This is a genomic window from Bathymodiolus japonicus methanotrophic gill symbiont, from assembly GCF_019721995.1.
Classification (GTDB): Bacteria; Pseudomonadota; Gammaproteobacteria; order Methylococcales; family Methylomonadaceae; genus Methyloprofundus.
On sequence record NZ_BLYC01000003.1, the window covers coordinates 56200 to 279053 of the forward strand.

The window sequence follows — 222854 nt, forward strand, 5'->3', positions numbered from 1 at the left end:
CTGAATTTGGTTCACACCATTTAATTGATACTCAACCGGATCTTCAACGGTAATAATCTTTTTTTCCGGCGTATTCAGCTGCGTTAACGCAGTATATAACGTAGTCGACTTACCACTACCGGTAGGGCCGGTGATTAGGACAATCCCATGCGGCTTACCCAACACTTCAATAAATTGCCGCTCATTCGACTCTTCAAAACCCAGAGAAGCAAAATCAAACACCACGCTTTCCTTATCCAACAAGCGTATCACCACACTTTCCCCGTACATAGTCGGGGTTGTGGAAACACGCAGGTCGATTTCCTTGCCCTGCATCTGAATTTTAATTCGCCCATCCTGTGGCAAACGGCGCTCAGCAATATTTAACTTGGCCATCAGCTTTATTCGAGAAATTACGGCTGCAGTTGCGTTTGCCGGTGGCCCCTCAATTTGTTGTAACACGCCATCAATGCGCAAACGAATAATCAAAGCATCTTCAAAAGGTTCAAAATGTATATCCGATGCCTTGCTTTCCAGAGCACGCTGAAAGATAAGATTTACCATACGAATAACCGGCGCTTCACTGGCTAAATCTTTTAAGTGCTCGATATCATCCAGGGATTCATTGGCATCCAGATTATCGGTAATTTGCCCCATCTGCGATTTGCCTTCATCATACTGAGCCTCGATCGCCCTATCGATATCCGCTAAAATACCTATCTTTAACTCGATATCAACATCACAGACCAACTGCAATAACTTTAGCGCCACTGCATTTTCAGGATCCATAACCGCAACAACGATTTTGTCCTTGTCTGCTGCAATGCCTACTAAATGAAACTCTTTTAAAAAGCGCAGTGAAATTTGCTCAGGTAACATCGGCGTATCTGGATATTCTTCAGGCGTTACTATCGCTAATCCTGTCACAATAGCCAGCGCATTAGCCACATCTTTTTCCGAAGACAAGCCCAGCCTCACCAGCAATAAAGGTAGGCCTGTCTCTTGCATCTGTTCTCTGATTTTTGTGACTTTATTTAAATCACTTTCGCGTAGAGATTGCTGAGCAATTAATGTGTCAATAAATTTCTGATGACTCATACAGGATTTTTTAGGGGTGCAAATACAATAGCTTGTGTAGTTGGCGTTGAGTTTTGTTTAACTTTATCTCGATCGTGCGACAAGTATAACAAAAAATAGCTCATATACCGTAAAATAGCGATATAAAGGAATTAATCTCGAGCGAACCTTTGAACATACTAGTGCAGCATCGTATTGGTTTGATGGACAGGAAGGTTTACAGGCTGCCGGGTTTTTCAGAATATTTTATGATCGGTATTCATCCGGATTAATATGGTACTTCTTTAACTTGTTGTAAACCGCACGAGTTGATAATTCCATGTGTGTGGCAATTTCCTTGATATCTCCCCGGTGCTGTTGTAGTGATGCTTTTAAAAATGCCTGCTCAACTTCTGCTATCGCTTGTTCTTTACGTTGTTTCCAATCGACAGTTATAGGTGAAGACCCGCCATTATCCAGCTTGAGTTCTGTTATTTCTGTTCCTATGGTAAATAACAAACTACGCTCCAGCGTATTTTCCAGCTCCCGCACATTACCTGGCCATTGATAAGCGACTATTTTCTGCATAACAGCATTACCATTACTGACGGAGTTAACAGTCTTGTTATGCTTCTTACTCATGCGTCATCAGTGCAATTGAGGCCGTGAAACTAACCTCGCCACAAGAGAGCTCATAAAGCACTGTAAAGACATTCCTGTTATTATTGCGTTTTGAACTGCCCGAATGGTATACGAGCTGATACGAGATATTCTTGCCTGGAAAAATAATGGATTCACAAAACGATCTCGTTTTTGAGCCTGTTGCTGCCTTATCTCCAGAGCCTCGCTATATTTTTTATCCGATGGATGAATCAATTCTGGCTGTTGTGTTTTTGAAATCTCTTCAAACACGCGCATTAAATTATAGCTCATTGCAGTCAGGCGCATTTGATTTTCAAGTGAGCGGGTATTGGAAGACCAAGCTTTAGTTTCCTTGAAATTACTTTTAGTGTTATTGAATGTCTTTTCAATCGTCCATCGCTTGAAATACAGCATGGCAATGGTTCCAGGGTTAATAGTCATTGGCAAGGTTGTCACAAACCGGTGAAGTTTTCCGGTTTGTGGATCACGGTAATCCACCACGTTAAATTTGATGCCCTTGTTTTCGTACACACTGTATGCTTCAACCCCTGTATTCATCTCATGGCGGGAGTCAAAAGGGATAGACTCAACCAGAGTCGCAATTGAATTTTCTTTTAGCATTGAAATCATGTAACTAAAGTTTCCCAATAATTATTTATGGTAAAATTGAAACTATGCTACAACTATATGAAAAAAATAGTCTTTTCATTCGTTTCAAATGCTATTGCCTAAGGGGAATTAAGTAGGGGTTTGCTATAACTCGATGTTCAAGTTTTCAGCTATAACTGGGCTAAGAAAAGTAAATTTTTCCGGCTTTGTTTTATAAGTGATTGATTTACAATGATGTTGATGCTTTCTTTGTCAGTAAAATTATCAATAAAATCAATCAGTTAAAAAACTTGAACATCGAGTATAAACATGGCAAAACCACCTAAAATAAACCTCGATACACCAGCATTGTGTATTTCAGCTACTCAATAATTGGGAAACTTCAGTCATGTAATTAGCATGTCGTTTCTGCCGATCCCACCAGACAAAGTCGGTGACGGCTTTATCGTAGACATAGAGATGTTTCTGAGAGCTGTTATTTCCCTTGTTTTGCTTTTCAATATGATCTCGTAACACAGGTATTTCTTGATGTCTCTGAGTTCCGTTTGTCACCAGACAAAGAAATCTGAGCAACCCACTTCTGAGATTCAACGCGTAAATCCCCCCGGCCGCATAAACTTTCCCCTTGCTGTTTTTTTCAGTATGGCAAGCATGATCAATAAAATGTCCATCCGCTGCTTCTATGGTGTATTCGTCAAGTTCCGGGAATGCTTTAACTCGATGTTCAAGTTTTTGATATTGAGAAGGTAAAATCAGGTATTCTGAGGTTGTTGTAATTTTATCGGTGTAAGCCCATGTTAATGAATGCCCCAGCCACCTTTATCCAAAGCTATATTGACGATTTAAATGATGAGCTCAATCAGCTAAAACCCGGAGCCGCTTTGACACGGATTCAAGCCGCTTGGTTGAGCACTTGTTTAACGGGCATACTGCTAATGGACTCTGTTTGCTGGGCTAAGTTTGAGCGAGCATGCCTTGGAGATTGCAAAGTAGCCGCATTATCCTGGGTGTTTCGTAAAGCAAGTATACCCTGGGACTGGTTGCTACGGGTGAGTGTGGTCTTAATTTTAAAACGTTATGGCATTACTGAAGGTGTGTTGGCCTTTGATGAACCAGACCGAGCACGATCTATAGTTTCTCAGATAAATAATTTCCAAATTTGGAGCGCTTAACCCATCTTCGTCACTTTCATCTTTCTAAGCCATTGATTCATCGGTTTAAGCGATTTTTTGTCGAAAAATTCTCTTTAAAATCAATGGTGTTTTTTTTGAAAGTTTTGTAGTGCCATTTATATTATTTTTGTCGATAAATTCATTAACTTTTGTCAAAAAAATCATCATTATTTGAGTGTAATTTACATGCGACAAAAATACTCTAAAAAATCCAACGTTTTATACAAAAACACAAAATCTGTAGTGCCAACTGGCTACTTTTTAAAATTTTAACCAATTGATTTATAACAACTACATCATCAATAGTGACGAAGATGGGTTAAACTTAGGCGGTAACAACGAAATCTTCCCGCAATTTTTGCATAACACAAATCACTTTACTGGCATCATGCATATAAGTGTTAAAAGTTTGCACAACTGAATCATGAAGATCTTCAAAAGTTTTAAAATACTTCATATGAGTCGAATCGCGTTTCGTATTTTTCCATAATTTCTCAATCGGATTAAAATCCGGCGAGAACGCAGGGAGACGTTCTACTGTCAAACGATCTACATTAGCTAACTTAAATTCCTTAATAACACCGCTTCCATGATACGGGGCACCATCTTCAATTAGAATAATCTTGCCTTTATAATAAGCCAGCAATTGTGTTAAAAACTCAACATAGCTTTCACCATTAAAACGCCCAGATGTTTCAGCGTGTTGTAATATCATTGGCTTATAACTCTCGATTAAGACGTTGTCGGCAATAGAATATATCGCTTCCATAAAAAGCTTCTGTGTTGGATATTTCTCATTTTTTAAGCTTTTAAGAATAGCTAAAAATTCTTGAGGCAGCCCAGCTTCTTTTAAAAGTCTAAGTGACTTTGGTTTTATCTCATAAGCCAATGATTCTCGGTATTGAAAACTCCCTCCTTCGAGTTCGATCGTACCAAACATTTTCAACCCTTTTCGAATCCCTGATGTTTTCACTGTGGGTTGCTCTCCTATTGGAGCCCAGGTTCGTGCCAATGAACCCCACATAGCAAATGACACCTCATCACCGAATAAAACGACACTCTTTTCTTCTACCGCCTTTTCCATAATGGCAGGCAATGTTTCTTCCAGCCACGTTTTTCTTTCAAGCTCGTACTTTTCTTCTTCTTGGCGATCAGTCACAAAACGAGCTTTTTGATAACTGAAGCCCAGTTTTTTCATTAGGCTTGATAAATAGTTCAAGTTATAACGAACTTCAAATTTTAACCAAATAAGCTCGGCAATCATCGCAGTATTCCATATTCCACAATGAAATCCATTGTCTTCTGGGCCTTTCTTTATCAACTCAACCAATTTATTTTTCTGGTCTTTAGTTAACTTTGACTTCCGACCACGTCCTTGATAGTGTTGCCCTATTAACCAACCGACACCTTTATGCATGAATGTTTTCAGCCAATTTATAATGGTTTTTTCACAGACTCACATTAGGCGTGCTATTTCTTTGATTCCCATGCATTCACTGAACCAGAGTAGAGCTTGAGTTAATCGATATAAACAAATATTACTTAGCTTGAGAGCTGTCGCCATATTTTTTTTAGTCGGTCTACAATTGACTTTGAAAAAGTGAGGGATACCATTTTTGACTGTTTCCGTTAGTGTTGGGACGAAAATTATAAGCCAGTTTCCCCTCTGTCGTTTTTGTTTGTTCGGAAATTAATTTTCTGAAAGTCTATAAGTCTACAAAACGTATTTATAAGGTTTACAAGCAGAAACACAAAGGCTCCGGCGGGTATGTTAATGGACAAACGATAGTATTATTGCTGCTAGTTACCTCATCCATTACAGTGCCTGTCGGTTTTTTCTTTTATATGCCGGATCCAGCCTTAAAGCAGTGGGATAAAGAAGATAAACGGTTGAAAAAGAGCGGTATAGCAAAAAAATATCGGCCTATTAAGCCTGCAGGCGCGCCATGCTACCTCACGAAATTCCGGGACTCCTGTCGCCGTAATTCGTTCACCTACGCAGCGGATAGGGAGATGCCCAGCCGCCCTGCGTCCGCAACGACTACGCACAAAAGCCGCTTCGTCATTACTACCTCACTGGCTGGACGGCTATTCGGAATGCAATTCTTGCTCCTCTCGCGTGCTGCTAGCACACGTCGAATCAGCGAATTGCCCTGTCGCCTATCAGGGACTAAAAATCACCACTTCGCTAAGCTACGTTTCCATGATTTCCAGCGAGAGCCAACACCATCATTAAAGTATTGTTCTGCTGGGTGAAGGTAAGAGTTTGATGGCAATGGGGTCGGTGTTTTTCAAGATAGTTTCCGCCTAAATTATTTAAGCCGCTTCATCAGTCCTGTCAGGATTTAATGAAACTGGCCCTGTAGCATCCCAGTTTCTGGTTGAGCCAGACCATCTGGAAGGTTTTTCTTTTTTCTTCTGGAGATATAATTTATCTCGCATTTCAAGAATATTTTTGTCTTTTCCTTCGCTGAAAATCAGGGAAACGGAGCCTAAGCGAAGTGATGATTTTTAGTCCGCGATAGCCGTAGGGCCGTTGTTTTGTCGGAGTCTGAGCGTTAGCGAAGGTGGAGACAAAATAAAAGGCCATCCGACACGGCGTCAAGTCATTTGGAGCCTATGTTCCGACCCCTTGTTGGGTCGGGACGAGGTGACGAGGACGAATCGGGGCCGCCGGAGGCATAAGTGGTCGCGTTAAGTTTTTGCTGCTTGCTTGGGCTGGGATGCCCAAAACAAGCTTTCGCAAAAATAGCGACTCCCCGACATGTCGTTCCGCAGGTGTGACGAATTCTATTTTGCTGTGCCGGTGCTCGTTGTTATACCATTCGACAAAGTTACCTACCCATTCCCGGGCTTCATCAAGACTATCAAAGCCACTGCCAGGCCAGTCAGGACAATACTTTACCGTTCTAAAAAAAGCTTCAGAATAAGGGTTGTCATTACTCACTCGTGGGCGGCTGTATGAGCTGGTTAAGTTTAAATCATACATTTTGCTGCGCAAGGTGAGTGATTTCATTGGTGCGCCATTATCAGAATGGAGCACCAATGGGTTATACATCATTTTTTCCTTTAATAGGCTACGCTCAAGTAGTGTAGCGGCATCTTCGCCACTTTCTTGTTCATACACTTCAGCCCCGACTATTTTTCGGCTATAAATGTCCTCTATCATATATAAATAGTAGAACTGACCCACGAATGGGTGTTGGCATGTAGCTGATATCCCACGTCCATACCTGGTTCGCTTTTTCTGCGATATAACTCGTTGGCTTGGAGGTGTTTTTGCGCTCTTTAGCCCGCCCTCTATGTGTGACTTGTTCTGCTTTATGCAACACTCGATAAAATGATGATTCGGAGGCAATGTAGATGCCTTTGTCTGCCAGGATAGGGACGATTTGACTCGGTGGTAAATTGGCATACTCGTCCTCATTACAGGTCATTAAAATAGCAAGTTGCTCATATTCGCTTAATTTATTATTAGGAGATGGGCGTATGGCATCCGACCTTCTATCGGCCTCTACTCCTCCGTTAACTTGCCAGTTTTGTAAGGTACGAATGCTGATACCAACAATATCACAGGCTTTTCCCTTTCTGGCACCTTGTCCAATGGCCTCATTGATCCATGTGACATAATTTACGCGCTCTGAGTGAGGAATTAAGCGTCCTCGTTTTCCTCCCAGAGCGCATCCAGCTTTTTTCTAAGCACCAATAAGGCCGCTGTTTCTGCAAGTGCTTTCTCTTTGCGATTAAGCTCTTTCTTTAATTTTTTGTTTTCACTACGTAATTGTTTTAATACGTTTCTATCTGTTTTTTCTTGCGTCACGTTTTGCTCTGATCCTTTAATAAAATGGGTCTTCCAGGACTCAAGCTCAGCTTTATAAAGCCCATGTGTACGACAATATTCATTACACTCTTGCTCGCTCAGGGTACTTGTTTCTATAATGGCTGATAATTTTCTCTCGGCTGTCCACTGTATAGGAGAATGGCTTGTGTTTTTAGTGTTTTTGCACTTCTTATCAACATAAGTTTGCTTCCACGTATACAGCGTTCCGTAAGGAATATTTTCGGCCTTAGCTAATTCAGGTACGCTCATATTTAAGAGGTGAAGCATTTTGTTAATGATGGCATCTTTTCTTTCTTTTGGGTATTGAGTTGTCATGGTTTTATTTTTCCGCCCCTTGTTTGAGTTATTATTTTTCAAATAAGGCGAAAACTATCCTGACACGGGGGGGATGAGGTGATTAAAAGAATGGATCGTTTTATGTTTTGGTCTTTAGGCTTGACGGTATCTGCAGCTTTATTTGTGGTTTATTTTTTGAAATAACCTTCCTCCTGCTTTACAATTGCTTTCTTATCGCGTGGACAATAGCGTTATTTTTTTCATTATATTCATTTAATGCATCGATAGCTGATTCGTTAATGCGCTCAATAATTTGTCGGGCATTTTTAATGGCATGTCTTTTAGCAAACAACTCCAGCAAAGCCCGTGTTGGAAATCGCTTTTTATCCATAAATTTTAAGACGGGTGTATCGGCTAAGTTATAGCTTCGAGTATGAACTATATCGTATACAGGGGACCATTTTAGTGTTTTATATGCTCCTGGGTCACTGTAGATGATAGAGAAAATTTTTAGGTGTGTGTCATCACCATCGCCTAGAATTAAACTTAGAGCAATGCGTTCAAAGAGCTGTTGCTTATCCAATTTGATAAAGGTCTGCAACTTTCATCAGGTTCTCATAACTTCCCCGATATTTTTGATCACTGGTTTTGCCCATTAATACAGTCATATCTTCGACAAATAAAGAGCCATTTTCTGTTCTATCAAAACGGCGTAGTGCGAGTAGCTCCTTATTATCTGAAAGCCAAAAATCTGCTGTCGCTATGCCTGCATTTTTAGCGATGCTTAAACTTAAATATTCATTGAGGACGATGTCTTTAAAGTCTGAAGTTTCCCAATAATTATTTATGGTAAAATTGAAAATATGCTACAACTATATGAAAAAAAATAGTCTTTTCATTCGTTTCAAATGCTATTGCCTAAGGGGAATTAAGTAGGGGTTTGCTATAAACATGGCAAAACCACCTAAAATAAACCTCGATACACCAGCATTGTGTATTTCAGCTACTCAATAATTGGGAAACTTCAGTTTAAAGTCACTACTGCCTTTTTTGATAATCAGCTCAGAGCCTTTAAAAATACTTTTTTCCGGGGTTAGTATTTTTGGCTGTATGCCTGAGATCCCGCAACTTTATAGTAAATAGGTGTCTATCACTCGATGTTCAAGTTTTCAGCTATAACTGGGCTAAGAAAAGTAAATTTTTCCGGCTTTGTTTTATAAGTGATTGATTTACAATGATGTTGATGCTTTCTTTGTCAGTAAAATTATCAATAAAATCAATCAGTTAAAAAACTTGAACATCGAGTATCAGTGATGCGAAATAGTCTTTGCTTTTATTGCTAATTATTTCTTCAAGAGTAAGGCTAGGGCAATTGTCTGGTGACCATTCAAGGCTGGGTCATCTACTTTGGGTTAAGCGAATACTACCGACCAATTCCGCTACTGGATCAATGGATACGACGACACATCAGAATGTGCTATTTAAAACAATGGCGCAGGATCCGTATTCGTAATCCGATGCGATTAGGTGTCTCTAAATCAGTGGCAATCAGTTTAGGTATGAGTTCAAAGGGATATTACCGCCTAGCGAAAACCAAGGCGGTACAACTTGCTTTAAATAACAACTGGCTAAAATCGCAAGGGTTGGTCTCGGCTAAAGGGCAATGGGTGAAGTTCCATTAATCATAATGGCGATGAGTGTTGTGGAGAGGGCTAGAGAGAAACTAGCCCTTACCCCGTTTAGAGTTTGTATTGCTCAATTCCATTTTTAATTTTTTTAGTAATTGCTTTAATTCCACGTTCAGTTACCTTTCTATGGCTACCTTTTAATTCTATTTCATAACGAGCGAGAAGGCTTTTTGTTTTGACATTAACCAAATTAACCATGATGTATGAAAATAGAAAACCAGGCGCGCCATGCTACCTCACGAAATTCCGGGACTCCTGTCGCCGTAATTCGTTCACCTACGCAGCGAATAGGAGATGCTCCAGCCGCCCTGCGTCCGCCACAGACTGAGCACAAAGCAGCTCAGTCATGGCTACCACAAATGGCTCTACGGCTATTCGGGATAAAATTTTAGCCTCCCTCGCGCGCTATCGCGCACTTCGGATTGGCAAATTTCCCTGCGCCTTCTGGAGACTATCAGCCCGTCCGGGGCTGACAGCGATGGTGTGTGTTTCCATCTCCCTAAGTTGATATTAGCCTGAAATTCAAGCAAACTTGTCTGCTAGTTTACTCCGGTTGTAACTATTCAACTTTCTGTTACTTGCATGTATATTCTCTTCTAACGCCTATTAAACACCTGCGGTGACTTAGGCTGCGACTTATCCTGCAGACAATGATATGCTGCACTTTCAAAGCGGATTCTTAGTGATTGCGTACTCTTGTTTTCTTTAAGGAATTTTTCAGCTTCTACTGCCGTTAAGTCTTGCATCATAAATTTTGCAATACACATACACGGCTTTTTAAAGCGCTTTCTGTCATTGTCTTTATTAATTGAATTTTTGACTTCTCTTTCCACACACTCCTCTGCGAAATCATGTTCAAATACATGTTTTTGTATATCTGTTACCACCGCTTCATGACTATGGTCCCATGGGTTATGTGCTTTTTTTGCCTGTTGTTTAGGTTTATCATCAGAGCAGCCTGTCAATATAGATGCGAGACAGATGCTGAACAGAAGAGTTGCGAGGCGAAGTTTATTTTTATTATTCATTTGAATCAAAAAGTCCAGTGTAGATAATTATTGTTTAGTAAATAATAGGCTAAATATAACGGGTACTGAGGCATTAATGCTTTTTAATTTAGCTATTTCACGTAAGGCATTGACACCTTTTAGTAGGTTAAAATCTTTTAAATTTACAATAACCGGTTGGCTGGAAAAAACCAGGCGCTGATTTTTGTCCAGTTCAACAACTTGCACTTGCACCGGTATAGTCTGGGTAATGCCTTGTAGGTTTATTTCTGCTTTAAGGTTCAAGGTTTTTATTTGCCCGGGCTTCATAGGGTATATATCAGAGGTTTTTATATCCAGGCTGACTGTTGCTGTCGGGAATTTTGCGATGTTAAAAAACATTTCGCGCAAACGCTCATCTCTTATGTTGATGCCTGTATCAACGCTGCTTAGATCTACCGTCATAGTCACTTTTGTGCCAGCTATTTTGCCTTTTAACCTGGTAAATGTCTGTACTTCTGTCTTACTGGCATTTTTAGTGGTGATAAAATTCAGTGTGGATGCCTTATTATTTAATACCCACTGCCCTGTATGGGTGGTGGTTACAAAGTTTAGCTTGGCAATAGCTACATTTGATAAAAGTAACAAGCTAAGTAATAGTATTTTTTTCATCTGATTGCTCACATTTTTTAGTTAAGATTTACATTTTTTTGGCTGTAAAAATGCCATATTCCACCAATTTATTCTGAAATAAGTGCTGCTGCGCCAGCCCCACTTTAAAATTAGCCGTCTGTGTTTCACTACGCAATCCCAACCACTGACTGATTTTTTGCACTGGTTCCAGGCGTTTTGCGACTTTATACATATAGCCTGCCGATGGTTCTGTTTGTTTAGTAATATCATCATATTTAATATCGGCAAAACCCTGCTCACTAAGTAGCTGTGCAAATTCTTTACGTAAACACAAATTCGGTACTGCCCAACCATCCAGACAATCCAGCATGGCGGGCCAGTCAGCATCCGCAATTTCACGTTGCATTAAAAAGCCATCACAGACCACCAGACGCCCGCCTTTTTTTAATACCCGAAAGGCCTCGCGTAAAAAGTCTGCTTTTTTCAATGCATGACAAACACTTTCCAGCCCCCAGACGATATCAAAGGTTTCATCGGCATAAGGGGTGGCACAAAAATCTGCTACTTCAAAATCTATGTTATCCGCTACGCCGTGTCTCTTGGCATGTTGAGCTGCATAATAGGCCTGCTTTACACTAATGGTGATGGCTTTTAAATGGTTCGCATGATTTTTGGCCATCCAGATGGAGCTACCCCCGATACCACAGCCCGCATCCAGCACGTAATCGCTAGACTTTATACTTGCTACCTCATATAGCTTCTGATTTTTATTTAATAATGACTCACTGTGTGAGTGTGTATTTTCATCCCAGTAACCATAGTGTAATGCTAGATCATTGCGGCTACTCCAGGCAAACAGGTAATCCCAATAGCAGGCATCATAATGCTTAATTGCGGCTGCTTGTATTGCTTCTGCTGAAACATCTTCGCTACTTTGTGAACGGTAATCCTGGTTAGGCTCTATAGTGTGCATTTTTTCTTTTTTCTCATTGAAAGGTTGATATCCAATTAGTTTATAGCGCTGAGAAAAGCGGGCTAAAGCCACGCCCTACTTTTGACAACTAGGTATTATTACTTTTCTGTTCTTACTCTCGCTAACTGCTTAAACTGGATCATACTGTTATTTATTCGGGAAAATAATTTTAGTGCGGGAGCAGCACCCGCCATGGCGACTGCATCAACCAGACAATACCAGGCCGCAACGCCGCTAGGAGGATTTCCCTGAGTAAGTCCGGATGCAGGATCAACAACTGCCCAAGCCCAGGTTCCTGCAGTTGTGCCGACGAGTTCTAGCCAGGTGGTGATAAAAAAAGCGCCCAGATAAACCATCGGAGATTTGCCTTTGAATAGGTAGATCAGATATACACAGAACAGCACTGCGCCAATTTGATCACTGCGCTCTGCAAAAGTAAGTCCCCAGACTGTCCATAGCCCGCAACTAATAACAGTAAATAGTGCAATTGCACGCGCATGCCGCATAAAGAACCCTGATCGCCCTAACACTACAGCAGTCAAATACACCATGCCATGCCCCGCAGGTACATATGGCGGCACACTACCAAAGCGATAGATATAGCCTTCCATATAAGGTGAAGCGAAAAGCTCGCCTGCAGTGGCAAATAACAGCGCAACCACGACTTGCATACGCAGTAGTTTTGACTCACCAGACAACAGAACAATTAAGAACAGGTAGCCAAAAAAAGCCAGCGCCCATTGCATTTCACGACTGCCACTGCCATCAATAGTTAAGCAAATGCCGGTTACCACAAAGGTAAACGCCGCTATAGCATAATCGCGCTTATGGTCTGCGTAGGCCCCACCGGCTTCGGGAAAATATCGCAACATCTTATACTAACTCCTGATCAAAGTAATCAATCTGCTTCTCTCTTTCCTGGTAAATAAGACATATCGCTAGGGCGTGGCTTTAGCCCGCAATATAGTGTTATTTAAGAAAACTGAATGACGAATTTTTAGTATTTTATCACAGCAAGCAGTGCTGTACTTTATACAAACCAATATGCAACAAATAGATAGCGGAATAGTTTACCGATGCAAATTAAAACAGTGGATACAACTAAGGGGAGTTTTAGCCATCCACCTGCAAAGCATAAGGCATCCCCCACGATAGGTAGCCATGAAAACAGTAAGCTCCAATATCCCCAATGCTGCACCCAGCGCAGAGCTTTTTGCTTTTTCTGATCTGAAAGATGCTCGGCCGGGAATTTCTTCGCCGCTAAACTGCCTAGCCACCATGTCGTTAACGCCCCTAATGTATTACCCAGCGTAGCAACCAATACCAACATCAGCACCGGTTGTATTTGTTCAGCAACCATATAAGCTAAAACAGCCTCAGAGCCACCGGGGGCTATCGTTGATGATATAAACGCACTGACAAAAAGTCCCCAAAGCTCTAGCACATCCTGACCCTATTTATCGTTGTCATAAAAAAGCCCCGGATGACGAATCATCAGGGGCTTTTAATAGTTAATTAAGTTCCTTTACTTTTTTTTCACTAAACCAACTAACCAGTTAATCACCTTAAGAACAATATCCACTGCATCTTTGACCAGCTCTATAATATAAGTAACTATCTCACCAGCACTCATATCCTTGAACTTACGTGCCAGCAATGGAGCGAGAATCAAACCTATGGCCAAACCAATCACGGTCAACCCAGAAAAGAAAGAGTCATTGCCGGTGACTTTCTTTTTCATTTCGGTAATTTCCGCAACAACCGTTTCAGTGATTGATTCGGGCTGACTGTCAGAATAGTCATCCTGAATAACGTACGCTGTTACTCCCGGAATACTAGGTAGGTCGCCATCACCTTTACCAATTTTCAGTTGGCCTTTCATGCCTTTTTCCATGTGCTGTGCGATATCACAATGCACCAGATAAGTCTTATCACCCGGTGGGAAAATCAAAGTTCCTGATATTTTTCCAGGACCTGTGACTTCCAGGTGAAACATGCCTTTGGGATAAAGGTATCTAGGCAAACCATGCATCATCCACTGGTGCCGCACATCGTCATCATTTACAAAATTAACGGTAAGTTTAGTACAAGGCTCGAATTGATATTCCTGCACGTCAAAGGCAAGCATCCGCCCAGGAAATTTCTTGGCATATTTATGCCCGGCATGGACTGTGATTTCCTTAGTTGCCGCAATACGACTACAACCACCAGGCAAAATATCTTTATTTTGCCCCATGACCATTCCACCCGTCATGTCCATTAAATGGCCATCACCGTGATCCATCATTTTGTTGTGGTTTTCAAACTCTTTTTTAGCAAAAACAGGAACGGATACTGCTAACGCTAATGCTATGATTGATAATTGCTTAATCATTATTAGCTACCTCCTTTGTTTGCAGGAATCATGGCCATTATCTTGGCTCTATTGATAATCAGTAGATAAGCCAGAAGACCTAAAAGCAGACCAAACATAAGGTTTCTAAATGAATTATCTGCCGCCACATCTATATCTGCAGACCCGGGAGTCACATCTGGCGCAGCAGGGACACTGGCTGGAGGTGCGGTATATCCAGAAGCATCTACTTCGCCCAGACTATTCCAGCCATCAATATTTTGCCAGACAGGCAGTTTTCTATCCTGAAATTTCTTAGTAAACAGAGGAACAATACTCTCACCAATAGTTTTTGGTAAGCCGACTTCATTCAAATATTTTTTATAAACCAGTGCACTAACATTACCGCCCGGGTTCATACCATTAGTGGTAATACCTTTTTCCCGGTGATCATGAAAAATCCACGCCCCTTGCCCATAACTGTGCAAACCATCATCAGTGGTATTAATTTTTAAATCATTTCGCTGTGCAGGCGCTATATCATAAACATCACGCATAATCTGGGCAATTGGATTATGCTCTATACCATCATAATGAGTGATCGTCGCTTTGTGTCCATGCGTATGCAGTGCTAATAGCTCACCAGCACTATTAAATACTCTTAATTTAATATTTTGATCTGGCTCTGCAACAATAATCGACTCCCTTAATGTATAAGGAAATGAACGTCCATTCAGTGTAAAGTAATCTTCCGTCGAATTATTCATCTCATATTCACGATTCATTTTCCTGGCGATCAATCGTGGGTCGTTATAGTCCTGAATAATACTATGTAATTCCTTATCTATCGCATGATAATGTAAATCATATTCACTATCGTAATCTTCCAGAATCGCTTTTGATGGGTGTCTGACCTGACCACCACCTACATTGAAGGTTTGCACCCAGTTATTAGGCCGATTCTCTTCAACAACAAACATACCGACTAAACCCATCGCCAAATGCACATGCGTCTGTACGTGACAATGGTAAACAAATGTACCCGGAGTACGCGGACGAATTTCATAGGTTTTGCTTTGCCCTGGCAAAACAAACTTATCACTCGTCTGTGGTACGCCATCATTACCTTCGCCCGAACTATCTACCCACGGATGATCTACACCATGTAAATGAATAGTGTGCGGAAAATAATGGGTATTTTCTAACTGTATCCAGATGATGTCACCTTGCTCCACACGTATGACCGGAGAAGGCGCTCTTAATAATGGATTAGCATCGGTACCGACAAAACTACTGGTTGCCATGCCGCGCGACTTAGGTGCGAATACCCACATTCCAGGCTGTATACCCGGAGCAATATCAAAAGTTGGTACAACACCTGCAAAGTCAGGCGAATGTCCGTTTAATTCTGCAACTTCAAGCTTAATGATGATTAAATCCGGATCACCATCGCCATCCATATCGTTCTTTTTAATTATGCCGTCCATTGCATAATGGGTATTCATCAATGTTTCCATAGAAACATTATTCGTGCCTTTTACTTCTACTGCAATATTGTACGGATTATCAGGGCTACATCGCAGTGACTCCTGCATTTTGACGCCTTCAATCGTTTGTGCCTTGCGCCATTCCGGGTTATTTTGATTACAAACCGTTTCTACCTCGCCACGATCCACTTCAATTGTTTTAGGCAAGCCCACTACAGCTGATGCCACAAACGGCATCAGCATGAGAGCAGCACCCAATAGTATTCCTAAAGGATTTTTCTGCATTATTAACACTCTTAAATTGAATTTAGGGCACCTCTATCAATTCTGTCTGTGCAGGTATACGTTTAAAATATTTGAGAACAAGGCGAAGTTCGTAGTTAATAGCAAGCTATTAACTAGATTTTCAACGCTTTATCGAATATTTTAAATGGTTAGATGCCAGTCATGAATTAATAAGAGATGCCCTTTAATTTATACGTCTTTATCTTTACTTAGAATTTCATCTACTTTCGCTTTAAAACCAGCGTGAGATAAGTAAAGAACATATAGACCCGCTAACGCAAACAAGAAATACATAAACAGACTAGCGTTACTAGTCGCCATTCCTTTACCTGCAACAAAACTCATATGCGCATCTAGATTATCTGCGTCAGTCGCACCTTTTAGAGTGATATGAATTAAATATTTACCCGGCTCAGGCACACCGTTAGCTAGCTTCAACACAACAGTTCCTGATTTATGTTTTTTTGCTGCCTGAAAAAATACGCGCTTACCTTCTGGCTCTTTTGTAACTTCAAATTCTACCGCTCTATTGCGGTATCTAACATCTTGATAATCAAAAACTAACTGGGTTAAGGTGTCTGTATTAGGAAGATTCCCACAAAATTCTTCAGCAGGAAATGCAACAGGTTGATACGCCGTGTAGTGGATCCAATGCTCCGGCTCTAACTCAAATTTACACTGATCAGTGTCAGTACCTGCCGCCCCACCATGTGCCCATAGTGTTGCAGAAAATAACATGCCTAACAGAGCTATAAAACTTTTTCTCATCATACTGTTTGTCATAATTGCTTCCCCTATAAATTATTTTATTATAATTCTAAAATGTTTTTCACGTCACTGACTCAACGATGCTACAAAAACAACCACAAACTTTATCATATTGAATTCGACAAAGAAAGAACATCTCCAGATTTAAGTCAATAACGAAATGTTATTATATCATAATATTCTAATACTGCTATTGCTATCGTGCTCCTATTTCCGTAGAATTTTCGTGTTTTCCTTATTTCCCCAATAATTTACGCACATCAAGGCTTTAAATATGTCTAACCTCACCAACTCTCCTGAATGGCTAACTTTAAAAAAACATCAGAAGCGAATTGACCAGCTTGATATAAGAGATTTATTTGATGCTAACCCTAACCGGTTCACTAACTATAGTATTAAATTTGAGGACTTGTTATTTGATTATTCAAAAAACAGAATCACAGATGAAACCATCGTATTACTGCTAAACCTGGCAAAATCACGCGACTTAAAAGATCATATTGAAGATATGTTTACCGGTAAACGTATTAACAAGACAGAAAACCGGGCAGTCTTACATACCGCTCTACGCAACCGTAGCAACAGCCCCGTTTATGTTGACGGTATCGATGTTATGCCAGAGGTAAACCAAGCCTTAGAAAAAATGCGCAACTTTTGTGATCGCGTGCATTCTGGCGAACTTAAAGGCTACACTGGCAAAGCAATCACAGATATTGTTAATATCGGTATCGGCGGCTCTGACTTAGGCCCAAAAATGGTTACCAGGGCACTCACCCCATACGCAATCAAAGGCATTGGGGTTCATTACGTATCTAATATTGACCGTACTGATTTAAATGAAACACTGGCGCAATTATCAGCCGAAACCACTTTGTTTTTAGTCGCATCGAAAACCTTTAGCACCCAGGAGACTATGGTTAACGCTAAAGCCGCCCGCTCATGGTTACTAGAGCATGCGCATGATAACTCAGCAGTAGCAAAGCACTTTGTCGCACTGTCTACGCACAAAAAAAATGTCACTGAATTCGGTATAGACCCTGATAATATGTTTAAGTTTTGGGACTGGGTCGGTGGTCGCTACTCGCTCTGGTCTTCTATTGGACTGTCTATCGCCCTATATCTAGGCATGGATAATTTCGAGCAGTTACTCGAAGGCGCGCACGAAGCCGATAAGCATTTTCGTAACGAACATTTTGCCACCAATATTCCGGTAATTATGGGATTGTTAGGCATCTGGTATAACAATTTCTATCATTCTGATTCGCATGCCTTATTACCTTATGACCACCATCTGGAGTTCTTTTCCGCCTATTTCCAGCAAGGCGATATGGAGAGTAATGGTAAGAGTGTTGATATGAACGGCAACCGTGCGGACTATAGCACTGGGCCTATTATCTGGGGACAACCTGGCACTAATGGACAACATGCGTTCTACCAGCTTATTCATCAAGGCACCAAGGTTATTCCATGTGACTTTATCGCACCAGCAAAAAGCCATCATAATGACACCGATTGCCACGATATTTTGATTTCTAATTTCCTTGCACAGACCGAAGCACTGATGAAAGGTAAAACTGAAGAAGAGGTCAAGGCAGACCTGGGCGATCATGCAAGCAAGCTGCTCGTGGCGGCTAAAGTATTTTCTGGAAATAGACCCACAAATTCATTCCTGTTTGAACAGCTAGACCCTTATTCTCTTGGACGCTTACTTGCCTTTTATGAACACAAGATTTTTGTGCAGGGGAAAATATGGAATATTAATAGCTACGACCAAATGGGCGTGGAATTAGGTAAAGTATTAGCTCAGGCTATCACACCTGAGCTTAAAGGTGATCAGCCGGTAACAAACCATGACAGCTCAACTAATGGACTGATCAATTATTACAAGAAAATACGTTAGCCTTGCATTTTTATCTGCGTCTCGGACTCGGGCTTGCGTTTGCCTGCCTGAGTGCCTGTGATCAAAAAACACAGCAGCCCCCCCCCCTCTTTCCGAAAAATTAACACCCTCGCTGAATCAGCTTGAGCAGGTTAAAGAATCGGGAGTACTTACCGTATTAACCCGTTACGACCCAACCACCTACTACGAAAGTGCCAATGGCTTTTCCGGCCTGGAATATGATTTAGTACAACTATTTGCCGAACACTTACAGGTTAAAACAGCTTATATTCTTCCAGATACTTTCGCCGCTATTTTACAAAAAACTCGTAGTGGCGAGGCGGACTTTTCTGCAGCCGGTATTAGCATTACCGAAGAGCGCAAACAGCATTTCTTATTCCCTCCCGCTTATCAGCAAATTTCCGAACAACTGATTTGCCGCTCTGGCACCCACCGCCCTAAAGATGCCAAAGATCTGGTGAATGGTATCCTCGAAGCTGTTAAAGGCACTAGCCATATGCAAACACTAGAGAAACTCAAGCAAAGCATCCCGGAATTACAATGGCAGTCTAATGCTACTCTGGATACCGATGGTCTGCTCTACCTGCTAAATGAACGATTAATCGACTACACCATTGCCGATTCCAATCAAATGACTTTAATCCGCCGCTTTTACCCCAAGCTAAATGTCGCTTTTTACATCAGTCCCATCCGCTATCTTGCCTGGGCATTTAAAAAATCTGATGATTTAAGCCTGTATAATGAAGCAGTCATCTTTTTTAATAAAATTAAAAAAAACCATCGCCTAGAGCAATTAATTGAGCGGCACTACGGACATACCCGCAATATTAAATATGTAGGCAACTGTACTTTTCGCCTACATTTTCAAAGTCACCTGCCGCAATATCAGGCATTATTTCAAAGCGCTGCCGACCAACACGAATTTGACTGGCGCTTATTGGCAGCGATCGGCTACCAGGAATCACACTGGAATAAACATGCCGTTTCACCAACGGGTGTAAAAGGCTCAATGATGCTCACCCAGGCAACTGCCAGCCAGGTCGGTGTTGCTGACCGTACCGACCCCAGGGAAAGTATTTTTGGCGGAGCACTCTACTTACTGAAGTTTCCCAATAATTATTTATGGTAAAATTGAAACTATGCTACAACTATATGAAAAAATAGTCTTTTCATTCGTTTCAAATGCTATTGCCTAAGGGGAATTAAGTAGGGGTTTGCTATAAACATTGCAAAACCACCTAAAATAAACCTCGATACACCAGCATTGTGTATTTCAGCTACTCAATAATTGGAAAACTTCAGTCTACTTAAAGCAACGTCTGAAGAAAATTCCAGTTCGTATTCCAGAACCAGACCGCACCTGGTTTGCGCTGGCTTCATACAATATCGGCTTTGGGCATTTAGAAGATGCACGAATTATTACCCAGAAGCTCGGCAAAAAACCGGACAAATGGATTGACGTTAAACAATCCCTGCCTCTATTAAGTAAACAGGAGTGGTTTTCCAAAACTAAACATGGCTATGCCCGAGGAAAAGAACCAGTAATCTATGTTGATAATATCCGCAGTTATCTGGATCTGTTAATTTGGTATACCCTCCATAAAGAAGTGAAAGAGGGCCTGGCTATGCCCACTATTTTATCACCGGATAATTGATTTAAGTTTTTGCCGGACAAGCGCTTTTTGGTCTTAGGAATTCATGCTATTCTCTAGCACTCTTTGACTAAAACTGGACTTATTCACATGCTACGTAAAATCTTAACCCTTCTTGCACTTAGTACTACTTTAATCGGCTGTGCACATACGTCTGGTGGGATTCCTGCATCAAATATCCCTTTATAACTAGGTAGTTACCGTATCTGAGGTAAAGCTGTAGGCGGTGATTGTCAATACAGAATACTAGGTATTATTCCAGTAACAGGCGGCAACCAAACGAATTCAGCGCTAGAAGATGCACTTACCGATGTTTCCGCCACCACGGCTCTAATTCAAATAACCTCAGACACATATTTATGGAGCAATACCTGCACACAGGCTCATGCCACGGCAGTTGCAGCAAATTAAACAGTATAGATAGCATCCTGCGCTAAATAGCGGTAGAATGCGATTTATCAGAAAACAGTGCTTGAACTCGCGCCAAATCTCTTTGTTATCAGCTGTTATTCTGTTATCGCCATATATTTATTATTTATTAAGGAGTTTCAAAATGGCAACGGGTAAAGTAAAGTGGTTTAACAACACCAAAGGCTTTGGTTTTATAGAACAGTCTGACGGTGGCGATGATGTTTTTGTACATCACTCAGTAATCCAGGGTGACGGATTTAAAACTCTAGAGCCTAATCAAACAGTTACATATGATGTAGAGTCTGGGGAAAAAGGTTTATCTGCGGTTAATGTCAGTGCGCAGTAATAAATCAGCAATTAAGAAAAAGGCTCCATTACGGAGCCTTTTTTTTGCCTGCCATATAAGTCTGACATTTTTCCTCCAGCATGGGCATATTCATAAACTCACTAACCGTTGCTGCCATAAGCTCGATACCCTGTTCACTTAAAGCATCAAAATCAACAGGTTGAATATCTCGTGCACCTGCCCACTTAAATAATGCAGTGCAGGCATCAGGACTATCAAACAAACCATGTAAATAGCTACCTAAAATTTGCTGATCTGCTGACATACAGCCTTCCATCCCACCCTTATCCAGCTTAATCAATGGGTTTAACAATGCCAGCCCTGTCGAAATTCCGGCATGTATTTCATAGCCCTTAACGGGCACATCTGACATTAACAGCGTGCCAGTAACATTGCTTAACTGCTTGTCATTGGTCAAGGTTGTTTGCATCTCCAGTAGATCTAGCCCTGGGCTGGAGCCGGGCTGCCCCTCAATGCCATACGGGTCATGAATCATAGTACCCAGCATTTGATAACCACCACAGATCCCCATAAGCTTCCCTGCATAGCGCAGATGGCGAAAGATAGTTGCCTCCCAACCTGTTTCTTTGAGCCATGCGAGGTCATCGCGTACTGATTTACTACCTGGTAGAATAATCAAATCTGCATTGCCCGCTAAATCAGGACTACTGCAAAATTGAATATTCACTGCCTCATTCAAGCGTAACACATCAAAATCAGTATGATTACTCATACGCGGCAATCGTGGCACAACGATATTAAATGCTCGCTTCTGAGTTGTCGCTTGCCCGACTACCACGCTATCTTCAGACTGCAAATACAAATTATGCAAATAAGGTAACACGCCAAATACTGGCTTGCCAGTGCGTTGCTCCAGCCAGTCTATGCCAGGTTGTAAAATATCGATATCACCACGAAAACGATTGATAACAAAACCAAGGATACGCGGCTGTTCGGATAAACTTAATAATTCCAAAGTGCCGACTAAATGCGCAAATACTCCACCTCTATCAATATCTGCCACTAAAATAACCGGACAATCTACCGCTTCAGCAAAGCCCATATTGGCCACGTCACCCTGTCTTAAATTGATTTCAGCCGGGCTTCCTGACCCTTCTACAATAATGCGCTGATACTTGCCTTGTAAACGCTGGAATGAATCCAGCACTATAGGCATCGCCTGTGTCTTGTAAGCATGATAAGCTTTAGCGCCGAGATTCTTATACACTTTCCCCTGCATAATGACCTGCGCGGTTTTATCCGAATTAGGCTTGAGCAAAACCGGGTTCATATCAGTATGCGGGGCGAGACCACATGCCCGCGCCTGTACCGCCTGGGCCCTGCCTATTTCTCCACCATCAGCTGTGACCGCACTATTGAGCGCCATATTCTGGGGCTTAAAAGGTGCAACGCGGGCCCCCTGTTGTAGATAATAACGACACAGTCCTGTTACCAATGCGCTTTTTCCGGCATCAGACGTAGTCCCCTGTACCATTAATGTTATTGCTTGCATTTATTGTCCTTTAATGGCATTGTTGCAGCCCTTTTATTGATTAAGACTTGTGGCTAATGACTGTTGCACTTGCCCTGTTAATTGCTTTAATACTCGATGCGATTTTTGGCGAACCCAAAAAAGTCCATCCTCTGGTGTTATTTGGTGCATGGGCTAGCAGGATTGAAGAGTGGCTTATTTTACCTAGAGATAGGGTGAGTATAAATCAAAAGTTCCATGGACTACTCGCATTAATGCTTAGCGTGCTACCGATTTTCGGAGTAATATTGATCCTCGTGCAATGGCCGTTATTCAATGAACTGTTAAGCTCGGTGCTGCTTTACTTATGCATTGCCCCAAACAGTTTAAGACAGCATACCTTAGATATTTATCAACCCTTGCAAAAAGGCAATCTACCCCAGGCTCGACAGGCCATTGCCATGATCGTGAGCCGTGAAACGCAACAAATGGATGCTCAGGCAATCCGTAAAGCAACCATTGAAAGCACGCTGGAAAATGGTGTCGATGCGATTTTTGCGCCTATATTCTGGTTTGTTATCGCAGGCCCAGCAGGGGCTATATTTTATCGCTTAAGTAACACCTTAGATGCCATGTGGGGGTATAAAAATACGCGTTACTATCACTTTGGTTACGCTCCTGCCCGCCTAGATGATATTCTAAACTGGATACCCGCGCGCTTAACTGCCCTAAGCTATCTATTACTCGGCGATAGCCAAAAAGCCTGGTTCTGTTATCGACAGCAAAGTCCGCTTTGTGAAAGCCCTAATGCCGGTGTTGTCATGAGTGCCGGTGCGGGGTGCTTAAATGTAAAACTCGGAGGCTCCGCGATTTACCATGGTCAGCTAAAAAACAAGCCATTATTGGGAACTGGGCGCTCAGCTACAAATCAGGATATCCTGCGTGCCAATCACTTAATTCTATTGACCACTCTGCTCTGGCTGGCACTTATTAGCCTGGGAGAGTTTCTTGCTTAAACATGGCGGGCGCTTATTGGAAGCAGCACAACAATACCAAATCCCCTTAAGCAAATGGTTAGACCTTTCCACAGGGATCAACCCCAACGGCTACCTTGTTCCGGTTATTCCAGATTCCATCTGGCAACGCCTACCAGAAGAGCAAGACGGTCTGATTGCTGCGGCTCAGGAATACTACCAATGCCAGTCACTACTAGCAGTCGCAGGTTCACAGGCAGCCATTCAAAGCTTGCCGTTATTGCGCCCCACCTGCACAACCGGCATCGTTACACCCACGTATGCTGAACACGCTTATGCCTGGGAAAAAGCAGGGCATAACATATTAACACTGGCTGCTAATGAAATTGATCAGCAGATTAATCAATTAGATACCTTGATTCTAGTGAACCCAAACAACCCCACTGCCGACACATATACATATAGGCAATGCCTGACATGGCTAGAGGTTTTACAACAAAGACAGGGCTGGCTGATTATTGATGAGGCATTTATCGATTGCACTCCCGAATTAAGCCTCTGCAAGCTAGCGCCTTTAAAAGGCTTGATTATCTTGCGCTCTTTAGGGAAATTTTTCGGTTTAGCCGGACTAAGAGCCGGCTTTGTTTTAGCCGAACCGGACATATTAAATAAGCTACAAGAATTACTCGGTCCCTGGACACTGAGTAACCCAGGCCGCTTTGTATGTACTTATGCCTTGCATGATACCGCATGGCAAGAACAGTCCCGCCGGCTATTACAACAACAAGGCCTACGCTTAAGCGCGCTACTAACTAAGTATCAATTAAAGCCCACTGGCTCCACTCAGCTATTCCAGTGGGTACGCACTGATCATGCCGCACTTATACACCAGCAACTGGCTAAACAAGCGGTCTTTACCCGGCTTTTTAATCAGCCACCCAGCCTGCGCTTTGGTTTACCTACCGATGAAGCGGATTGGCAGCAATTAGCATCGGCTTTACAAATTCTTGCCAACCTAGATATTCACAACCATTAAACTAAGGAATTATTAATTTAACTGAAGTTTCCCAATTATTGAGTAGCTGAAATACACAATGCTGGTGTATCGAGGTTTATTTTAGGTGGTTTTGCCATGTTTATCATCAGTGTTCCCATTGAAAGAAGAAGTACCTAAACAAAGCAGCCTATAACCTACCTGAAGGTAGCACCACTCGAATATTTCCATCTTTTTGATTTTAATCACTTATAACAGCAAATAGACACTCTGTAGGCACCGTAAAGAAACAACAAATAATTTCAAATAAAGCTTGCAATTGCCGAAGAATTTTTCTAAAAATTTCCGTTTTAATCACCTCATAAACGGATATCACCCATGCTTAAAGACCTACCACTCTCTGAACATATTCACCAACACTGCAATGAAAGTATGGAACGTGCCCTGTTAGCAGAGCGTCATCCTTTGTGGGCTCGTTCATGCCCAGAGTTGAAGGATATCGACTTTATTCGCCTTGGGTTATTACGCTGTATCAGTGTAGTCGATAGTGGTCGCCATTTCCTCCAAACCAATGAACAGATTTATGGCCAGCTGCTTCCCCACTCAACGTATTTTAAATCACTGAAGTCGCATAGACGAACAAGTATGCTTGAGGCATTTGAACAGCAGAGCTATCATCTTCACGCTGAAACACTGCTATCGCAAGGCATTGATTATCTTAAAGCATTCCCGGAACTTGACGAATACACCATAGAAGCAGCGGATGGACATTTTATTGATCATGCCTGCCATACTGAAAAAAACAGCAAGGGGAAAGTTTATGCGGCCGGGGGGATTTACGCGTTGAATCTCAGAAGTGGGTTGCTCAGATTTCTTTGTCTGGTGACAAACGGAACTCAGAGGCATCAAGAAATACCTGTGTTACGAGATCATATTGAAAAGCAAAACAAGGGAAATAACAGCTCTCAGAAACATCTCTATGTCTACGATAAAGCCGTCACCGACTTTGTCTGGTGGGATCGGCAGAAACGACATGCTAATTACATGATTTCAATGCTAAAAGAAAATTCAATTGCGACTCTGGTTGAGTCTATCCCTTTTGACTCCCGCCATGAGATCAATACAGGGGTTGAAGCATACAGTGTGTACGAAAACAAGGGCATCAAATTTAACGTGGTGGATTACCGTGATCCAGAAACCGGAAAACTTCACCGGTTTGTGACAACCTTGCCAATGACTATTAACCCTGGAACCATTGCCATGCTGTATTTCAAGCGATGGACGATTGAAAAGACATTCAATAACACTAAAAGTAATTTCAAGGAAACTAAAGCTTGGTCTTCCAATACCCGCTCACTTGAAAATCAAATGCGCCTGACTGCAATGAGCTATAATTTAATGCGCGTGTTTGAAGAGATTTCAAAAACACAACAGCCAGAATTGATTCATCCATCGGATAAAAAATATAGCGAGGCTCTGGAGATTAGGCAGCAACAGGCTCAAAAACGAGATCGTTTTGTGAATCCATTATTTTTCCAGGCAAGAATATCTCGTATCAGCTCGTATACCATTCGGGCAGTTCAAAACGCAATAATAACAGGAATGTCTTTACAGTGCTTTATGAGCTCTCTTGTGGCGAGGTTAGTTTCACGGCCTCAATTGATAGGGGAACACTGATGATGTTTATAGCAAACCCCTACTTAATTCCCCTTAGGCAATAGCATTTGAAACGAATGAAAAGACTGTTTTTTTCATATAGTTGTAGCATAGTTTCAATTTTACCATAAATAATTATTGGGAAACTTCAGTTTAGTGGGTGCATTTGATTTTCATATGGCTGAACGCAAGGATGCCAAGAAAAAACCCTGGTTTTGCCTTCCTAAACCAGAGCCATCACGTAATGAAATTACGTTACACAGTTTGTCAAATGGACTACTGCTCACCCCGAATATATACAGGAATTACCTGTGGAAACGCAATTCCGTTTTTTTATTACAAACTACCCCTGTAAAAAATAGGCTATGGAATTCAATATGAACAAAAAAATAGCAGTACTGATCATGATTATCTGCATTAGCAGCCTTAGCGGCTGCGGTTCAAGAGCGACGGGCGGTGCATTGCTGGGAGCCGCTGGTGGAACGATAGTTGGTGCAATTGCGGGTGATGCAGGTATGGGCGCAGCGATAGGTGCAGGTGTAGGCGCTGGTACCGGCTATATCTCAGAGCAACAGGAAAGATCAGAGGCAGCTGCCTACCAACAAGGTTATAATCGGGGACTACAGCAACTGCCTCCACCGCGTTATTATCCCGTTAGGTGAAAATTAAATAGTAACCTGAGGTTAGGAAAGAGAGTTTAATAATATACAAAATTTGTAGGGTATGTTGAGGCGTGCAGTATCACACGAAAAGATGCGCTTCGTACCTCAGCGCATCCTATACATGTCAATATTGGCTTAATGGTAGTGGCGAGGTCCGTGAGAACTTGCGTAACAAGGTGTCTCACCTTACGTTTGTAGCCTAATTAAGTACTATGGAACCAATCACCGAGGATAATTAAATTCATAGAATAACTAGTTTAATCATCAGTGCTCCCCTATCAATTGAGGCCGTGAAACTAACCTCGCCACAAGAGAGCTCATAAAGCACTGTAAAGACATTCCTGTTATTATTGCGTTTTGAACTGCCCGAATGGTATACGAGCTGATACGAGATATTCTTGCCTAGAAAAATAATGGATTCACAAAACGATCTCGTTTTTGAGCCTGTTGCTGCCTTATCTCCAGAGCCTCGCTATATTTTTTATCCGATGGATGAATCAATTCTGGCTGTTGTGTTTTTGAAATCTCTTCAAACACGCGCATTAAATTATAGCTCATTGCAGTCAGGCGCATTTGATTTTCAAGTGAGCGGGTATTGGAAGACCAAGCTTTAGTTTCCTTGAAATTACTTTTACTCGATGTTCAAGTTTTTCCATCCCATTGCCATCAAACTCTTACCTTCACCCAGCAGAACAATACTTTAATGATGCTGTTGGCCCTAACCCATCTTCGTCACTATTGATGATGTAGTTGTTATAAATCAATTGGTTGAAATTTTAAAAAGTAGCCAGTTGGCACTACAGATTTTGTGTTTTTGTATAAAACGTTGGATTTTTTAGAGTATTTTTGTCGCATGTAAATTACACTCAAATAATGATGATTTTTTTGACAAAAGTCAATGAATTTATCGACAAAAATAATATAAATGGCACTACAAAACTTTCAAAAAAAACACCATTGATTTTAAAGAGAATTTTTCGACAAAAAATCGCTTAAACCGATGAATCAATGGCTTAGAAAGATGAAAGTGACGAAGATGGGCTAAGCGCCCTAAATATCTGCCAATCATATGTTTTCCTGATGGCATCAGTTGAAACACATCCTTTATTAATTCACCTAACTCTTTCAGCTTATCACCAGGATCTGGAAACTCTAGCAATGACGTGATGAACTCAAGCAGTACATCCATTTGAGACTTGCGCTGTAAGCTTCCTACGGTATACGCAGGTAGTTTGCTTTCAATGCGGGCTATTTGCTCTGGGTGAAGGAGAAGGCAATGGTCAAACAAAAGACTCAGAATCAGGCCACGGCTTGATCCCTCTTCATCTAATTGTTTGGCCTCACGCCCCCATCCTTCATAAAGCTTCCAGTCCTCAAAGAAAACCTCAATCAGCCATCTCAACGTATAGGCTTGAATAATATCTTGTGTGCGCCAAGTCAGGTCTGTCGCCACTAAATAGCGATAGTCGTTTTCACCGTCATATTTTAAGGCAATGACAAAGCGTTTTTTACTGTGTGAACTCACCTTTAATCGTGCACTGCTGACAGTCACTTTAATCTCTTTGCCGCCACGTACACGTATTATCTGATCAATGCCTTTGTTAATCGAATTAAAGTAGCTCTCGACTGACCTTATTCTACCTCTATATTCAATATTTTGGTTTTTACTTAATTGGCTAATCACCTGCGAGCCTCCAGATTCTTTAGCGGCTTCGTCCATAAAGGCTTTTTCACCATAAAGCGCATCAGCCAGTACGCCTTTAATTTTAATCAGGCTATGCGCAACTTTAAACTCTTTTAATAAGCCTAATGCAATCTCTGTTTTGGTCGGGTAGGCACTGTCACGTTCAGGCTTAATAGGCCGATCTTTTTTTGCTATACCGCTCTTTTTCAACCGTTTATCTTCTTTATCCCACTGCTTTAAGGCTGGATCCGGCATATAAAAGAAAAAACCGACAGGCACTGTAATGGATGAGGTAACTAGCAGCAATAATACTATCGTTTGTCCATTAACATACCCGCCGGAGCCTTTGTGTTTCTGCTTGTAAACCTTATAAATACGTTTTGTAGACTTAGATCGTGCTCGGTCTGATTCATCAAAGGCCAACACACCTTCAGTAATGCCATAACGTTTTAAAATTAAGACCACACTCACCCGTAGCAACCAGTCCCAGGGTATACTTGCTTTACGAAACAACCAGGATAATGCGGCTACTTTGCAATCTCCAAGGCTTGCTCGCTCAAACTTAGCCCAGCAAACAGAGTTCATTAGCAGTATGCACGTTAAACAAGTGCCCAACCAAGCGGCTTGAATCCGTGTCAAAGCGGCTCCGGGTTTTAGCTGATTGAGCGCATCATTTAAATCGTCAATATAGCTTTGGATAAAGGTGGCTGGGGCATTCATTAGCATGGGCTTACACCGATAAAATTACAACAACCTCAGAATACCTGATTTTACCTTCTCAATATCAAAAACTTGAACATCGAGTATAAACATGGCAAAACCACCTAAAATAAACCTCGATACACCAGCATTGTGTATTTCAGCTACTCAATAATTGGGAAACTTCAGTTCACTCAGCTGGGGGGGAGAATATGAAGACTCCTTTGAGGCACAGGATGCTCTGTTTTCTGCTATTCCGGTAGGTTTTCTAATGATGATACTGGTGAGTATCTTCTTATTTGGAAAATTGAAGCAACCGCTAATTATCTGGTTGACCGTGCCTTTGGCGATTATTGGGATTACCGCCGGATTACTGGGGTTTAATGGCTCATTTGATTTTATGTGCCTGCTCGGAGCCTTGAGTCTGATTGGCTTGTTAATTAAAAATGCGATTGTATTGATTGAAGAGATTGATCAGCAAATTGCCTCAGGTAAAGCGCCATTGACGGGTATTCTTGATTCCGCAACCAGTCGATTGCGACCGGTCGCGATGGCTGCAGCAACAACGATTCTGGGCTTGATTCCTTTGTTGCAGGATGTGTTTTTTGTCAATATGTCAATATGTCAATTACCATTATGTCTGGATTAGCCTTCGCAACAGTATTAACCTTAATCTTTGTGCCTGTGCTGTATTCGATTTTATTTAACATTCCTTATTCTGAAGAAGCTTAAAAGCATCGTAGGCTGATGATATGGACTCCTCTCCCTCCTATGGTGTTATCACATATTGTTTACAATAGCTTTAACTCTTAACATAATGCCAGTGACCATAGACCCTGGTTAATAAGTGTATCTGTACCTCGCAACACTCACCCACCTTGCTGGTCTTTTTGTCGTCTTCTGCGCTGTAGAAGTTTCGTAGCTAGCTATGCGCCACGCCTACGCCTTGAGGACGAACAAAAATCCTGCGCAATATGGGTAGCTTACTTATTGCGCGTTACCTTACATATTTCTTCTACAGAACTCATCCAATGCAAGGTATACTTAGTGCCATTGTAAGTTGACACTGTGATATTTATGCCTGTTGATATTTTAGCTGTCCTAATCCTCACGACTGTTATTCAGTCATTATTTGGTGTGGGCATCCTGCTGTTTGGCACGCCCTTGCTGCTTTTACTGGGCTATGATTTTAGCTATACGCTGTCGGTGTTATTGCCTATTTCCATTGCGATTAACATGTTGCAGGTAGTGAAGCATTACCACTATATCAATTTAGGTCTGTACAAAAATATCCTGATATACAGCATCCCGTTTATCGTTTTCTTTCTGTTTATTATTACCAATATCAAGGTCAATATTGGCCTGTTAATCGGGCTATTTTTACTCTTTGTCGCGCTGAAAAATTTCTTTCCGCGTATTGAGCAATCATTACGTGCCATAATCCAGTATGAAAAATACTATTTGATGATTATGGGTATTGTTCACGGCATTACCAATTTAGGCGGATCGCTGCTGACCGCCCTGGTACATGAGCAAGGCCATTCTAAAAATGTCACGCGTGTGACCATTGCCATATGCTATGCGACTTTTGCTGTATTTCAATTACTTACGCTGACTGTTATCGGCTATGACAGCGGTATGGCTTATACTGATAATATGCTATTGTTGCAAATTTCGGTGGTTGTGTTTTTGTTTACTGAAGAGTTTCTCTACACGCAAATCGATAATCAAAAATATGTACAATTATTTGCATTTTTCCTGGCTATTTCAGGCGTCTTATTAATATTTAAGTCATTGAATTATTAATCTAAATAACAATAAACCAATAAAGGAATAACCATGAATATCTATTTAAAACGCATTGCCAATTACTTCCTGATTGGTGTTCTTGCGTTTATCCCGATTGTCGTCGTCCTGCAAATTGTCTTATTTATGAAAGACTTTATCTCTGGCGCTTTTCAGTTTGTTTATGGCTACTGGGATAACTATTTTATTACGCTCATTATTTTTGCAATTAGCTTTTACTTCTTTGTTTATATCGGCTACCGCTTAAGCATGGTTGGCCGCTCGTGGATTATTGGTTCAATTGAAGAGGTTGTTAGCCGCATTCCGTTATTAAATTCAATTTATCGGGTCATTAAAAAAGTTGTCAATTTATTTTCTGGGCATGCGCAAAAAGAGTCGCGTGAAGTTGTCTTTACCGAATATCCAAAAGATGATGTATGGGTGCCGGCTTATGTCACTAATAAAGTCGATGATATGTATATTTTGTTTATTCCGACTTCGCCTAATCCAACTTCGGGGTTCACTGTTATTGTGCATGAATCCAAAATCATTAAATCAAAAATGAATATTGAAGAAGCGACCAGCTTTATCATTAGTGTTGGTGTTGACTTCAGCCAGATTGATGACCTACAGGTCTTTAAGCCTAAATAGAGGTTTTTTACATAGTTGTGAGCAGCATCGAAACAATTGACTTTAGCAATCTGGCCTTATCTTTAGTACCCGCATTACTGGTGCTGTTGATTTTTGCATACTGGTCATTAAATGTCTGGCACTCGGTTTATGCACTAACCCGTATGCTTGCTCAGCTAGCCTTAGTAGGTTATGCCTTGGCTTTTATCTTTGCCTCACAGGATAGTGGCATCATTCTGCTGATTTTGTCCATTATGTGTACGGCTTCAAGCTGGATTGCGTTAAGCACAGTCACCGAGCAGCGCTTAAGCCTGTATAAATACGCCTTGCTGGCGATTACTTTAGGAGGAGGGCTAACGCTAGCGTTAATTACCCAGGGTACGCTACATTTAACCCCCTGGTATGCGCCGCACTATATGGTGCCTATTGCCGGAATGGTGTTCGCTAATAGCATGAACAGTGTGAGTCTTGCAGCCGAGCGATTACATGCCGAGTTACTGAATAAGCATAATTATACTGAGGCGCGTAATACTGCATTTCAGGCTGCGATGATTCCGGTTATTAACTCTTTATTCGCCGTGGGTTTAGTGTCCTTACCGGGGATGATGACCGGGCAGATACTCTCGGGCATCTCGCCGTTTATTGCTGCCCGATATCAAATTATGGTAATGGCAATGATTTTTGGATCGTCTGGCTTGTCATCTGCACTGTACCTAATTCTTGTTAAACCCTCTTATGCCAGACTGAAGCTATGAGCTTTAAACCTGCCGCTACTTTTTCCCATAGCTCAACCATTCAGTTACAACTAATAAAGCATCAGCGCATGCTACGCATTATCCTGGCTGCAAGCCCTAAACAACTACGGGCGCATATTAAGGATTGCGTGATTAATAATAATAGTTTAATGATTTATGTCAGCTCTCCCGCCTGGGCATCTCAGCTGCGTTTTTGTACCACAAAAATTCAGCAGGCAGTTACCGCGCAGAGTAATGAAAGGATTAACAAGATTCGCATCAGAGCACTAAGGCCTGAGCCTTTTAAGATGCAGAAAGAAGTACAAAAAACAATCCCGTCAACTGAAAATATAGAGCTGCTTCGAGATAATGCCAACCATCTGGCAGAGGGTAAATTAAAAGAGGCTTTATTAGGATTAAGTAAAGCGTTAAAAAAACAGCGTCGCTAAGATATACAATATAATAAAGGCCGTGCCTGCTATACGTTTTTTGTCTGATATTTTTTCGGAATTAAGAACATGGGGGATGAGTCTATTTTAAAATATGGAGTAGCTTGTTTGTGGTCAGCTATATCCTTTCTCAATAATTAATTTGGCTGCATCTTGTTTAAATTCAAGACTATATACAGGTCTTTTTGGTTTAGTTTGCTTACCCATATTCACTGCTAATGATATTATAAATCTGTCTTTAGAAGTGCCCTGTTTTATTCAACCATTTCAATCACAAAGTGTCAGCTAAGCTAATCAGTACATGTAAGCACTAGCAGCAGCTGTTATGAGCGCGTACGCTATAACTCGATGTTCAAGTTTTTCCATCCCATTGCCATCAAACTCTTACCTTCACCCAGCAGAACAATACTTTAATGATGCTGTTGGCCCTAAGCGCCCTAAATCTCTGCCAATCATATGTTTTCCTGATGGCATCAGTTGAAACACATCCTTTATTAATTCACCTAACTCTTTCAGCTTATCACCAGGATCTGGAAACTCTAGCAATGACGTGATGAACTTAAGCAGTACATCCATTTGAGACTTGCGCTGTAAGCTTCCTACGGTATACGCAGGTAGTTTGCTTTCAATGCGGGCTATTTGCTCTGGGTGAAGGAGAAGGCAATGGTCAAACAAAAGACTCAGAATCAGGCCACGGCTTGATCCCTCTTCATCTAATTGTTTGGCCTCACGCCCCCATCCTTCATAAAGCTTCCAGTCCTCAAAGAAAACCTCAATCAGCCATCTCAACGTATAGGCTTGAATAATATCTTGTGTGCGCCAAGTCAGGTCTGTCGCCACTAAATAGCGATAGTCGTTTTCACCGTCATATTTTAAGGCAATGACAAAGCGTTTTTTACTGTGAGAACTCACCTTCAATCGTGCACTGCTGACAGTCACTTTAATCTCTTTGCCGCCACGTACACGTATTATCTGATCAATGCCTTTGTTAATCGAATTAAAGTAGCTCTCGACTGACCTTATTCTACCTCTATATTCAATATTTTGGTTTTTACGTAATTGGCTAATCACCTACGAGCCTCCAGATTCTTTAACGGCTTCGTCCATAAAGGCTTTTTCACCATACAGCGCATCAGCCAGTACGCCTTTAATTTTAATCAGGCTATGCGCAACTTTAAACTCTTTTAATAAGCCTAATGCAATCTCTGTTTTGGTCGGGTAGGCACTGTCACGTTCAGGCTTAATAGGCCGATCTTTTTTTGCTATACCGCTCTTTTTCAACCCTTTATCTTCTTTATCCCACTGCTTTAAGGCTGGATCCGGCATATAAAAGAAAAAACCGACAGGCACTGTTTGGGGAGTCGCTATTTTTGCGAAAGCTTGTTTTGGGCATCCCAGCCCAAGCAAGCAGCAAAAACTTAACGCGACCACTTATGCCTCCGGCGGCCCCGATTCGTCCTCGTCACCTCGTCCCGACCCAACAAGGGGTCGGAACATAGGCTCCAAATGACTTGACGCCGTGTCGGATGGCCTTTTATTTTGTCTCCACCTTCGCTAACGCTCAGACTCCGACAAAATAACGGCCCTACGGCTATCGCGGACTAAAAATCATCACTTCGCTTAGGCTCCGTTTCCCTGATTTTCAGCGAATGGATGAGGTAACTAGCAGCAATAATACTATCGTTTGTCCATTAACATACCCGCCGGAGCCTTTGTGTTTCTGCTTGTAAACCTTATAAATACGTTTTGTAGACTTAGATCGTGCTCGGTCTGATTCATCAAAGGCCAACACACCTTCAGTAATGCCATAACGTTTTAAAATTAAGACCACACTCACCCGTAGCAACCAGTCCCAGGGTATACTTGCTTTACGAAACACCCAGGATAATGCGGCTACTTTGCAATCTCCAAGGCTTGCTCGCTCAAACTTAGCCCAGCAAACAGAGTTCATTAGCAGTATGCCCGTTAAACAAGTGCCCAACCAAGCGGCTTGAATCCGTGTCAAAGCGGCTCCGGGTTTTAGCTGATTGAGCGCATCATTTAAATCGTCAATATAGCTTTGGATAAAGGTGGCTGGGGCATTCATTAACATGGGCTTACACCGATAAAATTACAACAACCTCAGAATACCTGATTTTACCTTCTCAATATCAAAAACTTGAACATCGAGTATAAGCAATAACGACAAGTAGCGGACTAAATTCCGCCATGCCATTTATTCCACAATTCGAGGTAAGAATATGACGACCGATAATTTACAGCCTATGGCAACATCAGAACAAGAAATTATTGACATTGTAGCCAGGCAACATGAGTATTTTAAAACAGGAGCAACTAAGAGTTATCAGAGTCGTTTAGATAATCTGCATAAACTTAAATCCGCGCTGATCAAGTATGAAGCTGAAATGCATGCGGCCTTAAAGCAGGATCTGGGTAAGCCAGAATTTGAATCCTATCTTTCTGAAACAGGTTTCTGTCTGCACGATTTATCGACTACAATCAGTCAATTAAAAAGCTGGATGAAACCTAAGTGGCGAATGACTTCACTATTGACTCAGCCGGGTTCAAGTCGAATTTATTATTCACCTCTAGGTGTTAATCTCATTATTGCTCCGTATAACTACCCGGTCATGCTGACCTTTGCCCCCCTGATTGCTGCAATAGCAGCAGGCAATACGGCAGTTATCAAAACATCAGAAATAACACCTGCCTGTAGTGCGGTGATCTGCAAAATCATCAGCGAAATTTTTGCGTCAGACTATATTGCCTATATCGAAGGTGAAGTAACTGAGACCACGATTTTACTTCAGCAGAAATTTGAACATATTTTCTTTACCGGCAGCCCTCGCGTAGGGTCTATTGTAATGAGTGCTGCGGCTAAAAATTTAACGCCGGTGACTCTGGAATTAGGCGGTAAAAGCCCCTGTCAGGCGCGCCATGCTACCTCACGAAATTCCGGGACTCCTGTCGCCGTAATTCGTTCACCTACGCAGCGAATAGGAGATGCTCCAGCCGCCCTGCGTCCGCCACAGACTGAGCACAAAGCAGCTCAGTCATGGCTACCACAAATGGCTCTACGGCTATTCGGGATAAAATTTTAGCCTCCCTCGCGCGCTATCGCGCACTTCGGATTGGCAAATTTCCCTGCGCCTTCTGGAGACTATCAGCCCGTCCGGGGCTGACAGCGATTGTGCATGAAGATGCCAAGCTGGATATAGCGGTTAACCGTATAGTCAGCAGTAAATTTCTAAATGCAGCCCAAACCTGTGTTGCGCCCGATTATGTTTTAGTGCACAAATCAGTAAAAGAAGAATTCCTAAGCAAGCTTAAAGATCGCATAATCAGCGTGTATGGTGAAGATGCAAGTACTAGCCCCGATTTTGCACGGATAGTCAGCGACAATCATTTCCAGCGTATTTGCGGCTTGATTGATCAGCAAAAAGTACTTGTGGGTGGACAAAGCGATGCGGAGTCAAGATTCATTGCTCCTACTGTGATGCGCGATGTGACTCTAGCAGATAAAGTGATGTCTGATGAAATTTTTGGCCCGGTATTGCCAGTCCTGGATTATGTAACATTGGATGAAGTCTATACCATTGTCGATCAATTACCGCATCACCCACTGGCCTGCTATTTGTTTAGTGAAAGTACTGCTCTTCAGCAAGAAATTATCAATAATATCCAATCCGGTGGGGCCTGTATCAATAATTGTATTTTTCATGCAGCTAACCACCACCTTCCCTTTGGTGGTGTTGGTGAAAGTGGTATCGGTGCATACCATGGCTTTGATGGGTTTGAGTGCTCTTCACATAAAAAAGGCGTACTTAAAACCGCTAGCTGGATGGATAATCCTCTCACCTATGCCCCTTATGGAAACAAAATCAATTTACTGCGCAAATTTTTAAAGTAGTTTTTAATTCCCAGGCTTTGCGTTATTTTCATTAAATGACGATATTATTGTTGATCATCCAATAACCGCCAGGAAGCAAATGTAGCTAATTATTCACACCATAATAGAGAGTATATTAACCATGCTGATTAAAAAATATTTCCTGACTTTTTCCTTTAGTTTCATAGCGATAATTGCGCTGCTTTATGGGATTTCACCGCAATGGTTCGCACAGACATTTCTGGATGTAGCCTGGATATTGCACATATTCTTCGAGCGGTAATGGGACTATATCTTGCCCTGGGGGCGTTCTGGTTATTTGCCGCTTTTAGTGATAAGTATAGAAATTTTGCCGTGCTGTCTGTTCTACTTTTTGCAGGCGGGCTTGTATAGGGACGAATTATTAGCCTCTTTTTCGACGGGCAACCTTCGGGCCTTTTATCGCTTTATGTGCTGATGGAATTTGCCTTTGTTCCTATTGCCTATTGGGTTTTCAGGATTCCGGAATAATCATAGTTCTACCTTAAGTATCATCAATTACAATCCGGGCTAATGCATCTCCAATATTACTTACTTCACCAATGGTATAAAACTGCTGGTGAAAACCAGCGTCCAGACTTGCATAGTGTTCAGCGGGGATTCCAGCCAGTAAACCACCTGATGTCTGGGGATCAAACAGTAAATAAAACCGCGCTTGCTCAGTGATTGAATCCGGCCATTGCTGCAATCCAAGTGCCTGATAGTTTTGCGAATAAAGACTACTTTTGATATTTAACTGAGCCAGCGCTTCAGAACCGGGCAGGACTGGAATAGTATTTAAATTTAAACTAGCAGCGCAGTCCGATGCCAGACACAGTTCATGCAAATGCCCTAACAGACCAAAGCCCGTAACATCGGTACACGCTTTAACGCCAACATTACTCAGGACTTTTGCAGCCTGCTCATTAGTTTGTAACATCGTGCTAATCGCCTGATTAAAGATGCGTCCAGCACATTTATCCTGCATTGCAGCAGCCAGTATAACCCCTGTTCCCAATGGTTTGGATAGCACCAGCTTATCACCCGGAGCCAGACCTTGTTTATGAAATATCGGCTGGTCTGGCGCTACCCCGTTAACGACTAGCCCTACTGAAAGCTCAGCTGCCTCTGAGGTGTGGCCACCTAGAAAACGGCATTGTAAAGTTTCAAGTTGCAGCGTAATACCCTGCATCAGTGCTTTTAATTGTCTTGTTTGTACTCGCTGGCTAGCATAGGGCAAGGTGATAAGCACTTGTGCTGAATCTGGTTTAAGATTCATTGCATACAGGTCACTTAAGGCATGATTCACTGCAATTTGACCAAATAACCAGACATCCTCAATCGGTGTTTTTAGTGCATCCACACTCTGGTAAATAAGCCCTGCATCAGAGCTGATTTTTACTGCATCTTCCGGTTGGTAATACTTTTCGCCCAGTACCTCATTCAGCACTTGCTTTAATATATTAGCGCCCACTTTAGCCCCACAGCCCGTGCAGCGCTTTAACGGTTCATGCTGTTCAGCTTTCTCTACATCTGCTATTAATGCTGGATTGACCGCAGTTGTTGCTGTCATCGACAACTCAGACAATTGATGGAACTGCTGCATAAACTTCCGATCTATCGAATCTTTCCAGCGCCACACCCAGTCACCCGCAAAACTGATAAAAGACTTCGAGCCCGTTGCTTTATTTTCGCCCAGAGCCAATAAGCTTAAAAAACCATCCTGAGGCTTATACTCGAGCAGTGCCTGATTAAGCAGAACCGCGCGCAGATTATGCAATAAAATATCCGCCTGTCTAACCGCATATACACCTGCTTTAGGTCGGTGGGTTAGCAAGCATATTAGCAATATCACCTGCAGCAAAAACATGCTCGTATTGTCATCAGTGTTCCCCTATCAATTGAGGCCGTGAAACTAACCTCGCCACAAGAGAGCTCATAAAGCACTGTAAAGACACTCCTGTTATTATTGCGTTTTGAACTGCTCGAATGGTATACGAGCTGATACGAGATATTCTTGCCTGGAAAAATAATGGATTCACAAAACGATCTCGTTTTTGGGCCTGTTGCTGCCTTATCTCCAGAGCCTCGCTATATTTTTTATCCGATGGATGAATCAATTCTGGCTGTTGTGTTTTTGAAATCTCTTCAAACACGCGCATTAAATTATAGCTCATTGCAGTCAGGCGCATTTGATTTTCAAGTGAGCGGGTATTGGAAGACCAAGCTTTAGTTTCCTTGAAATTACTTTTAGTGATATTGAATGTCTTTTCAATCGTCCATCGTTTGAAATATAGCATGGCACTGGCTCCAGGGTTAATAGTCATTGGCAAGGTTGTCACAAACCGGTGAAGTTTTCCGGTTTCTGGATCACGGTAATCCACCACGTTAAATTTGATGCCCTTGTTTTCGTACACACTGTATGCTCCAACTCCTGTATTGATCTCATGCTGGGAGTCAAAAGGGATAGACTCAACCAGAGTCGCAATTGAATTTTCTTTTAGCATTGAAATCATGTAATTAGCATGTCGTTTCTGCCGATCCCACCAGACAAAGTCGGTGACGGCTTTATCGTAGACATAGAGATGTTTCTGAGAGCTGTTATTTCCCTTGTTTTGCTTTTCAATATGATCTCGTAACACAGGTATTTCTTGATGTCTCTGAGTTCCGTTTGTCACCAGACAAAGAAATCTGAGCAACCCACTTCTGAGATTCAACGCGTAAATCCCCCCAGCCGCATAAACTTTCCCCTTGCTGTTTTTTTCAGTATGGCAGGCATGATCAATAAAATGTCCATCCGCTGCTTCTATGGTGTATTCGTCAAGTTCCGGGAATGCTTTAAGATAATCAATGCCTTGCGATAGCAGTGTTTCAGCGTGAAGATGATAGCTCTGCTGTTCAAATGCCTCAAGCATACTTGTTCGTCTATGCGACTTCAGTGATTTAAAATACGTTGAGTGGGGAAGCCGCTGGCCATAAATCTGTTCATTGGTTTGGAGGAAATGGCGACCACTATCGACTACACTGATACAGCGTAATAACCCAAGGCGAATAAAGTCGATATCCTTCAACTCTGGGCATGAACGAGACCACAAAGGATGACGCTCTGCTAACAGGGCACGTTCCATACTTTCATTGCAGTGTTGGTGAATATGTTCAGAGAGTGGTAGGTCTTTAAGCATGGGTGATATCCGTTTATGAGGTGATTAAAACGGAAATTTTCCATCAGTGTTCCCATTGAAAGAAGAAGTACCTAAACAAAGCAGCCTATAACTCGATGTTCAAGTTTTTCCATCCCATTGCCATCAAACTCTTACCTTCACCCAGCAGAACAATACTTTAATGATGCTGTTGGCCCTAAGCGCCCTAAATCTCTGCCAATCATATGTTTTCCTGATGGCATCAGTTGAAACACATCCTTTATTAATTCACCTAACTCTTTCAGCTTATCACCAGGATCTGGAAACTCTAGCAATGACGTGATGAACTCAAGCAGTACATCCATTTGAGACTTGCGCTGTAAGCTTCCTACGGTATACGCAGGTAGTTTGCTTTCAATGCGGGCTATTTGCTCTGGGTGAAGGAGAAGGCAATGGTCAAACAAAAGACTCAGAATCAGGCCACGGCTTGATCCCTCTTCATCTAATTGTTTGACCTCACGCCCCCATCCTTCATAAAGCTTCAAGTCCTCAAAGAAAACCTCAATCAGCCATCTCAACGTATAGGCTTGAATAATATCTTGTGTGCGCCAAGTCAGGTCTGTCGCCACTAAATAGCGATAGTCGTTTTCACCGTCATATTTTAAGGCAATGACAAAGCCTTTTTTACTGTGAGAGCTCACCTTCAATCGTGCACTGCTGACAGTCACTTTAATCTCTTTGCCGCCACGTACACGTATTATCTGATCAATGCCTTTGTTAATCGAATTAAAGTAGCTCTCGACTGACCTTATTCTACCTCTATATTCAATATTTTGGTTTTTACGTAATTGGCTAATCACCTGCGAGCCTCCAGATTCTTTAGCGGCTTCGTCCATAAAGGCTTTTTCACCATACAGCGCATCAGCCAGTACGCCTTTAATTTTAATCAGGCTATGCGCAACTTTAAACTCTTTTAATAAGCCTAATGCAATCTCTTTTTTGGTCGGGTAGGCTCGGGGAGTCGCTATTTTTGCGAAAGCTTGTTTTGGGCATCCCAGCCCAAGCAAGCAGCAAAAACTTAACGCGACCACTTATGCCTCCGGCGGCCCCGATTCGTCCTCGTCACCTCGTCCCGACCCAACAAGGGGTCGGAACATAGGCTCCAAATGACTTGACGCCGTGTCGAATGGCCTTTTATTTTGTCTCCACCTTCGCTAACGCTCAGACTCCGACAAAACAACGGCCCTACGGCTATCGCGGACTAAAAATCATCACTTCGCTTAGGCTACGTTTCCCTGATTTTCAGCGACTGTCACGTTCAGGCTTAATAGGCCGATCTTTTTTTGCTATACCGCTCTTTTTCAACCGTTTATCTTCTTTATCCCACTGCTTTAAGGCTGGATCCGGCATATAAAAGAAAAAACCGACAGGCACTGTAATGGATGAGGTAACTAGCAGCAATAATACTATCGTTTGTCCATTAACATACCCGCCGGAGCCTTTGTGTTTCTGCTTGTAAACCTTATAAATACGTTTTGTAGACTTAGATCGTGCTCGGTCTGATTCATCAAAGGCCAACACACCTTCAGTAATGCCATAACGTTTTAAAATTAAGACCACACTCACCCGTAGCAACCAGTCCCAGGGTATACTTGCTTTACGAAACACCCAGGATAATGCGGCTACTTTGCAATCTCCAAGGCTTGCTCGCTCAAACTTAGCCCAGCAAACAGAGTTCATTAGCAGTATGCACGTTAAACAAGCGCCCAACCAAGCGGCTTGAATACGTGTCAAAGCCGCTCCGGGTTTTAGCTGATTGAGCGCATCATTTAAATCGTCAATATAGCTTTGGATAAAGGTGGCTGGGGCATTCATTAACATGGGATTACACCGATAAAATTACAACAACCTCAGAATACCTGATTTTACCTTCTCAATATCAAAAACTTGAACATCGAGTTATAGTTATTCATAGACCTATCGGAATATGCCCCCAGAACAGGCGCGCCATGCTACCTCACGAAATTCTGGGACTCCTGTCACCAACATTCATTCGCCTACGCAGCGAACGGGAGATGCCCTGGTCGCCCTGCGTCCGTCTCAACTACGCACAAAACCCTGCTCCGTTAAGACTACCTCAAATGGCTGGACGGCTATTCGGAATGCAATTCTTGCCTCCCTCGCGCGCTACTAGCGCACTTCGGATCAGCGAATTGCCCTGTCGCCTACCAGGGACTAAAAATCATCACTCCGCTTAGGCTCCGTTTCCCTGATTTTAAGCGAACGCTTAACAAGCGTAAGGATAACTACCTCCGATTCAAACTTGAAGAATATCTTAGAAAAGGTGCCTCAATTAAATAGTACGATAAAGCTGCGATAAAAATAGAACTGAACAAAAACACAGGTAAATAGATATACCACACTAGACTATAAGCCTTAAAAAAGCCCAGTATAGGAAGGTGGTATAAATATAAACTATAACTAACCAGCGAAATAAATGAAATGACTTGATAAGGTACTCTACTTATTTCAACATGCAAACAAGCAAATACAATAAAGGCCAGAATAAGGATAGCAACATAACCTAATAATATCCTATATTGGCTAGTCTGCTCATTATAATTATTAATACCCGAAATCAGATCACTCTCAACATAGCCAATAAGAAAAAGCACTGCCATTAAAAAAAGCAACAGAGATAGATGTATTTTTATTGTTATGTTTCTGAACTGATACAAAACCACACCGATCAGAAAATTGTATAGGTGTATATATAACTGGTCATTACCAACCCAAACCAGGCTACTTAGGCTATATTTATTATCCAGATACTCATTAAAAAAATAAAGGCGCAAGACTATGCTTAATAATATAAATACCATTAATAAAGCAACCTGCACCTGTATAGTGTTTTTTATAAACAACATGATTAATAAAGGCGCAAATAGATACCACTGGAATTCTACCGCCAGGGTCCAGTATACAACATTAATACTTCTGTTATAGCCATCAAATAAATTATGCACATTAAAAAAATGCACTAAAAAATAAAATGCGGAAGAATCCAGATATATAGCTGAAATAATCAAAGAAACCAGATAAGCGGGATAAATTCTTAAGAAGCGCTTTTCCAGAAAAACACCGCAAACCTTTGTAAAGCTGCAATGCTTATTTTTTAAAATTGATACCAGTGAGGCTGTTAGTAAAAAACCACTGATAATAAAGAACAGAGGTATGCCATAGTAACCAAAAGCAAAGCCTATTTTCTTAGCCAATAACGGAATATCTTGCGCAGCATCCGTGAAATGCCCGACTAGCACCATACTCACAGCCAGTGCGCGAAATATTTCAAATGCCGTCTGTTTGTTTTTTGGTTTAGCGATCATGCTCATTCTTATCCAATCTGTGTGTGTGTGTGGAGCTGTAGCCAAGAAGTAAGCGCCCCTTCGTCAAAGCTTTTATGTAGCTGGATTAATATTAAACCACGAATGACACGAAAGACACGAAAGGTAAAGCTTTTGATTTCTCTTCTTCATCTATCGTTCCCATGCTCCAGCATGGGCATGCAGCCTGTGACGCTCCGAGTCACGGAACGCAGAGCGTTCCTGTATGAATTCCCACGGAGACCGTGGGAACTATAAGAAATTAATCATACAAACTATAAGAATCAAGAAAATTATCATCAGTGTTCCCCTATCAATTGAGGCCGTGAAACTAACCTCGCCACAAGAAAGCTCATAAAGCACTGTAAAGACATTCCTGTTATTATTGTGTTTTGAACTGCCCGAATGGTATACGAGCTGATACGAGATATTCTTGCCTGGAAAAATAATGGATTCACAAAACGATCTCGTTTTTGAGCCTGTTGCTGCCTAATCTCCAGAGCCTCGCTATATTTTTTATCCGATGAATGAATCAATTCTGGCTGTTGTGTTTTTGAAATCTCTTCAAACACGCGCATTAAATTATAGCTCATTGCAGTCAGGCGCATTTGATTTTCAAGTGAGCGGGTATTGGAAGACCAAGCTTTAGTTTCCTTGAAATTACTTTTACTCGATGTTCAAGTTTTTGATATTGAGAAGGTAAAATCAGGTATTCTGAGGTTGTTGTAATTTTATCGGTGTAAGCCCATGTTAATGAATGCCCCAGCCACCTTTATCCAAAGCTATATTGACGATTTAAATGATGCGCTCAATCAGCTAAAACCCGGAGCCGCTTTGACACGGATTCAAGCCGCTTGGTTGGGCACTTGTTTAACGGGCATACTGCTAATGAACTCTGTTTGCTGGGCTAAGTTTGAGCGAGCAAGCCTTGGAGATTGCAAAGTAGCCGCATTATCCTGGGTGTTTCGTAAAGCAAGTATACCCTGGGACTGGTTGCTACGGGTGAGTGTGGTCTTAATTTTAAAACGTTATGGCATTACTGAAGGTGTGTTGGCCTTTGATGAATCAGACCGAGCACGATCTAAGTCTACAAAACGTATTTATAAGGTTTACAAGCAGAAACACAAAGGCTCCGGCGGGTATGTTAATGGACAAACGATAGTATTATTGCTGCTAGTTACCTCATCCATTACAGTGCCTGTCGGTTTTTTCTTTTATATGCCGGATCCAGCCTTAAAGCAGTGGGATAAAGAAGATAAACGGTTGAAAAAGAGCGGTATAGCAAAAAAAGACCGGCCTATTAAGCCTGAACGTGACAGTGCCTACCCGACCAAAACAGAGATTGCATTAGGCTTATTAAAAGAGTTTAAAGTTGCGCATGGCCTGATTAAAATTAAAGGCGTACTGGCTGATGCGCTGTATGGTGAAAAAGCCTTTATGGACGAAGCCGCTAAAGAATCTGGAGGCTCGCAGGTGATTAGCCAATTACGTAAAAACCAAAATATTGAATATAGAGGTAGAATAAGGTCAGTCGAGAGCTACTTTAATTCGATTAACAAAGGCATTGATCAGATAATACAGGCGCGCCATGCTACCTCACGAAATTCCGGGACTCCTGTCGCCATAATTCGCTCACCTACGCAGCGGATGGGAGATGCCCTGAACGCCCTGCGTCCGCAACGACTACGCACAAAAGCCGCTTCGTCATTACTACCTCACTGGCTGGACGGCTATTCGGAATGCAATTCTTGCTCCTCTCGCGTGCTGCTAGCACACGTCGAATCAGCGAATTGCCCTGTCGCCTATCAGGGACTAAAAATCACCACTTCGCTAAGCTACGTTTCCATGATTTTCAGCGCGTGTACGTGGCGGCAAAGAGATTAAAGTGACTGTCAGCAGTGCACGATTGAAGGTGAGTTCTCACAGTAAAAAACGCTTTGTCATTGCCTTAAAATATGACGGTGAAAACTACTATCGCTATTTAGTGGCGACAGACCTGACTTGGCGCACACAAGATATTATTCAAGCCTATACGTTGAGATGGCTGATTGAGGTTTTCTTTGAGGACTGGAAGCTTTATGAAGGATGGGGGCGTGAGGCCAAACAATTAGATGAAGAGGGATCAAGCCGTGGCCTGATTTTGAGTCTTTTGTTTGACCATTGCCTTCTCCTTCACCCAGAGCAAATAGCCCGCATTGAAAGCAAACTACCTGCGTATACCCTAGGAAGCTTACAGCGCAAGTCTCAAATGGATGTACTGCTTGAGTTCATCACGTCATTGCTAGAGTTTCCAGATCCTGGTGATAAGCTGAAAGAGTTAGGTGAATTAATAAAGGATGTGTTTCAACTGATGCCATCAGGAAAACATATGATTGGCAGAGATTTAGGGCGCTTAGGGCCAACAGCATCATTAAAGTATTGTTCTGCTGGGTGAAGGTAAGAGTTTGATGGCAATGGGATGGAAAAACTTGAACATCGAGTTTTAGTGTTATTGAATGTCTTTTCAATCGTCCATCGCTTGAAATACAGCATGGCAATGGTTCCAGGGTTAATAGTCATTGGCAAGGTTGTCACAAACCGGTGAAGTTTTCCGGTTTCTGGATCACGGTAATCCACCACGTTAAATTTGATGCCCTTGTTTTCGTACACACTGTATGCTTCAACCCCTGTATTGATCTCATGGCGGGAGTCAAAAGGGATAGACTCAACCAGAGTCGCAATTGAATTTTCTTTTAGCATTGAAATCATGTAATTAGCATGTCGTTTCTGCCGATCCCACCAGACAAAGTCGGTGACGGCTTTATCGTAGACATAGAGATGTTTCTGAGAGCTGTTATTTCCCTTGTTTTGCTTTTCAATATGATCTCGTAACACAGGTATTTCTTGATGTCTCTGAGTTCCGTTTGTCACCAGACAAAGAAATCTGAGCAACCCACCTCTGAGATTCAACGCGTAAATCCCCCGCTGAAAATCATGGAAACGGAGCTTGGCGAAGTGGTGATTTTTAGTCCCTGATAGGCGACAGGGCAATTCGCTGATTCGACGTGTGCTAGCAGCACGCGAGAGGAGCAAGAATTGCATTCCGAATAGCCGTCCAGCCAGTGAGGTAGTAATGACGAAGCGGCTTTTGTGCGTAGTCGTTGCGGACGCAGGGCGTTCAGGGCATCTCCCATCCGCTGCGTAGGTGAACGAATTATGGCGACAGGAGTCCCTGAATTTCGTGAGGTAGCATGGCGCGCCTGCCCCCGGCCGCATAAACTTTCCCCTTGCTGTTTTTTTCAGTATGGCAGGCATGATCAATAAAATGTCCATCCGCTGCTTCTATGGTGTATTCGTCAAGTTCCGGGAATGCTTTAAGATAATCAATGCCTTGCGACAGCAGTGTTTCAGCGTGAAGATGATAGCTCTGCTGTTCAAATGCCTCAAGCATACTTGTTCGTCTATGCGACTTCAGTGATTTAAAATACGTTGAGTGGGGAAGCAGCTGGCCATAAATCTGTTCATTGGTTTGGAGGAAATGGCGACCACTATCGACTACACTGATACAGCGTAATAACCCAAGGCGAATAAAGTCGATATCCTTCAACTCTGGGCATGAACGAGCCCACAAAGGATGACGCTCTGCTAACAGGGCACGTTCCATACTTTCATTGCAGTGTTGGTGAATATGTTCAGAGAGTGGTAGGTCTTTAAGCATGGGTGATATCCGTTTATGAGGTGATTAAAACGGAAATTTTTAGAAAATTTTTTTCGGCAATTGCAAGCTTTATTTGAAATTATTTGTTGTTTCTTTACGGTGCCTACAGAGTGTCTATTTGCTGTTATAAGTGATTAAAATCAAAAAGATGGAAATATTCGAGTGGTGCTACCTTCAGGTAGGTTATAGGCTGCTTTGTTTAGGTACTTCTTCTTTCAATGGGAACACTGATGTCGGGGAGTCGCTATTTTTGCGAAAGCTTGTTTTGGGCATCCCAGCCCAAGCAAGCAGCAAAAACTTAACGCGACCACTTATGCCTCCGGCGGCCCCGATTCGTCCTCGTCACCTCGTCCCGACCCAACAAGGGGTCGGAACATAGGCTCCAAATGACTTGACGCCGTGTCGGATGGCCTTTCATTTTGTCTCCACCTTCGCTAACGCTCAGACTCCGACAAAATAACGGCCCTACGGCTATCGCGGACTAAAAATCATCACTTCGCTTAGGCTCCGTTTCCCTGATTTTCAGCGACTGTGGTAGCTCTGCTGTGAGTGCGATGGTAAGCAGGGCTTACAAAACATGCATTCCCAAACAGAGTTTAGGAACGAGGTTGGCGAAGTTAATGCATATCATTAAACACCTGCAAAGCCCGGGCAACAATATCATCCATATCATAATAGCGATTTTCAGCTAAACGCCCGACTAAAGTAATATTTTCAAATTGCTCGGCAAAGGCTAGATAGCGATCCAGTTTCAGCTTGTTTTCATCGGTAAAAATAGGGTAATAAGGGATATTCTTTTTCGGGTTATCGCGCTCAAAGGCCTGAGGAAACTCTTTAACAATGGTCGTGCCAGGTACAATCTGCTGATTAATATGCTTAAACTCGGTGATGCGGGTAAAATCATAATCATTAGGATAATTAATCGTAGTTTTATCCTGAAACTGATCTACGGGCAGATGTTCAAACTTAAACGCCAGCGAGCGATAAGGAAGCTCACCAAAATGACTGTTAAATAACTCATCAATAAGCCCGGTGTAAATCAACTGACCAGTAAATTCGCTCTGCATAAACTGCATCTTGGTGGTATCAAAGTCAAGCTTGAACACATCCTTAAAATCAGTATTTAACATGACGCTGATATTCGGATGGTTGAGCATATTTTGAAACACCCGGGCATAGCCTTGCGCAGGAATCGCCTGATACTTATCCTGAAAATAGCGGTTATCACGGGAAATATGCACCGGCACGCGTCCAGTGACTTCGGGCGAAATATCCTCGGGATTTTTGCCCCATTGCTTCGCCGTGTAATTGACGAAGATCTTTTCATAAATAAAATCAGCAAGAAACTTTAATTCTTTATCATCAACATTACGCAGCTCCAGAATAGGCACTTTTACCCCATAGCCAAAGTGGTCTATCAGCTTTAGCTCCAGGGAATCGGCAAGTGAGGCAGGTAATAAGCTGTGCAGGCTATTCAGGTTAAACGGCACAGGCACCTTCTGTCCATCGATAAAGGCTAAAACTTCATGCTGATAAGGTTGCCATTGAGTAAACTGGCTAAGATAATCAAACACGTCTTTATTGTCGGTATGAAATAAATGCGGGCCGTATTGATGGATTAAAACCCCGTGATCGTCAAAGCGATCATAACAGTTGCCGCCGATATGCTGACGCTTGTCAATAACTAGAATACGTTGCTGCCGCTGAGTAGCCAGGCGTTCCGCAAGAACAGCGCCAGCAAAGCCAGCGCCAATAATAATGGTGTCGAACATAGACAGGAAGGCGTAAGTAAAAAAACAGATATTATATATCTAAGTATAGATATTATCCGATAAAAAGTTACAAGCCGTAGGCTGGGATGAAGCTTGCGCAACACCTATTCTAGTTTATTGGTTATGATGTTTCATAAGAAACTGATTTGAAAAATTATAGTTCTCTATCCACAATAGGTGCTGCGCTTGCGTAATCCCAGCTTTACTTTGCTGGGTTTCGTACCTCAACCCAGCCTACGCAAAAATTTCACCAGCCAACATTATATGTCACCACGGTGATCTTATTTGCGCCATGATTGCATTTTTTGTACTTTTGACATCAGTGTTCCCATTGAAAGAAGAAGTACCTAAACAAAGCAGCCTATAACCTACCTGAAGGTAGCACCACTCGAATATTTCCATCTTTTTGATTTTAATCACTTATAACAGCAAAAGACACTCTGTAGGCACCGTAAAACACAAATATTTCAATAAAGCTTGCAATTGCCGAAAAAATTCTGCTAAAATTTCCGTTTTAATCAGCTCATAACGGATATCACCATGCTTAAAGAACCTACCACTCCTGAACTATTCACCAACACTGGGCACTAAAAGGTATGGAACGTGCCCTGGTTACTCGTGTTCAAGTTTTTCCGTCCCCATTTGCCATCAAACTCTTACCTTCACCCAGAACAATACGTTAATGATGCTGTTGGAGCCTAAGCGCCCTAACATTCTGCCAGTCATATTCTTTCCTGATGATCAGTTGAAACCACACGTCCTTTATTAATTCACCTAACTCTTTTTCGCTTATCACCAGGATTCTGGAAACTCCTAGCAATGACGTGGATGAACCTCAAAGCAGTAATCATTTGAGACTTGCGCTGTAAAGCTTCCTACACGGATACTCAGGTAGTTTGCTTTCAATGCGGGCTATTTTGGGGCCCATCGGGTGAAGGAGAAGGCAATGATCAAACAAAGACTCAGAACCCAGGCCACGGCTTTGATCCCTCTCATCTAATTGTTTTGGCCTCAACGCCGCCCATCCTTCATAAAGCTTCCAGTCCTCAAAGAAAACCTCAATCAAGGCCATCTCAACGTATAGGCTTGCATCATTATCTTGTGTGCGCCAAGTCAGGTCCTGTCCCCACTAAATCGCGTAGTCGTTTTCACGTCATACATTTTAAGGCAATGACAAAGGCGTTTTTTACTGTGATAACTCCCTTCAATCGTCACTGCTGACAGTCACTTTAGTCTCTTTGCCGCCACGGTCCACGTCATTATCTGATGCAATGCCTTTTGTTAATCGCATTAATGTAAGCTCTCGACTGACCTTCATTTCTACCTCTATATTCAATATTTGGTTTTTACGTAATTGCTAATACACCTGCGAGCTCCAATTCTTTAGGCGGCTCGTCCATAAAGGATTTTTCACCATAAGCGCATCACCAGTACGCCTTTAATTTAATCAGGCTATGCGCAACTTTTAAACTCTTTTAATAAGCCTAATCAATCTCTGTTTTGGTCGGTAGGCACTGTCACGTCAGGCTTACTATCCGACTTTTTTTGCTATACCGCTATTTCAACCGTTATCTTCTTTATCCCCTGCTTAAGGCTGGACTCCGCATATAACGAAAAACCGACAGGCCACTGTAATGGATGAGGTACTAGCAGTAATAATACGATCGTTGTACATTAACATACCCCCGGAGCCTTTTGTGTTATCTGCTTGTAAACCTTATACATACGTTTGTCACTTAGGATCGTGCCTCGGTCTGATTCATCAAAGCCACACACACCATTCAGTAATGCCATACGTTTTAAAAATTAAGACCACACTCCCCGTAGCAACCAGTCACAGGTTATACTTTTGCTTTACGAGAACCCCCAGGATACTGCGGCTATTTGCAATCTCCAAGGCTTGCTCGCTCAAACTTAGCCCAGCAACAGAGTTCATTAGCAGTATGCCCGTTAAACAAGTGCCCAACCAAGCGGCTTTTAAATCCGTGTCAAAGCGGCTCCGGGTTTTAGCTGATTGAGCGCTCATTTAAATCGTCAATATAGCTTTGGGATAAAGGTGGCTGTGGCATTCATTAACACATGGGCTTAACCCACCGATAAAAATTACAACAACCTCAGAATGACCTTGATTGTTACCTTCTCATATCAAAAACTTGACATCGAGTAAAGAAAATTCATTGCGCTCTGTTGAGTCCTATCCCTTTTGACTCCCCAGCAGAATCAATACAGGAGTTGAATCATACAGTGTGTACGAAACAGGGCATCAAATTTAACGTGGTGGGTTACCGGTGTCAAAACCAGGAAAACTGCACGGTTTGTGACCACCTTGCCATGACTATTAGCCCTGGAACCCATTGCCATGGCTGTCTTTCCAGCGATGGACGATTGAAAAGACTTCAATAACATAAAAGTAATTTCAAGGAAACTAAATGCTTGGTCTTCCGATACCGCCTCACTTGAAAATCAATGCGCCTGACTGCAATGAGCTATAATTTAATGGCGCGTGTTTTGAAATAGATTTCAAAAAACACAACAGCCAGAATTGATTCTCCATCGGATAAAAATATATAGCGAGGCTCTGGAGATAGGCAGCAACAGGTCTCAAAAACGAGATCGTTTTGTGAACCCATTATTTTTCCAGGCAAGAATATCTCGTATCAGCTCGTATACCATTCGGGCAGTTCAAAACGCAATAATAACAGGAATGTCTTTACAGTGCTTTATGAGCTCTCTTGTGGCGAGGTTAGTTTCACGGCCTCAATTGATAGGGGAACACTGATGACTTTTGAACTGTTTTTTAAACAGGACTAACAAGCGGTTCTGGTTTTCTTTACTTATTAATTGTACAAGCAGCCCGAGAAATAATAGGAAAATAAGCTCTTGATAGCCTATGACACTGGTATTGCCATTACTGCCTAGGTAGTCCTGAAAGAATTTAATGTGTAAGCCGTCACCTGACGCTAAAAGATAAAGCGTTCCGGCGATACTATACAGTGCATACATTAAATTCCAGTGCATGGATATTGCGACGATACAGATTGCCAGGTATTGGTTGGCTACAGCCGATGAGAAAATGACTAATACAATGGTATATAAATATAAACTGAAGCTTCCCAATTATTGAGTAGCTGAAATACACAATGCTGGTGTATCGAGGTTTATTTTAGGTGGTTTTGCCATGTTTATACTCGATGTTCAAGTTTTTGATATTGAGAAGGTAAAATCAGGTATTCTGAGGTTGTTGTAATTTTATCGGTGTAAGCCCATGTTAATGAATGCCCCAGCCACCTTTATCCAAAGCTATATTGACGATTTAAATGATGCGCTCAATCAGCTAAAACCCGGAGCCGCTTTGACACGGATTCAAGCCGCTTGGTTGGGCACTTGTTTAACGGGCATACTGCTAATGAACTCTGTTTGCTGGGCTAAGTTTGAGCGAGCATGCCTTGGAGATTGCAAAGTAGCCGCATTATCCTAGGTGTTTCGTAAAGCAAGTATACCCTGGGACTGGTTGCTACGGGTGAGTGTGGTCTTAATTTTAAAACGTTATGGCATTACTGAAGGTGTGTTGGCCTTTGATGAATCAGACCGAGCACGATCTAAGTCTACAAAACGTATTTGTAACTACTCAGCGTACGCTTAAAATCAGGGAAACGGAGCCTAAGCGGAGTGATGATTTTTAGTCTCTGGTAGGCGACAGGGCAATTCGCTGATCCGAAGTGCGCTAGTAGCGCACGAGGGAGGCAAGAATTGCATTCCGAATAGCCGTCCAGCCATTTGAGGTAGACTTAACTGAGCAGGGTTTTGTGCGTAGTTGAGTAGTTGAGACGGACGCAGGGCGACCAGGGCATCTCCCATTCGCTGCGTAGGCGAATGAATGTTGGTGACAGGAGTCCCAGAATGTTGTGAGGTAGCATGGAGCGCCTGAATAATTAAAAAAGTTCTTGACAGGGTTTTAGTCTGGTTTTTGTGATTTTTAGTAAACTGCCCAACAGTCGATTAATCCACGCTTTATTGCTTCTATCGCTATAGTCATCACAAAATGTCCCCTTAAACATCTACGACCTCGAAGAACTTTTTTACTCGCCTTACAATCGCTTAAAACAAGGAAAATTCGGGATTTAAAACCCATGAGATAATAAGCCTGTCCTTAAAGCAATACAGGTTACCCTTTGAAAATAGACTTCATCGATGTTGATTCCGCAATCAGTCATGCCAAACAGTTACTTGAAACTGAGCGTGATATATCGCCTGCGCTAAAATCAGCACTGGAAGTGATTCTATTATTAGTCACGGTATTACTCAATCGAGTGACACTGAACAGCAAAAATAGCAGTAAACCACCTGCAAGTGATCCCAACCGTAAAAAAGGGAATCGAAAAAAATCAGATAAGCCTTCTGGCGGACAAAAATCGCATGTCGGCACGACACTTCAAAAAATAGATGACCCGGATGAAATCGAGATCATTACCATTGATCGCCGTACCTTGCCAAAAGGGCGATACACGGCAGATGGCTTTGAAACACGCCAGGTATTCGATATTGATATCTCAAGGGTAGTGACAGAATACCAGGCGCAACGGTTGATAAATGAAAAAGGGCAGTGTTTTATCGCTCCTTTTCCAGATGAGGTTACTAAGGCTGCGCAATATGGTAATGGGATAAAAGCCCATGTGGTTTATCTTTCGCAATATCAGTTATTGCCCTACAACCGAATACAGGAGTATTTCGCTGATCAATTAGGTATGCCGATTAGTGAAGGCTCTATCTATAATTTCAATGAACTGGCCTATGAGAAGTTGGCTGGGTTTGAAACTATCAGTAAAGAACACTTAGTCGAATCAGCGTGCATTCATGCGGATGAAACAGGCATTAATATTAATGGTAAGCGCCATTGGCTACATGGGGCCTCCAATGTTCAGTGGACACACTTCTTTCCCCATGCCAAACGTGGCACAGAGGCAATGAATGACATTGGTATTTTACCCCATTTTCATGGGATTTTATGTCATGATCATTGGAAGCCCTACTATAAATATGATTGTACTCATTCGCTTTGTAATGCACATCCGCTGAAAATCAGGGAAACGGAGCCTAAGCGAAGTGATGATTTTTAGTCCGCGATAGCCGTAGGGCCGTTATTTTGTCGGAGTCTGAGCGTTAGCGAAGGTGGAGACAAAATAAAAGGCCCTACGGCTATCGCGGACTAAAAATCTTCACTTCGCTAAAGCTCCGTTTCCAGGATTTTCAGCGATGGAAGGTACAATACAGAGAATTACTTGGCAAAGCGGAGATCGAATGCCCACCACCCGATAAGCCTAAAGAAGTAAAACGGGAGCGAATAAAACGCAGTAAAGCTAGAAACTTACTGGAAAGGCTGATTAATTATGAAGAGGATGTCTTGCGCTTCATGACAAATACCTGGGTGCCATTTACCAATAATGCCGCAGAAAATTCGATTCGGATGACCAAGGTTCAACAGAAAATATCCGGCTGCTTTCGTAGCACCAAGGGTGCAGAGATATTTTGTCGTGTCAGAGGGTATTTATCAACGTGCCGTAAACAAGGTCTAAGTGCAACTCAGGCAATGACTTGGTCTTTGAGGGAAAGTTACCTGAATTTGCTTTATAATTTCATTGAACTACTCAGCTTCGCTGAGTAGTTACGAATTAATATCCAGGGTTATTTAGCGGATTACCCTGAAACGTATGACCGATATCAATTTAGTTCACCTTTATTAGGGGTGATTAAGGATCATAAAATTGACCCTGCATGTCAATACATTATTGCAATAGCGACGGTTAAACATAGACGCACTATCATCGAGTCTTTCTTAATGCAAGGTGCTGAATTTTACACATTTATCCGTCCGACTACTTTTATTTCCAGGACAGCAAATATAGGGAAGGGCTCGGTTATTGCGCCAAATGTAAATATTGGACCTAATGTCAAACTCGGTGAGTTTAATCTTATAAATTCCCGCGCAAGTATTGCGCACGATACTACAATCGGTGCTTATAATGTTATCGCACCTAATGTATGTTTTTCGGGTTTTAGCAAAGTGGGTAATGAAAATATGTTTGGAATTAATAGCGTCACAATTCCGCATATCAGTATAGGCTCAAATAATGAAATCGCTGCAGGAATGGTAATAGACAAAAACGTTAGTGATAAAACGACTGTTTTTTACAGGTTTAAAGAAAAGCTACTTGTTGTTAAAAATCAATAGGACTATAGCTAGTTGAAATGGTTTAATAAAACAGGACACTTCTAAAGACAGATTTATAATATCATTAGAGGTGAATATGAGTAAGCAAACTAAACCAAAAAGACCTGTATATAGTCTTGAATTCAAACAAGATGCAGCCAAATTAGTTATTAAGAAAGGATATACCCAGCAACAAGCCGCAGACAGCTTGGGCGTCTCCTTAAGTACGATTAGGCGCTGGGTTAGAGCAGAACGAGGCCCAGCAGTTGAAGCAAAATCAACGCCTAACTTATATGGTCAAACCGAATTAGTCAGGTTACGTAAGGAAGTTGAGCAATTGCGTTTGGAGCGCGAAATATTAAAACAGGCGCGCCATGCTACCTCACGAAATTCCGGGACTCCTGTCGCCGTAATTCGTTCACCTACGCAGCGAATAGGAGATGCTCCAGCCGCCCTGCGTCCGCCACAGACTGAGCACAAAGCAGCTCAGTCATGGCTACCTCAAATGGCTCTACGGCTATTCGGGATAAAATTTTAGCCTCCCTCGCGCGCTATCGCGCACTTCGGATTGGCAAATTTCCCTGCGCCTTCTGGAGACTATCAGCCCGTCCGGGGCTGACAGCGAAGGCAGCGGTCTTCTTTGCGAAAGAAGTCGAATAAAGTATGTTTTTATTCGAGAGCAACAGAAGACCTACCCTGTTACGGCGTTATGTCGCGTTATGAGAGTGAGTACCAGTGCTTTTTATGCGTGGAATCGACAACCTGAAATGACAGATAAAGCCAGGCGCGCCATGCTACCTCACGAAATTACGGGACTCCTGTCGCCGTAATTCGTTCACCTACGCAGCGAATAGGAGATGCTCCAGCCGCCCTGCGTCCGCCACAGACTGAGCACAAAGCAGCTCAGTCATGGCTACCACAAATGGCTCTACGGCTATTCGGGATAAAATTTCAGCCTACCTCGCGCGCTATCGCGCACTTCGGATTGGCAAATTTCCCTGCGCCTTCTGGAGACTATCAGCCCGTCCGGGGCTGACAGCGCAGGAAAAGAGAGGCATTTGATATTAAAGTACGCGATATTTTTGAAGGAAACAGAAAAATCTATGGGTCACGTCGTATCTCTAAAGAATTGAAAAAATCAGGTATTAATATAATGATCCCCAAAAACTAGACCAGCATTTAAGATAGAATCTTGCCCTCAAAACTGAGGATTAAGAAATGACCATAAATCGGAAGAAGCATAGTACGCAAACCAAAGTAAAAGTGGTATTAGACGTACTAAAAGGGGAAAAGACAAGAGCTGAAATTACCGCGAAATATGGTATTCATGCAACACAAATCAACAATTGGAAAAAAGCTGTATTAGAGGTTATTCCTGAAGCATTCTCGACTAAAAGGAAACAACAGGATAATGACCAGCAGGCTTTAGTTGACGATCTGTACAAGCAGATAGGGCAACTGGAAGTAGAGAATGATTTTCTAAAAAAAATCTATGACTCTTCCACTTGCGACTCGAAAAATGTGGATAGAGCCAGGTCATTCAGAGTTAAGTATCAGAAAGCAGTGTTGCTTGTTGAGCATCAACAGGTCAAGTTTATATTACCGACCCGTTGGCATAGATGACTATACCCTGATGCTGATGCATGAATTGGATAAACAATATACCGAAACACCCTTTTACGGTGTCTTGAAAATGACGGAGCATTTGAGATCTCAAGGGCACCAGGTCAATCCGAAGCGAGTGAGACGGTTACTAAGGCAGATGGGGCTGGAAGCGGTATATCCAAAGCCAAGACTAAGTCATGGCAACTCAGAGCATAAGATCTATCCTTATTTACTGAGGAACCTGCAGATCGAGCGATGCAATCAGGTCTGGAGTACGGATATTACCTACATCCGCATGAAGCATGGTTTTGTCTATCTGATGGCCATTATTGACTGGCATAGCCGATATGTACTTAATTGGGCGTTAAGTACGACAATGGACGCAGACTTTTGCATAGCAGCCCTTAATGAAACACTAAGTTCATCACAGTGTGAAATCTTTAATACGGGCCAGGGAAGTCAATTCACAACGAATCGATTTACAGGGCCCTTATTGGAGAAAGGAATCCGTGTTAGCATGGATGGCAGAGGCCGCGCATTGGATAATATTTTTGTTGAACGATTGTGGCGATCAGTCAAGTATGAAAAGGTCTATCTGAATGACTTTCAGACCAGGCGCGCCATGCTACCTCACGAAATTCCGGGACTCCTGTCGCCATAATTCGTTCACCTACGCAGCGGATAGGAGATGCCCTGAACGCCCTGCGTCCGCAACGACTACGCACAAAAGCCGCTTCGTCATTACTACCTCACTGGCTGGACGGCTATTCGGAATGCAATTCTTGCTCCTCTCGCGTGCTGCTAGCACACGTCGAATCAGCGAATTGCCCTGTCGCCTATCAGGGACTAAAAATCACCACTTCGCTAAGCTCCGTTTCCATGATTTTCAGCGAGTGAATGAAGCATATTTAGGGCTGAAAGACTATTTTGAATTTTACAATCACAGGCGAATTCATCAGTCCTTGGACTATCGAACGCCAGCGGAGGTTTATTATAAAAAAAACGGTCTATACGTGAGAGTCCCTGCAGGCGGACTCCATGTGGACAAAGCGTGAATTTCCTACGGAACGTGTGGATAAGCTGATGGAAAACGATAAAGCCGTTTCCCACGAACTTACCCACACTAATTCACCCTTTGACCACATTTCACCGCAGTCGGCAAAGAGTAGTATCAAAACGCCTGCGGCGCAATAATAACAAATTATTAATATAAAAAGGGAAGGGCTATCTTAACTATTTAATAAATTGGTCTGGACAATGGGGAGTATTATATAATGCGGGACGCTATAAAGTCAGACAAGCAATGGCACTGCTAGGCCTGGAAGTACGCTACCCTAAGTAGTTAAAGTGATAACTGACTCGGGGAGTCGCTATTTTTGCGAAAGCTTGTTTTGGGCATCCCAGCCCAAGCAAGCAGCAAAAACTTAACGCGACCACTTATGCCTCCGGCGGCCCCGATTCGTCCTCGTCACCTCGTCCCGACCCAACAAGGGGTCGGAACATAGGCTCCAAATGACTTGACGCCGTGTCGGATGGCCTTTTATTTTGTCTCCACCTTCGCTAACGCTCAGACTCCGACAAAACAACGGCCCTACGGCTATCGCGGACTAAAAATCTTCACTTCGCTAAAGCTCCGTTTCCCTGATTTTCAGCGAGTGACCATAATCATTCCATTTCACCGAATACGCTGAATCGTGAGTTTGAGGTGGCAGAGCCCAATAAGGTCTGGGCAACCGATATAACGTATGTGTGGACACTTGAAGGCTGGCTCTATGTAGCTGTTGTTATTGATTTATTTTCTCGACAGGTTGTGGGCTGGGCAGTTGGTGATCATATGCGAACATCATTATGTGTCAGAGCACTGCAAATGGCTTTTTGGGGAAGAAAACCCGCGCCCGGTGTATTGCACCACTCGGATAGAGGGAGCCAATATGCAAGCTATGAGTATCGTCAACACCTGAATATCATGCAAATGCAGCAGAGTATGAGTCGAAAAGGTAACTGTTGGGACAATGCACCAACAGAACGCTTTTCCGCAGCCTTAAGCATGAGGAGTTAAATGACCAAAACTTTAGAACCAAAGAAGCAGCAATCAATAGCATTATTGATGTGTAGCTTTTTATAACGGTAAACGTGCTCACTCAAAATTAGGTTATCAATCACCATTACAATTTGAGAGTGAGTTTTATACTCGATGTTCAAGTTTTTTAACTGATTGATTTTATTGATAATTTTACTGACAAAGAAAGCATCAACATCATTGTAAATCAATCACCTATAAAACAAAGCCGGAAAAATTTACTTTTCTTAGCCCAGTTATAGCTGAAAACTTGAACATCGAGTTATAGGAAAGTATCTTAAACTGAAGTTTCCCAATAATTATTTATGGTAAAATTGAAACTATGCTACAACTATATGAAAAAATAGTCTTTTCATTCGTTTCAAATGCTATTGCCTAAGGGGAATTAAGTAGGGGTTTGCTATAAACATTGCAAAACCACCTAAAATAAACCTCGATACACCAGCATTGTGTATTTCAGCTACTCAATAATTGGGAAACTTCAGTCTTAAATAGTGTCCGGTTTTTGTTGACCATTACACTTCAACCTGGCGACAGAGTTTGGGTGAAAGTACCTAGATCAGGTTTTGTGGGTGTAGGCAATGTCGTTAGCGAGGTAAAGCCGGCAAAGGAATTTTTTATAACAACCGATAAAGGTGATTCTCCCGCGTTGGGTGTCCTTAGCGAAGGAACGTATCACTGAGAGTTCGCTGATGATGAAGAAAAATGCGAGTATTTTGTATCGATAGATTGGCTTGATACGAAAGATTTGGACGGCGCGGTTCAAGAGTTTGGTATGTTTGGTAACCAAAATATTGTTTGCAAGCCAACCGCTTCAAAATGGCGGTCAACTGTTGAGCTTGGCGATATTCTCTGCAAATGTTGCCCGCAACTGAGGGGAAAGGTGGGTAGCAGAGTCCTATGGCACTTCATTAAAACGAAACCTCCACACCCATCACCACCCGGCTATTATTATCAAATTGCCCAAACACACCCTGTTGGTTACCATAAAAAATATCAGCTCCGATCCAGGTTTTAAGATTGTCTTGCCATTCATAACTGATTTTAGGGCGGATAATGCCATCGCCATTATGGATATTGCCAATCACTACAGGCGCGCCATGCTACCTCACGAAATCCCGGGACTCCTGTCGCCATAATTCGTTCACCTACGCAGCGGATGGGAGATGCCCTGAACGCCCTGCGTCCGCAACGACTACGCACAAAAGCCGCTTCGTCATTACTACCTCACTGGCTGGACGGCTATTCGGAATGCAATTCTTGCTCCTCTCGCGTGCTGCTAGCACACGTCGAATCAGCGAATTGCCCTGTCGCCTATCAGGGACTAAAAATCACCACTTCGCTAAGCTCCGTTTCCATGATTTTCAGCGGTAGAAGAAAAGAGTGTCGTTTTATTCGGTGATGAGGTGTCATTTGCTATGTGGGGTTCATTGGCACGAACCTGGGCTCCAATAGGAGAGCAACCCACAGTGAAAACATCAGGGATTCGAAAAGGGTTGAAAATGTTTGGTACGATCGAACTCGAAGGAGGGAGTTTTCAATACCGAGAATCATTGGCTTATGAGATAAAACCAAAGTCACTTAGACTTTTAAAAGAGGCTGGGCTGCCTCAAGAATTTTTAGCTATTCTTAAAAGCTTAAAAAATGAGAAATATCCAACACAGAAGCTTTTTATGGAAGCGATATATTCTATTGCCGACAACGTCTTAATCGAGAGTTATAAGCCAATGATATTACAACACGCTGAAACATCTGGGCGTTTTAATGGTGAAAGCTATGTTGAGTTTTTAACACAATTGCTGGCTTATTATAAAGGCAAGATTATTCTAATTGAAGATGGTGCCCCGTATCATGGAAGCGGTGTTATTAAGGAATTTAAGTTAGCTAATGTAGATCGTTTGACAGTAGAACGTCTCCCTGCGTTCTCGCCGGATTTTAATCCGATTGAGAAATTATGGAAAAATACGAAACGCGATTCGACTCATATGAAGTATTTTAAAACTTTTGAAGATCTTCATGATTCAGTTGTGCAAACTTTTAACACTTATATGCATGATGCCAGTAAAGTGATTTGTGTTATGCAAAAATTGCGGGAAGATTTCGTTGTTACCGCCTAAGTTTAAGCGCTCCAAATTTGGAAATTATTTATCTGAGAAACTATAGTTGTAGCATAGTTTCAATTTTACCATAAATAATTATTGGGAAACTTCAGCTAGGTTATAATATTCATTTTTATAATCGCGTAAAATCATGTCTTCTCCTAAAATTGCTCTAGTCGCCATTACCAAGCATGGCGCAAATCAAGTTGCACAACTTGCTGCAAAACTTCCCGATGCAGATATTCTAGTCGCCGATAAATTCCGTGAATTATTGCAGAATATTGATAATTCCAGTCACTTCTATAATGGACCTTTTCGCGAGCAAATTTCCGGCCTGTTTAGCAAATATGATCAAATTGTTTTTTTTGTGTCTCTGGGAGCAGTGGTACGCTTGGTCGCACCGTTTTTAAAATCAAAAGATGAAGACCCGGGCATTATTGTTGTTGATGATGCAGCTCAGTTTGTCATTCCGGTGTTATCGGGCCATGTTGGCGGCGCCAATGCCTGCGCTGAAATGCTGGCTGATTTACTGGCAGCCACTCCGGTATTAACCACCGCTTCAGATGTAGGCAAGACTATCCCTGTGGATATTTTAGGTCGTGAACTGGGCTGGCAAGTTGAAGCGCCAAAAATCAATATCACCCGTGTTTCTGCTCATGTTGTGAATGAAGAGCCGGTTGCATTTGTACAGGATGCTGGCAGCAAAAACTGGTGGACGCGTAGCAGCCCCTTACCGAAAAATATTCATTTATTCGACAGCTTTAATGATGTCGATTTAAATCAATTCAAAGCAGTATTATGGGTTACTAATCAGGAAATTACTGATGGCCTGTTGCAACAACTCAATGAAAGCCTTGTGGTCTACAGGGTTCCTGAATGAAGCTAATACAGCAGTCGTTTGATAGATAATGGTAAATCCAAAACATGACTCCAGCTCTACCCGTCAAATGCAATACAGTACTGTACTAGCTTTAGGTTTAGGCTGTGATAGGGGTACGTCATTAACTACCGTGGAAACAGCCATAACTAAAGCCCTGGATTCTGCCAATTTAAGACTTGAGAAAGTGGTGCAACTGGCCAGCATTGATAAAAAACAGGATGAAGTAGCGCTGTTAGATTTAGCTAAGAAACTTGTATTACCACTGCATTTTTACACAGCGGAACAGTTAGCAGCCGTCCCTGTTCCTAGCCCATCCGCAGTGGTAATGAAATATGTAGGCACGCCGTCGGTATCTGAAGCAGCAGCCATTTTAGCCGCAGATACCGACATGAGCGATTTACTAGTCGAAAAATACAAATACCGTGGCGCAGATGGAAAAAATGCCACAGTATCCATCGTAAGAATGAGAACAATGGCATGATCCTGTCAACCGCAGTTGATCGCTATAAATCACTGATTAGAATATAAAATGATTATTAATGCTTATCACCTATCAGGTGAAGATACCCCACTTCACAGTTTTGTGAATATATCAGCGCTCAACTGGAATTTCTAAGATGAACGGAAAAATTTATTTAGTCGGATTTGGCCCAGGCGCTGAAGAGCATATGTCATTCAAGGCCAAATCTGCCATCGCAGAATCCGATGTAGTCATTGGTTACACCACCTATATCAAGTTAGTCAAAGACTTGCTCGATGGCAAAGAGGTCATCAGAAAAGGCATGACCGAAGAAATCGACCGCTGTATCGAAGCCTATGAACAGGCAAAACTGGGTAAAACGATTGCCCTGATTTCTTCGGGAGACATCGGCGTATATGGCATGGCCGGGCCTACCTACGAAGTATTATTACAAGCCGGCTGGACACCCACTGATGATATTCAGGTAGAAATAGTCCCGGGAAGTACCGCACTTTCCGCCTGTGCATCGTTAGTGGGAGCACCATTAACGCATGACTTCTGCTCGATTTCCCTATCTGATCTATTAACGCCATGGCCAGTGATCGCCAGACGAATAGAAGCCGCAGGACACGCTGACTTCGTTATTGCTTTATATAATCCAAAAAGTGGCCGACGTACGCAGCAGATCGTTGAAGCGCAGAAAATATTATTACGTTATCGTCGCCCTGACACTCCGGTTGCCATTGTTAAATCTGCCTATCGACGTCGACAGGATATACAGCTGGTACGCCTGGATGAAATGTCTGATTGTGAAATAGGCATGCTAACCACCGTACTGATTGGTAACTCATCGACCTTTATCAAGCACGGCTTGATGATTACCCCGCGCGGATATGCCAATAAATACAGTAGTTTGACTGGCGCCGCAAAAGAAGGAGAAAAAGCAGGGATTTCCCTGACTATGGGGCTAGAAGGTTGGTATGCCTGTTTACGTCAGTATGTAGCAGATAATCCTGGGTTAACGCTGGAGAAAATAGCTGATTATTTTGGCGTAGTCGTAGGTGAAGTACTAAGTGCCATCGCCGCAGGTGAAAGCGCAGGTGAACATAAAGCCGCACGCATTCAAGCTGGCAAATTAAATGAAGTGGTTAGCGCCTGTGAAAGCTGGGGGCATTTACGTGGTATAGTGCGCGCAGAAGCGGGTGCAGTAACTGAGTTATTTCTCCGGGCAAAGGATTTTCAATTACGCGGTGACTGGTTAAATATTGAAACCGATGCATTCCATTGCCATATCAACTGGAGCAAAGTCAATGCTGCCTATCTGGCATGTCGTACAGATAAGTCCTATGGGGTGAACTTTATTGATAATAAAGGCCATCTAGTTTTCAGATTGTTACTAATGAAAGAGAATGGCGAATTTAGTGCCACAAAAATTAATGCCTATATGCAGACCTGGCAAGCGCTAATAGAGGAGCCAAACAATGACTGATAAAATTAAACCTAAAATGATGAATTATACTCGCCACCTGCTGGTCTGTGTAGGCGAGCGCTGCTCTGAAAACAGTGCAGGGCAAGCGCTGTACGATCAATTAAAAGATAAATTCAAGCAATCCGGTTTGAATGAAGGTGCATTGCGAGTCAAACGTAGCCGAGCCACCTGTTTTGGAACCTGCAAATCTGGGCCTCTTATTTGCGTACAACCGGATGGAGTCTGGTATTATGATGTTACCAGCGAAAAATTAGATCGCATTATCAAAGAACATCTGCTGGGTGGTGCGCCTGTTACCGACTACATTTATCACCAAGGGCCAGGCGCGACGATATAAAGCAACGAAGAACGAGGTTTATATGGCTAAACAAGAATATACCGGGGCTATCGCAGCCTGGAAAGATGATAGAGGCTTCGGTTTTATCCGTACCGAAAGTGACAATAAAGAAGACGATGTATTTATTCATATTTCATCACTCAATAATATGAGCCGACGTCCACGAGTCGGTGATATTATTCATTACGACTTAATCGAAGAAAACGGCAAAACCAAAGCCAGCAATGCAATTATCGAAGGTGTAGAGCCATTCCGCGATGCATCCGGTGGTTGCAATACCTTTTTAACAGTGCTGATTACGGCAATTATTGCCAGTGCCATTACCTACGGGGTGCTAACCAAAGTATTACAACCAGAAAATGACTGTAGCAATGGTTTAAGCATAGAACTTACGCAATGAACTACCTACAGGTTTTATCATCAGTGTTCCCCTATCAATTGAGGTCGTGAAACTAACCTCGCCACAAGAGAGCTCATAAAGCACTGTAAAGACATTCCTGTTATTATTGCGTTTTGAACTGCCCGAATGGTATACGAGCTGATACGAGATATTCTTGCCTGGAAAAATAATGGATTCACAAAACGATCTCGTTTTTGAGCCTGTTGCTTCCTTATCTCCAGAGCCTCGCTATATTTTTTATCCGATGGATGAATCAATTCTGGCAGTTGTGTTTTTGAAATCTCTTCAAACACGTGCATTAAATTATAGCTCATTGCAGTCAGGCGCATTTGATTTTCAAGTGAGCGGGTATTGGAAGACCAAGCTTTAGTTTCCTTGAAATTACTTTTAGTGTTATTGAATGTCTTTTCAATCGTCCATCGCTTGAAATACAGCATGGCAATGGTTCCAGGGTTAATAGTCATTGGCAAGGTTGTCACAAACCGGTGAAGTTTTCCGGTTTCTGGATCACGGTAATCCACCACGTTAAATTTGATGCCCTTGTTTTCGTACACACTGTATGCTTCAACCCCTGTATTGATCTCATGGCGGGAGTCAAAAGGGATAGACTCAACCAGAGTCGCAATTGAATTTTCTTTTAGCATTGAAATCATGTAATTAGCATGTCGTTTCTGCCGATCCCACCAGACAAAGTCGGTGACGGCTTTATCGTAGACATAGAGATGTTTCTGAGAGCTGTTATTTCCCTTGTTTTGCTTTTCAATATGATCTCGTAACACAGGTATTTCTTGATGCCTCTGAGTTCCGTTTGTCACCAGACAAAGAAATCTGAGCAACCCACTTCTGAGATTCAACGCGTAAATCCCCCCGGCCGCATAAACTTTCCCCTTGCTGTTTTTTTCAGTATGGCAGGCATGATCAATAAAATGTCCATCCGCTGCTTCTATGGTGTATTCGTCAAGTTCTGGGAATGCTTTAAGATAATCAATGCCTTGCGATAGCAGTGTTTCAGCGTGAAGATGATAGCTCTGCTGTTCAAATGCCTCAAGCATACTTGTTCGTCTATGCGACTTCAGTGATTTAAAATACGTTGAGTGGGGAAGCAGCTGGCCATAAATCTGTTCATTGGTTTGGAAGAAATGGCGACCACTATCGACTACACTGATACAGCGTAATAACCCAAGGCGAATAAAGTCGATATCCTTCAACTCTGGGCATGAACGAGACCACAAAGGATGACGCTCTGCTAACAGGGCACGTTCCATACTTTCATTGCAGTGTTGGTGAATATGTTCAGAGAGTGGTAGGTCTTTAAGCATGGGTGATATCCGTTTATGAGGTGATTAAAACGGAAATTTTTAGAAAATTTCTTCGGCAATTGCAAGCTTTATTTGAAATTATTTGTTGTTTTTTTACGGTGCCTACAGAGTGTCTATTTGCTGTTATAAGTGATTAAAATCAAAAAGATGGAAATATTCGAGTGGTGCTACATTCAGGTAGGTTATAGGCTGCTTTGTTTAGGTACTTCTTCTTTCAATGGGAACACTGATGGGTTTTATAGCAAAATCAATTAGGATTGAGGATTAAATAAAACCCGAATCCTGTAGGATGAGCTGAGGTACGAAGCGCATCACACAATGGTGCGCTTCGTACCTCAGCACACCCTACATAATATAGTTTCGGATATTAATAAATCCTGGTTCCTTAACAAGGGTGGGCATGGCTCACCCTTTCCCCTCACCTCGATACAACATGAATCTCTACTTTTCCCACGTTATTATTCCTATCACTCGATGTTCAAGTTTTTGATATTGAGAAGGTAAAATCAGGTATTCTGAGGTTGTTGTAATTTTATCGGTGTAATCCCATGTTAATGAATGCCCCAGCCACCTTTATCCAAAGCTATATTGACGATTTAAATGATGCGCTCAATCAGCTAAAACCCGGAGCCGCTTTGACACGGATTCAAGCCGCTTGGTTGGGCACTTGTTTAACGGGCATACTGCTAATGAACTCTGTTTGCTGGGCTAAGTTTGAGCGAGCAAGCCTTGGAGATTGCAAAGTAGCCGCATTATCCTGGGTGTTTCGTAAAGCAAGTATACCCTGGGACTGGTTGCTACGGGTGAGTGTGGTCTTAATTTTAAAACGTTATGGCATTACTGAAGGTGTGTTGGCCTTTGATGAATCAGACCGAGCACGATCTAAGTCTACAAAACGTATTTATAAGGTTCACAAGCAGAAACACAAAGGCTCCGGCGGGTATGTTAATGGACAAACGATAGTATTATTGCTGCTAGTTACCTCATCCATTACAGTGCCTGTCGGTTTTTTCTTTTATATGCCGGATCCAGCCTTAAAGCAGTGGGATAAAGAAGATAAACGGTTGAAAAAGAGCGGTATAGCAAAAAAAGATCGGCCTATTAAGCCTGAACGTGACAGTGCCTACCCGACCAAAACAGAGATTGCATTAGGCTTATTAAAAGAGTTTAAAGTTGCGCATAGCCTGATTAAAATTGTAACTACTCAGCGTACGCTTAAAATCAGGGAAACGGAGCCTAAGCGGAGTGATGATTTTTAGTCTCTGGTAGGCGACAGGGCAATTCGCTGATCCGAAGTGCGCTAGTAGCGCGCGAGGGAGGCAAGAATTGCATTCCGAATAGCCGTCCAGCCATTTGAGGTAGACTTAACTGAGCAGGGTTTTGTGCGTAGTTGAGTAGTTGAGACGGACGCAGGGCGACCAGGGCATCTCCCATTCGCTGCGTAGGCGAATGAATGTTGGTGACAGGAGTCCCAGAATGTTGTGAGGTAGCATGGCGCGCCTGAATAATTAAAAAAGTTCTTGACAGGGTTTTAGTCTGGTTTTTGTGATTTTTAGTAAACTGCCCAACAGTCGATTAATCCACGCTTTATTGCTTCTATCGCTATAGTCATCACAAAATGTCCCCTTAAACATCTACGACCTCGAAGAACTTTTTTATTCGCCTTACAATCGCTTAAAACAAGGAAAATTCGGGATTTAAAACCCATGAGATAATAAGCCTGTCCTTAAAGCAATACAGGTTACCCTTTGAAAATAGACTTCATCGATGTTGATTCCGCAATCAGTCATGCCAAACAGTTACTTGAAACTGAGCGTGATATATCGCCTGCGCTAAAATCAGCACTGGAAGTGATTCTATTATTAGTCACGGTATTACTCAATCGAGTGACACTGAACAGCAAAAATAGCAGTAAACCACCTGCAAGTGATCCCAAACGTAAAAAAGGGAATCGAAAAAAATCAGATAAGCCTTCTGGCGGACAAAAATCGCATGTCGGCACGACACTTCAAAAAATAGATGACCCGGATGAAATCGAGATCATTACCATTGATCGCCGTACCTTGCCAAAAGGGCGATACACGGCAGATGGCTTTGAAACACGCCAGGTATTCGATATTGATATCTCAAGGGTAGTGACAGAATACCAGGCGCAACGGTTGATAAATGGAAAAGGTCAGTGTTTTATCGCTCCTTTTCCAGATGAGGTTACTAAGGCTGCGCAATATGGTAATGGGATAAAAGCCCATGTGGTTTATCTTTCGCAATATCAGTTATTGCCCTACAACCGAATACAGGAGTATTTCGCTGATCAATTAGGTATGCCGATTAGTGAAGGTTCTATCTATAATTTCAATGAACTGGCCTATGAGAAGTTGGCTGGGTTTGAAACTATCAGTAAAGAACACTTAGTCGAATCAGCGTGCATTCATGCGGATGAAACAGGCATTAATATTAATGGTAAGCGCCATTGGCTACATGGGGCCTCCAATGTTCAGTGGACACACTTCTTTCCCCATGCCAAACGTGGCACAGAGGCAATGAATGACATTGGTATTTTACCCCATTTTCATGGGATTTTATGTCATGATCATTGGAAGCCCTACTATAAATATGATTGTACTCATTCGCTTTGTAATGCACATCATTTGAGGGAATTAACGCGCGCCTAGGAGCAGGATAAACAGGAGTGGGCGCTTGAAATGAAACGACTACTTGAAAAAATGAATGATGCCGTCAATGAAGCAGGTGGCATGCTACTACATAAAGAAGCAGAAAAATGGAAGGTACAATACAGAGAATTACTTGGCAAAGCGGAGATCGAATGCCCACCACCCGATAAGCCTAAAGAAGTAAAACGGGAGCGAATAAAACGCAGTAAAGCTAGAAACTTACTGGAAAGGCTGATTAATTATGAAGAGGATGTCTTGCGCTTCATGACAAATACCTGGGTGCCATTTACCAATAATGCCGCAGAAAATTCGATTCGGATGACCAAGGTTCAACAGAAAATATCCGGCTGCTTTCGTAGTACCAAGGGTGCAGAGATATTTTGTCGTGTCAGAGGGTATTTATCAACGTGCCGTAAACAAGGTCTAAGTGCAACTCAGGCAATGACCTTGGTCTTTGAGGGAAAGTTACCTGAATTTGCTTTATAATTTCATTGAACTACTCAGCTTCGCTGAGTAGTTACTTAAAATTAAAGGCGTACTGGCTGATGCGCTGTATGGTGAAAAGCCTTTATGGACGAAGCCGCTAAAGAATCTGGAGGCTCGCAGGTGATTAGCCAATTAAGTAAAAACCAAAATATTGAATATAGAGGTAGAATAAGGTCAGTCGAGAGCTACTTTAATTCGATTAACAAAGGCATTGATCAGATAATACGTGTACGTGGCGGAAAAGAGATTAAAGTGACTGTCAGCAGTGCACGATTAAAGGTGAGTTCTCACAGTAAAAAACGCTTTGTCATTGCCTTAAAATATGACGGTGAAAACGACTATCGCTATTTAGTGGCGACAGACCTGACTTGGCGCACACAAGATATTATTCAAGCCTATACGTTGAGATGGCTGATTGAGGTTTTCTTTGAGGACTGGAAGCTTTATGAAGGATGGGGGCGTGAGGCCAAACAATTAGATGAAGAGGGATCAAGCCGTGGCCTGATTCTGAGTCTTTTGTTTGACCATTGCCTTCTCCTTCACCCAGAGCAAATAGCCCGCATTGAAAGCAAACTACCTGCGTATACCGTAGGAAGCTTACAGCGCAAGTCTCAAATGGATGTACTGCTTGAGTTCATCACGTCATTGCTAGAGTTTCCAGATCCTGGTGATAAGCTGAAAGAGTTAGGTGAATTAATAAAGGATGTGTTTCAACTGATGCCATCAGGAAAACATATGATTGGCAGAGATTTAGGGCGCTTAGCCCATCTTCGTCACTATTGATGATGTAGTTGTTATAAATCAATTGGTTGAAATTTTAAAAAGTAGCCAGTTGGCACTACAGATTTTGTGTTTTTGTATAAAACGTTGGATTTTTTAGAGTATTTTTGTCGCATGTAAATTACACTCAAATAATGATGATTTTTTTGACAAAAGTCAATGAATTTATCGACAAAAATAATATAAATGGCACTACAAAACTTTCAAAAAAAACACCATTGATTTTAAAGAGAATTTTTCGACAAAAAATCGCTTAAACCGATGAATCAATGGCTTAGAAAGATGAAAGTGACGAAGATGGGTTAGGGCCAACAGCATCATTAAAGTATTGTTCTGCTGGGTGAAGGTAAGAGTTTGATGGCAATGGGATGGAAAAACTTGAACATCGAGTATCAGCTCGTATACCATTCGAGCAGTTCAAAACGCAATAATAACAGGAATGTCTTTACAGTGCTTTATGAGCTCTCTTGTGGCGAGGTTAGTTTCACGGCCTCAATTGATAGGGGAACACTGATGATTTGGGTAGCTTGTGGCCGAATACTATCGGCAGTGGTGATCAAACGCTGCTCTGGGCTCTACAACACACAGGTGCGATCAGCCTGCTGATTTTATTGTTTTTTATGCGTATCGGCACCACGATACTTAGCTACAGCTCTGGCGCTCCCGGAGGTATTTTTGCGCCGATGCTGGCATTAGGTACGCTGCTTGAAATCTGGTACGGGCATTATGTCAATGTCTATTTCCCCGGGCTCGATTTACAACCGGGGTTGTTTGCAATTGCAGGCATGGGTGCGCTATTTTCTGCAACCGTCAGAGCGCCGCTCACCGGCATTGCCTTAAGCATAGAGTTAACCAATAACTACTCGCTCATTTTGCCGTTAATACTAACCGTCGCTACCGCCACCGTGACTGCGGAATTATTAGGCGGCAAGCCGATTTACAGTATTTTATTGCAGCGTACGCTTAAACCTAAAAACCGCAGTTGACCGCCCAAACACCATAAATGACTGAATGTCAAATACAATGAATGTAAATACTTATCACCTGCTGAGTGAATATACCTCGCTTCACGGTTTTGTGAATAAATCTGAGAACAAAATACTGCGTTACAGCTCTTGCCAAGGGCTACAGCCATTGCCTGCGAGCTGTGCCTTGTCTTTCGCACTCAGATTCTCCACAAAATCCGCGCTCAACTGCGGTTTCTAGGTTATAAAATCAGCAGGATAGCAATATGTCTCAAGAACGCGCAGAGTGTGGAAACTTACCTAAGTTATTGCAGCAATTAGGTGCGGATCTGGATCAGTATCTGCGCTTTGAGCATCACGATGCCATGAGCAATGAATACAGCTGGAAAGCAGCTCTAGGTGGATCTTTACCACAGCAAGGAATAGCTTGCGAGCAATTGCTTGAAATCATGGGTAAGCACTTGATTCCCAATGGCTCTCAAGTCCCAAAACCGGGCTGCACTTCTTTTATTACGACTGGTGCCACCTCAATAGGCGTACTAGCCAGTTTGAGTGGAACAGTTGCAGCACCACAACGTGTAGGCCTGACCGCATTTAACTACCTTGAAGATCTATCCCTGCAATGGATGGCAGAGATGTTTGAGCTGCCATCTGCAATGAAAGGTATCTATAGTAGTGGAGGCTCAGTAGCTAATTTAGTCGCTCTGGGAGCTGCCAGGCAGTGGGCATTTGAACAGCTGGGCATTAATGTAGCTGAAGATGGTATACCAAGAGCTTGCCGGGTTTATGTCAGTAGCGCATGTCATCGCACCATACATCGCGCAGCAGCAGTATTGGGCATGGGACGATCTGCTCTAGTGACCATTGCTACTGATAAAAACGGACGCTTATCCCCACAGGCATTACGTCAGCAACTACAAGCCGATATTAACAAGGGATTTGTATCCGTTGCAGTGGTCGCCAGTGCAGGAACAACAGATACTGGTGCAATTGACCCCTTGTGCGAAATTGGCGAGATTGCGGCAGATTATCAAACCTGGTTTCATATCGATGGTGCCTATGGCTTACCCGGCATCCTCGATCCTCGTATTCGGCATTTATACGACGGTTTATCACTCGCTGATTCGGTGATTGTTGACCCACACAAATGGCTAGGCGCTCCTGTGGGCATAGGTGCAACTTATGTGCGTGACCGGAGCATTTTATATCGCGCCTTTAGCCAGGGAGCTGCGGATTATCTTGAAGGTGCTTGCCATGACGATAATATTCAAAACTCCATGCACAGTATGGGCGTACCCTACCATGATTTTGGCGTAGAGCTATCTGCACCGTCGCGCGGTGCAGTAGTCTGGGCGCTTATTCGCGAAATCGGTAAAGTAGGGATGCAGGAACGTATTTGTCGTCACAATGATATGGCGCAGCTTGTGGCAGATCTGGCTCACAAACACCCTGATCTGGAAGTGGTACAAGAGCCTACATTATCAATTTGTTGCTTTCGTTATATCAGCCCTCACATGCCAGACCTTAACGCCCTGAATAAGCAGATCCACCGCCAGTTAGTCCAAGAAGGGAACTGCATTCCCAGTACCACTATAATAAATGGCATATTAGTGATTCGTCCCTGTTTTGTCGGGGCTAGAACCACAGAAAAACATGCAAGAGAATTGGTAGATGCTGTTGTAAAAGCAGGCAATAAGCTGCTAGCAAATACAAGTAGCTGTTAATGCTATGCTACGCGTGGCTATGCGAAGTATAGTAAATAACATATTCCTTTTACACAATCAGGACTCCAAAAACTTTATTATGCAATGTATTTACGACGCCAGCGACCTGATTGAAGCGCATATTGTCAAAGGTATGCTTGAACAGCAAAATATTGACTTCTATATCGGTGGCTATTATTTACAAGGTGGTATCGGTGAATTACCGGCTTCCGGCAATGTATCTTTATGGGTTGCCGATGAAAAAATTGTGCAGGCTTATGAAATCATAAAGGCATATGATAGCAATTCTTTTATCAATAGCTGATTTAACCTAGAAGCCGGATATATACTTCGCGCGGTCACGGATGCGGAATTTATAGTGCACTGATTTTTGTCGAGAGCAAGGCGCTAAAATAGGCGCATAGCTGGCTACGCAACTTATGTGGACTCCCCCGTGTCACTCGATGTTCAAGTTTTTGATATTGAGAAGGTAAAATCAGGTATTCTGAGGTTGTTGTAATTTTATCGGTGTAAGCCCATGTTAATGAATGCCCCAGCCACCTTTATCCAAAGCTATATTGACGATTTAAATGATGCGCTCAATCAGCTAAAACCCGGAGCCGCTTTGACACGGATTCAAGCCGTTTGGTTGGGCACTTGTTTAACGGGCATACTGCTAATGAACTCTGTTTGCTGGGCTAAGTTTGAGCGAGCAAGCCTTGGAGATTGCAAAGTAGCCGCATTATCCTGGGTGTTTCGTAAAGCAAGTATACCCTGGGACTGGTTGCTACGGGTGAGTGTGGTCTTAATTTTAAAACGTTATGGCATTACTGAAGGTGTGTTGGCCTTTGATGAATCAGACCGAGCACGATCTAAGCCTACAAAACGTATTTATAAGGTTTACAAGCAGAAACACAAAGGCTCCCGCGGGTATGTTAATGGACAAACGATAGTATTATTGCTGCTAGTTACCTCATCCATTACAGTGCCTGTCGGTTTTTTCTTTTATATGCCGGATCCAGCCTTAAAGCAGTGGGATAAAGAAGATAAACGGTTGAAAAAGAGCGGTATAGCAAAAAAAGATCGGCCTATTAAGCCTGAACGTGACAGTGCCTACCCGACCAAAACAGAGATTGCATTAGGCTTATTAAAAGAGTTTAAAGTTGCGCATAGCCTTATTAAAATTAAAGGCGTACTGGCTGATGCGCTGTATGGTGAAAAAGCCTTTATGGACGAAGCCGCTAAAGAATCTGGAGGCTCGCAGGTGATTAGCCAATTACGTAAAAACCAAAATATTGAATATAGAGCATCAGTGTTCCCATTGAAAGAAGAAGTACCTAAACAAAGCAGCCTATAACCTACCTGAAGGTAGCACCACTCGAATATTTTCATCTTTTTGATTTTAATCACATCATAAACGGATATCACCCATGCTTAAAGACCTACCACTCTCTGAACATATTCACCAACACTGCAATGAAAGTATGGAACGTGCCCTGTTAGCAGAGCGTCATCCTTTGTGGGCTCGTTCATGCCCAGAGTTGAAGGATATCGACTTTATTCGCCTTGGGTTATTACGCTGTATCAGTGTAGTCGATAGTGGTCGTCATTTCCTCCAAACCAATGAACAGATTTATGGCCAGCTGCTTCCCCACTCAACGTATTTTAAATCACTGAAGTCGCATAGACGAACAAGTATGCTTGAGGCATTTGAACAGCAGAGCTATCATCTTCACGCTGAAACACTGCTATCGCAAGGCATTGATTATCTTAAAGAATTCCCGGAACTTGACGAATACACCATAGAAGCAGCGGATGGACATTTTATTGATCATGCCTGCCATACTGAAAAAAAACAGCAAGGGGAAAGTTTATGCGGCCGGGGGGATTTACGCGTTGAATCTCAGAAGTGGTTTGCTCAGATTTCTTTGTCTGGTGACAAGCGGAACTCAGAGACATCAAGAAATACCTGTGTTACGAGATCATATTGAAAAGCAAAACAAGGGAAATAACAGCTCTCAGAAACATCTCTATGTCTACGATAAAGCCGTCACCGACTTTATCTGGTGGGATCGGCAGAAACGACATGCTAATTACATGATTTCAATGCTAAAAGAAAATTCAATTGCGACTCTGGTTGAGTCTATCCCTTTTGACTCCCAGCATGAGATCAATACAGGAGTTGAAGCATACAGTGTGTACGAAAACAAGGGCATCAAATTTAACGTGGTGGATTTCCGTGGTCCAGAAACCGGAAAACTTCACCGGTTTGTGACAACCTTGCCAATGACTATTAACCCTGGAACCATTGCCATGCTGTATTTCAAGCGATGGACGATTGAAAAGACATTCAATAACACTAAAAGTAATTTCAAGGAAACTAAAGCTTGGTCTTCCAATACCCGCTCACTTGAAAATCAAATGCGCCTGACTGCAATGAGCTATAATTTAATGCGCGTGTTTGAAGAGATTTCAAAAACACAACCGCCAGAATTGATTCATCCATCGGATAAAAAATATAGCGAGGCTCTGGAGATTAGGCAGCAACAGGCGCAAAAAAGAGATCGTTTTGTGAATCCATTATTTTTCCAGGCAAGAATATCTCGTATCAGCTCGTATACCATTCGAGCAGTTCAAAACGCAATAATAACAGGAATGTCTTTACAGTGCTTTATGAGCTCTCTTGTGGCGAGGTTAGTTTCACGGCCTCAATTGATAGGGGAACACTGATGATATAGAGGTAGAATAAGGTCAGTCGAGAGCTACTTTAATTCGATTAACAAAGGCATTGATCAGATAATACGTGTACGTGGCGGCAAAGAGATTAAAGTGACTGTCAGCAGTGCACAATTAAAGGTGAGTTCTCACAGTAAAAAACGCTTTGTCATTGCCTTAAAATATGACGGTGAAAACTACTATCGCTATTTAGTGGCGACAGACCTGACTTGGCGCACACAAGATATTATTCAAGCCTATACGTTGAGATGGCTGATTAAGGTTTTCTTTGAGGACTGGAAGCTTTATGAAGGATGGGGGCGTGAAGCCAAACAATTACAGGCGCGCCATGCTACCTCACGAAATTCCGGGACTCCTGTCGCCGTAATTCGTTCACCTACGCAGCGAATAGGAGATGCTCCAGCCGCCCTGCGTCCGCCACAGACTGAGCACAAAGCAGCTCAGTCATGGCTACCTCAAATGGCTCTACGGCTATTCGGGATAAAATTTTAGCCTCCCTCGCGCGCTATCGCGCACTTCGGATTGGCAAATTTCCCTGCGCCTTCTGGAGACTATCAGCCCGTCCGGGGCTGACAGCGGATGAAGAGGGATCAAGCCTTGGCCTGGTTCTGAGTCTTTTGTTTGACCATTGCCTTCTCCTTCACCCAGAGCAAATAGCCCGCATTGAAAGCAAACTACCTGCGTATACCGTAGGTAGCTTACAGCGCAAGTCTCAAATGGATGTACTGCTTGAGTTCATCACGTCATTGCTAGAGTTTCCAGATCCTGGTGATAAGCTGAAAGAGTTAGGTGAATTAATAAAGGATGTGTTTCAACTGATGCCATCAGGAAGACATATGATTGGCAGAGATTTAGGGCGCTTAGGGCCAACAGCATCATTAAAGTATTGTTCTGCTGGGTGAAGGTAAGAGTTTGATGGCAATGGGATGGAAAAACTTGAACATCGAGTGTCAACAATAAATTTCTTTAATTAATTAATTAAAGAAATAAATACGAACTTATGTACGAGCTCTAATAGAGTAGCTAACCCTGGCTCTATGATATTTACGCGGACATGTTTTCGAATCTGTTTCACGAGCTCGAATCTCTCTGTTGCTTACTGATTTAACATGCTGATTTTTATCTTCGATTATGCATTTTTATTGTTAGAACTCTTTTTTAAGCAGGAAGAAGCTCTGCTTTATATTCTGTTCCTTTGTTTTGCTTTTCAATATGATCTCGTAACACAGGTATTTCTTGATGCCTCTGAGTTCCGTTTGTCACCAGACAAAGAAATCTGAGCAACCCACTTCTGAGATTCAACGCGTAAATCCCCCCGGCCGCATAAACTTTCCCCTTGCTGTTTTTTTCAGTATGGCAGGTATGATCAATAAAATGTCCATCCGCTGCTTCTATGGTGTATTCGTCAAGTTCCGGGAATGCTTTAAGATAATCAATGTCTTGCGATAGCAGTGTTTCAGAGTGAAGATGATAGCTCTGCTGTTCAATGCCTCAAGCATACTTGTTCGTCTATGCGACTTCAGTGATTTAAAATACGTTGAGTGGGGAAGCCGCTGGCCATAAATCTGTTCATTGGTTTGGAGGAAATGGCGACCACTATCGACTACACTGATACAGCGTAATAACCCAAAGCGAATAAAGTCGATATCCTTCAACTCTGGGCATGAACGAGCCCACAAAGGATGACGCTCTGCTAACAGGGCACGTTCCATACTTTCATTGCAGTGTTGGTGAATATGTTCAGAGAGTGGTAGGTCTTTAAGCATGGGTGATATCCGTTTATGAGGTGATTAAAACGGAAATTCTTAGAAGAATTTTTTCGGCAAATGCAAGCTTTATTTGAAATTATTTGTTGTTTTTTACGGTGCCTACAGAGTGTCTATTTGCTGTTATAAGTGATTAAAATCAAAAAGATGGAAATATTCGAGTGGTGCTACCTTCAGGTAGGTTATAGGCTGCTTTGTTTAGGTACTGAAGTTTCCCAATTATTGAGTAGCTGAAATACACCAGCATTGTGTATTTCAGCTACTCAATAATTGGGAAACTTCAGTATTTAAACTCGGCTACTCGAATTACCCAGTCACCAGAGTGTTAACCAGCACATCCTGATAATAGCGTATCCGGTCTATATATTTGACTGGCTCGGTGCCTCGGGTATAGCCGTACTCCAGTTTTTTGTAATATTTTTTTTGACTTAATAAGGGAAAAACTTCTTTTAGGTCATGCCAGGTACTGGGACTTTTACCTAAGTCCCTGGCCAGTTTTCGGGCATCGAGTAAATGGCCAAAGCCAATATTGTATGCCGCTAGAGCAAACCAGATACGATCTTCTGCAACCACATCCTCAGGGACTCTTTTGCGCATCTGATTTAGATATTTTGCCCCACCTTTTATACTTTGCCGGGGGTTATTGCGATTTTTTACACCCATAGCCTTAGCGGTACTCTGGGTCAGCATCATCAGCCCTCTAACACCTGTATGGCTACGTGCTCCTGCATTCCAGTGAGACTCCTGATACGCCTGTGCCGCCAGTAAAGTCCAGGGAATCTGGTATTGTTCTGCTACTTCTCTAAAGGCAGTTTCATATTTGGGGAGTCGCGACTTAATCCGCTTTAAATAGATATGATTATTATAAAAATCAAATATATCTACATAGCCATAATAGCGTTCATTGATGATACTCAAAGTTGAATTGCTTTCTATTTGCAGAAACCAGTCAGTGACATATTGTTTAAACGCAGCAGAATCCGGAGGCAGCACCCACGCCAGGCTCTGCTGCTCCGAGAATGGAAAAGCTTCTTCCAAGTCAGGGTAATAACGGTGGTTCAAAGAAAAAATATTGGAATCCACTATAGTACAATCTACTTCCTTTTTAACCAGTTTTTCCAACACTTGCTCGGTAGATAGCTTGCTAGTAGCTTGCCATTTTAATTCAGGATATTCTTTTTGCTGCTCTTGCAAGGCTTCCTGATAGCTGCTTTGCGCAATAATCAAAATAGACTTGCCAAGTAAATCATCTATGTTTTTAGGTAACTTTGATTTGCGATGGCAAACCACTTGCTGTTGCACTGTTTTATAATCAGGACCAAAAAGATACTGCTGTTCACGCGCACTGGTGCGAGTCAAACCTGCCGCAACGACATGCCCTTCACCATTGTTAATAGCACTCAACATTTCTTCAATATTATCTGCTACCTTATATTCCACATCGATATTCAGTGAGTCAGCTAGCGCTTTAGTCAAATCATATTCAAATCCCATAGGGGTATCATTCTCGCGAAGGTAATAGGTCGTTGATGTGTTCAGCGTCAAGGCGATTAATTTACCCTGTCGGCGTATATCCTTCATCACCGGGTCAGTTTCGCTACAACTGCCCAGCAGAAGCCCGTAGAATATAAAAAACAGCAGGAGCCTATAGAGTCTGAAGGTCATTTTTCTATGTTTATGTTGCTGAATAAATCTCTAATACCGAAACATTTTGCGCATACTTGAATGATAATAGCAAAGATTGTTTATAATGTTTGTTCAAACTTAATTTATGCACAGCTAAAATGAAAAAAACGCTTCCAGTTGGCCCTATCATGATTGATATTTCGGGCACGATGCTCAGCCCATATGATATAGAAAAGATTACTCATCCGAATACAGGGGGTGTCATTTTATTTACCCGAAACTATGCCGAACCCAGACAAGTAGCCGAACTATGTAAACAGATCAAAGCGGCCAGAAACGGCCCGATTCTCATTGCTGTTGATCAGGAAGGTGGCCGGGTACAGCGCTTTCAAAATGGCTTTACTCGCCTGCCCCCTGTTGCTGCTTTTACCGAAAATCCTGAATTATCCGAAGAAGCAGGCTGGTTGATGGCAGCTGAATTGCTGGTTCTAGGTGTAGACTTTAGCTTTGCACCGGTACTGGATATAGATTGCGGCGTTAGCCAGATTATTGCTAACCGCTCTTTTTCACCAGATCCCGAACTGACTTGCCAGCTCGCCAGTAGTTTTACAAAAGGAATGCGAAGTGCGGGCATGGCTGCAACGGGAAAGCATTTTCCTGGACATGGCGCAGTTGCTCTGGATTCTCACCTGACTTTACCGATTGATAAGCGGGACTTAGACACTATAAACAGTAAAGATATCCTGCCTTTTAAGCAGTTAATTAACGAAGGACTGGAAGGCATTATGCCTGCCCATGTGGTTTACCCCGCTATTGATGAGCTGCCTGCCGGATTTTCTGCAATCTGGATAAACGAGATTTTACGCAAGCAACTTAGCTTTAATGGTGCTGTGTTTAGCGATGACCTGAGCATGGAAGGCGCTGCCTGCGTCGGTGATTTCGATGAGCGCGCCAAACTTGCACGTCAAGCTGGTTGCGATATGATTCTGGTCTGCAATAACGAATCCGCAGCCGAACAGGTACTGGAATCCACGCCGATTGAACATAATGCTATACGTGATCAGCGCCTACTAGCGATGTTAGGAAAGAGTAGCCTTACTGCCCAAGAGCTTAAGCAAAGCAGCCGATGGAAAACAGCGAGTCAACAGTTAACCCAACTATCGAGTGCTTATGCTTAATGAAATAATGCAAGTACAAAAAACTGCCCGCTTATTACATCCGTTTAATGAAGTAGAAAGCGCCATAGACGCGATGGCAGAAAAAATCAACTCGTGCCTGGCTGATACGAATCCAGTCATACTGTGTGTTATGAATGGCGGTATCATAATAACAGGAAAGCTAATCACCCGGCTAACCTTCCCTTTAACTCTCGATGCTATTAATGTTAGCCGTTATGGCCGGCAAACTACTGGTAGTGATTTAAACTGGTTACACAAGCCGGTAAGTTCTCTGCAAGATCGAACCGTGCTTATTGTTGATGATATTCTTGATGAAGGTATTACTCTCAATGCTATTTATCAGTATTGTCAGGAACAAGGTGCAAACCAGATTTTTGGTGCGGTATTGGTCGAAAAACAGCTAAATAAAATCAAACCCATACAAGCTGACTTTATAGGCTTATCCGTAGCTAACCACTATTTATACGGCTATGGAATGGACTATAAGGGCTATTTGCGTAATGCAGCGGGGATCTATGCCTGTACTGAGCTGTAACAACAAACCTCTGTAGGGCGTGGCTTTAGCCCGCCTTTGGGTGTTTGCACTGGCGGGCTAAAGCCGCGCCCTACAATAATAGCTAAAACAACTGTCTACTGATGCGCACATTTATTGCCTAACCTATATTTATAAAATGAAAACAACTGCAATTATCGGTGGCTCAGGCCTGACGAAAATGGGATCGTTAAAAATTATCGAGCAAACCCATCAGCAGACACCATACGGTTTGCCTTCGTCTGCCTGCACCATAGGCGAGCTTTGTGGGCAAACAATCATTTTCCTGGCACGTCATGGCGACCCGCACACTATTGCGCCACATAAAGTTAACTATCGAGCGAATCTCTGGGCATTAAAACAAGCTGGCGCCGAGCAGATTATTGCTGTTGCGGCAGTTGGGGGGATTACGCCAGAAATGCAACCTGCGCGTATCGCTATTCCGGAGCAAATCATTGATTATAGTTATGACCGGGAGCATACCTATTTTGCTGCTGAACTGGAGCCAGTCAATCATATTGACTTTAGCTACCCTTACGACGAAAATCTACGCCAGCAACTAATTAACAGCGCAACGGCATTGCAACTCAATATTCAGCCCAATGGAGTGTATGGCTGTACGCAGGGGCCCAGACTGGAAACAGCAGCTGAAATCACGCGCTTGCAACGAGATGGCTGTGATTTAGTAGGTATGACCGGTATGCCGGAGGCCGCACTTGCCAGAGAACTGGAAATTCCTTATGCTTGTATTGCTGTGGTTGCCAATTGGGCAGCAGGTAAATCCTCAGGTGAAATTAGCATGCCAGAGATCATTAAAAACCTTGAGCAAGGCATGACGGATACCGAACAACTTTTACAACAGTTTTTCATACACGCATCTATACAGGGCTCTACAGATGACTAATAGCATGACTGCTTTTGCGAATAGCGAAATGGACTTTGAAAACCTGACGATAAACTGTGAGTTACGCTCGGTCAATCACCGCTATTGTGATATTAATATAAAAGTACCGGAGCGCTTCCGCTTTGCCGAAGCAAATATCCGCCACAACATGAGCGACAAACTAAAGCGCGGTAAGATCGAATGTAGCCTGAGCTATAAAAAACACAGCCTGGCACAGCAACAGCTTACGCTAGATATGGATGCAGTCTCGGCATTACTTTCCACCACCCAGAGTATTGAGCAACAAATGGAAAATCCTCAGGCTTTTTCAGCACTTGAAGTGCTGGCCTTTCCCGGCATACAAATTGAGAAGCAAAGCGATAAGACGGCTCTATTGCAGGTATTAATGCAGCTATTAGCAACCGCTATTGAGAATTTATTACAGGCACGCCAACGTGAAGGCGCTCAACTTAGCCAGCTAATTTCCAGTCGCTGTGTAAAAATGCAACAACTGGTTAGTCAGGCACAAAATCGCATACCCCTGGTTTTAGAGCATTTACGCACTAAATTCAGACACCATATTGCTGAATTAGTGGGCGAACCAAATAACGACCGGATAGAACAGGAAATGGTGCTACTTACCCAAAAACTGGATGTGGACGAAGAACTGGACAGACTCAATACACATATCGTTGAAGTGTTGCGCGTTTTAGAACAAAATGAGCCCATAGGTCGCCGCCTTGATTTCTTAATGCAGGAAATGAATAGAGAAGCCAATACCCTGGGTTCAAAATCAGCAGACAAAGAAATGACCGCGATTTCTATCGAGTTTAAAGTGCTGATCGAACAAATGCGCGAGCAAGTACAGAATATTGAATAAAGGTAGCAACATGAACAAAGGCAAGCTCTATATCATCTCAGCGCCATCGGGTGCAGGTAAAACCAGTTTAATCAAGAAACTTGTCCCCAACCTGGAAAATGTTGTAGTCTCAGTTTCCCATACTACACGCGCCCAGCGATCAGGTGAAACTGAAGGTATTGATTATTTTTTTACCTCAGTGAGCAACTTTAAAGAAATGATTAGTCAAGCTGATTTTCTTGAATACGCCCAGGTTTTTGATAATTATTACGGCACAGCACAAAGCTCAGTCGAGCGTAGCCTAAACAGCGGTAAAGATGTAATTTTAGAGATAGACTGGCAGGGTGCCGCACAAATCAGGCGCTTACTTGAAGGCACCATCAGTATCTTTATTCTACCACCATCCACTGAAGTATTACGCCAGCGCCTGCAAGAGAGAGGCCAGGACAGTCCCGAAATTATTGACCGCCGCATGCAGGCAGCAAAAACCGAAATAAGCCATTATGCGGAATACGATTATCTTATTGTTAACGATGACTTTAATACCGCATTGACAGAACTCAAGTCAATTATTCTTGCTAGACGTCTAGGCATAGCGCTACAGCAAAATCAGTTAAAAGCATTATTAGTCGGTTTATTAGCTTACTGAAGTTTCTTGGTTTTTAAAGCATAAGAATATCAGCTAATGCTTATTTTTCTGAAATATTAGATATTACTAATATTAATGGCATTCCGTTGACTAAAAGCCTTGAATTCCTTTTAAAAACAACAGGTTAATCGTGAATGAGGCCTAGTTTTACTGTATAACGAAAGTTTATAACACTCGATGTTCAAGTTTTTGATATTGAGAAGGTAAAATCAGGTATTCTGAGGTTGTTGTAATTTTATCGGTGTAAGCCCATGTTAATGAATGCCTCAGCCACCTTTATCCAAAGCTATATTGACGATTTAAATGATGCGCTCAATCAGCTAAAACCCGGAGCCGCTTTGACACGGATTCAAGCCGCTTGGTTGGGCACTTGTTTAACGTGCATACTGCTAATGAACTCTGTTTGCTGGGCTAAGTTTGAGCGAGCAAGCCTTGGAGATTGCAAAGTAGCCGCATTATCCTGGGTGTTTCGTAAAGCAAGTATACCCTGGGACTGGTTGCTACGGGTGAGTGTGGTCTTAATTTTAAAACGTTATGGCATTACTGAAGCTGAAGTTTCCCAATTATTGAGTAGCTGAAATACACAATGCTGGTGTATCGAGGTTTATTTTAGGTGGTTTTGCCATGTTTATACTCGATGTTCAAGTTTTTCCATCCCATTGCCATCAAACTCTTACCTTCACCCAGCAGAACAATACTTTAATGATGCTGTTGGCCCTAACCCATCTTCGTCACTTTCATCTTTCTAAGCCATTGATTCATCGGTTTAAGCGATTTTTTGTCGAAAAATTCTCTTTAAAATCAATGGTGTTTTTTTTGAAAGTTTTGTAGTGCCATTTATATTATTTTTGTCGATAAATTCATTGACTTTTGTCAAAAAAATCATCATTATTTGAGTGTAATTTACATGCGACAAAAATACTCTAAAAAATCCAACGTTTTATACAAAAACACAAAATCTGTAGTGCCAACTGGCTACTTTTTAAAATTTCAACCAATTGATTTATAACAACTACATCATCAATAGTGACGAAGATGGGCTAAGCGCACTAATTTTTTGTGCTTTGGCAATCATGGTTTTCTTTTATCCCGCAACTATCAATAATTTTGGTGAGACTTATAAACAGAGTTATGTTACTCAGCATCAAATAATGGCTGAGCAAGCATTAATCGCTCTTCAACAGGGAAACAATAAGCCCATTCAAAATTTACTGCGTGAAGATTTGGGCGCAATCAAAAAAGGCGACCGTTTATACCCGATGAAACGGCAACTAATACTGGCCTTGGTACAACAATCATATAAGCAAAATACAGATAAATCCTGGGTAGACTGGGGAAAGGAGTGGTATCAACTGGATGGCCGTGATGTCACGGCAATGGCCTATTATTATGCAGCTTTATTACAAAGTGACAAAGATTACGCAGAGGGTTTGCTGGGGTTAGAGATGGCTACTCAACGCTTTCCACAACATTCATTGTTAAACCAGTTTTATCAGGCAGAAATTTCTCGCTCTGCCAACTCTAAAGATTAAGCGCAATATGCTATTAATTAAAAAAGTACTACTGCGTCTATTTCTCTGGTCATGGGTTCTCAGTTTACCTATAACTCTGCTAGGCGGATATTTAAGTTATCAAACCTGGCAACATTATCAAACATTCTCTGTACGCTATGATCCTAATCCCGCTAACACCACACTTTCTGGCGATGCACTTACTGCCATAGGAAACTTAAGACGGAAAACTCTTTCCGCCATAGAACGCTATATCAACGATCGCTGAAAATCATGGAAACGTAGCTTAGCGAAGTGGTGATTTTTAGTCCCTGATAGGCGACAGGGCAATTCGCTGATTCGACGTGTGCTAGCAGCACGCGAGAGGAGCAAGAATTGCATTCCGAATAGCCGTCCAGCCAGTGAGGTAGTAATGACGAAGCGGCTTTTGTGCGTAGTCGTTGCGGACGCAGGGCGTTCAGGGCATCTCCCATCCGCTGCGTAGGTGAACGAATTATGGCGACAGGAGTCCCGGAATTTCGTGAGGTAGCATGGCACGCCTGAATAGGATCATGTTTCTAGGCTTTCAGCTCAGGCTGAATAAAGTATACGGAAAGCCAGAAGACAACTTGATTATCTTAAATGAAATTCAACGCTTGTCTAAACTTAGAAAAAACAGGGCATCAGCAGGTAGATATGTTTTTACCCGACCTGTTGAATAAGGTTTTTAAAAAACCGTTGTAGAGCGGACTTCAGTCCGCTAAACCAAACTCTGGGCAGAAGCCCTATCTACATTATTTTATATTCAAAATATTCTGAGCATTTCAGGCGCGCCATGCTACCTCACGAAATTCCGGGACTCCTCAGGCGCGCCATGCTACCTCACGAAATTCCGGGACTCCTGTCGCCATAATTCGTTCACCTACGCAGCGGATGGGAGATGCCCTGAACGCCCTGCGTCCGCAACGACTACGCACAAAAGCCGCTTCGTCATTACTACCTCACTGGCTGGACGGCTATTCGGAATGCAATTCTTGCTCCTCTCGCGTGCTGCTAGCACACGTCGAATCAGCGAATTGCCCTGTCGCCTATCAGGGACTAAAAATCACCACTTCGCTAAGCTCCGTTTCCATGATTTTCAGCGGTCGCCGTAATTCGTTCACCTACGCAGCGAATAGGAGATGCCCCAGCCGCCCTGCGTCCGCCACAGACTGAGCACAAAGCAGCTCAGTCATGGCTACCACAAATGGCTCTACGGCTATTCGGGATAAAATTTTAGCCTCCCTCGCGCGCTATCGCGCACTTCGGATTGGCAAATTTCCCTGCGCCTTCTGGAGACTATCAGCCCGTCCGGGGCTGACAGCGGCTGGGTTTCGTACCTCAACACCTGCCTACGCCTTACGTGGTGGCCAGGCGAAAGAAAAGTCTTCCCGGTCCAGAGTTAAATTTGGATTATAGGCCGGATCTATTAGCAAGCCCTCACCCCAGCGTTGTTTCATATATGCTACTTCTTTATTAAAACGCGCCTGTTTCTTGGGGGTATCCTCATAGCCCCGGCTTGCCGACTCATAATGATACATTTCAGCATACGGTGTCCATACATTATGAAAACCCTTTTCTTGAATACGTAAGCATAGGTCTACATCATTAAATGCCACTGATAGGTTCTGTTCATCAAAGCCGCCTACTGCATCAAATACTTCTTTTCTGACCAGTAAACAAGCTGCAGTGACTGCAGATAAATTCTGCGCTAATAACAACCGACCACAGTAGCCTGGATTATCTCGCGGAGAATGTTTATGCGAATGCCCGGCTACGCCCCCTAAACCGACAATAACACCAGCATGCTGGATAGTATCATCGGGGTAATATAATTTAGCGCCTACTGCACCCACTTCGGGATGGATAACATGACTGACCATTTCATCTAGCCAGTCTGCATTAATCACTTCCAGATCATTATTCAATAAAGCAATGATTTCACCCTTAGCCTCTGCCACCGCCTTATTATTTAATGCGGCATAGTTAAACGGACTATCATCATGAATAATGGTTACCCGTGGATTTTCCTGCAAGCGCTGTAAATATCTTAAGGTTACTAAATCATCACTACCATTATCTATAATAATAAATTCGTAATTAGCATAGATCGTTTTAGCAATAATACTTTCTATACAGCGATGTAATAAATGAAAGCCATTGCGTGTCGGTATCACGATACTGACCAGGGGTAAATCTTTAGGTAAACAATAGCGTACGCGTAACGCACCAGGCAACTGCTTATGTGCAGACACTTTAGCAGGACGTTGCTTACGCTCTAAGGCACTTGCAACGGCTCTTGCAATCCTGGTTTCTGCATAAGGTTTTTCCTGTACGCCATTTGCAGTGCTACCGGCAACAGCGCGCCAGTGATAAAGCACACGTGGAATATGTATAATCTGCCCAGTTTTTAATTCTGCCGCATAACGCAGCGCCAGATCATAATCCTGAGCACCATCAAATGCCGAATCAAAACCACCTAGAGCCTTTACCTGTTCAGTTTTATAAACTCCTAAATGACAAATATAATTATGCGATAACAATAATTCAGGGTTCCAGTCCGGCTTAAAATATGGTGCATAACGCTTACCCTGTAAATCCATTTTATCTTCATCAGAATAAATCAGCTGCACATCAGGATTCTGCTGTATGGTTTTTGCTACCCAGTAAAGTGCATCCGGGGTTAGTAAATCATCATGATCCATCAATGCTACATAATCTGCCTCGACTAATGACAAAGCGCTATTTGATGCGGCAGAAATATGCCCGTTTTGTTCACGAAAGATCACTTTAACCCGGTTATCTTTCTCCATAAAGGACTGTAATGCTTTATGTACATAGCTTTCAGTTGATGCATCATCGGCAATACATAGCTCGAAATTGCCATAAGTCTGCGATAAAACAGACTCAATCGCATTCACCAGGCAGGCTTTGTCTGGATTATAAACTGGCATTAATACAGCAATTTTAGGTGCAGATTGCCAGGTTTTAGCCTCTTGCTTAAAAGCCGATAATTCCTGCTTATCCAAATCACCGTACGCAACTAGCCAGGCATCATAATCAAAAAAAACCACCGGCTGTTGCTGATCAGATTTCTCTGTCTTACTAAAAAGACCTATCAGTCTTTTCGATGCGTTTTTCACGCCACGCACAATCCGGTAACTGAATTTGTTATGTACTCGCTGTAAGACCTGTTCCAGTCGCTGAGTATCAACTGATAAATAGGCAACTTCCTTTTGTAAGTGAGCAACTTGAGAAGATAAGTCAGTATTTAATTGCTGCTCCAGCGAAACTATCCTTTCTTCAAGCTGAAAAACATGTTTCTGGTGATGCGTATTATGCTCTCGTTCGATACCTAGTTGCTGCTCTAAACCAGCAATTTTTTCCTGTTTTTCACCATAAAACACCCCTGAACTCACTAAAGGTTTAGGAGATAACGCTTGAGGCAAATGCTGTACTAATTCAGATTGTGCCGGACGCGCCTCGATAATAAACTGATAGGCGACTGCATCAGGAGCATGGAATAACTCAAGTGCTTTATCAGATGATTTTAGACCCGAATTCTTCAAATGCTGATCTATCGCCTCATCAGCCAGATCCTGAATACTATAACTAATATCACAACAGACATAACCTGCCTGCATAAGCATAGCGATCAAACCATCACGGGTATAAAAATGTAAGTGTGTATCATCCAGCAAGCCTAGCGACTCATAATCAAAATGTCCCTGCAATAACTCTAAGCGTATAGACGCATGAGCCACATTAGGCACTGAAGCTAAAAGACAACTATCGGCATGTAAAAAGGGCTTTAAGCTCGCCAGCATTGCCGCTGTATTTTTTAAATGCTCCAGAACATCTGCGCACAAAACCACATCAAACTGTTGCCCTTGTATTTCAGTTAACCAGGTCTCAGTATCCAGATCAGCAACAATGGTTTGCACACAAAAAGGCGCAGCTTGCTGTAAAGCATGGCTATCAATATCCACACCAACAACCTCACAAGCCAGGTCTTGTTGTAAAAACTTTGATAAATACCCACTAGAGCAGCCTAATTCCAGAACTCGCTGATTTGGTTTGATTCGAGTTACCAGCCCCATATGGGAGTCATTCTTCTCAGTCGTATCAAGGGTAAATTGGTATTTGTTTTTGCTCATAGATATTTTTAAAAAACTTCGATATTCTGGATGTATTCAATTGTAGAGCGGACTTTTGTCCGCTAAGCCCAGCACCCGGTGTATTAAGGGAAATTAATTATCCAATGTGTTAACTCATGAGAGTTGCCTCTATAAGAGGATTAACATAGGATGTGCTGACGATAGGAAGCGCATCAATCACCGAAAGATGCGCTTCGTTCCTCAGCACATCCTATGCCTCTCCCTCTTATGATTGAGAATTTTATTCCATATCCCTAATACTCGATGTTCAAGTTTTCAGCTATAACTGGGCTAAGAAAAGTAAATTTTTCCGGCTTTGTTTTATAAGTGATTGATTTACAATGATGTTGATGCTTTCTTTGTCAGTAAAATTATCAATAAAATCAATCAGTTAAAAAACTTGAACATCGAGTAATATTAACATCGCGTCCAGTAGCGGACTAAAGTCCGCTCTACAGTCGTTACTTCGCTACTTGTTGCCGTTTCAATTTCTGAACATTTTCCAGATTGGCTTTATACACTGCAACCACCTGATCAACTCCGGAGGGATTTAAGCCACCAGCATTGCCTGCCGCAGTATAAGTCGTATAAATGCCCGATGCAGACATTAAAGCTGCATTAATCATTTGCTGGCTTTTACCTTCATTTTCCATTTCATTGGCTAATGCAATAAAACGCTTGGATAACAAATTGTATTCACGCATTGCTGGTTTGGTCATATTTCACACTCTTTAAATATATAGACTGAAGTTTCCCAATTATTGAGTAGCTGAAATACACAATGCTGGTGTATCGAGGTTTATTTTAGGTGGTTTTGCCATGTTTATAGAAAACCCCTACTTAATTCCCCTTAGGCAATAGCATTTGAAATGAATGAAAAGACTATTTTTTTCATATAGTTGTAGCATAGTTTCAATTTTACCATAAATAATTATTGGGAAACTTCAGTATATAGATAAATAATCACTTTTCATGTGAGACTACCCACTAATTCATATACGGGCTAAAGACCCGCACCCCTGAATAAATTTCACTCGGGGCGCGGGTCTTCAGCCCGCTGGTATTCTCAAAGCTCTTCATCAGCATAACAGCTTATTGCCGCATTAACGGCAAAGCCTGCCACAGCCACCACTGCTCAGGAAAGGCTCGAATTTGTTGTTCCAGCATGCCCACCAATTGAGTCATTATTTCTTGCTCATTTAAACTCTCAGTATCAAGCGGAGGATAAAATTTTGCTCTTAGTCCTGCTCGTGACTCAAACACATAAAAAGGGACAATCAAGGCTTTAGCTTTTTTAGCTAGTTTTGCCGGCCCCAAGGGAAACCGTGTTTCACTCCCTAAAAACGGCAAACTGATGCAACCATTTTTATCACCTGAATAAGGCACATCAATAAACAAGCCCATCACATACTCATTTAATGCACGGTAAATTGGCCGGACAGAATCTCCTTCAACCAGAAATGGGCCACCAAAACATTGTTGCAACCAGGCTAGTTTTTTTAGCCGATACTGATATTCAGCTTCAGGCAGGCCATGTTCATTAGTATCCCCTCCATCACGGGTAATGGTTCCCACCGATACCCCTTGTGCCTGCATGCCCACACCCGCCATCCAGAAACGGCCAAAATGCCCACTACTGATAATAACTCGCCGCCCTGATTGACGTGCATCAGTCACATGATGAAAATCCTCTAATTGAATAAATTGACCTATTTGCTTTTGGGTCTTACAGGTTCTAAAAAACCAGGTGTCCAGGGCTTCACGCTCAACCATGGAAAAAAAATAATCTGCGCAGGCCGCCAATTCATCCTGACTTTTTTCAGGAAAAACCGTGTGCATTTGCCCAATAATAAATTCTTTCTCGGCAACGTGTTCAGCGCGTGAAAATCGTCCCGACAAACTGGCTAACCGGTATGCCATATTCTGCGGAAAACGCGCTAACAATGGCAAATAATAGTGATATTTAAATACTAAATTCATACCGGCGCACTCCACTGATGCTCAAGATAGGCCACTCCGACCTCAGTGCCCGACTGCCTTACCTTGAATTCACAGCAGCTTTGCATGGAGTCATATACATGCGCACTTGTCGTATCAATCAGCCAGACTTCCAGGCTATATAGCCCAGATAACAGACTTAATTCCGGGATTTCATAAACCACGCCTAGATCATTTTTATTTGCACTGGTAAACAAAGAAACGTCATCTAATATGGTGCTCACTCCAAAACATTGCACACCATCATTACGTTTAATGATAATACCTATATGTACATCGTCTATTGTCAGACTACTCTGTTTATGTGCCAGAACCTTAACCCGAAAGGCATCGCCTGTCTGGTATATAACAAAACCATCCTCTGCCTTTTTAGCCCCTAGTAAAACCGCCTCGATTAAATACGCTGTTAACTGACTTTTATCGACTTTTTCTACCATTTCAGCTTGCACAGGTTTAGCAACAGACACACGATTTTGCATACGTACATGATCATTATACTGATCAATCACCTCGCCACTATCACCTTGCGCCTGTATGATACCTTTATCCAGCCAGATAACACGCTGACACAATTCTTTCACATGGTAAAGATTGTGTGAACAGAATACCAACGCCTTGCCCTGCTCCTTAAAGGACATCATGCGATCCATGCTTTTTTTCTGAAAATGCTGATCGCCTACAGACAAAGCCTCATCAACCACCAGAATATCCGGATCAACCGAAGTCACCACAGAAAAAGCCAGGCGTACAAACATACCTGAAGAATAGGTCTTAACTGGTTGGTGAATAAAATCAGCTAATTCAGAAAAATCAATAATCGCATCTACTTTAGCAGCAATTTTCTCAGCACTTAAGCCCAGCATTGCACAGCCCAGATGAATATTTTCCAGCCCGGTAAAGTCGGGGTGAAAACCCGAACCTAGTTCCAGGATTGCCGATACGCGCCCATTAATAATCAACTCACCCTGCGTAGGCTGCATAGTACCCGCTAATAACTTTAATAAGCTACTTTTACCTGCACCATTATCACCGACTATGCCTAAAACCTCGCCTGGCTCACAAGTAAAGCTAGCGCCTTTCAGCGCCCAGAATTGCTCATGATACTGGCGCCTGAAAATCAGCTCTTTTAAGCTATCGATGGGCTTGTGATAACGCCGATACGCTTTCGCCAAATCCCTTGCGATAATCGCACTCATACAAATTCCTTGGCGCGTTCTATGGTTTTCTGGAAGAAATAAACACCTAGCAATAAAAGCACGACTGAAAAACCAGCGACATAAAGCACAGCCACATCAGGCAACTCAGCTCTTAGAATCACAGCTCGATACGCATCCAGCAAATGATACAGCGGATTAAAATTATTCACCGGTATAAACTCAGCGGGTATCATGCTCACGGGATACAGAATAGGCGTTAAAAACATCAACATAGTCAGCAACAAACCCAAGGCCTGGCGCAAGTCCTGAATAAATACCGATAAGGTAGCCACTATATAGCCAATAGCAATACTTAAACATAGTCGAATAAACATCAGAGCCGGGAGTAACAACAAAAACCAGGACACTTGCTTTAGCAATAGAAATGTTGCAAATACTATAATTAACAAGGCAATAAACTCAGTGATGATCGTGGTAAGCATAGGCACTAAAGGAATTAATAGCGCAGGTAAAGTAGATTTATGTAATAAAGAGCTACCAGCAAACAAAGAATTACTTGCTGCCAGAATAGCATCCTGGAAAGCAAAAAATGGCATCATCGCTGCCATCAGAAACAACGCAAAATGATAAGAATTTTCCATTCCTGGAATTCTTACCTTCATAATCACAGAAAACACAAATGAATAAACCACCACCATCATCAGCGGCTGTAAAAACAACCAGACAGCTCCAAGCATCGTGCCTTTATAACGACTGGAAAGTTCTCGCCCGATTAACAAGCGCAAAGCATGGGTGTGAGAAAAAATTTTTTTTACTTTAGTCAAGAAAGCATCCTAAACTGAATTGATAACAACTCCTGTTGTTACAACTAGGGGAGCTGGAAATAGATAATTGTCCAATATTAGGCAGTATTTTGTGCGTATTCAAGGCGTAGTAACAGGCGCATAGCAGACTACGTAAAGTTATTACAACGCAGAATACGGAGAAAATGGCCAGCAGTTTTTGGATGATGTGTGTTCCCATCGCCCTGGTGCTACACTCGCATTCATGGATGAATAATTATCGCAATATACAAGCCACTTCAAATAGTGAACTAAAAACAAAGATTCATACAAGAACTTATGGGAAAATTATTAACTAAAAATGTTAGATTGGAACATTTTATCATAAAATCCTGGATACAATGCTGCAATAGCTAAGCTTGCCGAACTATACTTCGCGTGGTCACGGATGCGGAAAATATAGTGAGCTGATTTTTGTCGAGAGCAAGGCGCTGAAACTAGCGCAAAGCTGGCTACGTAACGGTTTCAGCAACGTAGCTATTGGCAAAAACTCAGCCGCTAGAAATACACACTCGTGACCGTGCGAAGTATAGACACAGCACATTCAAAAGGTATGATTTTTTAGCTTCTTCCTATAATTTCCATAACTGTCTACTGATGAAAGCCTGGAAAGATAATACGCAACTATTTACACAATGATTAATCTTTCCACTTCTCCTCTTAAATAAATGAAATTTAATTTCCCTACTGAAGTTTCCCAATAATTATTTATGGTAAAATTGAAACTATGCTACAACTATATGAAAAAAAACAGTCTTTTCATTCGTTTCGAATGCTATTGCCTAAGGGGAATTAAGTAGGGGTTTGCTATAAACATGGCAAAACCACCTAAAATAAACCTCGATACACCAGCATTGTGTATTTCAGCTACTCAATAATTGGGAAACTTCAGTTTCCCTAAAGACAAGGCTACAACTGCACTCTTTTCCAATAAGCCTGAACCCAACCGAAATGAAGGGGCATTTGCTATTATCCTGACGATTGCACTTACAATACTGAAGTTTCTTAGAAATTCATCAAGCAACCATTCGCAATAAAACGGCTACCACCGAATTTACAGGGGAGCTGCTGTATTTGGGGCAAACCCTTTCAAAATCCGGATCCAAAGCCGCTTCGGCAATGATGCGGCGGATATCTGAAAATGCGAAACTGGCTCGCCCCTTCACTTTGTGCCGACGTTCCGGATCGGTTTTTAAACGATCCGCGTAAATCCACGTCAGCGTTGTTGCCATCATACAGAAGTTCAAATGGTTGGTCACTGCCTGCGCATTTCGACACTGACTTTTCTGACTCCCTATGTCTTGCTTGAGCTCTTTGAACCCGGATTCTATTTTCCATCGCGCACCATAATACTCAATAATCTGTGTGACGGATAAACTTAGATCGGTCGTAAACAAAGCAATCCACTGTGTGCGACGAAACACCCAGACAACCTGAACGGGTCGTTTCAATGTTTTCAGCATGACAACGCGACTATAAGCCCTGACTTCACGCTGTTTTCCATAGAGATTCACGGTATACGATCGGGCCTTTTGTTGTACTTTTTTTGCCATGTCTGTGGCTGCCCCCAGACGCTGCCCGTATTTTTTATTCCGCCCCCTCTGCTTGGGTTTTCTTTTTTCTGGACGATCGTACAGTACATTATTGCACCTTAACCTAGAGAGAATATTAAACCGGCTTCCGATAGCTTTGTAAACAGGCTTCCATAGGTCATTGTTGCCAAACCAGCTATCAGTGACTGTCAATATCGGAGCGGTGGAAAAATGTTCTGCAATTGCAATTGCAATCAGCATTTGAGCCGCCTGAGCCATCTTGGTCTGGAAAGGAACGACATCACCTCTTATCGTGGCGGTTTCTTTTTTTGCCTGAATTGTTTTTAAGGGCAGATAAAATCGGAAATCTAAAAATAAGCACGCCCAGCGACCTTTGACCTGTTTCAGCAACCCTACCGATACAATATTTTGTGCCCATGGATATTTGCTTTGATTCGGCCGCGTGGTCAAAAATGGCTTCACAGCCGAAGATATTTTTGCCTACTTTAGTGATAATGGAGTCATCCAGTGCAACCAATATGCGCCCATCTGTTTCAGGAGACGGAATCAGCTCCCAGATAGTTTTCCACAGCCCAGCCCACGGCAAAGTTGAAGAAGCCATGAAAGTGTAAAAGCGCTTATTCTTGATCTCAAACCCAAACAACGTATCAAGGCAACGCCAAAGATTAGATGTCATCGACGACGTAAAGGGAACGATAATAGACAGGATCGTGTAAACAAACAGAGAGGCTCGTTCGCGGCCTAAAGTGGTTTTGGAAAAATGATCTTGAAGCGGGAGTAAAATATCGCGTAAAATGGACATGAATGAGGCCGGTTTGTTTGTATAATCAACGTGTTAGAAACTTTCATTATACACTAAAACTAGGCCTCATTCACGATTAACCTATTGTTTTTAAAAATAATTCAAGGCTCTTAGTCAACGGAATGCCATTAATATTAGTAATATCTAATATTTCAGAAAAATAAGCATTAGCTGATATTCTTATGCTTTAAAAACTAGGAAACTTCAGTTTAATCATATTCAAAGCATAGCACTTTTAAAATTTTTTTCAGGTACTCAGAAAAACACAAATACTCGCCTTTCCATCTGGAAAATAAGTCCTGACTTTGCATAAACCTAGAAATATCAGTTGAACGCTGACTATATGCATAAGTTATTGAATATTTAGTCTAATCAACTTTTTTCTCCCACACCCATTTGGTGAATCGAACCCGCTTCACGGCTTAATTGTATTTCTGCAACCAGCATAAGATGGTCCGAGAGTTTGTCTGGCAACACTTTGTAACTAACAAATTTCAGCTCACTGGAAATTAAAATCCAGTCTAGCCGACTATCACCATTGCTATACGTCGGTAAATTATCAGCCTGGGGTTGATAAACCTTTAACCCCCTGTTCCAGGCGCGCCATGCTACCTCACGAAATTCCGGGACTCCTGTCGCCATAATTCGTTCACCTACGCAGCGGATGGGAGATGCCCTGAACGCCCTGCGTCCGCAACGACTACGCACAAAAGCCGCTTCGTCATTACTACCTCACTGGCTGGAGGGCTATTCGGAATGCAATTCTTGCTCCTCTCGCGTGCTGCTAGCACACGTCGAATCAGCGAATTGCCCTGTCGCCTATCAGGGACTAAAAATCACCACTTCGCTAAGCTCCGGTTCCATGATTTTCAGCGTCAGCAAGTCGCCTAATAACCGACCTGTCCGCAAACCATTCACTATTAAAATCACCCAATATAATCACTGGATTATTCCTGTTGGATAACAGTTCGCGCATCTCGGCTATCTGCTTTTCTCGTACTTTCTGCCGGGAAAAATCCAGGTGCACTGAAATAATATCAATACCAATTTCTTTATCCTTAGAGGGATCCGGTCGCCATGTCATACGCGTTAATAGAAACCCCTTATTAACGGTAGGCGGCGAAGGCTTAAAATTATATGCCAGCGTTTCGGCAACTGGCCAGCGGGATAAGACTGCAGTTCCATAGTTGAATAGCCAGCTATGCGCATTCACTGCCCGATAATACCAGGGGTAGTTCGCATGTTTGGCAATAAATTCTACATGATCAAAGCTGCCGCCCCAGCGCGAAGGTCCATCTGCTTCCTGCAAGGCAACAATATCCCCATCTTGCTCAGCTATCGCATTAGCAATTTACAACAGGTTCTGCTGAATTTGCTCTTTGCTAACGAAGATCTGGTTGGCTGCCTGCTTTCTGCCATGCGCGACATTCAGGATAATTAACTTAAGCACTCCTGAATGACCGGGTGCGCTGTGTATACTTGTACTATCCGCTGGAAAGCTCCCTGCTTCCGTACGCGTATGCACCTGATTACCATGCGGAACGCACGCTGACATCAGTATAAACACTGCCGCTTAAAATCAGGGAAACGGAGCCTAAGCGGAGTGATGATTTTTAGTCCCTGGTAGGCGACAGGGCAATTCGCTGATCCGAAGTGCGCTAGTAGCGCGCGAGGGAGGCAAGAATTGCATTCCGAAAGCCGTCCAGCCATTTGAGGTAGTCTTAACTGAGCAGGGTTTTGTGCGTAGTTGAGACGGACGCAGGGCAACCAGGGCATCTCCCATTCGCTGCGTAGGCGAATGAATGTTGGTGACAGGAGTCCCAGAATGTTGTGAGGTAGCATGGCGCGCCTGTACAAATAAACTATGTTTAACTGAGCTCATCAATCTAAGATAATATGTCAATAGCTTCAGGCTGACGAAACTAATCATGCTACTTATTCTTTTTCAGATACAATCAAGACAGCGACCAGTTCACGTAATTTATTTTGAATCAGCCGCGTGTTTTCAGGCCCCATACGTAACATTTGCTTTTCCAGTGGTGTTAACTTTTCCAGCTTGGGATTAGCAAATTTATAACGTACAGCTGGACGTATCACTTCGATTTTTCCGTTGATAACAGGTGCCTCTATTATTCTCGCTGTCGCTGCTTTAATAATGTCCAGTAGCTGATAATTTTCCGGGTAGGACAGTTCGCTAAAGACCTGCTGAAAAAGTGGCAGGTATTTTTGATACACCATGACAGCTGCCTGAACATCGATAGCATCAATTACCTGTGCTAATTGATCATAGCGCCGGTAGGATGCCGGCGAGATATATAGCTTATCGGCAACTTCGCTCACGGTGAAGGGCTGATTAAAAGATAATTCACGTAAGCGTTTTACCGGAGGGCGCATTCCCTGAGCCAGATCATTAATAGAAAAAATGCTTTTCCTGATCACCTGTTTTTTAAATAACATGGGCTGCATTTGCGCTGAAAGTGACAACATATCCTGAGAAAATTCAGCATCGCTTTTTGTCAGCTCAGGCAATGGATCACTCGCTACAAACTGCAAGCCATCGTCATCATAGCGAGGTAATTGACTGGCAAAATCCAGATTTTCAGGTTCAGTTTCCGCTGCACTGCGTGACTCTACTTCGGGTATCACTAACACTTGCTCAGCCTGCTGTGTACTAACACCGGGATCGTCATCTTCCGCCTGCAGGTAAAAGAATAAGCCTGCCAGCACCAGTACAGTAACGATTCCGGTTATCACTACAGTTGATTTATTCGAACTATTGATATTTTGTTCCAGCATAACGCCTCCTGTTTGCTTTCCCGCTTAAGCAAGCGGGCTCTAGTGCATATTAGTTATAATAAGCCTAAGTGAATACATATTCAATCTGAAGTTTCCCAATAATTATTTATGGTAAAATTGAAACTATGCTAAAACTATATGAAAAAAATAGTCTTTTCATTCGTTTCAAATGCTATTGCCTAAGGGGAATTAAGCAGGGGTTTGCTATAAACATGGCAAAACCACCTAAAATAAACCTCGATACACCAGCATTGTGTATTTCAGCTACTCAATAATTGGGAAACTTCAGTTCGGGAGCATGCATAACGATAACCGGAATGCCCAGCCCATAAGCTGTGCCGGCATCAAATGCGGCGTTCCACTGGCGATATTTATCACCAAATCTAACCACCACTATATCCGCGCGACGAATATAGTTATGCGTGCGCAGCGCATTTATTTTTGCTGCTTTATGATCTTTCCAGAAATTATTATCTTCTGTGCCGAGGATTTTCTCACCGACCTGGTCACTACTATCGTGGTCGGTAATCGGGCTTAATACTTTGATATCCAGCTTAAGCTGATCAATTCCCTGGTTGATTTGTTCGCGCCAGTCGCTGTGAATTTCACCGGATAGGTAAATAGTGTAAGACATTATGACTCCTTAAGATTGAATATCTGAAGTTTCTTAGAAATTCATCAAGCAACCATTCGCAATAAAACGGCTACCACCGAATTTACAGGGGAGCTGCTGTATCTGGTGCAAACCCTTTCAAAATCCGGATCCAAAGCCGCTTCGGCAATGATGCGGCGGATATCTGAAAATGCGAAACTGGCTCACCCCTTCACTTTGTGCCGACGTTCCGGATCGGTTTTTAAACGATCCGCGTAAATCCACGTCAGCCTTGTTGCCATCATACAGAAGTTCAAATGGTTGGTCACTGCCTGCGCATTTCGACACTGACTTTTCTGACTCCCTATGTCTTGCTTGAGCGCTTTGAACCCGGATTCTATTTTCCATCGCGCACCATAATACTCAATAATCTGTGTGACGGATAAACTTAGATCGGTCGTAAACAAAGCAATCCACTGTGTGCGACGAAACACCCAGACAACCTGAAATGAGGTCGTTTTATTTGTATAATCAATGTGTTAGAAACTTTCATTATACACTAAAACTAGCTTCAAAAAAAGAGAGAATAAAAAGAAAGAAGAGATCAAAACTCAGATTAATCACATTTTTAAAGACATCCCTATTTATGGTGCGGCTAAAGTACACCAGCAGTTGCTTGAAGGTGGTTTTAAAGTCAGTTTAAACACGGTGGCGAGTTATCGGCAGCAGATGGGCTTGAAAGCCGTATTAGCGGTAAAACAAGTCAATACAACGATCCCCATAAAAGAACATAAAAAATATACTTATAAGCTTAGAGATCTTGATATATCACACGCTAACCAAGTTTGGAGTACAGATATAACCTATATTAAAACCAAAGAAGGGATGGTTTATTTAGCGGCGATTATTGATTGGCACTCAAAAGCAGTGCTCGCCCATAAAATATCAAACACAATGGATTCTTTTTTAGTTATGGATGTATTAGATGAAGCGCTTTCTCTCTACGGAACACCTGAAATTTTTAATACGGATCAAGGCAGTCAATACACCAGTGAAATTCATACCCAACGACTAAACTGTTGTTTTTAAAAAGAATTCAAGGCTTTTAGTCAACGGAATGCCATTAATATTAGTAATATCTAATATTTCAGAAAAATAAGCATTAGCTGATATTCTTATGCTTTAAAAACTAGGAAACTTCAGTAATTAAATCAGCACTATTATTCGCCTATAATCAGCCGCATATCTGCTATCTATTTAGTATGTCCATGCAGGGTAATTTATTACCTGCTCTGCGCCAAGTTCCTGTAGACTACATTGCCCGCTGAAAAGTGATTCTAATTTTAAACGAGACCATACATGAGTTTTGCCGCACTAAACCTATCTCCTGATCTTCTACAAGCCATCGAAGAAAAAGGCTACACAACACCTTCCCCCATACAGGTTGAAGCAATCCCTGCGGTACTCCAAGGGCGCGATATCATGGCGGCTGCACAAACAGGCACGGGTAAAACCGCCGCATTTACATTGCCGTTATTACAATTATTGAATACCGGTGTACACGTAAATGCAAACCAGGCGCGCGCATTAATATTAACCCCGACACGCGAGCTGGCAGCACAAATCGAAGCGAGCATTGTTAGTTATGGCAAGCACTTGCCCTTGCGCTCTACCGTTGTTTTTGGCGGGGTTAAAATCAACCCGCAAATGATGCGCCTGCGTAAAGGCGTGGATATTCTAGTCGCCACTCCTGGTCGTTTATTAGACTTACATAATCAAAAAGCGATTCGGTTTTCGCAATTAGAAATTCTGGTCCTGGATGAGGCAGATCGTATGCTGGATATGGGCTTTATCCATGATATCCGCAAGATCATGGCCACACTGCCTAAGAAACGACAGAACCTGCTGTTTTCGGCCACTTTTTCTGATGAGATTCGCAAGTTAGCAAAAACTATCGTACATAACCCGATAGAAATTTCTGTGAGTCCGCGCAATACCACGGCAGAAACTGTTAAGCAGCGCATTTATCCAGTCGATAAGAAAAAAAAAGCTTACTTGCTTACGCACTTGATCAAACAGTACCAATGGCAGCAGGTGCTGGTTTTTACCCGTACCAAACGCGGTGCGAATCAATTAGTCCGTCACCTGGAAACAGAAGGCATCCAGGCTGCAGCAATTCATGGTAATAAAAGCCAGGGCGCACGCACTAAAGCTTTGGCTGATTTTAAAACTGGCCATATCCGCATTCTAGTGGCAACCGATATTGCTGCACGCGGACTGGATATAGATCAGTTGCCACAAGTGGTTAATTTCGATCTGCCTAATGTGCCAGAAGATTATATTCACCGTATTGGCCGTACAGGACGCGCCGGAGCAAGCGGTCAGGCGGTATCATTAGTTAGTGCAGATGAATTTGTGCAACTGTCTGATATAGAACGGTTGATTAAAACAGTGCTGACGCGTGAAATCGTGGATGATTTCGAGCCTGTACATACCTTGCCGGAGTCGCGCTTAGACCGCCGACCTATCAAACCGAAAAAGCCTCGAGTCGGGCATAGAGATGGACAACGTTCTGGTGCGAGTAAACAGGGCAATAATCCCAGAGGCAGAAATAACCGAACTCGCTCGAACCAGGAGAACAAGTAAGCTGGTCTGTGCGTGATATGAATTTAAGTGAGGTGGGTGGTTAGCTCCATCAGACACAAGATACTGTGTTTAGACACAACCAGGAGTTTCAATTACTTTTATTCGTAAAATATTGTTTGTTACACTCTTAATTTCGGCTCATATTACAGAAATTTAAAATTATAACCATGTTACATATTGGTATAGGAGGAGCGAACCGACCACCCATATCTATTTTTAAGGGCTTGCATGAATAACAAAACTGTTTCTTTGATTTTAGGTAGTGGCGGCGCCAGGGGGCTGGCACATATTGGTATTATCCAAGAACTGGAAAAACAAGGCTATCAAATTAAGTCTATTTCAGGTTGTTCCATCGGTGCACTGATAGGCGGCATATACGCGATTGGCAAGCTGGGCATCAGTGTTCCCCTATCAATTGAGGCCGTAAAACTAACCTCGCCACAAGAGAGCTCATAAAGCACTGTAAAGACATTCCTGTTATTATTGCGTTTTGAACTGCCCGAATGGTATACGAGCTGATACGAGATATTCTTGCCTAGAAAAATAATGGATTCACAAAACGATCTCGTTTTTGAGCCTGTTGCTGCCTTATCTCCAGAGCCTCGCTATATTTTTTATCCGATGGATGAATCAATTCTGGCAGTTGTGTTTTTGAAATCTCTTCAAACACGCGCATTAAATTATAGCTCATTGCAGTCAGGCGCATTTGATTTTCAAGTGAGCGGGTATTGGAAGACCAAGCTTTAGTTTCCTTGAAATTACTTTTACTCGATGTTCAAGTTTTTCCATCCCATTGCCATCAAACTCTTACCTTCACCCAGCAGAACAATACTTTAATGATGCTGTTGGCCCTAAGCGCCCTAAATCTCTGCCAATCATATGTTTTCCTGATGGCATCAGTTGAAACACATCCTTTATTAATTCACCTAACTCTTTCAGCTTATCACCAGGATCTGGAAACTCTAGCAATGACGTGATGAACTCAAGCAGTACATCCATCGGAATGCAATTCTTGCTCCTCTCGCGTGCTGCTAGCACACGTCGAATCAGCGAATTGCCCTGTCGCCTATCAGGGACTAAAAATCACCACTTCGCTAAGCTCCGTTTCCATGATTTTCAGCGATGGTCAAACAAAAGACTCAGAATCAGGCCACGGCTTGATCCCTCTTCATCTAATTGTTTGGCCTCACGCCCCCATCCTTCATAAAGCTTCCAGCCCTCAAAGAAAACCTCAATCAGCCACCTCAACGTATAGGCTTGAATAATATCTTGTGTGCGCCAAGTCAGGTCTGTCGCCACTAAATAGCGATAGTCGTTTTCACCGTCATATTTTAAGGCAGCGTCGCGCCGCGCCATTGCTGTAGAAAAGGCAGGAAATTGGGCGTTTCTCCGGCACCATTAGCCCGCTCGCGTTCGGCCTGAATAACGCACCCGTGTGCCAGAAACTCGTCCAGGATTTGCAACTCTTCCTCGTCGTATGCCTGCCGAACGCTGTCTTCGCCGTACACAGCCAGAATGTTTTCATAGCGGTGCAGAATTTTACTCACCTGCACCGGGTAATAGGCGAGCAATTCTGTAGTGGTATCAACTGCGGTTACGATAACACCGGCTGGTAAACGTACCTGTAGATTAGCCAGGGAAGATTCCTTGGCAGCTCCTGAGAGTTGCCGCGCCATTAAAAAATCAGACGCTTTACGAATGCCACGGACCAAGTTGTTTTTTATACCGATCACCGTCGGTTTCCCGGCACCGCTGGCAATAGCAATATGGTCAAACCCTAAATCCCATGCATCATTAATGGTTAGAGTGCCGCCAAAACGCACGCCACCATAGCAGCGAAATGTCTGCTGACGTAGCAGGTTTAGGTAAATGGCTTTGAGAAAGTTCTTATCCCAGCGCACGGTAATACCGTATTCTGCAACGCCACCGAAGCCAAGCATGACCCGCTTATCCAGCTCATCATAAAGATCATTGAAGTCTCTTATGGGTGACGGTACTGTCTGACTATCTCCGGTCAGCGACGTGGATAATGGCTCAATTTTTAAACCATCAATACCCACTACAGCGAAACCTTCATTTAGTAAATAATGTGCCAAGGTATAACCTGCGGGTCCCATACCGGCCACCAGTACATTTTTACCGTTGTGGGGCAGCATATAGGGACGTTTGATATTTAATGGATTCCAGCGAGACAACAGGCTATAGATTTCAAATCCCCAGGGCATAAACAGTACATCGGTTAATACATTGGTTTCGATTTGCGGGATATCGACCGGCTCGGTTTTCTGATAGATGCAGCCTTTCATGCAATCATTGCAAATACGGTGGCCGGTACCAGGGCACATGGGATTATCGATCATCACGATAGACAGTGCGCCGATATTATCGCCCTGACGTTTGAGCACATACATTTCCGAAATTTTTTCTTCCAGTGGGCAGCCGGTAATAGTCACACCCAGTGGGTTAGTTTTAAAACGACCGTCCTTTTTGTTTTTCATGCCCTTGGAACAGGAGTCCGTGTCGCGGTCATGACAGTATATATGCAGTGATCAACTTCATACAGTACCTGGCGCTGATTAAAGCGCTTATCAGTTAAGCCAAACCCATCACGGCGACGATGATCGCTTCGATGTGCTGACCAGACTGAGTATTGATTTTCTGTCCGGGTTGTATGCTCAATCAGGTCTGTAAAATCTGTTTTAGCGGGTGTTTTGAAGCTGACCCACAGGGCTACCTGTGCCTTAATGTGTGGAATTTTCAGCGCGGCAAAACTCCAGTGTCGGACAATTTCTAGTAATGATTGGATAAAGTCGGCTGGACTTTGGATTTCCAGTTGCGGTGCTAATAGTAAGGTGGTCTGTGAGTTTTTACTTAATTGCTGTTTAAGTAATAGGGCTTTTGCGTGGAGTTCAACGGCATTGAGATGATTGCCAGAATCATTGTTTGTAGCCCGCCATAATTCGCTAGCCAATTCACTGATGGCCATTTCAGGGTCTTTAAGCCATAAGTCTGAGCGCCCAGTGCCTGCCAGTAATGCCTCTAACTGCTGTTGTAAGGTCTGGATATTCCAGTCAGCTATATTTTCCTACTTAAAGTGTTTTGCCAGTTTGCTGATTATTTCATTGCGATACACAAAGACATGATCGAATTCATGTTGTATTCTGTTGATCTGTTGTATGCGGCTATCACCCACATTAAATAATTTCGCTATAAACGCGCCTAGCAGCGGTGTCATTTTGACCAGCAGTTCAGATTGTTGCACTACGCTTATAGCGTCATCCTGGGAATTGCGATACTTGGTGAATTCGGCGTATAACGCTGCATCTTGAGTTTTACAGTATGCTCAAATTCGGCATAAATCTCAGCTAATTTTTCAGGTTTATGCAGGTCAGCATAGTTATATCCTGCTATGCCAGGTATCAGAGTACTGGAACTTTCATCTTGATGATTCATAGCTATAGTTTCTCAGATAAATAATTTCCAAATTTGGAGCGCTTAAACTTAGGCGGTAACAACGAAATCTTCCCGCAATTTTTGCATAACACAAATCACTTTACTGGCATCATACATATAAGTGTTAAAAGTTTGCACAACTGAATCATGAAGATCTTCAAAAGTCTTAAAATACTTCATATGAGTCGAATCGCGTTTCGTATTTTTCCATAATTTCTCAATCGGATTAAAATCCGGCGAGAACGCAGGGAGACGTTCTACTGTCAAACGATCTACATTAGCTAACTTAAATTCCTTAATAACACCGCTTCCATGATACGGGGCACCATCTTCAATTAGAATAATCTTGCCTTTATAATAAGCCAGCAATTGTGTTAAAAACTCAACATAGCTTTCACCATTAAAACGCCCAGATGTTTCAGCGTGTTGTAATATCATTGGCTTATAACTCTCGATTAAGACGTTGTCGGCAATAGAATATATCGCTTCCATAAAAAGCTTCTGTGTTGGATATTTCTCATTTTTTAAGCTTTTAAGAATAGCTAAAAATTCTTGAGGCAGCCCAGCTTCTTTTAAAAGTCTAAGTGACTTTGGTTTTATCTCATAAGCCAATGATTCTCGGTATTGAAAACTCCCTCCTTCGAGTTCGATCGTACCAAACATTTTCAACCCTTTTCGAATCCCTGATGTTTTCACTGTGGGTTGCTCTCCTATTGGAGCCCAGGTTCGTGCCAATGAACCCCACATAGCAAATGACACCTCATCACCGAATAAAACGACACTCTTTTCTTCTACCGCCTTTTCCATAATGGCAGGCAATGTTTCTTCCAGCCACGTTTTTCTTTCAAGCTCGTACTTTTCTTCTTCTTGGCGATCAGTCACAAAACGAGCTTTTTGATAACTGAAGCCCAGTTTTTTCATTAGGCTTGATAAATAGTTCAAGTTATAACGAACTTCAAATTTTAACCAAATAAGCTCGGCAATCATCGCAGTATTCCATATTCCACAATGAAATCCATTGTCTTCTGGGCCTTTCTTTATCAACTCAACCAATCTATTTTTCTGGTCTTTAGTTAACTTTGACTTCCGACCACGTCCTTGATAGTGTTGCCCTATTAACCAACCGACACCTTTATGCATGAATGTTTTCAGCCAATTTATAATGGTTTTTTCACAGACTCCCATTAGGCGTGCTATTTCTTTGATTCCCATGCATTCACTGAACCAGAGTAGAGCTTGAGTTAATCGATATAAACAAATATTACTTAGCTTGAGAGCTGTCGCCATATTTTTTTTAGTCGGTCTACAATTGACTTTGAAAAAGTGAGGGATACCATTTTTGACTGTTTCCGTTAGTGTTGGGACGAAAATTATAAGCCAGTTTCCCCTCTGTCGTTTTTGTTTGTTCGGAAATTAATTTTCTGAAAGTCTATAGCAGCAATAATACTATCGTTTGTCCATTAACATACCCGCCGGAGCCTTTGTGTTTCTGCTTGTAAACCTTATAAATACGTTTTGTAGACTTAGATCGTGCTCGGTCTGATTCATCAAAGGCCAACACACCTTCAGTAATGCCATAACGTTTTAAAATTAAGACCACACTCACCCGTAGCAACCAGTCACAGGGTATACTTGCTTTACGAAACACCCAGGATAATGCGGCTACTTTGCAATCTCCAAGGCTTGCTCGCTCAAACTTAGCCCAGCAAACAGAGTTCATTAGCAGTATGCCCGTTAAACAAGTGCCCAACCAAGCGGCTTGAATCCGTGTCAAAGCGGCTCCGGGTTTTAGCTGATTGAGCGCATCATCTAAATCGTCAATATAGCTTTGGATAAAGGTGGCTGGGGCATTCATTAACATGGGCTTACACCGATAAAATTACAACAACCTCAGAATACCTGATTTTACCTTCTCAATATCAAAAACTTGAACATCGAGTATAAGGGTGGGTTATTTATTGCGAGTTGCCTAAGTTACCGATCACTTATTTTTCACATACGCCGCCTTTGCAGCCACAGTTTTTGCCGCAGCCTAGACCCTCTTCTTTCATTGCGCCAAATTCAGGGTGTTTGGCGGCATAGTTTCTAGCGGCTTGCTGAATGTAAATCCAGGCGATCATTAGCCCGAATATAACTGCCATTGCGATAATAAAGTTTAGCATCATTTTCTCCCGATTTTTGTTTGTCCAATATTGGCGGACTGAAGTCCGCGCTACAGTCTGTTTTGTTAGGCGGTTGTTCCACCAAGACCCGCAAAGCCCATAAAGGTCAGGGATAGAATTCCCGCCAGCATCATGCTTAAAGCAGCTGCCTGGGTGATGTTGGGTAAGTTGGATAATTCCAGTTTTTCGCGTAACCCAGCCATTAATACAATAGCTAAACCAAAACCTGCACCAGCGCCAAGGCTGAATGATACTGATTGTAAAAAGTCGTATTCACGTGAGGTTTGAAACAGGGCGACACCTAAGATTGCACAATTGGTGGCGATGAGTGGCAGAAAAATCCCCAGAGCTCTAAATAAAGCGGGGCTAAATTTTTTCAATACCATTTCCACTAGTTGCACCGATGAGGCAATTAATGCGATGTAACTGATTAAACGTAGAAACTCCAGCTCAAAAGCCATTAATACCTGGTTAATACCATAAGCGCAAGTCGAGCTAACGAACATGACAAAGGTAGTTGCCAGGCTCATATTAAAAGCAGTATCGCGTTTAGCGGAAACGCCAACAAAGGGGCATAAGCCTAAAAACATGGCGAGCACAAAGTTGTTAATCAGGAAGGCACTGAGAAAAATATAACTGAGGGATTCTGGATTCATAGTGGGTTACCTTGTTAATACCCGGTACATTACTGTACAAGTATCGCTGGTTTAATGTGTTTAAGAGCGAGAATTCAATAATACCCGAGTCTGACTTGTTTTTTGGCTCCACAGTCGCACTACAAAAACAATTACGTAGCCAGCTATGCGCTTATTTTCCTAGCACGACTGTGAAACCAAAATCCTGCGCCATACTTTCGGGTATTATTAAATCCTCACTCATTAAAGGTGTAATAGCGATTGGTCAGAAAATTACCTAAAAACACGACCGTACTCGCAATAATTTGTGCATACCAGTAGGCAATATTTTTGGGCTGCGCAAATGGGATTTGTTCAGGATAAGGAATGCTTTGCAATAATGCAAGTATTTCAGGGATTGTGCTCAGCCAGAAAATTGCTGCATTAAGACCAAACATCGTTGCACTGACAATTAAGTAACGTGTAAAAAAAGCCTTATGCGGACCGTTAACCTTGAATGCCCAGTGAAACTGGATATTGTAATTAACGATAAATCCACATACAGCGCCTATCATGCTTGCCTGTAGCGGGGTCGTTAGCTGGTATTCAATTAACAGGATTAATACGATGAATTGCACCGCAGTGGCAAGCCCACCTGAAATGGTATAGCGTATAAAGGTCTTAAAAAAACTATGTGTACTCATAGGCGCTTATTTTTCTTTTAAAAGAGCATATTTACGATACTCTGCCAGCACTGTAAAGCTCTTGAGGTATGAGCTGGGAAGTCGCTTGAGATGTTTTTTTTCTATAATTAAATAATCTTCCACTGTGTTATTGCTTAATGCATTGATAGAATCCTCATCTAAACCGATACGTTTAGCCTGACCCTGAGTATGAAAATCTATTGAAAACAAGCGCTCTCCAGCATAAGACAACTGGCTATTATCTGTCTGGCTGTCATTTTGATAAATTTCGACCAGGTATTTTTGATTCTTTTCAAACTTTAATTTTTCCGGCATTGTCCATTCCAGGCTCATAAACACCAGACCTGCAATGGGTATGATAAATCCAGCATATAGCCACTTGCTTTGCATAAGCTTTTTGATATCAAAGCGCAGGTACAGCATTTCTGTGACCATCATGGCGAAAGCGGGTAATCCCGGCAATACATAGGTATATAGAATATTGCCAGAGAGAGTGAAGAACACCATCGGAGCAATTGCCCAGAATAACAGATAGCTGTGCCAGCTACCCTGACAGGCATTTTTTAAGGTGAGCGTCTTGTTCTTGCGTAACGGCCAGCTTAAGATACTGCCAAGAAAAATAAACGACCAGGGAAAGCTGGCAAATAGCCACAATAACCAGATTTCTCCATGCGGGTGCTTATGTGCGACACCATATAAATCACCATGCCAGCCCGCATCGACAAAGCGCTTATAGTGCTCACCTACGAGGAAATAATTGATAAATCCGGGGCTGTCAATTTCGGCGATGATATACCAGGGGACCGCGATTAATAACATCAGCGTAGAGCCTTTAAACCAGGGTATCTGCTGCCAGGCGGGTAGCCATTGTTTTTCCAGGGCAACCCACGCGATCAGCGGTAATAAAACCAGCACACCAACAATCGGCCCTTTCACTAATAAGCCCAGGCCTAGACCTACAAAGAATAAGTAGCTCCACTTTTTTGCCTGTCGTGCATCAGGGGTATTGAGCGCATGCCAAAAGCTAATCATGGATAAACTGATACACAGGCATAAAGCCATATCGGTCATCACCGCGCCACTGGCAATAAAAAACAGCGCTGTGCTGATGAGTACGATACTGCTAAAAGCCGCTTTTTCAGCGCCGAGTAATCCTTTTGCAAAGCGGTAACTCAGCCATAACACCAGGCCCGCTAATAAAAACACCGGCAAGCGCGCTGCAAATTCGGAATAACCAAATAGTTTAAATGAGATCGCTGTCAGCCAGAATGTCAGCGGGGGTTTGCCCCAAAACGGTACATCATAATTAAACGGTGGCATAATCCAGTTGCCGGTTTCTATGATTAAGCGGGGGGTTTCTGCATAACGCGCTTCGGTTGGGTCGTGTAGTGGATATTCAATAATCCCTAACAAGCGCGTTAAAACGGCAATAAAAAGAATAGCCAGGGATAGTTTGCTGAATGCTTTAGTCATCTGCTTTGGCTGAGTAGGTCTTTTTAATAAAATAAAGCGGTCGTTGTTTCGATTCGATAAACATATGCCCGATATATTCACCTAAGATACCGATCGATAATAGCTGCACACCCGAGAAAAATAATATGACGGTAATCAAAGTTGGGAAACCCTGTATCACTTCGCCAAACATAAGGGTTTTGACAATAAAATATAACCCTAATACAAAGGCGCAAAATGCGGTAATAAAGCCCGCATAAGTTGCTAAACGCAAAGGTTCTTGCGTAAATGATGAGATGCCCTCTATGGCAAATTTTATGAGCTTGCGGTAATTCCAGTTAGTTTCACCTGCCAGCCTGGGGTCGCGACTATATTCTATGGCGGTTTGCGAGAAGCCGATCCAGGCAAACAGGCCTTTCATAAAACGTTTCCGCTCACGTACCTGGTTTAACGCATCGACAGCCTGGCGGCTCATAAGCCGAAAGTCGCCCACATTTTCCGGAATTTCATGGTCACTGATCTTATTAATCAGCTTGTAAAACAGCCGGGCAGTGATTTTTTTAATAAAGCTCTCGCCTTTGCGCTGGGTGCGTTTGGCATACACCACGTCAAATCCTGTGCGCCAGGTGCTTACCATTTCAGCAATAAGCTCGGGCGGGTCTTGCAAGTCAGCATCTATGACTATCACAGCATCGCCTAGTGCCTTATCCAGGCCTGCGGTCATGGCAATTTCCTTGCCGAAATTACGACTTAAATCGATGATTTTAATACGTGGGTCTTGCCGCATTAAATCAATAAGTATACCTAAGGTCTTATCTTTACTGCCATCATTTACATAAAGTATTTCTACTTGCATATCAATTGCTTTGATGGCCTCTGATATGCGCTGCTGGCACTCGTTAATCACTTCCTGTTCATTATGAAACGGAATAATGATGGATAAAAGTTCAGTATGTTGCATATTAATATCTTGCGACGACAATACGGCGCGGGTCTTGATAAACGATTTTCATCGGAATATTTTGTTTTTGCCAGTTCTGGTAAGTATCTGGCGAAACTATCGCCAGGGCTTGTTGTGTTGCTAACCACACAGGCAAAAAATCAGCCTCACTAGCTATCCAGTTTCCAGGCTCACGGCCTATACCAAATTGCATATTGCCTTGATAGCCAACGACGCTGATATTGCGTTGTAAATAATAAGGCAGAGAGTACTCAAACAGATTAATGGCGTAGATTTTTATATCTGAAGTTTCCCAATAATTATTTATGGTAAAATTGAAAATATGCTACAACTATATGAAAAAAAATAGTCTTTTCATTCGTTTCAAATGCTATTGCCTAAGGGGAATTAAGTAGGGGTTTGCTATAAACATGGCAAAACCACCTAAAATAAACCTCGATACACCAGCATTGTGTATTTCAGCTACAATAAGGAGAAACTTTATAAAAGCCGAGTTGTGATGTCGTTGACCTGAGCTTAATTAAAGCTCTCTGACGGTAATTGACTGTGCGTTGCTATTTCATCGTGTAAAATTAATTTGCCTGTTTTACGTTGCTCGACATAATTAATCAGCAATAACCAGCAGCCTAGCACTATAAACCCACCCGGAGGTAAAATCATCACTAACCAGGGTTCGAACTGGGTGCTAAACACCTGATAGCCTAATAATTGCCCCGCACCTAATAATTCTCGTACACCGCCTAGCATCACCAGTGCTAGGGTAAAGCCGAGCCCCATGCCCAGTGCGCTAACCACTGATTTAGTAAATGAGTGCTTTGACGCATAGGCTTCTGCACGGCCTAAAATTAAGCAATTAACTACGATTAGCTGAATAAAAGCACCTAGTCTATTATATAAATCCAGGCTAACTGCCTGAATAATATAATCCACCAGCGTTACAAAGGTGGCGATAATAATAATATAAGTGGTGATGCGCACTTGCTTGGGAATAAAGTTGCGCAAGGCGGATACCAGCGCATTAGAGCAAACCAGTACAAAAACACTGGCAATACCCATGGCAAGCGAGTTCAGTACCGAATTAGTCACCGCCAATACCGGGCATAGCCCAAGCATCATTACGAATACTGGGTTTTCTTTCCAGATGCCTGCAGTAAAGACATCGAGAGTTAAGGGTGTTTCTTTTTTTGTGGCTTGAGTCATATTTACCTCATTCTAATCTTGTTTCTGAAGTTTCCCAATTATTGAGTAGCTGAAATACACAATGCTGGTGTATCGAGGTTTATTTTAGGTGGTTTTGCCATGTTTATAGCAAACCCCTACTTAATTCCCCTTAGGCAATAGCATTTGAAACGAATGAAAAGACTATTTTTTTCATATAGTTGTAGCATAGTTTCAATTTTACCATAAATAATTATTGGGAAACTTCAGATCTTGTTTTACATTTTGAGTTATGGAGTAGGTTGGGTTAGATTTTTTTGCGAAGCACTAAAAACGTAACCCAGCGCCTTAGAAGGCTCATAAAATGCTGGGTTACGTTATCTGCGCTACGCTTGATAATCTAACTAGCCTACATGTAATAGGTTGATTTTAATGATAAAAATTTAACTTAATGCTTTCCTTGCTTTAAGACTTCTAAATTTTTGATAAGCACCGGAATCAACTTTTGTGCGCTTTTGTTTAACATTCGCCCGATTGCATTTGATGTAATGGTCGAACCTGAAATGGCATCAATCTGCCAATCATGTTTTTTTGTACCATGCCGCACTGTAGTGATTGCATTGGCTAATCCAGATTGTGCCATATTAAGCTGCGAATCTAAACATTTAAAATTAGCTAAAAATTGCTTATCTGTAGTGATCTTGGTGCCAAAGCCAGGGGTTTCTGTGCTTTTTAACACATCAAAGCCAACGATGCAGCTACTATCAGGATTATAACCATAGAGTATTTTAACAATATCCTGGTAACCTTGCGCTGCGGCATTAATCGCGACACCAACTAAGTTATTATGTTGATCATAGCCTGCATAAACAAGTTCACCTTCGGTCTTGTCTCCGGTTAATTTTAATTTATCCTGCTCAACGACAAAGGTTAAGTGACTTTTTGCGCTGGGTAGCACCGTAAAAATAGCCCGCTCAGTCGCCATGCGCTGATTCTCGGCAATAATGGGTTTGGTAAATTCATAGACCAGCACGACTAATAAACCAGAGATCATGGCAACTGTAGCCAGTGTGGTAATCAGCTTGGCGCTTGAAGGTAGCTCAGGTACCTGATTTTCTGGCGTACTCATGATTTATCCTGCTTTTTCTTGCGCGCCCCATATATACGCGGCTGGGTGTAGGTTTCTATAATAGGCGTGGCGGCATTACCAAATAAGATTGCGTACATTACTGCCTCCGTCAAACCACCAAATAAGCGAATAATAACGGTTAAAAAACCGACTAAGCAGCCAAATACGAAAATCCCTAAAGGCGTGACTGGGGATGCAACCATATCGCTAGCCATAAATACTGCGGCAAACATTAAGCCACCTGAAAGAAGCATAAACGCAGGCGCGGGGTACTTGGCAGGATCCAGCAGATAAAAAAACCCGGCAGATACTGCAGTGCCAAAGATAACAGCAGCAGGAATGCGCCAGTCGAGCATTTTCTTATACACTAAATAAGCGCCGCAGACTAAAATTAACAGCGTCGAGGTCTCACCAGTTGAGCCTGCTACATTGCCGATAAATAAATCATAGGAATCGGTGATAATACCCTGAAATTTCATCAATGCCAGAGGTGTTGCGCCGGTAAAGCCATCAACAGCAACCTGAGTCGACCATTCCTCCGTGGGCAATGGCTTCATAAAAGGCCAGGCCAGAGTCGAGGGGATAAATTCGGCAAAGCGTTCAGTGGCTAAAGCAGGTGTCCAGGTCGTAATAGACACAGGAAAAGCTGCTTGCACAAAGGCACGCCCAACTAAAGCAGGGTTAAAGATATTAAAGCCCAGTCCACCAAACAGGGTTTTACCCATGGCTATCGCAGTAAATCCGGCAACAGCGCCCATCCATAAGGGAAAGCTTGGCGGTAAAGTCATGGCCAGCAATAAGCCACTCACGACTGCACTGGCATCTAATATGGTAGATTTTTTGCCAGACATTTTGCAGAAAAAATGCTCAGTCGCAATACATGACAGGGTGGTGACCAGTATCAGCGCTAATGCACTGATACCAAAATGATATACGGAGTACATTACTAAAGGCAGCAGGGCATACACAACATTGCGCATAATCTGTGCAACAGTCGGTGCCTTGCGGATATACGGCGAAGTGCGTATATCAATTTTTAAATCAGTTTTAGCCATCTTGTCTGTGCCTTTCACGGTTTAGTGTTTTTGCAATTCTAAAATACTGTACCAGCGGGGTATTAGATGGGCAAACATAGCTGCAACAACCACATTCAAAGCAGTCATTCAGATGATATTTTTCTTCCATCACATCATATTGTCGCTTGGCTGCCAATAATCCCAACTCCGATGGGTTTAAATGGATAGGGCAGGCGGTTAGGCACTTTGAGCATTTAATACACGGTAGTATGTCATCGCGTTTAGTCGCCCTTTCACCCAGTACCAGCACACCCCCCGTGCCTTTGGTAATCGGCACATCCAGCGAACGTACCGGAGTGCCCATCATTGGCCCGCCCAGAATAAGCCCGGCTTCATCACCTTTAAACCCTGCATGTTGCAGAATATAACGTAACGGCGTACCGATGGGTGCCAGAAATTCCCCGGGTTTTCCAGATTATCGCCGGTAATGGTGATGGTACGCTCTATCAGGCCATGTCCTTTGGGTAGTAATGCGCCAATCTTGGCTAAAGTCGCGACATTAAAAATAGCTAAACCCGCTTCCGATGAACGACTGCCAGATAGAATTTCTATGCCCAATAAAGAATAGGCCAGCATCTTCTGCGCGCCCTGCGGGTATTTAGTGGCAATCGCCTTAATACTAATACTATTATCGTCGGGCAAAAATGGCTCAATGGCATGTAACACATCCATTTTATTATCTTCTATGCCGATAATCGCCTTAGGCGCGCCTACACATTTCATGCTGATGCGTATGCCATGTAATAGGTGATCTATTCTTTCTAACATAAGACGATGATCGGTCGTTAGAAATGGCTCACACTCACAGCCATTCACTAATACAGTATGAATGCAACAATCCTGCGGAGTCTGCATTTTGACATGAGTAGGAAACGCAGCGCCACCCAGACCAACTACGCTGGTATTCTGCACCACCTGGATCAATTCTTCGCGGGACATCTCCCGATAATCATAATGCGTACCGGAATCCAGTATATGCTGACCAGAGCTTAGTGCCGTGGTGATAATAATCACTTCCTGCTTACCGCCCTGTGCAGTTTTCGCCAGGCTAATCTCTTTAACAGTACCGGTCACAGGTGCATGAATTGGCACCGACATAAAGCCATCTGCCTCTGCAATCAGTTCACCGCGCGTCACCTGTTGACCTTTATATACCAGTGCTTTTGCCGGTTTACCTATATGCTGCGCGAGTGGCACTATAACTTCAGGTGCAAACGGCAGGCGGCGGGTAGGTTTTGCATTGGTTTCATTTTTAAATTCCTCAAGGTGAATACCATGAGGAAAGGTTTTTTTGCCAAATAGTTTTGCTAAATTCATAAAATCCATTTATTTTCGATTGTTAAGGTAATGCTCTTAGCTGTTTTGTAAGTGCCTCTCTCTGTTCAGAGCTTTTGCGATTCTAAAATATTGCACCAGCGGGATATTGGAAGGACAAACATAGCTACAACAACCACATTCAAAGCAGTCATTAAGATGATATTTTTCTTCCATTACATCATACTGACGCTTGGTGGCTAATAAACCCAGTTCGGACGGGTTTAAGTTAATTGGACAGGCTTGCAGGCATTGGGTGCATTTAATACAGGACAAGATGTCATCACGCTTGGTGGCGCGCTTATCCAGTACCAGTAATGCGCCAGTGCCTTTAGTAATCGGCACATCAAGCGAGCGAGCAGGCATGCCCATCATTGGCCCACCTAAAATAAGCTCTGCTTCAGCACCAATAAACTCGGCATATTCGAGTAAAAAACGAACCGGTGTGCCGATCGGAGCCAGATAGTTACCCGGTTTTTTAACCCCATCTCCGGTTATAGTAATGATGCGCTCAATCAGGCCTTGCTTAGCTGGCAGTAATGCACCGAGCTCTGCCAGGGTAGCAACATTAAAAACAGCAAGACCCACTTCAGAAGGCAGACCGCCAGAAGGAATTTCAATGCCTAATAAAGAATATGCCAGCATCTTTTCGGCACCTTGCGGGTACTTGGTTTCAACGGCTTCAATAGTAATGCTGTCGTCATCAGGTAAATAGGGCTTAATCGCCTCTAATACATTTAACTTATTATCTTCTATGCCGATAATCGCCCTGGGGGCATCCACTGTTTTCATGGCAATACGTATGCCTAACAGCAGATTATCAATTTTCTCCAGCATCACCCGGTGGTCAGTGGTTAGAAACGGCTCACATTCGCAACCATTCACCAGCACAGTATGAATTGACCGATCGGGAGGAATAGCCATTTTCACATGGGTGGGAAATGCCGCGCCACCCAGGCCGACTAGCCCGGTATTTTGTACTGCTTTGACTAATTCCTCGCGGGTCATTTGCAGATAATCGTTACGCTCACCGGAATCCAAAACCTGCTGACCAGAATTTAACGATGTGGTAATAATAATCGCAGGCTGCTTGCCGCCTTTTGCAGTTGGCGCGATATCAATTTCTTTGATTGTACCGCTAACCGGAGCATGGATAGGCACGGACATAAAGCCATCCGCTTCGGCAATGACTTCACCGCGAATAATATGCTGACCTCTGAATACAATTGCTTTAGCCGGTCTGCCTATGCTTTGCGCTAGCGGCACTACTATTTCATCGGCAAATGGCAGGCGGCGAGTGATCTTAGCATTAGTTTCTTCTTTATAGGCATCAGGATGGATGCCATGAGGGAAGGTTTTTTTGCCAAATAGATTCAATAGATTCATAAGTTGTTGTGCTGAATACCGAATGCATTTTTTGATTTGCCTAGATGTAAGTTTGGGTACAAAGCGTTTTTTTCAAAGTATTTTATACCATAAAGCAACCGGCCTGATTTTTAATTGTTACTCGATGTTCAAGTTTTTCCATCCCATTGCCATCAAACTCTTACCTTCACCCAGTAGAACAATACTTTAATGATGCTGTTGGCCCTAAGCGACCTAAATCTCTGCCAATCATATGTTTTCCTGATGGCATCAGTTGAAACACATCCTTTATTAATTCACCTAACTCTTTCAGCTTATCACCAGGATCTGGAAACTCTAGCAATGACGTGATGAACTCAAGCAGTACATCCATTTGAGACTTGCGCTGTAAGCTTCCTACGGTATACGCAGGTAGTTTGCTTTCAATGCGGGCTATTTGCTCTGGGTGAAGGAGAAGGCAATGGTCAAACAAAAGACTCAGAATCAGGCCACGGCTTGATCCCTCTTCATCTAATTGTTTGGCCTCACGCCCCCATCCTTCATAAAGCTTCCAGTCCTCAAAGAAAACCTCAATCAGCCATCTCAACGTATAGGCTTGAATAATATCTTGTGTGCGCCAAGTCAGGTCTGTCGCCACTAAATAGCGATAGTCGTTTTCACCGTCATATTTTAAGGCAATGACAAAGCGTTTTTTACTGTGTGAACTCACCTTTAATCGTGTACTGCTGACAGTCACTTTAATCTCTTTTCCGCCACGTACACGTATTATCTGATCAATGCCTTTGTTAATCGAATTAAAGTAGCTCTCGACTGACCTTATTCTACCTCTATATTCAATATTTTGGTTTTTACGTAATTGGCTAATCACCTGCGAGCCTCCAGATTCTTTAGCGGCTTCGTCCATAAAGGCTTTTTCACCATACAGCGCATCAGCCAGTACGCCTTTAATTTTAATCAGGCTATGCGCAACTTTAAACTCTTTTAATAAGCCTAATGCAATCTCTGTTTTGGTCGGGTAGGCACTGTAATGGATGAGGTAACTAGCAGCAATAATACTATCGTTTGTCCATTAACATATCCGCCGGAGCCTTTGTGTTTCTGCTTGTAAACCTTATAAATACGTTTTGTAGACTTAGATCGTGCTCGGTCTGATTCATCAAAGGCCAACACACCTTCAGTAATGCCATAACGTTTTAAAATTAAGACCACACTCACCCGTAGCAACCAGTCACAGGGTATACTTGCTTTACGAAACACCCAGGATAATGCGGCTACTTTGCAATCTCCAAGGCTTGCTCGCTCAAACTTAGCCCAGCAAACAGAGTTCATTAGCAGTATGCCCGTTAAACAAGTGCCCAACCAAGCGGCTTGAATCCGTGTCAAAGCGGCTCCGGGTTTTAGCTGATTGAGCGCATCATTTAAATCGTCAATATAGCTTTGGATAAAGGTGGCTGGGGCATTCATTAACATGGGCTTACACCGATAAAATTACAACAACCTCAGAATACCTGATTTTACCTTCTCAATATCAAAAACTTGAACATCGAGTATAAACATGGCAAAACCACCTAAAATAAACCTCGATACACCAGCATTGTGTATTTCAGCTACTCAATAATTGGGAAACTTCAGTTATAAAGGAACCGATGCATACATTGGTACAGTAGGCATCAGTGTTCCCATTGAAAGAAGAAGTACCTAAACAAAGCAGCCTATAACCTACCTGAAGCTAGCACCAATCGAATATTTCCATCTTTTTGATTTTAATCACTTATAACAGCAAATAGACACTCTGTAGGCACCGTAAAAAAAACAACAAATAATTTCAAATAAAGCTTGCAATTGCCGAAAAAATTTTCGTTTTAATCACCTCATAAACGGATATCACCCATGCTTAAAGACCTACCACTCTCTGAACATATTCACCAACCAGGCGCGCCATGCTACCTCACGAAATTCCGGGACTCCTGTCGCCATAATTCGTTCACCTACGCAGCGGATGGGAGATGCCCTGAACGCCCTGCGTCCGCAACGACTACGCACAAAAGCCGCTTCGTCATTACTACCTCACTGGCTGGACGGCTATTCGGAATGCAATTCTTGCTCCTCTCGCGTGCTGCTAGCACACGTCGAATCAGCAAATTGCCCTGTCGCCTATCAGGGACTAAAAATCACCACTTCGCTAACCCATCTTCGTCACTATTGATGATGTAGTTGTTATAAATCAATTGGTTGAAATTTTAAAAAGTAGACAGTTGGCACTACAGATTTTGTGTTTTTGTATAAAACGGTGGATTTTTTAGAGTATTTTTGTCGCATGTAAATTACACTCAAATAATGATGATTTTTTTGACAAAAGTCAATGAATTTATCGACAGAAATAATATAAATGGCACTACAAAACTTTCAAAAAAAACACCATTGATTTTAAAGAGAATTTTTCGACAAAAAATCGCTTAAACCGATGAATCAATGGCTTAGAAAGATGAAAGTGACGAAGATGGGCTAAGCTCCGTTTCCATGATTTTCAGCGGCTGTATCAGTGTAGTCGATAGTGGTCGCCATTTCCTCCAAACCAATGAACAGATTTATGGCCAGCTGCTTCCCCACTCAACGTATTTTAAATCACTGAAGTCGCATAGACGAACAAGTATGCTTGAGGCATTTGAACAGCAGAGCTATCATCTTCACGCTGAAACACTGCTATCGCAAGGCATTGATTATCTTAAAGCATTCCCGGAACTTGACGAATACACCATAGAAGCAGCGGATGGACATTTTATTGATCATGCCTGCCATACTGAAAAAAACAGCAATCGGGGAGTCGCTATTTTTGCGAAAGCTTGTTTTGGGCATCCCAGCCCAAGCAAGCAGCAAAAACTTAACGCGACCACTTATGCCTCCGGCGGCCCCGATTCGTCCTCGTCACCTCGTCCCGACCCAACAAGGGGTCGGAACATAGGCTCCAAATGACTTGACGCCGTGTCGGATGGCCTTTTATTTTGTCTCCACCTTCGCTAACGCTCAGACTCCGACAAAACAACGGCCCTACGGCTATCGCGGACTAAAAATCTTCACTTCGCTAAAGCTCCGTTTCCAGGATTTTCAGCGGGGGAAAGTTTATGCGGCCGAGGGGATTTACGCGTTCGCTGTCAGCCCCGGACGGGCTGATAGTCTCCAGAAGGCGCAGGGAAATTTGCCAATCCGAAGTGCGCGATAGCGCGCGAGGGAGGCTAAAATTTTATCCCGAATAGCCGTAGAGCCATTTGTGGTAGCCATCACTGAGCTGCTTTGTGCTCAGTCTGTGGCGGACGCAGGGCGGCTGGAGCATCTCCTATTCGCTGCGTAGGTGAACGAATTACGGCGACAGGAGTCCCGGAATTTCGTGAGGTAGCATGGCGCGCCTGGAATCTCAGAAGTGGGTTGCTCAGATTTCTTTGTCTGGTGACAAACGGAACTCAGAGGCATCAAGAAATACCTGTGTTACGAGATCATATTGAAAAGCAAAACAAGGGAAATAACAGCTCTCAGAAACATCTCTATGTCTACGATAAAGCCGTCACCGACTTTGTCTGGTGGGATCGGCAGAAACGACATGCTAATTACATGATTTCAATGCTAAAAGAAAATTCAATTGCGACTCTGGCGGTGTTTTTCAAGACTGAAGTTTCCCAATTATTGAGTAGCTGAAATACACAATGCTGGTGTATCGAGGTTTATTTTAGGTGGTTTTGCCATGTTTATAGCAAACCCCTACTTAATTCCCCTTAGGCAATAGCATTTGAAACGAATGAAAAGACTGTTTTTTTCATATAGTTGTCATCAGTGTTCCCATTGAAAGAAGAAGTACCTAAACAAAGCAGCCTATAACCTACCTGAAGGTAGCACCACTCGAATATTTCCATCTTTTTGATTTTAATCACTTATAACAGCAAATAGACACTCTGTAGGCACCGTAAAAAAACAACAAATAATTTCAAATAAAGCTTGCAATTGCCGAAAAAATTTTTCTAAAAATTTCCGTTTTAATCACCTCATAAACGGATATCACCCATGCTTAAAGACCTACCACTCTCTGAACATATTCACCAACACTGCAATGAAAGTATGGAACGTGCCCTGTTAGCAGAGCGTCATCCTTTGTGGGCTCGTTCATGCCCAGAGTTGAAGGATATCGACTTTATTCGCCTTGGGTTATTACGCTGTATCAGTGTAGTCGATAGTGGTCGCCATTTCCTCCAAACCAATGAACAGATTTATGGCCAGCTGCTTCCCCACTCAACGTATTTTAAATCACTGAAGTCGCATAGACGAACAAGTATGCTTGAGGCATTTGAACAGCAGAGCTACCATCTTCACTCTGAAACACTGCTATCGCAAGGCATTGATTATCTTAAAGCATTCCCAGAACTTGACGAATACACCATAGAAGCAGCGGATGGACATTTTATTGATCATGCCTGCCATACTGAAAAAAACAGCAAGGGGAAAGTTTATGCGGCCGGGGGGATTTACGCGTTGAATCTCAGAAGTGGGTTGCTCAGATTTCTTTGTCTGGTGACAAACGGAACTCAGAGGCATCAAGAAATACCTGTGTTACGAGATCATATTGAAAAGCAAAACAAGGGAAATAACAGCTCTCAGAAACATCTCTATGTCTACGATAAAGCCGTCACCGACTTTGTCTGGTGGGATCGGCAGAAACGACATGCTAATTACATGATTTCAATGCTAAAAGAAAATTCAATTGCGACTCTGGTTGAGTCTATCCCTTTTGACTCCCGCCATGAGATCAATACAGGGGTTGAAGCATACAGTGTGTACGAAAACAAGGGCATCAAATTTAACGTGGTGGATTACCGTGATCCAGAAACCGGAAAACTTCACCGGTTTGTGACAACCTTGCCAATGACTATTAACCCTGGAACCATTGCCATGCTGTATTTCAAGCGATGGACGATTGAAAAGACATTCAATAACACTAAAAGTAATTTCAAGGAAACTAAAGCTTGGTCTTCCAATACCCGCTCACTTGAAAATCAAATGCGCCTGACTGCAATGAGCTATAATTTAATGCGCGTATTTGAAGAGATTTCAAAAACACAACAGCCAGAATTGATTCATCCATCGGATAAAAAATATAGCGAGGCTCTGGAGATAAGGCAGCAACAGGCCCAAAAACGAGATCGTTTTGTGAATCCATTATTTTTCCAGGCAAGAATATCTCGTATCAGCTCGTATACCATTCGGGCAGTTCAAAACGCAATAATAACAGGAATGTCTTTACAGTGCTTTATGAGCTCTCTTGTGGCGAGGTTAGTTTCACGGCCTCAATTGATAGGGGAACACTGATGATAGTTGTAGCATAGTTTCAATTTTACCATAAATAATTATTGGAAAACTTCAGATTTCTAACATTCCAGCTTTTTAAAAAAGAAGTAGTAAAATCAGCGCTGTAATCAATTCTTTTGCAGTATTATTATCTGACTTCTGCTTTGATGTTTACTATAAACTCACTTTATTGGGCGGAGCATTCCATCAGGCTCAACGCGGCACCAGCGAAAGACCTAAGCCTACATATTAATACTCGATGTTCAAGTTTTTTAACTGATTGATTTTATTGATAATTTTACTGACAAAGAAAGCATCAACATCATTGTAAATCAATCACTTATAAAACAAAGCCGGAAAAATTTACTTTTCTTAGCCCAGTTATAGCTGAAAACTTGAACATCGAGTAATAGGCCGATCTTTTTTTGCTATACCGCTCTTTTTCAACCGTTTATCTTCTTTATCCCACTGCTTTAAGGCTGGATCCGGCATATAAAAGAAAAAACCGACAGGCACTGTAATGGATGAGGTAACTAGCAGCAATAATACTATCGTTTGTCCATTAACATACCCGCCGGAGCCTTTGTGTTTCTGCTTGTAAACCTTATAAATACGTTTTGTAGACTTAGATCGTGCTCGGTCTGATTCATCAAAGGCCAACACACCTTCAGTAATGCCATAACGTTTTAAAATTAAGACCACACTCACCCGTAGCAACCAGTCCCAGGGTATACTTGCTTTACGAAACACCCAGGATAATGCGGCTACTTTGCAATCTCCAAGGCTTGCTCGCTCAAACTTAGCCCAGCAAACAGAGTTCATTAGCAGTATGCCCGTTAAACAAGTGCCCAACCAAGCGGCTTGAATCCGTGTCAAAGCGGCTCCGGGTTTTAGCTGATTGAGCGCATCATTTAAATCGTCAATATAGCTTTGGATAAAGGTGGTGGGGCATTCATTAACATGGGCTTACACCGATAAAATTACAACAACCTCAGAATACCTGATTTTACCTTCTCAATATCAAAAACTTGAACATCGAGTAACAGAGGCTTTTTTGCCTCAGGACTCCTGATGAATCTATTCGCATACTTTTTGACCCTACCAGCCTAACGGTCTCGCAATGGACTCTCTGGGTTGCAAGGGTTCTGTAAAAGTATCGGTCTGACCTGTTGTTGTCATCAATATTGGTTAACTTGCCTCCGCAATCTTGGTTACTCGGTTATCTCAGGGTTATCCACGCTTTGTCCACAGACGAAGAGCCCTCCTAGCTCGCAGTCGGTGGGCAAAGGGTGGGTAACCCTGCTTATGCACTCTAACTATGTCAGAGCTGCATCATATTCTTTATCCTGACTCGCCATCGCCCACAGTATTCGGGCATTTTTATTGGCCAGCGCAACGGCGGCTTTATTAAATCCACGCCGCTCAATGAGTGCTTGTAGCCATAGGCTTAATTTATCTTTTTTTACCACTACAGTGCTTTAACACCGATCGTGCTCCATGAATTAACATCGTACGAATATAGCGGTTACCTCGCTTACTAATTCCTAAATAAACCTGATTATCACCACTGCTATGTTGTCTCGGAACAATCCCTAAGCTGGCTGCATAATCTCGGCTACTCTGATAGCTTTTACCTGTCCCTATGTCTGAGGCAATGATGGTGGCTGTTATTGCCCCAATACCTGGCACATCAAGAAAACGCTGGCTTAACTGATTGCTATTACATAGCCGGCTAATACGTCTGTCCTGTTGTTTAATCTCTTCATCTAGTGCAACTAGTTTTTCATATTGCTCAGCAAACATTTCTCGACTTAAATCAGTCAAATCATTGTCGCTATCTTCTAAAATCAACGGTAATTCTACTCTTACTTTCTTTACTGAAGTTTCCTAGTTTTTAAAGCATAAGAATATCAGCTAATGCTTATTTTTCTGAAATATTAGATATTACTAATATTAATGGCATTCCGTTGACTAAAAGCCTTGAGTTCTTCTTAAAAACAACAGGTTAATCGCGAATGAGGCCTAGTTTTAGTGTATAATGAAAGTTTCTAACACATTGATTATACAAACAAACCTGCCTCATTCATGTTCATTTTACGCGATACTTTACTTCCGCTTCAAGATCATTTTTCCAAAACCACTTTAGGCCGCGAACGAGCCTCTCTGTTTGTTTACACGATCCTGTCTATTATCGTTCCCTTTACGTCGTCGATGACATCTAATCTTTGGCGTTGCCTTGATACGTTGTTTGGGTTTGAGATCAAGAATAAGCGCTTTTACACTTTCATGGCTTCTTCAACTTTGCCGTGGGCTGGGCTGTGGAAAACTATCTGGGAGCTGATTCCGTCTCCTGAAACAGATGGGCGCATATTGGTTGCACTGGATGACTCCATTATCACTAAAGTAGGCAAAAATATCTTCGGCTGTGAAGCCATTTTTGACCACGCGGCCAAATCGAATCAAAACAAATATCCATGGGCACAAAATATTGTATCGGTAGGGTTGCTGAAACAGGTCAAAGGTCGCTGGGCGTGCTTATTTTTAGATTTCCGATTTTATCTGCCCTTAAAAACAATTCAGGCAAAAAAAGAAACCGCCACGATAAGATCGGGGAGTCGCTATTTTTGCGAAAGCTTGTTTTGGGCATCCCAGCCCAAGCAAGCAGCAAAAACTTAACGCGACCACTTATGCCTCCGGCGGCCCCGATTCGTCCTCGTCACCTCGTCCCGACCCAACAAGGGGTCGGAACATAGGCTCCAAATGACTTGACGCCGTGTCGGATGGCCTTTTATTTTGTCTCCACCTTCGCTAACGCTCAGACTCCGACAAAACAACGGCCCTACGGCTATCGCGGACTAAAAATCTTCACTTCGCTAAAGCTCCGTTTCCAGGATTTTCAGCGGGTGATGTCGTTCCTTTCCAGACCAAGATGGCTCAGGCGGCTCAAATGCTGATTGCAATTGCAGAACATTTTTCCACCGCTCCGATATTGACAGTCACTGATAGCTGGTTTGGCAACAATGGCCTTCGGGGAGTCGCTATTTTTGCGAAAGCTTGTTTTGGGCATCCCAGCCCAAGCAAGCAGCAAAAACTTAACGCGACCACTTATGCCTCCGGCGGCCCCGATTCGTCCTCGTCACCTCGTCCCGACCCAACAAGGGGTCGGAACATAGGCTCCAAATGACTTGACGCCGTGTCGGATGGCCTTTTATTTTGTCTCCACCTTCGCTAACGCTCAGACTCCGACAAAACAACGGCCCTACGGCTATCGCGGACTAAAAATCTTCACTTCGCTAAAGCTCCGTTTCCAGGATTTTCAGCGATGGAAGCCTGTTTACAAAGCTATCGGAAGCCGGTTTAATATTCTCTCTAGGTTAAGGTGCAATAATGTACTGTACGATCGTCCAGAAAAAAGAAAACCCAAGCAGAGGGGCGGAATAAAAAGTACGGGCAGCGTCTGGGGTCAGCCACAGACATGGCAAAAACAGTACAACAAAAGGCCCGATCGTATACCGTGAATCTCTATGGAAAACAGCGTGAAGTCAGGGCTTATAGTCGCGTTGTCATGCTGACAACATTGAAACGACCCGTTCAGGTTGTCTGGGGGTTTCGTCGCACACAGTGGATTGCTTTGTTTACGACCGATCTAAGTTTATCCGTCACACAGATTATTGAGTATTATGGTGCGCGATGGAAAATAGAATCCGGGTTCAAAGAGCTCAAGCAAGACATAGGGAGTCAGAAAAGTCAGTGTCGAAATGCGCAGGCAGTGACCAACCATTTGAACTTCTGTATGATGGCAACAACGCTGACGTGGATTTACGCGGATCGTTTAAAAACCAATCCGGAACGTCGGCACAAAGTGAAGGGGCGAGCCAGTTTCGCCTTTTCAGATATCCGCCGCATCATTGCCGAAGCGGCTTTGGATCCGGATTTTGAAAGGGTTTGCCACAAATACAGCAGCTCCCCTGTAAATTCGGTGGTAGCCGTTTTATTGCGAATGGTTGCTTGATGAATTTCTAAGAAACTTCAGTTTCTTTATACCTTTAGGAATAACAATGCCTCTTTCACTGAGTAGCCCTCGCACTTGATTAACCAGCGCAGTACGTTTGCCAACAAGGCCTTCACGTATTCTATGAACAAGTTGAATGTCTTGCTGTCCAATCGTTTTTATCGACACTGTGCGCTTATTTGGACGGGTAACCGCATCAAATATAGCAGCGGCATCATTAAAGTCATTTTTGTTCCCCACCACAAAACCCTTTACATGACGGGCATTAAGCAAAATGACTTCATGCCCTTGTTTAGTTAACTCTCTTGCCCAGTGATGAGCTCCGCCACAGTCTTCTATTCCAATTAAGCTCACTGGATAATTTGCAAAAAATATTAAAAGCTCAGCTCGTTTTAGCTTTTTCTTAACAGGTTTTGATTTTTTTCATCAAATGTATACATGTGAAAAATATTTTTTGCTATATCCAATCCAATTACGCTATTATTCATGTTGGGCTCCTCTTTGCTCCGTTATTACCCTTAGGTGCATTATGACACTGTTGGTGGGAGAGGAGTCCATATCATCAGCCTACGCAGGGCAGCGTGCGCGCTTACTTACCTAAAATACCTTTGACTGCATGTAATAAATCAGCGGGTAAGACGACTGTTTTAGAATTATCAGACTCGGCTAATTCGCGCATCGCCTCAATATATTTTTCACCTAGTAAATAAGTTGCCGGTAGCTCTTTATCTTTCAGCGCGGTGGTAATGCTTTCTATCGCTTTACCACTGGCATCTGCGAGTAATATTTTTGCTTCGGCATCACGGTGGGAGGCTTCTAATCGCCCATCCGCTTCAAGAATAGCCGCTTGTTTTGCGCCTTTTGCCCGCGTGACTGCTGCACGACGTTCCCGTTCTGCAGCACTTTGCTCTTCCATTGATGCCTGCATGGTTGTAGACGGATTGATATCCTGAATTTCCACGGTTTTAAGGGTGATACCCCAGTCGGCGATATCATCGGAGGTGCCGTCTTTTAACTTTGTTTTGATATGCTCTCTTGATGACAAAGCTTCATCTAAAGTCATTTCACCAATAATTGCTCTCAGTGATGTCTGGATAAGCTTTACGATTGCCAGCTCGTAATCTTCTACGCCATAAACAGCTTTCTCTGGGGATACGATATTAATATAAGCTATCGCATTGGCAATAATCATCGCATTATCTTTGGTGATCACTTCCTGCGAAGGGATGTCCAGTACGATATCCTTAGTCGTCAGCCTGTCGATAATAGAATCCACATAGGGAATCACAAAATTCAAGCCGGGCGTTAAGGTCGAGTGATATTTCCCCAGGCGTTGCACGATATGCTTATAACCCTGTGGGACTATGCGCACGCCTTTTACGACCGTTACAATCACTAATAATACAAATACTCCTACAACTGATAAACCTTCCATATACTATCCTCTCACATTATTTTGCTGAAACAATCAGCGTATTACCCGAAAATTCGCGCACCATGACGCGACCACCTAAATCTACTGTATCAGTACAAATAAATTGCCATTCATCATTGCCCAGAATCGGGGCAGGAAAGCGCAAAGTTCCACGCCCCTCATGCACTGAATTATACTCAATCACCGTGCCAACTTGCCCTATCATGCTCTCCCGCGACATGCCGGAAAAGGTTTTATTTTTAAGATGTGGTGATACCCATTTAAACCAGGAAAATACGATAATAATGGACAAGATTATCCAGAGCATCAGCTGCACAGTAAATGAAAAAGGCACTATCCATAACAGCAAGCCGACAATAATTGCACTGACACCGAACCATAAGGCAACAAAACTAACCAATAATATCTCCGCCAGCGCTAAGCCTAGCCCAAAAATCAGCCAGTGCCAGTAAGCAATATTTGCATTTAACCACTCCATCAGTCCTCCTCCCCTTAAAATTTATTTTATTTCATGCCCGATTAAGTACAATAGTCATATTTTATTTACAATAGGAAAAATCATGATTATCTGGGCGTTTAATTTACTTATTCTGGCGGTTGGTATTTTAGTAGTAGGTTTAATCAAACCGAAATGGCTGCTATTCTGGATGGAGCAACCGAACAGGTATATCATTGTCGGCGTGTCACTGGTTTTATTTATGGCTGCTGCTATCATGTTTGGCGAAGGAAACAGACAAAACGTCCCGCTATCAGAAGTAGTACAAACCGAGCAGCAAGCACCTACAGAAATTCCTTCCGACTTAGTGAAATAGGCAGGTCTGGATTTTTATCTTATTGAGCAGGATAGAGCGGACTTCAGTCCACTAATCCTGCAACAAGCCCTGGCATTAGCTATCGCGTAATACCACTCTACTTATTTACTTTCCTGAGTAATTAACTCATTCATCACCTTGATAATGCCTCCATGGGAACCAGCGGTTCTGCCATTAACCAGATACTTGCCATTAACCACAATGGCTGGAACACCGGCAATACCATAACGTGGTCCCATACTTTTTGCCTGACGCATTTTTGTATCTACGATAAAAGAATTGTAGGCATCATGAAAAGCAGTTTCATCAACACCATGCGCTACAAAGAACTTCGCCAAATCATCTTCGCTGGTTAATTGTTGCTTATTAACCTGTATCGCCTGAAAAAAGTCGGCATGAACCTTATCTACAACACCCAGCACTTCAGCCGTAAAATAAGCTTTCGCATGCTTTGCCCAAAGCGCACTAAACACTGCTGGCTGGCGTATAAAGATAACATTATCAGGTAAATTAGAGCGCCATTTTTCTATAGCCGGCTCGAATTGATAGCAGTGTGGGCAGCCATACCAGAATAACTCGATCACTTCGACCTTAGTAGGATCCTGAGTTGGCTGTATTGTCGCCAGGTCCTTATAGCCTTTGTCCGCTGCAAAGCTGACGCTAGTCAAAACCAGCAAGCTTACCAGGCTCGCTTTAATGATATTTTTAAACATGCTATTTCCTTTTCTCTTATTTATCTCACATCATCATTTCATTGTAGAAACATAAAATGCCATTGCCTTTATCTCCTCTTCGGACATTTTTTTGGCAATCATATGCATCATATTATCAGCGTTATTACTACGCGCGCCAGTTTTAAAATCTGCTAAGGTTTTCTTTAGATAATCCGCATGCTGCCCCTTTAAAGCCGGAAAAGAAGCAGGTTCATTCCCTTCACCATTAGGACCATGACAAGCAATACAAGCGGATATCTCATTATCCAGATCGCCATTGCGATACACATCGTAGCCCGTTGCTAACAAGGTAGCCTGCTGATCTTGTAAGACTTGTTTTGCTGCTGCTTTTTCATCTGCAGATAGCGCATCGTCATCATCAATATCATCCAGATCATCTGGGTTCACTTGCGGTGCCGCATTTTCCGAGACTGTCTGTGCTGCATAAAAAGCGGCTATATCCTGAATATCCTGATCAGAAAGTCCTGCAACCATCGAATTCATTGTTGCATCATTGCGTGAGCCATCTTTAAAAGCATGAAGCTGCTTAACCAGATAGCCTTCATTTTGTGCAGCTAATTTTGGAAACAGAGGCATCATACTATTACCATCACCACCATGACAACTGGCACAAGAGCCGCTTAATTCCTGACCTGAACTAACATCCCCTGCTGCCAGAGCAATGCCAGACGCATCGAGTAAAGCAAACGAAACTGCAACCGCCATTAAACTTTTCTTCATTAGATTCCCCTTTCGGAATAAGATAAACATAAGGTTGTTATGTACAATAGTTAGGTAGAATTCTACTCTAAATTAATTAATCCCTCCACACGAGTTACGCATGAATCCTCTCTATCATCAGGCCAAATTTATTCTAAGCGCACCTGACTTAAACTCCTGCCCTACTGACACAGGTAGGGAAGTCGCCTTTGCTGGCCGCTCAAACGCAGGAAAATCCAGCGCTTTAAACACTTTATCCCGGCAAAAATCACTGGCACGAACCAGTAAAACACCGGGTCGCACACAACTACTTAATTTTTTTAACCTGAATGAACAGCAGCGCTTTGTTGATCTGCCTGGCTATGGATATGCCAAAGTGCCTGAGCGTATCAAGCAACAATGGCATCTATTAATGGAGAGCTATTTACGCGAGCGTGAATCTTTATACGGTATTATTCTGGTTATGGATATCCGCCACCCATTGACTGAATTTGACTGGCAAATGATCGAATGGTGCGCCTATAGCAAAAAACCACTGCACCTACTGCTAACCAAAGCTGATAAGTTCAACTATGGTGCGGCCAAGAATACCTTGTTTAAAGTGCAGCGTGAACTTGAGAAGCAAGATATATCGGTCACGCTACAAATGTTTTCGGCATTAAAAAAGACGGGGGTCGATGATATTCATCAGTTATTAGATAGCTGGTTTCAGGCCGAATAATTTACTCAGGCATGGTAGAGCAGACTAAAGTCCGCTCTACACCATATTTTAATGCGCTTCATCCCAGTTTATCCCTACGCCTATATCCACCAGTAAGGGCACATCTAATGTAGCCGCTCCAGACATCAGCCTTCTAATGATCGTGCTGTAGTCTTCTACTTTATCATGCGCAATTTCAAAGACCAGCTCATCATGCACCTGCATAATCATTTTGGCATCGGTTTGCTGTTCCTGTAACCAGGCATCTGCTGCAATCATCGCCAGCTTAATAATATCCGCTGCACTTCCCTGCATAGGCGCATTGATTGCGGTGCGTTCTGCATACTGTCTGCGCGCAGCATTTTTTGAATGAATTTCAGGCAAGTATAAGCGCCGCCCCCATAAGGTCTCAACATAGCCCTGCTCTTTCGCCAGTTCGCGGGTATCATCCATATACTGCTTAACACCCGGGTATCGAGAAAAATATAAATCAATATATTCCTGCGCCTGATTACGTCCCAAACCCAGCTGTTTGGCCAGACCAAACGCTGACATGCCATAAATCAGGCCAAAGTTAATCGCTTTGGCAGAACGGCGTAAATCAGCTGTGACTTGTTCCAGGTTCACGGCAAACACCTCGGCAGCCGTTGCCTTATGAATATCTTCACCCTTGGAAAAGGCATCCAGCAAACCCGCATCACCGGATAAATGCGCCATAATACGCAATTCGATTTGCGAATAATCAGCAGCCACTATTGTATATCCTTCTGGCGCTACAAACGCCTGGCGAATTCGCCGACCCTCTGCGCTACGCACCGGGATATTTTGCAAATTTGGATTAGAAGAAGATAAACGTCCTGTAGCTGCAACGGCCTGATGATACGAGGTATGTACCCGCCCCGTTTTAGCGCTGATTTGCAATGGCAATTTATCGGTATAAGTTGATTTCAGCTTACTCATACTACGGTGTTTTAAGATCAGCTCCGGTAGCGGATATTCTTCTGCTAACTCCTGCAATACCGACTCAGCCGTAGATGGCTGGCCTTTTGGGGTTTTCTTTAATACCGGGAGTTTTAACTGATCATATAGCACATGCTGGATTTGCTTGGGCGAGGCGATATTAAAGCTCCGCCCAGCCATTTCATGCGCCTGCTGCTCTATCGCCATAATATGATTTGCCAGTTCCATACTCTGCTGCGCCAACATATCACTGTCTATCAGCACTCCATTACGCTCCATACGCGATAAAACGCTTAATACCGGCAGCTCTATATTGCGATAGAGGTCAACCAGCGCTGGATGTTCAGCCAGCTTTGGCGCCAGCACATGGTGCAAAGCCAGGGTAATATCAGCATCTTCTGCCGCATATTCTGCAGCCTGTTCCACTGACACTTCAGCAAAGCCTATCTGTTTTGTGCCCTTTCCCGCAACATCTTCATAGTGTGTGGTTTTTCGCTGCAAGTAGGTTTTCGCCAGACCATCCATATTATGCCGGGTTAACGTGCTATTCAGCACATAGGATTCCAGCATGGTATCTTCAGCTATTCCCTGCAATTTAATCGCATAATTAGCCAGCACATTGGCATCATATTTTAAATTTTGCCCCACTTTCGCTTGTTGGGGATCCTCTAATAAGGGCTTTAATTTCTGCAACACCGCATCCCGCGGCAATTGTTCAGGAGCATCGGGGTAATCATGCGCTAAAGGTATATACGCAGCCTCGCCCTCGGTAACAGCAAAAGACACACCTACAATCTCAGCCTCGCTATAATCCAGGCTGGTGGTTTCGGTATCAAAAGCAAACAGCTTTGCTGCGGTTAATTTATCCAGCCAGTGATCAAACTGATCCCAGCTTACAATCATTGCATATTCTGTAGCCACTACTGCTGTCTCCACTGGAGCTTCAGATTCAGGAGCCAGTGCTTGTTGGGTCACTGGCGCCCGCAGTAACTCTTTTGACCATGCAGAAAGCCCCAAAGCTTCCACGCGTTCCTGTAACTCGGCATTATCTACCTGTTTACAACGTAAATCTTCTATTTTATAGGGTAACCCCAGATCGCATTTTATCGTCGTCAGCTGTTTGGATAACGGCAGATCGACCAGGCTGGCACGCAAGCTATCTCCTACTTTACCTTTAATCTCATGCGCATTAGCTATCAAGTTATCAAGCGTCTGATATTGAGCCAACCATTTTGCTGCTGTTTTTGGCCCTACCTTAGGCACTCCGGGGATATTATCTGCAGTATCTCCCATTAGGGCTAAATAATCGATAATTTGCGCTGGTGTTACGCCAAACTTGTCTATAACACCCTGAATATCCATTGTTGTGTTGGACATGGTATTTTCCAGAGTAATCTGCTCATTCACTAATTGCGCCATATCCTTATCGCCAGTTGAGATCACCACATTAAAGCCCTCCTGCACAGCCATCTGCGCTAATGCGCCCAGCACATCATCGGCTTCCACTCCTGTTTCCATAATCAGCGGCACGCCCATGGCGACAATTAAATCATGCAAGGGCTGAATTTGTACCCGCAAGTCATCTGGCATGGGTGGTCGATGCGCCTTATATTCACTATAAAGCTCATTTCTAAATGTGCCTCCGGGCGCATCAAAGACCACGGTAAAATAGTCGGTTTTATGATCTTTGATTAATCGGCGCAACATATTTGCGACTCCAAAAATCGCATTGGTCGGCAGGCCTTCGGCATTACTTAGCGGAGGAACCGCGTGATAGGCACGGAATAGAAAAGAGGAACCATCAATCAGCAGGAGTTTTTTTGACATAGGTATCAAACGATTAAAAAGTTGTCGTATTATCAGTCGTTATCTGATTTTGCTGGGCAAGATAAGAACCCCCGACAATAAACGCCATAAATAGTATAAAAATAATTGAGGTGATGTATCTCACCTTTTTACTTGTTTGATAAGCACTCATAAACTTTCCTATTGCTCATTATAAATAATCGAATAAAACACTCAAATCGGGGAGTCGCTATTTTTGCGAAAGCTTGTTTTGGGCATCCCAGCCCAAGCAAGCAGCAAAAACTTAACGCGACCACTTATGCCTCCGGCGGCCCCGATTCGTCCTCGTCACCTTGTCCCGACCCAACAAGGGGTCGGAACATAGGCTCCAAATGACTTGACGCCGTGTCGGATGGCCTTTTATTTTGTCTCCACCTTCGCTAACGCTCAGACTCCGACAAAACAACGGCCCTACGGCTATCGCGGACTAAAAATCTTCACTTCGCTAAAGCTCCGTTTCCAGGATTTTCAGCGCAGGTGTAAAAAACTCTAGCTTTTTTAGGCTTTTTACATTTTAAGTAACGGCAATAGCTAAGGCTATTACACTCTCTCAGTACTCTTTCTGGCGAGCGATGGAATAATTAACCTTAACCTAACTGACTGAAGTTTCTTAGAAATTCATCAAGCAACCATTCGCAATAAAACGGCTACCACCGAATTTACAGGGGAGCTGCTGTATTTGGGGCAAACCCTCTCAAAATCCGGATCCAAAGCCGCTTCGGCAATGATGCGGCGGATATCTGAAAAGGCGAAACTGGCTCGCCCCTTCACTTTGTGCCGACGTTCCGGATCGGTTTTTAAACGATCCGCGTAAATCCACGTCAGCGTTGTTGCCATCATACAGAAGTTCAAATGGTTGGTCACTGCCTGCGCATTTCGACACTGACTTTTCTGACTCCCTATGTCTTGCTTGAGCTCTTTGAGCCCGGATTCGATTTTCCATCGCGCACCATAATACTCAATAATCTGTGTGACGGATAAACTTAGATCGGTCGTAAACAAAGCAATCCACTGTGTGCGACGAAACACCCAGACAACCTGAACGGGTCGTTTCAATGTTTTCAGCATGACAACGCGACTATAAGCCCTGACTTCACGCTGTTTTCCATAGAGATTCACGGTATACGATCGGGCCTTTTGTTGTACTGTTTTTGCCATGTCTGTGGCTGACCCCAGACGCTGCCCGTACTTTTTATTCCGCCCCCCGCTGAAAATCATGGAAACGGAGCTTAGCGAAGTGGTGATTTTTAGTCCCTGATAGGCGACAGGGCAATTCGCTGATTCGACGTGTGCTAGCAGCACGCGAGAGGAGCAAGAATTGCATTCCGAATAGCCGTCCAGCCAGTGAGGTAGTAATGACGAAGCGGCTTTTGTGCGTAGTCGTTCAGGCGCGCCATGCTACCTCACAACATTCTGGGACTCCTGTCACCAACATTCATTCGCCTACGCAGCGAATGGGAGATGCCCTGGTCGCCCTGCGTCCGTCTCAACTACGCACAAAACCCTGCTCAGTTAAGACTACCTCAAATGGCTGGACGGCTATTCGGAATGCAATTCAGGCGCGCCATGCTACCTCACGAAATTCCGGGACTCCTGTCGCCGTAATTCGTTCACCTACGCAGCGAATAGGAGATGCTCCAGCCGCCCTGCGTCCGCCACAGACTGAGCACAAAGCAGCTCAGTGATGGCTACCACAAATGGCTCTACGGCTATTCGGGATAAAATTTTAGCCTCCCTCGCGCGCTATCGCGCACTTCGGATTGGCAAATTTCCCTGCGCCTTCTGGAGACTATCAGCCCGTCCGGGGCTGACAGCGCTTGCCTCCCTCGCGCGCTACTAGCGCACTTCGGATCAGCGAATTGCCCTGTCGCCTACCAGGGACTAAAAATCATCACTCCGCTTAGGCTCCGTTTCCCTGATTTTAAGCGGCGGACGCAGGGCGTTCAGGGCATCTCCCATCCGCTGCGTAGGTGAAGGAATTATGGCGACAGGAGTCCCGGAATTTCGTGAGGTAGCATGGCGCGCCTGCTCTGCTTGGGTTTTCTTTTTTCTGGACGATCGTACAGTACATTATTGCACCTTAACCTAGAGAGAATATTAAACCGGCTTCCGATAGCTTTGTAAACAGGCTTCCATAGGCCATTGTTGCCAAACCAGCTATCAGTGACTGTCAATATCGGAGCGGTGGAAAAATGTTCTGCAATTGCAATCAGCATTTGAGCCGCCTGAGCCATCTTGGTCTGGAAAGGAACGACATCACCTCTTATCGTGGCGGTTTCTTTTTTTGCCTGAATTGTTTTTAAGGGCAGATAAAATCGGAAATCTAAAAATAAGCACGCCCAGCGACCTTTGACCTGTTTCAGCAACCCTACCGATACAATGTTTTGTGCCCATGGATATTTGCTTTGATTCGATTTGGCCGCGTGGTCAAAAATGGCTTCACAGCCGAAGATCTTCTTGCCTACTTTAGTGATAATGGAGTCATCCAGTGCAACCAATATGCGCCCATCTGTTTCAGGAGACGGAATCAGCTCCCAGATAGTTTTCCACAGCCCAGCCCACGGCAAAGTTGAAGAAGCCATGAAAGTGTAAAAGCGCTTATTCTTGATCTCAAACCCAAACAACGTATCAAGGCAACGCCAAAGATTAGATGTCATCGACGACGTAAAGGGAACGATAATAGACAGGATCATGTAAACAAACAGAGAGGCTCGTTCGCGGCCTAAAGTGGTTTTGGAAAAATGATCTTGAAGCGGAAGTAAAGTATCGCGTAAAATGGACATGAATGAGGCCGGTTTGCTTGTATAATCAACGTGTTAGAAACTTTCATTATACACTAAAACTAGGCCTCATTCACGATTAACCTATTGTTTTTAACAATAATTCAAGGCTTTTAGTCAACGGAATGCCATTAATATTAGTAATATCTAATATTTCAGAAAAATAAGCATTAGCTGATATTCTTATGCTTTAAAAACCAGGAAACTTCAGATAATAAATACCAGCACCAGTATCTTCGCTAATACAGCACCCGCATAAGGCTCAATCACTTTATTGGCTATACCTAGCGAGAAGCCGGCAACCAGCGTTCCCCACAAATTGCCTACGCCGCCAAAGGCCACCACCATAAATGAATCCACGATATACGCCTGACCCAGATTAGGCCCAACATTGGTAATCTGGCTAAGTCCCACACCTGCAATCCCGGCAACACCAGAGCCTAGACCAAAGGTCATCGCATCTACCCGGTCGGTTGGAATGCCCATTTCTTTAGCCATATTACGATTCTGCGATACCGCTCTGACTTCCAGCCCCAGACGCGTTTTCTTAAAAATCTGTAGCAACATGGCAAAGACCATAAAACAGAAAATTAGAATATACATCCGGTTCCAGGTAAAAGACAGAAAGTCATTAATTTGCAAAGAACCACTCATAAACTCCGGGGTCGATACGCTTCTATTTAAAGGTGAGAAAATAGAACGTACTGCTTGCTGTAAAACTAAACTATAGTTTCTCAGATAAATAATTTCCAAATTTGGAGCGCTTAAACTTAGGCGGTAACAACGAAATCTTCCCGCAATTTTTGCATAACACAAATCACTTTACTGGCATCATGCATATAAGTGTTAAAAGTTTGCACAACTGAATCATGAAGATCTTCAAAAGTTTTAAAATACTTCATATGAGTCGAATCGCGTTTCGTATTTTTCCATAATTTCTCAATCGGATTAAAATCCGGCGAGAACGCAGGGAGACGTTCTACTGTCAAACGATCTACATTAGCTAACTTAAATTCCTTAATAACACCGCTTCCATGATACGGGGCACCATCTTCAATTAGAATAATCTTGCCTTTATAATAAGCCAGCAATTGTGTTAAAAACTCAACATAGCTTTCACCATTAAAACGCCCAGATGTTTCAGCGTGTTGTAATATCATTGGCTTATAACTCTCGATTAAGACGTTGTCGGCAATAGAATATATCGCTTCCATAAAAAGCTTCTGTGTTGGATATTTCTCATTTTTTAAGCTTTTAAGAATAGCTAAAAATTCTTGAGGCAGCCCAGCTTCTTTTAAAAGTCTAAGTGACTTTGGTTTTATCTCATAAGCCAATGATTCTCGGTATTGAAAACTCCCTCCTTCGAGTTCGATCGTACCAAACATTTTCAACCCTTTTCGAATCCCTGATGTTTTCACTGTGGGTTGCTCTCCTATTGGAGCCCAGGTTCGTGCCAATGAACCCCACATAGCAAATGACACCTCATCACCGAATAAAACGACACTCTTTTCTTCTACCGCCTTTTCCATAATGGCAGGCAATGTTTCTTCCAGCCACGTTTTTCTTTCAAGCTCGTACTTTTCTTCTTCTTGGCGATCAGTCACAAAACGAGCTTTTTGATAACTGAAGCCCAGTTTTTTCATTAGGCTTGATAAATAGTTCAAGTTATAACGAACTTCAAGTTTTAACCAAATAAGCTCGGCAATCATCGCAGTATTCCATATTCCACAATGAAATCCATTGTCTTCTGGGCCTTTCTTTATCAACTCAACCAATTTATTTTTCTGGTCTTTAGTTAACTTTGACTTCCGACCACGTCCTTGATAGTGTTGCCCTATTAACCAACCGACACCTTTATGCATGAATGTTTTCAGCCAATTTATAATGGTTTTTTCACAGACTCCCATTAGGCGTGCTATTTCTTTGATTCCCATGCATTCACTGAACCAGAGTAGAGCTTGAGTTAATCGATATAAACAAATATTACTTAGCTTGAGAGCTGTCGCCATATTTTTTTTTAGTCGGTCTACAATTGACTTTGAAAAAGTGAGGGATACCATTTTTGACTGTTTCCGTTAGTGTTGGGACGAAAATTATAAGCCAGTTTCCCCTCTGTCGTTTTTGTTTGTTCGGAAATTAATTTTCTGAAAGTCTATAACACCAAAAGTAGCCAGCAGAGTTTCCAGTGGACGACCATAAAGAAAGCGGATTATGCCACGCTCAATGCCAATACCGACAATTCCCGACACCATAAACGCCGCCGGTACGGCGAATAGCAATGATAAGCCCAAATTATCAGGCATAATCTGCTGCATAACATATGTGGTGTAAGCACCTAACATCATCAGTTCGCCATGCGCCATATTGATCACGCCCATCACCCCAAAGGTAATAGCCAGCCCGATTGCTGCCAAAACTAGGACTGCACCCAGGCTTAAACCGAAAAAAATGGTTTCTATGGTGGCATAAAATTGTAGTCGCGATTCAATTTTAACCACGGCTGAACGTGCTAATTGACGCACATGTTTATCTGTTTCGAGATAGTTGCCCTCGCTATCTTTATCATTTAGCGCTTTTAAGCGATTCAATGCTTCCAAACTAGTTTTGTATTTCAGTGACTCAATGGCAGCCAGGCGCAAAGTCCGGTCACTGCTATGCATATTTTGTAATGCGAAAACCAGTCCTATAGTTTCCTTAACCTATCTTCGTCACTTTTATCTCTTCAAGTCATTGATTTATAATCCGCATTAAAAATTCATCGTAAAAATCCCTCGCTGAAAATCCTGGAAACGGAGCTTTAGCGAAGTGAAGATTTTTAGCGGAAGACGGCTCAGCTTATTTCACTTACCGCATTGTAGAATCTGTGCGTATAGGAAAACAAGTCAAGCAACGTACATTGCTCAATATAGGTGCGGACTTTACGATTGATAAAAAGTACTGGCCCTTGCTGACGGCCAGAATCGAACAATTACAGCAAGGTTTGGAACCACATCAGGAAGAGCTATTCAATTTAGCCGATGATTTAAATCAACTTCTGGAAGCAACAGCCCAGCGCTATAGCTCACTGATGACTGCAAAACTGTCACAACCGCTAGATTCAAAAACAACAACGCGAGATTTTCATCATGTCGATATTAATCATGTCGAAGCCATTAATACCCGTAGTATTGGTGTTGGAATCCTGGCACTGCATGCCGCACAGCAGTTACAGCTAGACGAAAAACTCATGGCGCTGGGCTTTAATAAAGTAGATACGGCGACGGCCCTGGGCACTATCATAGGACGTATGGTTTCACCCGGCAGTGAACTGCAAACACATGACTGGTTGCAAAATCAAACAGGCCTGGGCGAATTACTGGGTCATGACTACGGTAACACCAGCCTGACGCGATTATATACAGTCAGTGACAAGCTACTCAAACATCAGGCAACTCTTGAATATTTTCTGGCTGACCGAGAGCAGACGTTGTTCAATTTAAACCGCAAGATTGTATTGTACGATCTGACCAATACTTATTTTGAAGGCCAGTGCGCCCGAAACCCGAAAGCGAAATTCGGTCGCTCTAAAGAGAAACGCACTGATTGCCCGTTGGTTACTCTGGGGCTGGTTCTGGATGGTGACGGCTTTCCATTGAGTAGTCAGGTTTTTCCCGGCAACGCCAGTGAGCCCGCGACCTTGAAACTGATGCTTGACGAACTGCGAGACAAGGATCCCTTTCATCAAATAAAGCCGGTGGTTATCATGGATGCCGGCATTGCCAGCGCTGACAATATTGCCTGGTTAATCGAACAAGATTATCATTATCTCGTTGTCAGTCGAGAACAACATGTAAAAAACCCAAGAGATCAGAAAACTCCGGTAGCGGTCAGGGATACCTGGGACAGCAATGTTGTTGTTTATCGTGAAGTTGGTCAAGAAACCGGGGAAACCCGACTCTATTGTCATTCAGAACAAAAAGCAAAAAAAGAACGCGGGGAGTCGCTATTTTTGCGAAAGCTTGTTTTGGGCATCCCAGCCCAAGCAAGCGGCAAAAACTTAACGCGACCACTAATGCCTCCGGCGGCCCCGATTCGTCCTCGTCACCTCGTCCCGACCCAACAAGGGGTCGGAACATAGGCTCCAAATGACTTGACGCCGTGTCGGATGGCCTTTTATTTTGTCTCCACCTTCCCTAACGCTCAGACTCCGACAAAACAACGGCCCTACGGCTATCGCGGACTAAAAATCTTCACTTCGCTTAGGCTCCGTTTCCCTGATTTTCAGCGAAGGTATCCGTAATCGCTTCCATGCTCGTCTGGAAGAGGCCCTGGAAAAACTGCACACAGGTCTGAGCAAAAAAGGCACCCTTAAAAAATACGACAAAATACTGGAACGTATCGGACGACTACGTGAAAAACATAGCCGTGTTGCTGCAGATTACACCATTAACGTTATCGCGGATGACAAAAAAAACAAAGCCATCGGTATAGAATGGCAACGTAAGCCTGAAAGTGACCAAAAAGATAAGCACTGTGGTGTTTACTGCCTAAGAACGAATATCCCTGACTGGTCGGAAGAACAGTTATGGCTAACCTATACCATGCTGACTGAGATTGAAGCGACCTTTAGAAGCCTGAAAACCGAGCTAGGCTTGCTCCCTGTCTATCACAAAAAACAGGCGCGCCATGCTACCTCACGAAATTCCGGGACTCCTGTCGCCATAATTCGTTCACCTACGCAGCGGATGGGAGATGCCCTGAACGCCCTGCGTCCGCAACGACTACGCACAAAAGCCGCTTCGTCATTACTACCTCACTGGCTGGACGGCTATTCGGAATGCAATTCTTGCTCCTCTCGCGTGCTGCTAGCACACGTCGAATCAGCGAATTGCCCTGTCGCCTATCAGGGACTAAAAATCACCACTTCGCTAAGCTACGTTTCCATGATTTTCATCGGGGAGTCGCTATTTTTGCGAAAGCTTGTTTTGGGCATCCCAGCCCAAGCAAGCAGCAAAAACTTAACGCGACCACTTATGCCTCCGGCGGCCCCGATTCGTCCTCGTCACCTCGTCCCGACCCAACAAGGGGTCGGAACATAGGCTCCAAATGACTTGACGCCGTGTCGGATGGCCTTTTATTTTGTCTCCACCTTCGCTAACGCTCAGACTCCGAAAAAACAACGGCCCTACGGCTATCGCGGACTAAAAATCTTCACTTCGCTAAAGCTCCGTTTCCAGGATTTTCAGCGAACGAGCAGGCGCAAGGCAAGCATATTATCTTTGATTTTTCCGGTGGCTATTTAACTGAAGTTTCCCAATAATTATTTATGGTAAAATTGAAACTATGCTACAACTATATGAAAAAAATAGTCTTTTCATTCGTTTCAAATGCTATTGCCTAAGGGGAATTAAGTAGGGGTTTACTATAAACATGGCAAAACCACCTAAAATAAACCTCGATACACCAGCATTGTGTATTTCAGCTACTCAATAATTGGGAAACTTCAGTTTAATAGACCACACCGTACTTATTTTTATTGATGAATTTAGCGCCAATTATGCCCGCAATGGCGGCCGCTGTAGCCAGGTCGGCCACGCTCTAGAAAAATTTTCTGACCATAATCTAGCGGCACGCTTAATGACCGCTGATGATAGAAAATCATAGCGCAGGGCAAGAGCGGACTTTAGTCCGCATGATACATATATTTCACGGTAAGAACTTAGTTACCCGGTCGACGGCCAAACAATGCCGTACCAACTCGCACTATGCTTGCACCTTGCGCAATTGCTGCTTTAAGGTCGCCACTCATACCAAAGGAAAAAGTATCTATTTCGGGGCGGTGTAACGCCTTTACCGCCTGATATAATTGGTAATATGGCTCACACTGCTGCTGATAATCGGTTGCTGGCTGAGGAATCGCCATTACCCCGCGCAATTTAAGATTTGGCAACTCTGAAATCTGTGCGACTGCACCTGCCAGCTCAGCTAGTTGAAACCCTGACTTACTCGGCTCGTTGCTGATATTAATTTGCAAACAGATATTAAGTGGTGGCAAATTTTCTGCGCGTTGCTCACTTAGCCGCCGGGCAATTTTCAACCGGTCTACACTATGCACCCAGCTAAAGTGCGCCGCAATTTGCCGCGTTTTATTCGACTGTATAGGACCAATAAAATGCCAGCATATTTGGTAGCAGCTCAGTTCTTTTTGCTTTAGCAGTGCTTCCTGCAAATAACTTTCGCCAAACTGCCTCTGCCCTGCCTGATATGCTTTGATAATATCTGTAGCTGGCCTGGTTTTACTCACCGCAAGTAGTTGCACGGAAAATTCTCTGCGCTGTGCACCAGCCTCCGCGTGACGGATTTCAGCGTTAATCTGGTTTAATTGATTAGCAATTGATGTCATACCTAAAATTTACCATCCCGATTTAATTAGCATTAATACTTTCACACAGCCACGGTTGCGGCTTTCTATTACCTGCAGTTGCCATCTGTCATTATAACTGAGATTGTAAAATTACTGGTATACGGCTATTTCAGCGCGTTACTTTCACTGATCGTCATCTGGCAATAAAACCCACCCGTTCAAGGCGCGAAGTATACTTTAAAAAAACAACAGCATAAGCTATGGTATAAACAAACTGAAGTTTCCCAATAATTATTTATGGTAAAATTGAAACTATGCTACAACTATATGAAAGAAATAGTCTTTTCATTCGTTTCAAATGCTATTGCCTAAGGGGAATTAAGTAGGGGTTTGCTATAAACTAGGCGCGCCATGCTACCTCACGAAATTCCGGGACTCCTGTCGCCATAATTCGTTCACCTACGCAGCGGATGGGAGATGCCCTGAACGCCCTGCGTCCGCAACGACTACGCACAAAAGCCGCTTCGTCATTACTACCTCACTGGCTGGACGGCTATTCGGAATGCAATTCTTGCTCCTCTCGCGTGCTGCTAGCACACGTCGAATCAGCGAATTGCCCTGTCGCCTATCAGGGACTAAAAATCACCACTTAGCTAAGCTCCGTTTCCATGATTTTCAGCGATGGCAAAACCACCTAAAATAAACCTCGATACACCAGCATTGTGTATTTCAGCTACTCAATAATTGGGAAACTTCAGTAAACAAAGACATTTATAATATTTTCTCATTCTACCTCGAGTCTCAATGGATATTGCTGAATTACTTGCGTTTTCTGTAAAAAATGGTGCCTCGGATTTACATTTATCTGCCGGCCTTCCGCCCATGATTCGAGTTGATGGCGATATACGCCGGGTTAATATCGATGCATTCAACCATAAACAGGTACATGCGCTTATTTATGACATAATGAACGACAAGCAACGGCGTGATTACGAAGAGTTCTTTGAAACTGATTTCTCTTTTGCCTTACCCGACCTGGCTCGTTTTCGTGTGAATGCCTTTAATCAGGAGCGTGGTGCAGCGGCTGTATTTCGTACTATTCCCTCTGAAATTTCCTCCCTGGAAGACCTGGACGCACCAAAGTTTTTTACCACTTTAACGGAAAAAACACGCGGGCTAGTTTTAGTCACAGGACCTACTGGGTCGGGTAAATCAACGACTCTGGCGGCGATGATTAATCATATCAACCTCAACCGTTATGAGCATATTTTAACTATCGAAGACCCTATCGAGTTCTTGCATACCAGTCAAAAATGCCTTATTAACCAGAGAGAAGTACATAGACTGAAGTTTCTTAGAAACTGAAGTTTCCCAATTATTGAGTAGCTGAAATACACAATGCTGGTGTATCGAGGTTTATTTTAGGTGGTTTTGCCATGCTTATACTCGATGTTCAAGTTTTCAGCTATAACTGGGCTAAGAAAAGTAAATTTTTACGGCTTTGTTTTATAAGTGATTGATTTACAATGATGTTGATGCTTTCTTTGTCAGTAAAATTATCAATAAAATCAATCAGTTAAAAAACTTGAACATCGAGTTATAGCAAACCCCTACTTAATTCCCCTTAGGCAATAGCATTTGAAACGAATGAAAAGACTATTTTTTTTCATATAGTTGTAGCATAGTTTCAATTTTACCATAATAATTATTGGGAAACTTCAGCTTAGAAATTCATCAAGCAACCATTCGCAATAAAACGGCTACCACCGAATTTACAGGGGAGCTGCTGTATTTGGGGCAAACCCTTTCAAAATCCGGATCCAAAGCCGCTTCGGCAATGATGCGGCGGATATCTGAAAAGGCGAAACTGGCTCGCCCCTTCACTTTGTGCCGACGTTCCGGATCGGTTTTTAAACGATCCGCGTAAATCCACGTCAGCGTTGTTGCCATCATACAGAAGTTCAAATGGTTGGTCACTGCCTGCGCATTTCGACACTGACTTTTCTGACTCCCTATGTCTTGCTTGAGCTCTTTGAACCCGGATTCTATTTTCCATCGCGCACCATAATACTCAATAATCTGTGTGACGGATAAACTTAGATCGGTCGTAAACAAAGCAATCCACTGTGTGCGACGAAACACCCAGACAACCTGAACGGGTCGTTTCAATGTTTTCAGCATGACAACGCGACTATAAGCCCTGACTTCACGCTGTTTTCCATAGAGATTCACGGTATACGATCGGGCCTTTTGTTGTACTTTTTTTGCCATGTCTGTGGCTGCCCCCAGACGCTGCCCGTACTTTTTATTCCGCCCCCTCTGCTTGGGTTTTCTTTTTTCTGGACGATCGTACAGTACATTATTGCACCTTAACCTAGAGAGAATATTAAACTGGCTTCCGATAGCTTTGTAAACTGGGTTAAATCTGTGTTTTTGCATGAATATCCCTGCCAAATTCCACCTTATTTATTAACAGACCAATCACAATATCATGCATTTTCTCTAACTTAGAGAAGCAGATTGTTCGACGAGTTAATCGTTTTATCCATGCTCTAAAATTCAAGTTTTTACGTTCAATTTTTTGGGTGTTTTTCTTACCTATTTCATGTTTCTCAGCATCGAGATGACGTTCATAAGCGCCCCAGTCATCGGTGTAATAACGACTGATATTTAAAGGCAAAAGTAACGCTTTTAATTCTTTGAAAACAATGTCCTTACGCTTGCCAAAAACATAAGCGAGTACCGTGTTGGTTTTATGATCAACAGCATGCCATAGCCAGCGTTGATTGCTTTTATTTCCTACAAAAGACCACTGTTCATCCATTTCGGCTTCATCACAGCAGACCTGTTCTAGTCTGACTTCCAATGGTTTCCCTTGATCAAAGGTCTGAAAAAGAGGGTTCACTTGAACAAGACTGTTTTCTTTGTTTTTTAAAGTACGAGTCACCGTATTTTTATTGATTTTAAGAACCCTAGCCGTGTCTCGAGTGCCACTACTATTGATAGCCATTTCGACAACGTGTTCTTTGGTTCCAAATTCACATGCTTTATAACAATATTCCAACATGAAGGTGTTGGTTGAGCAAGCTGTGGTCTGGCAACGATATCGCTGCACACCACGATCGCTACTACCTGATTTCATCAGGTTGGAATTAGTACAGTTAGGGCAGGTGATTTCTTGATAATATTTCATGAGGGAATTATGCAATAAATCACTTTCTTATTCTATTGCTCTCATGCTAAACACAGGTTTAACCCACTACCGTTTTCCTGATGGCATCAGTTGAAACACATCCTTTATTAATTCACCTAACTCTTTCAGCTTATCACCAGGATCTGGAAACTCTAGCAATGACGTAATGAACTCAAGCAGTACATCCATTTGAGACTTGCGCTGTAAGCTTCCTACGGTATACGCAGGTAGTTTGCTTTCAATGCGGGCTATTTGCTCTGGGTGAAGGAGAAGGCAATGGTCAAACAAAAGACTCAGAATCAGGCCACGGCTTGATCCCTCTTCATCTAATTGTTTGGCCTCACGCCCCCATCCTTCATAAAGCTATAATGATCCCCAAAAACTAGACCAGCATTTAAGATAGAATCTTGCCCTCAAAACTGAGGATTAAGAAATGACCATAAATCGGAAGAAGCATAGTACGCAAACCAAAGTAAAAGTGGTATTAGACGTACTAAAAGGGGAAAAGACAAGAGCTGAAATTACCGCGAAATATGGTATTCATGCAACACAAATCAACAATTGGAAAAAAGCTGTATTAGAGGTTATTCCTGAAGCATTCTCGACTAAAAGGAAACAACAGGATAATGACCAGCAGGCTTTAGTTGACGATCTGTACAAGCAGATAGGGCAACTGGAAGTAGAGAATGATTTTCTAAAAAAAATCTATGACTCTTCCACTTGCGACTCGAAAAATGTGGATAGAGCCAGGTCATTCAGAGTTAAGTATCAGAAAGCAGTGTTGCTTGTTGAGCATCAACAGGTCAAGTTTATATTACCGACCCGTTGGCATAGATGACTATACCCTGATGCTGATGCATGAATTGGATAAACAATATACCGAAACACCCTTTTACGGTGTCTTGAAAATGACGGAGCATTTGAGATCTCAAGGGCACCAGGTCAATCCGAAGCGAGTGAGACGGTTACTAAGGCAGATGGGGCTGGAAGCGGTATATCCAAAGCCAAGACTAAGTCATGGCAACTCAGAGCATAAGATCTATCCTTATTTACTGAGGAACCTGCAGATCGAGCGATGCAATCAGGTCTGGAGTACGGATATTACCTACATCCGCATGAAGCATGGTTTTGTCTATCTGATGGCCATTATTGACTGGCATAGCCGATATGTACTTAATTGGGCGTTAAGTACGACAATGGACGCAGACTTTTGCATAGCAGCCCTTAATGAAACACTAAGTTCATCACAGTGTGAAATCTTTAATACGGGCCAGGGAAGTCAATTCACAACGAATCGATTTACAGGGCCCTTATTGGAGAAAGGAATCCGTGTTAGCATGGATGGCAGAGGCCGCGCATTGGATAATATTTTTGTTGAACGATTGTGGCGATCAGTCAAGTATGAAAAGGTCTATCTGAATGACTTTCAGACAGTGAATGAAGCATATTTAGGGCTGAAAGACTATTTTGAATTTTACAATCACAGGCGAATTCATCAGTCCTTGGACTATCGAACGCCAGTGGAGGTTTATTATAAAAAAAACGGTCTATACGTGAGAGTCCCTGCAGGCGGACTCCATGTGGACAAAGAGTAGTATCAAAACGCCTGCGGCGCAATAATAACAAATTATTAATATAAAAAGGGAAGGGCTATCTTAACTATTTAATAAATTGGTCTGGACAATGGGGAGTATTATAGTCATTGATGACGTAAAAGGAACGATAATGGACAGGATCGTGTAAACGAACAGAGAGGCTCGTTCGCGGCCTAAAGTGGTTTCGGAAAAATGATCTTGAAGCGGGAGTAAAATATCGCGTAAAATGAACATGAACGAGGTCGTTTTATTTGTATAATCAATGTGTTATAAACTTTCATTATACAGTAAAACTAGGCCTAATTCACGATTAAACTGTTGTTTTTAAAAGGAATTCGCGGGGAGTCGCTATTTTTGCGAAAGCTTGTTTTGGGCATCCCAGCCCAAGCAAGCGGCAAAAACTTAACGCGACCACTAATGCCTCCGGCGGCCCCGATTCGTCCTCGTCACCTCGTCCCGACCCAACAAGGGGTCGGAACATAGGCTCCAAATGACTTGACGCCGTGTCGGATGGCCTTTTATTTTGTCTCCACCTTCGCTAACGCTCAGACTCCGACAAAACAACGGCCCTACGGCTATCGCGGACTAAAAATCTTCACTTCGCTTAGGCTCCGTTTCCCTGATTTTCAGCGAAGGCTTTTAGCCAACGGAATGCCATTAATATTAGTAATATCTAATATTTCAGAAAAATAAGTATTAGCTGATATTCTTATGCTTTAAAAACTAGGAAACTTCAGTACATAGAGATACGCAGAGTTTTAATAACGCATTAAGATGATGCTGATGCATGAATTGGATAAACAATATACCGAAACACCCTTTTACGGTGTCTTGAAAATGACGGAGCATTTGAGATCTCAAGGGCACCAGGTCAATCCGAAGCGAGTGAGACGGTTACTAAGGCAGATGGGGCTGGAAGCGGTATATCCAAAGCCAAGACTAAGTCATGGCAACTCAGAGCATAAGATCTATCCTTATTTACTGAGGAACCTGCAGATCGAGCGATGCAATCAGGTCTGGAGTACGGATATTACCTACATCCGCATGAAGCATGGTTTTGTCTATCTGATGGCCATTATTGACTGGCATAGCCGATATGTACTTAATTGGGCGTTAAGTACGACAATGGACGCAGACTTTTGCATAGCAGCCCTTAATGAAACACTAAGTTCATCACAGTGTGAAATCTTTAATACGGGCCAGGGAAGTCAATTCACAACGAATCGATTTACAGGGCCCTTATTGGAGAAAGGAATCCGTGTTAGCATGGATGGCAGAGGCCGCGCATTGGATAATATTTTTGTTGAACGATTGTGGCGATCAGTCAAGTATGAAAAGGTCTATCTGAATGACTTTCAGACAGTGAATGAAGCATATTTAGGGCTGAAAGACTATTTTGAATTTTACAATCACAGGCGAATTCATCAGTCCTTGGACTATCGAACGCCAGTGGAGGTTTATTATAAAAAAAACGGTCTATACGTGAGAGTCCCTGCAGGCGGACTCCATGTGGACAAAGAGTAGTATCAAAACGCCTGCGGCGCAATAATAACAAATTATTAATATAAAAAGGGAAGGGCTATCTTAACTATTTAATAAATTGGTCTGGACAATGGGGAGTATTATAGTCATTGATGACGTAAAAGGAACGATAATGGACAGGATCGTGTAAACGAACAGAGAGGCTCGTTCGCGGCCTAAAGTGGTTTCGGAAAAATGATCTTGAAGCGGGAGTAAAATATCGCGTAAAATGAACATGAACGAGGTCGTTTTATTTGTATAATCAATGTGTTATAAACTTTCATTATACAGTAAAACTAGGCCTAATTCACGATTAAACTGTTGTTTTTAAAAGGAATTCGCGGGGAGTCGCTATTTTTGCGAAAGCTTGTTTTGGGCATCCCAGCCCAAGCAAGCGGCAAAAACTTAACGCGACCACTAATGCCTCCGGCGGCCCCGATTCGTCCTCGTCACCTCGTCCCGACCCAACAAGGGGTCGGAACATAGGCTCCAAATGACTTGACGCCGTGTCGGATGGCCTTTTATTTTGTCTCCACCTTCGCTAACGCTCAGACTCCGACAAAACAACGGCCCTACGGCTATCGCGGACTAAAAATCTTCACTTCGCTTAGGCTCCGTTTCCCTGATTTTCAGCGAAGGCTTTTAGCCAACGGAATGCCATTAATATTAGTAATATCTAATATTTCAGAAAAATAAGTATTAGCTGATATTCTTATGCTTTAAAAACTAGGAAACTTCAGTACATAGAGATACGCAGAGTTTTAATAACGCATTAAGATCTGCGCTTAGAGAAGACCCCGATATTATTATGGTTGGCGAGATGCGTGATATTGAAACCATTCGTTTGGCACTCACTGCCGCTGAAACCGGTCATCTGGTTTTTGCTACCTTACATACCACCTCTGCTGCAAAAACCATAGGCCATATTATTGATGTGTTTCCCGCAGCTGAAAAGGAAATGATACGCTCTATGTTGTCAGAATCACTGCAGGCAGTTATTTCACAAACCTTGTTAAAAAGAATTGGTGGCGGACGTATCGCCGCCCATGAAATCATGGCAGGCGCGCCATGCTACCTCACGAAATTCCGGGACTCCTGTCGCCATAATTCGTTCACCTACGCAGCGGATGGGAGATGCCCTGAATGCCCTGCGTCCGCAACGACTACGCACAAAAGCCGCTTCGTCATTACTACCTCACTGGCTGGACGGCTATTCGGAATGCAATTCTTGCTCCTCTCGCGTGCTGCTAGCACACGTCGAATCAGCGAATTGACCTGTCGCCTATCAGAGACTAAAAATCACCACTTCGCTCGCTAAAAATCATCACTTCGCTTAGGCTACGTTTCCCTGATTTTCAGCGTCTGACTTATTTATTACTGCAGACCGTCCCCCTGCTTTAAAAATTGACGGCAAAATCAAGGATGTTACCAAGACCCCGCTAACTGAGGAGCAATCTTTACAGCTGCTAAAAAGTATTATGACGCAACGCCAGCGCGATGACTTTGAAAATACCGTGGGGAGTCGCTATTTTTGCGAAAGCTTGTTTTGGGCATCCCAGCCCAAGCAAGCGGCAAAAACTTAACGCGACCACTAATGCCTTCGGCGCCCCAGACGTCCTGCGTACGTGCCACTTCGCCATTACCATCGTAAACTCGGTGCTGGCTTCGTAACACTCCCTCAAATGACTGGACGGCGTTTCGGAATGCCTTTTATTTTGTCTACACCTACGCTAGCGCTACGATTCCGACAAAACAACGGCTCTACGCCTTCTGGGGACTACCAGCCCTCGCTTTCGCTCTCCATGGCTGGCAGCGAAAGAGTGTAATTTTGCCATTAGCCGTCGTGGGCTAGGGCGTTTCAGGGTGCGTGCATTTACGCAAAGAGATGCTGCAGGCATGGTCCTAAGGCGTATAGAATCTAATATTCCTAGCTGGGAGAGCTTGCACCTGCCCCCCATCTTAAAAGGTGTCATTATGGAAAACCGTGGGCTGGTTTTATTTGTCGGTGCTACTGGCACCGGTAAATCTACTTCCCTGGCTTCGTTAATCAGATATCGTAATGAAAATAGCACTGGGCATATTATTACCATTGAAGACCCTATCGAGTTTGTCCACCCGCACTTAGGCTGCATTATTACCCAGCGCGAAGTAGGCATGGATACTGAGTCTTATGAAATTGCTCTAAAAAACACCCTGCGCCAGGCTCCCAATGTTATTCTTATTGGTGAAATTCGTACTCGCGAAACCATGATGCATGCACTTGCCTTTGCTGAGACTGGGCACTTATGTTTATCTACCCTACATGCAACAATGCTAACCAGGCGCTTGACCGTATTCTGCATTTCTTTCCTGAAGATATGCATTCCCAGGTGTTTATGGATCTTTCGCTGAATTTAAAAGCAATCATTGCCCAGCAACTAGTCGTCCGCGCAGATGTCAAAGGACGTTACCCAGTGATGGAAATCCTCCTGGGTACCCCTCTTGTATGCGATCTGATTCGCAAGGGTGAGGTGCATAAACTTAAAGAGCTGATGAAGTCTTCTAGAGAGCTAGGGATGCAGACCTTTGACCAGGCTCTTTATGATTTATACACGCAGGGGAAAATTAGCTACGATGATGCAATTAATGCAGCTGACTCTAAAAATGAAGTTCGCTTGATGATTAAACTAGGCGCACATACCGACTTCTCCATTGCAGACAACGAAATAAGCCTATCTAATATTGATGAGAATGAAGGGGGAAATCTTCGCTTTTAGTCTTAGAAAGTTTGTGGGTACTGTTTTGGGAGAGGAGAGGGAAAAGTCTTTCATTCTCCGCTCTGCGGGTCTATATCAGCAAAACCCTGCTGTCGCCAGGCTTCATATAGGGTGACTGCAACAGTATTTGACAGATTTAGACTTCTGCTTGCAGGCAGCATAGGCAAACGAAGTCGCTGCTGCTCGGGCAATGCCGTTAAAATATGCTCAGGCAAGCCCCGCGTTTCAGGACCAAACATTAACACGTCACCCGGCTGAAAGCTGGTATCTGAATAACATCGACTGGCTTTTGTCGTGAGCGCATACACCACCTGATATTGTTCTTTGCTGAAAAATGCCTCTATATTTGCATGCACCTTTATATCAGCCCACTCGTGATAATCCAGTCCAGCCCTGCGCAATTTCTTATCGTCTAACTCAAAGCCCAAGGGTTGAATTAAGTGAAGTTTAGCGCCGGTATTGGCGCATAAGCGAATAATATTACCGGTATTAGCCGGTATTTCTGGCTCAAAAAGGACTATATTAAACATTTATTCATTGCATAAAAAAGCCCAATATACTGATTAAAGTACACTAGGCTTAACATAAATAAATCGATGATATGTTATTTATTTAACATTCATCGCTTTTAGCTTCCAGATTTCATCACTATAGTTCTGGATCGTTCGGTCAGTTGAGAATTTCCCGCTATTTGCCGTATTGATAATACTCATACGCGTCCAGCGATCTTTATCCTGATAGGCCGCTTCAACACGCTTTTGAGCATCGACAAAGCTGCGGAAATCTGCAATTGTCATCCACATATCATCTGAGCTCTTTATGGAATTGATCACATCATCAAAAATTCCCGGTTCACACTGATTAAAATGCCCGCTTTCTAGCAAATTAATCACACGCTGCAAGTCTTCATCCTGAGCAATGATACCCATTGGGTCATAATGATGCCGCGTTGCTTCAACTTCAGACTCGGTTAAGCCAAACAAGAAGAAATTATCTTCACCAACTTCTTCACGAATTTCTATATTTGCACCATCTAGAGTACCAATTGTTAAAGCACCATTCATCATGAACTTCATGTTTCCAGTGCCTGACGCCTCTTTTCCTGCTGTGGAAATTTGCTCTGATAAATCAGCTCCAGGACATATTTTTTCCATCGCAGAAACACAGTAATTCGGCATAAACACCAGCTTCAGTCTCTCACCCACATCAGGATCAGTGTTAATGATTTCCGACACGTTATTAATCAGCTTAATAATGCGCTTGGCCATGTAATAACCTGGAGCAGCCTTACCACCGATCAAAACGCAACGGTCTGTCCAGTTTTCGGTATCGCCACGTTTGATACGATCATATAAATGTATCACATGTAGTACATTTAATAGCTGGCGCTTATATTCATGAAAGCGCTTTACCTGAACATCAAATAACGCGTTTACATTTAGATCAATATCGTGCTCGGTTTTTTTGTAATCGATTAATTTCTGCTTGGCGCCTTGCTGTAACTCATACCATCTTTTGCAGAATTTTTTATTATCTAGAAATTTTTCCAGTTTTTTCAACTCGGATAGGTCAGTAATCCACTTATCACCGATAGACTCAGTAATAAACTCTGCCAATTCAGTGTTACATGCCGCTAACCAGCGTCTAGGAGTTACGCCGTTAGTTTTATTATTGAATTTTTCCGGCCATAATTCATAGAAATCTTTAAACAAGCCTTCCTGTAGTAATTGCGAATGTAATTCTGCTACACCATTAACCGAGAAACTACCTACGATTGCCAGGTACGCCATTCTGACATGCTTATGGCCATGCCCTTCTTCAATGAGCGACATACGTGCCAAGCGGTCATTCTCGCCAGGCCAGCGATTAGATACTTCTGCCAGGAAGTGGGCATTAATTTCAAAGATAATTTCCATTACCCGAGGTAATAAGGATTGAAACAAACCGACTGACCACCTTTCCAAAGCTTCAGGCAATAATGTATGGTTTGTATAGGCCATTGTTTGCTGGACTATTTTCCATGCATCCTCCCATTCTAATCCATGTTCATCAATTAACAAACGCATCAATTCAGCAACAGCAACACTCGGGTGCGTATCATTTAGTTGAAAGCAATTTTTTTCTGCAAAATGGGTAAAGTCATTTCCATGCCGGCCGACCCAGTTAGCAACAATGTCCTGCAAGCTTGCTGATGCTAATAAGTATTGTTGCTTCAGGCGTAGCGCCTTACCATTTTCATTGGCGTCATTAGGGTAAAGTACCATGCTAATGTTTTCAGCTGTATTTTTTGCAGCAACGGATTCTGCGTAGGCGCCGGCATTAAATTCGTCTAATTTAAATTCTTCTGTTGCAGTTGCTTTCCACAGGCGCAAGGTATTAACCGTCCCGTTCTGATATCCTGGAATGGGCGTGTCGTAAGGAACTGCCAATATATCATGGGTATCAATCCACATTCTTTTTTTGCTACCCTTATCATCGATAGCTTCCACAACCTTGCCACCAAACTTGATACGAACAGTGTATTCTGGTCGTTCTATCTCCCATACATTGCCATTTTTCAACCAGTGATCGGGACGCTCAACCTGCTCACCATTAATAATAGCCTGCGTAAACATTCCATATTCGTAGCGCAAACCATAACCAGTAACTGGTAATTGTAGAGTCGCGCAGCTATCTATAAAACAAGCTGCCAAGCGACCTAAACCGCCATTTCCCAGCCCCGCATCAGGCTCACTTTCGATTAACTCTTCAATATCCAGACCTAGGCCATACATCGCTTGAGTCACTTCATCAGTTACCCCAAGATTTAGCATCGCATTACTCAGCGTACGACCCATTAAGAATTCCATAGACAAGTAATAGGCTTTCTTGCAATCGGTTTCTCTGTAGGTATTATACGTTTTTTTCCAGCGTTCAACTAAGCGGTCACTAATCGCTAAGGATAGTGCTTCGTATGCGTAATGAGGCGAGCGGCAATTTTGATCTCGGCCTAAACGATGGCTGTAATATCGCTTAAAGTCTGCGACAAAGTCCTTTTTACCTAAACCTAATTTTGGTAGTGTTGTAATATCAGCACAGGGAGTACTTTTTTTAAAAATTTGAGTTGGCATTGCTTTTACGAGTTAAGTTTAAAATTGAATAATTCTTTCATAAAGGGATAGGTATTGCTCAATTTGATATATTCATCAATACGACAAACGCAAGAATCTAATTTTTTCTTCTCTTACGCGTCGCTCATTTGCAACTGAGTTACCATTATCCACTCTACTTATTCGCTTGCGGAGTTATAGTTTTCCATGACATTGCTTATATTTCTTCCTTGAACCACAAGGGCATGGCTCATTACGACCCACTTTTCTATCTTCGCGCACAAACGGAGTTTCTGATTCAGCTGATTTAGTTTCATTCTGGCCTATAAGCGGGCTAGGTTCTTCAGCGATTCCGCTTTCTGCTTCGGCATGTTCAAAGTGCATTTCCTGTGGTGCTTGACGTTGATCATCTAGCGCATCCACTTCTTCCTGCCGAGTCACTTTTACTTTTGCAAGAATACTGACAACTTCATATTTTATTTGGTCCAGTAGTCCGGCAAACATTTCAAATGCTTCGCGCTTATATTCCTGTTTTGGGTCTTTTTGCGCATAGCCTCTAAAATGAATCCCCTGACGTAGACTATCCATTGCAGCTAAATGCTCTTTCCAGCTATTATCCAGCACTTGAAGCATGACTGATTTTTCAAAATGACGCATGACTTCTGCGCTTGTTTGCTCTTCTTTAGCAGCATATTCTTTAGCGATAATAGCTATAATCTCTGAACGCAAAGATTCTTCATGTAAGTTAGTATCTTCCTTGAGCATTTTTGCGACTGGAATATCAGCTTCAAATTCATCATGTAGGTGAGCTTCCAGGCCAGCTATATCCCACTGTTCTTCCATAGTCTTAGGTGGGATGTATTTAGTAATCACGTCATTAACGACATCTTCTCGAATTGCTTCGATAATATCGCTAATATCTTCTGATGCCATAAGTTCATCACGTTGCTTATACACAACTTTACGCTGATCGTTCGCTACGTCATCATAAGCAAGAACTTCCTTACGCTGATCAAAGTTTCTGCCTTCTACTTTTTTCTGTGCATTTTCAATTGACCGGGTTACCCATGGATGCTCTATTGCTTCACCCTCTTCCATTCCAAGTTTTTTCATTAAACCTGCAACTCGATCTGAAGCAAAAATGCGCATTAAATCATCTTCTAATGATAAATAAAAGCGCGTAGACCCAGCATCACCCTGACGCCCAGACCGACCACGTAATTGATTATCTATACGACGTGATTCGTGTCGCTCAGATCCAATAACATGCAGCCCGCCACTCTTTTTTACTTGTTCATGCCGCTCTTGCCAACCCGCCTTAACTTTATTTATGGCTGCTTCTGTAGCATTCTCACCTAACGCCAGAATTTGCGCATCTAAATTACCGCCCAGAACAATATCCGTACCACGACCGGCCATATTAGTCGCAATGGTTATTGCGCCTGACATACCAGCCTGTTCAATGATATGAGCCTCACGCTCGTGTTGTTTGGCATTTAATACTTCATGCTTTATTTTAGCTTTATCCAGTATGCTTGAGATTAATTCCGAATTTTCTACCGATGTAGTACCGACTAAAACAGGCTGACCTCTTTTCGCACAGTCTTTAATATCTTCAGTAATTGCGAGGTATTTCTCTTTAGCCGTTAAGAAGATCATGTCTCCTTTATCTTTTCTTATCATCGGTCTATGTGTGGGTATAACCACGACTTCAAGACCGTAAATTTTATTCAATTCAAATGATTCAGTATCTGCCGTACCAGTCATTCCAGATAACTTCTCATATAGGCGAAAGTAATTCTGAAATGTTATTGACGCTAAGGTTTGATTTTCTTCCTGAATTTTAGTGCCTTCTTTCGCTTCCATTGCTTGATGCAAACCTTCAGACCAGCGGCGACCCGGCATAATACGCCCAGTAAATTCATCGACAATTATCACTTCATTGTTTTGCACGATATAGTCTACATCGCGATGAAACAATGCATGCGCTCTTAACGAGGCATTCAAATAATGCATAAGTCTGATGTTCGCAGGCTCATATAAGCTTGCGCCTTCTTCCAGCAGACCATGTTCTACTAACAGCTGCTCTATATGAATATGCCCGGCTTCCGTCAGGTGTAGTTGTTTGGATTTTTCATCAATAGTGTAGTCACCTGGGCCTTGCTCTTCACCTTCTTTTTCACCTTCCTGGCGCTCTACCTTTTTTAAGAAAGGCACGATTGCATTGGTTTTAATATAGTTTTCAGTACTATCTTCAACAGGACCTGAAATAATTAGCGGGGTTCTTGCTTCATCGATTAAAATCGAGTCAACCTCATCTACAATGCCAAAGAACAATCCCCTTTGTACTTTTTGATCCAGACTAAATGCCATATTATCGCGCAAATAATCAAAGCCAAATTCATTATTGGTACCGTACGTTATATCAGCTGCATAGGCTTGTTTGCGCTCGGCATGATCTAAGCCACTGATAATAACCCCCGTTGTTAGGCCGAGGAATCCATATAACTGCCCCATCCATTCTGCATCTCTGGCAGCAAGGTAATCATTCACCGTAACAATATGCACACCTTTTTCAGGTAATGCATTTAAATAGGCTGCCAGGGTAGCCATCAGTGTCTTACCTTCCCCGGTTTTCATCTCAGCAATTTTGCCGTCATTCAGCACCATAGCACCTACTAGCTGAACATCAAAATGGCGCATATCAAATACGCGAGAAGATGACTCTCTAACTGTTGCAAATGCCTCGGGAATTAAATTTTCTAACTTTTCACCTTCGGCCAAACGGGATCTAAACTCCTCTGTCTTTGCTTTTAGTTCTGCATCAGTTAACTGTGCATATTCTTCAGCTAATTTATTAATTGCTGTGACTAATTTTCTTTTCTTTTTAATTATGCGATCGTTACGACTACCGACAACAAATTTAACCAGCTTACCTAGCATCCTTTTTACCCAAGTGTGAATTCTTAATGAGACTTTTAACTGAGGGATTATAACCTGTTTAGGCAATATCCAACACAAACAATACTGTATTAATTCATTTTTTTCAAAATATCAGTATCCTGTGTATCATCTTTTGCCACTGCTACAGACAAAAAAAAGCCCCTGTTACTTGCGTAACAGGGGCCTGTGCTTCTAATTCCTGCCTAGTATTTAACTAAGCATTCTATTCATTAGATGAATGTTGGAATTAATGGAGCATCTACCATGATCATTTGACGGTTACCATCTTCGTCGAAGAAGAATAGTAAGCCAGCAAAACGACTGTCAGGATCGTAGATCAAGTCAGCTAAACGGTAAACTTCCCATGCAGCATCAGAAGCTGTTACTTCAACAGTTCTAGTCTCACCTGGAGCTAGAGGGCTGTTATCAGAAACAGTTAAACCTTCTTCAGCTAGTAGATCATCAGGATAACCTGATTCATCTTCTAGTACATCAGGCTCTAGGAAACGCACAGATGCAGTCATGAACTCACCTAAACGAACAGCAGAATCGCCATTGTTCGTAATAGTTAGAGTCATCTGCATAGCACGACCTGGAACACGGTAGCTAGCATCTTCTACTTTTACAGAAATAGAAGTTTCAGGCATATCGATTGGCTGAATACCACGCATTAAACCAGCTTGTAGTGGAGTCGTAATTGGGTACTTTTCATTAGTAGAACCCATAGACGCCATAACAATAGCCATAGTACCCACTGCAAATGCAATACCAACTTTCTTATCACCAGCACTGATTAGAGAATCAGCTTTACCAGAAGTAATAGCGATATGACGTGGAATGAACATTGGGCGTTTAATCCAGAATAACAACCAAGCTAAACCAAGACCCATCCATAACGCATGCCAGAAGTATACGTTATCTAACGCATAATCTTCTAGGTCAATAACATCACCAGTTAATGTAGTTAAAGGATTAACGAAGTCACCCATAGAACCAGTAATAGTTACCCATTTACCTGGACCAATGATTGGACCCCCGCCTTCAACGTTCATCATAGTGTGAACATGCCAGTCACCTGGACGACGTGCTTTTAGAAGTACTTTAAACTCATAAGTATCACCAAGTTCTAGTGATACTGAACGAGGCACTAACTGACCACCGATCCAAGAACCTGCACGAATAAATACAGGACCCGGAATACCAATGTTCAGGAATGCTACTTCTGGCTTATCAACAGTTTCTGGCCAACCCGAGAAAACGTGGAATTTACCTTCAATAACTACTGTTTCGTTAACTTGTACTTCATCTTTTGACCAGTTCAGGTCAAACCAGTGAATAGTACGCATACGCATGAACGCTGCTTGAGACTTTTCACCATGTGCAGATGCTGTAGGCGTGTAGAACATCGCAGATGTTACAGCCAAAAGCAATGCGACAAATGATAGTTTAGCTATCTTGTCTTTTATTGTTTTCATATATCTCCTCCAAACTAGAGAAATTGTGTTCGTTTATCAATAAATATAATATTTATTGCATTTTTAGTTATTATTAAATATCCGCAGGATCAACGAAGTCAGTTTTGTTAAACCAACGTCCGAAATAATGCCACAAGAAATAAATGATAATACTAACGAAACCTGAGAAGAATGCAGATACTGGAGCAACGTCTTTACCAAACGTTCTTAGTGTTCCTTTCTCTACCATTCTGATGTATTCAGGAGTACCAGTACGTACGTAGTGATAACCTTGTAAATCAGCTAAAGTAAACATCATACCGTTATATTCAACAGGTACGTGTAAAGGAGCAATAATTGGCCAGTTACCTGGATAGAACAATAGTCCGTATGCTAAACCACCCACAACAGCAGTCAAGATAAAGCTGCCTGAAAGCATTAACACAACATCAAGAACGATTGCGCCTGGTATTAGGTTAGATGGGAATACGAAATTTACTGGGAAATAAGTCCAACCCCAGAAGTTCAAATAACGGTTAATCCACTCACCAATCATAAGAGCCATTACAGCTACTACCGCACCAAAAGGTAGGCGGTAACGATACCAAAGCATAGATTGAACAGCAGCAGGGAAAGTAATTGATACGATTGGCGCTACAGTTACCCATAAACGTCTATCTTTCCAATCTGTCCAAAAATCCCAGTCACCACCAGTTAACATGTAGTGAATATGATATCCACCCAGTACAGCAGTGAATAGTGTAAAGAGAATCATCCAGTCCAACGCACGTGAAACTTGTACCGCTTCAGCGCGTGAACGTACAGCTGATTGAGATGCACTCATTAGCTTACCTCCAAAAAAATTATTTTTATTATCATTATCTCTCTTCCATCTCGCCATCTATTGATGGCGAGACAAGGAGATAACAAGTTTCTTACTACTCTATCTATAAAAGCTTGCTTTATATTAAGCTAAGTCTTTCTTAAGTAGTTTAGTTAAAGCTTCTACTTCGATGTTTACAACACCCATAATCGCTAGAGCAGCCCATCCGAAGAATACGAAGCCATAGTGAAGAGGTGCAACAAACAATTCTTCCATAAACCAGAAAGTGTGTCCCCACTCATTCAATCCAACATTAGGAAGAATCATGAAAGGACCAATTACTGATACCATATACATAATTGAAAGACCTTCCTGGTAAGCAGGTAGTCTAGTTTTTGCATATAAGAAAGCAGAAACACCAGTAATGATGTAAATTGGGTATGACAAGTAGAATTCAATGATATGACTAGGTGTAAAGTCAGTATCACGAACAATAGTTTGATGCCATGTGCCATCTTGCTCTGTGAAGTATGAAGCTCCCCAGTAGATAGCCCAACCGTACATTACTAACCAAGTCCAGTGAGTAAAATGTCTTCTCAACTCTTCACGAGGAGTGATAGACATAACCTTACGATCACGTGACTTCCATAAGTAACCCCAGATTGTAGAAGCAAGTATCACCTCAACAACTAGCTCGATGTATAGCATATTCATCCAATATGTTTCGAACTCAGGTGCGAATGAATCCAAACCAGCAGACCATCCGTATACACCTTCGTACCAACGAATAAATGAATAGAAAACAAAATACAACGCTAAACCTGCCCACAGGTTAGTTTTGTTTAGTAGTGGTGCTTCTGAAGCATCAGCTTTCACTGAATCAGTTGTAGCAGCCATTATTACCTCCTAAAAGTAAATATTGAAATCTCTCGGCAAATACCGAAAGCATTAGCACTTCCTGTAACATCATCATTATTAATGATGACTCCATTCCATTTGAGTGTTGTTAATTTTATCAACTTTACTCTTCATGTCAAGCAAATCTAAGGCCGGCTTCATTTCCAGCCTATAGTCTGACTTTAAACTTATGATTTTTCTGAAATTATATAAAACTTTTTTTATAACTATTACTTTTCCCACACCCTTTAGCCCTTATATTTTCTGCCAACTCCTTTCTATAGCTGGCGAACCGCTACAGCCCATAATGCTTTTACCATTCGTATTTTATTTTCAATCTGACTGCACACCCATTGTCCCTGCGACTTAATTATAATGATTGTAAAATGTTTTATAGCCGCCATATATCACTATCATTTTTCTGTTAGAATGGAGAAATATTTAATTTACAGCTTTATTCAGATATGAACAAAAAAACCTTTATATTCGTAGCCTGCATTGTAGGTATCCTCGTTTTTCAATACAAAGCAGCCATTCCTTTTGCCGAGAAAGTTGCATCTTCCAGTCTATTTATGGTTGATTCAGGCGACGAAGGAAGTAGATTACCCATGCCTACCGAAATGACCGGCTATGCTTTTATTCAATGTAATAAAGAAATAAGGAACGAGATCGACAGCGATATTAATATTATTTTCCCCTCAGAGCCATTGCAATCATGGTCTCTGGGTAATTATCGATATATAATTAATGCAGAAATCGAGCTGAGCTCTGATACAGAAGCGGGTTTTTTCAAAAAATATGCCTGCCAGGTTGGCTATGATGATGGCGCGGATATGGAAGGCGTTATGGATTCAGACAACTGGACTCTTTACGGCATTTCAGGCCTGTAGTTTTTTGGTGCGGGCAAAGTTTTACTTTACTCGCACAGCTCTTTTAGTGGAATAAAATATTCAAGCATATCCAGACTTATCGCGACCTGGCGATTTACTTTACTATCCTTGATTGATAAATATTTATTGCTTTAGAAATACTTTCCAGGGTGCAAATACCTGTCAGCTCTTTATCTGCTATCAGTTTAATATACTCCAGTGTCTCTGCACACAATGCGATAGTAGAGGTACGTGGATAGGCACCCGGCATATTGGTTACGCAGTAATGCGTGACACCACGCCTTACAAATATAGGCTCGTCATGTGTTGTTGCCCTTGATGTTTCAATACACCCTCCCTGGTCAATACTGACATCAACCACAACAGATCCTTTACGCATGGTTCTAATCATTGCTTCGCTAACCACATGTGGAGCCCTGGCTCCTTTATTTAAAACGGCTCCTATAACCAGGTCAGCCTTTAGACATTTTTCAGCAATAGCCGCTACTGTTGAATAAAAGTACTCTACTCCCTGTAGCTCCCCTGACTCTTGTATACCAATCCTAGCCTTATCTAATCCTGCCTGGAATACATTTGCCCCCATACTATTTATAGCTGAAGCCTCCTAGTTTTTAAAGCATAAGAATATCAGCTAATGCTTATTTTTCTGGAATATTAGATATTACTAATATTAATAGCATTCCGTTGACTAAAAGTCTTGAATTCTTTTTAAAAACAACAGGTTAATCGTGAATGCGGCCTAGTTTTACTGTATAATGAAAGTTTCTAACACATTGATTATACAAACAAACCGGCCTCATTTTACGCGATACTTTACTTCCGCTTCAAGATCATTTTTCCAAAACCACTTTAGGCCGCGAACGAGCCTCTCTGTTTGTTCACACGATCCTGTCTATTATCGTTCCCTTTACGTCGTCGATGACATCTAATCTTTGGCGTTGCCTTGATACGTTGTTTGGGTTTGAGATCAAGAATAAGCGCTTTTACACTTTCATGGCTTCTTCAACTTTGCCGAGGGCTGGGCTGTGGAAAACTATCTGGGAGCTGATTCCGTCTCCTGAAACAGATGGGTGCATATTGGTTGCACTGGATGACTCCATTATCACTAAAGTAGGCAAAAATATCTTCGGCTGTGAAGCCATTTTTGACCACGCGGCCGAATCAAAGCAAATATCCATGGGCACAAAACATTGTATCGGTAGGGTTGATGAAATAGGTCAAAGGTCGCTGGGCGTGCTTATTTTTAGATTTCCGATTTTATCTACCCTTAAAAACAATTCAGGCAAAAAAAGAAACCGCCACGATAAGAGGGGAAGTCGTTCCTTTCCAGACCAAGATGACTCAGGCGGCTCAAATGCTGATTGCAATTGCAGAACATTTTTCCACCGCTCCGATATTGACAGTCACTGATAGCTGGTTTGGCAACAATGGCCTATGGAAGCCTGTTTACAAAGCTATCGGAAGCCGGTTTAATATTCTCTCTAGGTTAAGGTGCAATAATGTACTGTACGATCGTCCAGAAAAAAGAAAACCCAAGCAGAGGGGGCGGAATAAAAAGTACGGGCAGCGTCTGGGGGCAGCCACAGACATGGCAAAAACAGTACAACAAAAGGCCCGATCGTATACCGTGAATCTCTATGGAAAACAGCGTGAAGTCAGGGCTTATAGTCGCGTTGTCATTGCTGAAAACATTGAAACGACCCGTTCAGGTTGTCTGGGGGTTTCGTCGCACACAGTGGATTGCTTTGTTTACGACCGATCTAAGTTTATCCGTCACACAGATTATTGAGTATTATGGTGCGCGATGGAAAATCGAATCCGAGTTCAAAGAGCTCAAGCAAGACATAGGGAGTCAGAAAAGTCAGTGTCGAAATGCGCAGGCAGTGACCAACCATTTGAACTTCTGTATGATGGCAACAACGCTGACGTGGATTTACGCGGATCGTTTAAAAACCGATCCGGAACGTCGGCACAAAGTGAAGGGGCGAGCCAGTTTCGCATTTTCAGATATCCGCCGCATCATTGCCGAAGCGGCTTTGGATCCGGATTTTGAAAGGGTTTGCCCCAAATACAGCAGCTCCCCTGTAAATTCGGTGGTAGCCGTTTTATTGCGAATGGTTGCTTGATGAATTTCTAAGAAACTTCAGTTTATAGTTCGAGCTGCATGAAATCCGACAACTCCATCTCCTACCACTCGATGTTCAAGTTTTTGATATTGAGAAGGTAAAATCAGGTATTCTGAGGTTGTTGTAATTTTATCGGTGTAAGCCCATGTTAATGAATGCCCCAGCCACCTTTATCCAAAGCTATATTGACGATTTAAATGATGCGCTCAATCAGCTAAAACCCGGAGCCGCTTTGACACGGATTCAAGCCGCTTGGTTGGGCACTTGTTTAACGGGCATACTGCTAATGAACTCTGTTTGCTGGGCTAAGTTTGAGCGAGCAAGCCTTGGAGACTGCAAAGTAGCCGCATTATCCTGGGTGTTTCGTAAAGCAAGTATACCCTGGGACTGGTTGCTACGGGTGAGTGTGGTCTTAATTTTAAAACGTTATGGCATTACTGAAGGTGTGTTGGCCTTTGATGAATCAGACCGAGCACGATCTAAGTCTACAAAACGTATTTATAAAGTTTACAAGCAGAAACACAAAGGCTCCGGCGGGTATGTTAATGGACAAACGATAGTATTATTGCTGCTAGTTACCTCATCCATTACAGTGCCTGTCGGTTTTTTCTTTTATATGCCGGATCCAGCCTTAAAGCAGTGGGATAAAGAAGATAAACGGTTGAAAAAGAGCGGTATAGCAAAAAAAGATCGGCCTATTAAGCCTGAACGTGACAGTGCCTACCCGACCAAAACAGAGATTGCATTAGGCTTATTAAAAGAGTTTAAAGTTGCGCATAGCCTGATTAAAATTAAAGGCGTACTGGCTGATGCGCTGTATGGTGAAAAAGCCTTTATGGACGAAGCCGCTTCGGGGAGTCGCTATTTTTGCGAAAGCTTGTTTTGGGCATCCCAGCCCAAGCAAGCAGCAAAAACTTAACGCGACCACTTATGCCTCCGGCGGCCCCGATTCGTCCTCGTCACCTCGTCCCGACCCAACAAGGGGTCGGAACATAGGCTCCAAATGACTTGACGCCGTGTCGGATGGCCTTTTATTTTGTCTCCACCTTCGCTAACGCTCAGACTCCGACAAAACAACGGCCCTACGGCTATCGCGGACTAAAAATCATCACTTCGCTTAGGCTACGTTTCCCTGATTTTCAGCGGTGGCCTGATTCTGAGTCTTTTGTTTGACCATTGCCTTCTCCTTCACCCAGAGCAAATAGCCCGCATTGAAAGCAAACTACCTGCGTATACCGTAGGAAGCTTACAGCGCAAGTCTCAAATGGATGTACTGCTTGAGTTCATCACGTCATTGCTAGAGTTTCCAGATCCTGGTGATAAGCTGAAAGAGTTAGGTGAATTAATAAAGGATGTGTTTCAACTGATGCCATCAGGAAAACATATGATTGGCAGAGATTTAGGGCGCTTAGAGCCAACACCATCATTAAAGTATTGTTCTGCTGGGTGAAGGTAAGAGTTTGATGGCAATGGGCTGGAAAAACTTGAACATCGAGTACCACTAATACATTTCCGTGGCCGAATTACCCAACACCCTTGCCTGCATGCCGCATTTCATGATTAAATTTAGCTACGGGTGAGTGTGGTCTTAATTTTAAAACGTTATGGCATTACTGAAGGTGTGTTGGCCTTTGATGAATCAGACCGAGCACGATCTAAGTCTACAAAACGTATTTATAAAGTTTACAAGCAGAAACACAAAGGCTCCGGCGGGTATGTTAATGGACAAACGATAGTATTATTGCTGCTAGTTACCTCATCCATTACAGTGCCTGTCGGTTTTTTCTTTTATATGCCGGATCCAGCCTTAAAGCAGTGGGATAAAGAAGATAAACGGTTGAAAAAGAGCGGTATAGCAAAAAAAGATCGGCCTATTAAGCCTGAACGTGACAGTGCCTACCCGACCAAAACAGAGATTGCATTAGGCTTATTAAAAGAGTTTAAAGTTGCGCATAGCCTGATTAAATTTAAAGGCGTACTGGCTGATGCGCTGTATGGTGAAAAAGCCTTTGAGCAACCCATGCTGCTTCCGCAGAAACTATAGTTGCGCCAGCTTGCTCATATTCTTGATCAACATAGCCTGAGCCCTGCCCTGCCCCCCCTCTCTATTAAAAGCCGATGGCCTGCTTTAACAAGTTCAGCACCTCCCGATGGAATAATTGCGACGCGGTACTCCTGTATTTTAATTTCCTTTGGTACACCAATAATCATTAACTTACTCTAGTTAGGCGTCTCGCTATCAATAAACTTTATATATACGATACAAAGCCTATTTACAATTCTATAATCACGCTTGTTTAGTAATTATCATAAGCCTTATAAACTTCTGTCTGCCCATCCTTGTCAAATGCAATAACCCGAAACGGCGATTTCTTGCTACCCATCTCCATACCTGGTGTACCAACGACCATACCTGGCACGGTCAAACCTTTTATTTCTGGCTTATTCTGCAACATAGTTATAATGTCACCTGCTGGCACATGTCCCTCGACAATATAGCCATTAATAATTGCAGCATGACACGAAGCTAATGAGCGATTAACCGCATACTGGTCTTTAATCTTTTGAATGTCTTCAACAACATTATCCTGTACATTAAAGCCATGTGCTTCAAGGTGTTTCAGCCATTTACTGCAACAACCACAAGTCGGACTTCTATATACCACAATATCTTTGTCACCATCCTCTAGCTTAGCTGCAGGCTTATCCCAAACACTCTCCGCCTGGCATACACCCATACCAAAAACACTGATTAAACAAATTATTAATATTTTTTTCATTATTTCACCTTTTATGATAAGGCACGCTTAATTCATGCACTGCATCGACCATTACTTTTACATGTTCTGGATTGATATCTGGCAATATACCATGCCCCAGATTAAACACATGCCCAGAACCTGCTCCAAACTTTTCCAGTATAACGGCAACCTTTGATTTAATCACATCTGGATTAGCATACAGTGTAATCGGATCCATATTGCCTTGTAGTGCAACACTTCCTCCCACTCTTGCGCGCGCCTGATTAATATCAGTTTGCCAGTCGAGGCCTAATGCATCATAGCCCGCATCTGCCATAGACTCTAACCACTGCCCCCCACCCTTTGTAAACAAGATTGAGGGAATCTGCTGACCATCTTGCGTGGTATTTAATAAGGCTCGCACTTGCTGAGCATAACGTAAAGAAAATTCCAGATATTCCTCGGTACCCAGCGCACCACCCCAGGTATCAAATAACATAACCGCCTGCGCACCGGCGGCAATTTGCGCATTAAGGTAGACAGCAACCGATTGTGCCAGCTTATCCAGCATTTGATGCATTAAGCGTGGCTGTTCAAACATTAAGCCTTTAACTTTAGAAAAAGTTTTACTACTACTTCCTTCTACCATATAGGTGGCTAGCGTCCATGGACTGCCCGAAAAACCAATTAAAGGCACACGCCCCTGCAAGTTTTTCCTAATCAAGCGCACTGCATCCACTACATATTTGAGCTCCAGCTCAGGGTCAGGAATCGGCAACCTCTCTATATCTGCTGCAGTCCGCACCGGTTTTTTAAAGCGCGGCCCTTCTCCTTCACTAAAGTACAAGCCCAAGCCCATTGCATCCGGGATTGTTAAAATGTCAGAGAACAAAATAGCCGCATCAAAATCAAATCTCGCCAGCGGCTGTAGTGTAACTTCACATGCTAACTCAGGGTTAGTACATAGGTTCATAAAACTACCTGCCTGTGCGCGTATCTCCTTATATTCTGGCAAGTAACGGCCTGCTTGGCGCATCATCCAAATCGGCGTTTTATCTACCGGCTGTTTTAATAAAGCGCGAATGAATCTATCGTTCTTTAAGTCAATCATATTTTGTTTTAGTCCTTGTACCATCACTTATTTGACGGTGATATATGTTCCCTAGCTGCCTAGCTTATTTCTATAATAAACTGAAGTTTCCCAATTATTGAGTAGCTGAAATACACAATGCTGGTGTATCGAGGTTTATTTTAGGTGGTTTTGCCATGTTTATAGCAAACCCCTACTTAATTCCCCTTAGGCAATAGCATTTGAAACGAATGAAAAGACTATTTTTTCATATAGTTGTAGCATAGTTTCAATTTTACCATAAATAATTATTGGGAAACTTCAGCTATAATAAAGTATGCAACCGAAAATACTGCAACTCCGTAATCGCTTGCTGCCACACTAATGCCCCAAAGAAAGAGCAGGGCGGTAATAATATGTCAGCGTCCGCAGCAGGTTAATGTTTCAAGTAATACAGGCTCCTCCACGCTAACAGGCAAACTCGCCTCGCCTATTTTTTTAAGTAAAATCAGCCGAATATCGCCATCTACATTTTTTTTGTCTACTGCCATTAACTTAATAAATTCCTCTGCTGATAAATCAGTAGGTGGCTCTGTTGGTAGCCCAGCCTTCTGGAAAAGAGCCACTACCCGACTCACATCTTCATCGTTTAACCAACCCATTCGTCTGGATAAATCAGCAGCCTGACAAGTTCCTATTGCAACAGCTTCACCATGCAAGTAACGCCCATAGCCCATTCCTGTCTCAATCGCATGCCCAAAGGTATGACCTAAATTTAATATTGCGCGAACCCCGGATTCTCTTTCATCGCTTGCGACAATTTCAGCTTTATTTCGACATGACTGCTCAATAATATAAGTTAGTGCATTCTGGTCTCTCGCCAGCAAACTTTCAATGTTTGACTCTATCCATGAAAAAAAACTGGCATCTCGAATTAAGCCATACTTGATAACTTCTGCCAAGCCCGCTGCTAACTGCCGGTCATCCAGTGTCTGTAACACATTAACATCGATAATTACACATTGTGGCTGATAAAAAGCACCAATCATGTTTTTACCCAGCGCATGATTAACCCCGGTTTTTCCGCCAACAGACGAATCAACCTGCGCTAATAAAGTCGTAGGGATCTGAATAAACGCAATTCCTCGCTGATAACAGGCAGCCGCAAAACCACTAATATCACCAACCACTCCACCACCTAGTGCTATTATTGTTGAATTGCGGCTAAATCGCTTCCCCAACAGCGCAGCAAAAATATGTTCCATTGTCACCAGGTTTTTGTATTGCTCACCATCTGCTAAGACAACAACCTCGAGTTGATACTGCTGCAAGTGTTTGCTTACTTGCTCTAAATACAGCGGTGCAATCGTTTCATTAGTCACGATAAGCACTTGCTTTGCCTTGATATGTCTGGTCAATAATTCTTGTTTATTCAGGTTTCCAGGGCCCATATAAATAGGGTAACTTCTATCTCCCAGTTGCACTTGCATGGTATTGTTCATTACACAAATTTTCTCGTATATACTTTAAGGATTTCTTTGACTGCAGCCTTACTCTGCATTTGCCCACTATCAATAACAAAATCCGCACACGCCTGATACAACGACTCACGCTCATTTAACAAGGCTTGTATTTTTTCTCTTGGGCTATCCACGTTGAGTAGCGGCCTTTGGGAATTCCGTGAGGTACGGTCTACAATTCTATCAACTGAGCACTGCAGATAAACAACAAAACCATTTTCTTTTAGTAGGGATCTATTCTCTTCATTTAAGATAACCCCTCCCCCTGTTGCCAGGACGATTTCATCTAATTCGGTCAACTCTTTGATCATCTTGTTTTCTCTGATGCGAAAGCCTTTCTCTCCTTCGAACTCAAAGATAGTAGCTATATCTACACCAGTGATATCTTCAATGGCCTTATCACTATCATAAAACGGCACACTTAATGACTTTGCTAAAAGCCGACCTAACGTTGTTTTCCCGGCACCCATCAAGCCGGTTAAATATATATTTTTTTTATTCATTAATATTTTTTCATAAAAAAAGGGGCATTATGCCCCTTTTCTTGCTGCAATTGAAGTTTACTAGCGCATTTTCATGGAATCTTTAGTAATTTTAGGCGTAATAAAAATTAATAGCTCTTTTTTAACATCGCTATCTATCGTTTTTTCTAAACATCCAGCCAATTAAAGGCAAGTCAGCAAACCAGGGTACCGAGTTAATCTCATGACTTGTATCTCCTTCAAACACCCCACCCAAGACAACGGTCTCTCCATCCTCAATATGCACACTTGTGGTAATTTGTCGTGTATTGATTGTCAAGCCGTCCTGCGTAGGAACCCCGGGGGTATCTTTAGTAATAAATAAGTCCGTAATCACACTACCACTCGGTGTAATTTGCGGCCTGACAGCCAAAATAATTGCTGCATCTTCAAATTGAGTTTGTGTTCCATTCTGACTGCCAGTCTGAAAAGGTATCTGCACACCTTGCTTTATTGCAGCAACACAACGATCCGAGGTTAATACTTTAGGGTTAGATATAAATTCTGCCTTTCTATCATCCTGTAGCGCTGAGATTTCCAGATTAAGCACATAGTTTGCGCCACTTGCCAAAGTCATACCTAATGCTCCATATGGATTAGAAACTGCTAGATTAGATAAGATCGGCGATACTATATCGCCTGGTGTGCCATTATTAGGGTTACTTCCTGTGGAATAGCTAAAATCATTATTCACCGGGGTGATTAGCACTTTCACCTTAGTCCCGACTCTTCTCGCCTCTATCATTGACACAGGTGTAGCAAAGTCAAGCACATCCATTTTTTTAATGTACCTAGAAGGTAATCTGGTATTCAAGAAACTTAACGCGATCTTGCCCGCCTTTTCTTGTGTATTTACGACAGTATTAGGATTAGATAAATATATTAATAAGCGCCCTTCGCCTTTCTTACCCCGGCGGAAATCAATTTTATTAGTCGTCTGCTCCGGCAGTAATGTAGCAAATTGTTTCAGCGTTTTTTTAGTTATTTTTTCATGACTATCCCTGGCCATTCGACTAGAGCTATAAAATAAAACTATAACGCGATTTCCCTGTACCTTGACCTTGTAACCCACTAGTTTTACAAGGTTAATAACCACTCTCAGCCGTCCTTCAGCTGCAACTGCAACATAACTGGTAATACCGCCTGCATTGATGATATTTTTTTCTTTTTTAAAGCACTTTTAACACCCGCGAAATCTAATACTATTTTTGCCGGATTATCCGTATGAAAGACTTTTGGCCTGGCAACATCACCGGTCATTTCAAAGGTCAACCGTAAGTTATCACCAGATAATGCATTCAGGCTTACCGAACTTAGCGCAACTTCCTGAGCCACAACCGGTGAGACCTGCCCCAACATTAATACGCATATTGCAAGCACCTACAATATGCGCGACCACTGCTTTAAAAAGCTCATACAAAACCACCTTGCTTAATACACATATTAATCTCCAGCTTATTCAGATAACGCTATTGATGTTTGATGTTCACGCCATGTACCAGGCTGATCTGGAATAATTTCCATTATTTCTATTTTATCCTGCAACTGAAGTTTCCCAATTATTGAGTAGCTGAAATACACAATGCTGGTGTATCGAGGTTTATTTTAGGTGGTTTTGCCATGTTTATAGCAAACCCCTACTTAATTCCCCTTAGGCAATAGCATTTGAAACGAATGAAAAGACTGTTTTTTCATATAGTTGTAGCATAGTTTCAATTTTACCATAAATAATTATTGGGAAACTTCAGTCCTGCAATATACGTCCATAATTTTTACCCAGGTAATTTCCTTCACGTACGCGATGAATTGTACCCTCGCTGGCTTTGATCAAGCCCCAGAAGACACCTTTCATTTTCACCGTACCCACCATTCTTAACGTATCCAGCGAATAGTTTTCCAATTCTTCTTTGTGCCGATTAAAGTCAGGCTGGATTCCATTGGATGCAACCGCCTGAATAGCCATTGCTTGAACGCTTTTCTCAATGGGTCTAAAAGGGTCCCTTAGGCCATTCGGGTCAAATAAAAAACTTCCGACCGGCGGCATGGGCTCAATAGGCTTAACCGCAATAGGCCGGGTGTTTTGTCTTTTTTCTTTTAACCTTTGCTCAAGTTCAGGGTAGCTAACAACCACCGTACTTTTCTTTTTACACCCCGGCACGACTAATCCATCATGATCAAGGCAAACTAAAGCACTATTATTTAACTGAAGTTTCCTAGTTTTTCAGGCGCGCCATGCTACCTCACGAAATTCTGGGACTCCTGTCGCCATAATTCGTTCACCTACGCAGCGGATGGGAGATGCCCTGAACGCCCTGCGTCCGCAACGACTACGCACAAAAGCCGCTTCGTCATTACTACCTCACTGGCTGGACGGCTATTCGTAATGCAATTCTTGCTCCTCTCGCGTGCTGCTAGCACACGTCGAATCAGCGAATTGCCCTGTCGCCTATCAGGGACTAAAAATCACCACTTCGCTAAGCTACGTTTCCATGATTTTCAGCGAAAGCATAAGAATATCAGCTAATGCTTATTTTTCTAAAACATTAGATATTACTAATATTAATGGCGTTCCGTTGACTAAAAGCCTTGAATTCCTTTTAAAAACAACAGGTTAATCGTGAATGAGGCCTAGTTTTACTGTATAACGAAAGTTTATAACACATTGATTATACAAATAAAACGACCTCATTCATGTTCATTTTACGCGATATTTTACTCCCGCTTCAAGATCATTTTTCCGAAACCACTTTAGGCCGCGAACGAGCCTCTCTGTTCGTTTACACGATCCTGTCCATTATCGTTCCTTTTACGTCATCAATGACCTCTAATCTTTGGCGTTGCCTTGATACGTTGTTTGGGTTTGAGATCAAGAATAAGCGCTTTTACACTTTCATGGCTTCTTCAACTTTCCCGTGGGCTGGGCTGTGGAAAACTATCTGGGAGCTGATTCCGTCTCCTGAAACAGATGGGCGCATATTGGTTGCACTGGATGACTCCATTATCACTAAAGTAGGCAAAAATATCTTCGGCTGTGAAGCCATTTTTGACCACGCGGCCAAATCGAATCAAAGCAAATATCCATGGGCACAAAATATTGTATCGGTAAGGTTGCTGAAACAGGTCAAAGGTCGCTGTGCGTGCTTATTTTTAGATTTCCGATTTTATCTGCCCTTAAAAACAATTCAGGCAAAAAAAGAAACCGCCACGATAAGAGGTGATGTCGCTCCTTTCCAGACCAAGATGGCTCAGGCGGCTCAAATGCTGATTGCAATTGCAGAACATTTTTCCACCGCTCCGATATTGACAGTCACTGATAGCTGGTTTGGCAACAATGGCCTATGGAAGCCTGCTTACAAAGCTATCGGAAGCCGGTTTAATATTCTCTCTAGGTTAAGGTGCAATAATGTACTGTACGATCGTCCAGAAAAAAGAAAACCCAAGCAGAGGGGGCGGAATAAAAAGTACGGGCAGCGCCTGGGGTCAGCCACAGACATGGCAAAAACAGTACAACAAAAGGCCCGATCGTATACCGTGAATCTCTATGGAAAACAGCGTGAAGTCAGGGCCTATAGTCGCGTTGTCATGCTGAAAACATTGAAACGATCCGTTCAGGTTGTCTGGGTGTTTCGTCGCACACAGTGGATTGCTTTGTTTACGACCGATCTAAGTTTATCCGTCACACAGATTATTGAGTATTATGGTGCGCGATGGAAAATCGAATCCGGGCTCAAAGAGCTCAAGCAAGACATAGGGAGTCAGAAAAGTCAGTGTCGAAATGCGCAGGCAGTGACCAACCATTTGAACTTCTGTATGATGGCAACAACGCTGACGTGGATTTACGCGGATCGTTTAAAAACCGATCCGGAACGTCGGCACAAAGTGAAGGGGCGAGCCAGTTTCGCATTTTCAGATATCCGCCGCATCATTGCCGAAGCGGCTTTGGATCCGGATTTTGAAAGGGTTTGCCCCAAATACAGCAGCTCCCCTGTAAATTCGGTGGTAGCCGTTTTATTGCGAATGGTTGCTTGATGAATTTCTAAGAAACTTCAGTTATTTAATACCTCATCATCATTTTCTATTTGACTTACGCCTTCACGATAAGTTGTAATCAAAGCGTTCATAGCCAGCAAGGGCTTATTATTAGTGGGAAGAATTTGAATGTTTTTAATTGTGACAATTCTTGGCAATGTTGCCAAACCACTGATAAACAATCCTAACTCACTATATTGCCCGATTACTTTTATATCGATAGGTAGTTCAATAACATCGCCTTTATCTACCTCTGAAGTTTCCCAATAATTATTTATGGTAAAATTGAAACTATGCTACAACTATATGAAAAAAATAGTCTTTTCATATAGTTGTAGCATATAGTTTCTCAGATAAATAATTTCCAAATTTGGAGCGCTTAAACTTAGGCGGTAACAACGAAATCTTCCCGCAATTTTTGCATAACACAAATCACTTTACTGGCATCATGCATATAAGTGTTAAAAGTTTGCACAACTGAATCATGAAGATCTTCAAAAGTTTTAAAATACTTCATATGAGTCGAATCGCGTTTCGTATTTTTCCATAATTTCTCAATCGGATTAAAATCCGGCGAGAACGCAGGGAGACGTTCTACTGTCAAACGATCTACATTAGCTAACTTAAATTCCTTAATAACACCGCTTCCATGATACGGGGCACCATCTTCAATTAGAATAATCTTGCCTTTATAATAAGCCAGCAATTGTGTTAAAAACTCAACATAGCTTTCACCATTAAAACGCCCAGATGTTTCAGCGTGTTGTAATATCATTGGCTTATAACTCTCGATTAAGACGTTGTCGGCAATAGAATATATCGCTTCCATAAAAAGCTTCTGTGTTGGATATTTCTCATTTTTTAAGCTTTTAAGAATAGCTAAAAATTCTTGAGGCAGCCCAGCTTCTTTTAAAAGTCTAAGTGACTTTGGTTTTATCTCATAAGCCAATGATTCTCGGTATTGAAAACTCCCTCCTTCGAGTTCGATCGTACCAAACATTTTCAACCCTTTTCGAATCCCTGATGTTTTCACTGTGGGTTGCTCTCCTATTGGAGCCCAGGTTCGTGCCAATGAACCCCACATAGCAAATGACACCTCATCACCGAATAAAACGACACTCTTTTCTTCTACCGCCTTTTCCATAATGGCAGGCAATGTTTCTTCCAGCCACGTTTTTCTTTCAAGCTCGTACTTTTCTTCTTCTTGGCGATCAGTCACAAAACGAGCTTTTTGATAACTGAAGCCCAGTTTTTTCATTAGGCTTGATAAATAGTTCAAGTTATAACGAACTTCAAATTTTAACCAAATAAGCTCGGCAATCATCGCAGTATTCCATATTCCACAATGAAATCCATTGTCTTCTGGGCCTTTCTTTATCAACTCAACCAATTTATTTTTCTGGTCTTTAGTTAACTTTGACTTCCGACCACGTCCTTGATAGTGTTGCCCTATTAACCAACCGACACCTTTATGCATGAATGTTTTCAGCCAATTTATAATGGTTTTTTCACAGACTCCCATTAGGCGTGCTATTTCTTTGATTCCCATGCATTCACTGAACCAGAGTAGAGCTTGAGTTAATCGATATAAACAAATATTACTTAGCTTGAGAGCTGTCGCCATATTTTTTTTTAGTCGGTCTACAATTGACTTTGAAAAAGTGAGGGATACCATTTTTGACTGTTTCCGTTAGTGTTGGGACGAAAATTATAAGCCAGTTTCCCCTCTGTCGTTTTTGTTTGTTCGGAAATTAATTTTCTGAAAGTCTATAGGTGAATTAATAAAGGATGTGCTTCAACTGATGCCATCAGGAAAACATATGATTGGCAGAGATTTAGGGCGCTTAGGGCCAACAGCATCATTAAAGTATTGTTCTGCTGGGTGAAGGTAAGAGTTTGATGGCAATGGGATGGAAAAACTTGAACATCGAGTTTAAGATAATCAATGCCTTGCGATAGCAGTGTTTCAGCGTGAAGATGATAGCTCTGCTGTTCAAATGCCTCAAGCATACTTGTTCGTCTATGCGACTTCAGTGATTTAAAATACGTTGAGTGGGGAAGTAGCTGGCCATAAATCTGTTCATTGGTTTGGAGGAAATGGCGACCACTATCGACTACACTGATACAGCGTAATAACCCAAGGCGAATAAAGTCGATATCCTTCAACTCTGGGCATGAACGAGCCCACAAAGGATGACGCTCTGCTAACAGGGCACGTTCCATACTTTCATTGCAGTGTTGGTGAATATGTTCAGAGAGTGGTAGGTCTTTAAGCATGGGTGATATCCGTTTATGAGGTGATTAAAACGGAAATTTTTAGAAAAATTCTTTCGGTAAATGCAAGCTTTATTTGAAATTATTTGTTGTTCTTTTACGGTGCCTACAGAGTGTCTATTTGCTGTTATAAGTGATTAAAATCAAAAAGATGGAAATATTCGAGTGGTGCTACCTTCAGGTAGGTTATAGGCTGCTTTGTTTAGGTACTTCTTCTTTCAATGGGAACACTGATGCAAAGCATAGGAATTCTCCATGGCAAATGCACCAGCATCCACAATACTCGCCGTTAATCCAGCCATTTCCAAGACCTCTACTCGCTCATCCACCGCTGAAAGTCATGGAAACGGAGCTTAGCGAAGTGGTGATTTTTAGTCCCTGATAGGCGACAGGAGTCCCGGAATTTCGTGAGGTAGCATGGCGCGCCTGATTTTCACGCCTGGAAGCTGCAAGTAACACATCAACCATTTCAGGGTTTGCTTCATTAACATGCTGTACTTCAAAGTCTAGGCGCACCTCATCTAGTGAATAGGGGATATATTGGTCAGCCTCAACCATGATCTGCTCTTCCATTTCGTCTTCCGACAATTTGCCCGACATACTGATCACTTTAGTCATCACTGAAGAGCCAGCAATCGCAACACAGGCATGACGCTCACGTGTTCCCGATTGCTTTACCGCGACTTTGATCGCCTCAGCGATCATCTCTATATTAGAGATATTATTATCAACCACTGCATCTTGAGCCAAAGGAGCAACAGCATAACTTTCAACTTTATACCTGCTGCCTGTCTTGCTTAGTTCTAATAACTTAACAGCTGCGGTACTAATATCGATCCCAAGAAGATGATCATGCTTACGATTGAACCATTTCATGTAGAAACTCTTTTATTTTTTCAAATACACCAGGGAATACCCATACACAAACAAGCATATCCCAAACTAATAAGAAGTATAGCCATGTTTTTATATTTTCATACCACCCTTAAAGGAAAACCTAATATAAAAAATTAAACAAATAACATAATAGATTGTAATATAACGTTAATTATCACAGAAAGATTTTGATTCTCTGTACATTTTTCTAGTTACCAGCGTTTATAAAGACATGCTCTTTCTGTTTTTTCAAATTCAAAAAAGAATACTTAAAAACATTCACCCAAGATAAAATACAAGCTGCTCTCGGTGCAGATTTATCACAACACATCACAATTGATACGCAGTATAATACAAGTCGCAGCCCTGAGCTAAGGCAACTCGCAACATACACCCACTTTGCTGGTCTTTTTTCCCGTCTTCTGCGTTGTAAAAATAGTTTCGTAGCTATCTATACACTATGTCCACATCTTGAAGATAAACAAAAATCCTGCACAATATGGGTAGATTATTTATTGCGCGTTACCTTATGCAAAACACATAGCGCTAGTAAATGCTTTTTTCAACAAAATACTGATATCTTTGTAGCAATGAGAATAATAAAATGGCTGTTCAGCATACTCTTCACTTTCTCGATCCTGGGCCTGATCATTGGCTTTTTTGTTTATCAGCAATTAAAGTCAGAACTGCCCGATATCAACGTCCTAAGAGATATACAATACAACCAGCCGTTAAATATCTATAGTCAAGACGGATTACTTATCGAGCAATTTGGCGAAAAAATACGCATCCCCATCAGTATTTCTGATACACCTGAACAACTGACTAATGCTTTTATAGCAGCCGAAGATGGCAATTTCTTCTCGCATATCGGTATCGACTTTAAAGGCCTCGCGCGTGCCGTCATACAGCTTGCCCTCACTGGCAAGAAAAAACAGGGGGGCAGCACTATCACCATGCAGGTGGCGCGTAATTTTCTGCTCAACAACAAAAAAACCTACACCCGAAAACTTAAGGAAATTATTCTCTCTATACAAATCGAGCAGGAATTTAGTAAAAATGAAATTCTTGAGCTATATCTAAATAAAATCTACCTGGGACAACGCGCCTATGGGATTGCGGCGGCTGCCGAGATCTATTACGATCGCCCTTTATCTGAGTTAAGCCTTGCAGAACTAAGCATGATCGCCGGACTGCCTAAAGCTCCGTCCAGTTACAACCCTATCTCGAACCCAAAGCGTGCATTAATCCGGCGTAATTATGTTTTACAGCGCATGCTGGATTTAGACTATATAAACCAGCAAGACTATGCTTCTGCCACTGCGTCCCCGATTACAGCAGGCAGCTACACCACTCAACGCGAGCTGTATGCGCCTTATATCGCAGAAATGGTACGCAATGACATTATTAAGCTATATGGTAAAAATGCCGCATACACTGCCGGCCTGCATGTCTACACTACCCTGAATTCAGATCTGCAAAATGCCGCAGTCACCGCCCTACGTGCAAATCTACATCAATACGATGAACGCCACAGCTATCGAATCAACCCGCAACAAAAGCGATCGTTAAAGTCTAGCCATAACACCGGCGCAACAGTTCCTGCACTAGTCACGCAAATTAACAACCAACAATTGACCGCCGAACTCAAAGACGGTACGGAAATCAAGTTATTATGGAAGAACTGCCCCTGGAGTACAAAATATGACCCAGATTCCCGAAAAACAGCGCATATAAACTCATACCAGGATATTATCGAACTGCGCGATACCATCCGCGTCAGGCAAATCCAAAATACCTGGCGGCTTGCTCAAATCCCGGATGCAGAAGGCGCTTTTGTGGCTTTAGATCCCAAAACCGGCGCTATTCTGGCATTATCCGGCGGCTACGCTTTTTTCAACAATAAATACAATCGTGCCACTCAGGCAAAGCGCCAACCTGGCTCAGGCTTCAAACCTATTATTTACACTAGCGCGCTTGAATCTGGCTACACTGCAGCCAGCATGATTAACGACGCGCCGATAGTTAGCACCAGTAATTCAGCCGAAGAAAGTGCCTGGCGCCCGGAAAACTATAGCCATAAGTTTTACGGGCCGACCAGTATCCGCACCGCATTACGCAAGTCACGCAACTTAATCGCCATACGCCTGACCAGAGCTCTTGGCATTACAACGATTACCGATACTGCCATACGTTTTGGTTTCCAGCAGCAGCAACTACCAGCAAAACTATCTCTGGCACTTGGTAGTGGTTATGCCTCCCCACTGCAAATGGCGCGCATGTATGCAGTCTTTGACAACGGCGGATATTTAATAAACCCATATTATATTGAGCGCATAGAATCCAGTACCGGCGAGCTATTATTTCAAGCCGAACCATTAAGCGCGTGCGCGCAGTGCGCAAACAATACAGCCCCCAGAATCATCTCACCACAGATTAATTTTCTTATGAACTCGCTTTTGCGGGACGTTGTGCAACGCGGCACTGCAGTTAAAGCAAAATCTTTACAGCGTATAGATTTGGCTGGCAAAACTGGCACAACCAACGACCAAAAAGATGCCTGGTTTAACGGCTTTACACCTGATATTGTCGGCATAGCGTGGGTAGGAAAGGATAACTCAAAAAGTCTGGGTCGCTGGGAAACAGGGGGCAAGGCAGCACTGCCAATGTGGATTGATTTTATGCGTTACGCACTTAAAGACAAAGCAGAACAACAACTAATAATGCCGGAAGGTATCAGTAAGGTGCTTATCGACCCTGAAACAGGTGTGCTTGCCCGTGAGGATTCGCCGATGGGAATCTGGGAGTACTTTACTGAAGAAACAGTTCCTACTCAATATGCGCCCTATTTAGGGTTAGAAGATGACCCCGCGCGCGAACAAAATACTAGCGATGAAGCAACTCCGGAATCACTATTCTAAACGTTGCGCAAATTTTTCCCGGTATAAACTTGTCGCGGACGGCCGATACGCTGACCAGGCTCGGCCATCATCTCCAGCCAATGAGACACCCAGCCTGCAGTACGAGCAATAGTAAACATCACGGTAAACATATCAACCGGAATATTAAGCGCTTTATAAATAATACCTGAATAAAAATCGACATTCGGATAGAGCTTTTTCTCGACAAAATACTCGTCTTCCAAAGCAAATTTTTCCAACGCTATCGCCAGATCAAATAATGGATCTTGTGCAGAAGTACTCTCCAGAACTTCATAGCAAGCTTTACGGATAATCGTTGCCCTGGGATCAAAGTTTTTATACACTCGATGACCAAAACCCATCAGCCGAAACGGGTCATTCTTGTCTTTGGCTTTCGCGATAAACTCGGGGATTCTATCAACCGAACCAATCTCTTCCAGCATGCTCAACACGGCTTCGTTAGCACCGCCATGTGCAGGACCCCAAAGTGCACCGATACCCGCTGCTATGCAGGCATAAGGATTTGCCCCTGTGCTGCTTGCCAGACGCACTGTCGAGGTGCTCGCATTCTGCTCATGATCGGCATGCAATATAAATAGCAAGTTTAAAGCATTAACTGCGATAGGGTCGATATAATTATCTTTATCTATATATTTCTGCGAAGGTAGTGAAAACATCATATTCAAAAAGTTTTCACAATAGCTCAGATCCGCGCGTGGATAGACGAACGGATAACCAATTGAATGACGATGGCAAGCGGTAGCAATAACCGGCATTTTTGCCAACATGCGCATTGCAGAAATTCTACGATGCTCAGGGTCATTCATATTTAGCTCGCTATGGTAAAAAGCAGACAGAGAGCCAACGATACCAACCATCATCGCCATTGGATGCGCGTCATAATGAAAGCCATCAATAAACCCATGCATCGCCTCATGCAACATTGCATGCTGACCAATTTCATGCTCGAATTCAGCCTGTTCTTGCTGATTGCCTAATTCACCATTCATCAACAAATAAGCCACTTCAAGAAAGGAGCACTTCTCTGCCAGCTGATCTATCGGGTAGCCCCGATAAAGCAAGATGCCTTGCTCACCATCTATATAGGTAATGGCACTCTTGCAGCTCGCCGTAGACATAAAGCCAGGATCAAACGTAAACAAGCCTAACTGCTTATTTAAATTACTCACATCAACAACTGGCGTTCCCACAGTACCTTTAAGCAAAGAAAATTCTGCTTCCTCGCCTGTAGAATTATTTCTAATCGTTGCTGTTTCTTGAGTCATAATATTTCCTGTACTTTGATTAGGCACTGCCTTAATCTATAAGGCTTACTTGTTATAACGCTTACGGAATTTATCTACCCGCCCAGCAGTATCAACAACACGTTGCTTACCGGTATAAAACGGATGACATGATGAGCATACCTCAATATGCAAATCTTTACCTAGGACTGAGCCGGTAACAAACTCATTGCCACAACCGCAAGTCACGGTTATTTGTTTATATTCTGGGTGAATTTCTGGTTTCATAATGGCCTTTACACGTCTAATAAATCGACTAACATACTTTTTTGAACAGAGTATAATACTTCTTTCTTACAACAACTGCAAGTCACTACCGAAAAACATGCGTATTATATCCATCAACACCAATGGCATTCGCGCCGCAGAGCGCAAAGGTTTTTTCCAGTGGCTGGCTCAACAGAACGCAGATGTAGTCTGCATACAGGAAACCAAAGCCCAGCCTGAGCAACTTACCGCAGATGCTTTTCGTCCTGCTGGTTATCATTGCTACTATCATAGCGCAGAAAAAAAAGGCTATAGTGGCGTGGCAATCTACAGTAAGCACAAGCCCGACCAGGTCATCGTCGGTATGGGCTTTGATGACGTAGATAAAGAAGGCCGCTATTTAGAAATACAACTGGGCAAGCTCAGCGTCATTTCGCTCTATTTACCCTCAGGATCGTCTAAAGAAGAACGTCAGGCATTCAAATATAGCGTAATGGATCGCTACATGCCAATTTTACAGGAAATCGCGGGCAATGATCGCGATTATATTATCTGTGGTGACTGGAACATTGCGCATAAAAATATAGATATTAAAAACTGGAAGGCTAATCAAAAAAACTCAGGCTTCTTACCCGAAGAGCGTGCCTGGCTAGACCAGCTATTTGAGCAAGAGCCTTGGGTTGACGGCTTCAGGGCTATCAATCAAGAGGCCGATCAATATACCTGGTGGTCAAATCGCGGTCAGGCCTGGGCGAAAAACGTAGGCTGGCGTATCGATTACCAGGTAATTAACCAGCATTTAAAAGACAAAGTGCAATCCGCCAGTATTTATAAAGATCAGCGCTTTTCAGATCACGCGCCGCTGATTATGGATTATGACTATACGCTTTAAGCTCCCTTTAGCAGACAAAAAGCCCAGGACTATTTCCTTTTAATGCCCCAGGCGCATAATTTGCTTGATACAGGCGTATTAAACCTTTAGGTTGTTCTTAACCCTTTTTGCATCACAGTCCAGCCAGAAACCAAAAACAAACAAGGAGAACGTCATGATAAGCGGGGAAAAAACATCATTATCAAGTAGCGATATTACCGACAAATCTGTCTTTATCAATAGGCGCAAACTGATCAAAGCCGCTGCGGGAATATCTATCGCATCTCTGCTACCTGTCCAGCTCAGTGCTGCTACAAAAAAATATGCACAGGTTCCGATAGGGCCTTAGCGGGGAGTCGCTATTTTTGCGAAAGCTTGTTTTGGGCATCCCAGCCCAAGCAAGCGGCAAAAACTTAACGCGACCACTAATGCCTTCGGCGCCCCAGACGTCCTGCGTACGTGCCACTTCGCCATTACCATCGTAAACTCGGTGCTGGCTTCGTAACACTCCCTCAAATGACTGGACGGCGTTTCGGAATGCCTTTTATTTTGTCTACACCTACGCTAGCGCTACGATTCCGACAAAACAACGGCCCTACGCCTTCTGGGGACTACCAGCCCTCGCTTTCGCTCTCCATGGCTGGCAGCGTTCGAGCACAATTCAGCCTACCGATTACCAGGATGTCGCCAGCTATACCAATTACTATGAGTTCAGTACCAATAAAAAAGACTCGACTGTTTTAGCAAAAAACCTGAAAACCAGCCCGTGGACTATAACCGTTGCAGGCGAAGCAGAAAAAACTGGGGTGTTTAATTTAGAAGATATACTAAAAAACAACTCGCTGGAAGAGCGTATTTATCGCTTTCGTTGCGTAGAAGCCTGGTCTATGGTGGTGCCCTGGATAGGCTTTCCACTCGGCGCAATGCTCCAGCAGTTCAAACCTACATCGAAAGCCAGGTTTGTGCAATTTACTACCCTTTATGACCCAAAAGTCATGCTCGGCCAGCAGAACAATGTATTAGACTGGCCTTATGTCGAAGGTCTAAGAATTGATGAAGCCATGCACCCCCGCTGTCAGCCCCGGACGGGCTGATAGTCTCCAGAAGGCGCAGGGAAATTTGCCAATCCGAAGTGCGCGATAGCGCGCGAGGGAGGCTAAAATTTTATCCCGAATAGCCGTAGAGCCATTTGTGGTAGCCATGACTGAGCTGCTTTGTGCTCAGTCTGTGGCGGACGCAGGGCGGCTGGAGCATCTCCTATTCGCTGCGTAGGTGAACGAATTACGGCGACAGGAGTCCCGGAATTTCGTGAGGTAGCATGGCGCGCCTGTTGGCTTTTATGGCAACTGGCGTGTACGACGAGGCGCTACCCAAACAGAATGGCGCACCTTTGCGCCTGGTCGTACCATGGAAATATGGCTTTAAAAGCATTAAAGCCATCGTAAAAATTCGCTTTACCGAAACTATGCCCGCAACGGCCTGGAATAAAATGGCGCCCAGTGAATATGGCTTTTATGCCAATGTAAATCCTGCGGTTGCACACCCACGCTGGAGTCAAAGCAGAGAACGCATTTTAGGCGCAAGCATCTTCACTCCGAAACGCAAAACAGAGCTATTTAATGGCTATGGCGAGCAAGTTGCTGCTCTTTATAAAGGCATGGATCTAGCGAAATATTACTAATGCGCACGCCCAAAAAAGGCTTGGCATTAAGTAACTACTCAGCGAAGCTGAGTAGTTCAATGAAATTATAAAGCAAATTCAGGTAACTTTCCCTCAAAGACCAAGGTCATTGCCTGAGTTGCACTTAGACCTTGTTTACGGCACGTTGATAAATACCCTCTGACACGACAAAATATCTCTGCACCCTTGGTGCTACGAAAGCAGCCGGATATTTTCTGTTGAACCTTGGTCATCCGAATCGAATTTTCTGCGGCATTATTGGTAAATGGCACCCAGGTATTTGTCATGAAGCGCAAGACATCCTCTTCATAATTAATCAGCCTTTCCAGTAAGTTTCTAGCTTTACTGCGTTTTATTCGCTCCCGTTTTACTTCTTTAGGCTTATCGGGTGGTGGGCATTCGATCTCCGCTTTGCCAAGTAATTCTCTGTATTGTACCTTCCATTTTTCTGCTTCTTTATGTAGTAGCATGCCACCTGCTTCATTGACGGCATCATTCATTTTTTCAAGTAGTCGTTTCATTTCAAGCGCCCACTCCTGTTTATCCTGCTCCCAGGCGCGCGTTAATTCCCTCAAATGATGTGCATTACAAAGCGAATGAGTACAATCATATTTATAGTAGGGCTTCCAATGATCATGACATATAATCCCATGAAAATGGGGTAAAATACCAATGTCATTCATTGCCTCTGTGCCACGTTTGGCATGGGGAAAGAAGTGTGTCCACTGAACATTGGAGGCCCCATGTAGCCAATGGCGCTTACCATTAATATTAATGCCTGTTTCATCCGCATGAATGCACGCTGATTCGACTAAGTGTTCTTTACTGATAGTTTCAAACCCAGCCAACTTCTCATAGGCCAGTTCATTGAAATTATAGATAGAGCCTTCACTAATCGGCATACCTAATTGATCAGCGAAATACTCCTGTATTCGGTTGTAGGGCAATAACTGATATTGCGAAAGATAAACCACATGGGCTTTTATCCCATTACCATATTGCGCAGCCTTAGTAACCTCATCTGGAAAAGGAGCGATAAAACACTGCCCTTTTTCATTTATCAACCGTTGCGCCTGGTATTCTGTCACTACCCTTGAGATATCAATATCGAATACCTGGCGTGTTTCAAAGCCATCTGCCGTGTATCGCCCTTTTGGCAAGGTACGGCGATCAATGGTAATGATCTCGATTTCATCCGGGTCATCTATTTTTTGAAGTGTCGTGCCGACATGCGATTTTTGTCCGCCAGAAGGCTTATCTGATTTTTTTCGATTCCCTTTTTTACGGTTGGGATCACTTGCAGGTGGTTTACTGCTATTTTTGCTGTTCAGTGTCACTCGATTGAGTAATACCGTGACTAATAATAGAATCACTTCCAGTGCTGATTTTAGCGCAGGCGATATATCACGCTCAGTTTCAAGTAACTGTTTGGCATGACTGATTGCGGAATCAACATCGATGAAGTCTATTTTCAAAGGGTAACCTGTATTGCTTTAAGGACAGGCTTATTATCTCATGGGTTTTAAATCCCGAATTTTCCTTGTTTTAAGCGATTGTAAGGCGAATAAAAAAGTTCTTCGAGGTCGTAGATGTTTAAGGGGACATTTTGTGATGACTATAGCGATAGAAGCAATAAAGCGTGGATTAATCGACTGTTGGGCAGTTTACTAAAAATCACAAAAACCAGACTAAAACCCTGTCAAGAACTTTTTTAATTATTCAGGCGCGCCATGCTACCTCACAACATTCTGGGACTCCTGTCACCAACATTCATTCGCCTACGCAGCGAATGGGAGATGCCCTGGTCGCCCTGCGTCCGTCTCAACTACTCAACTACGCACAAAACCCTGCTCAGTTAAGTCTACCTCAAATGGCTGGACGGCTATTCGGAATGCAATTCTTGCCTCCCTCGCGCGCTACTAGCGCACTTCGGATCAGCGAATTGCCCTGTCGCCTACCAGAGACTAAAAATCATCACTCCGCTTAGGCTCCGTTTCCCTGATTTTAAGCGTACGCTGAGTAGTTACACTTTGACTTCCGACCACGTCCTTGATAGTGTTGCCCTATTAACCAACCGACACCTTTATGCATGAATGTTTTCAGCCAATTTATAATGGTTTTTTCACAGACTCCCATTAGGCGTGCTATTTCTTTGATTCCCATGCATTCACTGAATCAGAGTAGAGCTTGAGTTAATCGATATAAACGAATATTACTTAGCTTGAGAGCTGTCGCCATATTTTTTTTAGTCGGCCTACAATTGACTTTGAAAAAGTGAGGGATACCATTTTTGACTGTTTCCGTTAGTGTTGGGACGAAAATTATAAGCCAGTTTCCCCTCTGTCGTTTTTGTTTGTTCGGAAATTAATTTTCTGAAAGTCTATAGAGAGAATATTAAACCGGCTTCCGATAGCTTTGTAAACAGGCTTCCATAGGCCATTGTTGCCAAACCAGCTATCAGTGACTGTCAATATCGGAGCGGTGGAAAAATGTTCTGCAATTGCAATCAGCATTTGAGCCGCCTGAGTCATCTTGGTCTGGAAAGGAACGACTTCCCCTCTTATCGTGGCGGTTTCTTTTTTTGCCTGAATTGTTTTTAAGGGTAGATAAAATCGGAAATCTAAAAATAGGCGCGCCCAGCGACCTTTGACCTGTTTCAGCAACCGCTGAAAATCAGGGAAACGTAGCCTAAGCGAAGTGATGATTTTTAGTCCGCGATAGCCGTAGGGCCGTTGTTTTGTCGGAGTCTGAGCGTTAGGGAAGGTGGAGACAAAATAAAAGGCCATCCGACACGGCGTCAAGTCATTTGGAGCCTATGTTCCGACCCCTTGTTGGGTCGGGACGAGGTGACGAGGACGAATCGGGGCCGCCGGAGGCATAAGTGGTCGCGTTAAGTTTTTGCTGCTTGCTTGGGCTGGGATGCCCAAAACAAGCTTTCGCAAAAATAGCGACTCCCCGCCCTACCGATACAATGTTTTGTGCCCATGGATATTTGCTTTGATTCGATTTGGCCGCGTGGTCAAAAATGGCTTCACAGCCGAAGATCTTCTTGCCTACTTTAGTGATAATGGAGGCATCCAGTGCAACCAATATGCGCCCATCTGTTTCAGGAGACGGAATCAGCTCCCAGATAGTTTTCCACAGCCCAGCCCACGGCAAAGTTGAAGAAGCCATGAAAGTGTAAAAGCGCTTATTCTTGATCTCAAACCCGAACAACGTATCAAGGCAACGCCAAAGATTAGATGACATCGACGACGTAAAGGGAACGATAATAGACAGGATCGTGTAAACAAACAGAGAGGCTCGTTCGCGGCCTAAAGTGGTTTTGGAAAAATGATCTTGAAGCGGGAGTAAAATATCGCGTAAAATGAACATGAATGAGGTCGTTTTATTTGTATAATCAATGTGTTAGAAACTTTCATTATACACTAAAACTAGGCCTCATTCACGATTAACCTGTTGTTTTTAAAAAGAATTCAAGGCTTTTAGTCAACGGAACGCTATTAACATTAGTAATATCTAATATTTCAGAAAAATAAGCATTAGCTGATATTCTTATGCTTTAAAAACTAGGAAACTTCAGATAAGGAATATATTCAACTTTATTGAGTGCTTTACTATTATCTCGAACATCATTCGCGGTGAGAAAGGCTAATAGAACTAAATCAGGCTTATACTTCCAGACATGCTGCTGCAGCATTATTAGCTCTCTGGCGGTGCCATAGCCAGCACATCCAAAATTAATAACTTCAATTTTTTTACCTGCTAACGTGCCTTTATGTTGTAGATTTTGCTGTAAGAGTCTAGGGAAGCTGCGCTCAAAATCAACCTGAAACGCCTCCATATAAGAATCACCCAGTACTGCGATTCTAAAAACATCTTGTGGTTTTTCTAAGGCATGTTCTACATCACGCAATCCATCAGAATTAATCTTGACGACTGCATTCCCTTCTTGCTTCCAGACACCTTCAGCATTTGCTCTTAAACTAGAACCAAGCAGACTATCAGATTGGTGAAATGAATGGCTAGAATAACCAACCAGAGCCAGGCTAGCTTCAGCCAGCAACAATGCAACAAGCACACTAAAAAATAACAGCAAAGCTGTTTTCACATAGTTATTCATCTTCACCCGTCTACTCTAAAACTGAAGTTTCCCAATTATTGAGTAGCTGAAATACACCATGCTGGTGTATCGAGGTTTATTTTAGGTGGTTTTTCCATGTTTATAGCAAACCCCTACTTAATTCCCCTTAGGCAATAGCATTTGAAACGAATGAAAAGACTGTTTTTTTCATATAGTTGTAGCATAGTTTCAATTTTACCATAAATAATTATTGGGAAACTTCAGCTCTAAAACAGTGTATAGATAAAAGGAGCTAGTGCTGTACCCTGGACAAAGACAACCAATACACCCAGTAACAAAAGAACAAGAATAATGGGAGCTAACCAGAACTTCTTTCTTTCCCGCATAAACAACCAAAGGTCTTTTATTAAATCAAGCATTTAGAATGGCCTCTCAAAATTATTTTTATTAAAAAGTTTACTTTCCTTACGGTATGTTAGAGGATTTTTATCCAGTGACCTACTCATTGGATCATTGCCTATGACCTTCATCAGCATACCCATAGGGGTAATCAGCAAATAAAACACCGTGGTCAGGATAATGGTGTTAATTATATGCCCTATAAAAAGCGACATAGCCATCCAAGGTATGTAAATCCCAGGCGCGCCATGCTACATCACGAAATTCCGGGACTCCTGTCGCCGTAATTCGTTCACCTACGCAGCGAATAGGAGATGCTCCAGCCGCCCTGCGTCCGCCACAGACTGAACACAAAGCAGCTCAGTCATGGCTACCACAAATGGCTCTACGGCTATTCGGGATAAAATTTTAGCCTCCCTCGCGCGCTATCGCGCACTTCGGATTGGCAAATTTCCCTGCGCCTTCTGGAGACTATCAGCCCGTCCGGGGCTGACAGCGAGCGTATCAATCTGGGCAAACCCAGTGCCACAAGCATAATAAGAACACAGGCAGCACCCCAGTATTCTATCGCGAATATCTGAGCGTCTAGGTAAAACGGCAGGATATACCCAAACAACAGGGCTATAAATAAACTCAATATCAAACCAAATTGTCTTAAGCCTGCATTGTCTATGGGAGGTATTTTTTTTAAGCATTGTTATGTCTCTCTAATCTAGTTCAAATTTCATTTTCCAGCTTTCATCTTTGGCAATTTCTTGTTGCTCTGATTTCGCTATTAAATAATTCTCAAGGACCAGATAATCCATTTCTGTGCGCATAAAGCACCGCCATGCATCTTCTGGCGTATTAACAATGGGCTCACCACGCACATTAAAAGATGTATTAACCAATACGGAACAGCCTGTTCGGGCTGCAAATTTTTCTAGCAGCTGATGTAATCTCGGGTTTGTTTCTTTGTGTACGGTTTGAATACGTGCGGAATAATCGACATGCGTGATTGCCGGTAATTCAGATCGGGGGATATTGAGTTTGTCGATACCAAAAAGTGCTTTTTGCGCCGGTGTTATAGCCAGGCGCAGGCTCTCTTTTATAGGCGCTACAAGAAGCATGTAGGGGCTCTTGCCTTTTTGTTCAAAATAATCAGCTACTTTTTCAGCCAGAACAATAGCCGCAAAGGGACGAAATGATTCCCGGTACTTAATTTTGAGATTCATTGTCGTCTGCATTTGCTTATTGCGTGGATCGCCAATAATAGAGCGGGCACCCAGTGCTCTTGGGCCAAACTCCATACGCCCCTGCATCCAGCCTATAACATTTCCCGCATCTAAAATTTCTGCTTTATGGCCAGCTGCTTCCCCAGTCAACGTATTTTAAATCACTGAAGTCGCATAGACGAACAAGTATGCTTGAGGCATTTGAACAGCAGAGCTACCATCTTCACTCTGAAACACTGCTATCGCAAGGCATTGATTATCTTAAAGCATTCCCAGAACTTGACGAATACACCATAGAAGCAGCGGATGGACATTTTATTGATCATGCCTGCCATACTGAAAAAAACAGCAATCGGGGAGTCGCTATTTTTGCGAAAGCTTGTTTTGGGCATCCCAGCCCAAGCAAGCAGCAAAAACTTAACGCGACCACTTATGCCTCCGGCGGCCCCGATTCGTCCTCGTCACCTCGTCCCGACCCAACAAGGGGTCGGAACATAGGCTCCAAATGACTTGACGCCGTGTCGGATGGCCTTTTATTTTGTCTCCACCTTCGCTAACGCTCAGACTCCGACAAAACAACGGCCCTACGGCTATCGCGGACTAAAAATCTTCACTTCGCTAAAGCTCCGTTTCCAGGATTTCCAGCGGGGGAAAGTTTATGCGGCTGGGGGGATTTACGCGTTGAATCTCAGAAGTGGGTTGCTCAGATTTCTTTGTCTGGTGACAAACGGAACTCAGAGACATCAAGAAATACCTGTGTTACGAGATCATATTGAAAAGCAAAACAAGGGAAATAACAGCTCTCAGAAACATCTCTATGTCTACGATAAAGCCGTCACCGACTTTGTCTGGTGGGATCGGCAGAAACGACATGCTAATTACATGATTTCAATGCTAAAAGAAAATTCAATTGCGACTCTGGTTGAGTCTATCCCTTTTGACTCCCAGCATGAGATCAATACAGGAGTTGGAGCATACAGTGTGTACGAAAACAAGGGCATCAAATTTAACGTGGTGGATTACCGTGATCCAGAAACCGGAAAACTTCACCGGTTTGTGACAACCTTGCCAATGACTATTAACCCTGGAGCCAGTGCCATGCTATATTTCAAACGATGGACGATTGAAAAGACATTCAATATCACTAAAAGTAATTTCAAGGAAACTAAAGCTTGGTCTTCCAATACCCGCTCACTTGAAAATCAAATGCGCCTGACTGCAATGAGCTATAATTTAATGCGCGTGTTTGAAGAGATTTCAAAAACACAACAGCCAGAATTGATTCATCCATCGGATAAAAAATATAGCGAGGCTCTGGAGATAAGGCAGCAACAGGCTCAAAAACGAGATCGTTTTGTGAATCCATTATTTTTCCAGGCAAGAATATCTCGTATCAGCTCGTATACCATTCGGGCAGTTCAAAACGCAATAATAACAGGAATGTCTTTACAGTGCTTTATGAGTTCTCTTGTGGCGAGGTTAGTTTCACGGCCTCAATTGATAGGGGAACACTGATGAAATAATCAGCAAAATATTGTTCGACTGGTGCCAGATTCATTTCATCCAGGCATAACCAATAAGCTGAAGTTTCCTAGTTTTTAAAGCATAAGAATATCAGCTAATGCTTATTTATATTAAATATTAAATATTAGATATTACTAATATTAGTGGCATTCCGCTGACTAAAAGCCTTGAATTCTTTTTAAAAACAACAGGTTAATCGTGAATGAGGCCTAGTCTTACTGTATAATGAAAGTTTATAACACATTGATTATACAAATAAAACGACCTCATTCATGTTCATTTTACGCGATATTTTACTCCCGCTTCAAGATCATTTTTCCAAAACCACTTTAGGCCGCGAACGAGCCTCTCTGTTCGTTTACACGATCCTGTCCATTATCGTTCCTTTTACGTCATCAATGACCTCTAATCTTTGGCGTTGCCTTGATACGTTGTTTGGGTTTGAGATCAAGAATAAGCGCTTTTACACTTTCATGGCTTCTTCAACTTTGCCGTGGGCTGGGCTGTGGAAAACTATCTGGGAGCTGATTCCGTCTCCTGAAACAGATGGGCGCATATTGGTTGCACTGGATGACTCCATTATCACTAAAGTAGGCAAAAATATCTTCGGCTGTGAAGCCATTTTTGACCACGCGGCCGAATCAAAGCAAATATCCATGGGCACAAAATATTGTATCGGTAGGGTTGCTGAAACAGGTCAAAGGTCGCTGGGCGTGCTTATTTTTAGATTTCCGATTTTATCTGCCCTTAAAAACAATTCAGGCAAAAAAAGAAACCGCCACGATAAGAGGTGATGTCGTTCCTTTCCAGACCAAGATGACTCAGGCGGCTCAAATGCTGATTGCAATTGCAGAACATTTTTCCACCGCTCCGATATTGACAGTCACTGATAGCTGGTTTGGCAACAATGGCCTATGGAAGCCTGTTTACAAAGCTATCGGAAGCCGGTTTAATATTCTCTCTAGGTTAAGGTGCAATAATGTACTGTACGATCGTCCAGAAAAAAGAAAACCCAAGCAGAGGGGGGCGGAATAAAAAGTACGGGCAGCGTCTGGGGGCAGCCACAGACATGGCAAAAACAGTACAACAAAAGGCCCGATCGTATACCGTGAATCTCTATGGAAAACAGCGTGAAGTCAGGGCTTATAGTCGCGTTGTCATGCTGAAAACATTGAAACGACCCGTTCAGGTTGTCTGGGTGTTTCGTCGCACACAGTGGATTGCTTTGTTTACGACCGATCTAAGTTTATCCGTCACACAGATTATTGAGTATTATGGTGCGCGATGGAAAATCGAATCCGGGTTCAAAGCGCTCAAGCAAGACATAGGGAGTCAGAAAAGTCAGTGTCGAAATGCGCAGGCAGTGACCAACCATTTGAACTTCTGTATGATGGCAACAACGCTGACGTGGATTTACGCGGATCGTTTAAAAACCGATCCGGAACGTCGGCACAAAGTGAAGGGGTGAGCCAGTTTCGCATTTTCAGATATCCGCCGCATCATTGCCGAAGCGGCTTTGGATCCGGATTTTGAAAGGGTTTGCCCCAAATACAGCAGCTCCCCTGTAAATTCGGTGGTAGCCGTTTTATTGCGAATGGTTCCTTGATGAATTTCTAAGAAACTTCAGCTTACAAGTTTATATAGCATTTTTTTTGAAAATAATTATCTATGTATTTCAGTGACTAATGGAGTAGTTCTAATAATTAACATAATCATTGCTGACCGTTGTGGGTTTATGTTGTAAATAAACAACGGTTAATTGCGGTTTTTTGTACGCATACGGTTTATGATCAGGAACCGCAAGTTAACAAAAAAATCTCGTAAAAGGAGAGAGCCTTTAATTTTACAGCCAACCAGGGTAAATGCAGCGCAAGAAGATACCGGGCGTAGCTCACACACTCTAAATTTTGTTAGTTAATGTGAGCTTAGTCACGATGAGGCGAATTCAGGTCAAGTAGAATTGCCACGGTGAAAAATTTAAAACCACTAAACTGCAAGAGGAAAAAATGAAAAATAACTTAATAAAAGTAGCTGTACCATGCTTATTACTTCTCTCATCTAATATAGCAATTTGGAGGCTGTGATTTACTTGTAGAGCGGACTTCAGTCCGCTCTACGCTAGATTTTTTTGTTTTAGGCGATACAGGGCTGAAATATCTTCATCGCCAAAGCCATCATTCATTAGTTGCTGATAATCGATAATAGTCTGTTGAACCAGAGGTAAATCTGCGGAGTTTTGCTCTGCCATAGACTGACAGATTTTCAGGTCTTTATGATGTAAGGCGAGTTTGAATCCCGGCTGATATTGCTGCCGCGTCATACTTAAGCCTCGGTGCTCTAAAAACCAGTTCCCGGCAGCACCACCTGAAACTACATCAATCACTTTCTCTAATGGCAAGCCTTCTGCCTGTGCAAATGCGAGTGCTTCGGTCACCGCCTGGTTTATCCCTGCCGCTATAATCTGGTTAACGGCTTTAGTTCCTTGTCCTGAGCCAGTTGGCCCCATATAAATGATACGGCTACAGATGGAGTCTAATACCGGTTTTACTTTGTCTAGTATTGCCTGATCACCCCCGACCATCATGGCTAATGTGCCATTTTTAGCGCCTTCTACCCCTCCGGATACTGGCGCATCCAGCAAGTGCGCCTGCCTGACAGCCAATAATTCTGCAGCTTTTGTCGCCGTCTCGCTGCTGACTGTAGAGGTATCTATAACGATGCTTCCGGGGCGGATGCTTTGCTGTATGGCTTTTATCACTTCTAGCAAATCTTTATCGGCAGAGACACAGACTATAATTATATCCACGCTAGAGGCTAATTGCTGGATAGATGCAGCTGCTGTTATGTCCAGCTCTTTAGTCAGGGTGTCTGCTGTTGCTGAGGTTCTATTCCATAGCAGGTTTAAATTACCTGAGCGTGCAAGATTGCGCGCCATGCCTGTACCCATAGCGCCTAGACCAATGATTCCTGTTTGCATGTTATTTCCAACTCCTGTTGGTGGGATTAGGTTTTATTCAAATACAACGTAGGCCGCGGCTTTAGCCCGCTTTTTACGCATGGTTGGCGTGCTAAAACCGCGCCCTACGTTGTGTTCCTATTGTACTTTTTACCACTGCTGTTCACTCTGGTGTGGTTGTTGAATGCGGCCATACTGGTATTTGAATTTACGTTTTAATAGCCCGGATGGGTTGTCAGGAATACGCTTTAACCACTGCTTGCTTGCTTGCTGCTGTTCGCTATCCTGTATATCAGTCTCACTTGCTTTTGCTGTTTCAGCTTCCTGCTCTTGCTGTTGATTTTCCTGTTCTTGAGCTTGCGCGTTTTTTTGTTGCTCATTTTCCTTGTCCTGCTGCTGGTCTGCTTCAGCACTTGCATCCTGTTGCTGTTGCTTATCTGACTCTCCTGCTTCCTGAGACTCTTGTTGCTCAGATTGCTCGCCTTGTTGACCCTGTTGTTTTTGCTGATCTTGTTGATCGCCGGACTGATCTTTTTCTTGTTGCTGGTCTTTATCTTGATATTGCTGTTGCTGTTTTTGTTGCTCCAGTGATTTTTCTACCAGTTGTTTATTATATTGCGCGTCTTTATTATCTGGATTGAGCTTTAAGGCCTCGTCATACGCGCTAATCGCCTTTTCCAGTTGCCCTGATTTTGCTAATAGGTTGCCCTGATTATAAAACCCAGTATCACTTGTTGCAGGGAGCAGCTGCTCATCTTCTGTCAGTTTTTTATCGGCTTTATAGCGTGCCGCCGCCTGCCAGGCCGGATCGGTAAATTGCTCTGCGGCTTGCTGGTAGTTGCCGTTTAAATATTCTTGCTGAGCTTGTTGCTCTTTGGTCTGCCATAAGTCTTGCCACTCAAAAGCATCGCTGTTTTGTGGCAGTGGCAATAATAAGATAAATAAGCAAATTGCCAGGATGTTGATTTTAGGTAATGTCATTAAGTTCACCATGAAGCGCATGAAGGTCTTTCTTTATTAGCTTTGTGTATAATTCGTACGATTTTATAAGACAAGGTTATTTAACCCTTGTTTGTTGTTCGCCAGTTTCATGTAAGTAGCTATGGATATTCAGGAATCAGAGTTTATTAATATCCGAAACTATAATATTCTGTAGGGTGTGCTGAGGAACGAAGCGCACCATTGTGTGATGCGCTTCGTTCCTCAGCACACCCTACTAGTTTTGGATTATATTGTGCTCTCTTCATGGTAACTGAAGTTTCCCAATTATTGAGTAGCTGAAATACACAATGCTGGTGTATCGAGGTTTATTTTAGGTGGTTTTGCCATGTTTATAGCAAACCCCTACTTAATTCCCCTTAGGCAATAGCATTTGAAACGAATGAAAAGACTATTTTTTTCATATAGTTGCAGCATGGTTTCAATTTTACCATAAATAATTATTGGGAAACTTCAGTTCATAGTAAAAACCACTGCTTAAATTTACATTTGATATTATCAGCGATCAGCCAATAAACCTCGCCTGAATGAAAGGGCTGATAGCAGTAATATTGGCAGTAATAGCCAGACACCCGCTTCCACCCAGTTTTCTAGTAGTAAGTCATTATGCTGCGCTTCATTGCGCTTGGCCTTTTGGTCGAAATAATGACTCAGTCGCTGTATATCAGCATCAGTATCGGTAATTTGCTGGTATATACCTCCACTTTCTTGCGCTGCTTGGCGTAAGGCGCGAGAGTTTAATTTAGCCAGCACGATATTGCCCTTATTGTCTTTTAAAAATCCGCCCTGTGCCAGTTTTATTGGCGCACCTTCCGCTGTACCTACGCCCAGGATAGATAACTGAAATGCGCTAGGTAAATCAGCCTGATCGATAGCCTGGGCAATTTTATTATCATCGCTAATCAGTAATATCTGTCCTTGTTGCAGGCCTGCATTTTTAAATAATTGCACTGCGTGTTGCAGAGCGACAGCGGTATTACTACCCTGCGCGGGCATAATGTCGCTGCTTAATGCGGAAAGCTGACTGTTAATTGTTCTAGTATCATCAGTTAGAGGAGTTACTGTAAAGGCTGACGCGGCATAAACCACCAGAGCTGTTTGTCCGTCTTTGCGATTTTGTAACAGGTCGGCAATCTTGTAGCGCGCGCGTATTAATCGCGACGGCTTTATATCGCCCGCATCCATAGAGCGCGATAAATCCAGTACGATCACCAGTGCTGCGGCATTTCTAAATACCGGGGTAGGTATGCGCTGCCAGGTGGGACCTGCCAACGCAATAATAGTCAGGATCGCGGCCAGGCTGTTAGTTATTAAGGGCACCCGGCTTTGTGGAGATTGTTTTTCCTGCAATACATAGGGTAATAATTCCGCATCACAAACAGCTTGCCAGCTACCCTGCTGGAGCTTGTTTTTTACGCTTAGAAAAACAAAGACCAGTAAGGGTAAAAAGGCTAACAGCCAGTACGGTCTAATAAAGTGAAATTCGCTCAAGGTTATGTCCATCGTATTCGCATTAAACTCAGCAGTGCTGCTAAAAATAAAGCAGCGCCTAAGGGCCAGAAAAATAACTCATTGCGCGGGCGAAAGAACTGCTTATCTTTTTCGACCGGTTCTAATTCGTCGAGTAGCTGGTAGATTTGCTTAAGCTCTTCGGTGTTTCTGGCGCGGAAATATTGGCCACCGGTTTTTTCGGCTATCGCTGTTAGGGTTTTTTCATCAAGGTCGCGTGAAGGTTTGACTCTTTGATTGCCAAAAAAGCTGCGCACAATCATCTCGTCAGCACCTATACCAATGGTATATATTTTTAAATGATGCTGCGCGGCAATTTCTGCCGCTTTTATCGGCGACACTTCGCCAGCCGTGTTTGCACCATCGGTAAGTAGAATTAATACCCGGCTATCTGTTTGCTGATCTTGCAAACGCTTTACTGCAAGGCCTATGGCATCGCCTATTGCGGTACCCCCACCTGCCAAACCTATAACTGACTCATTTAATAAAATTTGTACCGTTTTGCGATCAAAGGTGAGGGGTGTTTGCAAATAAGCGTTGGTGCCAAATAATATCAAGCCAAGGCGATCACCAACGCGCCGCTCAATAAACTCATTAGCAACAGCCTTGGTTGCAGTCAGGCGATCTATCGCCTGATTATTAACGATAAAGTCCTGCTCCTTCATACTGCCGGATAAATCCACTGCAAGCATTAAATCACGCCCACTGACTCCTTGCTCTATTGGCTCTCCTAGCCATTGCGGGCGGGTGCTGGCCAGGACTAATAAGCACCATGCTAGAATTGCCAACCATAATGTCCAGGGTTTATTGGACTGAGTTGTCTGCTGGCTTTGAGCCACATTAAAGTCTTGTAGAAAAGGCACTATTAATGCTGCTTGCCCACTGGATTTTGCAGCTGGAAAAAAGCGCCTGATTATCCAGGGTAAAGGTAGAATCAGCCATAACCACGGCCATACAAAATGCATCATGTCTTAGGCTCTTTCTGGGCGTTTAACCAGCGTTCACATAAATTAAATAACGGCCCCAGATATTTTGTATCAACTACTGGGCTATAGGTTGCATGCGTTAATAACCAGCCGGTATCACTATTAAAGCCGCGATTAGCAATGCTGTTATCAAGGAAATTTAACCAGTCCTCTCCAGTCAGGCTGGCAACATCGGTACGCGGATATAGGCTGATAGCTGTGCGGCGCATTAAGCTGGATAAAGCGACTAATTTTTCACGTTTGCTTAATTGCTCATTTTGCTTCAGTAGCGCAAGCTGTGTTTTTGCCGATTTTAGGGCCGTCTTGCGGGTAAGATGTTTATACAATCGATAGCCGAGATAAAGACTCAGTGGAATAAGGAGTGCTAAAATCCACCAGCCTATGGCCGGCGGCCACCAGCTAATTGCTGGTGGTAAATGTATATCGCGTAAGGGTAATTCAGGTGCTTGCATGGGCGCAGATATTAATTAGCCGATTAAATTTCAAAGTGCTAATTTTATAACATTCGAAACTTGCTTGTCTTATTATCCTGACTTAAATCGCTAATGCTGTTTTTACAATATACATAGCCAGCAATAGCGACTATTATGATCCGAGAGTTTAATACAATTACAGGGTAAAGCAATGTCAAACAGTGCCTCGAAAAGATCTTATATGGATCTGGTCATTACTTTTGGTCCCGTAATACTGCTGGTTATTGCCGGTTTCTGGTTTGCCTATCAGTTTGTCGCGCCACCGCCACCGAAAAAAATTGTGATTAGCACAGGGTCGGAGACTGGAAGCTATTACAAAATAGCACAGCAATACCGGGTGGAACTTGCCAAAGAAGGCATAGAGCTGGAAATCATCAGCTCATCAGGTTCCGGAGAGAATATCAGCCGCTTAATCAATAAACAGGCGGATATTGCTTTTATTCAAGGAGGAACCGGAAATAATGAGCCGGGGCTTTATTCGCTAGGAAGCCCATCAGTGTTCCCGTTGAAAGAAGAAGTACCTAAACAAAGCAGCCTATAACCTACCTGAAGGTAGCACCACTCGAATATTTCCATATTTTTGATTTTAATCACTTATAACAGCAAATAGACACTCTGTAGGCACCGTAAAAAAACAACAAATAATTTCAAATAAAGCTTGCATTTGCCGAAAAAAAATTTTCTAAAAATTTCCGTTTTAATCACCTCATAAACGGATATCACCCATGCTTAAAGACCTACCACTCTCTGAACATATTCACCAACACTGCAATGAAAGTATGGAACGTGCCCTGTTAGCAGAGCGTCATCCTTTGTGGGCTCGTTCATGCCCAGAGTTGAAGGATATCGACTTTATTCGCCTTGGGTTATTACGCTGTATCAGTGTAGTCGATAGTGGTTGCCATTTCCTCCAAACCAATGAACAGATTTATGGCCAGCTGCTTCCCCACTCAACGTATTTTAAATCACTGAAGTCGCATAGACGAACAAGTATGCTTGAGGCATTTGAACAGCAGAGCTATCATCTTCACGCTGAAACACTGCTATCGCAAGGCATTGATTATCTTAAAGCATTCCCAGAACTTGACGAATACACCATAGAAGCAGCGGATGGACATTTTATTGATCATGCCTGCCATACTGAAAAAAACAGCAAGGGGAAAGTTTATGCGGCCGGGGGGATTTACGCGTTGAATCTCAGAAGTGGGTTGCTCAGATTTCTTTGTCTGGTGACAAACGGAACTCAGAGGCATCAAGGAATACCTGTGTTACGAGATCATATTGAAAAGCAAAACAAGGGAAATAACAGCTCTCAGAAACATCTCTATGTCTACGATAAAGCCGTCACCGACTTTGTCTGGTGGGATCGGCAGAAACGACATGCTAATTACATGATTTCAATGCTAAAAGAAAATTCAATTGCGACTCTGGTTGAGTCTATCCCTTTTGACTCCCGCCATGAGATCAATACAGGGGTTGAAGCATACAGTGTGTACGAAAACAAGGGCATCAAATTTAACGTGGTGGATTACCGTGATCCAGAAACCGGAAAACTTCACCGGTTTGTGACAACCTTGCCAATGACTATTAACCCTGGAACCATTGCCATGCTGTATTTCAAGCGATGGACGATTGAAAAGACATTCAATAACACTAAAAGTAATTTCAAGGAAACTAAAGCTTGGTCTTCCAATACCCGCTCACTTGAAAATCAAATGCGCCTGACTGCAATGAGCTATAATTTAATGCGCGTGTTTGAAGAGATTTCAAAAACACAACAGCCAGAATTGATTCATCCATCGGATAAAAAATATAGCGAGGCTCTGGAGATTAGGCAGCAACAGGCTCAAAAACGAGCAGGCGCGCCATGCTACCTTCGCTGAAAATCATGGAAACGTAGCTTAGCGAAGTGGTGATTTTTAGTCCCTGATAGGCGACAGGGCAATTCGCTGATTCGACGTGTGCTAGCAGCACGCGAGAGGAGCAAGAATTGCATTCCGAATAGCCGTCCAGCCAGTGAGGTAGTAATGACGAAGCGGCTTTTGTGCGTAGTCGTTGCGGACGCAGGGCGTTCAGGGCATCTCCCATCCGCTGCGTAGGTGAACGAATTATGGCGACAGGAGTCCCGGAATTTCGTGAGGTAGCATGGCGCGCCTGTCTGGCCTGCGGTATTTATCGATAGAATGATTGTTATGCTAGTGCCGCTGTTAGCATTGTTACTGCCTTTGGGGAAAATAATGCCACCGCTCTACCGCTGGCGTATTCGTTCCAAAATTTATCGTTGGTATAACTCGATGTTCAAGTTTTTGATATTGAGAAGGTAAAATCAGGTATTCTGAGGTTGTTGTAATTTTATCGGTGTAAGCCCATGTTAATGAATGCCCCAGCCACCTTTATCCAAAGCTATATTGACGATTTAAATGATGCGCTCAACCAGCTAAAACCCGGAGCCGCTTTGACACGGATTCAAGCCGCTTGGTTGGGCACTTGTTTAACGTGCATACTGCTAATGAACTCTGTTTGCTGGGCTAAGTTTGAGCGAGCAAGCTCAGGCGCGCCATGCTACCTCACGAAATTCCGGGACTCCTGTCGCCGTAATTCGTTCACCTACGCAGCGAATAGGAGATGCTCCAGCCGCCCTGCGTCCGCCACAGACTGAGCACAAAGCAGCTCAGTCATGGCTACCACAAATGGCTCTACGGCTATTCGGGATAAAATTTTAGCCTCCCTCGCGCGCTATCGCGCACTTCGGATTGGCAAATTTCCCTGCGCCTTCTGGAGACTATCAGCCCGTCCGGGGCTGACAGCGAAAGAATCTCGAGGTTCGCAGGTGATTAGCCAATTACGTAAAAACCAAAATATTGAATATAGAGGTAGAATAAGGTCAGTCGAGAGCTACTTTAATTCGATTAACAAAGGCATTGATCAGATAATACGTGTACGTGGCGGCAAAGAGATTAAAGTGACTGTCAGCAGTGCACGATTAAAGGTGAGTTCTCACAGTAAAAAACGCTTTGTCATTGCCTTAAAATATGACGGTGAAAACGACTATCGCTATTTAGTGGCGACAGACCTGACTTGGCGCACACAAGATATTATTCAAGCCTATACGTTGAGGTGGCTGATTGAGGTTTTCTTTGAGGACTGGAAGCTTTATGAAGGATGGGGGCGTGAGGCCAAACAATTAGATGAAGAGGGATTAAGCCGTGGCCTGATTCTGAGTCTTTTGTTTGACCATTGCCTTCTCCTTCACCCAGAGCAAATAGCCCGCATTGAAAGCAAACTACCTGCGTATACCGTAGGAAGCTTACAGCGCAAGTCTCAAATGGATGTACTGCTTGAGTTCATCACGTCATTGCTAGAGTTTCCAGATCCTGGTGATAAGCTGAAAGAGTTAGGTGAATTAATAAAGGATGTGTTTCAACTGATGCCATCAGGAAACATATGATTGTCAGAGATTTAGGGCGCTTAGGGCCAACAGCATCATTAAAGTATTGTTCTGCTGGGTGAAGGTAAGAGTTTGATGGCAATGGGATGGAAAAACTTGAACATCGAGTGTTACATATAGAACTGAAGTTTCCTGGTTTTTAAAGCATAAGAATATCAGCTAATGCCTATTTTTATTAAATATTAGATATTACTAATATTAATGGCGTTCCGTTGACTAAAAGCCTTGAACTCTTTTTAAAAACAACAGGTTAATCGTGAATGAGGCCTGGTTTTAGTGTATAATGAAAGTTTCTAACACATTGATTATACAAATAAAACGACCTCATTCATGTTCATTTTACGCGATATTTTACTCCCGCTTCAAGATCATTTTTCCAAAACCACTTTAGGCCGCGAACGAGCCTCTCTGTTTGTTTACACGATCCTGTCTATTCTCGTTCCCTTTACGTCGTCGATGACATCTAATCTTTGGCGTTGCCTTGATACGTTGTTTGGGTTTGAGATCAAGAATAAGCGCTTTTACACTTTCATGGCTTCTTCAACTTTGCCGTGGCCTGGGCTGTGGAAAACTATCTGGGAGCTGATTCCGTCTCCTGAAACAGATGGGCGCATATTGGTTGCACTGGATGACTCCATTATCACTAAAGTAGGCAAAAATATCTTCGGCTGTGAAGCCATTTTTGACCTCGCGGCCGAATCAAAGCAAATATCCATGGGCACAAAATATTGTATCGGTAGGGTTGCTGAAACAGGTCAAAGGTCGCTGGGCGTGCTTATTTTTAGATTTCCGATTTTATCTGCCCTTAAAAACAATTCAGGCAAAAAAAGAAACCGCCACGATAAGAGGTGATGTCGTTCCTTTCCAGACCAAGATGGCTCAGGCGGCTCAAATGCTGATTGCAATTGCAATTGCAATTGCAGAACATTTTTCCACCGCTCCGATATTGACAGTCACTGATAGCTGGTTTGGCAACAATGGCCTATGGAAGCCTGTTTACAAAGCTATCGGAAGCCGGTTTAATATTCTCTCTAGGTTAAGGTGCAATAATGTACTGTACGATCGTCCAGAAAAAAGAAAACCCAAGCAGAGGGGGCGGAATAAAAAGTACGGGTAGCGTCTGGGGTCAGCCACAGACATGGCAAAAACAGTACAACAAAAGGCCCGATCGTATACCGTGAATCTCTATGGAAAACAGCGTGAAGTCAGGGCTTATAGTCGCGTTGTCATGCTGAAAACATTGAAACGACCCGTTCAGGTTGTCTGGGTGTTTCGTCGCACACAGTGGATTGCTTTGTTTACGACCGATCTAAGTTTATCCGTCACACAGATTATTGAGTATTATGGTGCGCGATGGAAAATAGAATCCGGGTTCAAAGAGCTCAAGCAAGACATAGGGAGTCAGAAAAGTCAGTGTCGAAATGCGCAGGCAGTGACCAACCATTTGAACTTCTGTATGATGGCAACAACGCTGACGTGGATTTACGCGGATCGTTTAAAAACCGATCCGGAACGTCGGCACAAAGTGAAGGGGCGAGCCAGTTTCGCCTTTTCAGATATCCGCCGCATCATTGCCGAAGCGGCTTTGGATCCGGATTTTGAAAGGGTTTGCCCCAAATACAGCAGCTCCCCTGTAAATTCGGTGGTAGCCGTTTTATTGCGAATGGTTGCTTGATGAATTTCTAAGAAACTTCAGATATAGAACTGGTGCGTAATAAATTAAATGCTAAAAAGCCGGACGTTGAAACTTGATTCTTAGACTAATTTTAAGGTTTTTATACGCGCAAAATTCAGTGATAATCAAATTGTTCGATTTTAATTAATAAAAACGAAGGAGTTAATATGTTAGAAAAAAACCAGATGGCCCCGGAATTCAGCTCGATCAATCAGGATGAAAAAGGCGTTGAGCTTGTTTCTTTTAAAGGCAGCAAGAATGTTGTGTTGTATTTCTACCCTAAGGATGACACCCCTGGCTGCACCATAGAGGCGAATGATTTTACTGCCTTGGCAAATGAATTTGCTGCACTGGACACGGTGGTTATCGGTGTCAGCAAAGATTCCTGCGCCAGCCATGCCGACTTTATTGCAAAATTTGGTTTAAAGCTGGATTTGCTTGCAGATGAAAGTGGCGAGCTATGTGTTAAGTATGATGTCTGGCGGGAAAAGGTAAAAAATGGCGAGACCACGATGGCTATTCTTCGGTCTACTTTTATTATTGATAAACAAGGAAAGTTAGTCGAAGCCTTATATGGCGTTAATCATGAAGGACACGTTCAAGCCATGCTAGAAAGAGTCAAGCAGCTACAATATCGTGGCAGCTAGTAAAGTAATAGGCTAAGTTCTTACTTTAATATTGGGGCGTAGGCTTTAGCCTGCACGGGGCAATAGCAGTACAGGCGATTGCAGCGCTCATATACTGAACTTTACTGCGATACTTATGACGCTTTAATACTATGTATATCATCAGTGTTCCCATTGAAAGAAGAAGTACCTAAACAAAGCAGCCTATAACCTACCTGAAGGTAGCACCACTCGAATATTTCCATCTTTTTGATTTTAATCACTTATAACAGCAAATAGATACTCTGTAGGCACCGTAAAAAAACAACAAATAATTTCAAATAAAGCTTGCATTTTCCGAAAAGATTTTTCTAAAAATTTCCGTTTTAATCACCTCATAAACGGATATCACCCATGCTTAAAGACCTACCACCCTCTGAACATATTCACCAACACTGCAATGAAAGTATGGAACGTGCCCTGTTAGCAGAGCGTCATCCTTTGTGGGCTCGTTCATGCCCAGAGTTGAAGGATATCGACTTTATTCGCCTTGGGTTATTACGCTGTATCAGTGTAGTCGATAGTGGTCGCCATTTCCTCCAAACCAATGAACAGATTTATGGCCAGCTGCTTCCCCACTCAACGTATTTTAAATCACTGAAGTCGCATAGACGAACAAGTATGCTTGAGGCATTTGAACAGCAGAGCTATCATCTTCACGCTGAAACACTTCTATCGCAAGGCATTGATTATCTTAAAGCATTCCCGGAACTTGACGAATACACCATAGAAGCAGCGGATGGACATTTTATTGATCATGCCTGCCATACTGAAAAAAACAGCAATCGGGGAGTCGCTATTTTTGCGAAAGCTTGTTTTGGGCATCCCAGCCCAAGCAAGCAGCAAAAACTTAACGCGACCACTTATGCCTCCGGCGGCCCCGATTCGTCCTCGTCACCTCGTCCCGACCCAACAAGGGGTCGGAACATAGGCTCCAAATGACTTGACGCCGTGTCGGATGGCCTTTTATTTTGTCTCCACCTTCGCTAACGCTCAGACTCCGACAAAATAACGGCCCTACGGCTATCGCGGACTAAAAATCATCACTTCGCTTAGGCTCCGTTTCCCTGATTTTCAGCGGGGGAAAGTTTATGCGGCCGGGGGGATTTACGCGTTGAATCTCAGAAGTGGGTTGCTCAGATTTCTTTGTCTGGTGACAAACGGAACTCAGAGACATCAAGAAATACCTCTGTTACGAGATCATATTGAAAAGCAAAACAAGGGAAATAACCGCTCTCAGAAACATCTCTATGTCTACGATAAAGCCGTCACCGACTTTGTCTGGTGGGATCGGCAGAAACGACATGCTAATTACATGATTTCAATGCTAAAAGAAAATTCAATTGCGACTCTGGTTGAGTCTATCCCTTTTGACTCCCTCCATGAGATCAATACAGGGGTTGAAGCATACAGTGTGTACGAAAACAAGGGCATCAAATTTAACGTGGTGGATTACCGTAATCCAGAAACCGGAAAACTTCACCTAACTCTTTCACTCGATGTTCAAGTTTTCAGCTATAACTGGGCTAAGAAAAGTAAATTTTTCCGGCTTTGTTTTATAAGTGATTGATTTATAATGATGTTGATGCTTTCTTTATCAGTAAAATTATAAATAAAATCAATCAGTTAAAAAACTTGAACATCGAGTTTCAGCTTATCACCAGGATCTGGAAACTCTAGCAATGACGTGATGAACTCAAGCAGTACATCCATTTGAGACTTGCGCTGTAAGCTTCCTACGGTATACGCAGGTAGTTTGCTTTCAATGCGGGCTATTTGCTCTGGGTGAAGGAGAAGGCAATGGTCAAACAAAAGACTCAGAATCAGGCCACGGCTTGATCCCTCTTCATCTAATTGTTTGGCCTCACGCCCCCATCCTTCATAAAGCTTCCAGTCCTCAAAGAAAACCTCAATCAGCCATCTCAACGTATAGGCTTGAATAATATCTTGTGTGCGCCAAGTCAGGTCTGTCGCCACTAAATAGCGATAGTCGTTTTCACCGTCATATTTTAAGGCAATGACAAAGCGTTTTTTACTGTGAGAACTCACCTTTAATCGTGCACTGCTGACAGTCACTTTAATCTCTTTGCCGCCACGTACACGTATTATCTGATCAATGCCTTTGTTAATCGAATTAAAGTAGCTCTCGACTGACCTTATTCTACCTCTATAGACTTTCAGAAAATTAATTTCCGAACAAACAAAAACGACAGAGGGGAAACTGGCTTATAATTTTCGTCCCAACACTAACGGAAACAGTCAAAAATGGTATCCCTCACTTTTTCAAAGTCAATTGTAGACCGACTAAAAAAAAATATGGCGACAGCTCTCAAGCTAAGTAATATTTGTTTATATCGATTAACTCAAGCTCTACTCTGGTTCAGTGAATGCATGGGAATCAAAGAAATAGCACGCCTAATGGGAGTCTGTGAAAAAACCATTATAAATTGGCTGAAAACATTCATGCATAAAGGTGTCGGTTGGTTAATAGGGCAACACTATCAAGGACGTGGTCGGAAGTCAAAGTTAACTAAAGACCAGAAAAATATATTGGTTGAGATTGATAAAGAAAGGCCCAGAAGACTATGGATTTCATTGTGGAATATGAATACTGCGATGATTGGCCGAGCTTATTTGTTTAAAATTTGAAGTTCGTTTATAAACTTGAACTATTTATCGAAGCCTAATGAAAAAACTGCGCTTCAGTATCAAAAAGCTCGTTTTTGTTGACTGGATCGCCAAGAATAAGAAAGTACGAGCTTGACAAGAAAAACGTGGGCTGGACAAACATTGCTGCCATTATGGAAAAAGGCGGTAGAAAGAAAAGAGTGTCGTTTTTTTCGGTTGATGAGGTTGTCATTTTCTATTGGGTTCATTGGCACGAACCTGGGCTCCAATAGGAAGCAACCACATTGAAAACATCAGGGTTCGAAAAGGGTTGAAAATGTTTGGTACGATCGAACTCGAAGGAGGGAGTTTTCATACCGAGAATCATTGGCTTATGAGATAAAACCAAGTCACTTAGACTTTAAGAAGCTGGGCTGCCTCAAGAATTTTTTAGCTATTCTTAAAAGCTTAAAAAATAGAAATATCCAACACAGAAGCTTTTTATGGAAGCGATATATTCTTTGCCGACAACGTCCTTAATCGAGAGTTATAAGCCCATGAAAATATTACAACAGCCTGAAACATCTGGGCTGGCGTTGTAATGGTGAAAGGCTATGTTGAGTTTTTTAACACAATGCTGGCTTATTATAAAGGCAAGATATTCTAATTGAAGATGGTGCCCCTATCATGGGAAGCGGTGTTATTAACTTTAAGTTAGCTAATTGACTAGAATCGTTTGACAAGTAAACGTCTCCCTGCCGTTCTCGCCGGATTTTAATCCGATTGGAAATTATGGAAAAATTACGAAACGCGATTCGAACTCCTATGAAGTAATTTTAAAACTTTGAAGATCTTCAGATTCGTTGTGCAAACTTTTACACTTTATGTATGCGCCATAAAGTGATTTTTGTGTTATGCAAAAATTGCGGGAAGATTTTCGTTGTTTACCGCCTAAGTTTAAGCGCTCCAAATTTGGAAATTATTTACTGAGAAACTATTATTCCAATATTTGGTTTTTACGTAATTGGCTAATCACCTTCGAGCCTCCAGATTCTTTAGCGGCTCGTCCATAAAGGCGTTTTACCATACAGCGATCAAGCCAGTACCGCCTTTAATTTTAATCAAAGGCTAATGCGCAACTTTAAAACTCCTTTTAATAAGCCTAAATGCAATCTCTGTTTTGGTCGGGTAGGCACGTTCACGTTTCGTGCTTAAATAGGCCCATCTTTTTTGTGCTATACCCTCTTTTTCAACCGTTTATCTTCTTTTATCCCACTGCTTTAAGGGGCTGGATCCGTCATTAAAAGAAAAAAACACGGCAGGCACTGTATGGATGATGTTAACTAGCAGCAATATACTACGTTTTGGCCCTCATACCGCGCCGGAAGCCTTGTGTTTCTGCTTGTAAACTTTATAAATACGTTTTGTAGACTTAGAATCGTTGCTCGGTCGATTCATCAAAGGCCAACACACCTTCAAGTAATGCCATAACGTTTTTAAAATTAAGACCACACTCACCCTAGCAACCAGGTCCCGGGTAGACTTGCTTTAACGAAACACCCAGGGATATGCGGCTACTTTGCAATCTCCCAGGCCTTGCTCGCTCAAACTTAGCCCATCAAACAGAGTTCATTAGCAGTAATGCCCGTTAAACAATTGCCCAACCAATTCGGCTTGAATCCGTGGTCAAAGAGGCTCCGGGTTTAGCTTGATTGACGCATCATTTAAATCGTCAATATATCTTTGGATCAAGTGGCTGGGGCATTATTAACATGGGCTTACACCGAAAAATTACAACAATCTCGGAATACTATTTTAACCTTCTCATATCAAAAAATTGAACATCGATTAAAAGTAATTTTCAAGAAACTAAACGTTGGTCTTCCAATCCCCGCTCCCCACTTGAAGATCAAATGCGCCTGACTGCAATGAGCTATAATGTAATGCGCGTGTTTGAAGAGATTTCAAAAACACAACAGCCAGATTGATTCATTCCTCTATTAAAAAATTTAACTACCACGCTTATAAAACGTGGGGTTTAAATTCGCCTAACGCCGTTCCTCAGCAAAACCCTATGGGGCCTTGCGAAAATAAGATCAAGTTGTTCCGCACGCTGAAAATCAGGGACCGAGCCTAAGCGAAGTGATGTTTTCAGCGCGCCATGCTACCTCACGAAATTCGTTACTCCTGTCGCCGTAATTCGTTCACCTCGCAGGCGAATAGGAGGATGCTCCAGCCGCCCTGCTTCCGCCACAGACTAGCACTAAAGCACTATCATGCGCTACCACAATGGCCTTCTACGGCTATTCGGGATAAATTTTTTAGCCTCCCTCGCTTTTCCGCCCACCGCGCTATCGCGCCCTTCTGGATTGGCAAATTCCCCTGCGCCTTCTGGAGACCTAATCAGCCCGTCCGGGGCTGACAGCGTTAGTCACGCGATAGCCGTAGGGCCGTTATTTTGTCGTAGTCTGACGTTAGCAAGGTCGGAGACAAAATAAAAGCCATCCGACCGACACGCGTCCAAGTCATTTGGGAGCCTTGGTCCACCCCTTGTTAACGGGGTCGGGACGAGGTTGACGAGGACGAATCGGGGCCGCCGGAGGCATAAGTGGTCGCGTTAAGTTTTTGCTGCTTGCTTGGGCTGGGATGCCCAAAACAAGCTTTCGCAAAAATAGCGACTCCCCAAATATTTTAGTGGTTATTTATTTTCTTGGAACTTTACATACTTTCTTATCATTTCTGCATCCATACCTACGGTATCAACACAGTAACCAGCCGACCAAAAATGATTCCCCCAATACTTCTTTGTTCGCAAGCACGGAAATTTCTGGAAAGCTTGAATTGCAGTTTTTCCTTTTACTCTTCCAGCTATATCTGATACTGAAACCTTGGGGGTATTTTTACAAGTAAGTGGACATGATCAGTTTGTACATTTAATTCGATAACTTCACATCCAGCTCTCTCTCTGTATGAGCATAAATGCTTTGATAAACATACTTAGTTGCCTGGCAATTAGTGCAGCAGAGCCTGACGCAACTTGGCGGACAAGGGGGCTTACGGAAAAATAGCAAGGCTAGTGGCCTGGCAGTCACGTCGTATGGTAGTTTAGTGCTGGATATGCGCTTTAATACAATTCTGGATGTGGCCGAATTAAATGCATTATTAAGCGCTACGCCGGGAGTAGTTGAGCATGGTGTTTTTTATCGGCTGGCTAGTGCTGTACTTTTAGCTAATAACGGAGTGGTTCAGGAAATTCAAAGCTGAATTTAACAGGTGAAAAATGTTTGATTTATCAAAATTTATATTAAAAGCATCTCTGTCCTTTACTCTGTTGGGACTAGCGGGTTGCGCGGGGGAAATTATTGAAGAGGGTTTTTATGACCCAGACTCCCGTGCTGCTGAAGCCTGGCGCGATGAGCATACCGGGGGTGGTGAGGAACCTGGGGCCTAATTCTCCGGGATATACAGGGCCGGACGGAGAGTATTCCCTGTATCCGGATAATGACCCACACTAAAGTTTGGCAACTTTGGTTTAGTGGATCAGCAATGTGCATTAAATAGCTTGAAAGCAGGGTATACTCACCGGAAAGGTGATAAGTATTTATGATCATTATATTTAATATTCAATAGCTTATAGTGTTCAACTGCGGATTATAGGACTATAAGTAGTGAGTGACTATTAAGTTCCCAATGCATGGAATTATGCTGATTAGGCAGAGATGCGTCAATTAACGGGTGAGTATTTTTCTAAAGCTATAACGAAAAAAGGCTTCGAGGGTCTAATGATCCAGGAAGCCTTTGGTTTTGCTGTATTGATTACGCCGCTTGATAACGGACGTTAATTTCATGCGAGCTGTCCAGATCTTCTCCTTTTACGGTTCACATTAACATTACTTGCTATAGCTGCCGCTGCAAATAATGTTGATGAAATAATGAACTCACCTGAAACAAAGCCAAATAGGCCAATAAAAAAAACAACTGCAGTTAACGCATCTTTGTATAAATCATTCATCAATATATCCTCTAAGGTAAATTAAGTAGGTTTTATTTAACCCACCCAGCTATTATAGTTATGATGCGTTTATTGCACAATAACACTAATTATTCATTAATTGTTTCTATATTGGAAATAATATGTCATGAACTGGTCATATTTATGCTGTACTAGTGCAGCACTATAGTTTCTCAGATAAATAATTTCCAAATTTGGAGCGCTTAAACTTAGGCGGTAACAACGAAATCTTCCCGCAATTTTTGCATAACACAAATCACTTTACTGGCATCATGCATATAAGTGTTAAAAGTTTGCACAACTGAATCATGAAGATCTTCAAAAGTTTTAAAATACTTCATATGAGTCGAATCGCGTTTCGTATTTTTCCATAATTTCTCAATCGGATTAAAATCCGGCGAGAACGCAGGGAGACGTTCTACTGTCAAACGATCTACATTAGCTAACTTAAATTCCTTAATAACACCGCTTCCATGATACGGGGCACCATCTTCAATTAGAATAATCTTGCCTTTATAATAAGCCAGCAATTGTGTTAAAAACTCAACATAGCTTTCACCATTAAAACGCCCAGATGTTTCAGCGTGTTGTAATATCATTGGCTTATAACTCTCGATTAAGACGTTGTCGGCAATAGAATATATCGCTTCCATAAAAAGCTTCTGTGTTGGATATTTCTCATTTTTTAAGCTTTTAAGAATAGCTAAAAATTCTTGAGGCAGCCCAGCTTCTTTTAAAAGTCTAAGTGACTTTGGTTTTATCTCATAAGCCAATGATTCTCGGTATTGAAAACTCCCTCCTTCGAGTTCGATCGTACCAAACATTTTCAACCCTTTTCGAATCCCTGATGTTTTCACTGTGGGTTGCTCTCCTATTGGAGCCCAGGTTCGTGCCAATGAACCCCACATAGCAAATGACACCTCATCACCGAATAAAACGACACTCTTTTCTTCTACCGCCTTTTCCATAATGGCAGGCAATGTTTCTTCCAGCCACGTTTTTCTTTCAAGCTCGTACTTTTCTTCTTCTTGGCGATCAGTCACAAAACGAGCTTTTTGATAACTGAAGCCCAGTTTTTTCATTAGGCTTGATAAATAGTTCAAGTTATAACGAACTTCAAATTTTAACCAAATAAGCTCGGCAATCATCGCAGTATTCCATATTCCACAATGAAATCCATTGTCTTCTGGGCCTTTCTTTATCAACTCAACCAATTTATTTTTCTGGTCTTTAGTTAACTTTGACTTCCGACCACGTCCTTGATAGTGTTGCCCTATTAACCAACCGACACCTTTATGCATAAATGTTTTCAGCCAATTTATAATGGTTTTTTCACAGACTCCCATTAGGCGTGCTATTTCTTTGATTCCCATGCATTCACTGAATCAGAGTAGAGCTTGAGTTAATCGATATAAACGAATATTACTTAGCTTGAGAGCTGTCGCCATATTTTTTTTAGTCGGCCTACAATTGACTTTGAAAAAGTGAGGGATACCATTTTTGACTGTTTCCGTTAGTGTTGGGACGAAAATTATAAGCCAGTTTCCCCTCTGTCGTTTTTGTTTGTTCGGAAATTAATTTTCTGAAAGTCTATAGCTGTCTTTTTGTTTTAGGTAAAGCGCCTCGACTTTTTGCCGTGCCCAAGGAGTCTTGCGCAGAAATTTAAGGCTAGAGGGAATGCTGGGGTTGCTGGTAAAGCAGTCGCTGAAAATCAGGGAAACGTAGCCTAAGCGAAGTGAAGATTTTTAGTCCGCGATAGCCGTAGGGCCGTTGTTTTGTCGGAGTCTGAGCGTTAGCGAAGGTGGAGACAAAATAAAAGGCCATCCGACACGGCGTCAAGTCATTTGGAGCCTATGTTCCGACCCCTTGTTGGGTCGGGACGAGGTGACGAGGACGAATCGGGGCCGCCGGAGGCATAAGTGGTCGCGTTAAGTTTTTGCTGCTTGCTTGGGCTGGGATGCCCAAAACAAGCTTTCGCAAAAATAGCGACTCCCCGATTATTTTAATCAGCTGGCCTAACTCTTCCCAGCCATACATTTCGACTAACTGGGTGACTATGTGCTTTAGTGTTATGCTGTGTAGCGGATCCTGAATTCGAGGTTTATTCGCTGTTTGCATTGCTGTTGCCCTGCGTTTTAAGTGGTTCAGACTTTTTTACCCGGATCTTGCTACCAGCGACATCGCTGCCATTCAGATTTTTCATGGCGGACTTAGCTTCACCAGGCTTGGGCATTTCAACAAAGCCAAAGCCTTTGCAAATGCCTGTATCTTTGTCCAATACCAAAGTGCAGGACTGCACTGTACCGTATGCTACAAACAGCGCCTTAAGATCTGCTTCGGAAGTATTGCGGGTAAGGTTGCGTACCAGTAGTTTCATAAAGACTCTATGTTAAAAAATTCTTTAATTATACTCCTGAAATGATTGCTAGACGATTTTCAGTCCATAGTTTGTTGATTTATCGCAAGGAAGATGTTTAAGCACATGTGCTTTGTGGATGTTTCATCAGTGTTCCCCTATCAATTGAGGCCGTGAAACTAACCTCGACACAAGAGAGCTCATAAAGCACTGTAAAGACATTCCTGTTATTATTGCGTTTTGAACTGCCCGAATGGTATACGGGCTGATACGAGATATTCTTGCCTGGAAAAATAATGGATTCACAAAACGATCTCGTTTTTGGGCCTGTTGCTGCCTTATCTCCAGAGCCTCGCTATATTTTTTATCCGATGGATGAATCAATTCTGGCTGTTGTGTTTTTGAAATCTCTTCAAACACGCGCATTAAATTATAGCTCATTGCAGTCAGGCGCATTTGATTTTCAAGTGAGCGGGTATTGGAAGACCAAGCTTTAGTTTCCTTGAAATTACTTTTACTCGATGTTCAAGTTTTCAGCTATAACTGGGCTAAGAAAAGTAAATTTTTCCGGCTTTGTTTTATAAGTGATTGATTTACAATGATGTTGATGCTTTCTTTGTCAGTAGAATTATCAATAAAATCAATCAGTTAAAAAACTTGAACATCGAGTTTTAGTGTTATTGAATGTCTTTTCAATCGTCCATCGCTTGAAATACAGCATGGCAATGGTTCCAGGGTTAATAGTCATTGGCAAGGTTGTCACAAACCGGTGAAGTTTTCCGGTTTCTGGGTCACGGTAATCCACCACGTTAAATTTGATGCTCTTGTTTTCGTACACACTGTATGCTTCAACCCCTGTATTGATCTCATGGCGGGAGTCAAAAGGGATAGACTCAACCAGAGTCGCAATTGAATTTTCTTTTAGCATTGAAATCATGTAATTAGCATGTCGTTTCTGCCGATCCCACCAGACAAAGTCGGTGACGGCTTTATCGTAGACATAGAGATGTTTCTGAGAGCTGTTATTTCCCTTGTTTTGCTTTCCAATATGATTTCGTAACACAGGTATTTCTTGATGTCTCTGAGTTCCGTTTGTCACCAGACAAAGAAATCTGAGCAACCCACTTCTGAGATTCAACGCGTAAATCCCCTCGGCCGCATAAACTTTCCCCTTGCTGTTTTTTTCAGTATGGCAGGCATGATCAATAAAATGTCCATCCGCTGCTTCTATGGTGTATTCGTCAAGTTCCGGGAATGCTTTAAGGTAATCAATGCCTTGCGATAGCAGTGTTTCAGCGTGAAGATGATAGCTCTGCTGTTCAAATGCCTCAAGCATACTTGTTCGTCTATGCGACTTCAGTGATTTAAAATACGTTGAGTGGGGAAGCAGCTGGCCATAAATCTGTTCATTGGTTTGGAGGAAATGGCGACCACTATCGACTACACTGATACAGCGTAATAACCCAAGGCGCGCCATGCTACCTCACGAAATTCCGGGACTCCTGTCGCCATAATTCGTTCACCTACGCAGCGGATGGGAGATGCCCTGAACGCCCTGCGTCCGCAACGACTACGCACAAAAGCCGCTTCGTCATTACTACCTCACTGGCTGGACGGCTATTCGGAATGCAATTCTTGCTCCTCTCGCGTGCTGCTAGCACACGTCGAATCAGCGAATTGCCCTGTCGCCTATCAGGGACTAAAAATCACCACTTCGCTAAGCTACGTTTCCATGATTTTCGGCGGGCGAATAAAGTCGATATCCTTCAACTCTGGGCATGAACGAGCCCACAAAGGATGACGCTCTGCTAACAGGGCACGTTCCATACTTTCATTGCAGTGTTGGTGAATATGTTCAGAGAGTGGTAGGTCTTTAAGCATGGGTGATATCCGTTTATGAGGTGATTAAAACGGAAATTTTTAGAAAAATTTTCTCGGCAATTGCAAGCTTTATTTGAAATTATTTGTTGTTCTTTTACGGTGCCTACAGAGTGTCTATTTGCTGTTATAAGTGATTAAAATCAAAAACATGGAAATATTCGAGTGGTGCTACCTTCAGGTGGGTTATAGGCTGCTTTGTTTAGGTACTTCTTCTTTCAATGGGAACACTGATGGGATGTTTAGGAGTAAGGTACTAAACAGAGTGAGTCGATTTTGAACTAATGTGCGAGAGTGCTAAAATCTATCCAACTTTTACCCAGACTTAATTAGTGCATGACCAGTAGAGCCACTGCCCCTGAAAAGATCACCCTGATCCGGCTTTCTGCCATAGGTGATGTCTTAATGCTATTGCCAGCGGTACGGCTGTTGAGAAAACAGTTTCCAGATACCCAGATTGACTGGTTAATTGATCGACCGGTTGCCAGTCTTCTGGCACAGCTTACTGAAGTAAATGTAGTTGCTATCGATAAACCTAAAGCTATCAGCGATTATTGGCAGCTAAAAAAGCAGTGGCGAAAAAAAAATACCGGTCAGTTAATTAGCTTTCAAACTAGCTTTGTAAGCAATATGTTGATGGCACTCTTGCCCGCTGAACATAAAACCGGGTTTGGCTCACCTTATTCTCGCGAAGGGCATCATTTATTTACTGATACGGCTTATGATTTACCCAGTAACTTACATCAGGTCGATATTTTTTTTGCTCTAGCGCAAAAGTTTGCGGGTATAAATGAGCGGATAAAAATTACAGCAGAGGATCGTATCCTGCCTATTAGTCAGGTTGATATAAGCTGGGCTAGTGAAAAATTACAACCTCATGAGCAATGGATTGCGATTAACCCTATGGCTTCTACTCAGGAGAAAACCTGGGCAGCAGAGCGGTATATTAGTCTGATTAATAATTTACATAGACAATACCCAGATAAGCATATCGTCTTAACTGGAGGGCCGGGTGAAGCCGAAGTTGCCTTTGGACAGCAAATTGAGCAACAAACTCAGGCGTCCTGCCTGAACTTAATTGGGCAAACAACGCTGACTCAGTTAGCTGCTATTCTTAAACAGGTTTCACTGCTTATCTCGCCCGATACCGGACCGCTGCACCTTGCAAATGCTATGGCAACCCCCGTGATCGGTCTATATGCGGTGACCCGCCCTGAATATATTGGCCCTTATAATCAACTAGACAATTGCATTAATATCTACGCCGAGGTTGCAAAGAGCGTTATGCATAAAACCGCTACTCAATTAGTCTGGCAAAAGAAAATACCTAGCCTGGATGCAATGCAATTAATTAGCATAGAACAGGTAATGGACAAAGTAGGTACTATCTTTAACGGTAATGAATAAGTAGCTATTCATTATTCCAAGCCACGACAAATGGTGCGTGCATTGCACCCTACTGACTAAACTTATGAATATCCTTATTTTCTCACCCTCTTGGATTGGTGATATGGTTATGGCACAGAGCTTATTTAAAGTGCTACACCAACAATATTCTGATTTGACTCTTGATGTTATCGCGCCACCCTGGCCCTATGATTTATTGCAGCGCATGCCTGAGGTTAGCAGTCATTACAAAATCAATGTACAACGGGGAAAATTCAGCTGGCAAGTACGCCGCGATATTGCCAATCAGTTGCAAGATAAACACTATGACTGGGCGATTATCATGCCAGTTACCTGGAAATCAGCCTTAAATGGCTACTGGAGTGGCGCTCCCAGGCGCACTGGTTTTCTTGGCGAGATGCGTTTCGGCTTATTAAATGATCGGCGACATTTAGATATAAACAAACTCCCGTTTATGGTGCAGCGATATGTTTCATTAGGACTGGATCCGACTGCAGAGGTTCCTGAATTGGATGCAATTCCAAAGCCGCAGTTAAGCATAGATAGCAAAAATGCAGCAAGCTGGTTGCAAAAATTGAACATCCAGCCTGGTAAGAATATCGTTGCATTGATGCCTGGGGCTGAGTTTGGACCTGCTAAGCGCTGGCCAGCAGAAAATTATGCGCAGATTGCAAAAGATCTAGTCCAGGCAGGAAGCCATGTACTGATATTAGGCTCTCCCAAAGACTCTAATACGGCCTCGGAAATAGAACTAAAAAGTGGTGTTCAGTTAATTAACCTCTGTGGTAAAACCAGCCTGTTGGATGCGATAGACCTGCTTTACTGTGCCGATCTGGCCATCAGCAATGACTCAGGGCTAATGCATATTGCCGCAGCGGTTAATATCCCGCAAATTGCCATTTATCGTAGCTCCACACCAGAATTTACACCGCCGCTAAATGATAAAGCTATTATTTTACAGGCTGATTTTAATAACCCTGCAGTAGACAGAATCAAGCTAAAGTCTCTGGATGGCATAGCAGGTTTTACCGATGTTTCTGTAGCTCAGGTTCAATCAGCTATACAATCTGTTTTTTAACACAACAACGAGAATTGCTATAGTAGGGCGTGGCTTTAGCCCGCCAATATGTTGAAGAGCGGGCTGAAGCCACGCCCTAGTCACATAGTAGTTCGAAGGAAATTAGACAAGTACAATCACCCCACTATGTTTTTATGAGGCCTACTCTTAGCCAGGTTGCGTATTGCTGTTTTAGTCCGCCATTACACGCCAATAGGTGGAGCTGAGCGCTATTGTGTAGAATTAACCGAGCGCCTGGCCGAGCGGCACGAGGTACATTTATTCTGCCAGGCTATTGAGTGCAAGCCATCGCCTAATATTGTTGTCCACCACATTCCGAAAAAACGGGATAAGCCACGTTATATCAATCAATTAGAGTTCTCTAAACTGACACGTCTTGCCACCGAAGGACAATTCGATATCGTGCATTCACATGATATGGTGACACACGCGAATGTACAAACCCTGCACGTGCCTTGTGTACGTAGTCGATACACTGAAACATCCGGAATCAAAAAAGTTCTGCATTGCTTAAATACTATTATTAGCATCAGTGTTCCCATTGAAAGAAGAAGTACCTAAACAAAGCAGCCTATAACCTACCTGAATGTAGCACCACTCGAATATTTCCATCTTTTTGATTTTAATCACTTATAACAGCAAATAGACACTCTGTAGGCACCGTAAAAAAACAACAAATAATTTCAAATAAAGCTTGCATTTGCCGAAAAAATTTTTCTAAAAATTTCCGTTTTAATCACCTCATAAACGGATATCACCCATGCTTAAAGACCTACCACTCTCTGAACATATTCACCAACACTGCAATGAAAGTATGGAACGTGCCCTGTTAGCAGAGCGTCATCCTTTGTGGGTTCGTTCATGCCCAGAGTTGAAGGATATCGACTTTATTCGCCTTGGGTTATTACGCTGTATCAGTGTAGTCGATAGTGGTAGCCATTTCCTCCAAACCAATGAACAGATTTATGGCCAGCTGCTTCCCCACTCAACGTATTTTAAATCACTGAAGTCGCATAGACGAACAAGTATGCTTGAGGCATTTGAACAGCAGAGCTATCATCTTCACTCTGAAACACTGCTATCGCAAGGCATTGATTATCTTAAAGCATTCCCAGAACTTGACGAATACACCATAGAAGCAGCGGATGGACATTTTATTGATCATGCCTGCCATACTGAAAAAAACAGCAAGGGGAAAGTTTATGCGGCCGGGGGGATTTACGCGTTGAATCTCAGAAGTGGGTTGCTCAGATTTCTTTGTCTGGTGACAAACGGAACTCAGAGACATCAAGAAATACCTGTGTTACGAAATCATATTGAAAAGCAAAACAAGGGAAATAACAGCTCTCAGAAACATCTCTATGTCTACGATAAAGCCGTCACCGACTTTGTCTGGTGGGATCGGCAGAAACGACATGCTAATTACATGATTTCAATGCTAAAAGAAAATTCAATTGCGACTCTGGTTGAGTCTATCCCTTTTGACTCCCGCCATGAGATCAATACAGGGGTTGAAGCATACAGTGTGTACGAAAACAAGGGCATCAAATTTAACGTGGTGGATTACCGTGATCCAGAAACCGGAAAACTTCACCGGTTCGTGACAACCTTGCCAATGACTATTAACCCTGGAACCATTGCCATGCTGTATTTCAAGCGATGGACGATTGAAAAGACATTCAATAACACTAAAAGTAATTTCAAGGAAACTAAAGCTTGGTCTTCCAATACCCGCTCACTTGAAAATCAAATACGCCTGACTGCAATGAGCTATAATTTAATGCGCCTGTTTGAAGAGATTTCAAAAACACAACAGCCAGAATTGATTCATCCATCGGATAAAAAATATAGCGAGGCTCTGGAGATAAGGCAGCAACAGGCTCAAAAACGAGATCGTTTTGTGAATCCATTATTTTTCCAGGCAAGAATATCTCGTATCAGCTCGTATACCATTCGGGCAGTTCAAAACGCAATAATAACAGGAATGTCTTTACAGTGCTTTATGAGCTCTCTTGTGGCGAGGTTAGTTTCACGGCCTCAATTGATAGGGGAACACTGATGAGCTACGTACATATTCCAGCGCCTTGCTATAACAGCTATCCATTTTGTCAGCGTACCTTAACAATCCTTCACCTGCTGCTGTCAGCTTGATTTGATTCCCTTTACGTTCATAAAGTGGCTCTCCTACAAAAGTCTGTAATAATTTTAACTGGCCTGAAACAGAAGGCTGCCCCACATTTAACTGCTGAGCTGTTAATGTGATACTTTTTAATCTGGCAACAACGCTTAACAAATCTTGGTTGATTTGGCCTAGTTCGTTGCCCGATTTCCGTTTGAGCCATAGCTATTATGAGAGGGTGTACTATTTTCCCTAAAGCCGCTCCCGTTAGCGTATTACACAAGCTTGCAGTATTACGCATCAGCTGAACAACTGCCATAAAGCTGAGGTGGCGTGGCTCCTTGTCATTGAGACAGACAGCCCTGGCAATATTTGCACGTATAAGATTATAGGCCAAGAGATGCACTGCAATCTCCTGCTTAATCATTTCTGCTGTTTTGCAGCGTAACATCTCTATCCCCATCTGTTTTTTTATGGTTCTAAAATCCACCTCGATTTGCCAGCGCTGCTGATATAGTTCAGCTAGGGGTTGTTTGGGGTAAATGTTGGCATCCATTAGCGTTGTGACATAAACGGTCCCTTTGACAGAGAACGCCCTAATGAACAGTTCATTAGGGCGTTCTGCCCATGCTGCTTCTGATATCCAGACGGTTTTTTTCTTTGGTTTTTTAACACGGATCATATGATCTTTTGTTCCGGGATGTATGCCTAGGCTAAAATCGCTTTTTACAGTACTCTGCTGTCTAAAAACCAGTGCCGTTCCCTGCCTCGTCAGGAGAGCAATTTTGGCGTAAGACGTATAATAACGGCCGGCAAGAAGTAAGTCCTGTTTGCAAAGGGACTGAATTGAATTAGAAAACAGCGATGTCAGGCGCGCCATGCTACCTCACGAAATTCTGGGACTCCTGTCGCCATAATTCGTTCACCTACGCAGCGGATGGGAGATGCCCTGAACGCCCTGCGTCCGCAACGACTACGCACAAAAGCCGCTTCGTCATTACTACCTCACTGGCTGGACGGCTATTCGGAATGCAATTCTTGCTCCTCTCGCGTGCTGCTAGCACACGTCGAATCAGCGAATTGCCCTGTCGCCTTTCAGGGACTAAAAATCACTACTTCGCTAAGCTCCGTTTCCATGATTTTCAGCGTTTGCCTGTCTTTTTACCCTGGAAAGGGCCAATAGCATAGTCAACACAAGCTCCTGTCGCTAACGACACAAGGCCAGCCAACCGTACAATTATAAACCCCAGCCCTGGCTTTTGTGCACTTTGTTGAGGGTGGGTTTTCTGGTTATTATCCGTATCGGGCATAAGTAAAGTCGTGCCATCGACCAGCAAAATCCGGTGCCCATTCCACAACCAGCTGTCTGAAGCTTTCTCATGCAATACTTGACCTGAAGAGGTAACAGCTTCTTTTAATGGAGGGAGTTGCAATCTTAGTCGGGCGTTACAATAAGGCCCGGTGTTCATGGAGTTTGCATTATAATCCAAGCCAATTCGTTCGACCAAAACATGTGCAACTGCCTCTTTACAATACCCCGTAGAGCTTAGTTCTTGAAATAAAAAATCTCTCAGTGTGACCCGCGGAATAAAAACTGTGCTGCGAACATCCCCAGGTTTATGGATAGCTTCGATTAAACTATCAGGAAGAAGTCCATTAGAAGGAAGGTCATTGAGTTGAAAAAAGGTATTTTTGAAGGATCAAATTTGTAAACGGAGGCTTAATCGACTAGAAATTTCATGAGTTAAGCCTTTTCTTAGGATTGGTTGTTTTGTATGAAATTCGATTATATCCAATACGTCGTTAGAGCTTAACTTTAATTCATCTAAATCCATATTATTCAAACACTTGATTCGCCACTGGTAGCGGTATTAAACTCTGACCCTTTTTTTCCTCTTCCTTGTTTTCCCTGAGCTAGCAGTACAAACAATAAGGGAGTTCGAGTGCTTGATGTGGTATGGGTTTCAACAGGATATGTACAAAAGCATATAACTCGATGTTCAAGTTTTTGATATTGAGAAGGTAAAATCAGGTATTCTGAGGTTGTTGTAATTTTATCGGTGTAATCCCATGTTAATGAATGCCCCAGCCACCTTTATCCAAAGCTATATTGACGATTTAAATGATGCGCTCAATCAGCTAAAACTCGGAGCCGCTTTGACACGGATTCAAGCCGCTTGGTTGAGCACTTGTTTAACGGGCATACTGCTAATGAACTCTGTTTGCTGGGCTAAGTTTGAGCGAGCAAGCCTTGGAGATTGCAAAGTAGCCGCATTATCCTGGGTGTTTCGTAAAGCAAGTATACCCTGGGACTGGTTGCTACGGGTGAGTGTGGTCTTAATTTTAAAACGTTATGGCATTACTGAAGGTGTGTTGGCCTTTGATGAATCAGACCGAGCACGATCTAAGTCTACAAAACGTATTTATAAGGTTTACAAGCAGAAACACAAAGGCTCCGGCGGGTATGTTAATGGACAAACGATAGTATTATTGCTGCTAGTTACCTCATCCAGTACAGTGCCTGTCGGTTTTTTCTTTTATATGCCGGATCCAGCCTTAAAGCAGTGGGATAAAGAAGATAAACGGTTGAAAAAGAGCGGTATAGCAAAAAAAGACCGGCCTATTAAGCCTGAACGTGACAGTGCCTACCCGACCAAAACAGAGATTGCATTAGGCTTATTAAAAGAGTTTAAAGTTGCGCATAGCCTGATTAAAATTAAAGGCGTACTGGCTGATGCGCTGTATGGTGAAAAAGCCTTTATGGACGAAGCCGCTAAAGAATCTGGAGGCTCGCAGGTGATTAGCCAATTACGTAAAAACCAAAATATTGAATATAGAGGTAGAATAAGGTCAGTCGAGAGCTACTTTAATTCGATTAACAAAGGCATTGATCAGATAATACGTGTACGTGGCGGCAAAGAGATTAAAGTGACTGTCAGCAGTGCACGATTGAAGGTGAGTTCTCACAGTAAAAAACGCTTTGTCATTGCCTTAAAATATGACGGTGAAAACGACTATCGCTATTTAGTGGCGACAGACCTGACTTGGCGCACACAAGATATTATTCAAGCCTATACGTTGAGATGGCTGATTGAGGTTTTCTTTGAGGACTGGAAGCTTTATGAAGGATGGGGGCGTAAGGCCAAACAATTAGATGAAGAGGGATCAAGCCGTGGCCTGATTCTGAGTCTTTTGTTTGACCATTGCCTTCGCTGAAAATCAGGGAAACGTAGCCTAAGCGAAGTGATGATTTTTAGTCCGCGATAGCCGTAGGGCCGTTGTTTTGTCGGAGTCTGAGCGTTAGCGAAGGTGGAGACAAAATAAAAGGCCATCCGACACGGCGTCAAGTCATTTGGAGCCTATGTTCCGACCCCTTGTTGGGTCGGGACGAGGTGACGAGGACGAATCGGGGCCGCCGGAGGCATAAGTGGTCGCGTTAAGTTTTTGCTGCTTGCTTGGGCTGGGATGCCCAAAACAAGCTTTCGCAAAAATAGCGACTCCCCGTCTCCTTCACCCAGAGCAAATAGCCCGCATTGAAAGCAAACTACCTGCGTATACCGTAGGAAGCTTACAGCGCAAGTCTCAAATGGATGTACTGCTTGAGTTCATCACGTCATTGCTAGAGTTTCCAGATCCTGGTGATAAGCTGAAAGAGTTAGGTGAATTAATAAAGGATGTGTTTCAACTGATGCCATCAGGAAAACATATGATTGGCAGAGATTTAGGGCGCTTAGGGCCAACAGCATCATTAAAGTATTGTTCTGCTGGGTGAAGGTAAGAGTTTGATGGCAATGGGATGGAAAAACTTGAACATCGAGTATAAGAGATGTATATGCATTATCAGCACCAGAACTCTGTGTAGAAATCATTTCTCCTTCGAATACACGAGAAGAAATGCAAGATAAGGTAGGATTGTTTTTACAAGCAGGCGCACATGAAGTGTGGCTAATCACAGCAGATGGCCATGTGACATTTTATAACCACCAAGGCCAGCAAACTCAATCGGACTTTGATATTGATTTAACTGGATTAGTATAGTACTACTGAAGTTTCCCAATTATTGAGTAGCTGAAATACACCATGCTGGTGTATCGAGGTTTATTTTAGGTGGTTTTGCCATGTTTATAGCAAACCCCTACTTAATTCCCCTTAGGCAATAGCACAGGCGCGCCATGCTACCTCACGAAATTCCGGGACTCCTGTCGCCATAATTCGTTCACCTACGCAGCGGATGGGAGATGCCCTGAACGCCCTGCGTCCGCAACGACTACGCACAAAAGCCGCTTCGTCATTACTACCTCACTGGCTGGACGGCTATTCGGAATGCAATTCTTGCTCCTCTCGCGTGCTGCTAGCACACGTCGAATCAGCGAATTGCCCTGTCGCCTATCAGGGACTAAAAATCACCACTTCGCTAAGCTACGTTTCCATGATTTTCAGCGTTTGAAACGAATGAAAAGACTATTTTTTTCATATAGTTGTAGCATAGTTTCAATTTTACCATAAATAATTATTGGGAAACTTCAGTAGTACTAATGCTTTTAGGAACGCGCACGGAATAAGTTTGGTAACTGGCGCAGGATTTATGTTCGTATTCAAGGCGTGGAAACAGGCGCATAACTAGACTAGCTACGCAACTATTTCTACAACGCAGAAGACGAGCATAAA

Annotated in this window: 274 protein-coding genes and 33 pseudogenes (1 of these 307 running past the window's edge); 147 read left to right on the plus strand and 160 right to left on the minus strand. The window is 42.7% G+C overall.

The window, feature by feature from the left end:
• The 4 genes from gspE to K6984_RS05235 all read right to left on the minus strand — a co-directional run.
• A protein-coding gene (gene gspE / locus K6984_RS05220; protein ID WP_221894549.1) for a type II secretion system ATPase GspE crosses the window boundary here: on the minus strand, positions 1–1077 show its 5' portion. Its footprint begins 606 nt before the window's first position; 1077 of the gene's 1683 nt are visible here — the first part of the coding sequence; it begins with the start codon at positions 1075–1077; its stop codon lies beyond the left edge, outside the window.
• Between the two features lie 225 nt (positions 1078–1302).
• Positions 1303–1677 (minus strand): AAA-type ATPase lid domain-containing protein, encoded by a 375-nt coding sequence (locus K6984_RS05225; protein WP_221894550.1) that lies wholly within the window; start codon positions 1675–1677, stop codon positions 1303–1305.
• A gap of 6 nt (positions 1678–1683) precedes the next feature.
• Entirely contained in the window at positions 1684–2325 is a 642-nt protein-coding gene (locus K6984_RS05230; protein WP_221894551.1) for a transposase, read from the minus strand.
• A 318-nt stretch (positions 2326–2643) separates the two neighbouring features.
• On the minus strand, positions 2644–2877 hold the full coding sequence (locus K6984_RS05235; protein ID WP_221894552.1) for a hypothetical protein: 234 nt from the start codon (positions 2875–2877) through the stop codon (positions 2644–2646).
• A gap of 203 nt (positions 2878–3080) precedes the next feature.
• Between K6984_RS05235 and K6984_RS05240 the strand changes: the two genes are divergently transcribed.
• On the plus strand, positions 3081–3458 hold the full coding sequence (locus tag K6984_RS05240) for a hypothetical protein (RefSeq protein ID WP_221894553.1): 378 nt from the start codon (positions 3081–3083) through the stop codon (positions 3456–3458).
• Between the two features lie 325 nt (positions 3459–3783).
• On the opposite strand, the gene K6984_RS05245 is transcribed toward K6984_RS05240, so the two are convergent.
• The 6 genes and pseudogenes from K6984_RS05245 to K6984_RS35990 all read right to left on the minus strand — a co-directional run bounded on the left by K6984_RS05245 (position 3784) and on the right by K6984_RS35990 (position 8438).
• Complete coding sequence (locus tag K6984_RS05245; RefSeq protein WP_221893722.1) at positions 3784–4875, minus strand: transposase; 1092 nt, start codon at positions 4873–4875, stop codon at positions 3784–3786.
• A gap of 443 nt (positions 4876–5318) precedes the next feature.
• A complete protein-coding gene (locus tag K6984_RS05250) occupies positions 5319–5507 on the minus strand; it encodes a hypothetical protein (protein WP_221894554.1) in 189 nt (62 codons plus the stop codon).
• A gap of 394 nt (positions 5508–5901) precedes the next feature.
• On the minus strand, positions 5902–6048 hold the full coding sequence (locus K6984_RS05255; protein ID WP_221894555.1) for a hypothetical protein: 147 nt from the start codon (positions 6046–6048) through the stop codon (positions 5902–5904).
• A gap of 27 nt (positions 6049–6075) precedes the next feature.
• A pseudogene (locus tag K6984_RS35985) lies at positions 6076–7614 on the minus strand (IS3 family transposase).
• Positions 7615–7792: 178 nt separating this feature from the next.
• On the minus strand, positions 7793–8158 hold the full coding sequence (locus K6984_RS32650; RefSeq protein WP_221894559.1) for a HipA domain-containing protein: 366 nt from the start codon (positions 8156–8158) through the stop codon (positions 7793–7795).
• On the minus strand, positions 8151–8438 hold the full coding sequence (locus tag K6984_RS35990) for a HipA domain-containing protein (protein ID WP_221894804.1): 288 nt from the start codon (positions 8436–8438) through the stop codon (positions 8151–8153). The genes K6984_RS32650 and K6984_RS35990 overlap by 8 nt, the downstream gene beginning before the upstream one ends.
• A gap of 516 nt (positions 8439–8954) precedes the next feature.
• Between K6984_RS35990 and K6984_RS05285 the strand changes: the two genes are divergently transcribed.
• A complete protein-coding gene (locus K6984_RS05285) occupies positions 8955–9257 on the plus strand; it encodes a group II intron maturase-specific domain-containing protein (RefSeq protein ID WP_230987915.1) in 303 nt (100 codons plus the stop codon).
• 57 nt (positions 9258–9314) lie between these two features.
• Here the strand turns inward: K6984_RS05285 and K6984_RS05290 are convergent, their stop codons facing one another.
• Positions 9315–9452 carry a hypothetical protein gene (locus K6984_RS05290; RefSeq protein ID WP_221894560.1) on the minus strand — a complete coding sequence of 46 codons (138 nt, stop codon included), beginning with the start codon at positions 9450–9452 and terminating at the stop codon, positions 9315–9317.
• 1 nt (position 9453) lies between these two features.
• Positions 9454–9597, minus strand: a complete 144-nt coding sequence (locus K6984_RS05295; RefSeq protein WP_221894561.1) for a hypothetical protein — start codon at positions 9595–9597, stop codon at positions 9454–9456.
• A 12-nt stretch (positions 9598–9609) separates the two neighbouring features.
• Between K6984_RS05295 and K6984_RS05300 the strand changes: the two genes are divergently transcribed.
• Positions 9610–9771, plus strand: coding sequence for a hypothetical protein (locus K6984_RS05300; protein ID WP_221894562.1), 162 nt, complete (start codon positions 9610–9612; stop codon positions 9769–9771).
• An 88-nt stretch (positions 9772–9859) separates the two neighbouring features.
• Here the strand turns inward: K6984_RS05300 and K6984_RS05305 are convergent, their stop codons facing one another.
• From K6984_RS05305 to K6984_RS05340, 8 genes are all read right to left on the minus strand, one after another.
• Positions 9860–10291, minus strand: a complete 432-nt coding sequence (locus tag K6984_RS05305; protein ID WP_221894806.1) for a hypothetical protein — start codon at positions 10289–10291, stop codon at positions 9860–9862.
• A gap of 27 nt (positions 10292–10318) precedes the next feature.
• Positions 10319–10921, minus strand: a complete 603-nt coding sequence (locus tag K6984_RS05310) for a YceI family protein (protein WP_221894563.1) — start codon at positions 10919–10921, stop codon at positions 10319–10321.
• A 28-nt stretch (positions 10922–10949) separates the two neighbouring features.
• Complete coding sequence (locus K6984_RS05315) at positions 10950–11927, minus strand: class I SAM-dependent methyltransferase (RefSeq protein WP_230987916.1); 978 nt, start codon at positions 11925–11927, stop codon at positions 10950–10952.
• Positions 11928–11953: 26 nt separating this feature from the next.
• On the minus strand, positions 11954–12727 hold the full coding sequence (locus K6984_RS05320) for a hypothetical protein (protein ID WP_221894564.1): 774 nt from the start codon (positions 12725–12727) through the stop codon (positions 11954–11956).
• Positions 12728–12885: 158 nt separating this feature from the next.
• A complete protein-coding gene (locus K6984_RS05325; RefSeq protein WP_230987917.1) occupies positions 12886–13299 on the minus strand; it encodes a YqaA family protein in 414 nt (137 codons plus the stop codon).
• An 81-nt stretch (positions 13300–13380) separates the two neighbouring features.
• A complete protein-coding gene (locus K6984_RS05330) occupies positions 13381–14229 on the minus strand; it encodes a cupredoxin domain-containing protein (RefSeq protein WP_221894565.1) in 849 nt (282 codons plus the stop codon).
• Between the two features lie 2 nt (positions 14230–14231).
• On the minus strand, positions 14232–15959 hold the full coding sequence (locus K6984_RS05335) for a multicopper oxidase domain-containing protein (RefSeq protein ID WP_221894566.1): 1728 nt from the start codon (positions 15957–15959) through the stop codon (positions 14232–14234).
• A 189-nt stretch (positions 15960–16148) separates the two neighbouring features.
• Positions 16149–16742 (minus strand): hypothetical protein, encoded by a 594-nt coding sequence (locus K6984_RS05340; RefSeq protein ID WP_230987918.1) that lies wholly within the window; start codon positions 16740–16742, stop codon positions 16149–16151.
• Between the two features lie 259 nt (positions 16743–17001).
• Here K6984_RS05340 and pgi point away from each other — a divergent pair, with 259 nt between their 5' ends.
• From pgi to K6984_RS05355, 3 genes are all read left to right on the plus strand, one after another.
• The gene (pgi, locus tag K6984_RS05345) at positions 17002–18627 is read left to right on the plus strand and encodes a glucose-6-phosphate isomerase (RefSeq protein ID WP_221894567.1); all 1626 of its coding nucleotides are present in this window, start codon (positions 17002–17004) and stop codon (positions 18625–18627) included.
• A gap of 112 nt (positions 18628–18739) precedes the next feature.
• Entirely contained in the window at positions 18740–19756 is a 1017-nt protein-coding gene (gene mltF / locus K6984_RS05350) for a membrane-bound lytic murein transglycosylase MltF (RefSeq protein ID WP_221894810.1), read from the plus strand.
• A 1076-nt stretch (positions 19757–20832) separates the two neighbouring features.
• Positions 20833–21036, plus strand: coding sequence for a cold-shock protein (locus K6984_RS05355; protein ID WP_221894811.1), 204 nt, complete (start codon positions 20833–20835; stop codon positions 21034–21036).
• Between the two features lie 28 nt (positions 21037–21064).
• Here K6984_RS05355 and K6984_RS05360 read toward each other — a convergent pair whose 3' ends face one another.
• Positions 21065–22549: a cobyric acid synthase gene (locus K6984_RS05360; protein WP_221894568.1), complete on the minus strand. Its 1485-nt coding sequence runs from the start codon at positions 22547–22549 to the stop codon at positions 21065–21067.
• A gap of 56 nt (positions 22550–22605) precedes the next feature.
• Between K6984_RS05360 and cbiB the strand changes: the two genes are divergently transcribed.
• The 4 genes from cbiB (at position 22606) to K6984_RS05380 (ending at position 26793) form a co-directional block, all read left to right on the plus strand.
• A complete protein-coding gene (cbiB, locus tag K6984_RS05365) occupies positions 22606–23523 on the plus strand; it encodes an adenosylcobinamide-phosphate synthase CbiB (protein ID WP_221894569.1) in 918 nt (305 codons plus the stop codon).
• Positions 23516–24517 carry a threonine-phosphate decarboxylase CobD gene (cobD, locus tag K6984_RS05370; protein WP_221894570.1) on the plus strand — a complete coding sequence of 334 codons (1002 nt, stop codon included), beginning with the start codon at positions 23516–23518 and terminating at the stop codon, positions 24515–24517. The genes cbiB and cobD overlap by 8 nt, the downstream gene beginning before the upstream one ends.
• Positions 24518–24853: 336 nt before the next feature.
• Positions 24854–26152, plus strand: a complete 1299-nt coding sequence (locus tag K6984_RS05375; protein ID WP_221894571.1) for a transposase — start codon at positions 24854–24856, stop codon at positions 26150–26152.
• Positions 26153–26535: 383 nt separating this feature from the next.
• On the plus strand, positions 26536–26793 hold the full coding sequence (locus K6984_RS05380) for a YMGG-like glycine zipper-containing protein (RefSeq protein ID WP_263458665.1): 258 nt from the start codon (positions 26536–26538) through the stop codon (positions 26791–26793).
• Between the two features lie 402 nt (positions 26794–27195).
• Here K6984_RS05380 and K6984_RS05385 read toward each other — a convergent pair whose 3' ends face one another.
• Both K6984_RS05385 and K6984_RS05390 read right to left on the minus strand, forming a co-directional pair.
• On the minus strand, positions 27196–27366 hold the full coding sequence (locus tag K6984_RS05385; RefSeq protein ID WP_221894572.1) for a hypothetical protein: 171 nt from the start codon (positions 27364–27366) through the stop codon (positions 27196–27198).
• Between the two features lie 358 nt (positions 27367–27724).
• Entirely contained in the window at positions 27725–29203 is a 1479-nt protein-coding gene (locus tag K6984_RS05390; protein WP_230987920.1) for a transposase, read from the minus strand.
• 163 nt (positions 29204–29366) lie between these two features.
• On the opposite strand from K6984_RS05390, the pseudogene K6984_RS05395 reads away from it, so the two are divergent.
• From K6984_RS05395 to K6984_RS05415, 5 genes and pseudogenes are all read left to right on the plus strand, one after another.
• A pseudogene (locus tag K6984_RS05395) lies at positions 29367–29908 on the plus strand (efflux RND transporter permease subunit); the annotation flags it as partial.
• A 345-nt stretch (positions 29909–30253) separates the two neighbouring features.
• Complete coding sequence (locus K6984_RS05400; protein WP_221894573.1) at positions 30254–30982, plus strand: TSUP family transporter; 729 nt, start codon at positions 30254–30256, stop codon at positions 30980–30982.
• Positions 30983–31015: 33 nt separating this feature from the next.
• Entirely contained in the window at positions 31016–31612 is a 597-nt protein-coding gene (locus K6984_RS05405) for a DUF502 domain-containing protein (RefSeq protein WP_221894574.1), read from the plus strand.
• Positions 31613–31629: 17 nt separating this feature from the next.
• Positions 31630–32346, plus strand: a complete 717-nt coding sequence (locus K6984_RS05410; protein WP_230987921.1) for an ABC transporter permease — start codon at positions 31630–31632, stop codon at positions 32344–32346.
• Positions 32343–32774: a DciA family protein gene (locus K6984_RS05415; RefSeq protein ID WP_221894575.1), complete on the plus strand. Its 432-nt coding sequence runs from the start codon at positions 32343–32345 to the stop codon at positions 32772–32774. The genes K6984_RS05410 and K6984_RS05415 overlap by 4 nt, the downstream gene beginning before the upstream one ends.
• Before the next feature lie 390 nt (positions 32775–33164).
• Here K6984_RS05415 and K6984_RS05420 read toward each other — a convergent pair whose 3' ends face one another.
• Complete coding sequence (locus K6984_RS05420) at positions 33165–33845, minus strand: hypothetical protein (RefSeq protein WP_221894576.1); 681 nt, start codon at positions 33843–33845, stop codon at positions 33165–33167.
• Positions 33846–34124 carry a hypothetical protein gene (locus K6984_RS05425; RefSeq protein WP_221894577.1) on the minus strand — a complete coding sequence of 93 codons (279 nt, stop codon included), beginning with the start codon at positions 34122–34124 and terminating at the stop codon, positions 33846–33848.
• A 20-nt stretch (positions 34125–34144) separates the two neighbouring features.
• On the opposite strand from K6984_RS05425, the gene K6984_RS32655 reads away from it, so the two are divergent.
• Positions 34145–34273, plus strand: a complete 129-nt coding sequence (locus K6984_RS32655) for a hypothetical protein (protein ID WP_263458596.1) — start codon at positions 34145–34147, stop codon at positions 34271–34273.
• A 143-nt stretch (positions 34274–34416) separates the two neighbouring features.
• On the opposite strand, the gene K6984_RS05430 is transcribed toward K6984_RS32655, so the two are convergent.
• A complete protein-coding gene (locus K6984_RS05430) occupies positions 34417–34866 on the minus strand; it encodes a hypothetical protein (protein ID WP_221894578.1) in 450 nt (149 codons plus the stop codon).
• Positions 34867–35038: 172 nt separating this feature from the next.
• Between K6984_RS05430 and K6984_RS35995 the strand changes: the two are divergent.
• The 3 genes and pseudogenes from K6984_RS35995 to K6984_RS35635 form a co-directional block, all read left to right on the plus strand.
• Positions 35039–35701: pseudogene (locus tag K6984_RS35995) on the plus strand (aldehyde dehydrogenase family protein); the annotation flags it as partial.
• A 128-nt stretch (positions 35702–35829) separates the two neighbouring features.
• Positions 35830–36684: an aldehyde dehydrogenase family protein gene (locus K6984_RS05440; protein WP_221894580.1), complete on the plus strand. Its 855-nt coding sequence runs from the start codon at positions 35830–35832 to the stop codon at positions 36682–36684.
• Positions 36685–36945: 261 nt separating this feature from the next.
• A pseudogene (locus K6984_RS35635) lies at positions 36946–37173 on the plus strand (DUF4345 family protein).
• A gap of 13 nt (positions 37174–37186) precedes the next feature.
• Here the strand turns inward: K6984_RS35635 and selD are convergent.
• The 3 genes from selD to K6984_RS05460 form a co-directional block, all read right to left on the minus strand.
• Positions 37187–38536 carry a selenide, water dikinase SelD gene (gene selD, locus K6984_RS05450; RefSeq protein WP_230987956.1) on the minus strand — a complete coding sequence of 450 codons (1350 nt, stop codon included), beginning with the start codon at positions 38534–38536 and terminating at the stop codon, positions 37187–37189.
• 28 nt (positions 38537–38564) lie between these two features.
• Positions 38565–39863, minus strand: a complete 1299-nt coding sequence (locus tag K6984_RS05455; RefSeq protein WP_221894582.1) for a transposase — start codon at positions 39861–39863, stop codon at positions 38565–38567.
• 137 nt (positions 39864–40000) lie between these two features.
• Positions 40001–40888 (minus strand): transposase, encoded by an 888-nt coding sequence (locus tag K6984_RS05460; protein ID WP_230987922.1) that lies wholly within the window; start codon positions 40886–40888, stop codon positions 40001–40003.
• Between K6984_RS05460 and K6984_RS32660 the strand changes: the two genes are divergently transcribed.
• A complete protein-coding gene (locus K6984_RS32660; protein ID WP_263458596.1) occupies positions 40852–40980 on the plus strand; it encodes a hypothetical protein in 129 nt (42 codons plus the stop codon). The genes K6984_RS05460 and K6984_RS32660 overlap by 37 nt on opposite strands.
• Before the next feature lie 27 nt (positions 40981–41007).
• On the plus strand, positions 41008–41235 hold the full coding sequence (locus K6984_RS05465; protein ID WP_221894583.1) for a hypothetical protein: 228 nt from the start codon (positions 41008–41010) through the stop codon (positions 41233–41235).
• Here the strand turns inward: K6984_RS05465 and K6984_RS05470 are convergent.
• Complete coding sequence (locus K6984_RS05470; protein ID WP_221894584.1) at positions 41124–41702, minus strand: transposase; 579 nt, start codon at positions 41700–41702, stop codon at positions 41124–41126. The genes K6984_RS05465 and K6984_RS05470 overlap by 112 nt on opposite strands.
• A 106-nt stretch (positions 41703–41808) precedes the next feature.
• Between K6984_RS05470 and K6984_RS05475 the strand changes: the two genes are divergently transcribed.
• The gene (locus K6984_RS05475; RefSeq protein ID WP_221894585.1) at positions 41809–42015 is read left to right on the plus strand and encodes a hypothetical protein; all 207 of its coding nucleotides are present in this window, start codon (positions 41809–41811) and stop codon (positions 42013–42015) included.
• Between the two features lie 112 nt (positions 42016–42127).
• Here the strand turns inward: K6984_RS05475 and K6984_RS05480 are convergent, their stop codons facing one another.
• Positions 42128–43252 (minus strand): acyltransferase family protein, encoded by a 1125-nt coding sequence (locus K6984_RS05480; RefSeq protein ID WP_221894586.1) that lies wholly within the window; start codon positions 43250–43252, stop codon positions 42128–42130.
• Between the two features lie 251 nt (positions 43253–43503).
• Complete coding sequence (locus K6984_RS05485; RefSeq protein WP_221894587.1) at positions 43504–43812, minus strand: hypothetical protein; 309 nt, start codon at positions 43810–43812, stop codon at positions 43504–43506.
• Between the two features lie 139 nt (positions 43813–43951).
• On the opposite strand from K6984_RS05485, the gene K6984_RS05490 reads away from it, so the two are divergent.
• Positions 43952–45088 carry a transposase gene (locus K6984_RS05490; RefSeq protein ID WP_221894588.1) on the plus strand — a complete coding sequence of 379 codons (1137 nt, stop codon included), beginning with the start codon at positions 43952–43954 and terminating at the stop codon, positions 45086–45088.
• A 1-nt stretch (position 45089) separates the two neighbouring features.
• On the plus strand, positions 45090–45638 hold the full coding sequence (locus tag K6984_RS05495) for a hypothetical protein (RefSeq protein ID WP_221894589.1): 549 nt from the start codon (positions 45090–45092) through the stop codon (positions 45636–45638).
• Here the strand turns inward: K6984_RS05495 and K6984_RS05500 are convergent.
• The 3 genes from K6984_RS05500 to K6984_RS05510 are packed head-to-tail and all read right to left on the minus strand — an operon-like array spanning position 45548 to position 46901.
• Entirely contained in the window at positions 45548–46234 is a 687-nt protein-coding gene (locus tag K6984_RS05500; protein ID WP_221894590.1) for a transposase, read from the minus strand. The two genes, K6984_RS05495 and K6984_RS05500, sit on opposite strands and share 91 nt — an antisense overlap.
• On the minus strand, positions 46150–46377 hold the full coding sequence (locus K6984_RS05505) for a hypothetical protein (RefSeq protein WP_221894591.1): 228 nt from the start codon (positions 46375–46377) through the stop codon (positions 46150–46152). The genes K6984_RS05500 and K6984_RS05505 overlap by 85 nt, the downstream gene beginning before the upstream one ends.
• 20 nt (positions 46378–46397) lie before the next feature.
• The gene (locus K6984_RS05510; protein ID WP_221894592.1) at positions 46398–46901 is read right to left on the minus strand and encodes a hypothetical protein; all 504 of its coding nucleotides are present in this window, start codon (positions 46899–46901) and stop codon (positions 46398–46400) included.
• Positions 46902–47151: 250 nt separating this feature from the next.
• On the opposite strand from K6984_RS05510, the gene K6984_RS32665 reads away from it, so the two are divergent.
• Positions 47152–47280, plus strand: a complete 129-nt coding sequence (locus K6984_RS32665) for a hypothetical protein (RefSeq protein WP_263458596.1) — start codon at positions 47152–47154, stop codon at positions 47278–47280.
• Positions 47281–47518: 238 nt separating this feature from the next.
• Here K6984_RS32665 and glf read toward each other — a convergent pair whose 3' ends face one another.
• The 3 genes from glf to K6984_RS05525 form a co-directional block, all read right to left on the minus strand.
• Positions 47519–48673 (minus strand): UDP-galactopyranose mutase, encoded by a 1155-nt coding sequence (glf, locus tag K6984_RS05515; protein WP_221894593.1) that lies wholly within the window; start codon positions 48671–48673, stop codon positions 47519–47521.
• 847 nt (positions 48674–49520) lie between these two features.
• On the minus strand, positions 49521–49745 hold the full coding sequence (locus K6984_RS05520) for a hypothetical protein (protein WP_221894594.1): 225 nt from the start codon (positions 49743–49745) through the stop codon (positions 49521–49523).
• Positions 49746–50507: 762 nt separating this feature from the next.
• Positions 50508–50699, minus strand: a complete 192-nt coding sequence (locus K6984_RS05525; RefSeq protein WP_221894595.1) for a hypothetical protein — start codon at positions 50697–50699, stop codon at positions 50508–50510.
• A 516-nt stretch (positions 50700–51215) separates the two neighbouring features.
• Between K6984_RS05525 and K6984_RS05530 the strand changes: the two genes are divergently transcribed.
• The 3 genes from K6984_RS05530 (at position 51216) to K6984_RS05540 (ending at position 52316) form a co-directional block, all read left to right on the plus strand.
• The gene (locus K6984_RS05530) at positions 51216–51452 is read left to right on the plus strand and encodes a hypothetical protein (RefSeq protein ID WP_221894596.1); all 237 of its coding nucleotides are present in this window, start codon (positions 51216–51218) and stop codon (positions 51450–51452) included.
• Positions 51453–51938: 486 nt separating this feature from the next.
• On the plus strand, positions 51939–52151 hold the full coding sequence (locus tag K6984_RS05535; protein ID WP_221894597.1) for a hypothetical protein: 213 nt from the start codon (positions 51939–51941) through the stop codon (positions 52149–52151).
• Positions 52152–52316: a hypothetical protein gene (locus K6984_RS05540; RefSeq protein WP_221894598.1), complete on the plus strand. Its 165-nt coding sequence runs from the start codon at positions 52152–52154 to the stop codon at positions 52314–52316.
• Positions 52317–52333: 17 nt separating this feature from the next.
• Here the strand turns inward: K6984_RS05540 and K6984_RS05545 are convergent, their stop codons facing one another.
• Positions 52334–52531, minus strand: a complete 198-nt coding sequence (locus K6984_RS05545) for a hypothetical protein (RefSeq protein ID WP_221894599.1) — start codon at positions 52529–52531, stop codon at positions 52334–52336.
• Positions 52532–52845: 314 nt separating this feature from the next.
• Between K6984_RS05545 and tnpC (K6984_RS05550) the strand changes: the two are divergent.
• The 3 genes and pseudogenes from tnpC (K6984_RS05550) to K6984_RS36000 all read left to right on the plus strand — a co-directional run.
• Positions 52846–54304 (plus strand): annotated as a pseudogene (gene tnpC / locus K6984_RS05550) (IS66 family transposase).
• Positions 54305–54416: 112 nt separating this feature from the next.
• Positions 54417–54902, plus strand: coding sequence for an acetyltransferase (locus K6984_RS05555; RefSeq protein ID WP_221894600.1), 486 nt, complete (start codon positions 54417–54419; stop codon positions 54900–54902).
• A gap of 76 nt (positions 54903–54978) precedes the next feature.
• Positions 54979–55164 (plus strand): annotated as a pseudogene (locus tag K6984_RS36000) (transposase); the annotation flags it as partial.
• A 14-nt stretch (positions 55165–55178) separates the two neighbouring features.
• On the opposite strand, the gene K6984_RS30640 reads toward K6984_RS36000, so the two are convergent.
• Positions 55179–55361, minus strand: coding sequence for a hypothetical protein (locus K6984_RS30640; RefSeq protein WP_230987923.1), 183 nt, complete (start codon positions 55359–55361; stop codon positions 55179–55181).
• 12 nt (positions 55362–55373) lie between these two features.
• Between K6984_RS30640 and K6984_RS05565 the strand changes: the two genes are divergently transcribed.
• The 4 genes and pseudogenes from K6984_RS05565 to K6984_RS30645 form a co-directional block, all read left to right on the plus strand.
• Positions 55374–55541, plus strand: coding sequence for a hypothetical protein (locus K6984_RS05565; RefSeq protein WP_221894602.1), 168 nt, complete (start codon positions 55374–55376; stop codon positions 55539–55541).
• A gap of 249 nt (positions 55542–55790) precedes the next feature.
• On the plus strand, positions 55791–55943 hold the full coding sequence (locus K6984_RS05570) for a hypothetical protein (RefSeq protein WP_221894603.1): 153 nt from the start codon (positions 55791–55793) through the stop codon (positions 55941–55943).
• 37 nt (positions 55944–55980) lie between these two features.
• A complete protein-coding gene (locus K6984_RS36005) occupies positions 55981–56052 on the plus strand; it encodes a hypothetical protein (protein WP_476693187.1) in 72 nt (23 codons plus the stop codon).
• Positions 56053–56099: 47 nt separating this feature from the next.
• Positions 56100–57099, plus strand: a pseudogene (locus K6984_RS30645) (IS3 family transposase); the annotation flags it as partial.
• On the opposite strand, the gene K6984_RS30650 reads toward K6984_RS30645, so the two are convergent.
• Positions 57062–57211, minus strand: coding sequence for a hypothetical protein (locus K6984_RS30650; protein ID WP_230987924.1), 150 nt, complete (start codon positions 57209–57211; stop codon positions 57062–57064). The pseudogene K6984_RS30645 and the gene K6984_RS30650 overlap by 38 nt on opposite strands.
• A 159-nt stretch (positions 57212–57370) precedes the next feature.
• On the opposite strand from K6984_RS30650, the pseudogene K6984_RS05585 reads away from it, so the two are divergent.
• From K6984_RS05585 to K6984_RS36010, 4 genes and pseudogenes are all read left to right on the plus strand, one after another.
• Positions 57371–57541, plus strand: a pseudogene (locus tag K6984_RS05585) (integrase core domain-containing protein); the annotation flags it as partial.
• A 321-nt stretch (positions 57542–57862) separates the two neighbouring features.
• Positions 57863–57991, plus strand: a complete 129-nt coding sequence (locus K6984_RS32670; protein WP_263458596.1) for a hypothetical protein — start codon at positions 57863–57865, stop codon at positions 57989–57991.
• Between the two features lie 27 nt (positions 57992–58018).
• On the plus strand, positions 58019–58177 hold the full coding sequence (locus K6984_RS05590; protein ID WP_221894607.1) for a hypothetical protein: 159 nt from the start codon (positions 58019–58021) through the stop codon (positions 58175–58177).
• Positions 58178–58191: 14 nt separating this feature from the next.
• Positions 58192–58545 carry an IS3 family transposase gene (locus K6984_RS36010; protein WP_420831646.1) on the plus strand — a complete coding sequence of 118 codons (354 nt, stop codon included), beginning with the start codon at positions 58192–58194 and terminating at the stop codon, positions 58543–58545.
• 932 nt (positions 58546–59477) lie between these two features.
• Here K6984_RS36010 and K6984_RS05600 read toward each other — a convergent pair.
• Positions 59478–59654 carry a hypothetical protein gene (locus K6984_RS05600; RefSeq protein ID WP_221894608.1) on the minus strand — a complete coding sequence of 59 codons (177 nt, stop codon included), beginning with the start codon at positions 59652–59654 and terminating at the stop codon, positions 59478–59480.
• A complete protein-coding gene (locus K6984_RS32675; RefSeq protein ID WP_263458657.1) occupies positions 59635–59769 on the minus strand; it encodes a hypothetical protein in 135 nt (44 codons plus the stop codon). The genes K6984_RS05600 and K6984_RS32675 overlap by 20 nt, the downstream gene beginning before the upstream one ends.
• Here K6984_RS32675 and K6984_RS05605 point away from each other — a divergent pair.
• The 7 genes from K6984_RS05605 (at position 59726) to K6984_RS05635 (ending at position 64231) form a co-directional block, all read left to right on the plus strand.
• A complete protein-coding gene (locus K6984_RS05605) occupies positions 59726–59968 on the plus strand; it encodes a hypothetical protein (protein WP_221894609.1) in 243 nt (80 codons plus the stop codon). The two genes, K6984_RS32675 and K6984_RS05605, sit on opposite strands and share 44 nt — an antisense overlap.
• Before the next feature lie 4 nt (positions 59969–59972).
• A complete protein-coding gene (locus K6984_RS05610; protein ID WP_221894610.1) occupies positions 59973–60683 on the plus strand; it encodes a transposase in 711 nt (236 codons plus the stop codon).
• Positions 60684–60816: 133 nt separating this feature from the next.
• Positions 60817–61545, plus strand: coding sequence for a cobalamin biosynthesis central domain-containing protein (locus K6984_RS05615; protein ID WP_221894611.1), 729 nt, complete (start codon positions 60817–60819; stop codon positions 61543–61545).
• A 28-nt stretch (positions 61546–61573) separates the two neighbouring features.
• On the plus strand, positions 61574–62026 hold the full coding sequence (locus tag K6984_RS05620) for a cobalamin biosynthesis protein (protein WP_230987925.1): 453 nt from the start codon (positions 61574–61576) through the stop codon (positions 62024–62026).
• A gap of 136 nt (positions 62027–62162) precedes the next feature.
• Positions 62163–63494, plus strand: coding sequence for a precorrin-3B C(17)-methyltransferase (cobJ, locus tag K6984_RS05625; protein ID WP_221894612.1), 1332 nt, complete (start codon positions 62163–62165; stop codon positions 63492–63494).
• Positions 63487–63831, plus strand: coding sequence for a (2Fe-2S) ferredoxin domain-containing protein (locus K6984_RS05630; protein WP_221894613.1), 345 nt, complete (start codon positions 63487–63489; stop codon positions 63829–63831). The genes cobJ and K6984_RS05630 overlap by 8 nt, the downstream gene beginning before the upstream one ends.
• Before the next feature lie 22 nt (positions 63832–63853).
• Positions 63854–64231 (plus strand): cold shock domain-containing protein, encoded by a 378-nt coding sequence (locus tag K6984_RS05635; protein ID WP_221894614.1) that lies wholly within the window; start codon positions 63854–63856, stop codon positions 64229–64231.
• A gap of 20 nt (positions 64232–64251) precedes the next feature.
• Here the strand turns inward: K6984_RS05635 and K6984_RS05640 are convergent, their stop codons facing one another.
• Positions 64252–65550 (minus strand): transposase, encoded by a 1299-nt coding sequence (locus K6984_RS05640; RefSeq protein WP_221894615.1) that lies wholly within the window; start codon positions 65548–65550, stop codon positions 64252–64254.
• A 548-nt stretch (positions 65551–66098) separates the two neighbouring features.
• Here K6984_RS05640 and K6984_RS05645 point away from each other — a divergent pair.
• On the plus strand, positions 66099–66809 hold the full coding sequence (locus K6984_RS05645) for a transposase (protein WP_221894616.1): 711 nt from the start codon (positions 66099–66101) through the stop codon (positions 66807–66809).
• On the opposite strand, the gene K6984_RS05650 is transcribed toward K6984_RS05645, so the two are convergent.
• A complete protein-coding gene (locus K6984_RS05650) occupies positions 66787–66984 on the minus strand; it encodes a hypothetical protein (protein WP_221894617.1) in 198 nt (65 codons plus the stop codon). The genes K6984_RS05645 and K6984_RS05650 overlap by 23 nt on opposite strands.
• A 314-nt stretch (positions 66985–67298) precedes the next feature.
• Between K6984_RS05650 and tnpC (K6984_RS05655) the strand changes: the two are divergent.
• The 8 genes and pseudogenes from tnpC (K6984_RS05655) (at position 67299) to K6984_RS05685 (ending at position 74886) form a co-directional block, all read left to right on the plus strand.
• Positions 67299–68708 (plus strand): annotated as a pseudogene (gene tnpC, locus K6984_RS05655) (IS66 family transposase).
• Between the two features lie 84 nt (positions 68709–68792).
• The gene (locus K6984_RS05660; RefSeq protein ID WP_230987926.1) at positions 68793–69491 is read left to right on the plus strand and encodes a hypothetical protein; all 699 of its coding nucleotides are present in this window, start codon (positions 68793–68795) and stop codon (positions 69489–69491) included.
• Positions 69492–70015: 524 nt separating this feature from the next.
• Positions 70016–70474: a chloride channel protein gene (locus K6984_RS05665; RefSeq protein ID WP_230987927.1), complete on the plus strand. Its 459-nt coding sequence runs from the start codon at positions 70016–70018 to the stop codon at positions 70472–70474.
• 245 nt (positions 70475–70719) lie between these two features.
• Positions 70720–72177, plus strand: a complete 1458-nt coding sequence (locus tag K6984_RS05670; RefSeq protein WP_221894619.1) for a pyridoxal phosphate-dependent decarboxylase family protein — start codon at positions 70720–70722, stop codon at positions 72175–72177.
• Positions 72178–72256: 79 nt separating this feature from the next.
• Positions 72257–72481, plus strand: coding sequence for a putative signal transducing protein (locus K6984_RS30655; protein WP_263458666.1), 225 nt, complete (start codon positions 72257–72259; stop codon positions 72479–72481).
• A 213-nt stretch (positions 72482–72694) separates the two neighbouring features.
• The gene (locus K6984_RS05680) at positions 72695–73513 is read left to right on the plus strand and encodes a transposase (protein WP_221894621.1); all 819 of its coding nucleotides are present in this window, start codon (positions 72695–72697) and stop codon (positions 73511–73513) included.
• 73 nt (positions 73514–73586) lie between these two features.
• Positions 73587–74147, plus strand: coding sequence for a hypothetical protein (locus K6984_RS30660; protein ID WP_230987929.1), 561 nt, complete (start codon positions 73587–73589; stop codon positions 74145–74147).
• Positions 74092–74886, plus strand: coding sequence for a transposase (locus K6984_RS05685; RefSeq protein ID WP_338024462.1), 795 nt, complete (start codon positions 74092–74094; stop codon positions 74884–74886). The genes K6984_RS30660 and K6984_RS05685 overlap by 56 nt, the downstream gene beginning before the upstream one ends.
• Before the next feature lie 290 nt (positions 74887–75176).
• On the opposite strand, the gene K6984_RS05690 is transcribed toward K6984_RS05685, so the two are convergent.
• Entirely contained in the window at positions 75177–75326 is a 150-nt protein-coding gene (locus K6984_RS05690; protein WP_221894623.1) for a hypothetical protein, read from the minus strand.
• 12 nt (positions 75327–75338) lie between these two features.
• Between K6984_RS05690 and K6984_RS05695 the strand changes: the two genes are divergently transcribed.
• Complete coding sequence (locus tag K6984_RS05695) at positions 75339–75794, plus strand: hypothetical protein (protein WP_221894624.1); 456 nt, start codon at positions 75339–75341, stop codon at positions 75792–75794.
• A gap of 256 nt (positions 75795–76050) precedes the next feature.
• On the opposite strand, the gene K6984_RS05700 is transcribed toward K6984_RS05695, so the two are convergent.
• The 3 genes from K6984_RS05700 to mltF (K6984_RS05710) all read right to left on the minus strand — a co-directional run bounded on the left by K6984_RS05700 (position 76051) and on the right by mltF (K6984_RS05710) (position 78323).
• The gene (locus K6984_RS05700; protein ID WP_221894625.1) at positions 76051–76194 is read right to left on the minus strand and encodes a hypothetical protein; all 144 of its coding nucleotides are present in this window, start codon (positions 76192–76194) and stop codon (positions 76051–76053) included.
• A gap of 89 nt (positions 76195–76283) precedes the next feature.
• Positions 76284–76658 (minus strand): hypothetical protein, encoded by a 375-nt coding sequence (locus K6984_RS05705; RefSeq protein WP_221894626.1) that lies wholly within the window; start codon positions 76656–76658, stop codon positions 76284–76286.
• Between the two features lie 306 nt (positions 76659–76964).
• Positions 76965–78323: a membrane-bound lytic murein transglycosylase MltF gene (mltF, locus tag K6984_RS05710; RefSeq protein ID WP_221894627.1), complete on the minus strand. Its 1359-nt coding sequence runs from the start codon at positions 78321–78323 to the stop codon at positions 76965–76967.
• A 119-nt stretch (positions 78324–78442) separates the two neighbouring features.
• Between mltF (K6984_RS05710) and nagZ the strand changes: the two genes are divergently transcribed.
• The 7 genes from nagZ (at position 78443) to K6984_RS05745 (ending at position 83917) form a co-directional block, all read left to right on the plus strand.
• Entirely contained in the window at positions 78443–79462 is a 1020-nt protein-coding gene (gene nagZ, locus K6984_RS05715) for a beta-N-acetylhexosaminidase (RefSeq protein ID WP_221894628.1), read from the plus strand.
• Entirely contained in the window at positions 79455–79997 is a 543-nt protein-coding gene (locus tag K6984_RS05720) for a hypoxanthine-guanine phosphoribosyltransferase (RefSeq protein WP_221894629.1), read from the plus strand. Before nagZ ends, K6984_RS05720 begins: the two co-directional genes overlap by 8 nt.
• A 136-nt stretch (positions 79998–80133) precedes the next feature.
• The gene (locus K6984_RS05725) at positions 80134–80898 is read left to right on the plus strand and encodes an S-methyl-5'-thioinosine phosphorylase (protein ID WP_221894630.1); all 765 of its coding nucleotides are present in this window, start codon (positions 80134–80136) and stop codon (positions 80896–80898) included.
• On the plus strand, positions 80891–81757 hold the full coding sequence (locus K6984_RS05730; protein WP_221894631.1) for a YicC/YloC family endoribonuclease: 867 nt from the start codon (positions 80891–80893) through the stop codon (positions 81755–81757). Before K6984_RS05725 ends, K6984_RS05730 begins: the two co-directional genes overlap by 8 nt.
• A gap of 10 nt (positions 81758–81767) precedes the next feature.
• The gene (gmk, locus tag K6984_RS05735; protein WP_221894818.1) at positions 81768–82385 is read left to right on the plus strand and encodes a guanylate kinase; all 618 of its coding nucleotides are present in this window, start codon (positions 81768–81770) and stop codon (positions 82383–82385) included.
• 251 nt (positions 82386–82636) lie between these two features.
• Positions 82637–82963, plus strand: coding sequence for a hypothetical protein (locus tag K6984_RS05740; RefSeq protein ID WP_221894632.1), 327 nt, complete (start codon positions 82637–82639; stop codon positions 82961–82963).
• A 486-nt stretch (positions 82964–83449) separates the two neighbouring features.
• Positions 83450–83917 (plus strand): hypothetical protein, encoded by a 468-nt coding sequence (locus tag K6984_RS05745; protein ID WP_221894633.1) that lies wholly within the window; start codon positions 83450–83452, stop codon positions 83915–83917.
• 233 nt (positions 83918–84150) lie between these two features.
• On the opposite strand, the gene K6984_RS05750 is transcribed toward K6984_RS05745, so the two are convergent.
• Entirely contained in the window at positions 84151–84369 is a 219-nt protein-coding gene (locus K6984_RS05750) for a hypothetical protein (protein ID WP_221894634.1), read from the minus strand.
• Positions 84370–84808: 439 nt separating this feature from the next.
• On the opposite strand from K6984_RS05750, the gene K6984_RS05755 reads away from it, so the two are divergent.
• Both K6984_RS05755 and K6984_RS05760 read left to right on the plus strand, forming a co-directional pair.
• Positions 84809–85090 (plus strand): hypothetical protein, encoded by a 282-nt coding sequence (locus K6984_RS05755; RefSeq protein ID WP_221894635.1) that lies wholly within the window; start codon positions 84809–84811, stop codon positions 85088–85090.
• Between the two features lie 18 nt (positions 85091–85108).
• On the plus strand, positions 85109–85333 hold the full coding sequence (locus K6984_RS05760) for a hypothetical protein (RefSeq protein WP_221894636.1): 225 nt from the start codon (positions 85109–85111) through the stop codon (positions 85331–85333).
• Here the strand turns inward: K6984_RS05760 and K6984_RS05765 are convergent.
• From K6984_RS05765 to K6984_RS05795, 7 genes and pseudogenes are all read right to left on the minus strand, one after another.
• Positions 85267–88071, minus strand: coding sequence for a glycosyltransferase (locus K6984_RS05765; RefSeq protein WP_221894637.1), 2805 nt, complete (start codon positions 88069–88071; stop codon positions 85267–85269). The two genes, K6984_RS05760 and K6984_RS05765, sit on opposite strands and share 67 nt — an antisense overlap.
• Before the next feature lie 461 nt (positions 88072–88532).
• Entirely contained in the window at positions 88533–88790 is a 258-nt protein-coding gene (locus K6984_RS05770) for a DUF3144 domain-containing protein (protein WP_230987930.1), read from the minus strand.
• A gap of 373 nt (positions 88791–89163) precedes the next feature.
• Entirely contained in the window at positions 89164–90051 is an 888-nt protein-coding gene (locus K6984_RS05775; protein WP_221894638.1) for a lysophospholipid acyltransferase family protein, read from the minus strand.
• On the minus strand, positions 90048–91265 hold the full coding sequence (locus K6984_RS05780) for an ABC transporter ATP-binding protein (RefSeq protein ID WP_221894639.1): 1218 nt from the start codon (positions 91263–91265) through the stop codon (positions 90048–90050). The genes K6984_RS05775 and K6984_RS05780 overlap by 4 nt, the downstream gene beginning before the upstream one ends.
• A complete protein-coding gene (locus tag K6984_RS05785) occupies positions 91262–92050 on the minus strand; it encodes an ABC transporter permease (protein ID WP_221894640.1) in 789 nt (262 codons plus the stop codon). The genes K6984_RS05780 and K6984_RS05785 overlap by 4 nt, the downstream gene beginning before the upstream one ends.
• A 1034-nt stretch (positions 92051–93084) precedes the next feature.
• Positions 93085–94423 (minus strand): annotated as a pseudogene (locus K6984_RS05790) (IS701 family transposase).
• Positions 94424–94795: 372 nt separating this feature from the next.
• The gene (locus tag K6984_RS05795; RefSeq protein WP_221894641.1) at positions 94796–95131 is read right to left on the minus strand and encodes a hypothetical protein; all 336 of its coding nucleotides are present in this window, start codon (positions 95129–95131) and stop codon (positions 94796–94798) included.
• Here K6984_RS05795 and K6984_RS05800 point away from each other — a divergent pair.
• A complete protein-coding gene (locus K6984_RS05800; protein ID WP_221894642.1) occupies positions 95088–95387 on the plus strand; it encodes a hypothetical protein in 300 nt (99 codons plus the stop codon). The genes K6984_RS05795 and K6984_RS05800 overlap by 44 nt on opposite strands.
• Here K6984_RS05800 and K6984_RS36015 read toward each other — a convergent pair.
• Positions 95271–95732, minus strand: a complete 462-nt coding sequence (locus tag K6984_RS36015) for an endonuclease/exonuclease/phosphatase family protein (RefSeq protein WP_221894643.1) — start codon at positions 95730–95732, stop codon at positions 95271–95273. The two genes, K6984_RS05800 and K6984_RS36015, sit on opposite strands and share 117 nt — an antisense overlap.
• On the opposite strand from K6984_RS36015, the gene K6984_RS05810 reads away from it, so the two are divergent.
• Positions 95625–95864 (plus strand): hypothetical protein, encoded by a 240-nt coding sequence (locus K6984_RS05810; RefSeq protein WP_221894836.1) that lies wholly within the window; start codon positions 95625–95627, stop codon positions 95862–95864. The genes K6984_RS36015 and K6984_RS05810 overlap by 108 nt on opposite strands.
• A 153-nt stretch (positions 95865–96017) precedes the next feature.
• Here the strand turns inward: K6984_RS05810 and K6984_RS05815 are convergent, their stop codons facing one another.
• The 4 genes and pseudogenes from K6984_RS05815 to K6984_RS05830 all read right to left on the minus strand — a co-directional run.
• On the minus strand, positions 96018–96206 hold the full coding sequence (locus K6984_RS05815) for a hypothetical protein (protein WP_147889094.1): 189 nt from the start codon (positions 96204–96206) through the stop codon (positions 96018–96020).
• Between the two features lie 152 nt (positions 96207–96358).
• Positions 96359–97219 (minus strand): DUF3014 domain-containing protein, encoded by an 861-nt coding sequence (locus tag K6984_RS05820; protein ID WP_221894644.1) that lies wholly within the window; start codon positions 97217–97219, stop codon positions 96359–96361.
• A 268-nt stretch (positions 97220–97487) separates the two neighbouring features.
• Positions 97488–97853, minus strand: coding sequence for a YtoQ family protein (locus K6984_RS05825; RefSeq protein ID WP_221894645.1), 366 nt, complete (start codon positions 97851–97853; stop codon positions 97488–97490).
• A 44-nt stretch (positions 97854–97897) separates the two neighbouring features.
• Positions 97898–98317 (minus strand): annotated as a pseudogene (locus K6984_RS05830) (transposase); the annotation flags it as partial.
• 97 nt (positions 98318–98414) lie between these two features.
• Between K6984_RS05830 and K6984_RS05835 the strand changes: the two are divergent.
• From K6984_RS05835 to K6984_RS05845, 3 genes and pseudogenes are all read left to right on the plus strand, one after another.
• Positions 98415–98900 carry a DDE-type integrase/transposase/recombinase gene (locus K6984_RS05835; RefSeq protein ID WP_338024463.1) on the plus strand — a complete coding sequence of 162 codons (486 nt, stop codon included), beginning with the start codon at positions 98415–98417 and terminating at the stop codon, positions 98898–98900.
• Between the two features lie 270 nt (positions 98901–99170).
• Positions 99171–100457: a DEAD/DEAH box helicase gene (locus tag K6984_RS05840; RefSeq protein ID WP_221894647.1), complete on the plus strand. Its 1287-nt coding sequence runs from the start codon at positions 99171–99173 to the stop codon at positions 100455–100457.
• A 228-nt stretch (positions 100458–100685) separates the two neighbouring features.
• Positions 100686–100850: pseudogene (locus K6984_RS05845) on the plus strand (patatin-like phospholipase family protein); the annotation flags it as partial.
• Between the two features lie 142 nt (positions 100851–100992).
• On the opposite strand, the gene K6984_RS05850 reads toward K6984_RS05845, so the two are convergent.
• The 22 genes from K6984_RS05850 to K6984_RS05945 form a co-directional block, all read right to left on the minus strand.
• Positions 100993–101163 carry a hypothetical protein gene (locus tag K6984_RS05850; RefSeq protein WP_221894648.1) on the minus strand — a complete coding sequence of 57 codons (171 nt, stop codon included), beginning with the start codon at positions 101161–101163 and terminating at the stop codon, positions 100993–100995.
• Between the two features lie 107 nt (positions 101164–101270).
• Positions 101271–101495: a hypothetical protein gene (locus tag K6984_RS05855; protein ID WP_221894649.1), complete on the minus strand. Its 225-nt coding sequence runs from the start codon at positions 101493–101495 to the stop codon at positions 101271–101273.
• Between the two features lie 78 nt (positions 101496–101573).
• Positions 101574–101813, minus strand: coding sequence for a hypothetical protein (locus K6984_RS05860; protein ID WP_221894650.1), 240 nt, complete (start codon positions 101811–101813; stop codon positions 101574–101576).
• Positions 101789–102955: a hypothetical protein gene (locus tag K6984_RS05865; RefSeq protein WP_221894651.1), complete on the minus strand. Its 1167-nt coding sequence runs from the start codon at positions 102953–102955 to the stop codon at positions 101789–101791. The genes K6984_RS05860 and K6984_RS05865 overlap by 25 nt, the downstream gene beginning before the upstream one ends.
• Entirely contained in the window at positions 102952–103443 is a 492-nt protein-coding gene (locus K6984_RS05870) for a hypothetical protein (RefSeq protein WP_221894652.1), read from the minus strand. The genes K6984_RS05865 and K6984_RS05870 overlap by 4 nt, the downstream gene beginning before the upstream one ends.
• A 515-nt stretch (positions 103444–103958) precedes the next feature.
• Complete coding sequence (locus tag K6984_RS05875; RefSeq protein WP_221894653.1) at positions 103959–105197, minus strand: IS630 family transposase; 1239 nt, start codon at positions 105195–105197, stop codon at positions 103959–103961.
• Positions 105198–105339: 142 nt separating this feature from the next.
• Positions 105340–105771, minus strand: a complete 432-nt coding sequence (locus K6984_RS05880; RefSeq protein WP_221894654.1) for a hypothetical protein — start codon at positions 105769–105771, stop codon at positions 105340–105342.
• Positions 105772–105895: 124 nt separating this feature from the next.
• Complete coding sequence (locus K6984_RS05885) at positions 105896–106072, minus strand: hypothetical protein (protein ID WP_221894655.1); 177 nt, start codon at positions 106070–106072, stop codon at positions 105896–105898.
• A gap of 65 nt (positions 106073–106137) precedes the next feature.
• Positions 106138–106728 carry an electron transport complex protein RnfA gene (locus tag K6984_RS05890; RefSeq protein ID WP_221894656.1) on the minus strand — a complete coding sequence of 197 codons (591 nt, stop codon included), beginning with the start codon at positions 106726–106728 and terminating at the stop codon, positions 106138–106140.
• 215 nt (positions 106729–106943) lie between these two features.
• Entirely contained in the window at positions 106944–107390 is a 447-nt protein-coding gene (locus tag K6984_RS05895) for a GtrA family protein (protein ID WP_221894657.1), read from the minus strand.
• A gap of 6 nt (positions 107391–107396) precedes the next feature.
• Complete coding sequence (locus K6984_RS05900; RefSeq protein ID WP_221894658.1) at positions 107397–108863, minus strand: ArnT family glycosyltransferase; 1467 nt, start codon at positions 108861–108863, stop codon at positions 107397–107399.
• Positions 108856–109803: a glycosyltransferase family 2 protein gene (locus K6984_RS05905; protein ID WP_221894659.1), complete on the minus strand. Its 948-nt coding sequence runs from the start codon at positions 109801–109803 to the stop codon at positions 108856–108858. The genes K6984_RS05900 and K6984_RS05905 overlap by 8 nt, the downstream gene beginning before the upstream one ends.
• Before the next feature lies 1 nt (position 109804).
• A complete protein-coding gene (locus tag K6984_RS05910) occupies positions 109805–110125 on the minus strand; it encodes a hypothetical protein (protein WP_221894820.1) in 321 nt (106 codons plus the stop codon).
• 194 nt (positions 110126–110319) lie between these two features.
• Entirely contained in the window at positions 110320–111003 is a 684-nt protein-coding gene (rsxE, locus tag K6984_RS05915) for an electron transport complex subunit RsxE (protein WP_221894660.1), read from the minus strand.
• A gap of 406 nt (positions 111004–111409) precedes the next feature.
• Positions 111410–112090, minus strand: a complete 681-nt coding sequence (locus tag K6984_RS05920; protein ID WP_221894661.1) for an RnfABCDGE type electron transport complex subunit G — start codon at positions 112088–112090, stop codon at positions 111410–111412.
• On the minus strand, positions 112087–113145 hold the full coding sequence (locus K6984_RS05925; protein WP_221894662.1) for an RnfABCDGE type electron transport complex subunit D: 1059 nt from the start codon (positions 113143–113145) through the stop codon (positions 112087–112089). Before K6984_RS05925 ends, K6984_RS05920 begins: the two co-directional genes overlap by 4 nt.
• Positions 113138–113473: a 4Fe-4S dicluster domain-containing protein gene (locus K6984_RS35645; RefSeq protein WP_338024448.1), complete on the minus strand. Its 336-nt coding sequence runs from the start codon at positions 113471–113473 to the stop codon at positions 113138–113140. The genes K6984_RS05925 and K6984_RS35645 overlap by 8 nt, the downstream gene beginning before the upstream one ends.
• Positions 113470–114483 (minus strand): RnfABCDGE type electron transport complex subunit C, encoded by a 1014-nt coding sequence (locus K6984_RS05930; RefSeq protein WP_338024449.1) that lies wholly within the window; start codon positions 114481–114483, stop codon positions 113470–113472. Before K6984_RS05930 ends, K6984_RS35645 begins: the two co-directional genes overlap by 4 nt.
• Positions 114484–114519: 36 nt before the next feature.
• Entirely contained in the window at positions 114520–115866 is a 1347-nt protein-coding gene (gene rsxC, locus K6984_RS05935) for an electron transport complex subunit RsxC (protein WP_221894663.1), read from the minus strand.
• A 166-nt stretch (positions 115867–116032) separates the two neighbouring features.
• On the minus strand, positions 116033–116899 hold the full coding sequence (locus K6984_RS30665; protein WP_338024464.1) for a transposase: 867 nt from the start codon (positions 116897–116899) through the stop codon (positions 116033–116035).
• Positions 116836–117315: a hypothetical protein gene (locus K6984_RS30670; protein ID WP_230987931.1), complete on the minus strand. Its 480-nt coding sequence runs from the start codon at positions 117313–117315 to the stop codon at positions 116836–116838. The genes K6984_RS30665 and K6984_RS30670 overlap by 64 nt, the downstream gene beginning before the upstream one ends.
• 432 nt (positions 117316–117747) lie before the next feature.
• Positions 117748–117888 carry a hypothetical protein gene (locus tag K6984_RS05945; protein ID WP_221894664.1) on the minus strand — a complete coding sequence of 47 codons (141 nt, stop codon included), beginning with the start codon at positions 117886–117888 and terminating at the stop codon, positions 117748–117750.
• Between K6984_RS05945 and K6984_RS05950 the strand changes: the two genes are divergently transcribed.
• The 5 genes from K6984_RS05950 (at position 117845) to K6984_RS05970 (ending at position 121197) form a co-directional block, all read left to right on the plus strand.
• Positions 117845–118051: a hypothetical protein gene (locus K6984_RS05950; protein ID WP_221894665.1), complete on the plus strand. Its 207-nt coding sequence runs from the start codon at positions 117845–117847 to the stop codon at positions 118049–118051. The two genes, K6984_RS05945 and K6984_RS05950, sit on opposite strands and share 44 nt — an antisense overlap.
• Positions 118052–118365: 314 nt before the next feature.
• Positions 118366–118818 (plus strand): hypothetical protein, encoded by a 453-nt coding sequence (locus tag K6984_RS05955; RefSeq protein WP_221894666.1) that lies wholly within the window; start codon positions 118366–118368, stop codon positions 118816–118818.
• A gap of 16 nt (positions 118819–118834) precedes the next feature.
• Positions 118835–119065, plus strand: coding sequence for a hypothetical protein (locus K6984_RS05960; protein ID WP_221894667.1), 231 nt, complete (start codon positions 118835–118837; stop codon positions 119063–119065).
• Positions 119066–119136: 71 nt separating this feature from the next.
• A complete protein-coding gene (locus K6984_RS05965; protein WP_221894668.1) occupies positions 119137–119535 on the plus strand; it encodes a hypothetical protein in 399 nt (132 codons plus the stop codon).
• 363 nt (positions 119536–119898) lie between these two features.
• Positions 119899–121197, plus strand: a complete 1299-nt coding sequence (locus K6984_RS05970; protein WP_221894003.1) for a transposase — start codon at positions 119899–119901, stop codon at positions 121195–121197.
• A gap of 360 nt (positions 121198–121557) precedes the next feature.
• Here K6984_RS05970 and K6984_RS05975 read toward each other — a convergent pair whose 3' ends face one another.
• The 3 genes from K6984_RS05975 to K6984_RS05980 form a co-directional block, all read right to left on the minus strand.
• On the minus strand, positions 121558–122052 hold the full coding sequence (locus K6984_RS05975) for a transposase (RefSeq protein WP_221894669.1): 495 nt from the start codon (positions 122050–122052) through the stop codon (positions 121558–121560).
• Positions 122053–122492: 440 nt separating this feature from the next.
• Entirely contained in the window at positions 122493–122645 is a 153-nt protein-coding gene (locus tag K6984_RS30675) for a hypothetical protein (protein ID WP_230987932.1), read from the minus strand.
• Entirely contained in the window at positions 122629–123027 is a 399-nt protein-coding gene (locus K6984_RS05980; RefSeq protein WP_230987933.1) for a transposase, read from the minus strand. The genes K6984_RS30675 and K6984_RS05980 overlap by 17 nt, the downstream gene beginning before the upstream one ends.
• 234 nt (positions 123028–123261) lie before the next feature.
• On the opposite strand from K6984_RS05980, the pseudogene K6984_RS05985 reads away from it, so the two are divergent.
• From K6984_RS05985 to K6984_RS06000, 6 genes and pseudogenes are all read left to right on the plus strand, one after another.
• Positions 123262–123765, plus strand: a pseudogene (locus K6984_RS05985) (IS701 family transposase); the annotation flags it as partial.
• Positions 123766–123800: 35 nt separating this feature from the next.
• Positions 123801–123929 (plus strand): hypothetical protein, encoded by a 129-nt coding sequence (locus K6984_RS32680; RefSeq protein WP_263458596.1) that lies wholly within the window; start codon positions 123801–123803, stop codon positions 123927–123929.
• A 27-nt stretch (positions 123930–123956) separates the two neighbouring features.
• Positions 123957–124130: a hypothetical protein gene (locus K6984_RS05990; RefSeq protein ID WP_221894671.1), complete on the plus strand. Its 174-nt coding sequence runs from the start codon at positions 123957–123959 to the stop codon at positions 124128–124130.
• Positions 124131–124220: 90 nt separating this feature from the next.
• Positions 124221–124349 (plus strand): hypothetical protein, encoded by a 129-nt coding sequence (locus tag K6984_RS32685; RefSeq protein ID WP_263458596.1) that lies wholly within the window; start codon positions 124221–124223, stop codon positions 124347–124349.
• 27 nt (positions 124350–124376) lie between these two features.
• The gene (locus K6984_RS05995; RefSeq protein WP_221894672.1) at positions 124377–124694 is read left to right on the plus strand and encodes a hypothetical protein; all 318 of its coding nucleotides are present in this window, start codon (positions 124377–124379) and stop codon (positions 124692–124694) included.
• A complete protein-coding gene (locus tag K6984_RS06000) occupies positions 124652–125188 on the plus strand; it encodes a transposase (protein WP_221894673.1) in 537 nt (178 codons plus the stop codon). Before K6984_RS05995 ends, K6984_RS06000 begins: the two co-directional genes overlap by 43 nt.
• On the opposite strand, the gene K6984_RS06005 is transcribed toward K6984_RS06000, so the two are convergent.
• From K6984_RS06005 to K6984_RS06015, 3 genes are all read right to left on the minus strand, one after another.
• The gene (locus K6984_RS06005; protein WP_221894674.1) at positions 125168–125542 is read right to left on the minus strand and encodes an IS110 family transposase; all 375 of its coding nucleotides are present in this window, start codon (positions 125540–125542) and stop codon (positions 125168–125170) included. The two genes, K6984_RS06000 and K6984_RS06005, sit on opposite strands and share 21 nt — an antisense overlap.
• A 235-nt stretch (positions 125543–125777) precedes the next feature.
• Positions 125778–126623 carry an SPFH domain-containing protein gene (locus tag K6984_RS06010; protein ID WP_221894675.1) on the minus strand — a complete coding sequence of 282 codons (846 nt, stop codon included), beginning with the start codon at positions 126621–126623 and terminating at the stop codon, positions 125778–125780.
• 16 nt (positions 126624–126639) lie between these two features.
• On the minus strand, positions 126640–127101 hold the full coding sequence (locus K6984_RS06015; RefSeq protein ID WP_221894676.1) for an NfeD family protein: 462 nt from the start codon (positions 127099–127101) through the stop codon (positions 126640–126642).
• Between the two features lie 82 nt (positions 127102–127183).
• Between K6984_RS06015 and K6984_RS06020 the strand changes: the two genes are divergently transcribed.
• Positions 127184–127435: a hypothetical protein gene (locus K6984_RS06020; protein WP_221894677.1), complete on the plus strand. Its 252-nt coding sequence runs from the start codon at positions 127184–127186 to the stop codon at positions 127433–127435.
• Between the two features lie 101 nt (positions 127436–127536).
• Here K6984_RS06020 and K6984_RS06025 read toward each other — a convergent pair whose 3' ends face one another.
• Together K6984_RS06025 and K6984_RS06030 are read right to left on the minus strand one after the other, a co-directional pair.
• Entirely contained in the window at positions 127537–128148 is a 612-nt protein-coding gene (locus K6984_RS06025; protein WP_221894678.1) for a thiol:disulfide interchange protein DsbA/DsbL, read from the minus strand.
• 33 nt (positions 128149–128181) lie between these two features.
• The gene (locus K6984_RS06030; protein WP_221894679.1) at positions 128182–128889 is read right to left on the minus strand and encodes a c-type cytochrome; all 708 of its coding nucleotides are present in this window, start codon (positions 128887–128889) and stop codon (positions 128182–128184) included.
• Between the two features lie 100 nt (positions 128890–128989).
• Here K6984_RS06030 and yihA point away from each other — a divergent pair, with 100 nt between their 5' ends.
• Entirely contained in the window at positions 128990–129589 is a 600-nt protein-coding gene (gene yihA / locus K6984_RS06035; RefSeq protein WP_221894680.1) for a ribosome biogenesis GTP-binding protein YihA/YsxC, read from the plus strand.
• A 48-nt stretch (positions 129590–129637) separates the two neighbouring features.
• Here yihA and polA read toward each other — a convergent pair whose 3' ends face one another.
• Entirely contained in the window at positions 129638–132355 is a 2718-nt protein-coding gene (gene polA / locus K6984_RS06040; RefSeq protein WP_221894681.1) for a DNA polymerase I, read from the minus strand.
• Positions 132356–132569: 214 nt separating this feature from the next.
• Between polA and K6984_RS32690 the strand changes: the two genes are divergently transcribed.
• Positions 132570–132698, plus strand: a complete 129-nt coding sequence (locus K6984_RS32690; protein WP_263458596.1) for a hypothetical protein — start codon at positions 132570–132572, stop codon at positions 132696–132698.
• Positions 132699–132725: 27 nt separating this feature from the next.
• Positions 132726–132866 (plus strand): hypothetical protein, encoded by a 141-nt coding sequence (locus tag K6984_RS06045; protein ID WP_221894682.1) that lies wholly within the window; start codon positions 132726–132728, stop codon positions 132864–132866.
• Between the two features lie 128 nt (positions 132867–132994).
• Here K6984_RS06045 and K6984_RS06050 read toward each other — a convergent pair.
• Positions 132995–133576 (minus strand): annotated as a pseudogene (locus K6984_RS06050) (transposase); the annotation flags it as partial.
• Between the two features lie 169 nt (positions 133577–133745).
• On the opposite strand from K6984_RS06050, the gene K6984_RS06055 reads away from it, so the two are divergent.
• Positions 133746–133889, plus strand: coding sequence for a hypothetical protein (locus K6984_RS06055; RefSeq protein ID WP_221894683.1), 144 nt, complete (start codon positions 133746–133748; stop codon positions 133887–133889).
• Between the two features lie 168 nt (positions 133890–134057).
• Entirely contained in the window at positions 134058–134213 is a 156-nt protein-coding gene (locus K6984_RS06060) for a hypothetical protein (RefSeq protein WP_221894684.1), read from the plus strand.
• Between the two features lie 139 nt (positions 134214–134352).
• On the opposite strand, the gene K6984_RS06065 is transcribed toward K6984_RS06060, so the two are convergent.
• From K6984_RS06065 to K6984_RS06080, 4 genes and pseudogenes are all read right to left on the minus strand, one after another.
• On the minus strand, positions 134353–135156 hold the full coding sequence (locus K6984_RS06065) for an IS701 family transposase (protein ID WP_221894685.1): 804 nt from the start codon (positions 135154–135156) through the stop codon (positions 134353–134355).
• Between the two features lie 204 nt (positions 135157–135360).
• Positions 135361–135879 (minus strand): annotated as a pseudogene (locus tag K6984_RS06070) (ABC transporter permease subunit); the annotation flags it as partial.
• 44 nt (positions 135880–135923) lie between these two features.
• The gene (locus tag K6984_RS06075) at positions 135924–137213 is read right to left on the minus strand and encodes an IS630 family transposase (protein ID WP_221894686.1); all 1290 of its coding nucleotides are present in this window, start codon (positions 137211–137213) and stop codon (positions 135924–135926) included.
• A gap of 33 nt (positions 137214–137246) precedes the next feature.
• Positions 137247–137792, minus strand: a complete 546-nt coding sequence (locus tag K6984_RS06080; protein ID WP_338024450.1) for an ABC transporter permease subunit — start codon at positions 137790–137792, stop codon at positions 137247–137249.
• Between the two features lie 182 nt (positions 137793–137974).
• Between K6984_RS06080 and K6984_RS06085 the strand changes: the two are divergent.
• From K6984_RS06085 to K6984_RS36020, 3 genes and pseudogenes are all read left to right on the plus strand, one after another.
• A pseudogene (locus K6984_RS06085) lies at positions 137975–139129 on the plus strand (IS1634 family transposase); the annotation flags it as partial.
• Between the two features lie 168 nt (positions 139130–139297).
• The gene (locus tag K6984_RS32695; RefSeq protein WP_263458658.1) at positions 139298–139432 is read left to right on the plus strand and encodes a hypothetical protein; all 135 of its coding nucleotides are present in this window, start codon (positions 139298–139300) and stop codon (positions 139430–139432) included.
• Positions 139419–139817, plus strand: a pseudogene (locus K6984_RS36020) (IS1634 family transposase); the annotation flags it as partial. The gene K6984_RS32695 and the pseudogene K6984_RS36020, both read left to right, overlap by 14 nt.
• Here the strand turns inward: K6984_RS36020 and K6984_RS32700 are convergent.
• A complete protein-coding gene (locus tag K6984_RS32700; protein ID WP_263458659.1) occupies positions 139799–139921 on the minus strand; it encodes a hypothetical protein in 123 nt (40 codons plus the stop codon). The pseudogene K6984_RS36020 and the gene K6984_RS32700 overlap by 19 nt on opposite strands.
• Here K6984_RS32700 and K6984_RS06090 point away from each other — a divergent pair.
• The 3 genes from K6984_RS06090 (at position 139878) to K6984_RS06100 (ending at position 140796) form a co-directional block, all read left to right on the plus strand.
• Entirely contained in the window at positions 139878–140231 is a 354-nt protein-coding gene (locus tag K6984_RS06090) for a hypothetical protein (RefSeq protein WP_221894689.1), read from the plus strand. The two genes, K6984_RS32700 and K6984_RS06090, sit on opposite strands and share 44 nt — an antisense overlap.
• A 27-nt stretch (positions 140232–140258) precedes the next feature.
• Complete coding sequence (locus K6984_RS06095; protein WP_221894690.1) at positions 140259–140435, plus strand: hypothetical protein; 177 nt, start codon at positions 140259–140261, stop codon at positions 140433–140435.
• 190 nt (positions 140436–140625) lie between these two features.
• Entirely contained in the window at positions 140626–140796 is a 171-nt protein-coding gene (locus tag K6984_RS06100) for a hypothetical protein (protein WP_221894837.1), read from the plus strand.
• A 55-nt stretch (positions 140797–140851) separates the two neighbouring features.
• Here K6984_RS06100 and K6984_RS06105 read toward each other — a convergent pair whose 3' ends face one another.
• Positions 140852–141535: a YggS family pyridoxal phosphate-dependent enzyme gene (locus K6984_RS06105; protein WP_221894691.1), complete on the minus strand. Its 684-nt coding sequence runs from the start codon at positions 141533–141535 to the stop codon at positions 140852–140854.
• Between the two features lie 431 nt (positions 141536–141966).
• Between K6984_RS06105 and K6984_RS06110 the strand changes: the two genes are divergently transcribed.
• Together K6984_RS06110 and K6984_RS06115 are read left to right on the plus strand one after the other, a co-directional pair.
• Complete coding sequence (locus K6984_RS06110; RefSeq protein WP_221894692.1) at positions 141967–142149, plus strand: hypothetical protein; 183 nt, start codon at positions 141967–141969, stop codon at positions 142147–142149.
• 151 nt (positions 142150–142300) lie between these two features.
• Positions 142301–142840 (plus strand): annotated as a pseudogene (locus K6984_RS06115) (type IV pilus twitching motility protein PilT); the annotation flags it as partial.
• 390 nt (positions 142841–143230) lie between these two features.
• Here K6984_RS06115 and K6984_RS06120 read toward each other — a convergent pair.
• From K6984_RS06120 to K6984_RS06130, 3 genes and pseudogenes are all read right to left on the minus strand, one after another.
• A pseudogene (locus K6984_RS06120) lies at positions 143231–143920 on the minus strand (IS701 family transposase); the annotation flags it as partial.
• Positions 143916–144689 (minus strand): IS1 family transposase, encoded by a 774-nt coding sequence (locus K6984_RS06125; protein ID WP_221894694.1) that lies wholly within the window; start codon positions 144687–144689, stop codon positions 143916–143918. The gene K6984_RS06125 and the pseudogene K6984_RS06120, both read right to left, overlap by 5 nt.
• 66 nt (positions 144690–144755) lie before the next feature.
• Positions 144756–144977 carry a hypothetical protein gene (locus K6984_RS06130; RefSeq protein ID WP_221894695.1) on the minus strand — a complete coding sequence of 74 codons (222 nt, stop codon included), beginning with the start codon at positions 144975–144977 and terminating at the stop codon, positions 144756–144758.
• 145 nt (positions 144978–145122) lie between these two features.
• Here K6984_RS06130 and K6984_RS06135 point away from each other — a divergent pair.
• From K6984_RS06135 to K6984_RS06170, 9 genes and pseudogenes are all read left to right on the plus strand, one after another.
• A protein-coding gene (locus K6984_RS06135; RefSeq protein ID WP_230987934.1) for an IS3 family transposase occupies positions 145123–146284 on the plus strand; the annotation gives its coding sequence in 2 pieces (ribosomal slippage) (positions 145123–145388 and positions 145387–146284; 1164 coding nt in all).
• Between the two features lie 354 nt (positions 146285–146638).
• Positions 146639–146767 (plus strand): hypothetical protein, encoded by a 129-nt coding sequence (locus K6984_RS32705; protein WP_263458600.1) that lies wholly within the window; start codon positions 146639–146641, stop codon positions 146765–146767.
• Positions 146768–146794: 27 nt separating this feature from the next.
• Positions 146795–146977: a hypothetical protein gene (locus K6984_RS06140; RefSeq protein ID WP_221894696.1), complete on the plus strand. Its 183-nt coding sequence runs from the start codon at positions 146795–146797 to the stop codon at positions 146975–146977.
• An 84-nt stretch (positions 146978–147061) separates the two neighbouring features.
• A pseudogene (locus K6984_RS06145) lies at positions 147062–147808 on the plus strand (IS3 family transposase); the annotation flags it as partial.
• Positions 147809–148162: 354 nt separating this feature from the next.
• The gene (locus K6984_RS32710) at positions 148163–148291 is read left to right on the plus strand and encodes a hypothetical protein (RefSeq protein WP_263458600.1); all 129 of its coding nucleotides are present in this window, start codon (positions 148163–148165) and stop codon (positions 148289–148291) included.
• Positions 148292–148318: 27 nt separating this feature from the next.
• Entirely contained in the window at positions 148319–148501 is a 183-nt protein-coding gene (locus K6984_RS06150; RefSeq protein WP_221894696.1) for a hypothetical protein, read from the plus strand.
• A gap of 34 nt (positions 148502–148535) precedes the next feature.
• Positions 148536–148898 (plus strand): annotated as a pseudogene (locus K6984_RS06155) (ATPase, T2SS/T4P/T4SS family); the annotation flags it as partial.
• 34 nt (positions 148899–148932) lie between these two features.
• A complete protein-coding gene (locus tag K6984_RS06165; RefSeq protein ID WP_221894699.1) occupies positions 148933–149079 on the plus strand; it encodes a hypothetical protein in 147 nt (48 codons plus the stop codon).
• A gap of 541 nt (positions 149080–149620) precedes the next feature.
• Positions 149621–150561 (plus strand): annotated as a pseudogene (locus K6984_RS06170) (PilT/PilU family type 4a pilus ATPase); the annotation flags it as partial.
• Between the two features lie 50 nt (positions 150562–150611).
• On the opposite strand, the gene trmL reads toward K6984_RS06170, so the two are convergent.
• From trmL to amoC, 6 genes are all read right to left on the minus strand, one after another.
• The gene (gene trmL, locus K6984_RS06175) at positions 150612–151091 is read right to left on the minus strand and encodes a tRNA (uridine(34)/cytosine(34)/5-carboxymethylaminomethyluridine(34)-2'-O)-methyltransferase TrmL (RefSeq protein WP_221894700.1); all 480 of its coding nucleotides are present in this window, start codon (positions 151089–151091) and stop codon (positions 150612–150614) included.
• 78 nt (positions 151092–151169) lie between these two features.
• Complete coding sequence (locus K6984_RS06180; RefSeq protein WP_221894701.1) at positions 151170–153671, minus strand: glycogen/starch/alpha-glucan phosphorylase; 2502 nt, start codon at positions 153669–153671, stop codon at positions 151170–151172.
• Between the two features lie 174 nt (positions 153672–153845).
• Positions 153846–156593 carry a preprotein translocase subunit SecA gene (secA, locus tag K6984_RS06185; RefSeq protein ID WP_221894821.1) on the minus strand — a complete coding sequence of 916 codons (2748 nt, stop codon included), beginning with the start codon at positions 156591–156593 and terminating at the stop codon, positions 153846–153848.
• Positions 156594–156823: 230 nt separating this feature from the next.
• The gene (amoB, locus tag K6984_RS06190) at positions 156824–158068 is read right to left on the minus strand and encodes a bacterial ammonia monooxygenase, subunit AmoB (RefSeq protein WP_221894702.1); all 1245 of its coding nucleotides are present in this window, start codon (positions 158066–158068) and stop codon (positions 156824–156826) included.
• Positions 158069–158141: 73 nt separating this feature from the next.
• Positions 158142–158891, minus strand: coding sequence for a bacterial ammonia monooxygenase, subunit AmoA (amoA, locus tag K6984_RS06195; RefSeq protein ID WP_221894822.1), 750 nt, complete (start codon positions 158889–158891; stop codon positions 158142–158144).
• Between the two features lie 123 nt (positions 158892–159014).
• Entirely contained in the window at positions 159015–159767 is a 753-nt protein-coding gene (gene amoC / locus K6984_RS06200; protein ID WP_221894703.1) for a bacterial ammonia monooxygenase, subunit AmoC, read from the minus strand.
• Between the two features lie 464 nt (positions 159768–160231).
• Between amoC and K6984_RS06205 the strand changes: the two genes are divergently transcribed.
• Complete coding sequence (locus K6984_RS06205) at positions 160232–160657, plus strand: hypothetical protein (protein WP_221894704.1); 426 nt, start codon at positions 160232–160234, stop codon at positions 160655–160657.
• Positions 160658–160751: 94 nt separating this feature from the next.
• Here K6984_RS06205 and K6984_RS06210 read toward each other — a convergent pair whose 3' ends face one another.
• Positions 160752–161240: a Rossmann-fold NAD(P)-binding domain-containing protein gene (locus K6984_RS06210; RefSeq protein ID WP_221894705.1), complete on the minus strand. Its 489-nt coding sequence runs from the start codon at positions 161238–161240 to the stop codon at positions 160752–160754.
• A 215-nt stretch (positions 161241–161455) separates the two neighbouring features.
• Here K6984_RS06210 and K6984_RS36025 point away from each other — a divergent pair.
• The 6 genes and pseudogenes from K6984_RS36025 to K6984_RS06235 all read left to right on the plus strand — a co-directional run bounded on the left by K6984_RS36025 (position 161456) and on the right by K6984_RS06235 (position 164827).
• A pseudogene (locus K6984_RS36025) lies at positions 161456–162783 on the plus strand (IS701 family transposase).
• A 145-nt stretch (positions 162784–162928) separates the two neighbouring features.
• The gene (locus K6984_RS06220) at positions 162929–163702 is read left to right on the plus strand and encodes a transposase (protein ID WP_221894706.1); all 774 of its coding nucleotides are present in this window, start codon (positions 162929–162931) and stop codon (positions 163700–163702) included.
• Positions 163651–163779 (plus strand): hypothetical protein, encoded by a 129-nt coding sequence (locus tag K6984_RS32715; RefSeq protein ID WP_263458596.1) that lies wholly within the window; start codon positions 163651–163653, stop codon positions 163777–163779. Before K6984_RS06220 ends, K6984_RS32715 begins: the two co-directional genes overlap by 52 nt.
• A 27-nt stretch (positions 163780–163806) precedes the next feature.
• Positions 163807–163956 (plus strand): hypothetical protein, encoded by a 150-nt coding sequence (locus tag K6984_RS06225; RefSeq protein ID WP_221894707.1) that lies wholly within the window; start codon positions 163807–163809, stop codon positions 163954–163956.
• Positions 163949–164233 carry a hypothetical protein gene (locus tag K6984_RS06230; protein ID WP_221894708.1) on the plus strand — a complete coding sequence of 95 codons (285 nt, stop codon included), beginning with the start codon at positions 163949–163951 and terminating at the stop codon, positions 164231–164233. The genes K6984_RS06225 and K6984_RS06230 overlap by 8 nt, the downstream gene beginning before the upstream one ends.
• A 171-nt stretch (positions 164234–164404) precedes the next feature.
• Positions 164405–164827 carry a transposase gene (locus K6984_RS06235; protein ID WP_230987962.1) on the plus strand — a complete coding sequence of 141 codons (423 nt, stop codon included), beginning with the start codon at positions 164405–164407 and terminating at the stop codon, positions 164825–164827.
• Here the strand turns inward: K6984_RS06235 and K6984_RS06240 are convergent.
• From K6984_RS06240 to K6984_RS06270, 8 genes and pseudogenes are all read right to left on the minus strand, one after another.
• A pseudogene (locus K6984_RS06240) lies at positions 164793–164994 on the minus strand (alanine dehydrogenase); the annotation flags it as partial. The gene K6984_RS06235 and the pseudogene K6984_RS06240 overlap by 35 nt on opposite strands.
• Positions 164995–165080: 86 nt before the next feature.
• A complete protein-coding gene (locus K6984_RS06245) occupies positions 165081–165563 on the minus strand; it encodes a DUF411 domain-containing protein (protein ID WP_230987936.1) in 483 nt (160 codons plus the stop codon).
• A 4-nt stretch (positions 165564–165567) separates the two neighbouring features.
• Entirely contained in the window at positions 165568–166635 is a 1068-nt protein-coding gene (hemE, locus tag K6984_RS06250; RefSeq protein ID WP_221894824.1) for a uroporphyrinogen decarboxylase, read from the minus strand.
• 377 nt (positions 166636–167012) lie between these two features.
• Complete coding sequence (gene aroB, locus K6984_RS06255; RefSeq protein ID WP_230987937.1) at positions 167013–168083, minus strand: 3-dehydroquinate synthase; 1071 nt, start codon at positions 168081–168083, stop codon at positions 167013–167015.
• Between the two features lie 11 nt (positions 168084–168094).
• A complete protein-coding gene (locus tag K6984_RS06260; RefSeq protein WP_221894711.1) occupies positions 168095–168616 on the minus strand; it encodes a shikimate kinase in 522 nt (173 codons plus the stop codon).
• Positions 168617–168746: 130 nt separating this feature from the next.
• Positions 168747–169730 (minus strand): AMIN domain-containing protein, encoded by a 984-nt coding sequence (locus tag K6984_RS06265; protein WP_230987938.1) that lies wholly within the window; start codon positions 169728–169730, stop codon positions 168747–168749.
• Between the two features lie 2 nt (positions 169731–169732).
• Positions 169733–170014, minus strand: a complete 282-nt coding sequence (locus K6984_RS30690; RefSeq protein ID WP_230987939.1) for an AMIN domain-containing protein — start codon at positions 170012–170014, stop codon at positions 169733–169735.
• Positions 170015–170378: 364 nt separating this feature from the next.
• Complete coding sequence (locus K6984_RS06270) at positions 170379–170792, minus strand: pilus assembly protein PilP (protein WP_221894712.1); 414 nt, start codon at positions 170790–170792, stop codon at positions 170379–170381.
• Positions 170793–171039: 247 nt separating this feature from the next.
• On the opposite strand from K6984_RS06270, the gene K6984_RS06275 reads away from it, so the two are divergent.
• Both K6984_RS06275 and K6984_RS06280 read left to right on the plus strand, forming a co-directional pair.
• Positions 171040–171249: a hypothetical protein gene (locus K6984_RS06275; RefSeq protein ID WP_221894713.1), complete on the plus strand. Its 210-nt coding sequence runs from the start codon at positions 171040–171042 to the stop codon at positions 171247–171249.
• A 76-nt stretch (positions 171250–171325) separates the two neighbouring features.
• Positions 171326–172663, plus strand: a complete 1338-nt coding sequence (locus tag K6984_RS06280) for an IS701 family transposase (RefSeq protein WP_221894714.1) — start codon at positions 171326–171328, stop codon at positions 172661–172663.
• Positions 172664–172680: 17 nt separating this feature from the next.
• On the opposite strand, the gene K6984_RS06285 is transcribed toward K6984_RS06280, so the two are convergent.
• From K6984_RS06285 to pilM, 4 genes are all read right to left on the minus strand, one after another.
• Positions 172681–172941: a type IV pilus inner membrane component PilO gene (locus tag K6984_RS06285; protein WP_221894825.1), complete on the minus strand. Its 261-nt coding sequence runs from the start codon at positions 172939–172941 to the stop codon at positions 172681–172683.
• Between the two features lie 107 nt (positions 172942–173048).
• Positions 173049–174338 (minus strand): IS630 family transposase, encoded by a 1290-nt coding sequence (locus tag K6984_RS06290; RefSeq protein WP_221894715.1) that lies wholly within the window; start codon positions 174336–174338, stop codon positions 173049–173051.
• 92 nt (positions 174339–174430) lie between these two features.
• Positions 174431–174940: a hypothetical protein gene (locus K6984_RS06295; RefSeq protein WP_221894716.1), complete on the minus strand. Its 510-nt coding sequence runs from the start codon at positions 174938–174940 to the stop codon at positions 174431–174433.
• Between the two features lie 318 nt (positions 174941–175258).
• Positions 175259–175813 (minus strand): type IV pilus assembly protein PilM, encoded by a 555-nt coding sequence (gene pilM / locus K6984_RS06300; RefSeq protein ID WP_221894717.1) that lies wholly within the window; start codon positions 175811–175813, stop codon positions 175259–175261.
• Positions 175814–176403: 590 nt separating this feature from the next.
• Here pilM and K6984_RS06305 point away from each other — a divergent pair.
• Complete coding sequence (locus tag K6984_RS06305; protein WP_221894718.1) at positions 176404–178734, plus strand: penicillin-binding protein 1A; 2331 nt, start codon at positions 176404–176406, stop codon at positions 178732–178734.
• On the opposite strand, the gene K6984_RS06310 is transcribed toward K6984_RS06305, so the two are convergent.
• Together K6984_RS06310 and rpmE are read right to left on the minus strand one after the other, a co-directional pair.
• A complete protein-coding gene (locus K6984_RS06310; protein ID WP_221894719.1) occupies positions 178731–180020 on the minus strand; it encodes a citrate synthase in 1290 nt (429 codons plus the stop codon). The two genes, K6984_RS06305 and K6984_RS06310, sit on opposite strands and share 4 nt — an antisense overlap.
• 45 nt (positions 180021–180065) lie before the next feature.
• Complete coding sequence (rpmE, locus tag K6984_RS06315; RefSeq protein ID WP_221894720.1) at positions 180066–180266, minus strand: 50S ribosomal protein L31; 201 nt, start codon at positions 180264–180266, stop codon at positions 180066–180068.
• Positions 180267–180363: 97 nt separating this feature from the next.
• Between rpmE and K6984_RS06320 the strand changes: the two genes are divergently transcribed.
• The 3 genes from K6984_RS06320 to K6984_RS06330 all read left to right on the plus strand — a co-directional run bounded on the left by K6984_RS06320 (position 180364) and on the right by K6984_RS06330 (position 182210).
• Positions 180364–181137 carry an exodeoxyribonuclease III gene (locus K6984_RS06320; protein WP_221894721.1) on the plus strand — a complete coding sequence of 258 codons (774 nt, stop codon included), beginning with the start codon at positions 180364–180366 and terminating at the stop codon, positions 181135–181137.
• A 154-nt stretch (positions 181138–181291) separates the two neighbouring features.
• Complete coding sequence (locus K6984_RS06325) at positions 181292–181465, plus strand: hypothetical protein (RefSeq protein WP_221894722.1); 174 nt, start codon at positions 181292–181294, stop codon at positions 181463–181465.
• Between the two features lie 457 nt (positions 181466–181922).
• The gene (locus K6984_RS06330) at positions 181923–182210 is read left to right on the plus strand and encodes a molybdopterin-dependent oxidoreductase (protein ID WP_420831647.1); all 288 of its coding nucleotides are present in this window, start codon (positions 181923–181925) and stop codon (positions 182208–182210) included.
• Here the strand turns inward: K6984_RS06330 and K6984_RS06335 are convergent.
• Positions 182160–182318 carry a hypothetical protein gene (locus K6984_RS06335; protein WP_221894723.1) on the minus strand — a complete coding sequence of 53 codons (159 nt, stop codon included), beginning with the start codon at positions 182316–182318 and terminating at the stop codon, positions 182160–182162. The two genes, K6984_RS06330 and K6984_RS06335, sit on opposite strands and share 51 nt — an antisense overlap.
• A 12-nt stretch (positions 182319–182330) precedes the next feature.
• Here K6984_RS06335 and K6984_RS06340 point away from each other — a divergent pair, with 12 nt between their 5' ends.
• Positions 182331–182561: a hypothetical protein gene (locus K6984_RS06340; protein WP_221894724.1), complete on the plus strand. Its 231-nt coding sequence runs from the start codon at positions 182331–182333 to the stop codon at positions 182559–182561.
• Positions 182447–182797: pseudogene (gene msrP / locus K6984_RS06345) on the plus strand (protein-methionine-sulfoxide reductase catalytic subunit MsrP); the annotation flags it as partial. The gene K6984_RS06340 and the pseudogene msrP, both read left to right, overlap by 115 nt.
• Positions 182798–182862: 65 nt before the next feature.
• Here msrP and tnpC (K6984_RS06350) read toward each other — a convergent pair.
• Entirely contained in the window at positions 182863–184272 is a 1410-nt protein-coding gene (gene tnpC, locus K6984_RS06350) for an IS66 family transposase (RefSeq protein ID WP_221894725.1), read from the minus strand.
• A gap of 314 nt (positions 184273–184586) precedes the next feature.
• Here tnpC (K6984_RS06350) and K6984_RS06355 point away from each other — a divergent pair, with 314 nt between their 5' ends.
• The gene (locus K6984_RS06355; RefSeq protein ID WP_221894617.1) at positions 184587–184784 is read left to right on the plus strand and encodes a hypothetical protein; all 198 of its coding nucleotides are present in this window, start codon (positions 184587–184589) and stop codon (positions 184782–184784) included.
• Between the two features lie 17 nt (positions 184785–184801).
• On the opposite strand, the gene K6984_RS06360 is transcribed toward K6984_RS06355, so the two are convergent.
• From K6984_RS06360 to K6984_RS06385, 8 genes and pseudogenes are all read right to left on the minus strand, one after another.
• A complete protein-coding gene (locus K6984_RS06360; RefSeq protein WP_221894726.1) occupies positions 184802–184960 on the minus strand; it encodes a helix-turn-helix domain-containing protein in 159 nt (52 codons plus the stop codon).
• A gap of 158 nt (positions 184961–185118) precedes the next feature.
• A complete protein-coding gene (locus K6984_RS06365; protein ID WP_221894727.1) occupies positions 185119–185583 on the minus strand; it encodes a hypothetical protein in 465 nt (154 codons plus the stop codon).
• Positions 185584–185610: 27 nt separating this feature from the next.
• Entirely contained in the window at positions 185611–185739 is a 129-nt protein-coding gene (locus tag K6984_RS32720; protein WP_263458596.1) for a hypothetical protein, read from the minus strand.
• Positions 185740–185755: 16 nt separating this feature from the next.
• Positions 185756–186172 (minus strand): annotated as a pseudogene (locus tag K6984_RS36895) (IS701 family transposase); the annotation flags it as partial.
• A gap of 187 nt (positions 186173–186359) precedes the next feature.
• Positions 186360–186926: an SGNH/GDSL hydrolase family protein gene (locus K6984_RS06370; RefSeq protein WP_221894728.1), complete on the minus strand. Its 567-nt coding sequence runs from the start codon at positions 186924–186926 to the stop codon at positions 186360–186362.
• A 221-nt stretch (positions 186927–187147) separates the two neighbouring features.
• A complete protein-coding gene (locus tag K6984_RS06375) occupies positions 187148–187300 on the minus strand; it encodes a DUF5989 family protein (protein WP_221894729.1) in 153 nt (50 codons plus the stop codon).
• A complete protein-coding gene (locus tag K6984_RS36030; RefSeq protein WP_221894730.1) occupies positions 187301–187501 on the minus strand; it encodes a hypothetical protein in 201 nt (66 codons plus the stop codon).
• Positions 187467–187634 (minus strand): hypothetical protein, encoded by a 168-nt coding sequence (locus K6984_RS06385; RefSeq protein WP_221894731.1) that lies wholly within the window; start codon positions 187632–187634, stop codon positions 187467–187469. The genes K6984_RS36030 and K6984_RS06385 overlap by 35 nt, the downstream gene beginning before the upstream one ends.
• A 12-nt stretch (positions 187635–187646) precedes the next feature.
• Here K6984_RS06385 and K6984_RS06390 point away from each other — a divergent pair, with 12 nt between their 5' ends.
• Positions 187647–187817, plus strand: coding sequence for a hypothetical protein (locus tag K6984_RS06390; RefSeq protein WP_221894732.1), 171 nt, complete (start codon positions 187647–187649; stop codon positions 187815–187817).
• Between the two features lie 170 nt (positions 187818–187987).
• Here K6984_RS06390 and K6984_RS06395 read toward each other — a convergent pair.
• A pseudogene (locus tag K6984_RS06395) lies at positions 187988–188617 on the minus strand (carbamoyltransferase C-terminal domain-containing protein); the annotation flags it as partial.
• 246 nt (positions 188618–188863) lie between these two features.
• Here K6984_RS06395 and K6984_RS32725 point away from each other — a divergent pair.
• From K6984_RS32725 to K6984_RS36900, 3 genes and pseudogenes are all read left to right on the plus strand, one after another.
• Positions 188864–188992 carry a hypothetical protein gene (locus tag K6984_RS32725; RefSeq protein ID WP_263458596.1) on the plus strand — a complete coding sequence of 43 codons (129 nt, stop codon included), beginning with the start codon at positions 188864–188866 and terminating at the stop codon, positions 188990–188992.
• Between the two features lie 27 nt (positions 188993–189019).
• Positions 189020–190009 carry a transposase gene (locus K6984_RS06400; RefSeq protein WP_221894733.1) on the plus strand — a complete coding sequence of 330 codons (990 nt, stop codon included), beginning with the start codon at positions 189020–189022 and terminating at the stop codon, positions 190007–190009.
• Between the two features lie 281 nt (positions 190010–190290).
• Positions 190291–191624: pseudogene (locus tag K6984_RS36900) on the plus strand (IS701 family transposase).
• A 507-nt stretch (positions 191625–192131) separates the two neighbouring features.
• Here the strand turns inward: K6984_RS36900 and K6984_RS06410 are convergent.
• The 5 genes from K6984_RS06410 to K6984_RS06430 all read right to left on the minus strand — a co-directional run bounded on the left by K6984_RS06410 (position 192132) and on the right by K6984_RS06430 (position 196920).
• Positions 192132–192995: an NAD(P)-dependent oxidoreductase gene (locus K6984_RS06410; protein ID WP_221894734.1), complete on the minus strand. Its 864-nt coding sequence runs from the start codon at positions 192993–192995 to the stop codon at positions 192132–192134.
• Between the two features lie 129 nt (positions 192996–193124).
• Positions 193125–193976 carry a tetratricopeptide repeat protein gene (locus K6984_RS06415; protein ID WP_221894735.1) on the minus strand — a complete coding sequence of 284 codons (852 nt, stop codon included), beginning with the start codon at positions 193974–193976 and terminating at the stop codon, positions 193125–193127.
• A gap of 495 nt (positions 193977–194471) precedes the next feature.
• Positions 194472–195464: a VWA domain-containing protein gene (locus tag K6984_RS06420; RefSeq protein ID WP_230987942.1), complete on the minus strand. Its 993-nt coding sequence runs from the start codon at positions 195462–195464 to the stop codon at positions 194472–194474.
• 2 nt (positions 195465–195466) lie between these two features.
• Positions 195467–196450, minus strand: coding sequence for a vWA domain-containing protein (locus tag K6984_RS06425; protein WP_221894736.1), 984 nt, complete (start codon positions 196448–196450; stop codon positions 195467–195469).
• Positions 196447–196920 carry a DUF4381 domain-containing protein gene (locus K6984_RS06430; RefSeq protein ID WP_221894737.1) on the minus strand — a complete coding sequence of 158 codons (474 nt, stop codon included), beginning with the start codon at positions 196918–196920 and terminating at the stop codon, positions 196447–196449. Before K6984_RS06430 ends, K6984_RS06425 begins: the two co-directional genes overlap by 4 nt.
• Before the next feature lie 202 nt (positions 196921–197122).
• On the opposite strand from K6984_RS06430, the gene K6984_RS06435 reads away from it, so the two are divergent.
• The gene (locus K6984_RS06435; RefSeq protein WP_230987943.1) at positions 197123–197482 is read left to right on the plus strand and encodes a TAXI family TRAP transporter solute-binding subunit; all 360 of its coding nucleotides are present in this window, start codon (positions 197123–197125) and stop codon (positions 197480–197482) included.
• A 184-nt stretch (positions 197483–197666) separates the two neighbouring features.
• Positions 197667–198824: a transposase gene (locus tag K6984_RS06440; protein WP_221894739.1), complete on the plus strand. Its 1158-nt coding sequence runs from the start codon at positions 197667–197669 to the stop codon at positions 198822–198824.
• Here K6984_RS06440 and K6984_RS06445 read toward each other — a convergent pair.
• Positions 198772–199029, minus strand: coding sequence for a hypothetical protein (locus tag K6984_RS06445; protein ID WP_221894740.1), 258 nt, complete (start codon positions 199027–199029; stop codon positions 198772–198774). The genes K6984_RS06440 and K6984_RS06445 overlap by 53 nt on opposite strands.
• On the opposite strand from K6984_RS06445, the gene K6984_RS06450 reads away from it, so the two are divergent.
• The 7 genes and pseudogenes from K6984_RS06450 to K6984_RS06480 all read left to right on the plus strand — a co-directional run bounded on the left by K6984_RS06450 (position 198986) and on the right by K6984_RS06480 (position 204299).
• On the plus strand, positions 198986–199123 hold the full coding sequence (locus K6984_RS06450) for a hypothetical protein (RefSeq protein ID WP_221894741.1): 138 nt from the start codon (positions 198986–198988) through the stop codon (positions 199121–199123). The two genes, K6984_RS06445 and K6984_RS06450, sit on opposite strands and share 44 nt — an antisense overlap.
• 186 nt (positions 199124–199309) lie before the next feature.
• Complete coding sequence (locus K6984_RS06455; protein ID WP_221894742.1) at positions 199310–199600, plus strand: hypothetical protein; 291 nt, start codon at positions 199310–199312, stop codon at positions 199598–199600.
• An 18-nt stretch (positions 199601–199618) separates the two neighbouring features.
• Positions 199619–200389 carry a hypothetical protein gene (locus K6984_RS30710; protein WP_230987944.1) on the plus strand — a complete coding sequence of 257 codons (771 nt, stop codon included), beginning with the start codon at positions 199619–199621 and terminating at the stop codon, positions 200387–200389.
• A gap of 330 nt (positions 200390–200719) precedes the next feature.
• A pseudogene (locus tag K6984_RS36035) lies at positions 200720–202064 on the plus strand (IS701 family transposase).
• 167 nt (positions 202065–202231) lie between these two features.
• The gene (locus tag K6984_RS06470; RefSeq protein ID WP_221894743.1) at positions 202232–202711 is read left to right on the plus strand and encodes a peroxiredoxin; all 480 of its coding nucleotides are present in this window, start codon (positions 202232–202234) and stop codon (positions 202709–202711) included.
• A 372-nt stretch (positions 202712–203083) separates the two neighbouring features.
• Positions 203084–203671, plus strand: a complete 588-nt coding sequence (locus K6984_RS06475; protein WP_221894744.1) for a hypothetical protein — start codon at positions 203084–203086, stop codon at positions 203669–203671.
• A gap of 172 nt (positions 203672–203843) precedes the next feature.
• On the plus strand, positions 203844–204299 hold the full coding sequence (locus K6984_RS06480) for a hypothetical protein (protein ID WP_221894745.1): 456 nt from the start codon (positions 203844–203846) through the stop codon (positions 204297–204299).
• A gap of 56 nt (positions 204300–204355) precedes the next feature.
• On the opposite strand, the gene K6984_RS06485 is transcribed toward K6984_RS06480, so the two are convergent.
• Positions 204356–204805: a hypothetical protein gene (locus K6984_RS06485; protein ID WP_221894746.1), complete on the minus strand. Its 450-nt coding sequence runs from the start codon at positions 204803–204805 to the stop codon at positions 204356–204358.
• A 189-nt stretch (positions 204806–204994) separates the two neighbouring features.
• Here K6984_RS06485 and K6984_RS06490 point away from each other — a divergent pair, with 189 nt between their 5' ends.
• Positions 204995–205378 (plus strand): helix-turn-helix domain-containing protein, encoded by a 384-nt coding sequence (locus K6984_RS06490; protein WP_221894747.1) that lies wholly within the window; start codon positions 204995–204997, stop codon positions 205376–205378.
• Between the two features lie 2483 nt (positions 205379–207861).
• Here K6984_RS06490 and K6984_RS06495 read toward each other — a convergent pair.
• Together K6984_RS06495 and tnpA are read right to left on the minus strand one after the other, a co-directional pair.
• Entirely contained in the window at positions 207862–208005 is a 144-nt protein-coding gene (locus K6984_RS06495) for a hypothetical protein (protein WP_221894748.1), read from the minus strand.
• 29 nt (positions 208006–208034) lie between these two features.
• Positions 208035–208312: pseudogene (gene tnpA / locus K6984_RS06500) on the minus strand (IS200/IS605 family transposase); the annotation flags it as partial.
• Between the two features lie 36 nt (positions 208313–208348).
• On the opposite strand from tnpA, the pseudogene K6984_RS06505 reads away from it, so the two are divergent.
• The 3 genes and pseudogenes from K6984_RS06505 to K6984_RS32730 all read left to right on the plus strand — a co-directional run.
• Positions 208349–208600, plus strand: a pseudogene (locus tag K6984_RS06505) (ribose-5-phosphate isomerase A); the annotation flags it as partial.
• Between the two features lie 16 nt (positions 208601–208616).
• Positions 208617–208787 (plus strand): hypothetical protein, encoded by a 171-nt coding sequence (locus K6984_RS06510; protein WP_221894750.1) that lies wholly within the window; start codon positions 208617–208619, stop codon positions 208785–208787.
• A gap of 268 nt (positions 208788–209055) precedes the next feature.
• Complete coding sequence (locus K6984_RS32730; RefSeq protein WP_263458660.1) at positions 209056–209178, plus strand: hypothetical protein; 123 nt, start codon at positions 209056–209058, stop codon at positions 209176–209178.
• A 2-nt stretch (positions 209179–209180) separates the two neighbouring features.
• Here the strand turns inward: K6984_RS32730 and K6984_RS06515 are convergent, their stop codons facing one another.
• The 10 genes and pseudogenes from K6984_RS06515 to K6984_RS06555 all read right to left on the minus strand — a co-directional run bounded on the left by K6984_RS06515 (position 209181) and on the right by K6984_RS06555 (position 213282).
• Entirely contained in the window at positions 209181–209351 is a 171-nt protein-coding gene (locus K6984_RS06515) for a hypothetical protein (protein ID WP_221894838.1), read from the minus strand.
• A gap of 206 nt (positions 209352–209557) precedes the next feature.
• Positions 209558–210721, minus strand: a complete 1164-nt coding sequence (locus K6984_RS06520) for an IS630 family transposase (RefSeq protein WP_221894751.1) — start codon at positions 210719–210721, stop codon at positions 209558–209560.
• A 201-nt stretch (positions 210722–210922) separates the two neighbouring features.
• Positions 210923–211054: pseudogene (locus tag K6984_RS06525) on the minus strand (VF530 family DNA-binding protein); the annotation flags it as partial.
• Positions 211017–211172 carry a hypothetical protein gene (locus K6984_RS06530; protein WP_221894752.1) on the minus strand — a complete coding sequence of 52 codons (156 nt, stop codon included), beginning with the start codon at positions 211170–211172 and terminating at the stop codon, positions 211017–211019. The gene K6984_RS06530 and the pseudogene K6984_RS06525, both read right to left, overlap by 38 nt.
• Positions 211173–211199: 27 nt before the next feature.
• Entirely contained in the window at positions 211200–211328 is a 129-nt protein-coding gene (locus K6984_RS32735) for a hypothetical protein (RefSeq protein WP_263458596.1), read from the minus strand.
• Positions 211329–211358: 30 nt separating this feature from the next.
• A pseudogene (locus tag K6984_RS30715) lies at positions 211359–211466 on the minus strand (VF530 family DNA-binding protein); the annotation flags it as partial.
• Positions 211450–211725 carry an RNA recognition motif domain-containing protein gene (locus K6984_RS06540; RefSeq protein WP_221894754.1) on the minus strand — a complete coding sequence of 92 codons (276 nt, stop codon included), beginning with the start codon at positions 211723–211725 and terminating at the stop codon, positions 211450–211452. The gene K6984_RS06540 and the pseudogene K6984_RS30715, both read right to left, overlap by 17 nt.
• A 126-nt stretch (positions 211726–211851) precedes the next feature.
• Complete coding sequence (locus tag K6984_RS06545) at positions 211852–212160, minus strand: hypothetical protein (protein WP_221894755.1); 309 nt, start codon at positions 212158–212160, stop codon at positions 211852–211854.
• Positions 212161–212344: 184 nt separating this feature from the next.
• Positions 212345–213181, minus strand: a complete 837-nt coding sequence (locus K6984_RS06550) for a transposase (protein WP_221894756.1) — start codon at positions 213179–213181, stop codon at positions 212345–212347.
• Positions 213145–213282 (minus strand): hypothetical protein, encoded by a 138-nt coding sequence (locus tag K6984_RS06555; protein ID WP_221894757.1) that lies wholly within the window; start codon positions 213280–213282, stop codon positions 213145–213147. The genes K6984_RS06550 and K6984_RS06555 overlap by 37 nt, the downstream gene beginning before the upstream one ends.
• On the opposite strand from K6984_RS06555, the gene K6984_RS06560 reads away from it, so the two are divergent.
• Complete coding sequence (locus tag K6984_RS06560) at positions 213239–213505, plus strand: hypothetical protein (protein ID WP_221894758.1); 267 nt, start codon at positions 213239–213241, stop codon at positions 213503–213505. The genes K6984_RS06555 and K6984_RS06560 overlap by 44 nt on opposite strands.
• On the opposite strand, the gene K6984_RS06565 is transcribed toward K6984_RS06560, so the two are convergent.
• Positions 213427–213585, minus strand: a complete 159-nt coding sequence (locus K6984_RS06565; protein WP_221894759.1) for a hypothetical protein — start codon at positions 213583–213585, stop codon at positions 213427–213429. The two genes, K6984_RS06560 and K6984_RS06565, sit on opposite strands and share 79 nt — an antisense overlap.
• A gap of 333 nt (positions 213586–213918) precedes the next feature.
• On the opposite strand from K6984_RS06565, the gene K6984_RS06570 reads away from it, so the two are divergent.
• The 4 genes from K6984_RS06570 (at position 213919) to K6984_RS06585 (ending at position 218126) form a co-directional block, all read left to right on the plus strand.
• Entirely contained in the window at positions 213919–214989 is a 1071-nt protein-coding gene (locus K6984_RS06570) for a glycosyltransferase family 9 protein (RefSeq protein ID WP_221894760.1), read from the plus strand.
• A 64-nt stretch (positions 214990–215053) separates the two neighbouring features.
• Positions 215054–216067, plus strand: a complete 1014-nt coding sequence (waaF, locus tag K6984_RS06575) for a lipopolysaccharide heptosyltransferase II (RefSeq protein WP_221894761.1) — start codon at positions 215054–215056, stop codon at positions 216065–216067.
• Between the two features lie 156 nt (positions 216068–216223).
• Positions 216224–216628 (plus strand): glycosyltransferase family 4 protein, encoded by a 405-nt coding sequence (locus tag K6984_RS06580; RefSeq protein WP_221894762.1) that lies wholly within the window; start codon positions 216224–216226, stop codon positions 216626–216628.
• Positions 216629–216827: 199 nt separating this feature from the next.
• Positions 216828–218126: a transposase gene (locus K6984_RS06585; RefSeq protein ID WP_221894763.1), complete on the plus strand. Its 1299-nt coding sequence runs from the start codon at positions 216828–216830 to the stop codon at positions 218124–218126.
• Here the strand turns inward: K6984_RS06585 and K6984_RS06590 are convergent.
• Together K6984_RS06590 and K6984_RS30720 are read right to left on the minus strand one after the other, a co-directional pair.
• Complete coding sequence (locus tag K6984_RS06590; RefSeq protein ID WP_230987945.1) at positions 218097–218303, minus strand: LysR family transcriptional regulator; 207 nt, start codon at positions 218301–218303, stop codon at positions 218097–218099. The two genes, K6984_RS06585 and K6984_RS06590, sit on opposite strands and share 30 nt — an antisense overlap.
• Positions 218236–219066, minus strand: a complete 831-nt coding sequence (locus tag K6984_RS30720; protein WP_230987946.1) for a transposase — start codon at positions 219064–219066, stop codon at positions 218236–218238. The genes K6984_RS06590 and K6984_RS30720 overlap by 68 nt, the downstream gene beginning before the upstream one ends.
• A 57-nt stretch (positions 219067–219123) precedes the next feature.
• On the opposite strand from K6984_RS30720, the gene K6984_RS06595 reads away from it, so the two are divergent.
• On the plus strand, positions 219124–219369 hold the full coding sequence (locus tag K6984_RS06595) for a hypothetical protein (RefSeq protein WP_221894764.1): 246 nt from the start codon (positions 219124–219126) through the stop codon (positions 219367–219369).
• A gap of 887 nt (positions 219370–220256) precedes the next feature.
• A complete protein-coding gene (locus K6984_RS06600; RefSeq protein ID WP_221894765.1) occupies positions 220257–221402 on the plus strand; it encodes a transposase in 1146 nt (381 codons plus the stop codon).
• On the opposite strand, the gene K6984_RS06605 is transcribed toward K6984_RS06600, so the two are convergent.
• Entirely contained in the window at positions 221306–221518 is a 213-nt protein-coding gene (locus tag K6984_RS06605) for a hypothetical protein (protein WP_221894766.1), read from the minus strand. The two genes, K6984_RS06600 and K6984_RS06605, sit on opposite strands and share 97 nt — an antisense overlap.
• Positions 221519–221545: 27 nt before the next feature.
• The gene (locus K6984_RS32740) at positions 221546–221674 is read right to left on the minus strand and encodes a hypothetical protein (protein WP_263458596.1); all 129 of its coding nucleotides are present in this window, start codon (positions 221672–221674) and stop codon (positions 221546–221548) included.
• On the opposite strand from K6984_RS32740, the gene K6984_RS06610 reads away from it, so the two are divergent.
• Both K6984_RS06610 and K6984_RS06615 read left to right on the plus strand, forming a co-directional pair.
• Positions 221638–221958 carry a hypothetical protein gene (locus K6984_RS06610; RefSeq protein WP_221894767.1) on the plus strand — a complete coding sequence of 107 codons (321 nt, stop codon included), beginning with the start codon at positions 221638–221640 and terminating at the stop codon, positions 221956–221958. The genes K6984_RS32740 and K6984_RS06610 overlap by 37 nt on opposite strands.
• 95 nt (positions 221959–222053) lie before the next feature.
• Complete coding sequence (locus tag K6984_RS06615; RefSeq protein WP_420831650.1) at positions 222054–222224, plus strand: PDDEXK family nuclease; 171 nt, start codon at positions 222054–222056, stop codon at positions 222222–222224.
• 111 nt (positions 222225–222335) lie between these two features.
• Here the strand turns inward: K6984_RS06615 and K6984_RS32745 are convergent, their stop codons facing one another.
• Entirely contained in the window at positions 222336–222461 is a 126-nt protein-coding gene (locus tag K6984_RS32745) for a hypothetical protein (protein ID WP_263458661.1), read from the minus strand.
• Here K6984_RS32745 and K6984_RS06620 point away from each other — a divergent pair.
• A complete protein-coding gene (locus K6984_RS06620; RefSeq protein ID WP_221894768.1) occupies positions 222418–222633 on the plus strand; it encodes a hypothetical protein in 216 nt (71 codons plus the stop codon). The genes K6984_RS32745 and K6984_RS06620 overlap by 44 nt on opposite strands.
• The last annotated feature ends 221 nt before the right edge of the window (positions 222634–222854 follow it).

Bases quoted from the DNA above. Each gene is read 5' to 3' on its own strand.
- K6984_RS05225 (WP_221894550.1), bottom strand. From the start codon at position 1,677: ATGAGTAAGAAGCATAACAAGACTGTTAACTCCGTCAGTAATGGTAAT.
- K6984_RS05240 (WP_221894553.1), top strand. From the start codon at position 3,081: ATGTTAATGAATGCCCCAGCCACCTTTATCCAAAGCTATATTGACGAT.
- K6984_RS05245 (WP_221893722.1), bottom strand. From the start codon at position 4,875: ATGCATAAAGGTGTCGGTTGGTTAATAGGGCAACACTATCAAGGACGT.
- K6984_RS05255 (WP_221894555.1), bottom strand. From the start codon at position 6,048: ATGGCCTTTTATTTTGTCTCCACCTTCGCTAACGCTCAGACTCCGACA.
- K6984_RS05300 (WP_221894562.1), top strand. From the start codon at position 9,610: ATGGCTACCACAAATGGCTCTACGGCTATTCGGGATAAAATTTTAGCC.
- K6984_RS05305 (WP_221894806.1), bottom strand. From the start codon at position 10,291: ATGAATAATAAAAATAAACTTCGCCTCGCAACTCTTCTGTTCAGCATC.
- K6984_RS05310 (WP_221894563.1), bottom strand. From the start codon at position 10,921: ATGAAAAAAATACTATTACTTAGCTTGTTACTTTTATCAAATGTAGCT.
- K6984_RS05320 (WP_221894564.1), bottom strand. From the start codon at position 12,727: ATGTTGCGATATTTTCCCGAAGCCGGTGGGGCCTACGCAGACCATAAG.
- K6984_RS05330 (WP_221894565.1), bottom strand. From the start codon at position 14,229: ATGATTAAGCAATTATCAATCATAGCATTAGCGTTAGCAGTATCCGTT.
- K6984_RS05335 (WP_221894566.1), bottom strand. From the start codon at position 15,959: ATGCAGAAAAATCCTTTAGGAATACTATTGGGTGCTGCTCTCATGCTG.
- K6984_RS05340 (WP_230987918.1), bottom strand. From the start codon at position 16,742: ATGACAAACAGTATGATGAGAAAAAGTTTTATAGCTCTGTTAGGCATG.
- pgi (WP_221894567.1), top strand. From the start codon at position 17,002: ATGTCTAACCTCACCAACTCTCCTGAATGGCTAACTTTAAAAAAACAT.
- K6984_RS05355 (WP_221894811.1), top strand. From the start codon at position 20,833: ATGGCAACGGGTAAAGTAAAGTGGTTTAACAACACCAAAGGCTTTGGT.
- K6984_RS05360 (WP_221894568.1), bottom strand. From the start codon at position 22,549: ATGCAAGCAATAACATTAATGGTACAGGGGACTACGTCTGATGCCGGA.
- cbiB (WP_221894569.1), top strand. From the start codon at position 22,606: ATGACTGTTGCACTTGCCCTGTTAATTGCTTTAATACTCGATGCGATT.
- K6984_RS05375 (WP_221894571.1), top strand. From the start codon at position 24,854: ATGCTTAAAGACCTACCACTCTCTGAACATATTCACCAACACTGCAAT.
- K6984_RS05380 (WP_263458665.1), top strand. From the start codon at position 26,536: ATGATTATCTGCATTAGCAGCCTTAGCGGCTGCGGTTCAAGAGCGACG.
- K6984_RS05385 (WP_221894572.1), bottom strand. From the start codon at position 27,366: ATGCGCCTGACTGCAATGAGCTATAATTTAATGCGCGTGTTTGAAGAG.
- K6984_RS05390 (WP_230987920.1), bottom strand. From the start codon at position 29,203: ATGCTAATGAATGCCCCAGCCACCTTTATCCAAAGCTATATTGACGAT.
- K6984_RS05400 (WP_221894573.1), top strand. From the start codon at position 30,254: ATGCCTGTTGATATTTTAGCTGTCCTAATCCTCACGACTGTTATTCAG.
- K6984_RS05405 (WP_221894574.1), top strand. From the start codon at position 31,016: ATGAATATCTATTTAAAACGCATTGCCAATTACTTCCTGATTGGTGTT.
- K6984_RS05415 (WP_221894575.1), top strand. From the start codon at position 32,343: ATGAGCTTTAAACCTGCCGCTACTTTTTCCCATAGCTCAACCATTCAG.
- K6984_RS05430 (WP_221894578.1), bottom strand. From the start codon at position 34,866: ATGTTAATGAATGCCCCAGCCACCTTTATCCAAAGCTATATTGACGAT.
- K6984_RS05440 (WP_221894580.1), top strand. From the start codon at position 35,830: ATGGCTACCACAAATGGCTCTACGGCTATTCGGGATAAAATTTTAGCC.
- K6984_RS05455 (WP_221894582.1), bottom strand. From the start codon at position 39,863: ATGCTTAAAGACCTACCACTCTCTGAACATATTCACCAACACTGCAAT.
- K6984_RS05465 (WP_221894583.1), top strand. From the start codon at position 41,008: ATGGCCTTTTATTTTGTCTCCACCTTCGCTAACGCTCAGACTCCGACA.
- K6984_RS05470 (WP_221894584.1), bottom strand. From the start codon at position 41,702: ATGTTAATGAATGCCCCAGCCACCTTTATCCAAAGCTATATTGACGAT.
- K6984_RS05475 (WP_221894585.1), top strand. From the start codon at position 41,809: ATGCCCCCAGAACAGGCGCGCCATGCTACCTCACGAAATTCTGGGACT.
- K6984_RS05485 (WP_221894587.1), bottom strand. From the start codon at position 43,812: ATGCGCCTGACTGCAATGAGCTATAATTTAATGCGCGTGTTTGAAGAG.
- K6984_RS05490 (WP_221894588.1), top strand. From the start codon at position 43,952: ATGTTAATGAATGCCCCAGCCACCTTTATCCAAAGCTATATTGACGAT.
- K6984_RS05505 (WP_221894591.1), bottom strand. From the start codon at position 46,377: ATGGGAGATGCCCTGAACGCCCTGCGTCCGCAACGACTACGCACAAAA.
- K6984_RS05510 (WP_221894592.1), bottom strand. From the start codon at position 46,901: ATGCTTAAAGACCTACCACTCTCTGAACATATTCACCAACACTGCAAT.
- glf (WP_221894593.1), bottom strand. From the start codon at position 48,673: ATGTTCGACACCATTATTATTGGCGCTGGCTTTGCTGGCGCTGTTCTT.
- K6984_RS05520 (WP_221894594.1), bottom strand. From the start codon at position 49,745: ATGGCCTTGATTGAGGTTTTCTTTGAGGACTGGAAGCTTTATGAAGGA.
- K6984_RS05525 (WP_221894595.1), bottom strand. From the start codon at position 50,699: ATGAGCGCTCAATCAGCTAAAACCCGGAGCCGCTTTGACACGGATTTA.
- K6984_RS05535 (WP_221894597.1), top strand. From the start codon at position 51,939: ATGTTAATGAATGCCCCAGCCACCTTTATCCAAAGCTATATTGACGAT.
- K6984_RS05545 (WP_221894599.1), bottom strand. From the start codon at position 52,531: ATGGGAGATGCCCTGGTCGCCCTGCGTCCGTCTCAACTACTCAACTAC.
- K6984_RS05565 (WP_221894602.1), top strand. From the start codon at position 55,374: ATGGCTACCTCAAATGGCTCTACGGCTATTCGGGATAAAATTTTAGCC.
- K6984_RS05570 (WP_221894603.1), top strand. From the start codon at position 55,791: ATGGCTACCACAAATGGCTCTACGGCTATTCGGGATAAAATTTCAGCC.
- K6984_RS05590 (WP_221894607.1), top strand. From the start codon at position 58,019: ATGGCCTTTTATTTTGTCTCCACCTTCGCTAACGCTCAGACTCCGACA.
- K6984_RS05605 (WP_221894609.1), top strand. From the start codon at position 59,726: ATGGGAGATGCCCTGAACGCCCTGCGTCCGCAACGACTACGCACAAAA.
- K6984_RS05615 (WP_221894611.1), top strand. From the start codon at position 60,817: ATGTCTTCTCCTAAAATTGCTCTAGTCGCCATTACCAAGCATGGCGCA.
- K6984_RS05620 (WP_230987925.1), top strand. From the start codon at position 61,574: ATGGTAAATCCAAAACATGACTCCAGCTCTACCCGTCAAATGCAATAC.
- cobJ (WP_221894612.1), top strand. From the start codon at position 62,163: ATGAACGGAAAAATTTATTTAGTCGGATTTGGCCCAGGCGCTGAAGAG.
- K6984_RS05630 (WP_221894613.1), top strand. From the start codon at position 63,487: ATGACTGATAAAATTAAACCTAAAATGATGAATTATACTCGCCACCTG.
- K6984_RS05635 (WP_221894614.1), top strand. From the start codon at position 63,854: ATGGCTAAACAAGAATATACCGGGGCTATCGCAGCCTGGAAAGATGAT.
- K6984_RS05640 (WP_221894615.1), bottom strand. From the start codon at position 65,550: ATGCTTAAAGACCTACCACTCTCTGAACATATTCACCAACACTGCAAT.
- K6984_RS05645 (WP_221894616.1), top strand. From the start codon at position 66,099: ATGTTAATGAATGCCCCAGCCACCTTTATCCAAAGCTATATTGACGAT.
- K6984_RS05650 (WP_221894617.1), bottom strand. From the start codon at position 66,984: ATGGGAGATGCCCTGGTCGCCCTGCGTCCGTCTCAACTACTCAACTAC.
- K6984_RS05660 (WP_230987926.1), top strand. From the start codon at position 68,793: ATGGACGAAGCCGCTAAAGAATCTGGAGGCTCGCAGGTGATTAGCCAA.
- K6984_RS05670 (WP_221894619.1), top strand. From the start codon at position 70,720: ATGTCTCAAGAACGCGCAGAGTGTGGAAACTTACCTAAGTTATTGCAG.
- K6984_RS30655 (WP_263458666.1), top strand. From the start codon at position 72,257: ATGCAATGTATTTACGACGCCAGCGACCTGATTGAAGCGCATATTGTC.
- K6984_RS05680 (WP_221894621.1), top strand. From the start codon at position 72,695: ATGTTAATGAATGCCCCAGCCACCTTTATCCAAAGCTATATTGACGAT.
- K6984_RS30660 (WP_230987929.1), top strand. From the start codon at position 73,587: ATGCTTAAAGACCTACCACTCTCTGAACATATTCACCAACACTGCAAT.
- K6984_RS05695 (WP_221894624.1), top strand. From the start codon at position 75,339: ATGGCTACCTCAAATGGCTCTACGGCTATTCGGGATAAAATTTTAGCC.
- K6984_RS05705 (WP_221894626.1), bottom strand. From the start codon at position 76,658: ATGCTTAAAGACCTACCACTCTCTGAACATATTCACCAACACTGCAAT.
- mltF (WP_221894627.1), bottom strand. From the start codon at position 78,323: ATGACCTTCAGACTCTATAGGCTCCTGCTGTTTTTTATATTCTACGGG.
- nagZ (WP_221894628.1), top strand. From the start codon at position 78,443: ATGAAAAAAACGCTTCCAGTTGGCCCTATCATGATTGATATTTCGGGC.
- K6984_RS05720 (WP_221894629.1), top strand. From the start codon at position 79,455: ATGCTTAATGAAATAATGCAAGTACAAAAAACTGCCCGCTTATTACAT.
- K6984_RS05725 (WP_221894630.1), top strand. From the start codon at position 80,134: ATGAAAACAACTGCAATTATCGGTGGCTCAGGCCTGACGAAAATGGGA.
- K6984_RS05730 (WP_221894631.1), top strand. From the start codon at position 80,891: ATGACTAATAGCATGACTGCTTTTGCGAATAGCGAAATGGACTTTGAA.
- gmk (WP_221894818.1), top strand. From the start codon at position 81,768: ATGAACAAAGGCAAGCTCTATATCATCTCAGCGCCATCGGGTGCAGGT.
- K6984_RS05740 (WP_221894632.1), top strand. From the start codon at position 82,637: ATGTTAATGAATGCCTCAGCCACCTTTATCCAAAGCTATATTGACGAT.
- K6984_RS05750 (WP_221894634.1), bottom strand. From the start codon at position 84,369: ATGGGAGATGCCCTGAACGCCCTGCGTCCGCAACGACTACGCACAAAA.
- K6984_RS05755 (WP_221894635.1), top strand. From the start codon at position 84,809: ATGGGAGATGCCCTGAACGCCCTGCGTCCGCAACGACTACGCACAAAA.
- K6984_RS05760 (WP_221894636.1), top strand. From the start codon at position 85,109: ATGGCTACCACAAATGGCTCTACGGCTATTCGGGATAAAATTTTAGCC.
- K6984_RS05765 (WP_221894637.1), bottom strand. From the start codon at position 88,071: ATGAGCAAAAACAAATACCAATTTACCCTTGATACGACTGAGAAGAAT.
- K6984_RS05770 (WP_230987930.1), bottom strand. From the start codon at position 88,790: ATGACCAAACCAGCAATGCGTGAATACAATTTGTTATCCAAGCGTTTT.
- K6984_RS05775 (WP_221894638.1), bottom strand. From the start codon at position 90,051: ATGAATTTAGTATTTAAATATCACTATTATTTGCCATTGTTAGCGCGT.
- K6984_RS05780 (WP_221894639.1), bottom strand. From the start codon at position 91,265: ATGAGTGCGATTATCGCAAGGGATTTGGCGAAAGCGTATCGGCGTTAT.
- K6984_RS05800 (WP_221894642.1), top strand. From the start codon at position 95,088: ATGGGAGATGCCCTGAACGCCCTGCGTCCGCAACGACTACGCACAAAA.
- K6984_RS05810 (WP_221894836.1), top strand. From the start codon at position 95,625: ATGCGCATTCACTGCCCGATAATACCAGGGGTAGTTCGCATGTTTGGC.
- K6984_RS05815 (WP_147889094.1), bottom strand. From the start codon at position 96,206: ATGGGAGATGCCCTGGTTGCCCTGCGTCCGTCTCAACTACGCACAAAA.
- K6984_RS05820 (WP_221894644.1), bottom strand. From the start codon at position 97,219: ATGCTGGAACAAAATATCAATAGTTCGAATAAATCAACTGTAGTGATA.
- K6984_RS05825 (WP_221894645.1), bottom strand. From the start codon at position 97,853: ATGTCTTACACTATTTACCTATCCGGTGAAATTCACAGCGACTGGCGC.
- K6984_RS05840 (WP_221894647.1), top strand. From the start codon at position 99,171: ATGAGTTTTGCCGCACTAAACCTATCTCCTGATCTTCTACAAGCCATC.
- K6984_RS05850 (WP_221894648.1), bottom strand. From the start codon at position 101,163: ATGCGCCTGACTGCAATGAGCTATAATTTAATGCGCGTGTTTGAAGAG.
- K6984_RS05860 (WP_221894650.1), bottom strand. From the start codon at position 101,813: ATGGCGCGGCGCGACGCTGCCTTAAAATATGACGGTGAAAACGACTAT.
- K6984_RS05865 (WP_221894651.1), bottom strand. From the start codon at position 102,955: ATGAAAAACAAAAAGGACGGTCGTTTTAAAACTAACCCACTGGGTGTG.
- K6984_RS05870 (WP_221894652.1), bottom strand. From the start codon at position 103,443: ATGGCCATCAGTGAATTGGCTAGCGAATTATGGCGGGCTACAAACAAT.
- K6984_RS05875 (WP_221894653.1), bottom strand. From the start codon at position 105,197: ATGGCGACAGCTCTCAAGCTAAGTAATATTTGTTTATATCGATTAACT.
- K6984_RS05880 (WP_221894654.1), bottom strand. From the start codon at position 105,771: ATGTTAATGAATGCCCCAGCCACCTTTATCCAAAGCTATATTGACGAT.
- K6984_RS05885 (WP_221894655.1), bottom strand. From the start codon at position 106,072: ATGCTAAACTTTATTATCGCAATGGCAGTTATATTCGGGCTAATGATC.
- K6984_RS05890 (WP_221894656.1), bottom strand. From the start codon at position 106,728: ATGAATCCAGAATCCCTCAGTTATATTTTTCTCAGTGCCTTCCTGATT.
- K6984_RS05895 (WP_221894657.1), bottom strand. From the start codon at position 107,390: ATGAGTACACATAGTTTTTTTAAGACCTTTATACGCTATACCATTTCA.
- K6984_RS05900 (WP_221894658.1), bottom strand. From the start codon at position 108,863: ATGACTAAAGCATTCAGCAAACTATCCCTGGCTATTCTTTTTATTGCC.
- K6984_RS05905 (WP_221894659.1), bottom strand. From the start codon at position 109,803: ATGCAACATACTGAACTTTTATCCATCATTATTCCGTTTCATAATGAA.
- rsxE (WP_221894660.1), bottom strand. From the start codon at position 111,003: ATGACTCAAGCCACAAAAAAAGAAACACCCTTAACTCTCGATGTCTTT.
- K6984_RS05920 (WP_221894661.1), bottom strand. From the start codon at position 112,090: ATGAGTACGCCAGAAAATCAGGTACCTGAGCTACCTTCAAGCGCCAAG.
- K6984_RS05925 (WP_221894662.1), bottom strand. From the start codon at position 113,145: ATGGCTAAAACTGATTTAAAAATTGATATACGCACTTCGCCGTATATC.
- K6984_RS35645 (WP_338024448.1), bottom strand. From the start codon at position 113,473: ATGATGGGCACTCCGGTACGTTCGCTGGATGTGCCGATTACCAAAGGC.
- K6984_RS05930 (WP_338024449.1), bottom strand. From the start codon at position 114,483: ATGAATTTAGCAAAACTATTTGGCAAAAAAACCTTTCCTCATGGTATT.
- rsxC (WP_221894663.1), bottom strand. From the start codon at position 115,866: ATGAATCTATTGAATCTATTTGGCAAAAAAACCTTCCCTCATGGCATC.
- K6984_RS30670 (WP_230987931.1), bottom strand. From the start codon at position 117,315: ATGTTAATGAATGCCCCAGCCACCTTTATCCAAAGCTATATTGACGAT.
- K6984_RS05950 (WP_221894665.1), top strand. From the start codon at position 117,845: ATGGGAGATGCCCTGAACGCCCTGCGTCCGCAACGACTACGCACAAAA.
- K6984_RS05955 (WP_221894666.1), top strand. From the start codon at position 118,366: ATGATTTTCAGCGGCTGTATCAGTGTAGTCGATAGTGGTCGCCATTTC.
- K6984_RS05960 (WP_221894667.1), top strand. From the start codon at position 118,835: ATGGCCTTTTATTTTGTCTCCACCTTCGCTAACGCTCAGACTCCGACA.
- K6984_RS05970 (WP_221894003.1), top strand. From the start codon at position 119,899: ATGCTTAAAGACCTACCACTCTCTGAACATATTCACCAACACTGCAAT.
- K6984_RS05990 (WP_221894671.1), top strand. From the start codon at position 123,957: ATGGCCTTTTATTTTGTCTCCACCTTCGCTAACGCTCAGACTCCGACA.
- K6984_RS05995 (WP_221894672.1), top strand. From the start codon at position 124,377: ATGGCCTTTTATTTTGTCTCCACCTTCGCTAACGCTCAGACTCCGACA.
- K6984_RS06000 (WP_221894673.1), top strand. From the start codon at position 124,652: ATGGCAAAAACAGTACAACAAAAGGCCCGATCGTATACCGTGAATCTC.
- K6984_RS06010 (WP_221894675.1), bottom strand. From the start codon at position 126,623: ATGGAAGGTTTATCAGTTGTAGGAGTATTTGTATTATTAGTGATTGTA.
- K6984_RS06015 (WP_221894676.1), bottom strand. From the start codon at position 127,101: ATGGAGTGGTTAAATGCAAATATTGCTTACTGGCACTGGCTGATTTTT.
- K6984_RS06020 (WP_221894677.1), top strand. From the start codon at position 127,184: ATGATTATCTGGGCGTTTAATTTACTTATTCTGGCGGTTGGTATTTTA.
- K6984_RS06025 (WP_221894678.1), bottom strand. From the start codon at position 128,148: ATGTTTAAAAATATCATTAAAGCGAGCCTGGTAAGCTTGCTGGTTTTG.
- K6984_RS06030 (WP_221894679.1), bottom strand. From the start codon at position 128,889: ATGAAGAAAAGTTTAATGGCGGTTGCAGTTTCGTTTGCTTTACTCGAT.
- yihA (WP_221894680.1), top strand. From the start codon at position 128,990: ATGAATCCTCTCTATCATCAGGCCAAATTTATTCTAAGCGCACCTGAC.
- polA (WP_221894681.1), bottom strand. From the start codon at position 132,355: ATGTCAAAAAAACTCCTGCTGATTGATGGTTCCTCTTTTCTATTCCGT.
- K6984_RS06045 (WP_221894682.1), top strand. From the start codon at position 132,726: ATGGCCTTTTATTTTGTCTCCACCTTCGCTAACGCTCAGACTCCGACA.
- K6984_RS06060 (WP_221894684.1), top strand. From the start codon at position 134,058: ATGGCTACCACAAATGGCTCTACGGCTATTCGGGATAAAATTTTAGCC.
- K6984_RS06065 (WP_221894685.1), bottom strand. From the start codon at position 135,156: ATGTCCATTTTACGCGATACTTTACTTCCGCTTCAAGATCATTTTTCC.
- K6984_RS06075 (WP_221894686.1), bottom strand. From the start codon at position 137,213: ATGGTATCCCTCACTTTTTCAAAGTCAATTGTAGACCGACTAAAAAAA.
- K6984_RS32695 (WP_263458658.1), top strand. From the start codon at position 139,298: ATGGCCTTTTATTTTGTCTCCACCTTCCCTAACGCTCAGACTCCGACA.
- K6984_RS06090 (WP_221894689.1), top strand. From the start codon at position 139,878: ATGGGAGATGCCCTGAACGCCCTGCGTCCGCAACGACTACGCACAAAA.
- K6984_RS06095 (WP_221894690.1), top strand. From the start codon at position 140,259: ATGGCCTTTTATTTTGTCTCCACCTTCGCTAACGCTCAGACTCCGAAA.
- K6984_RS06105 (WP_221894691.1), bottom strand. From the start codon at position 141,535: ATGACATCAATTGCTAATCAATTAAACCAGATTAACGCTGAAATCCGT.
- K6984_RS06110 (WP_221894692.1), top strand. From the start codon at position 141,967: ATGGGAGATGCCCTGAACGCCCTGCGTCCGCAACGACTACGCACAAAA.
- K6984_RS06125 (WP_221894694.1), bottom strand. From the start codon at position 144,689: ATGAAATATTATCAAGAAATCACCTGCCCTAACTGTACTAATTCCAAC.
- K6984_RS06140 (WP_221894696.1), top strand. From the start codon at position 146,795: ATGGCCTTTTATTTTGTCTCCACCTTCGCTAACGCTCAGACTCCGACA.
- K6984_RS06150 (WP_221894696.1), top strand. From the start codon at position 148,319: ATGGCCTTTTATTTTGTCTCCACCTTCGCTAACGCTCAGACTCCGACA.
- K6984_RS06165 (WP_221894699.1), top strand. From the start codon at position 148,933: ATGGGAGATGCCCTGAATGCCCTGCGTCCGCAACGACTACGCACAAAA.
- trmL (WP_221894700.1), bottom strand. From the start codon at position 151,091: ATGTTTAATATAGTCCTTTTTGAGCCAGAAATACCGGCTAATACCGGT.
- K6984_RS06180 (WP_221894701.1), bottom strand. From the start codon at position 153,671: ATGCCAACTCAAATTTTTAAAAAAAGTACTCCCTGTGCTGATATTACA.
- secA (WP_221894821.1), bottom strand. From the start codon at position 156,593: ATGCTAGGTAAGCTGGTTAAATTTGTTGTCGGTAGTCGTAACGATCGC.
- amoB (WP_221894702.1), bottom strand. From the start codon at position 158,068: ATGAAAACAATAAAAGACAAGATAGCTAAACTATCATTTGTCGCATTG.
- amoA (WP_221894822.1), bottom strand. From the start codon at position 158,891: ATGAGTGCATCTCAATCAGCTGTACGTTCACGCGCTGAAGCGGTACAA.
- amoC (WP_221894703.1), bottom strand. From the start codon at position 159,767: ATGGCTGCTACAACTGATTCAGTGAAAGCTGATGCTTCAGAAGCACCA.
- K6984_RS06205 (WP_221894704.1), top strand. From the start codon at position 160,232: ATGAACAAAAAAACCTTTATATTCGTAGCCTGCATTGTAGGTATCCTC.
- K6984_RS06210 (WP_221894705.1), bottom strand. From the start codon at position 161,240: ATGGGGGCAAATGTATTCCAGGCAGGATTAGATAAGGCTAGGATTGGT.
- K6984_RS06220 (WP_221894706.1), top strand. From the start codon at position 162,929: ATGTTAATGAATGCCCCAGCCACCTTTATCCAAAGCTATATTGACGAT.
- K6984_RS06225 (WP_221894707.1), top strand. From the start codon at position 163,807: ATGGCCTTTTATTTTGTCTCCACCTTCGCTAACGCTCAGACTCCGACA.
- K6984_RS06245 (WP_230987936.1), bottom strand. From the start codon at position 165,563: ATGAAAAAAATATTAATAATTTGTTTAATCAGTGTTTTTGGTATGGGT.
- hemE (WP_221894824.1), bottom strand. From the start codon at position 166,635: ATGATTGACTTAAAGAACGATAGATTCATTCGCGCTTTATTAAAACAG.
- aroB (WP_230987937.1), bottom strand. From the start codon at position 168,083: ATGCAAGTGCAACTGGGAGATAGAAGTTACCCTATTTATATGGGCCCT.
- K6984_RS06260 (WP_221894711.1), bottom strand. From the start codon at position 168,616: ATGAATAAAAAAAATATATATTTAACCGGCTTGATGGGTGCCGGGAAA.
- K6984_RS06280 (WP_221894714.1), top strand. From the start codon at position 171,326: ATGTTCATTTTACGCGATATTTTACTCCCGCTTCAAGATCATTTTTCC.
- K6984_RS06290 (WP_221894715.1), bottom strand. From the start codon at position 174,338: ATGGTATCCCTCACTTTTTCAAAGTCAATTGTAGACCGACTAAAAAAA.
- K6984_RS06295 (WP_221894716.1), bottom strand. From the start codon at position 174,940: ATGCTTAAAGACCTACCACTCTCTGAACATATTCACCAACACTGCAAT.
- pilM (WP_221894717.1), bottom strand. From the start codon at position 175,813: ATGAAATGGTTCAATCGTAAGCATGATCATCTTCTTGGGATCGATATT.
- K6984_RS06305 (WP_221894718.1), top strand. From the start codon at position 176,404: ATGAGAATAATAAAATGGCTGTTCAGCATACTCTTCACTTTCTCGATC.
- K6984_RS06310 (WP_221894719.1), bottom strand. From the start codon at position 180,020: ATGACTCAAGAAACAGCAACGATTAGAAATAATTCTACAGGCGAGGAA.
- rpmE (WP_221894720.1), bottom strand. From the start codon at position 180,266: ATGAAACCAGAAATTCACCCAGAATATAAACAAATAACCGTGACTTGC.
- K6984_RS06320 (WP_221894721.1), top strand. From the start codon at position 180,364: ATGCGTATTATATCCATCAACACCAATGGCATTCGCGCCGCAGAGCGC.
- K6984_RS06325 (WP_221894722.1), top strand. From the start codon at position 181,292: ATGATAAGCGGGGAAAAAACATCATTATCAAGTAGCGATATTACCGAC.
- K6984_RS06335 (WP_221894723.1), bottom strand. From the start codon at position 182,318: ATGGCTACCACAAATGGCTCTACGGCTATTCGGGATAAAATTTTAGCC.
- K6984_RS06355 (WP_221894617.1), top strand. From the start codon at position 184,587: ATGGGAGATGCCCTGGTCGCCCTGCGTCCGTCTCAACTACTCAACTAC.
- K6984_RS06360 (WP_221894726.1), bottom strand. From the start codon at position 184,960: ATGGGAATCAAAGAAATAGCACGCCTAATGGGAGTCTGTGAAAAAACC.
- K6984_RS06365 (WP_221894727.1), bottom strand. From the start codon at position 185,583: ATGGCCTTTTATTTTGTCTCCACCTTCCCTAACGCTCAGACTCCGACA.
- K6984_RS06375 (WP_221894729.1), bottom strand. From the start codon at position 187,300: ATGCTTGATTTAATAAAAGACCTTTGGTTGTTTATGCGGGAAAGAAAG.
- K6984_RS36030 (WP_221894730.1), bottom strand. From the start codon at position 187,501: ATGGCTATGTCGCTTTTTATAGGGCATATAATTAACACCATTATCCTG.
- K6984_RS06390 (WP_221894732.1), top strand. From the start codon at position 187,647: ATGGCTACCACAAATGGCTCTACGGCTATTCGGGATAAAATTTTAGCC.
- K6984_RS06400 (WP_221894733.1), top strand. From the start codon at position 189,020: ATGGCCTTTTATTTTGTCTCCACCTTCGCTAACGCTCAGACTCCGACA.
- K6984_RS06410 (WP_221894734.1), bottom strand. From the start codon at position 192,995: ATGCAAACAGGAATCATTGGTCTAGGCGCTATGGGTACAGGCATGGCG.
- K6984_RS06415 (WP_221894735.1), bottom strand. From the start codon at position 193,976: ATGCGCTTCATGGTGAACTTAATGACATTACCTAAAATCAACATCCTG.
- K6984_RS06425 (WP_221894736.1), bottom strand. From the start codon at position 196,450: ATGATGCATTTTGTATGGCCGTGGTTATGGCTGATTCTACCTTTACCC.
- K6984_RS06430 (WP_221894737.1), bottom strand. From the start codon at position 196,920: ATGCAAGCACCTGAATTACCCTTACGCGATATACATTTACCACCAGCA.
- K6984_RS06435 (WP_230987943.1), top strand. From the start codon at position 197,123: ATGGATCTGGTCATTACTTTTGGTCCCGTAATACTGCTGGTTATTGCC.
- K6984_RS06440 (WP_221894739.1), top strand. From the start codon at position 197,667: ATGCTTAAAGACCTACCACTCTCTGAACATATTCACCAACACTGCAAT.
- K6984_RS06445 (WP_221894740.1), bottom strand. From the start codon at position 199,029: ATGGGAGATGCCCTGAACGCCCTGCGTCCGCAACGACTACGCACAAAA.
- K6984_RS06455 (WP_221894742.1), top strand. From the start codon at position 199,310: ATGTTAATGAATGCCCCAGCCACCTTTATCCAAAGCTATATTGACGAT.
- K6984_RS30710 (WP_230987944.1), top strand. From the start codon at position 199,619: ATGGCTACCACAAATGGCTCTACGGCTATTCGGGATAAAATTTTAGCC.
- K6984_RS06470 (WP_221894743.1), top strand. From the start codon at position 202,232: ATGTTAGAAAAAAACCAGATGGCCCCGGAATTCAGCTCGATCAATCAG.
- K6984_RS06475 (WP_221894744.1), top strand. From the start codon at position 203,084: ATGCTTAAAGACCTACCACCCTCTGAACATATTCACCAACACTGCAAT.
- K6984_RS06490 (WP_221894747.1), top strand. From the start codon at position 204,995: ATGGTATCCCTCACTTTTTCAAAGTCAATTGTAGACCGACTAAAAAAA.
- K6984_RS06510 (WP_221894750.1), top strand. From the start codon at position 208,617: ATGTTTGATTTATCAAAATTTATATTAAAAGCATCTCTGTCCTTTACT.
- K6984_RS32730 (WP_263458660.1), top strand. From the start codon at position 209,056: ATGCGTCAATTAACGGGTGAGTATTTTTCTAAAGCTATAACGAAAAAA.
- K6984_RS06520 (WP_221894751.1), bottom strand. From the start codon at position 210,721: ATGGGAATCAAAGAAATAGCACGCCTAATGGGAGTCTGTGAAAAAACC.
- K6984_RS06530 (WP_221894752.1), bottom strand. From the start codon at position 211,172: ATGGCCTTTTATTTTGTCTCCACCTTCGCTAACGCTCAGACTCCGACA.
- K6984_RS06540 (WP_221894754.1), bottom strand. From the start codon at position 211,725: ATGAAACTACTGGTACGCAACCTTACCCGCAATACTTCCGAAGCAGAT.
- K6984_RS06545 (WP_221894755.1), bottom strand. From the start codon at position 212,160: ATGCGCCTGACTGCAATGAGCTATAATTTAATGCGCGTGTTTGAAGAG.
- K6984_RS06550 (WP_221894756.1), bottom strand. From the start codon at position 213,181: ATGGCGCGCCTTGGGTTATTACGCTGTATCAGTGTAGTCGATAGTGGT.
- K6984_RS06560 (WP_221894758.1), top strand. From the start codon at position 213,239: ATGGGAGATGCCCTGAACGCCCTGCGTCCGCAACGACTACGCACAAAA.
- K6984_RS06565 (WP_221894759.1), bottom strand. From the start codon at position 213,585: ATGCTTAAAGACCTACCACTCTCTGAACATATTCACCAACACTGCAAT.
- K6984_RS06570 (WP_221894760.1), top strand. From the start codon at position 213,919: ATGACCAGTAGAGCCACTGCCCCTGAAAAGATCACCCTGATCCGGCTT.
- waaF (WP_221894761.1), top strand. From the start codon at position 215,054: ATGAATATCCTTATTTTCTCACCCTCTTGGATTGGTGATATGGTTATG.
- K6984_RS06585 (WP_221894763.1), top strand. From the start codon at position 216,828: ATGCTTAAAGACCTACCACTCTCTGAACATATTCACCAACACTGCAAT.
- K6984_RS30720 (WP_230987946.1), bottom strand. From the start codon at position 219,066: ATGGCGCGCCTGACATCGCTGTTTTCTAATTCAATTCAGTCCCTTTGC.
- K6984_RS06595 (WP_221894764.1), top strand. From the start codon at position 219,124: ATGGGAGATGCCCTGAACGCCCTGCGTCCGCAACGACTACGCACAAAA.
- K6984_RS06600 (WP_221894765.1), top strand. From the start codon at position 220,257: ATGTTAATGAATGCCCCAGCCACCTTTATCCAAAGCTATATTGACGAT.
- K6984_RS06605 (WP_221894766.1), bottom strand. From the start codon at position 221,518: ATGGCCTTTTATTTTGTCTCCACCTTCGCTAACGCTCAGACTCCGACA.
- K6984_RS06620 (WP_221894768.1), top strand. From the start codon at position 222,418: ATGGGAGATGCCCTGAACGCCCTGCGTCCGCAACGACTACGCACAAAA.